General features: G+C 68.7%; 202 protein-coding genes, 1 tRNA gene, 2 pseudogenes and 1 riboswitch (1 of these 206 running past the window's edge). Of the genes and pseudogenes, 95 read left to right on the forward strand and 110 right to left on the reverse strand.

The window, feature by feature from the left end:
• Positions 1–77 precede the first annotated feature (77 nt).
• The 10 genes and pseudogenes from ACW7G5_RS00005 to ACW7G5_RS00050 all read right to left on the reverse strand — a co-directional run.
• A complete protein-coding gene (locus ACW7G5_RS00005) occupies positions 78–362 on the reverse strand; it encodes a hypothetical protein (RefSeq protein ID WP_457000719.1) in 285 nt (94 codons plus the stop codon).
• A gap of 102 nt (positions 363–464) precedes the next feature.
• Positions 465–1,091 (reverse strand): rhomboid family intramembrane serine protease, encoded by a 627-nt coding sequence (locus ACW7G5_RS00010; protein ID WP_457000721.1) that lies wholly within the window; start codon positions 1,089–1,091, stop codon positions 465–467.
• 165 nt (positions 1,092–1,256) lie between these two features.
• A complete protein-coding gene (locus ACW7G5_RS00015; RefSeq protein ID WP_457000723.1) occupies positions 1,257–1,952 on the reverse strand; it encodes a DarT1-associated NADAR antitoxin family protein in 696 nt (231 codons plus the stop codon).
• Between the two features lies 1 nt (position 1,953).
• Positions 1,954–2,517 carry a DarT ssDNA thymidine ADP-ribosyltransferase family protein gene (locus ACW7G5_RS00020; RefSeq protein ID WP_457000725.1) on the reverse strand — a complete coding sequence of 188 codons (564 nt, stop codon included), beginning with the start codon at positions 2,515–2,517 and terminating at the stop codon, positions 1,954–1,956.
• Positions 2,518–3,167: 650 nt separating this feature from the next.
• A complete protein-coding gene (locus ACW7G5_RS00025; protein ID WP_457000727.1) occupies positions 3,168–3,524 on the reverse strand; it encodes a hypothetical protein in 357 nt (118 codons plus the stop codon).
• Between the two features lie 161 nt (positions 3,525–3,685).
• Positions 3,686–4,132, reverse strand: a complete 447-nt coding sequence (locus tag ACW7G5_RS00030) for an FKBP-type peptidyl-prolyl cis-trans isomerase (protein ID WP_457000729.1) — start codon at positions 4,130–4,132, stop codon at positions 3,686–3,688.
• A gap of 16 nt (positions 4,133–4,148) precedes the next feature.
• Positions 4,149–4,889 (reverse strand): endonuclease/exonuclease/phosphatase family protein, encoded by a 741-nt coding sequence (locus tag ACW7G5_RS00035; protein WP_457002776.1) that lies wholly within the window; start codon positions 4,887–4,889, stop codon positions 4,149–4,151.
• A gap of 88 nt (positions 4,890–4,977) precedes the next feature.
• Positions 4,978–5,862 (reverse strand): thiol:disulfide interchange protein DsbA/DsbL, encoded by an 885-nt coding sequence (locus ACW7G5_RS00040; protein ID WP_457000731.1) that lies wholly within the window; start codon positions 5,860–5,862, stop codon positions 4,978–4,980.
• The gene (locus tag ACW7G5_RS00045) at positions 5,859–6,542 is read right to left on the reverse strand and encodes a thiol:disulfide interchange protein DsbA/DsbL (RefSeq protein ID WP_457000733.1); all 684 of its coding nucleotides are present in this window, start codon (positions 6,540–6,542) and stop codon (positions 5,859–5,861) included. The genes ACW7G5_RS00040 and ACW7G5_RS00045 overlap by 4 nt, the downstream gene beginning before the upstream one ends.
• Before the next feature lie 220 nt (positions 6,543–6,762).
• Positions 6,763–7,575, reverse strand: a pseudogene (locus ACW7G5_RS00050) (c-type cytochrome); the annotation flags it as partial.
• 129 nt (positions 7,576–7,704) lie between these two features.
• Here ACW7G5_RS00050 and yihA point away from each other — a divergent pair.
• The 5 genes from yihA to ACW7G5_RS00075 all read left to right on the forward strand — a co-directional run bounded on the left by yihA (position 7,705) and on the right by ACW7G5_RS00075 (position 14,286).
• Entirely contained in the window at positions 7,705–8,319 is a 615-nt protein-coding gene (gene yihA, locus ACW7G5_RS00055; protein ID WP_457000735.1) for a ribosome biogenesis GTP-binding protein YihA/YsxC, read from the forward strand.
• Positions 8,320–8,460: 141 nt separating this feature from the next.
• On the forward strand, positions 8,461–9,828 hold the full coding sequence (locus ACW7G5_RS00060; RefSeq protein WP_457000737.1) for a glutamate--cysteine ligase: 1,368 nt from the start codon (positions 8,461–8,463) through the stop codon (positions 9,826–9,828).
• Between the two features lie 126 nt (positions 9,829–9,954).
• Positions 9,955–12,708, forward strand: coding sequence for a phosphoenolpyruvate carboxylase (gene ppc / locus ACW7G5_RS00065; RefSeq protein WP_457000739.1), 2,754 nt, complete (start codon positions 9,955–9,957; stop codon positions 12,706–12,708).
• A gap of 55 nt (positions 12,709–12,763) precedes the next feature.
• On the forward strand, positions 12,764–13,399 hold the full coding sequence (locus ACW7G5_RS00070; protein ID WP_457000741.1) for a glutathione S-transferase family protein: 636 nt from the start codon (positions 12,764–12,766) through the stop codon (positions 13,397–13,399).
• A gap of 8 nt (positions 13,400–13,407) precedes the next feature.
• Positions 13,408–14,286 (forward strand): universal stress protein, encoded by an 879-nt coding sequence (locus tag ACW7G5_RS00075; RefSeq protein WP_457000743.1) that lies wholly within the window; start codon positions 13,408–13,410, stop codon positions 14,284–14,286.
• An 81-nt stretch (positions 14,287–14,367) separates the two neighbouring features.
• Here the strand turns inward: ACW7G5_RS00075 and ACW7G5_RS00080 are convergent, their stop codons facing one another.
• From ACW7G5_RS00080 to ACW7G5_RS00145, 14 genes are read right to left on the reverse strand one after another with little or no spacing between them, the layout of a single operon-like run.
• Entirely contained in the window at positions 14,368–15,039 is a 672-nt protein-coding gene (locus ACW7G5_RS00080; RefSeq protein ID WP_457000745.1) for a hypothetical protein, read from the reverse strand.
• Between the two features lie 27 nt (positions 15,040–15,066).
• The gene (gene brxL / locus ACW7G5_RS00085; RefSeq protein WP_457000747.1) at positions 15,067–17,157 is read right to left on the reverse strand and encodes a BREX system Lon protease-like protein BrxL; all 2,091 of its coding nucleotides are present in this window, start codon (positions 17,155–17,157) and stop codon (positions 15,067–15,069) included.
• Between the two features lie 24 nt (positions 17,158–17,181).
• Positions 17,182–19,686, reverse strand: coding sequence for a BREX-1 system phosphatase PglZ type A (gene pglZ / locus ACW7G5_RS00090; protein ID WP_457000749.1), 2,505 nt, complete (start codon positions 19,684–19,686; stop codon positions 17,182–17,184).
• Positions 19,683–20,837, reverse strand: a complete 1,155-nt coding sequence (locus ACW7G5_RS00095; protein ID WP_457000751.1) for a PDDEXK nuclease domain-containing protein — start codon at positions 20,835–20,837, stop codon at positions 19,683–19,685. Before ACW7G5_RS00095 ends, pglZ begins: the two co-directional genes overlap by 4 nt.
• 7 nt (positions 20,838–20,844) lie before the next feature.
• Positions 20,845–22,611 (reverse strand): BREX-1 system adenine-specific DNA-methyltransferase PglX, encoded by a 1,767-nt coding sequence (gene pglX / locus ACW7G5_RS00100; RefSeq protein WP_457000753.1) that lies wholly within the window; start codon positions 22,609–22,611, stop codon positions 20,845–20,847.
• Positions 22,608–22,898 (reverse strand): hypothetical protein, encoded by a 291-nt coding sequence (locus ACW7G5_RS00105; protein WP_457000755.1) that lies wholly within the window; start codon positions 22,896–22,898, stop codon positions 22,608–22,610. The genes pglX (ACW7G5_RS00100) and ACW7G5_RS00105 overlap by 4 nt, the downstream gene beginning before the upstream one ends.
• 11 nt (positions 22,899–22,909) lie before the next feature.
• Positions 22,910–23,449 (reverse strand): hypothetical protein, encoded by a 540-nt coding sequence (locus ACW7G5_RS00110; protein WP_457000757.1) that lies wholly within the window; start codon positions 23,447–23,449, stop codon positions 22,910–22,912.
• On the reverse strand, positions 23,446–24,603 hold the full coding sequence (locus ACW7G5_RS00115; protein WP_457000759.1) for an AAA family ATPase: 1,158 nt from the start codon (positions 24,601–24,603) through the stop codon (positions 23,446–23,448). Before ACW7G5_RS00115 ends, ACW7G5_RS00110 begins: the two co-directional genes overlap by 4 nt.
• Before the next feature lie 8 nt (positions 24,604–24,611).
• Entirely contained in the window at positions 24,612–26,408 is a 1,797-nt protein-coding gene (gene pglX, locus ACW7G5_RS00120) for a BREX-1 system adenine-specific DNA-methyltransferase PglX (RefSeq protein ID WP_457000761.1), read from the reverse strand.
• A complete protein-coding gene (dinD, locus tag ACW7G5_RS00125) occupies positions 26,408–27,268 on the reverse strand; it encodes a DNA damage-inducible protein D (RefSeq protein ID WP_457000763.1) in 861 nt (286 codons plus the stop codon). The genes pglX (ACW7G5_RS00120) and dinD overlap by 1 nt, the downstream gene beginning before the upstream one ends.
• A gap of 9 nt (positions 27,269–27,277) precedes the next feature.
• On the reverse strand, positions 27,278–30,841 hold the full coding sequence (gene brxC, locus ACW7G5_RS00130; RefSeq protein WP_457000765.1) for a BREX system P-loop protein BrxC: 3,564 nt from the start codon (positions 30,839–30,841) through the stop codon (positions 27,278–27,280).
• Positions 30,842–30,849: 8 nt separating this feature from the next.
• On the reverse strand, positions 30,850–31,479 hold the full coding sequence (locus ACW7G5_RS00135; protein WP_457000767.1) for a DUF1788 domain-containing protein: 630 nt from the start codon (positions 31,477–31,479) through the stop codon (positions 30,850–30,852).
• On the reverse strand, positions 31,476–32,090 hold the full coding sequence (locus ACW7G5_RS00140) for a DUF1819 family protein (RefSeq protein ID WP_457000769.1): 615 nt from the start codon (positions 32,088–32,090) through the stop codon (positions 31,476–31,478). Before ACW7G5_RS00140 ends, ACW7G5_RS00135 begins: the two co-directional genes overlap by 4 nt.
• Positions 32,087–32,284, reverse strand: a complete 198-nt coding sequence (locus ACW7G5_RS00145) for a helix-turn-helix domain-containing protein (RefSeq protein ID WP_457000770.1) — start codon at positions 32,282–32,284, stop codon at positions 32,087–32,089. The genes ACW7G5_RS00140 and ACW7G5_RS00145 overlap by 4 nt, the downstream gene beginning before the upstream one ends.
• Positions 32,285–32,490: 206 nt before the next feature.
• On the opposite strand from ACW7G5_RS00145, the gene frmR reads away from it, so the two are divergent.
• The 6 genes from frmR (at position 32,491) to ACW7G5_RS00175 (ending at position 36,593) form a co-directional block, all read left to right on the forward strand.
• Complete coding sequence (frmR, locus tag ACW7G5_RS00150) at positions 32,491–32,766, forward strand: formaldehyde-responsive transcriptional repressor FrmR (protein ID WP_457000772.1); 276 nt, start codon at positions 32,491–32,493, stop codon at positions 32,764–32,766.
• 69 nt (positions 32,767–32,835) lie between these two features.
• Positions 32,836–33,945: an S-(hydroxymethyl)glutathione dehydrogenase/class III alcohol dehydrogenase gene (locus ACW7G5_RS00155; RefSeq protein ID WP_457000774.1), complete on the forward strand. Its 1,110-nt coding sequence runs from the start codon at positions 32,836–32,838 to the stop codon at positions 33,943–33,945.
• A 10-nt stretch (positions 33,946–33,955) separates the two neighbouring features.
• A complete protein-coding gene (locus ACW7G5_RS00160) occupies positions 33,956–34,660 on the forward strand; it encodes a nucleoside-diphosphate sugar epimerase (RefSeq protein ID WP_457000776.1) in 705 nt (234 codons plus the stop codon).
• A gap of 57 nt (positions 34,661–34,717) precedes the next feature.
• On the forward strand, positions 34,718–35,551 hold the full coding sequence (gene fghA, locus ACW7G5_RS00165; RefSeq protein WP_457000778.1) for an S-formylglutathione hydrolase: 834 nt from the start codon (positions 34,718–34,720) through the stop codon (positions 35,549–35,551).
• 219 nt (positions 35,552–35,770) lie between these two features.
• Positions 35,771–36,094 carry a putative quinol monooxygenase gene (locus tag ACW7G5_RS00170; RefSeq protein WP_457000780.1) on the forward strand — a complete coding sequence of 108 codons (324 nt, stop codon included), beginning with the start codon at positions 35,771–35,773 and terminating at the stop codon, positions 36,092–36,094.
• 64 nt (positions 36,095–36,158) lie between these two features.
• On the forward strand, positions 36,159–36,593 hold the full coding sequence (locus tag ACW7G5_RS00175) for a hypothetical protein (RefSeq protein ID WP_457000781.1): 435 nt from the start codon (positions 36,159–36,161) through the stop codon (positions 36,591–36,593).
• Positions 36,594–36,669: 76 nt separating this feature from the next.
• Here ACW7G5_RS00175 and ACW7G5_RS00180 read toward each other — a convergent pair whose 3' ends face one another.
• The 7 genes from ACW7G5_RS00180 to ACW7G5_RS00210 form a co-directional block, all read right to left on the reverse strand.
• Positions 36,670–37,350 carry a Dph6-related ATP pyrophosphatase gene (locus ACW7G5_RS00180; protein WP_457000783.1) on the reverse strand — a complete coding sequence of 227 codons (681 nt, stop codon included), beginning with the start codon at positions 37,348–37,350 and terminating at the stop codon, positions 36,670–36,672.
• A gap of 3 nt (positions 37,351–37,353) precedes the next feature.
• Positions 37,354–37,695 carry a hypothetical protein gene (locus tag ACW7G5_RS00185; protein ID WP_457000785.1) on the reverse strand — a complete coding sequence of 114 codons (342 nt, stop codon included), beginning with the start codon at positions 37,693–37,695 and terminating at the stop codon, positions 37,354–37,356.
• Between the two features lie 65 nt (positions 37,696–37,760).
• Positions 37,761–38,702, reverse strand: coding sequence for a DegV family protein (locus tag ACW7G5_RS00190; protein WP_457000786.1), 942 nt, complete (start codon positions 38,700–38,702; stop codon positions 37,761–37,763).
• Positions 38,703–38,793: 91 nt separating this feature from the next.
• The gene (locus ACW7G5_RS00195) at positions 38,794–38,964 is read right to left on the reverse strand and encodes a hypothetical protein (RefSeq protein WP_457000788.1); all 171 of its coding nucleotides are present in this window, start codon (positions 38,962–38,964) and stop codon (positions 38,794–38,796) included.
• Positions 38,965–39,036: 72 nt separating this feature from the next.
• Positions 39,037–39,180, reverse strand: coding sequence for a hypothetical protein (locus tag ACW7G5_RS00200; RefSeq protein ID WP_457000790.1), 144 nt, complete (start codon positions 39,178–39,180; stop codon positions 39,037–39,039).
• Complete coding sequence (locus ACW7G5_RS00205) at positions 39,177–40,445, reverse strand: amidohydrolase family protein (RefSeq protein ID WP_457002778.1); 1,269 nt, start codon at positions 40,443–40,445, stop codon at positions 39,177–39,179. Before ACW7G5_RS00205 ends, ACW7G5_RS00200 begins: the two co-directional genes overlap by 4 nt.
• 95 nt (positions 40,446–40,540) lie before the next feature.
• Complete coding sequence (locus ACW7G5_RS00210; protein WP_457000791.1) at positions 40,541–41,977, reverse strand: amidohydrolase family protein; 1,437 nt, start codon at positions 41,975–41,977, stop codon at positions 40,541–40,543.
• A 198-nt stretch (positions 41,978–42,175) separates the two neighbouring features.
• On the opposite strand from ACW7G5_RS00210, the gene ACW7G5_RS00215 reads away from it, so the two are divergent.
• Together ACW7G5_RS00215 and ACW7G5_RS00220 are read left to right on the forward strand one after the other, a co-directional pair.
• Positions 42,176–42,952: an AMP nucleosidase gene (locus ACW7G5_RS00215; protein ID WP_457000793.1), complete on the forward strand. Its 777-nt coding sequence runs from the start codon at positions 42,176–42,178 to the stop codon at positions 42,950–42,952.
• 14 nt (positions 42,953–42,966) lie between these two features.
• Complete coding sequence (locus ACW7G5_RS00220) at positions 42,967–43,500, forward strand: DUF924 family protein (RefSeq protein ID WP_457002780.1); 534 nt, start codon at positions 42,967–42,969, stop codon at positions 43,498–43,500.
• 106 nt (positions 43,501–43,606) lie between these two features.
• On the opposite strand, the gene grxD is transcribed toward ACW7G5_RS00220, so the two are convergent.
• Complete coding sequence (gene grxD, locus ACW7G5_RS00225; protein ID WP_457000795.1) at positions 43,607–44,533, reverse strand: Grx4 family monothiol glutaredoxin; 927 nt, start codon at positions 44,531–44,533, stop codon at positions 43,607–43,609.
• 230 nt (positions 44,534–44,763) lie between these two features.
• Here grxD and ACW7G5_RS00230 point away from each other — a divergent pair, with 230 nt between their 5' ends.
• On the forward strand, positions 44,764–45,564 hold the full coding sequence (locus ACW7G5_RS00230) for a polysaccharide deacetylase family protein (protein WP_457000797.1): 801 nt from the start codon (positions 44,764–44,766) through the stop codon (positions 45,562–45,564).
• On the opposite strand, the gene ACW7G5_RS00235 is transcribed toward ACW7G5_RS00230, so the two are convergent.
• The 10 genes from ACW7G5_RS00235 to ACW7G5_RS00280 form a co-directional block, all read right to left on the reverse strand.
• Positions 45,565–46,512, reverse strand: a complete 948-nt coding sequence (locus ACW7G5_RS00235; RefSeq protein WP_457000799.1) for a phosphatidate cytidylyltransferase — start codon at positions 46,510–46,512, stop codon at positions 45,565–45,567.
• Positions 46,509–47,159, reverse strand: a complete 651-nt coding sequence (locus ACW7G5_RS00240; RefSeq protein WP_457000801.1) for a lysophospholipid acyltransferase family protein — start codon at positions 47,157–47,159, stop codon at positions 46,509–46,511. Before ACW7G5_RS00240 ends, ACW7G5_RS00235 begins: the two co-directional genes overlap by 4 nt.
• A 27-nt stretch (positions 47,160–47,186) precedes the next feature.
• Complete coding sequence (locus ACW7G5_RS00245; RefSeq protein WP_457000803.1) at positions 47,187–47,612, reverse strand: hypothetical protein; 426 nt, start codon at positions 47,610–47,612, stop codon at positions 47,187–47,189.
• A complete protein-coding gene (locus ACW7G5_RS00250; RefSeq protein WP_457002782.1) occupies positions 47,609–48,949 on the reverse strand; it encodes a phosphatase PAP2/dual specificity phosphatase family protein in 1,341 nt (446 codons plus the stop codon). Before ACW7G5_RS00250 ends, ACW7G5_RS00245 begins: the two co-directional genes overlap by 4 nt.
• Before the next feature lie 10 nt (positions 48,950–48,959).
• Positions 48,960–50,711 (reverse strand): bifunctional alpha/beta hydrolase/class I SAM-dependent methyltransferase, encoded by a 1,752-nt coding sequence (locus ACW7G5_RS00255; protein WP_457000805.1) that lies wholly within the window; start codon positions 50,709–50,711, stop codon positions 48,960–48,962.
• A gap of 5 nt (positions 50,712–50,716) precedes the next feature.
• Positions 50,717–51,346 carry a CDP-alcohol phosphatidyltransferase family protein gene (locus ACW7G5_RS00260; protein ID WP_457000806.1) on the reverse strand — a complete coding sequence of 210 codons (630 nt, stop codon included), beginning with the start codon at positions 51,344–51,346 and terminating at the stop codon, positions 50,717–50,719.
• A 65-nt stretch (positions 51,347–51,411) separates the two neighbouring features.
• Positions 51,412–52,113 (reverse strand): methyltransferase domain-containing protein, encoded by a 702-nt coding sequence (locus ACW7G5_RS00265; protein ID WP_457000808.1) that lies wholly within the window; start codon positions 52,111–52,113, stop codon positions 51,412–51,414.
• A complete protein-coding gene (locus tag ACW7G5_RS00270; RefSeq protein WP_457000810.1) occupies positions 52,110–52,736 on the reverse strand; it encodes an SGNH/GDSL hydrolase family protein in 627 nt (208 codons plus the stop codon). Before ACW7G5_RS00270 ends, ACW7G5_RS00265 begins: the two co-directional genes overlap by 4 nt.
• A gap of 5 nt (positions 52,737–52,741) precedes the next feature.
• On the reverse strand, positions 52,742–54,013 hold the full coding sequence (locus ACW7G5_RS00275) for an aminotransferase class I/II-fold pyridoxal phosphate-dependent enzyme (RefSeq protein WP_457000812.1): 1,272 nt from the start codon (positions 54,011–54,013) through the stop codon (positions 52,742–52,744).
• Between the two features lie 32 nt (positions 54,014–54,045).
• Positions 54,046–55,401, reverse strand: coding sequence for a M14 family metallopeptidase (locus tag ACW7G5_RS00280; protein ID WP_457000814.1), 1,356 nt, complete (start codon positions 55,399–55,401; stop codon positions 54,046–54,048).
• Positions 55,402–55,517: 116 nt separating this feature from the next.
• Here ACW7G5_RS00280 and rsgA point away from each other — a divergent pair, with 116 nt between their 5' ends.
• Together rsgA and ACW7G5_RS00290 are read left to right on the forward strand one after the other, a co-directional pair.
• Positions 55,518–56,621 carry a ribosome small subunit-dependent GTPase A gene (gene rsgA, locus ACW7G5_RS00285; protein ID WP_457000816.1) on the forward strand — a complete coding sequence of 368 codons (1,104 nt, stop codon included), beginning with the start codon at positions 55,518–55,520 and terminating at the stop codon, positions 56,619–56,621.
• 54 nt (positions 56,622–56,675) lie between these two features.
• Entirely contained in the window at positions 56,676–57,896 is a 1,221-nt protein-coding gene (locus ACW7G5_RS00290; RefSeq protein WP_457002784.1) for a flavohemoglobin expression-modulating QEGLA motif protein, read from the forward strand.
• On the opposite strand, the gene ACW7G5_RS00295 is transcribed toward ACW7G5_RS00290, so the two are convergent.
• Together ACW7G5_RS00295 and ACW7G5_RS00300 are read right to left on the reverse strand one after the other, a co-directional pair.
• Complete coding sequence (locus ACW7G5_RS00295; RefSeq protein WP_457000818.1) at positions 57,893–58,825, reverse strand: LysR family transcriptional regulator; 933 nt, start codon at positions 58,823–58,825, stop codon at positions 57,893–57,895. The genes ACW7G5_RS00290 and ACW7G5_RS00295 overlap by 4 nt on opposite strands.
• 31 nt (positions 58,826–58,856) lie before the next feature.
• Positions 58,857–60,614, reverse strand: coding sequence for a gamma-glutamyltransferase family protein (locus ACW7G5_RS00300; protein ID WP_457000820.1), 1,758 nt, complete (start codon positions 60,612–60,614; stop codon positions 58,857–58,859).
• A 241-nt stretch (positions 60,615–60,855) separates the two neighbouring features.
• Here ACW7G5_RS00300 and ggt point away from each other — a divergent pair, with 241 nt between their 5' ends.
• The 3 genes from ggt (at position 60,856) to ACW7G5_RS00315 (ending at position 67,709) form a co-directional block, all read left to right on the forward strand.
• Entirely contained in the window at positions 60,856–62,583 is a 1,728-nt protein-coding gene (gene ggt / locus ACW7G5_RS00305) for a gamma-glutamyltransferase (protein ID WP_457000822.1), read from the forward strand.
• 130 nt (positions 62,584–62,713) lie between these two features.
• Complete coding sequence (locus tag ACW7G5_RS00310) at positions 62,714–65,809, forward strand: TonB-dependent receptor plug domain-containing protein (protein WP_457000823.1); 3,096 nt, start codon at positions 62,714–62,716, stop codon at positions 65,807–65,809.
• A gap of 76 nt (positions 65,810–65,885) precedes the next feature.
• On the forward strand, positions 65,886–67,709 hold the full coding sequence (locus ACW7G5_RS00315; RefSeq protein WP_457000825.1) for a serine hydrolase: 1,824 nt from the start codon (positions 65,886–65,888) through the stop codon (positions 67,707–67,709).
• On the opposite strand, the gene gltS is transcribed toward ACW7G5_RS00315, so the two are convergent.
• The 4 genes from gltS to dgcN are packed head-to-tail and all read right to left on the reverse strand — an operon-like array spanning position 67,702 to position 72,633.
• Positions 67,702–68,898: a sodium/glutamate symporter gene (gene gltS / locus ACW7G5_RS00320; RefSeq protein ID WP_457000827.1), complete on the reverse strand. Its 1,197-nt coding sequence runs from the start codon at positions 68,896–68,898 to the stop codon at positions 67,702–67,704. The two genes, ACW7G5_RS00315 and gltS, sit on opposite strands and share 8 nt — an antisense overlap.
• A 44-nt stretch (positions 68,899–68,942) precedes the next feature.
• The gene (locus ACW7G5_RS00325; RefSeq protein ID WP_457000829.1) at positions 68,943–70,580 is read right to left on the reverse strand and encodes an N-acyl-D-amino-acid deacylase family protein; all 1,638 of its coding nucleotides are present in this window, start codon (positions 70,578–70,580) and stop codon (positions 68,943–68,945) included.
• A complete protein-coding gene (dgcA, locus tag ACW7G5_RS00330) occupies positions 70,577–71,581 on the reverse strand; it encodes an N-acetyl-D-Glu racemase DgcA (protein WP_457000831.1) in 1,005 nt (334 codons plus the stop codon). The genes ACW7G5_RS00325 and dgcA overlap by 4 nt, the downstream gene beginning before the upstream one ends.
• A complete protein-coding gene (gene dgcN, locus ACW7G5_RS00335; protein WP_457000833.1) occupies positions 71,581–72,633 on the reverse strand; it encodes an N-acetyltransferase DgcN in 1,053 nt (350 codons plus the stop codon). The genes dgcA and dgcN overlap by 1 nt, the downstream gene beginning before the upstream one ends.
• 179 nt (positions 72,634–72,812) lie before the next feature.
• On the opposite strand from dgcN, the gene ACW7G5_RS00340 reads away from it, so the two are divergent.
• Positions 72,813–75,149: an NADP-dependent malic enzyme gene (locus ACW7G5_RS00340; RefSeq protein ID WP_457000834.1), complete on the forward strand. Its 2,337-nt coding sequence runs from the start codon at positions 72,813–72,815 to the stop codon at positions 75,147–75,149.
• Positions 75,150–75,152: 3 nt separating this feature from the next.
• Here the strand turns inward: ACW7G5_RS00340 and ACW7G5_RS00345 are convergent, their stop codons facing one another.
• The 3 genes from ACW7G5_RS00345 to ACW7G5_RS00355 are packed head-to-tail and all read right to left on the reverse strand — an operon-like array spanning position 75,153 to position 77,759.
• A complete protein-coding gene (locus tag ACW7G5_RS00345) occupies positions 75,153–75,512 on the reverse strand; it encodes a response regulator (RefSeq protein ID WP_457000836.1) in 360 nt (119 codons plus the stop codon).
• Between the two features lie 7 nt (positions 75,513–75,519).
• The gene (locus tag ACW7G5_RS00350) at positions 75,520–75,960 is read right to left on the reverse strand and encodes a response regulator (protein WP_457000838.1); all 441 of its coding nucleotides are present in this window, start codon (positions 75,958–75,960) and stop codon (positions 75,520–75,522) included.
• Complete coding sequence (locus ACW7G5_RS00355) at positions 75,957–77,759, reverse strand: sensor histidine kinase (RefSeq protein ID WP_457000840.1); 1,803 nt, start codon at positions 77,757–77,759, stop codon at positions 75,957–75,959. The genes ACW7G5_RS00350 and ACW7G5_RS00355 overlap by 4 nt, the downstream gene beginning before the upstream one ends.
• A 187-nt stretch (positions 77,760–77,946) precedes the next feature.
• Here ACW7G5_RS00355 and aceE point away from each other — a divergent pair, with 187 nt between their 5' ends.
• Complete coding sequence (aceE, locus tag ACW7G5_RS00360; protein WP_457000842.1) at positions 77,947–80,640, forward strand: pyruvate dehydrogenase (acetyl-transferring), homodimeric type; 2,694 nt, start codon at positions 77,947–77,949, stop codon at positions 80,638–80,640.
• Positions 80,641–80,875: 235 nt separating this feature from the next.
• On the opposite strand, the gene ACW7G5_RS00365 is transcribed toward aceE, so the two are convergent.
• The 3 genes from ACW7G5_RS00365 to ACW7G5_RS00375 form a co-directional block, all read right to left on the reverse strand.
• On the reverse strand, positions 80,876–82,399 hold the full coding sequence (locus ACW7G5_RS00365) for an acetyl-CoA hydrolase/transferase family protein (RefSeq protein WP_457000843.1): 1,524 nt from the start codon (positions 82,397–82,399) through the stop codon (positions 80,876–80,878).
• A 141-nt stretch (positions 82,400–82,540) separates the two neighbouring features.
• Complete coding sequence (locus ACW7G5_RS00370) at positions 82,541–83,314, reverse strand: hypothetical protein (RefSeq protein WP_457000845.1); 774 nt, start codon at positions 83,312–83,314, stop codon at positions 82,541–82,543.
• Between the two features lie 396 nt (positions 83,315–83,710).
• The gene (locus ACW7G5_RS00375; RefSeq protein WP_457000847.1) at positions 83,711–84,061 is read right to left on the reverse strand and encodes a BON domain-containing protein; all 351 of its coding nucleotides are present in this window, start codon (positions 84,059–84,061) and stop codon (positions 83,711–83,713) included.
• Between the two features lie 155 nt (positions 84,062–84,216).
• Between ACW7G5_RS00375 and ACW7G5_RS00380 the strand changes: the two genes are divergently transcribed.
• A complete protein-coding gene (locus ACW7G5_RS00380; protein ID WP_457000849.1) occupies positions 84,217–84,663 on the forward strand; it encodes a PepSY domain-containing protein in 447 nt (148 codons plus the stop codon).
• Positions 84,664–84,738: 75 nt separating this feature from the next.
• Here ACW7G5_RS00380 and ACW7G5_RS00385 read toward each other — a convergent pair whose 3' ends face one another.
• From ACW7G5_RS00385 to ACW7G5_RS00405, 5 genes and pseudogenes are all read right to left on the reverse strand, one after another.
• Complete coding sequence (locus ACW7G5_RS00385) at positions 84,739–85,002, reverse strand: DUF3297 family protein (protein WP_343256181.1); 264 nt, start codon at positions 85,000–85,002, stop codon at positions 84,739–84,741.
• A gap of 81 nt (positions 85,003–85,083) precedes the next feature.
• The gene (gene msrB / locus ACW7G5_RS00390; RefSeq protein ID WP_457002786.1) at positions 85,084–85,551 is read right to left on the reverse strand and encodes a peptide-methionine (R)-S-oxide reductase MsrB; all 468 of its coding nucleotides are present in this window, start codon (positions 85,549–85,551) and stop codon (positions 85,084–85,086) included.
• Positions 85,552–85,605: 54 nt separating this feature from the next.
• Positions 85,606–85,875, reverse strand: a pseudogene (locus tag ACW7G5_RS00395) (DUF4031 domain-containing protein); the annotation flags it as partial.
• 7 nt (positions 85,876–85,882) lie between these two features.
• The gene (locus ACW7G5_RS00400) at positions 85,883–86,452 is read right to left on the reverse strand and encodes a DUF3016 domain-containing protein (RefSeq protein ID WP_457000851.1); all 570 of its coding nucleotides are present in this window, start codon (positions 86,450–86,452) and stop codon (positions 85,883–85,885) included.
• Between the two features lie 57 nt (positions 86,453–86,509).
• Positions 86,510–87,220: an arylesterase gene (locus ACW7G5_RS00405; RefSeq protein WP_457000853.1), complete on the reverse strand. Its 711-nt coding sequence runs from the start codon at positions 87,218–87,220 to the stop codon at positions 86,510–86,512.
• Between the two features lie 214 nt (positions 87,221–87,434).
• Between ACW7G5_RS00405 and ACW7G5_RS00410 the strand changes: the two genes are divergently transcribed.
• The 4 genes from ACW7G5_RS00410 (at position 87,435) to ACW7G5_RS00425 (ending at position 92,500) form a co-directional block, all read left to right on the forward strand.
• Positions 87,435–88,427: a L,D-transpeptidase family protein gene (locus ACW7G5_RS00410; protein ID WP_457000855.1), complete on the forward strand. Its 993-nt coding sequence runs from the start codon at positions 87,435–87,437 to the stop codon at positions 88,425–88,427.
• A gap of 3 nt (positions 88,428–88,430) precedes the next feature.
• Positions 88,431–89,153 (forward strand): M23 family metallopeptidase, encoded by a 723-nt coding sequence (locus ACW7G5_RS00415; RefSeq protein ID WP_457000857.1) that lies wholly within the window; start codon positions 88,431–88,433, stop codon positions 89,151–89,153.
• Between the two features lie 99 nt (positions 89,154–89,252).
• Entirely contained in the window at positions 89,253–89,975 is a 723-nt protein-coding gene (locus ACW7G5_RS00420) for an ABC transporter ATP-binding protein (protein WP_457000859.1), read from the forward strand.
• Positions 89,972–92,500, forward strand: coding sequence for an ABC transporter permease (locus ACW7G5_RS00425; RefSeq protein ID WP_457000861.1), 2,529 nt, complete (start codon positions 89,972–89,974; stop codon positions 92,498–92,500). Before ACW7G5_RS00420 ends, ACW7G5_RS00425 begins: the two co-directional genes overlap by 4 nt.
• A 48-nt stretch (positions 92,501–92,548) precedes the next feature.
• Here ACW7G5_RS00425 and ACW7G5_RS00430 read toward each other — a convergent pair whose 3' ends face one another.
• Complete coding sequence (locus ACW7G5_RS00430; protein WP_457000863.1) at positions 92,549–92,809, reverse strand: hypothetical protein; 261 nt, start codon at positions 92,807–92,809, stop codon at positions 92,549–92,551.
• Positions 92,810–92,950: 141 nt separating this feature from the next.
• Here ACW7G5_RS00430 and ACW7G5_RS00435 point away from each other — a divergent pair, with 141 nt between their 5' ends.
• Positions 92,951–94,114, forward strand: coding sequence for a class I SAM-dependent methyltransferase (locus ACW7G5_RS00435; RefSeq protein ID WP_457000865.1), 1,164 nt, complete (start codon positions 92,951–92,953; stop codon positions 94,112–94,114).
• A complete protein-coding gene (locus tag ACW7G5_RS00440) occupies positions 94,111–94,812 on the forward strand; it encodes a pseudouridine synthase (RefSeq protein WP_457000867.1) in 702 nt (233 codons plus the stop codon). Before ACW7G5_RS00435 ends, ACW7G5_RS00440 begins: the two co-directional genes overlap by 4 nt.
• 483 nt (positions 94,813–95,295) lie before the next feature.
• On the opposite strand, the gene ACW7G5_RS00445 is transcribed toward ACW7G5_RS00440, so the two are convergent.
• Both ACW7G5_RS00445 and ACW7G5_RS00450 read right to left on the reverse strand, forming a co-directional pair.
• Entirely contained in the window at positions 95,296–95,820 is a 525-nt protein-coding gene (locus ACW7G5_RS00445; protein WP_457000868.1) for a DUF1415 domain-containing protein, read from the reverse strand.
• The gene (locus ACW7G5_RS00450) at positions 95,820–96,302 is read right to left on the reverse strand and encodes a YajQ family cyclic di-GMP-binding protein (RefSeq protein WP_457000869.1); all 483 of its coding nucleotides are present in this window, start codon (positions 96,300–96,302) and stop codon (positions 95,820–95,822) included. The genes ACW7G5_RS00445 and ACW7G5_RS00450 overlap by 1 nt, the downstream gene beginning before the upstream one ends.
• Before the next feature lie 174 nt (positions 96,303–96,476).
• Between ACW7G5_RS00450 and ACW7G5_RS00455 the strand changes: the two genes are divergently transcribed.
• On the forward strand, positions 96,477–97,331 hold the full coding sequence (locus tag ACW7G5_RS00455) for a DMT family transporter (protein WP_457002788.1): 855 nt from the start codon (positions 96,477–96,479) through the stop codon (positions 97,329–97,331).
• A gap of 82 nt (positions 97,332–97,413) precedes the next feature.
• Here ACW7G5_RS00455 and ACW7G5_RS00460 read toward each other — a convergent pair whose 3' ends face one another.
• Entirely contained in the window at positions 97,414–98,034 is a 621-nt protein-coding gene (locus ACW7G5_RS00460; RefSeq protein ID WP_457000871.1) for an OmpW/AlkL family protein, read from the reverse strand.
• A gap of 246 nt (positions 98,035–98,280) precedes the next feature.
• Here ACW7G5_RS00460 and ACW7G5_RS00465 point away from each other — a divergent pair, with 246 nt between their 5' ends.
• The 3 genes from ACW7G5_RS00465 (at position 98,281) to ACW7G5_RS00475 (ending at position 103,729) form a co-directional block, all read left to right on the forward strand.
• Positions 98,281–99,723, forward strand: a complete 1,443-nt coding sequence (locus ACW7G5_RS00465; protein WP_457000873.1) for a dihydrolipoyllysine-residue acetyltransferase — start codon at positions 98,281–98,283, stop codon at positions 99,721–99,723.
• 10 nt (positions 99,724–99,733) lie between these two features.
• Entirely contained in the window at positions 99,734–101,605 is a 1,872-nt protein-coding gene (gene lpdA / locus ACW7G5_RS00470; RefSeq protein WP_457000874.1) for a dihydrolipoyl dehydrogenase, read from the forward strand.
• Positions 101,606–101,806: 201 nt separating this feature from the next.
• Positions 101,807–103,729: an N-acetylmuramoyl-L-alanine amidase gene (locus tag ACW7G5_RS00475; protein WP_457000875.1), complete on the forward strand. Its 1,923-nt coding sequence runs from the start codon at positions 101,807–101,809 to the stop codon at positions 103,727–103,729.
• A 55-nt stretch (positions 103,730–103,784) separates the two neighbouring features.
• Here ACW7G5_RS00475 and ACW7G5_RS00480 read toward each other — a convergent pair whose 3' ends face one another.
• Positions 103,785–104,708, reverse strand: a complete 924-nt coding sequence (locus tag ACW7G5_RS00480) for a hypothetical protein (RefSeq protein WP_457000877.1) — start codon at positions 104,706–104,708, stop codon at positions 103,785–103,787.
• Between the two features lie 153 nt (positions 104,709–104,861).
• On the opposite strand from ACW7G5_RS00480, the gene ACW7G5_RS00485 reads away from it, so the two are divergent.
• The 10 genes from ACW7G5_RS00485 to ACW7G5_RS00530 all read left to right on the forward strand — a co-directional run bounded on the left by ACW7G5_RS00485 (position 104,862) and on the right by ACW7G5_RS00530 (position 113,957).
• Positions 104,862–106,412, forward strand: a complete 1,551-nt coding sequence (locus ACW7G5_RS00485; protein ID WP_457000879.1) for a BCCT family transporter — start codon at positions 104,862–104,864, stop codon at positions 106,410–106,412.
• A gap of 340 nt (positions 106,413–106,752) precedes the next feature.
• On the forward strand, positions 106,753–107,136 hold the full coding sequence (locus ACW7G5_RS00490) for a hypothetical protein (protein WP_457000881.1): 384 nt from the start codon (positions 106,753–106,755) through the stop codon (positions 107,134–107,136).
• A gap of 1 nt (position 107,137) precedes the next feature.
• Complete coding sequence (gene atpB, locus ACW7G5_RS00495) at positions 107,138–107,935, forward strand: F0F1 ATP synthase subunit A (RefSeq protein ID WP_457000882.1); 798 nt, start codon at positions 107,138–107,140, stop codon at positions 107,933–107,935.
• Positions 107,936–108,047: 112 nt separating this feature from the next.
• Positions 108,048–108,347: a F0F1 ATP synthase subunit C gene (gene atpE / locus ACW7G5_RS00500; RefSeq protein ID WP_457000884.1), complete on the forward strand. Its 300-nt coding sequence runs from the start codon at positions 108,048–108,050 to the stop codon at positions 108,345–108,347.
• Between the two features lie 101 nt (positions 108,348–108,448).
• Positions 108,449–108,919 carry a F0F1 ATP synthase subunit B gene (locus ACW7G5_RS00505; RefSeq protein ID WP_457000886.1) on the forward strand — a complete coding sequence of 157 codons (471 nt, stop codon included), beginning with the start codon at positions 108,449–108,451 and terminating at the stop codon, positions 108,917–108,919.
• Between the two features lie 5 nt (positions 108,920–108,924).
• Complete coding sequence (locus ACW7G5_RS00510; RefSeq protein WP_457000887.1) at positions 108,925–109,452, forward strand: F0F1 ATP synthase subunit delta; 528 nt, start codon at positions 108,925–108,927, stop codon at positions 109,450–109,452.
• A gap of 94 nt (positions 109,453–109,546) precedes the next feature.
• Positions 109,547–111,097: a F0F1 ATP synthase subunit alpha gene (gene atpA / locus ACW7G5_RS00515; protein ID WP_457000889.1), complete on the forward strand. Its 1,551-nt coding sequence runs from the start codon at positions 109,547–109,549 to the stop codon at positions 111,095–111,097.
• A 43-nt stretch (positions 111,098–111,140) separates the two neighbouring features.
• Positions 111,141–112,004, forward strand: a complete 864-nt coding sequence (gene atpG, locus ACW7G5_RS00520; protein WP_343256075.1) for a F0F1 ATP synthase subunit gamma — start codon at positions 111,141–111,143, stop codon at positions 112,002–112,004.
• A 105-nt stretch (positions 112,005–112,109) separates the two neighbouring features.
• Complete coding sequence (atpD, locus tag ACW7G5_RS00525; RefSeq protein ID WP_457000891.1) at positions 112,110–113,519, forward strand: F0F1 ATP synthase subunit beta; 1,410 nt, start codon at positions 112,110–112,112, stop codon at positions 113,517–113,519.
• A 15-nt stretch (positions 113,520–113,534) separates the two neighbouring features.
• Positions 113,535–113,957: a F0F1 ATP synthase subunit epsilon gene (locus ACW7G5_RS00530; RefSeq protein ID WP_457000893.1), complete on the forward strand. Its 423-nt coding sequence runs from the start codon at positions 113,535–113,537 to the stop codon at positions 113,955–113,957.
• 91 nt (positions 113,958–114,048) lie between these two features.
• Here the strand turns inward: ACW7G5_RS00530 and ACW7G5_RS00535 are convergent, their stop codons facing one another.
• Positions 114,049–114,432, reverse strand: coding sequence for a GtrA family protein (locus ACW7G5_RS00535; protein ID WP_457000895.1), 384 nt, complete (start codon positions 114,430–114,432; stop codon positions 114,049–114,051).
• Positions 114,429–116,435: a hypothetical protein gene (locus ACW7G5_RS00540; protein ID WP_457000897.1), complete on the reverse strand. Its 2,007-nt coding sequence runs from the start codon at positions 116,433–116,435 to the stop codon at positions 114,429–114,431. Before ACW7G5_RS00540 ends, ACW7G5_RS00535 begins: the two co-directional genes overlap by 4 nt.
• A 139-nt stretch (positions 116,436–116,574) precedes the next feature.
• Here ACW7G5_RS00540 and glmU point away from each other — a divergent pair, with 139 nt between their 5' ends.
• Positions 116,575–117,990, forward strand: coding sequence for a bifunctional UDP-N-acetylglucosamine diphosphorylase/glucosamine-1-phosphate N-acetyltransferase GlmU (gene glmU / locus ACW7G5_RS00545; protein WP_457000899.1), 1,416 nt, complete (start codon positions 116,575–116,577; stop codon positions 117,988–117,990).
• A 197-nt stretch (positions 117,991–118,187) separates the two neighbouring features.
• On the opposite strand, the gene ACW7G5_RS00550 is transcribed toward glmU, so the two are convergent.
• The 7 genes from ACW7G5_RS00550 to ACW7G5_RS00580 are packed head-to-tail and all read right to left on the reverse strand — an operon-like array spanning position 118,188 to position 125,725.
• Positions 118,188–119,498 carry a sensor histidine kinase gene (locus ACW7G5_RS00550; protein WP_457000901.1) on the reverse strand — a complete coding sequence of 437 codons (1,311 nt, stop codon included), beginning with the start codon at positions 119,496–119,498 and terminating at the stop codon, positions 118,188–118,190.
• Positions 119,498–120,856, reverse strand: a complete 1,359-nt coding sequence (locus ACW7G5_RS00555; protein ID WP_457000903.1) for a sigma-54-dependent transcriptional regulator — start codon at positions 120,854–120,856, stop codon at positions 119,498–119,500. The genes ACW7G5_RS00550 and ACW7G5_RS00555 overlap by 1 nt, the downstream gene beginning before the upstream one ends.
• Positions 120,857–120,866: 10 nt before the next feature.
• On the reverse strand, positions 120,867–122,093 hold the full coding sequence (locus ACW7G5_RS00560) for an ABC transporter permease (RefSeq protein WP_457000905.1): 1,227 nt from the start codon (positions 122,091–122,093) through the stop codon (positions 120,867–120,869).
• Positions 122,094–122,108: 15 nt separating this feature from the next.
• Entirely contained in the window at positions 122,109–123,413 is a 1,305-nt protein-coding gene (locus ACW7G5_RS00565) for an ABC transporter permease (RefSeq protein WP_457000907.1), read from the reverse strand.
• 10 nt (positions 123,414–123,423) lie between these two features.
• A complete protein-coding gene (locus ACW7G5_RS00570; protein WP_457002790.1) occupies positions 123,424–124,170 on the reverse strand; it encodes an ABC transporter ATP-binding protein in 747 nt (248 codons plus the stop codon).
• A 38-nt stretch (positions 124,171–124,208) separates the two neighbouring features.
• A complete protein-coding gene (locus ACW7G5_RS00575) occupies positions 124,209–124,421 on the reverse strand; it encodes a hypothetical protein (RefSeq protein ID WP_457000909.1) in 213 nt (70 codons plus the stop codon).
• A gap of 2 nt (positions 124,422–124,423) precedes the next feature.
• A complete protein-coding gene (locus ACW7G5_RS00580; RefSeq protein ID WP_457000911.1) occupies positions 124,424–125,725 on the reverse strand; it encodes an efflux RND transporter periplasmic adaptor subunit in 1,302 nt (433 codons plus the stop codon).
• 195 nt (positions 125,726–125,920) lie between these two features.
• Between ACW7G5_RS00580 and glmS the strand changes: the two genes are divergently transcribed.
• The 5 genes from glmS to ACW7G5_RS00605 all read left to right on the forward strand — a co-directional run bounded on the left by glmS (position 125,921) and on the right by ACW7G5_RS00605 (position 131,907).
• Positions 125,921–127,750: a glutamine--fructose-6-phosphate transaminase (isomerizing) gene (gene glmS, locus ACW7G5_RS00585; RefSeq protein WP_457000912.1), complete on the forward strand. Its 1,830-nt coding sequence runs from the start codon at positions 125,921–125,923 to the stop codon at positions 127,748–127,750.
• A 90-nt stretch (positions 127,751–127,840) separates the two neighbouring features.
• Complete coding sequence (locus ACW7G5_RS00590) at positions 127,841–128,623, forward strand: DUF3348 family protein (RefSeq protein ID WP_457000914.1); 783 nt, start codon at positions 127,841–127,843, stop codon at positions 128,621–128,623.
• The gene (locus ACW7G5_RS00595; protein ID WP_457000916.1) at positions 128,620–130,692 is read left to right on the forward strand and encodes a DUF802 domain-containing protein; all 2,073 of its coding nucleotides are present in this window, start codon (positions 128,620–128,622) and stop codon (positions 130,690–130,692) included. The genes ACW7G5_RS00590 and ACW7G5_RS00595 overlap by 4 nt, the downstream gene beginning before the upstream one ends.
• Entirely contained in the window at positions 130,689–131,363 is a 675-nt protein-coding gene (locus ACW7G5_RS00600) for an OmpA family protein (protein ID WP_457000917.1), read from the forward strand. Before ACW7G5_RS00595 ends, ACW7G5_RS00600 begins: the two co-directional genes overlap by 4 nt.
• Positions 131,353–131,907, forward strand: coding sequence for a DUF2894 domain-containing protein (locus ACW7G5_RS00605; protein ID WP_457000918.1), 555 nt, complete (start codon positions 131,353–131,355; stop codon positions 131,905–131,907). The genes ACW7G5_RS00600 and ACW7G5_RS00605 overlap by 11 nt, the downstream gene beginning before the upstream one ends.
• Here ACW7G5_RS00605 and ACW7G5_RS00610 read toward each other — a convergent pair.
• From ACW7G5_RS00610 to iadA, 6 genes are all read right to left on the reverse strand, one after another.
• Positions 131,904–133,316, reverse strand: coding sequence for a PQQ-dependent sugar dehydrogenase (locus tag ACW7G5_RS00610; protein WP_457000920.1), 1,413 nt, complete (start codon positions 133,314–133,316; stop codon positions 131,904–131,906). The two genes, ACW7G5_RS00605 and ACW7G5_RS00610, sit on opposite strands and share 4 nt — an antisense overlap.
• Positions 133,313–133,738 carry a DUF2231 domain-containing protein gene (locus tag ACW7G5_RS00615; protein WP_457000922.1) on the reverse strand — a complete coding sequence of 142 codons (426 nt, stop codon included), beginning with the start codon at positions 133,736–133,738 and terminating at the stop codon, positions 133,313–133,315. The genes ACW7G5_RS00610 and ACW7G5_RS00615 overlap by 4 nt, the downstream gene beginning before the upstream one ends.
• Before the next feature lie 154 nt (positions 133,739–133,892).
• A complete protein-coding gene (locus tag ACW7G5_RS00620) occupies positions 133,893–135,695 on the reverse strand; it encodes a Mur ligase family protein (protein ID WP_457000923.1) in 1,803 nt (600 codons plus the stop codon).
• An 11-nt stretch (positions 135,696–135,706) separates the two neighbouring features.
• Positions 135,707–138,490: a cyanophycin synthetase gene (cphA, locus tag ACW7G5_RS00625; RefSeq protein ID WP_457000925.1), complete on the reverse strand. Its 2,784-nt coding sequence runs from the start codon at positions 138,488–138,490 to the stop codon at positions 135,707–135,709.
• A 16-nt stretch (positions 138,491–138,506) separates the two neighbouring features.
• Positions 138,507–139,346, reverse strand: coding sequence for a cyanophycinase (locus ACW7G5_RS00630; protein ID WP_457000926.1), 840 nt, complete (start codon positions 139,344–139,346; stop codon positions 138,507–138,509).
• A complete protein-coding gene (iadA, locus tag ACW7G5_RS00635; protein WP_457000927.1) occupies positions 139,346–140,611 on the reverse strand; it encodes a beta-aspartyl-peptidase in 1,266 nt (421 codons plus the stop codon). Before iadA ends, ACW7G5_RS00630 begins: the two co-directional genes overlap by 1 nt.
• A gap of 55 nt (positions 140,612–140,666) precedes the next feature.
• Here iadA and ACW7G5_RS00640 point away from each other — a divergent pair, with 55 nt between their 5' ends.
• The gene (locus ACW7G5_RS00640; protein WP_457000928.1) at positions 140,667–142,118 is read left to right on the forward strand and encodes a bifunctional 2-methylcitrate dehydratase/aconitate hydratase; all 1,452 of its coding nucleotides are present in this window, start codon (positions 140,667–140,669) and stop codon (positions 142,116–142,118) included.
• Positions 142,119–142,121: 3 nt separating this feature from the next.
• Here the strand turns inward: ACW7G5_RS00640 and ACW7G5_RS00645 are convergent, their stop codons facing one another.
• Entirely contained in the window at positions 142,122–143,525 is a 1,404-nt protein-coding gene (locus tag ACW7G5_RS00645; protein WP_457000930.1) for a PQQ-dependent sugar dehydrogenase, read from the reverse strand.
• Positions 143,522–143,947 (reverse strand): DUF2231 domain-containing protein, encoded by a 426-nt coding sequence (locus ACW7G5_RS00650; protein WP_457000931.1) that lies wholly within the window; start codon positions 143,945–143,947, stop codon positions 143,522–143,524. The genes ACW7G5_RS00645 and ACW7G5_RS00650 overlap by 4 nt, the downstream gene beginning before the upstream one ends.
• Before the next feature lie 185 nt (positions 143,948–144,132).
• Here ACW7G5_RS00650 and ACW7G5_RS00655 point away from each other — a divergent pair, with 185 nt between their 5' ends.
• The 3 genes from ACW7G5_RS00655 to gph all read left to right on the forward strand — a co-directional run bounded on the left by ACW7G5_RS00655 (position 144,133) and on the right by gph (position 148,789).
• Positions 144,133–146,838 carry a bifunctional acetate--CoA ligase family protein/GNAT family N-acetyltransferase gene (locus ACW7G5_RS00655; RefSeq protein ID WP_457000933.1) on the forward strand — a complete coding sequence of 902 codons (2,706 nt, stop codon included), beginning with the start codon at positions 144,133–144,135 and terminating at the stop codon, positions 146,836–146,838.
• A 107-nt stretch (positions 146,839–146,945) separates the two neighbouring features.
• Entirely contained in the window at positions 146,946–148,028 is a 1,083-nt protein-coding gene (gene dinB, locus ACW7G5_RS00660) for a DNA polymerase IV (protein WP_457000935.1), read from the forward strand.
• A gap of 101 nt (positions 148,029–148,129) precedes the next feature.
• The gene (gene gph / locus ACW7G5_RS00665; protein WP_457002792.1) at positions 148,130–148,789 is read left to right on the forward strand and encodes a phosphoglycolate phosphatase; all 660 of its coding nucleotides are present in this window, start codon (positions 148,130–148,132) and stop codon (positions 148,787–148,789) included.
• Positions 148,790–148,898: 109 nt separating this feature from the next.
• On the opposite strand, the gene btuB is transcribed toward gph, so the two are convergent.
• On the reverse strand, positions 148,899–150,779 hold the full coding sequence (gene btuB / locus ACW7G5_RS00670) for a TonB-dependent vitamin B12 receptor (protein ID WP_457000937.1): 1,881 nt from the start codon (positions 150,777–150,779) through the stop codon (positions 148,899–148,901).
• Positions 150,780–150,903: 124 nt separating this feature from the next.
• A riboswitch (cobalamin riboswitch) is annotated at positions 150,904–151,139 on the reverse strand.
• Positions 151,140–151,234: 95 nt separating this feature from the next.
• Here btuB and cobT point away from each other — a divergent pair.
• Genes cobT through cobS form a run of 3 tightly spaced genes read left to right on the forward strand, consistent with a single transcriptional unit; the run spans position 151,235 to position 153,635 of the window.
• The gene (gene cobT / locus ACW7G5_RS00675) at positions 151,235–152,299 is read left to right on the forward strand and encodes a nicotinate-nucleotide--dimethylbenzimidazole phosphoribosyltransferase (protein ID WP_457000938.1); all 1,065 of its coding nucleotides are present in this window, start codon (positions 151,235–151,237) and stop codon (positions 152,297–152,299) included.
• The gene (locus tag ACW7G5_RS00680; protein ID WP_457000940.1) at positions 152,296–152,883 is read left to right on the forward strand and encodes a histidine phosphatase family protein; all 588 of its coding nucleotides are present in this window, start codon (positions 152,296–152,298) and stop codon (positions 152,881–152,883) included. The genes cobT and ACW7G5_RS00680 overlap by 4 nt, the downstream gene beginning before the upstream one ends.
• On the forward strand, positions 152,880–153,635 hold the full coding sequence (gene cobS / locus ACW7G5_RS00685) for an adenosylcobinamide-GDP ribazoletransferase (protein ID WP_457000941.1): 756 nt from the start codon (positions 152,880–152,882) through the stop codon (positions 153,633–153,635). The genes ACW7G5_RS00680 and cobS overlap by 4 nt, the downstream gene beginning before the upstream one ends.
• A gap of 60 nt (positions 153,636–153,695) precedes the next feature.
• Here cobS and ACW7G5_RS00690 read toward each other — a convergent pair whose 3' ends face one another.
• Together ACW7G5_RS00690 and ACW7G5_RS00695 are read right to left on the reverse strand one after the other, a co-directional pair.
• Positions 153,696–154,031, reverse strand: coding sequence for a TfoX/Sxy family protein (locus ACW7G5_RS00690; protein WP_457000943.1), 336 nt, complete (start codon positions 154,029–154,031; stop codon positions 153,696–153,698).
• Positions 154,028–154,513, reverse strand: a complete 486-nt coding sequence (locus tag ACW7G5_RS00695) for a GAF domain-containing protein (RefSeq protein ID WP_457000944.1) — start codon at positions 154,511–154,513, stop codon at positions 154,028–154,030. The genes ACW7G5_RS00690 and ACW7G5_RS00695 overlap by 4 nt, the downstream gene beginning before the upstream one ends.
• Between ACW7G5_RS00695 and bioD the strand changes: the two genes are divergently transcribed.
• The 3 genes from bioD to ACW7G5_RS00710 all read left to right on the forward strand — a co-directional run bounded on the left by bioD (position 154,506) and on the right by ACW7G5_RS00710 (position 159,841).
• Entirely contained in the window at positions 154,506–155,228 is a 723-nt protein-coding gene (gene bioD, locus ACW7G5_RS00700) for a dethiobiotin synthase (RefSeq protein ID WP_457000946.1), read from the forward strand. The genes ACW7G5_RS00695 and bioD overlap by 8 nt on opposite strands.
• A 168-nt stretch (positions 155,229–155,396) precedes the next feature.
• Positions 155,397–156,647 carry an efflux RND transporter periplasmic adaptor subunit gene (locus tag ACW7G5_RS00705; RefSeq protein WP_457000948.1) on the forward strand — a complete coding sequence of 417 codons (1,251 nt, stop codon included), beginning with the start codon at positions 155,397–155,399 and terminating at the stop codon, positions 156,645–156,647.
• A 5-nt stretch (positions 156,648–156,652) separates the two neighbouring features.
• Entirely contained in the window at positions 156,653–159,841 is a 3,189-nt protein-coding gene (locus ACW7G5_RS00710; RefSeq protein WP_457000950.1) for a multidrug efflux RND transporter permease subunit, read from the forward strand.
• 146 nt (positions 159,842–159,987) lie between these two features.
• Here the strand turns inward: ACW7G5_RS00710 and ACW7G5_RS00715 are convergent, their stop codons facing one another.
• The 3 genes from ACW7G5_RS00715 to ACW7G5_RS00725 all read right to left on the reverse strand — a co-directional run bounded on the left by ACW7G5_RS00715 (position 159,988) and on the right by ACW7G5_RS00725 (position 163,517).
• Entirely contained in the window at positions 159,988–160,872 is an 885-nt protein-coding gene (locus tag ACW7G5_RS00715; RefSeq protein ID WP_457000951.1) for a U32 family peptidase, read from the reverse strand.
• Between the two features lie 28 nt (positions 160,873–160,900).
• Positions 160,901–161,899 carry a ubiquinone anaerobic biosynthesis protein UbiU gene (gene ubiU, locus ACW7G5_RS00720; protein ID WP_457000953.1) on the reverse strand — a complete coding sequence of 333 codons (999 nt, stop codon included), beginning with the start codon at positions 161,897–161,899 and terminating at the stop codon, positions 160,901–160,903.
• Positions 161,900–162,032: 133 nt separating this feature from the next.
• On the reverse strand, positions 162,033–163,517 hold the full coding sequence (locus tag ACW7G5_RS00725; RefSeq protein WP_457000954.1) for a UbiD family decarboxylase: 1,485 nt from the start codon (positions 163,515–163,517) through the stop codon (positions 162,033–162,035).
• A 195-nt stretch (positions 163,518–163,712) separates the two neighbouring features.
• On the opposite strand from ACW7G5_RS00725, the gene ubiT reads away from it, so the two are divergent.
• Both ubiT and ACW7G5_RS00735 read left to right on the forward strand, forming a co-directional pair.
• Complete coding sequence (ubiT, locus tag ACW7G5_RS00730) at positions 163,713–164,618, forward strand: ubiquinone anaerobic biosynthesis accessory factor UbiT (protein WP_457000956.1); 906 nt, start codon at positions 163,713–163,715, stop codon at positions 164,616–164,618.
• Positions 164,615–164,779, forward strand: coding sequence for a hypothetical protein (locus tag ACW7G5_RS00735; protein WP_457000957.1), 165 nt, complete (start codon positions 164,615–164,617; stop codon positions 164,777–164,779). Before ubiT ends, ACW7G5_RS00735 begins: the two co-directional genes overlap by 4 nt.
• Before the next feature lie 142 nt (positions 164,780–164,921).
• On the opposite strand, the gene ACW7G5_RS00740 is transcribed toward ACW7G5_RS00735, so the two are convergent.
• From ACW7G5_RS00740 to ACW7G5_RS00760, 5 genes are all read right to left on the reverse strand, one after another.
• Complete coding sequence (locus tag ACW7G5_RS00740) at positions 164,922–165,320, reverse strand: phasin family protein (RefSeq protein ID WP_457000959.1); 399 nt, start codon at positions 165,318–165,320, stop codon at positions 164,922–164,924.
• 191 nt (positions 165,321–165,511) lie between these two features.
• A complete protein-coding gene (gene queD, locus ACW7G5_RS00745; RefSeq protein WP_457000961.1) occupies positions 165,512–165,865 on the reverse strand; it encodes a 6-carboxytetrahydropterin synthase QueD in 354 nt (117 codons plus the stop codon).
• 10 nt (positions 165,866–165,875) lie between these two features.
• Entirely contained in the window at positions 165,876–167,087 is a 1,212-nt protein-coding gene (gene prpF, locus ACW7G5_RS00750) for a 2-methylaconitate cis-trans isomerase PrpF (RefSeq protein WP_457000963.1), read from the reverse strand.
• 449 nt (positions 167,088–167,536) lie between these two features.
• On the reverse strand, positions 167,537–170,152 hold the full coding sequence (gene acnD, locus ACW7G5_RS00755; protein WP_457000965.1) for a Fe/S-dependent 2-methylisocitrate dehydratase AcnD: 2,616 nt from the start codon (positions 170,150–170,152) through the stop codon (positions 167,537–167,539).
• Between the two features lie 82 nt (positions 170,153–170,234).
• The gene (locus ACW7G5_RS00760; protein WP_457000966.1) at positions 170,235–170,960 is read right to left on the reverse strand and encodes a glycosyltransferase; all 726 of its coding nucleotides are present in this window, start codon (positions 170,958–170,960) and stop codon (positions 170,235–170,237) included.
• A 202-nt stretch (positions 170,961–171,162) separates the two neighbouring features.
• Here ACW7G5_RS00760 and ACW7G5_RS00765 point away from each other — a divergent pair, with 202 nt between their 5' ends.
• The 25 genes from ACW7G5_RS00765 (at position 171,163) to ACW7G5_RS00885 (ending at position 197,799) form a co-directional block, all read left to right on the forward strand.
• On the forward strand, positions 171,163–171,606 hold the full coding sequence (locus ACW7G5_RS00765) for a helix-turn-helix domain-containing protein (RefSeq protein ID WP_457000968.1): 444 nt from the start codon (positions 171,163–171,165) through the stop codon (positions 171,604–171,606).
• A gap of 52 nt (positions 171,607–171,658) precedes the next feature.
• A complete protein-coding gene (locus ACW7G5_RS00770; protein ID WP_457000970.1) occupies positions 171,659–172,627 on the forward strand; it encodes a bifunctional enoyl-CoA hydratase/phosphate acetyltransferase in 969 nt (322 codons plus the stop codon).
• Positions 172,624–173,853, forward strand: coding sequence for an acetate/propionate family kinase (locus ACW7G5_RS00775; protein WP_457000972.1), 1,230 nt, complete (start codon positions 172,624–172,626; stop codon positions 173,851–173,853). Before ACW7G5_RS00770 ends, ACW7G5_RS00775 begins: the two co-directional genes overlap by 4 nt.
• Positions 173,854–173,898: 45 nt before the next feature.
• Positions 173,899–174,246, forward strand: coding sequence for a BolA family protein (locus tag ACW7G5_RS00780; protein WP_457000974.1), 348 nt, complete (start codon positions 173,899–173,901; stop codon positions 174,244–174,246).
• A 167-nt stretch (positions 174,247–174,413) separates the two neighbouring features.
• A complete protein-coding gene (locus ACW7G5_RS00785; protein WP_457000976.1) occupies positions 174,414–174,539 on the forward strand; it encodes a hypothetical protein in 126 nt (41 codons plus the stop codon).
• A 10-nt stretch (positions 174,540–174,549) separates the two neighbouring features.
• Entirely contained in the window at positions 174,550–175,392 is an 843-nt protein-coding gene (locus tag ACW7G5_RS00790) for a c-type cytochrome (protein ID WP_457000977.1), read from the forward strand.
• 39 nt (positions 175,393–175,431) lie between these two features.
• Positions 175,432–176,802: a cbb3-type cytochrome c oxidase subunit I gene (locus ACW7G5_RS00795; RefSeq protein WP_457000979.1), complete on the forward strand. Its 1,371-nt coding sequence runs from the start codon at positions 175,432–175,434 to the stop codon at positions 176,800–176,802.
• A gap of 15 nt (positions 176,803–176,817) precedes the next feature.
• Complete coding sequence (locus ACW7G5_RS00800; protein ID WP_457000981.1) at positions 176,818–177,606, forward strand: AAA family ATPase; 789 nt, start codon at positions 176,818–176,820, stop codon at positions 177,604–177,606.
• Positions 177,607–177,618: 12 nt separating this feature from the next.
• Complete coding sequence (locus tag ACW7G5_RS00805; RefSeq protein ID WP_457000983.1) at positions 177,619–179,706, forward strand: nitric oxide reductase activation protein NorD; 2,088 nt, start codon at positions 177,619–177,621, stop codon at positions 179,704–179,706.
• 138 nt (positions 179,707–179,844) lie between these two features.
• Positions 179,845–180,366: a PAAR domain-containing protein gene (locus ACW7G5_RS00810; protein ID WP_457000985.1), complete on the forward strand. Its 522-nt coding sequence runs from the start codon at positions 179,845–179,847 to the stop codon at positions 180,364–180,366.
• A complete protein-coding gene (locus ACW7G5_RS00815) occupies positions 180,363–181,061 on the forward strand; it encodes a peptidoglycan recognition protein family protein (protein ID WP_457000986.1) in 699 nt (232 codons plus the stop codon). Before ACW7G5_RS00810 ends, ACW7G5_RS00815 begins: the two co-directional genes overlap by 4 nt.
• A gap of 4 nt (positions 181,062–181,065) precedes the next feature.
• Complete coding sequence (locus ACW7G5_RS00820) at positions 181,066–181,518, forward strand: hypothetical protein (RefSeq protein ID WP_457000988.1); 453 nt, start codon at positions 181,066–181,068, stop codon at positions 181,516–181,518.
• Positions 181,519–181,713: 195 nt separating this feature from the next.
• Positions 181,714–182,847: an AraC family transcriptional regulator gene (locus ACW7G5_RS00825; protein WP_457000990.1), complete on the forward strand. Its 1,134-nt coding sequence runs from the start codon at positions 181,714–181,716 to the stop codon at positions 182,845–182,847.
• Positions 182,848–182,984: 137 nt separating this feature from the next.
• Positions 182,985–184,679, forward strand: coding sequence for an AMP-binding protein (locus tag ACW7G5_RS00830; RefSeq protein ID WP_457000991.1), 1,695 nt, complete (start codon positions 182,985–182,987; stop codon positions 184,677–184,679).
• A 20-nt stretch (positions 184,680–184,699) separates the two neighbouring features.
• Positions 184,700–185,482 carry an SDR family NAD(P)-dependent oxidoreductase gene (locus ACW7G5_RS00835; protein ID WP_457000993.1) on the forward strand — a complete coding sequence of 261 codons (783 nt, stop codon included), beginning with the start codon at positions 184,700–184,702 and terminating at the stop codon, positions 185,480–185,482.
• A 208-nt stretch (positions 185,483–185,690) separates the two neighbouring features.
• Entirely contained in the window at positions 185,691–186,203 is a 513-nt protein-coding gene (locus tag ACW7G5_RS00840; protein WP_457000994.1) for a nuclear transport factor 2 family protein, read from the forward strand.
• Between the two features lie 59 nt (positions 186,204–186,262).
• Positions 186,263–188,458 carry a TonB-dependent receptor gene (locus ACW7G5_RS00845; RefSeq protein WP_457000996.1) on the forward strand — a complete coding sequence of 732 codons (2,196 nt, stop codon included), beginning with the start codon at positions 186,263–186,265 and terminating at the stop codon, positions 188,456–188,458.
• Positions 188,459–188,529: 71 nt separating this feature from the next.
• Positions 188,530–190,137 carry a GMC family oxidoreductase gene (locus ACW7G5_RS00850; RefSeq protein WP_457000998.1) on the forward strand — a complete coding sequence of 536 codons (1,608 nt, stop codon included), beginning with the start codon at positions 188,530–188,532 and terminating at the stop codon, positions 190,135–190,137.
• A 22-nt stretch (positions 190,138–190,159) separates the two neighbouring features.
• Positions 190,160–190,693, forward strand: coding sequence for a VOC family protein (locus ACW7G5_RS00855; RefSeq protein ID WP_457001000.1), 534 nt, complete (start codon positions 190,160–190,162; stop codon positions 190,691–190,693).
• A gap of 63 nt (positions 190,694–190,756) precedes the next feature.
• Positions 190,757–191,731 carry a thiamine pyrophosphate-dependent dehydrogenase E1 component subunit alpha gene (locus ACW7G5_RS00860; protein ID WP_457001001.1) on the forward strand — a complete coding sequence of 325 codons (975 nt, stop codon included), beginning with the start codon at positions 190,757–190,759 and terminating at the stop codon, positions 191,729–191,731.
• On the forward strand, positions 191,728–192,717 hold the full coding sequence (locus ACW7G5_RS00865; protein WP_457001003.1) for an alpha-ketoacid dehydrogenase subunit beta: 990 nt from the start codon (positions 191,728–191,730) through the stop codon (positions 192,715–192,717). Before ACW7G5_RS00860 ends, ACW7G5_RS00865 begins: the two co-directional genes overlap by 4 nt.
• A gap of 53 nt (positions 192,718–192,770) precedes the next feature.
• Positions 192,771–192,983 carry a lipoyl domain-containing protein gene (locus tag ACW7G5_RS00870; RefSeq protein WP_457001005.1) on the forward strand — a complete coding sequence of 71 codons (213 nt, stop codon included), beginning with the start codon at positions 192,771–192,773 and terminating at the stop codon, positions 192,981–192,983.
• Positions 192,980–195,139: an outer membrane protein assembly factor BamB family protein gene (locus tag ACW7G5_RS00875; protein WP_457001007.1), complete on the forward strand. Its 2,160-nt coding sequence runs from the start codon at positions 192,980–192,982 to the stop codon at positions 195,137–195,139. Before ACW7G5_RS00870 ends, ACW7G5_RS00875 begins: the two co-directional genes overlap by 4 nt.
• A 104-nt stretch (positions 195,140–195,243) precedes the next feature.
• Positions 195,244–196,995, forward strand: a complete 1,752-nt coding sequence (locus ACW7G5_RS00880) for an outer membrane protein assembly factor BamB family protein (RefSeq protein WP_457001009.1) — start codon at positions 195,244–195,246, stop codon at positions 196,993–196,995.
• 51 nt (positions 196,996–197,046) lie between these two features.
• Entirely contained in the window at positions 197,047–197,799 is a 753-nt protein-coding gene (locus ACW7G5_RS00885) for a 2-oxo acid dehydrogenase subunit E2 (protein WP_457001011.1), read from the forward strand.
• 74 nt (positions 197,800–197,873) lie between these two features.
• On the opposite strand, the gene ACW7G5_RS00890 is transcribed toward ACW7G5_RS00885, so the two are convergent.
• The 4 genes from ACW7G5_RS00890 to ACW7G5_RS00905 are packed head-to-tail and all read right to left on the reverse strand — an operon-like array spanning position 197,874 to position 201,775.
• Positions 197,874–198,821, reverse strand: coding sequence for an electron transfer flavoprotein subunit alpha/FixB family protein (locus ACW7G5_RS00890; protein WP_457001012.1), 948 nt, complete (start codon positions 198,819–198,821; stop codon positions 197,874–197,876).
• Complete coding sequence (locus ACW7G5_RS00895) at positions 198,821–199,561, reverse strand: electron transfer flavoprotein subunit beta/FixA family protein (protein WP_457002794.1); 741 nt, start codon at positions 199,559–199,561, stop codon at positions 198,821–198,823. The genes ACW7G5_RS00890 and ACW7G5_RS00895 overlap by 1 nt, the downstream gene beginning before the upstream one ends.
• A gap of 47 nt (positions 199,562–199,608) precedes the next feature.
• The gene (locus tag ACW7G5_RS00900; RefSeq protein ID WP_457001014.1) at positions 199,609–200,586 is read right to left on the reverse strand and encodes an NAD(P)H-dependent flavin oxidoreductase; all 978 of its coding nucleotides are present in this window, start codon (positions 200,584–200,586) and stop codon (positions 199,609–199,611) included.
• A gap of 4 nt (positions 200,587–200,590) precedes the next feature.
• Positions 200,591–201,775 (reverse strand): acetyl-CoA C-acetyltransferase, encoded by a 1,185-nt coding sequence (locus ACW7G5_RS00905; protein WP_457001015.1) that lies wholly within the window; start codon positions 201,773–201,775, stop codon positions 200,591–200,593.
• A gap of 276 nt (positions 201,776–202,051) precedes the next feature.
• Here ACW7G5_RS00905 and ACW7G5_RS00910 point away from each other — a divergent pair, with 276 nt between their 5' ends.
• On the forward strand, positions 202,052–202,858 hold the full coding sequence (locus ACW7G5_RS00910; protein ID WP_457001017.1) for an enoyl-CoA hydratase/isomerase family protein: 807 nt from the start codon (positions 202,052–202,054) through the stop codon (positions 202,856–202,858).
• A 56-nt stretch (positions 202,859–202,914) separates the two neighbouring features.
• Here the strand turns inward: ACW7G5_RS00910 and ACW7G5_RS00915 are convergent, their stop codons facing one another.
• From ACW7G5_RS00915 to ACW7G5_RS00925, 3 genes are read right to left on the reverse strand one after another with little or no spacing between them, the layout of a single operon-like run.
• Positions 202,915–204,045: an acyl-CoA dehydrogenase family protein gene (locus ACW7G5_RS00915; protein WP_457001019.1), complete on the reverse strand. Its 1,131-nt coding sequence runs from the start codon at positions 204,043–204,045 to the stop codon at positions 202,915–202,917.
• Positions 204,042–204,965 (reverse strand): acyl-CoA dehydrogenase family protein, encoded by a 924-nt coding sequence (locus tag ACW7G5_RS00920; protein ID WP_457001021.1) that lies wholly within the window; start codon positions 204,963–204,965, stop codon positions 204,042–204,044. The genes ACW7G5_RS00915 and ACW7G5_RS00920 overlap by 4 nt, the downstream gene beginning before the upstream one ends.
• Positions 204,962–206,089: an acyl-CoA dehydrogenase family protein gene (locus ACW7G5_RS00925; protein WP_457001023.1), complete on the reverse strand. Its 1,128-nt coding sequence runs from the start codon at positions 206,087–206,089 to the stop codon at positions 204,962–204,964. Before ACW7G5_RS00925 ends, ACW7G5_RS00920 begins: the two co-directional genes overlap by 4 nt.
• 274 nt (positions 206,090–206,363) lie before the next feature.
• Here ACW7G5_RS00925 and ACW7G5_RS00930 point away from each other — a divergent pair, with 274 nt between their 5' ends.
• Positions 206,364–207,332, forward strand: a complete 969-nt coding sequence (locus ACW7G5_RS00930; protein WP_457001025.1) for an acyl-CoA dehydrogenase family protein — start codon at positions 206,364–206,366, stop codon at positions 207,330–207,332.
• A 13-nt stretch (positions 207,333–207,345) separates the two neighbouring features.
• Positions 207,346–208,824, forward strand: a complete 1,479-nt coding sequence (locus ACW7G5_RS00935; protein WP_457001027.1) for an NAD-dependent succinate-semialdehyde dehydrogenase — start codon at positions 207,346–207,348, stop codon at positions 208,822–208,824.
• A gap of 252 nt (positions 208,825–209,076) precedes the next feature.
• Here ACW7G5_RS00935 and ACW7G5_RS00940 read toward each other — a convergent pair.
• Positions 209,077–209,153 (reverse strand) — tRNA-Met (locus ACW7G5_RS00940).
• Between the two features lie 155 nt (positions 209,154–209,308).
• On the opposite strand from ACW7G5_RS00940, the gene ACW7G5_RS00945 reads away from it, so the two are divergent.
• The 3 genes from ACW7G5_RS00945 to bfr all read left to right on the forward strand — a co-directional run bounded on the left by ACW7G5_RS00945 (position 209,309) and on the right by bfr (position 210,732).
• A complete protein-coding gene (locus ACW7G5_RS00945; protein ID WP_457001029.1) occupies positions 209,309–209,878 on the forward strand; it encodes an RNA pyrophosphohydrolase in 570 nt (189 codons plus the stop codon).
• Between the two features lie 55 nt (positions 209,879–209,933).
• A complete protein-coding gene (locus ACW7G5_RS00950) occupies positions 209,934–210,140 on the forward strand; it encodes a (2Fe-2S)-binding protein (protein ID WP_457002796.1) in 207 nt (68 codons plus the stop codon).
• 121 nt (positions 210,141–210,261) lie between these two features.
• On the forward strand, positions 210,262–210,732 hold the full coding sequence (gene bfr / locus ACW7G5_RS00955) for a bacterioferritin (RefSeq protein WP_457001031.1): 471 nt from the start codon (positions 210,262–210,264) through the stop codon (positions 210,730–210,732).
• Positions 210,733–210,848: 116 nt separating this feature from the next.
• Here bfr and ACW7G5_RS00960 read toward each other — a convergent pair whose 3' ends face one another.
• The 3 genes from ACW7G5_RS00960 to ACW7G5_RS00970 all read right to left on the reverse strand — a co-directional run bounded on the left by ACW7G5_RS00960 (position 210,849) and on the right by ACW7G5_RS00970 (position 215,956).
• Entirely contained in the window at positions 210,849–213,371 is a 2,523-nt protein-coding gene (locus tag ACW7G5_RS00960; protein WP_457001033.1) for an ATP-binding protein, read from the reverse strand.
• Positions 213,372–213,402: 31 nt separating this feature from the next.
• Positions 213,403–215,265 carry an EAL domain-containing protein gene (locus ACW7G5_RS00965; RefSeq protein WP_457001035.1) on the reverse strand — a complete coding sequence of 621 codons (1,863 nt, stop codon included), beginning with the start codon at positions 215,263–215,265 and terminating at the stop codon, positions 213,403–213,405.
• Between the two features lie 109 nt (positions 215,266–215,374).
• Positions 215,375–215,956 (reverse strand): DUF4126 domain-containing protein, encoded by a 582-nt coding sequence (locus tag ACW7G5_RS00970; protein WP_457001037.1) that lies wholly within the window; start codon positions 215,954–215,956, stop codon positions 215,375–215,377.
• A 97-nt stretch (positions 215,957–216,053) separates the two neighbouring features.
• On the opposite strand from ACW7G5_RS00970, the gene ACW7G5_RS00975 reads away from it, so the two are divergent.
• Genes ACW7G5_RS00975 through ACW7G5_RS00990 form a run of 4 tightly spaced genes read left to right on the forward strand, consistent with a single transcriptional unit; the run spans position 216,054 to position 219,089 of the window.
• A complete protein-coding gene (locus ACW7G5_RS00975) occupies positions 216,054–216,749 on the forward strand; it encodes a DUF6776 family protein (RefSeq protein ID WP_457001039.1) in 696 nt (231 codons plus the stop codon).
• Between the two features lie 32 nt (positions 216,750–216,781).
• A complete protein-coding gene (gene erpA / locus ACW7G5_RS00980) occupies positions 216,782–217,156 on the forward strand; it encodes an iron-sulfur cluster insertion protein ErpA (protein WP_343255788.1) in 375 nt (124 codons plus the stop codon).
• The gene (gene nudC, locus ACW7G5_RS00985; RefSeq protein WP_457001041.1) at positions 217,153–218,067 is read left to right on the forward strand and encodes an NAD(+) diphosphatase; all 915 of its coding nucleotides are present in this window, start codon (positions 217,153–217,155) and stop codon (positions 218,065–218,067) included. Before erpA ends, nudC begins: the two co-directional genes overlap by 4 nt.
• Before the next feature lie 38 nt (positions 218,068–218,105).
• Positions 218,106–219,089, forward strand: coding sequence for a hypothetical protein (locus ACW7G5_RS00990; protein WP_457001043.1), 984 nt, complete (start codon positions 218,106–218,108; stop codon positions 219,087–219,089).
• Between the two features lie 66 nt (positions 219,090–219,155).
• On the opposite strand, the gene ACW7G5_RS00995 is transcribed toward ACW7G5_RS00990, so the two are convergent.
• The 7 genes from ACW7G5_RS00995 to prmA form a co-directional block, all read right to left on the reverse strand.
• Positions 219,156–221,066 carry an MFS transporter gene (locus ACW7G5_RS00995; protein WP_457001044.1) on the reverse strand — a complete coding sequence of 637 codons (1,911 nt, stop codon included), beginning with the start codon at positions 221,064–221,066 and terminating at the stop codon, positions 219,156–219,158.
• Between the two features lie 151 nt (positions 221,067–221,217).
• Complete coding sequence (locus ACW7G5_RS01000; protein WP_457002798.1) at positions 221,218–222,204, reverse strand: LLM class flavin-dependent oxidoreductase; 987 nt, start codon at positions 222,202–222,204, stop codon at positions 221,218–221,220.
• Between the two features lie 30 nt (positions 222,205–222,234).
• The gene (gene purD, locus ACW7G5_RS01005) at positions 222,235–223,530 is read right to left on the reverse strand and encodes a phosphoribosylamine--glycine ligase (RefSeq protein ID WP_457001046.1); all 1,296 of its coding nucleotides are present in this window, start codon (positions 223,528–223,530) and stop codon (positions 222,235–222,237) included.
• 93 nt (positions 223,531–223,623) lie between these two features.
• Positions 223,624–225,207 (reverse strand): bifunctional phosphoribosylaminoimidazolecarboxamide formyltransferase/IMP cyclohydrolase, encoded by a 1,584-nt coding sequence (gene purH / locus ACW7G5_RS01010; RefSeq protein WP_457001048.1) that lies wholly within the window; start codon positions 225,205–225,207, stop codon positions 223,624–223,626.
• A 78-nt stretch (positions 225,208–225,285) separates the two neighbouring features.
• Positions 225,286–225,558, reverse strand: coding sequence for a DNA-binding transcriptional regulator Fis (gene fis / locus ACW7G5_RS01015; protein WP_457001050.1), 273 nt, complete (start codon positions 225,556–225,558; stop codon positions 225,286–225,288).
• Between the two features lie 46 nt (positions 225,559–225,604).
• On the reverse strand, positions 225,605–226,729 hold the full coding sequence (locus ACW7G5_RS01020) for a DUF3426 domain-containing protein (RefSeq protein WP_457001051.1): 1,125 nt from the start codon (positions 226,727–226,729) through the stop codon (positions 225,605–225,607).
• 40 nt (positions 226,730–226,769) lie between these two features.
• Positions 226,770–227,000, reverse strand: the 3' end of a protein-coding gene (gene prmA, locus ACW7G5_RS01025; RefSeq protein WP_457002800.1) for a 50S ribosomal protein L11 methyltransferase. It continues 690 nt past the right edge of the window; only the last 231 of its 921 coding nucleotides appear in the window; its start codon lies off the right edge, out of view; the stop codon is at positions 226,770–226,772.

Raw genomic sequence — 227,000 nt, forward strand, 5'->3', positions numbered from 1 at the left:
TACATCGAGATGTTCTACAACGCGGTTCGACGGCATGGTTCCGCTGGCGACGTCTCACCGGTAGAGTTTGAACGGCGCTACGCGCAGAGCGGCCAGTGAGTGTCTATGAAACTCTGGTCGGTCCAGGCCGCTGAAACAGAGCCAAGCAACCCCGCGCGCTCAAGGACAGTCATTGCGCGCTCAAATGCAGGCATTGGTGCCGGAGTGATGATGAAGATATTGGCCTCGCCGGAACCTACGTCGTGACCATCAACTTGCGCGATGTCCGCAAGCACCACAATCAGGTGATCCTCGAGATTGACTATTAAGTCGTAGTCTCCGAGAGAGTCGCCTTTGAACTGTAGGACGAGCTGATAGTCCATGTGAGCGGCCTAACGCCTGAGTTAAGCCGAACCGCGAAGCGGTTTCGGCTTGAACGAATTGTTAGATGGGAGCACGGAGCGGCAATGAACACAAACTGCGGCTTACACGCCGCCAGCACGCGGAGGTGCGTGCTGCAATGCCTTGCTAGGCTGCCTGCAGTGCACAAAACCTGCAATGCCGCCTATCAGCAACGGCACCACATGTCCGGGCTTAGGGTATCCGGCATATATGAAATCAAGAGCAAATGCAGGTATAAGCGAGAAGCAAAGAACTATTAGGAACGCTCCTGACTGGATAGCGCCTCTGAGGAACAAGGCGAGACCAAACGCGGCTATGCCTAGGACTGCTTGAGACGCGCCTGTTCCCAAATTCCACGGCGGTGTTACAAAGAGCGTGCCCACTAGAGTTCCGGTAACGCCGGCTATAAACCAAAGCAGAAAGAACATGAGGCCGTGGACGCGTCGCTCTAAGAAGAACCCTAGCAGGGCGAGTGACAGCACGTTGAACAGCATGTGCAATTGCTTGACGTGTATTAGCTGCGAGGCGAGTAACCGCCACAACTCAAGGTTCTCTAAGTGCGCGAATGTAACACCACCGTAGGGCTCTAACTGAGTGATTCTTACACTTCCCATCAGATTGCCACTCACGGCAAGCGCGACGCCCATGGAATAGATGAGGGTCGTCAGACAGATGATGATGGTGATGTATGGGATTTGAGTGCTTTTCATGGATTCCGGAGGGCTCCAAGCCGCTCGCAGTACGGCGCCTCGGACATCTAACGCCAGAGTTAAGCCGAGACGCGTAGTGGAGCGAACCACCTGGCAAGCTTTACCTGCCATGTGGTTTGCGTAACGAAGTGGCTTCGGCTTGAACGATTTGTTAGCGCCCAGCCGTCAGAACATTGATGCTTGACGCTCTTTGTCTGAATGGGGCTGCTCAATGGAGTCAGGAAGGAGTATTTGCATGAATCGCGCCGAAGATCTGGCGCATTGATCCAGAAGTTCTAGCCGATCAAGCGCGACAAAGGTTGCGCATGATCGAGCTTGACAGTTGATAGACTTGGCTGGATTGAACTCAATATCAGTAAATCCGGCGTAACTATGTAGGCGCTGGAGAAACTCTCTATGCGGATAAAGCGACCTTATGTAGAGCCAGTCGTAGAAAGCTGTCTTTGGTGTGAGCGGGAAATCCTGCCCTTCGAACCGAAACCCAATCAGATCTCCTGAGCTTGACAGCCTTTCGTCACGCTTTGCGCTGCGGCTATCTACACCAAAGAGATCGGTGTAGGGGCCGCCATTCTCAAAAACTTTGCTTCCCTGAAAAGCGCACTCAAGCGTTATAACCCCCCCTTCGTCAAGCTCTACCTGGAGATTGAACGCACTAAGTCTTTGTCCCAATTTATCCTCAGATTTTGAAGACACTTCAAGAAGAGGTTCGAGTCCGCGCTTCGCTGCAGCTGTGTGTAGCTCCACGACGTTCTTCTTCTTCTGGGTAGGTGCCATTCCCTTATGCCAAAGAAATGAAATGCTGGTCTCCTCCACCAGTCGTCCGGGTCTGCGCGATGGGGTAAATACTGGGCGCTCTGCCACGTCAAATGCCTGAAATAAGTGATAGAGGGATCTTACAGGGCACGAGCAACTCGTACTTGCAAGCAGCCTTCTTGCGCTCAAACAGCGGCGGGTCAAGCCATCGGTTGTGTGCAGGCGCAATGATCTCAAAATCCATCTGCGCTACCGCGTCCGCGAGGCCGAGCATTGGAACTCCTGCTTTGTTCCCAACGTCAGGGCAGAAAAGAATGCCAGGCGTATGAATGATGCTTGGGTCAATACGCAGGAATCGAGATTCAACTATCCGACCGTCACGTTTTGCTACGAACTCCATTGGGTGCTCTGGAAGAAAGCATAAATGGACGAATTGATCCTGTCCTTTTATTGCATCCGCGTCGTGACTCCAATCGTTCCCGCCCGGCGCCGCCACCTTGCCCTTTACGTTAGACCACGGGAGTAACCCGCCATGTGCTTGAATTGACGCTAAATTGCGAGTGTCGGTGAAGTGGTAGAAGCAGGTAATGCCAAACTTACGCAAGAACTCGGCAGGCGTAATGCCTACTGATTCCAAGGATGAAGTGCCAACAGCCATGCGGTTGGCCTTCATCGATTCTATGGCGCGCCTGAACTTCTCAGAAGCTTCCGCTTGTGGGTCTATCGGCTTGCGGGCCGGAGGGATTGCTCGCTGGCCAACAACTCGCGCGGCTGTATCTGCGTTAGGGCGAGGTGCCCGGCCCGTAGATTTGGGCTGAGTTGATTGGCGCGCGTTAACGGGTGGAGGATGATTCGTCGGTGGTGTCTTTTGGTCTTCGAAGACGCTCCAGAGAATCAGCCCAGCTGGTATAAACAGAAGCGGAAATGCAAAACCTAACAGGCCCAAGACGATGCCAATAAGTACACGCACGCCTGTTGGTAGAACTTTTGGTTGACTCACAAGCCTCCCCCTTTGGCTTCATGGGCGCTAACGCCAGAGTTAAGCCGAGACGCGTAGTGGAGCGAACCACATGGCAAGCTTTTTCTGCCATGTGGTTTGCAGAACGAAGCGGCTTCGGCTTGAACGACTTGTTAGGCCGCTGTTGCCCAGCAACCGTGCCGAACACGCTGCAGCCCACCCCCTGAGCCGAAACACTACCGCAACCTGCCGCTGCTGGCCGAAAGCCGTGGTCGAAGATAAGTCTTCTCGCCTGGATCTTGCCCTATCTCACGGGCTTTGCTGCTCACCAAACTCGTTGCTCTTGGCGGATGCATTCACCCGCGCTACCAAAACACTACCCAACAAATAATTGCGACAATGGCGAGAGCGACGGCTCCAAGCCAGCGGGGATGAACCAGTACAGTCGTCCCAAAAGAATCGGGAACGATGCCGACCTCAAGATCAGAAATGATCTTAGAGATCATTTCCTCCTGGTACTTTCGGTACTCTGGATCCTTAATCCGAATATCTGCATCGTGCAGATAGTGCATAACTTGGTGAGGGAGAGGTACATCTGTCGTCTCCGAAAACTTGCGCGCAGAAGCGTCCCACTTCGCGAGGCCAGTTTTTTCAGACGGCGATGTTCTTTGCAGTTCGCGAAGCTGTGCAGCAACTTTCTGCAGTTCTCGAAGATCGTCCATTAGCGGCCTGACGCCAAGTAAGCCTCAAAAATGAGGCGGTAAAGCCCGCTGGCCGGATTACAGCGCAGAAATGCACCGGTAATGCATACCGCCCCGAAAACGCCGGTATGCACAGCAATCACACCGATGCCCGTCCCCTGCAGCCCCGGTCCGGCGACCCGCTACCGTCGAATATCCAACAACTCCACCTCGAACACCAGCGAGGCCCCCGGCGGGATCGCCCCGCCCGCACCCTTGATGCCATATCCCAGATCCGCCGGAATCAGCAGCTCCCGCTTTCCGCCGACCCGCATCCCGGCCACGCCCTCATCCCACCCGCGGATCACCCGGCCAGCGCCCAGCATGAAGACGAACGGCTGCCCGCGATCAACGGAGCTGTCGAACTTCTCCCCGCGCCTGTTGGCGGCCGCCTGGTCGTACAGCCAGCCGGTGTAGTGCACGCTGACTTCGTCGCCGGCCTTGGCAACGGCGCCGCTGCCTTCGATCACATCAATGCGCTGGAACTCGCCAACGTCGCCCCCGGTATACGGCGGCGGGGTCTTGCCGCAGGCGGCGATCAGGATCAGGCAGGACAGGACCGCGGCGGCGCGGCTGGGGCGGATCGACATGCGGGCGGCTCCGGGTTCAGCGCTTGAGCGCGGCGGGCGGCACGTCGAGTTCGATCGACAGCGCCAGGTGGTCCGAGAACGCCGCGGGGAAGGCCTGCATGTCGCGGCAGCCCAGGCCGTCGCTCACCAGGATGTGGTCGATCGCCTTCTGGGGCTTCCAGCTCGGGAAGGTGTGCACCATGCACGCCGGCGGTTGCAGGCGGGTCTGGCGGAACAGCGCGCCCATTTCCGGCTGGTCGACGGTGCAGTTGAAGTCGCCCATCAGCACGGCGTGCGGGGTGTCGGCCAGCAGCTCGGCGATGAAGGACAGCTGCGAGGCCCGCGACTGCGCGCCCAGCGAGAGGTGGGCCACGGCGATGGTCAGGCCGTCGTCGCCTTCGCCGAAGCGCGCCACCAGCACGCCGCGGCCGGTGATGCGGCCGGGCAGGGAGTGCACGGCGATGTCGAGCGGTTCGAACTTGCTCAGCAGGCCGTTGGCGCTGGAGGCGAACTGGCCCACGCGCCGGTTGGGCTGGTGGGTCCAGTAGTCGAAGCCGCCGCGCTCGGCCAGGTAGTGGGTCTGGTTGGTGAAGCCGGAGCGCCAGCTGCCGGGGTCGGCTTCCTGCAGGCCCACGATGTCGTGGCGGCCGGCCAGCTTGGCGATGGTGTCGAGCATGCCGCGCTTGTTGCCCATGGGCAGCACGTGCGACCAACTGCGGGTGGCGTAGTCGCTGTAGCGGCGGGTGCTGGAGCCCGCCTGGATGTTGGCGCTGAGCAGCTTCAGCCGCTGCGATCCGGCAGCGGCTCCCGGCTCGGCCCCGGCGTCCGACGCGGGGTCGGGCACCGGTGGGACCTGCTTGTCGATATCAGTCCGAGCCACCGGCCTGGGCCGCCGCGCGCTCGCGAGCGACCAGCTGGTCGGTGATGCGCAGGACGTCTTCGAGGCTGCGGCCGCGCACGCGGTACTTGCCGTTCACCACCACGGTGGGCGTGGAGTCGATGCCGCTGCGGACGATGAACTGCTTGGTGCGGGCGATCTTGGCCTTCACCGCGAAGCTGTCGACGGTGCCCTTCAGCTGGCCGGCGTCGACGCCCTGCTTGGCCATCCACGCGATGATGTCGTCGATGCTGGCGTTCGGGCGCAGGCTGCGCTCGATGTGCATGGCGTTGAACAGCTGCGCGTGCAGGCGGTCCAGCACGCCGATGGCCTCGGCGGCGAAGAACGCCTTCGGGAAGTTGTCCTGCTCGTAGAACACGGCCGGCAGGTAGGTGAAGCGGACGTCGCCAGGCAGGCGCTTCTTCCATGCGCCCACCAGCGGGTCGAACGCGGCGCAGTGGGCGCAGGAGTAGGCGAAGACTTCGACCACTTCCACCTTGCCCTCCAGCGGTGCGAACGGTTGGCCGCCGGGGATCTCGATGTAGTCGGTGCCGGGCACCAGGGCAGGGCCCTGGGTGGCGGCCTGCGCTGCTGCGGCCACGGCGGCGTCGGCCGCGGGGTCGGCGGCGGGTGCGGCCGGGGCGCCTTCCGCGGCCTGGCCGGCATCGGTGGCGGCAGCTGCTTCGCCGGCGGCGGTCGGGTCCATCGCGGGCTCGTCGGTGATCGCGGACTCGCCGGCAACGGGCGCGGGAGCGGCGGCCGGAGCGGTTGCCGTCGCGGGTGCGTCGGCGGGCGCGGGCGTCTCTCCGCCGCCGCAGGCGACGAGCAGCACGCTCAGGAGCAGGGGGGCGAACAGCAGGCGCTTGTTGGTCATGGTGTGGGCTCGTCTGGTGCGGAAACGCTGGGATCGGATGTGGCCGCGCGCTCGCGCGCGACCAGCAGGTCGGTGATGCGGAGCATGTCGCCGAAGTTGCGGCCAAGTACGCGGTAGCGACCGTTGACGATCATCGAGGGCGTGCCCTGGATGCCGGTGGCGATGATGAAGTCGCGCGAGGATGCCATGCCTGCATCGGCTTCGGGCGAGCGCATCGCGGCGATGGCCGCGGTGCGGTCGAGGCCGAGTTCACCGAACAGCGTGGCGAATTCGTCCACCGATGCGCCGCGCTGCGGCAGTGCCTGTTCGACGTGGATGGCGCGGAAGATGGCTTCATGCGTCCCTGCGGGCGCGTCCAGCGAGTCCATGCCGAAGTATGCGCGGGCGTAGGGGTCGCCGGGCGTGAACGCGGCGGGCAGGTAGCGGAAGGCGACGTCGTCGGCAAGCGTGCGCTGCCAGCGGGTCACATGCGGCTGGAAGTCGTTGCAGACGTGGCACCAATAGGCGAACACCTCGACCACTTCGACCTTGCCGGCCTCGGCCTTGAACGGCTGGCCGTTGCTGATGGCCACGTAGTCGCGGCCCTCCACCAGGCCGTCATCGGCGCGGGCCGTGGATGGAAGCACTGTGCCGACTGCAAGCGCCAGCATGAGCAGGACGGGAATCAGGCGTTGGATCATCGACATGGGTCCTCGAAACGGAAAGCGCCGGCACAGGGGCCTGGCCGGCGCTGGAATTCACCCGTGGCAGGCGCCGCTGGACCGCGACGGCCGGCCGGCGTCACGGCGACTGCTGGTCGTCCGTGGCGGTCGCTTCGCCGGCGTCTTCGCCTTCGGCCGGTGCGCTGGTGTCCGCGCCCGCGTCCTCGGCCGGGACTGCTTCGCCTTCCGCCGCGTCGGCAGGCGCGGCCGCGGCCGCGGCCGGCACGTTCGCGATCGCCGCCAGGGTGGCCGCGTCGGGACGCTTGTGCAGGCCCTGCATGTAGCTGGACAGCGCGCTGATCTCTTCGTCGCTCAGCTCGGCCGCGATCGACGCCATGATGTCGAACATGCCGGTATCGCGCTCGTTGGTGGTGCCGGCGCGGTATTCCTCGAGGCGACGCGCGGTGTACCAGGACTGCTGGCCGCCGACGTGCGGGTAGGCCGGGCCCGGGTTGCCGGCGCCCGACGGGCCGTGGCAGGCCATGCAGGCCGGGATGCCGCGCTCGAAGTCGCCGCGGCGGAACAGCTGCTGGCCGACTTCGTAGAACTTCATGCCCTCGTAGGGGCCTTCCGTGACCACGGTGTCGTCGGCGATGCCGGCCGAGGACCCCTGGGTGGCGTAATGGGCGCCGACATCGCGCATGTCCTGCGCCGAAAGCATCGAGGCGAAGGGCTGCATGATCGCGCTGGTGCGCTCGCCGCTCTTGAACAGCGCCAGCTGGCGGGCCATGTAACGCTCGCTCTGGCCGCCGATGTTGGGGTAGATCTCGCCGATGGTGGCCTTGCCGTCCAGGCCATGGCACGCGGCGCAGGTGCCGGCGAGCGTGGCGCCGTTCTGGGCGTTGCCCGGCGTGGTCTGGGCCAGCTCGGCCAGGGCGTTCACGGCCTCCAGCGGCAGGGTCTCCACCGGCTCGGCCTCCTCCAGCGGGGCGACCGTGGTCTGGGCGAAGGCGACGGCGCCGACCGCGAGGGCGGCGACTCCGGCAAGGAGGTAGCTGCGGGCGTGACGCATCTGGCTGGACTCCGGGGATCAGGATTGCGGGCAGCGGAAGCCCGCGGTCGCAAGGCCGGTCATTATCCAGTCGCCGGAGCAGGGTGGTCAAACCCGCCCTGGTCGCCCGGTCGTGCGATCCTGTGTCCCATGGCCAATCCCCTTGCTCGCGCCGAATACATGATGTCGGCGCATACGCCCCGCCAACTGCCTCCCGAGGGCGGTTTCGAAGTCGCGTTCGCCGGTCGCTCCAACGCCGGAAAATCCAGTGCACTCAATGCCCTGTGCCAGCAGAATGCGCTGGCACGGGTGTCGAAGACGCCCGGGCGCACCCAGCAGCTGGTGTTCTTCAACCTGCCCCAGTACGAGGGCAAGTACCTGGTGGACCTGCCCGGCTACGGCTACGCCAAGGTGCCCAAGGACCTGCAGGCCCACTGGCAGGCCTTCCTGGATGTCTACTTCAAGAAGCGCGAGGCCCTGCGCGGCCTGGTGGTGGTGATGGACATCCGCCACCCGCTGAAGGACTACGACCGCAACATGCTGGCCTACGCCGTGGGCCGCGGCCTGCCGGCGCACGCCCTGCTGACCAAGGCCGACAAGCTCTCGCGCAGCGCGGTCGGCAACGCGATGCTGGCAGTGAAGCGCGACCTGGCCAAGGAGTTCGGCGACACCGTGGGCGTGCAGGCGTTCTCCGGCGAGTCCAAACTCGGCGTCGACCAGGCCCGCGGCGTGATCTGCAGCTGGCTGGACATCCCGGCCAACTGAGGCCCCGGCGATTGCGGTGATGGCGGCGACGCTGCAACCCGGTGGTGGCCGCGGATGCGCCGGGCCCAGGGGATATAGTGGCGTCTTATGCGCCGGACCGTCACCGGTCGGGTTGCCAACAAGCGTCTGCGAGCCTGCCACGTGACCGATCCGAACCCAGCCACTCCCGCCGCGCCGATCCGCTCGCGCGATGAACTCGTCGCCTACCTTGCCGCCGGCAACAAGCCGCCCGCGAACTGGCGCATCGGCACCGAGCACGAGAAGTTCGGCTTCCGCCTGGACGACCTGCGCCCGCCGTCCTATGAGGATGATCGCGGCATCGGCGTGCTGCTCGAAGGCCTGACCCGCTACGGCTGGGAGCGCGTGGAGGAGCACGGCAAGGTGGTGGCGCTGCTGAAGGATGGCGCTTCGGTCACGCTGGAGCCCGCCGGCCAGCTGGAGCTGTCGGGGGCGCCGCTGGAAACCATCCACGACACCTGTCGCGAAGTGGGCAGCCACCTGTTCGAGGTCAAGGCGGTGGCCGACGAGCTGCGCCTGGGTTTCCTCGGCATGGGTTTCCAGCCGAAGTGGACGCGCGCGGACATGTCCTGGATGCCCAAGGACCGCTACAAAATCATGCGCGCCTACATGCCCAAGGTCGGCGACCTCGGCCTGGACATGATGACCCGCACCTGCACGGTGCAGGTCAACCTCGACTTCGCCAGCGAAGCCGACATGGTGAAGAAGTTCCGTGTCTCGCTCGCGCTGCAGCCGATCGCGACCGCGCTGTTCGCGGACTCTCCGTTCACCGAGGGCAAGCCCAACGGTTACCTGAGCTACCGCTCGCACATCTGGACCGACACCGATCCCGACCGCACCGGCATGCTCGACTTCGTGTTCGAGGACGGCTTCGGCTTCGAGCGCTATGTCGATTACCTGCTCGACGTGCCGATGTACTTCACCTACCGCGACGGCGTGTACCACGACGCCAGCGGGCAGTCGTTCCGCGACTTCATGGACGGCAGGCTTCCGGTGCTGCCGGGCGCGCTGCCGACCATGCGCGACTGGACCGACCACATGACCACCTCGTTTCCGGAGGTGCGCCTGAAGCAGTTCCTGGAGATGCGCGGTGCCGACTCCGGCCCGTGGAACCGGATCTGCGCGCTGCCGGCGTTCTGGGTCGGGCTGCTGTACGACGATGCGTCGCTGGATGCCGCCTGGGACCTTGTGAAGGACTTCAGCCTGGCCGAGCGCCATGCGCTGCGCGACGGTGTGCCCAGGCACGCGTTCAAGCTGCCGTTCCGAGGCGGCACGGTGCGCGACCTTGCGCTGCGTGCACTGGAGATCTCCGCCGCCGGGCTTGCGCGCCGGAACCGCCTGAACGACCAGGGCCAGGACGAACTCCACTTCATCGACCCGCTGATCGAGTTCGCCCAGGCCAACGAGACCCCGGCCGAGCGCAAGCTGGCGCTGTACCACGGTGAGTGGGGTGGCGATATCGATCGCGTTTTCCGCGAGTTCGCGTACTGAGCGAGAGCAAGAAGGCATTTGCCACGGATCTACGCGGATTTACACGGATAGAGCAAAAGCGTTGTAAATCCGCGTAGATCCGTGGCAAAAAATGCTCTCGCCATACCCCCGGTGTAGCCTTCAGGCATGAATATTCCTGTCGATAGTCCTGGCGCGCCGCTGCGCGAGCAGCTCGATTTCGCCGATACCGACGCGCTGCTGCGCGATGACGTGCGCCGCCTGGGCGCGATGGTGGGCGACATGCTCGCCGAGCAGGTCTCGCCCGCGCTGCTGGACCAGGTGGAGTCGGTGCGGCGGGCGGCGATCGCGCGGCGCGAGGGCGGGGAGCCGGTGGATGCGCTGGCCGCGGAGCTTGCGCGCGTGTCGCCGCAGAACGCGGATGCGCTGGTGCGCGCGTTCTCGGCCTGGTTCGGCGCGATCAACCTCGCCGAACGCGTGCATCGCATCCGTCGCCGGCGCGACCACCAGCGCAGCGACGAGGGCCCGCAGCCCGGCGGGTTGGAAGCGGTGCTCGCATCGCTGCATGCCGACGGCGTCGGGCTCGATGAAGTGCAGGCGCTGCTGCCGCGGATGTGGGTCGAGCCGGTGTTCACCGCGCACCCCACCGAGGCCGTGCGCCGCGCGCTGCTGGCCAAGGAGCGCGTGATCGTCGAGCGGCTGGTGGCCGACATCGACCGCGCACGCACGCCCGAGGAGCGCCTGAGCGACGAGTCGCGCATCCGCCAGGCGCTGGCCACCACCTGGCAGACCTCCGAAGCACCGATGCTGAAGCCGACGGTGACCGACGAGGTCGACCACATCGGCCACTACCTGGGCGTGCTGTTCCGTGTGTTGCCGGCGTTCTACGAAGTGTTCGCCGACGCCGTCGAGTCAGCCTGGGGCGAGCGCATCGAATTGCCCGACGTGCTGCGCTTCGGCACCTGGGTAGGCGGCGACATGGACGGCAACCCCAATGTCGGCGCCGCGACCATCGAGGCCGCGCTGGCGGCGCAGCGGACGCAGGTGCTGGGCCAGTACCGCGACGAACTGCACGCGCTGGGCCAGGTGCTGACCCAGACGCGCGACCGCGCCGGCGTGGATGCAGGGGTCGAGGCGCGCCTCGCCGCCTACCGCGACCTGATGCCTGGCGCCGCCGCGAAGCTGCGCGCGCGCCAGGCGGACATGCCCTATCGCCAGCTGATGGAGCTGATGTCGGCGCGGCTGGAAGCGACGGCGGACGAAGACGGGGCCGCGATCGCGCACGCCTACGCGGGCGCGCCGGAGTTCCTCGCCGACATCGACTTGATCGACGCCAGCCTCGCCAACCACCGCGGCGAGCACGCCGGCCGCTTCGCTCTGCAGCGGCTGCGGCGCCGGGTGACGAGCTTCGGCTTCCATCTGGCGGCGCTGGACCTGCGCCAGGATTCGGCGGCGCACGATGCCGCGCTGGGTGCGCTCGAACGCGTCGCGGACTGGGCAGGGCAGTCGCTGGACAGCCGGCTGGCGCGCTTGCATGCCCTCATGGAATCGCCGCGGCCGGCCGCGCCCGGTGCAGAGGCCGCGGCGTCGGCGCTGGACGTGTTCCGCACGGTGACGTCGGCGCGCGCGCGTTACGGCGACAACGCCTTCGGCCCGTACATCGTCAGCATGAGCCGCACCGCCGCCGACGCGCTGGCGGTGCTGGCGCTGGCGCGCATCGCGGGCTGCGTCGAGTACGGCGATGGCCGCGAAGCGGGCGAGGTCCCGCTCGACGTCGCCCCGCTGTTTGAAACCGTCGACGACCTCGAAGCCGCGGCCGACGTGATGCGCGCGCTGTTCGACGATCCCGTCTACCGCCGCCACGTGCGCGCACGCGGCGACCGCCAGGTCGTGATGCTGGGCTACTCCGACAGCGCCAAGGACAGCGGGCTCATGGCCTCGCGCTGGGCGCTGCAGCGCGCCCAGGTGGACCTGATGCGCCTGGCGCGCGAGGCCGGCGTGCGCCTGGTGTTCTTCCACGGGCGTGGCGGATCGGTCAGCCGCGGCGGCGGCAAGACCGGCCGCGCGATCATCGCCGCGCCGCGCGGCACCGTCGGCGGCCGCCTGCGCGTGACCGAGCAGGGCGAGGTGATCCACCGCAAGTACGGCATCCGCGCGCTGGCCCTGCGCAACCTCGAGCAGATGGCCGGCGCCGTGCTGCGCGCGAGCCTGCGCCCGCGCCCGGCGGACCCGCGCGTGCGTGGTTGGCGCGCCATCGCCGACGTGCTGGCCGCCGATTCGCGCGCCTGCTACCGCGCGCTGGTGCACGAGGATCCCGGCTTCGACGCCTACTTCCGCGCCGCCACGCCGGTCGATGTGATCGAGCGCCTGCAGATCGGCTCGCGCCCCTCGCGCCGCCGCGACGGCGGCATCGCCAACCTGCGCGCGATCCCGTGGGTGTTCTCGTGGTCGCAGAACCGCTCCGGGCTGACCGGCTGGTACGGCGTCGGCCATGCGCTGGAGCGCGGCATCGCGCTGCATGGCGTGGAGGCGATGGCCGAAATGGCGCGCGACTGGCCCTTCTTCGCCGCCATGCTCGATGACGTCGAGATGCTGCTGGCCAAGTCGGACATCGACATCTTCGAGCGCTACTCGCGCCTGGCCGGCGATGCGCACGCGGCGTTCTTCCCCGGTATCGCCGCGGAGTTCGCCCGCACCCGCGCCGCGATCCTCGCGATCAAGGGCCAGGCCGATCTGCTGGACGACGACTACCGCCTGCGCCTGTCGATACGCCTGCGCAATCCCTACGTCGACCCCATCAGCCTGCTGCAGGTGGAGCTGCTGCGCCGCTGGCGCGAAGGCGGCCGCGAGGAGGGCGAGCTGCAGCGCGCGCTGTTCGCGACCGTCAACGGCATCGCGGCGGGCATCCAGAACACGGGCTGAGGCGTCCGGCCGCCGGCCGGCGCTAGACTCGCGGGACCCCTCCAAGGACACCGACATGTCATCCAATGAAGAGCTGGTCTTCCACACCAATCCAATGTCGCGCGGCCGCATCGTGCGCTGGATGCTCGAGGAGCTGGGCATCGAGTACCGCACCGTGGTGCAGGAGTACGGCAAGAGCATGAAGTCGCCGGACTACCTGGCGATCAACCCGATGGGCAAGGTGCCGGCGCTCGAGCATCGCGGCGTCGTGGTGACCGAGGCCGCGGCGATCTGCACCTACCTGGCCGACGCCTTCCCCGAAGCCGGGCTCGCGCCCGCGCTGGACGACCCGCTGCGCGGTCCCTACCTGCGCTGGATGTTCTTCGCGGCAGGGCCAGTGGAAGCCGCGGTGTCGGCGAATGCGCTGGGCCAGCTGCCGCCGCCGGAGAAGGCCGTTTTCGTCGGCTACGGCAGCTTCGAGCAGGCCATGGATGCGCTGGAGCTGGCCGCCACGTCGGCCTCGCCCTGGCTGCTTGGCGAGCGCTTCAGCGCGGCCGATGTCTATGTCGGCAGCCAGGTCGACTTCGGCCTCGCCTTCAAGTCGATTCCCGAGCGCCCCGCGTTCACCGCCTGGGCCGAGCGCCTGCGCGGACGCGACGCCTACCAGCGGGCGCGCGCCAAGGACGATGCGCTGATGCCCGCGAAGGCCTGATCGCCGCGATGGGCGCGGACGAGACATCGGGACAGGTGGCCAGCGGGGCGGTGGTGGCCGCGCTCGACGCCTCGCTGCTCACCCGCGATGTCTGCCGCTATGGCGCATGGGCGGCCCATCGCCTGGCCGCGCCGCTGGCCTGCCTGCACGTGGTCGAGGCGCGCCGCGCGCGTGGCCACGGTGGATCGGTGGCCGACGTCGAACTCGACGTCGGCACCGCCCTGCTCGACGAGTCCGGGCTGCTGGAGGCCAGCGCGGCGCTGGCGGGAGACGCGCGCGGGCGCCTGCTCCTGCAGCAGGCGGGGGCGCTGGCACGACAGTCCGGCGACGTGCCGGTGCGCGCGCTCATCGGCCACGGCCAGCTGGTGGACGTGCTCGGCAGCGTGACCGGCGACGCGTCGCTGGTGGTGATGGGCCGCCGCGGCGAGCAGTCCGAATTCGAGAGGGCGCGCCTGGGCAGCCAGGTCCAGCGCGTGGTGCGCGGCGTGGGACGCCCCCTGCTGGTGGCGCTGCGCGGCTTCCGCGAGGTGCGGACGGTGCTGGTGGCCTTCGAGGGCAGCGAGTCCGGCCGGCGTCGCCTGGAATGGGTCGCGCGCAGCCCTTTGTTCACCGGCCTCGCCGTCCATCTGGTGCTGGTGGGCGATGACTCCGCGCGGCCCTCGCTGGACTGGGCGCTGCGGACGCTTGCCGACGCCGGCACGACGGCGGTGGGCCGGATCGTGCAGGGCGATCCCCAGGAAATGATCGGCCTGCATGCCGATGCCGTGCGCGCCGACCTGCTGGTGATGGGCGCCTACGGCCGTTCGCGCATCCACCAGCTGCTCATGGGCAGCACCACCTCGATGGTGCTGCAGGAGACCCGGATCCCGGTGCTGCTGCTGCACTGAGTGCGTGCACCGCTGGCGACAACCAGCCGCCGCGCGGGGTCGATATAGACCAGCTTCTCGAAGATGCCGGCCGCTGAATAGCTACCCGCCGCCTTTCGGGTCAGGCACAGCGCGGTTGCCCGACAGCCCGTGACAGGACTGTGCCAGCAGCGCGCCGAAGCCGGTGCCGGTGCAGAAGTCGCTGAAGCGCAGATCGTCGAAGCGCACCTGGTGCACGACCCTGCCGTCCACCGGCAGGTTGAAGCGCGCATCCAGCGCCGCCATCACGTCGCTGCGGATCAGCAGCGGGTGGTTGCCTTCGGCCAGGCGCGCGACCGGCGCGGTGGGGCGCGGCAGCGGCGGCGCCTGCCGCACGATGCGGATGAACGGCGCGGCCTCCACCATGGCCGCGTGCGCCGCGCTCCGCCTCGGCTCGGGAATGGTCGCCAGCGGCGGCAGATCGAGGGCGAAGCTGGCCAGCGGGATCCTGCCCACCACGTTCACCGCCTGCCAGTCGTGCAGGACCCCGGCGGGCGTGTGCAGCGCCACCGGCACCGCCTGCAGGTTGTCGGCCCCACGCTCGCGCAGGAAGGCGATGACATCGCGATGGAACAGCGGCGTCAGGGCGCGCAGCAGCAGCAGCGGCGACGCCATCCCGCAGCGGGCCTGGAGCGGCCCATCCGGCAGGCGTTCCAGCGGCAGGCCGGAATGCCAGCCGTCGTGCGGGCCAAGTTCCAGCGTGTGGACGAACTTGGGCAGGAGCAGGTCGTACATGGGTTCAGGCGAGCGCCGCTGTAGCAGCTAATCAGGGGTTCGGAGAAAGGTCGCTTCAAAAGCTTTGCACTGCCGATGCTGTTGCAGCCGGTTCGCCAAGTCGAATGCGTTGCCCATCTCATACCGCTGGAAAACATCCAGCCCGCGATCAAGCAGGATCTTCCAGCCGTGATCCGTCACGATATGCCTGGCATGGATAGTTCCGGTGGCGTCGAATTCCCACGTGAACTGGATTCCAACCCGCACGCATGCGTCCGCGATCTTCTGGAAATTCTCGGCCTGTTGTTCCGCTTTGAAGTCGTCTTCAATAGTGACGAGGTGTACCGCAACCTCATCCTCATCGAGCTTCACTTTTGAAAGGGTCTCCATCAGCTCCATCAGGTTCCGCTGCTGGTGGAACATACGGATGTAGGGGTCAGTGATTGTGATGCTCTTCGCGCCGCGCAGGTAAGGGCCGAAAAGTGAGTCGAATGTCAGGCCGCGCTGGTTCTCCTGCCAGATGACCTGATGCTCCTTGAGTTCGTCAGCAATGCTGACGACGGTTGAAGCCACAGCACCTCCGGGCAATGGCGCCGGAGGTGCCTCTCCCACAGACACGGAGTCGACTGAATCACCGCCTGGAGTCGCGATTCCCTCCGGCGCGTCCACCCTCTTGTGGTAACAGCCCGGATACTCGTCTTCCTCCAGCGTGGTAACCAGGCGTTCTGCCCCATCCTCGCCGGAGTAGGCAAAGCGGACATCGGCGTACGTCGAGTCGATCCGCAGCAACTGATCCTTGACCCGCTTTCGTCCTTCCATGGCGAACTTCAGGACTTCTTCGACTTCTTCGCGAGTTGCCTCACCGTGCGGATAAAGGATCTTCAGCAAGCCGGAAATGGTCTTGTGGATGCCATCCCTGTCTCGTGTCGAAATATCCGACGACAGGGTGAAGTGCGCCTGGTACCGGTCCGAGTAATCATGGTTCCGGAGCGAGCGCAGGATCTCAGCCAGGTAGTCGACGACAAAGCCATAGCCCTCGGAGAACATCTCTCCGCGGATGATGTCCACCTCCCAGCCCGGGATATAGCTGTGGATCCGGTCAAGGAACGCAGAGTCATGAAAGTGCGCGGGCAGCGGATCGAACAGGTCCGAGTGCCGGAGCATGTAGGGCACCGTGTGCTCGGTATTGCCCACGAACACCATCGATGCCTCGGCCCCCAAGGTCTCTACGCCGCGTGAAAACGACTTGTTGGCCATGTAGTTTTTCATGATGTCGACGAGCGCCTTGTCCACGCGCTTCTGCTTGCCCGCAAACTCGTCGAATGCCACCACGTCCCAGTAGCCCACCAACCCGAGCTTGCCGTTCGAGTTGTTGACAAACAGCTTCGGCACCGTCACTTCACCGCCGGAGATCAGGATGCCGTGGGGCGAGAACTCCGAATAGATGTGTGACTTGCCCGTGCCCTTTGGTCCCAGCTCGATCAGGTTGTAGTTGCGCTCGCAGAACGGAATCAAGCGGACGAGCTGACTCAGCTTGTTGCGCCGGCCGAACATCTGCGGATTGAACCCTATGCTCTGGATCAGCAAATCGATCCATTCGTCAGTGCTGAACTGCCGCCTCGCCTCGAGGTAACCGTCGAAGTCAAACTGGGACACCTGGATCGGCTTCAGCGTGGCGAGGATCCACGGCGAGACTGCTTTGTCTTCGGTGAACTCGTACTCCAGGTCCGCGATGCACCACACGCCTCCGACTAGCAGTTTCGGATGTGCCTTGACCGTGCCCGAATCGATCAGCACCTTCTTTACGCCGAGATTGGCGAACTCGGCCTCGTACACGTCGGCCTTGTCGTTGAGCGACACGCTGATCTTGTCGATGACCTTGTGCCGGCCTTTTTCGCGGATGGTCGAACGCACCAGGCCGGCTTCGTTGCGATGCACGTAGTGCCTGGCCAGGATCTCCTTGACCGTCTCGATTCCGGTCTGGATCGTCGCCTCGTCGTTGGTCGCGCAGTACTGGCCAAGCAGGTACTCCAGCACGTAAGAAGGCACGATGGCGTTGCCTTTCACGGCCTTGACCAGATCCTTGCGGACCACGAGCCCGGCAAAGTGCTGGTTGATCTTGTCGTCGAGCTGGCTCATTGCCTGAAATCCTTGAAACCCGGTTTAAAAATCGAATTCGCTCGTGAAGGAGCGACGGATGCTGTAGCGCACCGCCTTGTACTCCTGGTGGTGCGACGTGCCTTCCACCGGTTCCTCGAGTCGTAGAGTGACCTGCTGGTTGTTGGCGGCGTCCGCCTGCCGGCTCAGCAGCAGGCGCAGCGGGAACTCGCGATCGCGCGGGCTTTCAGCGGCAAGGTCGAACAGCAGCTCATGCGAGTCTGAGATCAGTTCGCCCTGCAGGTTGTAGATGCCCACCCGCAGCCGGCGGCTTTGCAGCTTGTCGGTAACCGCCTGCGCCTGATAGAGCGTCACGGCCAGCTGTCCGGTTGTAATGGTCTTGCCACCGCCCGAGATCAGCTCAACTTCCACCCGCGACACATCGCTCTGGCGCTTCTTTTTGACCTTCAACACCGGAATCACGACCTCTTGCAAGGTGGCGCCACCATGCACGAAGCGACTACCTGACCCCTGCAGCCGCAGGCGATTGATCGACTTCGGGATCTGCACCTCGAGCGCACCGCCGAGACCCAGTTGCGCAGGCGTAAAGGTTCTCAGCCCTGGATTCGGATGCAGGCCGCGCCCCAGTACAAAACGGCGGTCCCGATACAGCACCTCCTGACCATCGGCGGCGCCGGTCAGGAAGTCGCTTTCCTCGATCGGGCGGTGCTGATAGATGAAACCGTGATCCGCGGTCACCAACAGGTTGCTGGCATTGTTACCCGTGAGCTTCTTGATCAGTCGCAGCAGTTCCTGCAGCGTCTCTTCTGCGGCAGCGAACACGCGCTCTTCCGTGTCGCGGGTGTCACCCGTCTTGTCGATGAGGTTGTGATAGACGTACACCACTTCGTTGTCGCGGACCAGCGCACGCACGTCTTCGCGGCCCATCTCCATTACGTCCTTGGCCTGCACGGCGGCCGACGCCGGTACCGTGGCGGCGAGGATCTTGGCGCGATTGGGCGTGCCTTGGGCGCTCTGACCATCGACGAGCGCATTGCCGGAGCCATCGTCGGCCAGCGCAATCACTGTGTTGGGCAGCAGTGACGCCATGCCGAGCTGGGTATAGCTGGGCAGCATCGAAAGAGCCGGCTCCAGGCTGGCATCGAGCTTGTCTTCCTGCCGGATCAGGCTCTGGAGTTCTTCGCCAATCTCGTAGCGGAAAGCATCCGAGATCAGCACGCAGACCTTGGTCTTACGGTCTACAAATGGCTTCACCCAGTGGCGGTAGAAGTTGCGCTGCAGCACGATCGGCGGCGCATCCCACAATGGCGCCGCGTCGACCAGCGGCTGCCAGCGGTCGTTGAGCCGCAGCAGGTAATTGGTGCTGTACAGGTTTTCGACCTGGGTGCTGAGCTGCGCCAGCAGCGACGCCTGCCCCGACTCGCGCGCGTGGTAGACATACTTGCGGTACAGCTGATCCAGACGGAACCAGTGCTGCGTGTACTTGTGGATGCCATCGGCCAGCGAATCCATCTGCAACTGCGCAGCGTCCAGACGGAAGAAGAACTCCGCCGCCATCTCCACTGCGCTGTACAAGTCCCTGAAGCGCTCGTACCAATGACTCTGCCGACGCTGGCGTACCCAACTGCCGATATCGCTGGTCGTCAGAGTTCTGGCCGAGACCCCCGCGACCAGATCGCTCAGAATCTTGCGGTCGATCAGCTCGAAGTAGTCCAGCTCCAGCAGCTCGCGAGCGTCCAGCCCATGCAGCCTGTCCTGCAACCCCAAGGTCGTTGCGGACTGCTCGGACAGGGCCTCGAAACTGCCTGCGAAGCGGCGGCTGTCCTTCCAGCGTCGCAGGAACACCAGCGCCTCGGCCGAGAGCTGCGCCGGCTGCCCGATGCCCATGGCGAAACATGACTTGAACAGTTCGATGGCGAAATCGTGCACGCCCGGCGTGGGTGAAGCGTAGCCGTAGCTGCGCTGCATCTGTTGCCACAGGAAGTCGCTCAGCCCGGAGCGGGCGATCAGCTTGATCTTCTCGTCGCGGTGGCCTGCCAGCTCCTCCAGCAGGTGCTCCAGCACCACGTCGAGCCGCGGTTCGCTGATGCCGGCACACACCGCGAGCATCTTCATGCGCAGCTGACCGTGCGTATCGTCTTTCGCCAGCAACTTCTTCAGCGCTTCGCGGCGCTTGGCCGCGTCGAAGAAGCCTGTGTGCTCGCGCAGCAAGTCGGAAAGCGCCACCGGCAGCTCCAGCTCCGCCAGCCACAGGCCAACCTGGTCGGTCCGGAACTCCCCGTGCGCCAGCTGCACGTCGAGCAGCCAGTTGGCCAGCGGATCGGCCGCCTGCGGACCATGGCGATACAGCAAGAACTGCTGTTCGGGCTGCTGCCGCAGGATCCGGTGCTTGACCCCGAACTCGTTGTTGTCCAGCTCGACTTTCTCGACTCCCGGCAACTCCAGCGCGGCAAACTCCGCGCGCAGCTCGCGCTCGCTGTCGTACCAGAACACGATGCGGTACTTGCCGAACAGCTTGGTCAGCGCCTGGGCGATGCGGGTATGGCTCATGGGGCAGCTCCGGCGTCCCGCAACTTCTCTTCCAGAAAGCGCTCCATCTCCTCGGGCTTCGGCAGCTGCAACTGGTACTTGGACACAAACAGCTGGTTGTCCATGCCGGCCAGCGCGTACTCGGCCAGCGAATGGTTCTTGCGGGTGCACAGCAGGATGCCGATCGGCGGGTTGTCACCCTCGGCCATCATGTTTTGGCGGTACCAGCTGACATAGGTGTTGAGCTGGCCGATGTTGTCGTGGCTGAACTCGGCCAGCTTCAGCTCCACCAGCACATGGCATTTGAGAATGCGGTGGTAGAACACCAGATCAATGAAATAGTGCTCGCCGCCGATCAGGATGCGTTTTTGCCGTGCCTCGAAGCAGAAGCCGTGGCCCAGCTCCAGCAGGAATGCCTCGATCTGGGTGATCAACTGGTCCTCCAGGTGCGATTCGCTCATCACCTCCTGCGGCGTGAGCCCCAGGAACTCGAAGACATAGGGATCGCGGATGGCCAGCATCGGCGCCACCTGTTCTGCCACTTGCTGGGCAAGTTGCGAGAGCTTGTGTTTGTTGGTCGAAAGCCCGCTGCGCTCGTAATACAGGCTGGCGATCTGGCGTTTGAGCTCGCGCACCGACCAATGGCCTTGCAGGCATTCCAGCTCGTAAAAAGCGCGCTGTGTGGCGTCTGGCAGGCTCAGCAGCTCCACCAGATGGGTAAATGAGAGTCGGGAGACCAGGGTTTTGCCGTCGACCCTGAATTGTGGAGTCGTCCCCACAATTGCCCGTTCCTCTGCGGCGGACGTCGCTTGGGGCGCCAGCGGCGCGCGATTCAGCAAGGCCAGCAACGGTGGAGTCGCTGCCTCCACAATCTGCGGGTAGGTCAGGTAGAACTGGCGATAGCGGTAAAGCTCACGCCGGTCGCAGCGCGCGATGCCAAGCCGGGGCAGGCTGTCGGCCAGCTTGTCCATCAGCTTGTCGCCGTAGTCCGCGCGGTCCACGCCGCGGCGTTCGTACTCCTCCACATGCAAACCGATCATCCAGTTGCGCAGGGTCAGGCTGGCATTGACCGCGCGGCTGGCCTGCGCAGCCAGCTCGCCATGCACCTGCTGAATGGCGCTGACCAGTTGGGCAAAGTCCAAGGTCGACGGTGAGGTGTCCCGGGCACTCATTCCGTACTTACTCCTCTTCCCTGGCTTCCAGCCCGACAATCCTCTTCAACGCCGCACCGAACTTCGGGTAGTTGACCTTGACGCCGTCGTCCAGATCGATCGCAATCTGCTGCGTCGCCAGCGGGTGCAGCACGTCGCGCTCGTAGTCATCGAGTTCGGTCAGGGTCTTCTTGAGGTCGTCGATGCTCTTCAGCGCGCGGGTCTTCTCAGACTGACTAGCCGAGGCGCTGATGCTGATCTGCTCCTGCCGCTTGCGTTCGCCAGCCAGCTTTTCCTGGAAATCACGCAGGTACTGCAGCACCACGCTGACCGTGTCGGGGCGGTAGCGGTGCAGGTAGATCAGCGCGTTGAAGCTGCCCTTGGGACTGGAAAACAGCCAGTAGATCGGACGCTTCTTGTAGCGTTTGACATGGTCGTTGTAGAAGTCCCGGAGGAAGAACCTTCGGAGGTCCTTGCCCAGTGCGTCTTCGATGAACTGCAGGTTCTCGTCGTAATGCGCTTCGCCAAAGGTCACACGCAGGAAGCTGCGGAAGCGCTCGGTGATGTCGTCGTTGAACCATTCGCCGTCGAGCAGCGGGATCACGTTGTCGGCGTCGGGCGTAAAGGTCGGTTGCGGCACCTGACACAGGTAGTCGGCCAGCGTGTCGCCCTGATTGGCCAGCACTAGGCCGGGCTTGTCCAGGCTGTAGCGGCCGAGCATGCAGCCGACCGCGTAGGAGAGGAACTCGCGCATGGTATCGGCCAGTAAAAGTGCCTCCAGCTCAGGCTCGGTCTTATCGCCGCCGTAGCGGTAGTGCGGGTTGCAGTCAAGAGTGATTTCGCTGAGCGCAACTCCAGGCTCTAGCTCATCCTGCAAGCCGTATGCATCGATAAATATGCAATTGCTTGCTTCTTCGATGCTCTTGACATCAAGCACTGTTACTTTCCACTGAGAGCAAAGCTGATGGTATGCATCTTGGAGAAGCAGCTGTTGAAATCCAGTCTGCAGAAGCGGATTAAATAGAAAATCCCATGAAATTTCGTAGGCGTCCCAGTCGTCTTTATGGATATCTATCAGTTTCCCTACTGAGGCATCCAACCTACTGCGCGCTTCTTGCTCTACTTCTGGATAGGGAAGTCTTGCTATCTCGCCTACATTTACCACTATTGTGGGATTTACCATAGAAATTGCATGCGAGGCTACCTTTGAATTAAGGAATGCAAATGTCTCGCCAAAAAATTTTCTATCGCTAACAAATCCGGATGAGCCTCTCCCATCAAAGAGAAACCCGTTCGGCATGCTGCGAAAAGCGTTTGCACCAGAAGTTACATCCGACCAAGTAATCCCCGGCTTGAATATAAAATCTAAATTGTAGTTATGTGACCTTATCCGGCCCTCGGCAGCCCCGAAATTTCTGACAGCCTCTCCATCGTTCTCCCAATTAACGACAAAATCATGATTTCCGTACCATTTCCGAAAAGGACCGCCCTTCTCGTATGGAAACCACTTCCGACCATCGCTCTGCGCATTGATACGGCTTATTGAGTGAAAGCCAATTTTAAGAAGCGAGACCTCGTGCCAACACTTTAGAAATAGATCATTGTTGGCTGTCGAAAGCCCAAGCCTCGTTTGAAACTGAGATCCCAACGGTGGCATTGTGAATGCCTTTCTGAATGAATCGGAGATCCAATAGACAATCGGACTTCCCGGAATTTTTTTTAGATTTACCGCCGAAGCACGAAAAAAAATATTCCCCATTCCATCCCCATCATTGGCCTTATCATTATTGTTCACGTTGCCTCTCCCGCCGGCAGCACCTTGCGGTCATAGTTGATCTCAAACCCATTCGACACCGGCTTGAATGGCTTACTCGGTGAACGGTGGCTGCTCTGGAACTGGCGGAGCGCCAGAATATCTGTCTCTCCCATTACACAGTCATCGGTGATTCCGCCCTTGACGCACAGCACGTCGCGCTTCCACCTGTCCTTGTGCGGTGCGCGGATGCGACTGTCGCCATACTGACGGTCATGGCATTGAATGATGTAGGCATGAATACCTAGCGCTGCGACCTTGATTCTCACAGTGCAAGTCATTACACCACCGCCGCTGCATGCGCCAAGCGTTGAATCTGCCAGTCTGGGAAGACTTGATTCCAGCCGTCCACCGAAAGCACAACACAATCTTCAATATGCTTACGCTTCCAGGGATCTACTGTTTCGCAACGAATGTCAGCCATCAAACGATCCTTGAAGCCAAACAAGAGTGCCTTCTGCTTTTCTGAGTCGAATGCATCAAGCCCAATTAGAACTACATACTTGAAAGGCTTTCCATCCCTCTCCATTAGATGCATAAACAGATAGGAATCTCGCACCTTAGGCGTCAATTCCTGTGTCAGGACAGAGTTGTCAGACAACCGTTTTAAATAGCTATCTCGTTCTTTTTCTGGACTTCTGGAGTGGGACGGATCTTTAATTTCGATCAAGAGCACGTCCTCTTCCCGCTCAATCACAATATCTACAAACTTCATCTTCATCGGTAGACGGATACCCTGCTTATCAAGCTCATCCCATCTCAGCTCATCGGGAAATGTGAAAAGCAATTCAGCGTTCTCTTCAGCCCTGTAATTGATCATCCAACGCCTCCCAAGGCACGCTTTACATCTTCGTCATAGAGTTCGGCGAAGGCATCCGAAATGGCCGACCTTCCAACCAAGTTGTAATCATCCGCACTGCTTACCATGACTCCGCCATGTGCGGAATCGCGATACAGACCATGGAAGCGCACATGGTCGTCCTTGCCTTTGTCCATCAGCAGATCAAACCACTTGAGCAAGACGTAATCATGGGTAGCCAGAATGATCTGCTGACCGTTGCGGGAAAGCTCCAGCAGAACCTCTACCAAATGCTTCATCAGCCTGGGATTGAGATTGGATTCGGGCTCGTCCCAGAAGAGAGGGCCGCTACTACCTGGATCCAGGGCTCCGTTACTCAGCAGACGATAGAGAACACCGATCTTTCTGAAGCCTTCAGCCGTCATACCGCTGGACAGAGATTTCTCGGTGCTTGCCCGAAACTCCCAAACCGCATCCTTGAAAGTCTGGCCTGCCTTGGTGGATGAACCTTTGGTCGAAGCTTTCTCGATATATTCACCCGCTTGAAAACAGAACCCCCCATTCTCCAGTCGATACCTGCCACCGATCAGATTTACCAGACTGGGAACAATGGCCGCGAACCGTGGGTCCTGATTGACCTTATCCTCAGGATCGTCCGTGCCTTGGCGCATCAGGGCCTGAGCAAGATCCACGTAACCTGCATCAAAGATAAGTTCTACCGTGCGCTCATCATGGGCTGGATCTGTCATCCCTTTCACAAGGGAAAGCACTTCCTTGGTCGGGATAAAGGTGGCTTCGCCGAGGCTACCCCTGTAGAGAGCGTCCTCCTTGACCTTCAATGATTTCGATCTCACGTTGAACGTGCCGGACACTTCTGCGCCCGACGCAAATCGGGCAACCAATTGGGCAGGCGTCTTTGCACCATTGCGACGCAATCTGGCCAGGTTGTCATCCAACGGCATAAACAACCTCACCAGCTTATTGGTCAGTACGGCCGCCAGCTCATCCTTTGTGGCGTCCGGCTTGTTCTTGTAGAGCGGCGCGCCGGCGCATAGGCCATAAGCGGCCTTGAGCAGGTGAGTTTTGCCAGATCCGTTCTCGCCGATGATCACGTTGATCTTGGGTGAGAAATCGATTCCGAATTCGTCAAAGCTGGTGAAGTTGGACAGCTCCAAGCGCGTAATCACGGAATTGCCCCCTCAAGCATCGCGGCTTTCTCCGCCTCGGAATTCCCATCCACAAGACGCACATATGCGCCCCGATACTCCGGTCTATGCTGGTTCTCCAACACGAAGGCTGTCGTCGAGACCACCTCACCGCTGATACTGTCGAACGCACGCGCGCCCAGATGCGCCATCGACACAATAGTGTGCCGCCCCAAGATCCGATTTCGCAGCGCCTCGAATGACGACAGAAACATCCAGCTCTGCATGGTGATCATGGCCACCGCTCCTGCAGGCAATGCCAGCTCAAGATTGCGCTCGATAAACATGGCGAACAGATCGGACTTGCTGCTGGGATAGTTCTGCTTGGCCCAAGCCCCCAGCCGCCCGTTCATGCCCTTGCCGCCCATATACGGCGGATTGGCCACCACAACCTGATACTTAGTGCTCAGGTAGTCCGCCATACGCAACACCTTTAACACCTTGGCGTGGGTGTTGGCCAGAAACAGGTTGCTGCCCATGTCCTTGGCTTCCAGCAGTGGCAGTACTTCCTGCACATTGCGCAACGCCGGCTGGATCAACGAGCCGAAGTTGTCCGCCTCCTCGAACTGTTGCAGCGTCTCGCGCAGATCCAGGGTGAATAGGTCGCGCCCCACTACCGCCATGTACTCATGAAGTTCTTCCGGGCGAAAGCTGATCTTCTCCAGCACGCAGATATTCGGCTCAATGGCCTTGCTGAAGAAGCGCCGCTGCTTCGCGCGCGCCTTCATGGTCAGGGCAAAGGCCGCCAACTCTCCGGCACGATCATCCAGCTCGATTCCATAAAGGTTATGGGTGAAGATCTTTTCCGGGATCTCGTTGGCGTCAGTGCCCACTTCCTCGTAGATGGCGTACAGCAGGTCGAACGCATAAGTGAGCATGTGGCCGGAGCCGCAGGCCGGGTCGCAGATACGGATGTCTTCGGGGCGGGCGATCTTGAGGTAGTCCGTCTCCGGCTGTTCCGGTTTGATGTAGTACGCCATCTGTCCGACCAGCTTGGATTCGGGATGATTGAGCATCCACAGCCGGCCGATCGAGTTGTCGACCAGGTAGCGCACGATCCAGTGCGGGGTAAACAACTGGGTGGCAGCGGGGATGTTTTCCGGCGTGATCTTGCGGTTCTTCTTCAGCCCGTCGAAGACTTCATCCTTCTTCTCGGAAATATAGAACTGGTACAGCCAGCCGATGACTTCCACGTCCTTGCACGCGTCGGGCGTCATCGCCTCGCGGGTATAGGCCAGCACGGAATTGCCAGACAGCAGGTCGTCGGGCATCAGAAGTTCGGTGTAGTCGGCGATGCGCTCGAACAGGTACGGCATGGCCTGGTGGAAGCGGTTGCACTCGGCCACCACCAGCAAGCGGTAAGCCTCCTGCTGCGGGTCGTGACTGGTGGCCGCGCCGCTGAGCAGGGCCGTGATCTGACGACGTGCGGGTTCGGGCACACGATCCTCGTCGATATGGCCCATCTTGGCCTCGGCCAGGATCTCCGGCTGGAACTGACCTTCGTCGGCGGGCGACACCACGCGGATGCGGGTGTAGCCGTTGACATCCATGAAGCGCAGCGCGCAGAAGCGGTTGAACCAGGTGTAAGCGACCTTGTCCACGACCTGGTCGAGGCCGGCTTCCTTGATCTTCTTTTCCAGGTCCGCAACCGCCTTGGCGTTTTCACGACGCGCCGCGCTGCTGGGCTCCAGGACAAACGTCAGTTTGGTGCGGATCTGTTCCAGCAGCAGGCGGCGAGCGTGTTGGGCGAATTTCTTGAGCTTGGTGGTGTCCATCAATCGTTCCCGGGCGAAGGCAGCTTGCCGGATTGCTTCTGCAGCTTCTTTTCATCGGACTTGACCCGCCGCTCCAGTTTCTTGAGATCTTCCTCAGCCGGTAGTTGCTCAGGCTTGATGCCACGCTGACCCAGCATGCCGCGCACGCTGTGGTTGTTCTGGACGTGCTCGTGGGTAATCGCCGACTCGCCCTGCAGGTCGGCCTGCTGGACGTTGTGATTGGTCATCTCGGTGGCGAGATTCTTGGCGGCAATGGTCAAGGTGGGCAGGAAGTCGGCCAGCGGCCGCGCCAGAGCGACGCCGAGCTTGCCCTTCATCGCCTGGGTGCTGTGCCCGCCGAACAGGGCGGTGTCGCCGCTGGAACGGATACGTCCGAATCCAGCATCGTCTACGCCCCGCTCATAGATATTTTGCGACAGCGTCTTTTCCGACTCCTTGAGCCGGTCGCGTGCTTCCATGCGCGCTTGCAGACGCATGCGATCCTCGATCAGCTCCTGCTTGCGGGTCTGACTGACAAAGTAGCTCTGCGCGAACGCAATCGACTCCTTGCGCGGGTCGCCGTTCATGGCGACCAGGTAGCAGGCGTAGCGGGTCAGCATGAAGTCCTGGATGCCTCGTTCAGATCCACTGCCGAGACGGACCATTTTCGTGACGCCACGAAAATGGTCGTCAGGATCGTAACCCGTTGATTCACATGCCTGTATGGCCCGATTGATCGCGGTCAGGAAGTTCTCCCAGCGGGCGTAGCCAAGTGGCTCCTGCAGGTCACGGGCGTACCAGAACTCAATGTTCTCGTCCGGGATGGTTTGCGCCATCGCATCAAACTGGGGTTGCAGTCGTTTAACGATCTCGAAGCTCATGGCGCGTCCTCAAATCTGCACATGGTTGCCAGCCTGGATTTCTTTCAACCACGCGGCGCGCAGGTTGGCGAGATAGCGGTCCAGGTCTGCCTCGTCCGCCAGCCAGACCTTGTCGAAGCCGACCGGGATGGCGCGGGCGGAAATCAGATGCGGATCGGCAACAGGGACCTTGGATGGGCCCACGGGGCCAACGGGATAAGGCGGGTTGGGCCCTTCGATGTCATCGCTGGATGCGTTTACTGGATTGGGCGCTGCCGAAGCGGCTTGAGACCACAGCTTCAGCTGGCTCAGCAATTCCGGATAGGTCACATCCTCGAAGCGCCGACGCAGATCACGGATCATCGCGATGCTCTTGTGGCTGGCAAAGGCCAGCCTGGTCTTGGCGAATGGCTCGATCATCTGTGCCTGCTGGGGCGACGCCAAGGCCGTGAACTCGCTCATGCCCAGCAACCTGAGTTCCAGTGCATCGACAGCGGCAGTCGCTTCACCGGCCTGTTGCAAGCGTTGCTGGTCGACCTTCTGCTGCAATGACTCCAGCTGGCCCTTGATCTGCTGCAGGTGATTGCCCTTGTAGATGGTCGTGTCCGTCAGCACCGCGCGGATCTGCTCCACTTCGTCGCCCGGCACATAGGAGAAGTTGTCCTCCTGCGCCTGCACGAAATGGCTGGCCTGCTCGTAGATGGCCTTCTGCGGGCCGGCCATGAACTTGCGGATCGGGTCGATGACCTGTTCCTTGAGGTCAAGCAGCTTGTCGGACGCGCGCGACAGTTCGGTCAGGAACCAGGCTGGGTTGTTGCCTGCGACTTCCTTCAAGGTGACTTGCACGCCAGCCAGCGCATGCAGGAACGGAAACTGACCACCTTGTCCATGCAGTTCGGCCAGCTCCAGCTGCAGGTTCTTGAGTCCATCGATGGTCTCGCGGGCCAAGGCCTTGGCTTCCGTGGCCTTGGCCGGGCCGTTGAAGAAGTCGGCATGGAAGTCCTTGAGCGCGCGCACCTGCGAGGCGCTGAATTCGACCTGTGGCTCCAGCACCACGTTGCCGTGGATGGCGGTGTTGAGCAGCGCACGTTCCAGCGCATCGCCTTCCAGTACGTTGCCGTCGCTGCGCACCTCCAGCTTGCCGCGCGCGCACAGCAACGCCAGGTTGCACAGGATGGCCGCGTAGTACCAACCGTAGGGCTTGCGTGCAAAGCGCTCCAGCAGGCTCTTGATGGTGGTGCGCACGCCGCCGCGCGCATTGCTCTGGATGTGCGCCAGCAGATCCTGCTCGGCTTCACCCAATGACGTGGCATCGTTGCCAAGCAACCCGTTCTGGGAGTTCTTCAGATAGTTGCCGACATCGCTTTCGCTGAAGGCGATGCCGCGCAACATGCGCAGGTTGGGGTAGCTGGCCTCGATCAACTGGTGGAAGCCCTTCATCACCCGGTTCTGGCCGTCTTCGGAGCCGATGTCCACGTCGGCGGCATTGATGATCAAACGCGCCTTGCCCAGCAGTTGCTTGACCCGGTCTTCAAGATCGGCCAGCCGCTCGCGGTTCTGGCTGCTCTTGCTTTCCAGGATGCGCTTGACCGCGTCCTGCTGCGCTACCGAGATGTTCTGCTTGATGTACTTCTCGGTGCGGCGATGCATCAGCAGGTCACGCATCAGGCGATCGTCCTGCGGCAATACCACGCGGAGCTCATCGCGCCCCATACTTTGCATGCGCTGGATGGTCTCGTTCTCGGAGCCATCCATGAATGGGGTGATGACGTGGATCGCCAGCTCGTGCTCGCGCCCGGCCAGGCGGTCATCCATCTTGCGCGAGTACGAGTAGTCCTGACCGTTGTCGTAGCGGACCTTGCGTTGCTTGATTACGTTGTCGAAGACCAGCTTCTCCAGTTCGGCCATGACATCGGCAGTCTCGACCTCGGTGTCCTTGATCTCTTTCTCGATGTCCTTTTCTTCGTCGGTCAGGTACTCGTACAGATCACCGCTGCGCTGGATGAAAGTCTCCTGCTCCAGCAGGTTGAGCGCAGCCTCGACGCGTTTGCGCAGCGAGGGGATGTCCTCGTCGAAGCGCTCCAGCATCAGGATGCCGAGGTTGCGTGCGGTGGCCTTGAAGCCCTTGACGTACTTGACCAGAAACAACGCCTTGAGCAGGCGCTTGGCGAAGTCGTCTTCCAGCTGCCGCTCCGAGCTGATGATGGCGCCCTGGATACCGGTCTTGAGCGCGCTGCGGATGCCCTCGAACATCTTGTCGAACGTGGCCAGATGGCCAACCGGCTGCCTGGCGATATCAATCGCCACCTCGCGGAACACGCCCAGCATCGAGCGTTCGCCGACCGAGCTGTGCTTGCCTTCGAAGCCCTCGTGCAGCGACAGGCCCTGGATTGCGGCCTGGAACAGCTCGTACTGATAGGGAATGAACGGATAGCTGTTGACGAAGTGGTCGGCGTCACGAAAGTTCTTGTAGCTCTGCGAGCCATCGGTGAAGTCGAACAAGGTCTTGAAGTTGTTGGCTTGCTCTGCGTGGACGGCGGTCAGCTGTGTGATGCCGACTTCGTTCTTGAGCAGCAGACGCTTCTGGATCACCTCGGCCACGTCGGCACTTGTAAGCTTCATGCGGTTGGCAAAGCGCGCCTGGATCTTGGTGAAGTCGTTGCTCTGCTGCTTGCTCATCTCACCGATGACGGCGTTCATGTCCTCCTGCGCAGTGACGATGACCCAGGCGCGCCCCTTGCACTTGGTGGCCAGGCTTTCGGCCACGGTCTGCAGGTTGGTCATCAGCTTGGTGTTGTCCGCAACGTACTGGCCGACCTCATCGACGAAGAAGTTCAGCCGAAAGTTGGGCGGCTGTTGCTGCAGCCAGTCGTTGATTTGGTTGGCGAAGTCCTCGATGGACACGCTGTGCTGGGCCCGGTATTTGTCGAGGATGCCCTTAGCCGCGGCAACGTCTTCACCGGTCACCTGGGCATAGGCCTTGGCGATGTTGCCCGACTCCAGCAGCGCCTGTTCGCGCCCGCGCTCCCAGGACTTTCCGGCAAGCTGCTGGTAGGCCTGTTTGAACCCTTGGTACTGACCGCGGCTGTCGAGATCACGCTCGAACTGGGCGATATAGCCCTGCTTGCCGAAGTAGCCGCACATCTCGTCGAACACCTTGACGAACACTGCCAGCAACGCATCGAACTGCGTCTTGCTGATGATGTCCGCCTTCTGGTCGATATTGAACAGGATGCTGCGCGAGGGGATGGCGACCGCTCGCTTCAGCTCGGCGCGCAGGAACTCATCGTCGGCCGGGATCTTGGGCAGGAACAGCTGCAGCGCGCTGGCGCCATCGATGCTGCGGTCCTCCAGCAGCAGCGCCAGCATCTTCAGCAGATGCGACTTGCCCGAGCCGAAGAAGCCCGAGATCCAGACGCCATTGGCGTTCTGGTAGTTGTTGTACGCATCCAGGAACGAACCCAGCCGCTTGGCGACTTCATCGGTGAGCACGTACTCCTCGATCTCGGTGCGCAGGCTGGCTTCGTCGTCAGCCTTGATCACGCCCTCGATGGGGCGACCGACCGGCCGCTCGAAAATGGCGTTGAGTTCCATGCTTGTCCTCATACCTGGATGTCGAAGATGTTGAAGGCGCGGTAGTACTTGTCGTCGTGCAGTTGGTCGAACAGGTTCAGCGAGGTGCCCTGTTCCTGCGAATGCTGGTAGCCGCCGGGGAAGAACATGACCGTCGGACGGTCCTTGGCGGTGCTCTGCAGGTTATTGAGGATGTTGTGCGAGCGCAGGTACGGGAACACTTCACCGATGCCGGTCAGGAACAGCACGTCATGTGGTTCCACGCTGATTCGCCTGGCGATTTCGGGGATCAGGTGTTCCCGTGGATCCAATACGTTCTGCAGCAACTCCAGCAGGCTTTCCTTGCTCCAGCCGGGTTCTTCCTCGACCACCTGGTCCCAGATTGATCGGTCGTCGCTTCCTCCGCGGGCCTGGAGCAGATCGAAGGACAGGTCATAGAGATTGATCTCCAGCACGCGCACGCCGTTTTGGCCAAGCCGGTTGATCAGCTGCCTTTGAAGCTTCGCCATCTCCACGGCCTCAGCCGCCCGGTAATCACAGATGAAGAACGGGATGTCGTTGTTGAGGCTTTCCATTTTCAGGAAGCGCTGACTGCTGATCACGGCAACCAGGTGATCGAAGCGGTCCGCCAGTGGTCGTTTGCCGATCCTGGTCGTCATTGCAGCAGTCTCTTGATATCGGTGTCGGCCAGGGGGAACACGTTGAGGTCGGTTTGGTCCTGACGGGCCAGTAGCTTGGCGAGGCCCGGTGTCAGCATCGCAGGTTGGATTACATACTGGTCCGAAAGCAGATCTGCCTCGCGCATCATCCTGTAAAGGTTCTGGCGCAACTTTGCCTGTGTGGAAACGGCGGTGCTCTCGATAGCATCCTGCTCCGCAGACTTGCGGTGAAAAAACGCATTGAACTCGCTTAAAGGAAGTTCGCGGCGCAGCGTCAAATAATGTTCCCGGAGTACTTCGGTGGCGAAGTCCCGAATGAAGGCGTAGCGGCGGCAAACTGCTGACCACAGTAGGTAAGCGCGTTCACGCTCACTGCCATCCAGAAGACGCACCAGCTCGGCTTCCGAGAGGTGTTCCAGGCGGGCGATGATTTCCTTGCTGATGCGCAGCGAGGCGGCTGCGGTTCGGACCTGCAGCAGATTCCCGCTGCGCACCTCATCGCGCGTCGCCTTCCAGTCGTGGAGCTCGCGGTATCGGCTGGTGACGAGCACGGATTCTTGCAAAAACAGTCCTCCAGTCGTGAAGGACAAGCGGTAGCGCTCTGGGCTCATGGGCCGGTCGCCTCGCTCGGCTCACTCGCGCCACCGGACTTGACCCAGTCATCCACTTCCAGCTTCTGGAACTTCCAAAGCCGCCCCACCTTGTGTGCAGGCATCGCCTTGCTGGATATCCAGACGTAGATGGTGTCTTTGGTTACGCCGAGATGCTCGGCGATCTCCTCGGCGGAGAGCCAGCGGTCAGACATATCAGATCCCCTTTGACGGCCGTAAGACTAGCATTTTGTGCCAGTCTTACCCGCTATTTGTCTGTTTGGACGCGATCTTCGGGCGGGGGACGGTGGGCCAGTCGAATCGCCGGGCTGCAAGTCAATGGCGGAGTTGCGGCGATGGTTTTCGCCTAACGCGCCATCTGTCCGTATACTACCCCCCACTATAGTTCCCGCAGCCCGCCATGCCGCACTCGCCGGAAGAGAAAAAGAAGGTTCTGGCCCGCATAAGGCGCATCCGCGGCCAGTGCGATGCGCTGGACCGCGCGCTGGAGGCCGGCGCCGACTGCGCACCGGTGCTGCAGCAGATCGCGGCCATTCGCGGAGCGGTGAACGGGCTGATGAGCGAGGTTCTGGAGTCGCACCTGCGCGAGCAGTTCGGCCAGCCCGCGACCGACCAGGATGATCGCCAGGCGCGCGTCACCGAGATGACCGGTTTGATCCGCTCCTATCTCAAATAGGCCTCCACCCATGAACCGCGGCGCGCTGCGTCGCTTCCCCCACACACCGTGCATTGCAGGAGTATCGCCATGAAGACCCGTGCCGCCGTCGCGTTTGAAGCCGGAAAGCCGCTGCAGATCGTCGAGCTCGACCTGGAGGGACCGAAGAAGGGCGAAGTGCTGGTGAAGATCACCCACACCGCGCTCTGCCACACCGATGCCTTCACCCTGTCCGGCGACGATCCGGAAGGCGTGTTCCCGGCGGTGCTTGGGCACGAGGGCGCGGGCATCGTGGTGGAAGTTGGCGAGGGCGTCACCAGCGTGCAGCCCGGCGACCATGTGATCCCGCTCTACACCGCCGAGTGCGGCGAATGCCTGTTCTGCAAGAGCGGCAAGACCAACCTGTGCGTGGCCGTGCGCGCGACCCAGGGCAAGGGCGTGATGCCCGACGGCACCACGCGCTTCAGCTACAACGGCGAGCCGGTCTACCACTACATGGGCTGCTCGACCTTCAGCGAATACACGGTGGTGGCCGAGGTCTCGCTGGCCAAGGTGAACCCGGACGCGAACCCGGAGCACGTCTGCCTGCTCGGCTGCGGCGTGACCACCGGCATCGGCGCGGTGCACAACACGGCCAAGGTGCAGGAAGGCGACACGGTCGCGGTATTCGGCCTCGGCGCGATTGGTCTTGCGGTGATCCAGGGCGCGAAGCAGGCGAAGGCCGGGCGCATCATCGCTATCGACACCAATCCGTCGAAGTTCGAGCTCGCGCAGCAGATGGGCGCGACCGAATGCGTGAACCCGAAGGACCATGACAGGCCCATCCAGCAGGTGATCGTGGAAATGACCGAATGGGGCGTGGACCACAGCTTCGAGTGCATCGGCAACGTCAACGTGATGCGCGCCGCGCTCGAATCCGCGCACCGCGGCTGGGGCCAGAGCGTAATCATCGGCGTGGCCGGTGCAGGCCAGGAAATCAGCACGCGTCCGTTCCAGCTGGTCACCGGCCGCAAGTGGCTGGGCACGGCGTTCGGCGGAGTGAAGGGGCGCACGCAGCTGCCGGGCATGGTGGAGGACGCGATGCGCGGCGACATCCAGCTGGCGCCGTTCGTGACGCATACGCTGCCGCTGGAGCGGATCAACGAAGCCTTCGACCTGATGCATGAAGGCAAGTCGATCCGGACCGTCATCCATTACTGACGCAACGGACATGCGCACCAACGACGACACCGGCCAGAACACGCGCGGGCGGGTCGCGCTCGTCGCCGGCGCGAGCGGGCTGGTCGGGCGCGCGCTGGTCGCGCGCCTGTGCGCTGACCCGGGCATTGCGGAGGTACACGCGCTGGTGCGTCGGCCGCTGGCGTTGAAGGCCCCGAAGCTGCAGGTCCATGTGATCGCGTTCGACCGCCTGCCGGCGCTGGTGCCGCTGGACGAGGCCTACCTGGCGCTCGGCACCACGATTCGGGTGGCGGGCAGCGAGGAGGCGTTCCGTGCGGTCGACTTCGACGCCAACCTCGCGGTGGCCCAGGCCTCGCTGGCCGCGGGCGCGCGGCGGATTGGTCTGGTCAGCGCGATGGGTGCGGACCCCGCCTCGCGCGTGTTCTACAGCCGGGTCAAGGGGGAGCTTGAGGACGCGCTGTCTCCACTGCCTCTCGACACCCTGGTGATCGCACGACCGTCGCTGTTGCTGGGCGACCGCGACCGGCTGGGCCAGCCACGCCGCCGCGGCGAGCAGCTGGTCGCAAGCCTGGACCGTTGGCTGCGGTCCGTGATCCCGGCGCGCTTGCGCGCCATCGCCGCGGAGGACGTCGCGGCCGCGCTGGTGACTGCCGTTCAGCAGGCACGCGGATGTCACGTCCTCGACTCGGCCAGCATGCAGGGCGCGGCGCACGGCCAAGGCGCGGCGCAGGGCTGAACCGTCGCAACGCCGCCATTCCTCTTTGCACACACGAACCCATTCCGGAGAAATGCCATGGAACGCATCGAACACCGCGCCAGCTTCGGCGGCTGGCAGGACGTCTACCGCCACCGCTCCCAGGTCCTCGGCTGCGACATGACGGTCGGCGTGTACTTTCCGCCGCAGGCCGCTGACGGTCCTTGCCCGGTGCTGTACTGGCTCTCGGGTCTGACCTGCAACGAGCAGAACTTCATCACCAAGGCCGGCGCGCAGCGCCATGCGGCCGAACACGGAATCATCCTCGTCGCGCCGGACACCAGCCCGCGCGGCGATGACGTCGCCGACGCGCCGGGCTACGACCTCGGCAAGGGCGCGGGCTTCTACGTCAACGCCACGCAGGATCCGTGGGCGATGCACTACCGCATGTACGACTACATCGTCGACGAGCTGCCGGCCTGGGTCGAAGCCGATCCCTCCGCTTCCGATCGCCGCGCGATCAGCGGGCATTCGATGGGCGGCCACGGCGCGCTGGCCATCGCGTTGAAGAACCCGGGCCGCTACCGCAGCGTGTCGGCGTTCTCGCCGATCGTGGCGCCATCGCAGGTACCGTGGGGCGAGAAGGCCCTCGGTGCCTATCTCGGCGACGACCGCGAGGCGTGGAAGCAGTACGACGCGGTCGAGCTGGTGAAGTCGGCGAAGGAGAGGCTGCCGCTGCTGGTCGACCAGGGCGACGCCGACGAGTTCCTCGACAACCAGCTCCGGCCGCAGCTTCTGCAGGCTGCATGCGAGGCTGCGGGACATCCGCTGGAACTGCGCATGCAGCCGGGCTACGACCACAGCTACTACTTCATCGCCAGCTTTATCGGCGACCACGTTGCGCATCATGCGAGGGCGCTTCGGGCCGGGTGAAGAGCTGAAGAGCTCTTTTGCCACGGATTTACGCGGATAAAAGCAGATAGAAGGTAGAGCATCGAAGCTCCGCGCCCCGTCTGCTTGATTGGATTTTATCCGCGTGATCCGTGGCAAAGCTTTTCCCTGCTGTCCGATATCTCCAGCTGTGACCCGCGCACGTGCAGAGCGCGGGGGCGCGGCGCGAGAATGGCGCGCTCTTGAACCGGAGGCGTGCCCGTGGCGAACCAGGATCTCGTTTTTTACGTGAAGTGCCGGGTCAAGCCCGATTGTGTCGATGCGTGGCGTCGGGCGGTGGCGGAGATCATCGAGCAGATGTCGCGGGAAGACGCGTTCGTGTCCTGCCAGCTGCACGTCGATGCGCAGGATCCGACGCTGTTCACGTTGTACGAGCGCTGGGCCGAGCCCTCGGTCGAGGCGTTCCTGCAGCGGCAGGACACGCCGTATCGCCGTGCGTACGAAGCCCTGTTGCCTGACTTGCTGCAGGGTCCGCGCGAGCCGCAGGTGCTGGTGCCGCTGGGCGAGTGGCACCGGCCGGCGTAAGCGCCCTTGCCCGGATACCTGCACGGGCGCACCCTTCCCCGTATCCGTGTTCGGGGAGAGCGTCATGGAAGCAGGTTCGAAGAAAGTTCCGGTCAGCGTGTGGGTAGTCGGCGTGCTGGCGCTGCTGTGGAACCTGGTCGGGGTGGCCGCCTTCGGCATGCAGTTGGCGATGCCGGCCGAGGCGCTGGAGGCCATGCCGCCGGACCGGCGCGCGATCTACGAGGCCGCGCCCGCCTGGCTGTACATCTTCTACGGCGTGGCGACCATCGGCGGTGTCATCGGTTCATTGGGCCTGCTGCTGCGGCGGCGCTGGGCCGTGCCGGTCTACCTCGTCGCACTGGTGGCCCTGGTGCTGCAGGTCCTGGCCAGCTACGCGGTCACGCCGGCCTGGTCGCTCGGTGGCGTCGCAAGCCTCGGCTTCCCCGTGTTGCTGGTGGCGATCGCGATCGCCCTGTGGCTCTTCGCGCGCCGCATGTCCGCCCGCCACATCCTGCGTTGAGTCTGTCCGGCTGCGAACGCCGCGGAAGAGCAAGAGCTTTTTGCCACGGAAAGCGCCAATGCCTCCTGGCGCCGCATCAGGTCGCTAGCCGGAAGTCCGTGCAGGCGAAGCGTGCGTCGCGCAGTTCCGTGTCGCCGCGTCGCAGTGCGACAGGGACTGCGAACATCGGACCGTCCGCCACGCAGGTGTGGAATTCGCCGTGTTCGCCGCAGGGGTCCACGGCGGCGGGCAGGGAGCTGAGCAGCGCGTTGTTGAAGTCGCGCCCGGCGAAGGTGCCGTCGAGCTGCTGCGTGTCGACGCAGCACAGTGTTGCGCGCAGCCCGCCGGCAATCATTTCGCGCGCCAGCTCAGCGGTTTCGCGGCCGAACAGTGGAAACGCGGCGGTCCAGCCCAGCCGCGCGCAAAGCGCCTCGCGCCAAGCGCGGATGTCGGCCAGCAGCAGGTCGCCGAAGGCGATGTGGGTGATGCCCGGCCAATGCGCGCGCGCCTCGTCCAGCGTGGCGGCGAACGCAGTTTCGTAGCGGGCGTTGTCGCAGTCCTGCGGTATCCGTGATTCGAGCAACGGCAGTCCAGCGCTCGCGGCCTGCGCACGCAGCACGTCGACGCGGATGCCCTGCATCGACGCGCGCTCGTGGCCTTCGGTGATCGTGCTCATCAGCCCGACCACGTCGAAATCGTCGCGCTGGCGCATGGCGTGCAGCGTCCAGGCCGCGTCCTTGCCGCCGCTCCAGGCCAGCAGTGCGCGGGGCCGGGTCACGGCTCAGCCGGCGCGGACGTCGCGCAGCTCCCAGGCACTGCCGGCCAACAGGCGCATGCGGTGCTTGAACACGTCGCCGCGCAGGCTGGTGCTGGCCGCCAGCTCGACTCGCTTTTCGCGCTGCACGCCTTCCACGCTGGCCGCGGGGTCGGTGGCGCCGAGCAGCGGGTCGACTTCGTCAGGCTCGTCCTGGGTGGCGCGCCAGCGTTCGAACAGGCCGTCGCCGCGCAGTGCCTCCTGCAGTTCGCGCGCGAACGCGTCCGCGCCCTGTGCGGTGAAGGGGAATTCGCCCGCTGCGCGCGCGGCGGCGGGGTCGGGAATGGCGATGAAGTAGCGGGTGGCCATGGGGCATCCGTCGGGTGGCGATGCGCCAAGCTTAGCCTCCGGCCGTTAACCGCGCGTTGCGTTCGTCATGCGAACGCGTGCTCCTTCGCGGCAAAGCCCACCACCACCGCGCCGCGGCCGACGTTGACCATGCCGGTGGTGCTCATGACGCTCTCGAACACGTCCACGTTCTGGTCGGCGCAGGCGTTGCGCAGGCGGTCGTAGCCCGGCAGGGCGCGCATCTCGTCGAGCTGGCCGCCGTAGCAGAGGGTGACCGTCGGGGTCATCAGCCCGGCCTGCACGCGCCGGGCGGAGAAGTCGAACATCTTCTCAACCGCCGGATCGAAGCCCTTGATTTTGGCCACCGGCCCGGTCTCGCCGCGGTATCCGCGCAGCACCGGCTTGATGTCCAGCGCGGTGCCCAGCGCGGCGCTGAGGAGACTCACGCTGCGGTCGCCCTTGGCACGCGCGCGGTTGCGGATGTAGTACAGGTCGCGCGGCACCAGGTAGCCGTAGGTGTTGTTGGCGAGCTCTTCCAGGCGGGTGCGGATGCGCAGTGGCTGCTCGCCGGCGGCGCGCAGGCGCGCGGCCTCCACCGGCAGGATGCCCTGGGCGCAGAACAGGTTGCGGGTGTCGATCACGCGCAGCGCGAACGGGGTGTTGTTGCCCGCGGCGGAACGCGGCTGTTTGTAGTCGTTGAGGATCATGTAGCTCGCCTTCTGCGCGTTGGCGAAGATCGGGCTGCGCGATCCGGTGATGGTCATGCAGAAGACGTAGTCGTAGTCGACCACCAGGCGCTCGAGGAACAGGTCGCGGATCTGCTCGGGCGTGTAGGGAATGGTCTCGGCGCTGGCGCCGCGCTCGGCGATGTGCGACTCGAGGAAGGCCAGGGTCCGGGCTTCGTCGCGATGGTCGGCGTGGACCGCGTCGCCGATGCGGACGGTGATGGGCAACAGCTCGACCTGCTCGCGTTCGAGGAACTCTGTTGGCAGGTCACATGCTGAATCGACGACGAGGCCAATGCGCATCTGGCTGGGCTCCTGGAAGGACGACCCGATCCTCGCACGAGGCGTGCCGGTGGTCACGCTCCGGGTGCGACGCGACACACCCTCCGTGGCCTCAGCGGTCCGGGGTCGGATCACCCCGGCGCCGGGCCTCCTCGGCTTCGAGGCGTTCCCGATGGCGGATGAACAGCGGCACGCCGATGCCGATGCCGATCATGATCAGCGTGCCGGCGATCAGCATCCAGCCGACCGGGCGGGCGATGATTTCGACCAGGACAGGATGCATTGCGGGTCTCCCCATGGGTTCGGGGCGATGATCGGCCGCGGCGTGCCGCGGCGTATTGACCCTGGTCAATGCTCAGTCGAGGGCGTCCGCAGGGCCCACCACGCACCGGCCCAGCCGGGCGTAGTCGGACGGCACCAGCAGCCACCAGCCCGCCACCAGGCAGGCCGCCAGCACCAGCGCCAGGGCCGGGCACCAGGCCCGGGAACGCGTGGTCACCGTTCGCCGGCAGCCGGATATGCCCGCGGCAGCTCACCGCGCGCCGCGTCGGGCTCCGCGCGCAGGTAGCGGTCGCGCAGTTCGGTCTGGCGCGAGCGCATGTCGATTGCGCGGCCGTCGAACCACACCCGCTGCGCAAGGCTGGCGACGTCCAGCGGGTCGCCGTCCCAGAGCACCAGGTCGGCGCGCAGGCCCGGGGCGATCGCGCCGATCTCGCCGTCGACGCCGAACGCGCGCGCCGGCACCCGGGTCAGGGCGGCCAGGCCGTCCTCCCAGGGCAGGCCGTGGGCGACGGCGTTGCCGGCCAGCTGGCGCAGCTTGCGCGCATTGTGCGAGGCGTCGCCGGCCTGGGTGAAGCCGACCTCGACCCCGGCCGCGCGCAGCACCGCGGCGCTGCGCAGGCTGGCGTGGATGCGGTCGAAGTTGGCCGGCAGGTTGTCGAGCGGGTCGACGAACACCGGCACCCCGCCCGCGGCCAGTTCGCCGGCCACGCGCCAGGCCTCGCCGCCGCCGCGGATGGCGATGCGCACGTCGTGCTTTTTCGCCCAGCGCAGCAGCTGGCGGATGTCGGCGGCGCGGTCCACGGCGACCACCAGCGGGCGATCGCCGTCCATGTGGCGACGCAGGGTGTCGCGTCCGGCGGGCGTCAGTAGCGCGGCGTGCGAGCTGGCATCGATACGCCCGCGCGCCTCGTCCACCAGTTGGTCGAGCAGCATCCACTGCGCCGCGCGCGAGCCGCCGCTGAGGCCTGAAGCGCGGCTGCCGAGGTCGATGAAGAGCAGCTTCGGGCCCGCCGGCTGGTCGCCGCCGTCCAGGCGCATGGCCGCGCCCTGGCCGCCGATGATCGAGCCGCCGGCGCCGGTGCCCGCGGACAGCAGGGTGAAGCCGATGCCCTCGACGCGCGCCACCGGCAGCAGCAGCGAATCCGGGTTGTAGGCCAGGGTGACGTCGAACTCGGGGCGCACCACCATGTCGTGGGCGCCGCCGCCGAGCGCGAGCGTGCCGTCGGTGGTCGCTTCCTCACCCGACACCTCTTCGATGCCGATGCCGGTGATGCCGCCGAACAGCGTGGGCGTGACCGGCTTGCCGCCGGCATCGACCACGGTCGCGTTGCCGGCGTCCAGCGCAGTGCCGACGGCAGCGATGCGGCCGTTGCGCACCAGCACGTCGGCGCCCTGCAGCGTGCCGCGCTCGGTAGCGGTATGCACCGTGGCGTTGCGGATCAGGAGGTCCTGGGAAACGGCGGTAGCCGAGGCGGCAAGCATTGCCGCCAGCGCGATCCTTTGTAGGAGCAGCCATGGCTGCGACCGGCCGGAGCGTCGAGGCTGTTCGCCGCTATAGCGGCTCCCACAGGAGAGGCTCATCGCACACCTCCGGCAGCGGCGCCGCGGCCAAGCATGAAGTCCGAGCGCGGCTGGCGTGCGGGGTCGTTGCGGTCGTAGACGCGTGCGCCGTCGATCCACACCTGCTCGGCGAGCGCGTAGGAGCTGAAAGGATTGCCGTTCCACAGCACCACGTCGGCCATCTTGCCGGCCTCCAGGGTGCCGGTGCGGTCGGCGATGCCCATGGCCTTGGCCGGATTGCGACTCAGCCAGGTCATCGCGTGCTCGGGGGTGATGTCGATACCCACGCGGCGCGCGTTGGCCATCACCTTCGCGGCCTCCTGGTTGAGGCGCTGGATGCCTTCGTCGGAATCGGAGTGCACGATCGCGCAGCCGCCCGGCGCGCGGTCGACGAGGGCGATGTTCTCCTGGATGCCGTCGAAGGCCTCCATCTTGAAGCCCCACCAGTCGGCCCAGAGCGCGCCGCAGACGCCGTCGCGGCCGAGGCGGTCGGCGATCTTGTAGGCCTCCACGGCATGGTGGAAGGCGGCGACCTTGAAGCCGAACTCGTCGGCCAGGTCGAGCATGGTCACCATCTCGTCGGCGCGGTAGCAGTGGATGTGGACGAGGATCTCGCCGTCGAGCGCGCCGGCCAGCGTCTCCAGCTTCAGGTCGCGCTTGCCGTCCTTGCCGCCGTCCTTCGCGCGCTTGTCGCGGTAGTCGGCGGCGTCGATGAAGGCCGCGCGGTAGCCGGCGACGTTGCCCATGCGCGTGGCCGGGCCGCCCTTCTGGCCGTAGACGCGCTTGGGGTTCTCGCCGCAGGCCATCTTCAGGCCGTGCGGGGCGCCTGGGAACTTCATCGCCTGGTAGGTCTCGGCCGGGACGTTGCGCAGGGTGACGCCGCGGCCGCCGACCAGGTTGGCCGAGCCCGGCAGCACCTGCAGGGTGGTGACGCCGCCGGCGAGAGCTGCGTGGAAGCCCGGGTCCTGCGGCCACACCGAATGCTCGGCCCAGACCGCGGCGGTGACCGGCGAAGTCATCTCGTTGCCGTCGCTGTGCGAGCGCGTGCCCGGGCTGGGATAGACGCCCAGGTGCGAATGGATGTCGATGATGCCGGGCGTGACCCACTTGCCGCGGCCGTCGATGCGGATCGTGCCCGCGGGCACCTCGTCGTCGAGGTCCCAGCCGATGTTGGCGATGACGCCGTCGTGCATCAGCACGTCGCCTTCCTTGAGCATGCCGCCGTGGCCGTCGAGGATCGTGGCATTGGCGATCAGCACCGGCGCGCCGGCGATGCGCCGGTAGGTGCTGGGGTAGGCGTCGCCGGGGGAGCCGGACCCGCCGGTTGCAACGGCCGCGGAGGTCGACCGGTCGCCGGCATCACCGCGGCCACCCGCCGCGCTGGTCGTCGCGCAGCCGGTGGCCAGCGCAAGGGTGAGCGCCGCGGCGAGCGCGGTCTGTGCCTTCAGTGTCATTGGTGTTCCCCGTGGTTCGCCGCCCACCGTATCCGGGCGGCGTGGCCGCAGGCAATGGGCGGAAGGTCAGGGATCGCGACCATGGCCGCTCCCACAGGAGCTTTGGCGGGCTCAGGCGTGCGTGACCCCGGGGCCTTTGTGGGAGCCGCTATAGCGGCGCTGACGGCCATGCAAGAATCACCGGAAACGGAGGATCCAATGAAAGAGAAGGAACACATCGTCGAGAACTGGCTGCCGCGCTACACCGGCGTGCCGCTCGATGGCTTCGGCGAGCACATCCTGCTGACCAACTTCGGCGGCTACCTGGGCCACTTCGCGCGCCTGACCGGGGCCGAGGTGGTCGGCATGGACCGGCCGATGCCCAGCGCCACCGCCGACGGCATCACCATGATCAACTTCGGCATGGGCAGCCCCAACGCGGCCACCATGATGGACCTGCTGTCTGCGATCGCGCCCAAGGCGGTGCTGTTCCTGGGCAAGTGCGGCGGGCTGAAGAGGAAGAACCAGCTCGGCGACCTGGTGCTGCCGATCGCCGCCATCCGCGGCGAGGGCACCAGCGACGACTACCTGCCGCCGCAGGTCCCGGCGCTGCCGGCGTTCGCGCTGCAGCGTGCGGTCTCGACCTCGATCCGCGATGCCGGCCTCGACTACTGGACGGGCACCGTCTACACCACCAACCGCCGTGTCTGGGAGCATGACGCCGCCTTCAAGGAGCGCCTGCGCGCGATGCGCTGCATGGCCATCGACATGGAAACCGCGACCATCTTCGCCGCCGGCTTCGCCAACCGCATTCCAAGCGGCGCGCTGCTGCTGGTCAGCGACCAGCCGATGATCCCGGAAGGCGTCAAGACCGAAGCCTCCGACGCGCAGGTGAGCACGCGCTTCGTCGAGGGCCACATCCAGACCGGCATCGAGGCGCTGCGCCTGATCCGCCGCCACGGCAAGTCCGTACGCCACCTGAGGTTCGACGAATGAACGACGCAACTGCCATGCCCACCGCGGGCGAAGTGATCGGTTTCTGGCGCGAGGCCGGCTACGAGAAGTGGTTCCGCGGCGGCGACGCCTTCGACGAAGAGGTGCGCCGGCATCTGGAGGCCGCGCACTACGCCGCTGCGCGCCGCGAGCTTGAGGGCTGGATGGACGACGCCGAAGGCGCGCTTGCCCTGCAGATCCTGCTCGACCAGGTGCCGCGCAACATCTTCCGTGGCAGCGCCCACTCCTACGCCACCGATCCGCTGGCCCTGCACTACGCGCGGCGCATGATCGAAGCCGGGCTGGACCAGGAGGTCGAAGAGGGCCTGCGGATGTTCTGCTACCTGCCCTTCGAGCATTCCGAACGCATCGCCGACCAGGAGGACGCGGTGGCGCTGATGCGCGAGCTGGGCGAGATGGCACTCGACTACGCGGTGCGGCACTTCGACGTCATCGAGCGCTTCGGCCGCTTCCCGCACCGCAACCACGCCCTGGGCCGCGCCAACAGCGCCGAAGAGCAGGCCTGGCTGGACGCCGGCGGCGGCTTCTGACCGCTCCTGCAAAAGCGGGGGGCCGGCAGTTGCGGTGGATCTTGTGGGAGCGGCCATGGCCGCGATCGCCGCTGCAGCGGCTCCCACAGGTGATTGCGCCGGGGCGTCAGTAGCGCGGGATGCTGCCGTCGACGTGCTCGGCCCAGGCGTCGATGCCGCCTTCGATGTTGTAGACCTCGCGGAAGCCGAGCTGGCGGAAATGCTCCGCCGCCTGCGCGCTGCGGCCGCCGTGGTGGCAGATGAAGGCCAGCGGGGTGTCCTTCGGCAGGTCCTCGAGCGCGCCGGGACCGGCGTCCAAGGTTGAATGCGGCACCGGAACCGCGGCCTGCGCGCGCTCGTCGGCCGGGCGCACGTCGACCACGCGCAGACTGCCGCCCGAGGCGCGGGCCTGCGCATCCACCGGCGCCAGAGGACGCACGGCGGGCGGCGCGTTCGGGTTCTCGATCACCAGCCCCTTGCCGCGGGCGTCGTCGGCCCAGTCGACGATCAGGCCGTCGGCGCGACGCGCGGCGGCCACGTCCACCTGCACCGGGATTCCGTTGCAGTCCACGGTGATGGCGTTCGCATTGCGGGTGGCCAGCGCCAGCCGGGTGCGGAAGTTCGGGTCGATGTCGATCTGCACGGCAAGGTCGCCGCCGGCATCGTCGATGGCCTTGCGCAGCATCGGATGCGCGGCCGGGGTGATGGTGATGACAGGCGGCGTGCGATCCGGTGGCGGCAGCCCGACGGCGGCGTGCAGCTCGCCGGAGTTCGCCATCTGCTCGATGATGTCGCTGCCGCCGACCAGCTCGCCGCCGATGTAGAGCTGCGGGATGGTCGGCCAGTTGCCATAGGCCTTGATGCCTTCGCGGATCTCGCCGTCGGCAAGCACGTTGACGTGCGCGTAGGGCAGCTCCAGCGCCGACAGCGCGGCCACCGCCTTGGACGAGAAGCCGCACTGCGGCGCCTGCGGATCGCCCTTCATGAACAGCACGATGCGATTGGCCTGGAGCAGGTCGTCGATGCGCTGGCGGAGTTCGGGGGCAAGGGACATGGCGGGCACCGCGGTGTTGTCTGTGGGCCGCATAGGGTACTCCCCGCGCCGCCGCGCGGCCTTGACCCGCATCATCGACACGCGGCATGCGATACCGATTCGCACCCCGCACCCCGCACCCCGCACCCGCCCAGTGGCCCACCCCGTGCGGGCCGGGCTTTTGTGGGAGCCGCTATAGCGGCGAATGCGGCAAGCCACCACAGCCGTGGCTCCCATGCCACCATCCCCCGATGCCTCGAAATTCCCGCGATTCCGGCCCTTCCCCGCTGCACGCCATCCCCCGCCGCCCCCATGCCTGGGCCTGGCTCGCGCTGCTGCTGCACGCCGCCGTGGCCCTGGCCTGGTGGCAGCTGGGCTGGCGCTGGGGCCTGCCGCTGCTGCTCGTGCTTCACCTCGGCTTCGTCTGGGGCACGTTGCGGCCCGGATCGAGGCTGTTCGGCCCGGTCGCGACCCGCTTCGACACCGCCGCGCCGGAAGTCTGGCTGACCATCGACGACGGCCCGTCGCCGGATACACCGACGATCCTCGACCTGCTCGATGCCCACGGCGCGAAAGCCACCTTTTTCCTCGTCGGCGAACGCGCACAGGCGCGACCGGAGCTGGTGCGCGAAATCGCGACCCGCGGGCATGGCATCGGCAACCACAGCCACACCCACCCGCAGGCCCGCTTCTGGGCACTGGGACCGGCTGCGATGCGCCGCGAGATCCTCGATTGCCAGCAGGCGCTGACCGCGATCACCGGCACCGCGCCGCGCTGGTTCCGCGCCGTGGTCGGCCACGCCAATCCTTTCGTGCACGCGCCGCTGCGCGAGGCCGGCCTTGCCCGCCTGGCCTGGAACGCCCGCGGCTACGACGCCGTCGAATCCGACCCCGCCCGTGTCACCGGGCGCATTGCCCGCGACCTGGCACCTGGCGCGATCGTCCTGCTCCACGAAGGCGCTCCGCATGGCCGCAGCGTTGACACCGTGGCCGCGGTGCTCGAGGCACTGCGGCAATGGGGGTATCGGGCGGTGGTACCGGCGGCACGGTAGTCACGCCCACCAGTAGCGCACCAGGTGGAAGAACACCGGCGCTGCGAAGCAGACCGAATCCAGGCGGTCGAGCATGCCGCCATGGCCTTCGATCATGTGGCCCCAGTCCTTGATGCCGCGGTCGCGCTTGATCGCCGACATCACCAGGCCGCCGAAGAAGCCCATCAGGTTGATCGCCAGCGCCAGCAGGGCCGCCTGCAAGGGCGTGAACGGGGTGATCCACCACAGCGCGGCACCCAGCGCCGAGGCCGAGGCGACGCCGCCGATGAAACCTTCCACGGTCTTCGACGGCGACAGCCGGGGTGCGATCAGGCGGCGCCCGCAGAGCTTGCCCCACACGTACTGCAGCACGTCAGACGACTGCACCACGATCACCAGGAAGGCGATCAGCAGCAGGTTGCGGCCTTCATAGCCGTCGATTTGCAGGTTGAGCAGCGCCGGCACGTGGGAGATGCAGAACACGCTGACCATCAGTCCCCACTGCACTTTCGAGGTGCGCTCCAGGTAGCCGGTTGTATCGCCGCCGATGGTCGAAAGGATCGGCAGGAACAGGAACGCATAGACCGGGATCAGCAGCGTGTACATGCCGTACCAGTCGCTGTACACCAGCCAGTACTGGTAGGGCAGCACCACGTAGAACGCGGCCACCAGCGCCCAGTAGTCGCCGCGCCGGGTGGGCGTGAGGGTGATGAACTCGCGCAGGGCGAACAGCGAGATCAGCGCGAACAGCAGGGTCATGCCGATCCGCCCGCCGAGGAAGCCGAGCCCGACCACGGCCGCCATCACCCACCAGGCGCGGATGCGGGCGACGAGGTTGTCGATCACCGCGCTGGGGCCGTCGGCGCGCCAGCGCAGCGTCTCGGCGACCAGGGTGGCCACGACCAGCACTGCACCGATGCCTGCGAACAGCAGCGTGGTGTCGGAGAATCCCCGCAGCAGGTCGATCATGCCTGGCCCTCCGGCGTTGCCGCGTCGCCGGCATCGCTGCCCGCAAGCGCCATCAGCGAGGCGCGGGCCCGGTCCAGGAAGCCCTGCTTGTCCTCGCCCGGCACAAGCCGCATGGGGGTGCCGAAGCGCGCGGTGCACAGCAGCGGCAGCGGCAGCAGCCGGCCCTTGGGCATGACCCGGTGCAGGTTGTCGAGCCAGACCGGCACGAACTCCAGCTCCGGCCGCTGCCGGGCCAGGTGGTAGATGCCGCTCTTGAACGGCAGCAGCCCGTCACCGGTGTTGCGGGTGCCTTCGGGAAACAGGATCAGCGAGGCGTCGCCGTCCACCGCGTTGCACAGGGTCAGGATCGGATCCTCGCTGCGCTGCGCGGGGTCGCGTTCGATCAGCACACCGTTGAAGACGCGGTGGATGAGGTAGCGGCGCAGGCGGCTGCGGTTCCAGTAGTCGGCCCCCGCCACCGGGCGCACGCGCCGCCGCAGGCCGAAGGGCAGCGCCGACCAGATCATCACGAAATCGCCGTGGCTGGCGTGGTTGCCGAAGTACACCCGCCGGTCGGCAGACGGGCCGCAGCCCTCCCACAGCGCACGCGCACCGGTCAGGGCGCGGATTGCGCCGCTGAAGCCGCGTGCGATCAGGTCGTTCACCATGTGATTGCTCCTTTCCCCGTCGCGCTGTCAGGTGGCGGCCAGCCAGGCGGCCACCATCAGCAGTCCCTGCAGTGCCAGCAGCGCTGCCTGGCGGCGCATCCATCCGCGCGCACCGTGCCAGCGTTCGTTCCAGCCACGTGCATCCCCGGCCGGCCGGAAGCCGAGTGCCTGCAGGCTGGCGTCCAGCGCCTGCGCCGGATCCTTCTCATTGCCGGCCGAAAGTGACGCCAGCAGGTCGGCGTCGAAGTCGACCCGGATGGCGCAATAGAGCTGCGAGGCGGCCGCAAGCAGGCTGGCGGCCAGCAGCACCAGGACCAGCGCGTCCGCGGTCGGCACCACGGTTTGCAGCACCAGCCAGGCGGCGGCCAGCGCGGCCAGCCCCATGCTCACGCCGTGAAGGCGACGCCCCTGGCGCAGCAACGATGCCATCACCCGGAGGTCGAACGGCTTCATCGCGCGGATGCCTGCAGGCTCGACTGCGCCGGCTGTACCCGGCCGGCCCCGACCACGGCCTGCAGCGCGATGCAGTGGCCATCGCGCAGCACTACCTGTGGCCGCGCCGCGCGCACGCGGGCGATCGCCTCGTCCACGCTTGCCGCGCGCCCGCTTGCAAGCAGCCAGGCGGCCACCGACACCGCGCTGCGCGAGTAGCCCAGTGCGCAGCACACCAGCACCGGCCCGCGGGCGGCCGCGCGCTCGATGGCCTCCGCGGCCTCGCGCAGCGCGGCGGGTTCCGGAACCACCAGGTCGAGCATCGGGATGCTGCGGTCGCCCTCGCGCGCGCCGCCGGGCAGCGACAGCTCGGCGCACACGTCGACGACGGCCAGGCCCGCGCGCTCGCTGCGGCCGGGAATCCGCCCCAGCCACACGTCGTCGGCGACCTCGATCGGTGCCGGCTGCCGGCGCGTCCACCAGCGCGAGTTGATCCAGGCCGCGGCCAGGTAGGGCGCGTACAGCCAGCGCGCCGCGGTGCCAAGCCGTCCGTCCGCGCGCTTCTGGAAGCCAGCGGCACCCAGCAGCGCGTAATTGCACGCAACCAGCGCCAGCGACAGCGCCACCCAGCACAGCCACAGCCATCCCCCGCCTCCGGCCACCGCGAGCGCGGCGGCGGCGAGCGCCCCGGCCAGGTAGAGGGCCGCCAGCCGCCAGCGCACCGGATCGCGCGTCGGGCGAGCATCGCGCCAGGGTGCGCGTGCATTCCGGGGCCACAGCCACACGCACAGCCAGCCGGCGGCGATGCCGGTGGGGATGTCGATGAAATGGTGCTGGTAGGTGGTCAGCACCGACACGCACACCAGCGCGAACCACAGGTGCAGCGCCCATTGCCAGGCGCCGCGCAGATGGCGTGCATAGAGCGTCCACAGGATGACCGTCAGCGCCACGTGCAGCGAAGGCGCCTGGTTGTAGGGCCGGTCGAAGCCCTCCAGTGCGGCGAACATGGCCCCGAACAGGCCGTCGCTTGCCGGGCGCTCGAAGCTGAAGGCCAGCGGCCAGGCCAGGAAGCAGGTCACCGCCAGCAGCTGCACCGACAGCAGCCGCAGGCAGTGGGTGTCGAGCTCGCCGCGGTCGCGGCACAGGAAGGGCGAGGCGGCGTAGAACAGGTTGGTGGTCCAGTAGGGGACGATCGTCCAGGCCAGGAACGGCAGCGCGTGCTCCCAGTCGAACGCGATGTGCGGCACGTCCGCGCGCTGCGCGGCCATGGCGTTGGCCAGGCCGTAGCTCAGGTAGAAGAACGGGCCGAGGAAGGCGAGCCAGGCGAGCGCGCGCTTCCAGGGACGGGGCTGTGGCAGCGCGGCCACCTCAGGCGCCGATGCGCTGGGCCAGCGACACGGTGAAGATGCCCCAGCGGTCGATCCGCTGTTCGAGCTTGCGGAAGCCGGCCGCGGCCACCAGCTGGTCCATCTCGGCCTGGCTGCGCCGACGCATCACCCAGGCCGCGCCGCCGCGGTGGCTGGTCAGGGCGCGGGCGATGAACTCGAGCTGGGGATGCCAGGGCTGGCCGGTATAGACCAGGTAGCCGCCGGGCGGCACCGCGTCGGCCAGCCCGCCAAGCGATTCGCGCAGCAGGGCGTTGTCCGGGAACAGTTCGTAGAGGCCGGAGACGATGGCCAGGGTCGGGGCCGGATCGAGTGCCGCCAGCGAGGCGCGGTCGAAGGCGTCGCCGGGCTCGAAGGCGGCGATGTCGCCGGCACCCAGGGCCTGGATCAAGGCCCGGCCCTTCTCCACGTTGAGCGCGCTGTAGTCGCGCAGCAGGATGCGGTCGGCACGCTCGTCCTGTCCGGCCAGGGCTTCGAGCGCATAGCGGCCGTGGCCGGCGGCGATGTCCACCGCCACCACCGGCCTGCCTTCGGCGCGCAGCCGGCGCATGGCCTCGCCGAGCAGCTCGTGCAGGTGCTCGCGGCGCACGCGGATGCCGCGCCAGCCGATCGCGCCCAGGTAGTTGCGGTCGACCATGCGGCCCAGCGGGCCGGCGCCGCGGGCCTGGTTTTCGTACACGTAGTCCAGCGTGCTGCCGGAGTCGAAGCCGGTGTCGAGGCCGAGCCGGATGCCGCGCGACAGGCGGCCGCCCAGGCGCAGGCCCGCGCGCGTGGCGCGCCAGTACAGGTCCTTTGCCGACCAGCGCCGCGGCGGCCAGGCCAGCACCTGCGACTCGTCGAAGCTGGCGCCGTGGCGGTGGGCGTCGAGCAGCGAGGGTGTGGGCGCAACGTCTTCGGCGAAGCGCGCCTGCAGGAAGCCGCGGATCTTCTCCACCGCCACCGCGCGGTCGCGCTCGCCCAGGGTGTCGTGGAAGAAGCCGGGCAGAAGGTGCCGCTCCTTGACGTGCGAGCCCAGGCGTTCGAAGAACCGGTCCTGCGGCGCCCGATGGACGACGAAGTCGGAACCCGAGACCAGCAGTTGGGTCGGGGTGATGATCGCGCTGGCATCGTCGACGATGCGTTCGGCGGCGTCGTACAGGCCTAGCAGCACCCGCACCGAGATCGGCCGCGTGATCAGCGGGTCGGTGCGGTAGCTGGCGATACGCTCCGGATCGTGGGTGAGGAACTGCGGCTTGACGTAGCTGTTGACGAAGAAGTTGCCGCGCAGCGCCTGCAGCAGGCGCAGGCCGGGAATCGCGAAGGGCACGTACAGCTTGACCCGGAACGCGGGCGAGGCCAGCACCAGCGCCCGCAGGCGCGGCGCGTAGTCGTGCGCCCAGGCGGCGGCCACCACCGCGCCCACGCTCTGCGCCACTACCGCCATGCGCTGGTGGGCGATGCCGTGTTCGCTCCCGATCCACGCCGCGAAGCAGTCGAGGTCGCGCACCAGCGTCTCGAAGCCGGGCGCATCGCCGCGCGCGCCGGGCGAGCGGCCGTTGCCGCGCGCGTCCCAGGCGAACACGTCGTGGCCGGGCATCTGCAGCTCGTCGGCCAGGTGCGCCATCCGCCCGGAATGTTCGTGCCCGCGATGCAGCAGCACGATCGCCCCCTGCGAGGGACCGCTTGCCGGCCAGTGGCGGTAGTAGAGGCGTTCGCCGTCGCAGCCGGGGAAGTCCAGCTCCCTGTATTCGCGCATCCGTTTCACTCTCCGTGTGCAAGGAAGGCTTCGCGTGCCCCCCGCATGCCTGCGTTGATGCGGCGCCCGATCGTCGGCAGGCACAGCGCCGCCACGATCGCTACCGCGATGTTCACGGCGCTGCCGCCGATCCAGCCCATGGCCAGCAGCAAGCCGACGAGTCCGACCACGAACGCGCGGTCGCTCTTGCCCATCGGACCTTCGTAGCGCCTGCCGCCTCCAACCATCAGTCCCAGCACGCCCGCGTACTCGGTCAGCAGGGCCAGCAGCACCATCAGCCAGAGCAGGTGCGCCTGTACCCCGGGCACTGCCAGCAGGCAGAGGTACAGGGCCGCGTCCGCGATCACGTCGCACAGCTCGTTGAGGTACGCGCCGAGCGGCGACTGCTGGCCGAACTCGCGCGCCAGCATGCCGTCCACCGCGTTGAGCGCCATCCGCAGCAGCATCCACAGCGGCAGCATCAGGTACAGCAGCGCTTGCGCCGGTGCGGCGCTGAACACCACCCATGCCACCAGCAGCGACAGCGCCGCGGCGGCCAGCGTCACCTGGTTGGCGGTGACGCCGATGCGCGCGAGCAGGCGCACGCCGGGCCGCAGCAGGTCCTGGAAACGTCCCTTCAGAAGATAGATCGACATCCCGCTGCGCTCCCCACGCTGGGGCTGGAAGCGGGCAAGACTACACGAGCCGGCCATCCCGCCGGTCAGCGCCGTTCGGCCACCACCAGCCAGTTGTTGAACGGCGTATTGCCGTACAGCGGCCTGAACTCCACCGACAGCCCCGCATCGGCCAGCTGCGACTCCAGCTCCAGTCGCGTCGGGTAGCGCTTGGGTACTTCCTGCATCCAGCCGGCCAGGTGCGCCAGGCGGTCGGTGATGCGGGTGGTGCGGCCGCGGCCGGTGTCGTCGCCCAGGCCGCTGCGGATGACCAGTTTCGCCCCGGGCACCAGCATCGCGACCGCGTCGGCCAGCAGGGCGCGCTGGGCTTCGGCATCGAGGTACTGCAGCACGTCGAGGATCGCCACGCTGCCGCGGTGCGGCGGCCAGCCCCGGGCCAGGTCCACCACTTCGAAGCGGGCCTTGGCGGCCAGTCCGTTGCGTCCGGCAATGGCCTGGCCGCGGCGGATCTTGTCGGCGTCGATGTCCACGCCGTGCCATTCCATCGACTGCCCGTCCAGGCGCAGCGCGTGCAGCAGCAGGCCCAGGCCGCAGCCGAGGTCGAGTACCGGTGCGCTGGTGCCGCGCAGCGCGTCGAGCACGCCGGGATACAGCGGGTCGGTGCGCAGCTTGGTCAGCGTATAGAAATAGTCGTAGCGGTTGCCGTAGAAGCGCCGGGGCAGGAAGGCGCGGGCAATGGCGCGCGCTTCGTCCGGCGGGAAGGGCGCGATGGCGGAGCGGGTGGTCATGGCGTCGTTCCTGGCGGCTGCAGCAGGCGGCGCGCGACCGGCAGGGCCAGGCGCGTCCACTCGACATACATGGCGGCGGAAGGATGCAGGCCGTCGTCGGCCAGCATCGCGGGTTCGCCACCGCGTTCGCGGCTGACCCGGGTGATGTCGACGAAGGCAACGTCGCGTGCTTCGCAGATCGCGCGCGCCGCTCCGTTGCAGGCGTCCAGCTCGCGCGCAATCACATCGAGGTCGCGTTCCGGGGCGGCGGCGAACGGGGTCACGCCCCAGTCCGGGATCGACAGCACCAGCACGCGCCCGGGACGGCCGCCGGCAAAGCCGATGCTGCGTTCGAGCAGCGCGGTGAACCCGTGCGCATAGTCGTCGACATCGCGTCCGCGGTACTGGTTGTTGACGCCGATCAGCAGGCTGGCGAAGTCGAAGGGGCCGCGCGGGTCGGCGGCGTCGATCGCGGCGTCCAGTTCGTCAGTGGTCCAGCCGGTGGCGGCGATGGTCAGCGGGTCTTCAAGGGCGATGCCGTCGGCGCGCAGCGCGCGGGCGAGCTGGTGGGGCCAGCGGTCGGCGGGTTCGACGCCTTCGCCGATGGTGTAGGAGTCGCCGAGGGCGAGGTAGGAGAGGGGCATCCGGGTCAGGCCGTCGCGGGATCGATCGCGGCTGTAGCCGCTCTCGCAGGTGTCGCCGCCGCGGCGCGGCGGGCCAGCACGCGGTCGATGCGCCGGAACACTTCGCGCAGCTGCTCCGGCTCGGGCAGCAGGGTGACGCGGAAATGGTTGCGGTAGGGCACGTTGAAGCTCGAGCCCGGTACCACCAGCACGTGCTCGGTCTCCATCAGTTCCAGCGCAAACGCATGGTCGTCGAAACACTGCGCCGCCGGGCCAACCACGCCGGGAAAGGCGTACAGCGCGCCGTCGGGCACCTGCAGCTCCAGGTGGGGACTGGCCGCGCAGGCTTCGGCCACGATGCGCCGCGCCTCGTGCAGGCGGCCGCCGGGCGCCACCAGCGGGCCGATGGTGTCGAGCCCGGACAGCGCCGCAGGCACCGCGAACTGCCCCGGCACGTTCGCGCACAGGCGCAGCGCGCCGAGCAGGTCGATGGCATGGCGATAGTCGCGCGTCGCACCGGCATCGCCTGACAGCACTGCCCAGCCGATGCGCCAGCCGCAGGCGCGGTGCACCTTGCTCAGGCCGCCGAAGGACAGGCAGGGCACGTCGCCGGCGATCGGCGCCAGCGGTTCGAAGCGCGCGTCGTCGTAGGTGATGCCGTCGTAGATCTCGTCGGCCATCAGCAGCAGGCCGTGGCGACGGGCGACGTCGGCGATGCGCTCCAGCAGCGCGCGCGGATAGCTGGCGCCGGTGGGATTGTTGGGGTTGATCAGCACGATCGCGCGCGTGCGCGGCGACACCAGCGCCTCGATCTCGTCGGGATCGGGCAGGAAGCCGTTCTCGGCACGGCAGGGGTAGTACACCGGGCGGCCGTCGTTGAGGATGGTCGAGGCCGACCACAGCGGGTAGTCGGGGGAGGGCAGCAGCACCTCGTCGCCGGGGTTGAGCAGGGCGCGCAGGCTGATGTCGATCAGCTCGCTGACGCCGTTGCCGATGAAGACGTCGTCGGCCGACACGCCGGCCGCGCCGCGCGCGGCGTGATGGGCCGCGATCGCTTCGCGCGCCGCCGGCAGGCCCTGCTGGTGCGCGTAGGGATCGGTGTCGTGGATGTGGTCGGCGATCGCGCGCTGCATGTGCTCCGGCGCGCGGAAGCCGAAGGCGCCGGGGTTGCCGATGTTGAGCTTGATCAGCACGTGCCCGTCGGCCTCGAGTTCGCGGGCGCGGCGCGCGAGCTCGCCGCGGATCTCGTAGCGCACCTCGGACAGGCGTTCACGGGTGGCGAGCGGCGGCTTTGGCATGCGGGGCGGTCGGCGCGGGCGGACGGCAGAGACTAGCGGAATTGCATGTGCGAGTCGCCGCCGGGGCCGGCGCCGAAGCGTGGGCATGCCGGGTCCGCCGGTGGCGGCTGCGCGGCCGGCAGCAGGGCCATCAGGCTGCGCGCCGCGTGGCGGGCGACCCGCTCCAGCTCGGCGGCGGGGGTGGCGTCACCCACCTCGTAGGTGACCGCGGGCGCGCCGAGGCGGCAGAACGCCCAGTTCTTGAACACCGGCGAGCGGGCGCTGGACGGCTTCTCCTCGATGTCGAAGCCGGCCTGCATCGCCGCCATCCATGCGTGCAGCACGCCGCCCGGCGCGCGCGAAGGGTCCTCGGCCACGGTGTAGAACACGTCGCGGACGGTCGAATGGAAGTCGATCGCGAAGGCGACGCGGCCGGCGCCGATGCCGCGTGCGGCCAGCAATTCGCGCAGCGCGCGCGTTTCCGGCTGCGCGAACGGCCCCCAGTCGCGGTTGAGGTCGACGCCGTTGGCATTGCCGCGCCAGTGGCCCTCGACCACGCCGTCGGGGTTCAGCAGCGGCACCACCAGCACGCGCATGCGGTCGCGGAACGCGCGCGCGTCCGGCGTGTCGGCGGCCAGCGCCTCGACGAACCCGGTCAGCGCCTGGGTGCCGGTGTTCTCCGGTGGATGCTGGCGCCCGAGCACCAGCAGCACCGGTGCGTCGCCGTCGGCGCCGAATTCGAACGCCTGCAGCGCTCGGCCCTGGACCGAGGTGCCGAAGGTGCGCGGCTCGAGGCCGAGCCGCCCGGCGACGTCCGCTGACCAGGCCTCGAAGTCCGCGGGCAGGAACGGCGGCTGTGCCGACACGTGCAGGGCGCCCGCTTCGAGCTGCAACCGCAGATGGGCGACGCCTTCGTCATCGACCCGGAACTCGTCGGCGCCGGCTTCGCGCCATGCGCGGCCATCGGCGCTGAGCTTGGGCACGTAGCGGTGGCGATGGCCATGGGCGTAGGCGAAGCGCAGCTCCAGGGTGCGCGGTGCGTCGGCGTGGATGCGGAAGCCATACCAGGCGCTGGGATTGACCGGCTCCGTTTCCGGCGCGATGTCGATCCGGTAGCGGCCCTCGCCCAGGCGCGCGACGCCCGACAGCCGCGCCGCGGGCAGCAGGTTGTCGAAACGCAGGCCGTCCGCGTCGAAGCGCCAGGCCTTGCGGACCTGGACCGCCGCCTGCGATGTGCCGGCCGGCGCCGAGGCCGGGGGTGTGTCCGCAGCGGCTGCAGGCGGCGGATCGATCGGCTGGCGCGACGCGCAGCCGGCCACGAGCAGCGCCAGCGTGGCGGGCAGCCAGCGGGCGGTGCGCACGGCCGCGCGGTCGCGGCGCTGCGGGCGTTCGTCGGTGGAAGGCGTCATCTGGAATCCATGCGGGACAGTGACGCGCGATGGTCGCAGGCGCACCCGGGCCTGCCAAGCCGGCGACGCCGTCCGGACGGTAGAATCGCGGCCATGACCTCCCGCCGACCCCGCGCTTGAATCCCGCCGCCGCCGGACTGCAGGCCATCGGCTGGCGGGCCGGCATCGATCCGCGCTGGCAGCAGGCGATGGCCGCGCATCCGCAGGCGCAGCCCGCGCGCGTGGTCGAGCAGCACCGCTCGGGCTACGTGGTGGCGACCGGTCCCGGCGACGGCGTCGCGGTGGAGTCGCTGCCCGAATGGCAGCGCCCGGTCGGCTATCGCAAGGGCACGGTGGCGCCGGAGGACCGGCCAGCGGTCGGCGACTGGGTGCTGGTCGAGGAGGGCAAGCGCATCGTCGCCCTGCTGCCGCGCCGCAGCGCGATCAAGCGCGGCGCCGCCGGCGAGCACTACCGGCAGCAGCTGATCGCCGCCAATGTCGACGTGGCCTTCGTGGTCTGCGGCCTGGACGGCGACTTCAATCCGCGCCGCATCGAGCGCTACCTGCTCCTGGTGCAGGGCAGCGGCGCGCAGCCGGTGGTAGTGCTGACCAAGGCCGACCAGCCTGGCGCCGACGCGGCCGCGGCGCGCGTCGCGCTGGCCGCCATCGAAGCCCTGGGCGTGCCCGCGGTGGCGGTGAACGCGAAGGACGCTGCGGCGGCCGCGGCGCTCTCGCCCTGGCTGCATCCGGGTGACACCGCGGTGCTGGTGGGTAGCTCCGGCGCCGGCAAGTCCACGCTGACCAACACCCTGCTCGGCAGCGACCGGATGAAGACCGCCGCGGTGCGCGAGCACGATGCCCGCGGCCGCCACACCACCACCCACCGCGCGCTGATCCCGCTGCCTTCCGGAGCCTGCCTGATCGACACACCGGGCATGCGCGAGCTCAAGCCCACCGGCGAGGAGGAGCTCGCCGACGGCGGCTTCGCCGACATCGAGGCGCTGGCCGCCGAATGCCGGTTCCGCGACTGCGCGCACGGTCGCGAGCCCGGCTGCGCGCTGCGCGCGGCGATCGCCAGCGGGGTGCTGGACGAAGGCCGCTTCCTCAACTACCTGAAGCTTGGCGGCGAGCTCGCCGCCGCCTCGGACCGGCTGGCCTCGCGCCTGGCCGACCGGCAGGTCGCGAAGCTGCCTTCGCGTACCCCGCAGAAGCGGTCGGACGACCGCCCGGGCAAGCGCTGAGGCGTGGACGCCGCGTCGCCCGAGCTCGCACGCCACGCCGCGCTCGACGCACGCATGGTCGCGGCGGCACGCGGGATCCGGGTGCTGACGCTGGCAAGCTGGCCGGCGTCGGTGCAGCACGGTTTCCTTGCCGGCCTCGCGCAGGGCCGGCTGCAACTGCCGCGGGTCGACTATCCCCGCCACGATTTCAGCGACGCTCGCCGCGAGCTGGGGGCCGTCGCCGATGCCGCCGACCCGGCGCATCCGCTCGGCCGTTACCTGGTCGACTCGGCGCGGCAGTGGGACGTGGCCGCGCGCATGCTGGAAGCGCTGGGCACGCCCGAGGCCGGCGCGCTGTCGGTGGCGCTGTACGGCCGTCCGGACGACCCGCTGCCCGGCGGCGGGCCGAGCACGCGCGACGCCGCGCGGCATTTCATCGACATCGCCAACGAGCTCGACCGCGAACTGCTGGCGCCGGAAGAGCAGGTCGCGATCTCGGCCACCGCGCTGCAGTTGCAGCTGCAGAACGCGCTGGACGCCTTCTTCGGCGGGCGCGTGGTGGCGGTGGAACTGGACCCGGACATGATCGCCAAGGCGGCGGCCGGCGCGTACCGCATCCGCCTGCGCACCGGTGCGGCCTACACCGACTACGACCGCCGCCAGCTGCTGCACCACGAGGCGCTGGTGCATTCGCTGACCGCGCTCAACGGCCGCGACCAGGTGCGGCTGCCGAGCCTGGCGATGTCCTCGCCGCGCATCACCGCCACCCAGGAAGGGCTGGCGGTGCTGGCCGAGCAGATCACCGGCAGCATCGACATCGAACGCATGAAGCGCATCAGCCTGCGCACCGAGGCCATCGCGATGGCGATGGAGGGCGCGGACTTCCTGCAGGTGTTCGGGTATTTCCGCGATGCCGGCCAGGAGGCGGCGGAGAGCTTCTCCTCGGCCCAGCGCGTGTTCCGCGGGGTGCCGGTGGCCGGCGGCGCGGCGTTCGCCAAGGACACGGTCTACCTGCGCGGGCTGGTCGAGGTGCATACCTTCTTCCGCCACGCGCTGCGCGACGGCCGCCTGCGCCAGTGCCGGCGCCTGTTCGCCGGCAAGATGACGCTCGACGACGTGCAGGCCTTCGATCCGCTGTTCGATGCCGGGGTGCTCGCGCCGCCGCGCTGGCTGCCCGACTGGGTGGCGCGCGCGAACGGCCTGGCCGGGCAGCTGGCGTTCTCGTTGTTCGCCAACCGCATCCGGCTGGACCGGCTGTCGGCTGCCACCGAACCGGGCAGCGGCGGCGCCGGCTAGCCGACGCCCGGGCGCGCGTCGCGCAGCGCCTTCGCGAACACGGCCAGGAAGCGGCGCGCGGCTTCCGACGGCGGGCGGTCCTCGAGGTGCACGCACTGCACCTTGAAACGCAGCGGCGGCGAGAACGGGCGGTGCGACACCGCCGGGCCGGCGGCCGCGCGCGCGGTGAACTCGTCCACCACCGCCATGCCCACGCCGTGCCGCGCCAGCTCGGCGGCGATGTAGAAGGTCTGGTTGGAGACCACTTCGTTGACCGTGATGTCCTGGCGCTGCAGCTCGCGGTTGAGCAGGTCGCCCACCGGCCCGCCCGTGGTCAGGCCCACCAGGTCCCGTCCGTCGAGGACCCGCAGCGGCACGTGCTCGCCGACGCCGGGCAGGGCGGCGGGCTGGTACAGCAGCATCAGCTCGCCGGTGTCGATGTCGCGGCGCTTCATCCTCGGGTGCATGGGCGGGTCATAGGCGATGGCGATGTCGCAGCTGCGCTCGTACAGGGCCTGGAACAGCGCGTCGTGGTGCAGCGTCTGCACGTCGAAGGTGACGTCGGGATGGCGCGCGCGGAAGCGCGCGATCGCCAGCGGCGCGACGTGCAGCCCCAGCGAGGGCACGACCGCCAGGCGGATGCGGCCGCCGGCGAGGCTGCGCAGGTTGACGACCGTCTTCTGCAGCGAGGTCAGCCGGCTGAAGACCTCGGACACTTCGACGAACAGCGCGTGCGCCTGGTCGGTGGCGACCAGCCTGCCGCGCACAAGGCGGAACAGCTCCAGGCCCAGCTGCTGCTGGGTGTGCTGCAGCACCTTGCTGACCGAAGGCTGCGAGACGTGCAGGGCGCGCGCCGCGGCGCTGATGGAGCCGGAGGTGTAGACGGCGTGGAACACCTCGATCTGGCGGAAGCGCATGGCGGTGCGGCACTCCTGGATGGCAGCGGGCATGATCGTCGCCCGCCCGCCGCCTGTCGCGTGACTAAGGTTGTGCCGCGGTGCCCTCGCGGCGCGGATCGGCGGCGCCGCGCAGTACGCCGCCGCTCCGCGCCACGCCGTGCAGGCCCGAGTCCTCGCCGGCGCCCGCGACGATATCGATGCCACGGGCGGACAGCGCCGCGCGCAGCGCCGGCGCGAACGCGTCCGCTTCGCCGTTGAAGCGCGCCCCGCGCGCGACCAGGTTGGGCAGCGCGACCGCGTCCTGCAGCGGCAGGTCCCAGTACAGCCACCCGACCAGGGCCTTGGCGATGTAGGCCGGGATCGCATTGCCGCCTGGCGAGCCGATGGCGCCGGCGAAGCCGCCGTCGCGGTCGAGCACGATCACCGGCGACATCGACGAGCGCGGACGCTTGCCGGGCGCGATCGCGTTGGCCGCCGTCGCGCCGGGCCCCCAGGAAAAATCGGTCAGCTGGTTGTTGAGCAGCATGCCGCCGACCACGCGCCCGGAGCCGAAATAGGATTCGATGGTGGTGGTCATCGACACTGCGTTGCCGGCGGCGTCGACCACGACGAAGTGGCTGGTGCCGGCGGGCTCGTCGGTGGCGTCGGCCCCGTGCGCGGGCGCGCCGGGCGGCTGGCCGTGCGCGGGCCGCCCCGCCGCGGCATGCGTGCCGATCAGATCGCGGCGCCCGGCGATGTACTCGGGGTCGAGCAGGCCGGCCGCCGGCACCGGGCTGAAGCGGGGGTCGCCGACGTAGTGGTCGCGGTCGGCATACATCAGGCGGCTGGCTTCGGCGAACAGGAACCACGCCTGCGGATCGTCGGGGCCGCGCTCGGCGATGTCGGTGCCGTCGAGAAGCAGCATGAGCTGCAGCAGGCCGACGCCGCTTGCCGGCGGCGGTGCCGCGCACACCACCCGGGCACGTAGCGGGCGGCAGATCGCGTCGCTGCGCTCGGCGCCGCCGTGCCGCAGGTCGCCCGGGGTGACGCGGGCGCCATGGGGCGGCTCCGCGACGCGCGCAAGCAGGGCGTCGGCCAGCGGTCCCGAGCGCAGCGCCCCGCTGCCGCGTACGGCGATCGTGCGCAGGCTGGCGGCGTAGGCCGGATTGCGGAAGGTGTCGCCGACGCGCAGCGGGCTGCCGTCGGCGGCGGCGAACAGCGCCACCACGTCGGGCGCGGACGCCTGCGGGAAGTCGCCGGCGATGTGGCGGTGCAGGCGCGGCGTCACCGCGAAGCCGCGCTCGGCCTGCGCCGCCGTGGATTCGAACAGCGTCGACCAGTCCAGCACGCCGTGTTCGCCATGCGCGAGTTCAAGCGCGTGCAACGCGCCGGGGACGCCCGTGGCGCGCCCGCTCAGCATCGCGTCGGCGCGCGACAGGACGTGCCCGTCGTCGTCGGTGAACATGCCCGGGCCGGCGGCCATGGGGGCGCGCTCGCGGCCGATCCAGCTGTCCACGCGCCCCGAGTCCGCGTCGTAGTGCAGCACGATGGCGCCGCCCAGCAGGCCCGAACTCTGCGGCTCGACCAGGCCGAGCATGGCCTGGACGGCGACCGCGGCATCGATCGCGCTGCCGCCGCGGCGGAGCACCTCCAGGCCGGCTTCGGTCGCCAGCGGGTGCGCGCTGCTGACAAGCCCGGCCGCGGAGGCGTTGGCGTCGGCGACGGCGACGGCGGCCGGCGGCACGGGCGCGACGACGCCTGCGCCTGCGCCGGTGCCGCAGGCGACGAGGCAGGACACGGACAGCGAGGCAAGCGCGCGGTATGCCGTGGAGAGCGATGCGTGCAGCGACGACGAGGCCAAGGGCGGGCTCCTGCGGAGGCCGGCGGCGGGCACGTCGCCGGAGGGAAGGGATGTTCCGAGGCTATCGCGATTGAATGCCGCACGCCCCCCGCTTTGCGGGGGTGGCCGATAACGCCAGGCTATGGCCGCGTCCATAGCCGCGCCGCATACCCGTCCGCAGGAAAGCTGGGCGACAGCCAGGGCCGCCTCGGGCAGTGTCGAAGCGCCCGGGGGGCATCGGACGACGACAGGAGACCACCACATGCGCAGGCGATCCATGCTGTCCCGCGCGGCGCTGTTCGCGCTCTGCCTGGCCGCCGCCGCGACGGCGCCGGCGCAGACGCGGCAGCTGCTCAACTACGAACAGATCCACAAGCCCGTCGTTGCCGAGGGCGGCATGGTGGTCAGCCAGAGCGCGCATGCCAGCCGGATCGGCGCACAGGTGCTGCGCGAAGGCGGCAACGCGGTCGACGCCAGCGTGGCCATGGCCTTCGCCATGGCCGTGGCCCTGCCGCGCGCCGGCAACATCGGTGGCGACGGCTACATGCTGGTCCATCCCGCGGGCGGGGCCGGCGCGGTTGCGATCGACTTCCGCTCGATGGCACCCGCGCTGGCCACGCTCGACGCCTATGTCGGCGAGGACGGGACCCTGCAGGGCCACGCGGCCGGCATCCGCGCCGCAGGCGTGCCGGGCACGGTGGCGGGCCTGGCGCTGGCGCACGAAACGCACGGCCGGCTGCCCTGGAAGCAACTGCTGCAGCCGGCGATCCGGCTGGCCGCGGACGGCATGGTGCTCAGCCGCGACGAGGCCTTCGCGCTGGACTGGGGCCGGGAGCGGCTGGCGCGCAGCGCGGCCGGCGCGAAGGTCTTCCTGCACGCGGACGGCTCAGCGCTGCGCGCGGGCGAGCGCCTGGTGCAGGCCGACCTTGCCTGGTCGCTGCGCCAGATCGCCGAACACGGCGCCGATGCCTTCTATCGCGGCGCGATCGCCGAGCGGATCGACGCCGGCATGCGCGCCCACGGCGGGCTGCTGCGCAAGGCGGACCTGGCCGCCTACCGCGCGATCGCGCGCGAGCCGCTGCGCAGCAGCTACCGCGGCCACGCGCTGCTGACCATGCCGCCGTCCAGCGGCGGCGGGCCGGGCGTCGCGATGACGCTCAACATCCTCGAGCGCTTCGACCTGGCGGCGATGGGCGCAGGCTCCGCCGATGCGCTGCACGTGCTGGCCGAGGCGACCAAGCGCGCCTGGCGCGACCGCCGGGCCCACGCCAATGATCCGGCGGCGTCACCCGTGCCACTGCAGGGCTTCGTGTCGAAGGCGTACGGCGCGTCGCGGGCGGCGGAGATCGCCATGGACCGGGCGACGCCTGCGGCCGCGGTCGGCGCCGGCGACATCTGGGCCCACGAAGCCCCGGACACCACCCATTTCTCGGTGGTGGACGGCGAGGGCAACGCGGTCAGCACCACCTACACCATCGGCGCCGACTTCGGCTCGGGGGTGATGCTGGAAGGCACCGGCTTCCTGCTTGGCAACCTGATCGGCAACTTCTCGCTGCAGGCGCAGCTGGACGCCGCGCGCGACGGCCGCGAGCCGCCGGCGAACGCGCTGCGGCCGGGCAGCCGCCCGGTGTCGAGCATGTCGCCGACGATGCTGCTGCGCGATGGCCGGCCGTGGCTTGTGACCGGCAGCCCGGGCGGCAACACCATCCCGGGCACGATCGTGCAGATGATCGTCAACGTCGTCGACTTCGACATGAACATCGCCGAGGCGACGTCGTTCCCGCGCATCCACCAGCAGGTCACCGCGCGTGGCGAGCTCGACATCGAGCGGGGGTTCAGTCCGGACACGCTGCGCATCCTGCGCGAGCGCGGCCACGAGCCGGAGCAGGGACAGACCATCGGCAGCACGCAGACGCTGCTGTTGGAGGCGTCCCGCGTGGAAGGCGCGGCCGATCCCAGGCGCCCGGGCGCGGCTGCCTTCGCGCAGTAGGCGCGCAGGCATAACCTCCCGCTATGGGATGGGGCAGAAAAACGAGGGCTGGCGAAACGGCAACGCCGCTAAAGTCGAATAAGGGGAGCGCGCGTGCGCGCCGGTTTGATGTCTTCGGAGGGAACACCACATGCACCATCGCCTGACCAAGCCGACGCTGCTCAGCGTCATCCTCGGCGCGACGCTCCAGAGCATGGCGTTTGCACAGCAGCAGGATGTCGCGGAGCCGGATACGCCGCCGCTGCAGACAACCACCACGGCCACTGCCACGGCGAAGGAGCTGGACGCCGTCGTGGTCGTGGGCAGCCGGCTTGCGAGCACGCGGACCGAGGGGCCGTCGCCGGTCCTGATAATGGACGAGGAGAAGATCGAGGCGACCGGCGCGATCTCCGGCGACGAGCTGCTGCAGGCGATCCCGCAGGTCGGCGACATGATGTTCAGCAACACCGACACCGCGTCCAACCTCAACGCGGCGCGCGGCGACGTGGGCTCGATCAACCTTCGCAACCTCGGCACCGGCAACACGCTGCTGATGGTGAACGGACGGCGCATGGTGCCGCACCCGGGCACGCAGACCGAATCGCTGGTGCCGCGGCAGACCGCCAACATGAACGCGATTCCGCTGTTCGGCACCCGGCGTGTCGAGACCCTGCTCGGCGGCGCATCGGCGCTGTACGGGTCGGACGCGGTGGCCGGTGTGGTCAACGTGGTCCTGGACACCCATTACCAGGGCTTCCAGGTGCAGGCCCAGTACGGCGGCTCCGAAGACGTCGACCTGCGCCAGGGCAACATCAATTTCAAGGCCGGCAAGTGGTTCAACGACGGCCGCACCCGCGCGACGCTGGTCGGCGGCTGGACGCACCGCACCGACCTGCCGGCCGATGCGCGCGACTACAGCGCCAACATGGATCGCCGCCCGCTGATGGAAGGCACCGAGTTCGAAGGCGTGACCGCGTTCGACGACCGCATCACCGGCTCGGCCTGGGGTGTGTTCCAGACCGTGGGCAACGCCAGCGTGCGCGGCCCCGGTGACGCGCTGGTCACCAATGGCAGCGGCCAGTTCCACATCGACCCGGTGGGCCACCACGGCTGCACCGCGCCGCTGGGCGGCGGGGTCTGCATCAACTCCGGCGCCCAGAGCACCACCCCCGACCGGCCACTGCGCTTCAGCCCCAACCACCAGCGCCAGATCATGGGCGAGCTGGACCGCATGAACGCGTTCGGCACGATCGAGCATGACCTCGACGACAACTTCATCGCCTTCGGCGAGCTGGCGTTTTACAAGGCGCGCTACGAAGGCATGCGCGAGCAGGCCGCGCCGCTGGGCGCTGCGCCGATCCTGGTGTCGAAGACCAACTACTACAACCCGTTCGGCGCGATGTACCTGCCCGACGGCTCGCTCAACCCGAACCGCCTGGCGGGCATCGATGCGCCGGAAGAAGGGCTGGACGTGCGCATGACCAGTTACCGGCCAACCGACACTTCGCGTCCGTACACGGTGGACGACGACCAGTACCGCGTCCTGGCCGGCGTGCGCGGCATGGTCGGCGGCTTCGACTGGGAAGGCGCGGTGCTGTATTCGGCGGCGGAGACCAGGGACACGCAGTACGGATCGATCAGCAACACGCTGTTCGCCGAGGCGCTGTCGTGGAACACGCCGGACGCCTACAACCCCTTCCTGGGCGGCAACCCGGCCGACTGGGGCGCGCCCCCGGAGCACGGCCGGAACCAGGTCGCGATCGATCACTTCACCGTGCCCGTGCTGCGCGAGAGCAAGGCGACCCTGTTCCAGCTCGACACCCGCTTCATCCGTGAGGACCTGTTCCAGGTTCCGGCCGGCCACGTCGGCGTCGCCTTCGGTGGCGAGTGGCGCCGCGAAACCCTGGATGACGATCGTGATCCGCGCTTCGACGGCACCTTGACCTACACCAACCCGATGACCGGTGCGATCACCAGCGACGTGCTCGGCGCCAGCCCCTCCGGTGACAATTCAGGCGACCGCGAGGTCGGCTCGTTGTACGCCGAATTCGCGATACCGCTGGTGTCGCCGCAGATGGAAGTGCCGCTGGTGCGCGCGCTGGACCTGCAGGTCGCGGGGCGCTACGAGCACTACTCCGACTTCGGCGGCGTCGCCAAGCCCAAGGTGTCGCTGGCCTGGGACATCGTCGACGGCGTGATGTTCCGCGCCAACTGGTCGCAGAGCTTCCTCGCGCCGAACATCCTGCAGCTGTATTCCGAAGGCACCACGGTCAGCAACAGCCGCACCGATTACTACGTCTGCGAGGCCGATATCCGCAACGGCACCATCGACGGCGTGCACCGCTGCGGCCGCAGCTACAGCACGATGGCGGTCCGCAGCGGCAACCGCAACCTGGAACCGGAAACCGCCGAGACCTGGTCGGCCGGCTTCGTGTTCCAACCGAGGTTCCTGCCCGAATCCACGCGCATGACCTTCACCACCGACTACTTCGAGATCCAGCAGGAGGATGTGATCGGTATCCTCGGCGAGGCCACGCACCTGGCGCTGGACTACCTGCTGCGCATGCAGGGTTCGTTCAATCCTGCGGTTGTGCGGCTGGATCCGGACGAAGCACGGATCGCGCTGTTCGAAGGCACCGGGCTCGACCCGGTGGGCATGGTCGACCACATCGACGACCTCTACATCAACCGCTTGCCCCGGACCACGCGCGGCATCGACTTCGGCGTCGACTGGCGCCTGCGCACGGACACCGCCGGCACCTTCAACGCCAGTCTCAACGCGACGCGTCTGATCCAGATGTCGCAGGACCCCACCGCCGACGAGCTGCGCATCATCGAGGCGCAGGAGGCGGGGCTGATCGATGACAACTTCGACATCCGCAACGCCGGCAACCTGCTGGGCGTCAACGGCAAGCCGGAATGGCGCGCGACCTTCAGCGCCTCCTGGCGCAAGGACGGCTGGGGCCTGGGCACCTTCGTCAACCACACCGACGCCTTCGAATCGACCGGCGCGGTCTCCAACCTCGGCAATTACTACCCGGTGCCGAGCTGGACGACGACCAACCTCTGGGCCGAGCATCGCTTCAGCGGAACCGAGGGCTTCCTCGATGGCACCCGGATCCGCCTGACGGTGCGCAACATCGGCGATCGCCAGCCGCCGCTGACCCCGAGCGCGCTGGGCTATTCTTCGCTGCACAATGCGCTCGGGCGCGGTTACTACCTGACGGTGACCAAGTCCTTCGACTGATCGCCGTCCACGCGCGCGCCGCCGCCATGGATGGCGATGGCCTGGCGCACGGTCCCGGAATCCCCTCGGAGGCACCATGAAGCAACGCAGCAGGGCCGGTCGCGCCCTGGCACTGTTCGCCGTCGTCCTGTCGTGCTGCGCCTGGCTGCCGTCCGCGGCGGCCGAGGGCATCGAGGACCGGCTGCGCGGGTTGATGGACGAGCACGGCACGGTGGGCCTGGCGGTGGTGGTGGTCCGCGACGACGCCATCGTCTACAGCGGCAGCCTGGGCTGGAAGGACCTGGAGCAGCAGATCCCCCTCGACCGGGACGATGCCTTCCGCATCGCCTCCATCTCGAAGTCCTTCGTGGCCACTTCGATCCTGCAGCTGGCCGAGCAGGGGCGCCTGTCACTGGATGACGAGGTCGGCGGCCTGGTCGGCTTCCCGGTGCGCAACCCGACGTTCCCGGAGCGCCCGGTCACGCTGCGGATGCTGCTCAACCACACCTCGTCGATCACCGACGGCGAGCAGTACGGCAGCCTCGACGCCATCGACCCCGGCGCCGGCGGCGCGTGGCGGGAGCGCTATGCCGAGCGCGCGCCCGGTGAGCGCTACGAATATTCCAACCTCGGCTACAACATGGCCGGCGCGATCGTGGAACGCGTGTCCGGCGAGCGCTTCGACGCCTACGTGCGCGCGCACGTGCTCGAACCCCTGGACCTCTACGGTGGCCACCTGGTGGACGCTTTGGACCGGGACCGTATCGCCTGGATCTACCGCTGGCGCGAGGGCGATGGCTTCGTGCGTTCGGAGGCGGCCTACGCGCCGCTGGCCGGTCGCCTGGACGGCTACGCCATGGGTCGCGACGCGCCGGTGTTCTCGCCCACCGGCGGGCTCAAGATCCCGGCGCCGGACCTGGCGAAGTACATGCTGATGCACATGAACCACGGCCAGTGGAACGGCGTGCGCATCATCAGCCCCGCGAGCGCGCTGGCGATGCAGACGCCCACCGTCGCCATCGACGACGGCAGCGGCGGCTACGGCCTGGCCATGCGCACCGACCGGACCCTGGTGCCCGGGGTGGTGCTGACCGGCCACACCGGATCGGCCTACGGCCTGTACAGCTCGATGTTCTTCGACGCGGAGCGGAAGTACGGCTTCGTCGTGATCACCAACGGCAGCCGCGGCGAGGAGGCGTTCCGGACGGCGGTCAACCGGGCGCTGCACGAGCACTTCATCGCCGGTCGCGAGGCGACGCCGGCCGCACCGGTCGCGCCCGTCGTCTCCGGCGCGGCCACGATGGACGCGGCGGGCATGGTCGATATCCGCAGCCTGGTGCCCGGCATTTCGCAGGCGATCGCCTATGCCGGCAGCGACAACTTCGTCGGTGCGCCGGTGGACGGCTACGAGGCGCCGCGCTGCTGGCTCAAACTGGAGGCGGCCGAGGCGCTGGCGCGTGTCGAGGCCGCGCTGCGTGAACGCAACCTGCGCCTGCACATCTTCGACTGCTACCGCCCGGTGCGCGCGGTGGCGCACTTCATGCGCTGGGTCGGCGATTCCGGCGACGTCGCCACCAAGGCCACCCACTACCCGGACCTGGACAAGCCGCAGCTGCTCGACGGCTACATCGCGGAGGTGTCGGGCCACAGCCGCGGCCACACGGTGGACCTCACCGTGCTGCGCTGCGACGACCGCGGCCTGGACTGCGCGCCGCTGGACATGGGCACCGGCTTCGACTTCTTCGGCACCCGCGCCAATACCGATTCGCCGGAGGCCAGCGCCGGACAGCGCGCCAACCGCCACCTGCTGCGTGACGCGATGGCGGCCGGCGGCTTTGCCAACTACCCCATGGAATGGTGGCACTACAGCTTCCAGGCCGGCACCGGGCCGGGGCCGCTGTACGACGTGCCGGTCAACTGAAGAAGTTGATGAACCCGGTGATGATCAGCGCGTTGCTGAAGTCGATGAAGAACGCGCCCACCAGCGGCGCGACCAGGAACGCGCGCGGCGCGGCGCCGTAGCGCTCGACCAGGGTGCGCATCACCGCCATCGCGTTCGCGGTGGTGCCGAGCATGAAGCCGATGAAGCCGCCGCCCATCACCGCGGCGTCGTAGTCGCGGCCCATCATCCGGAACACCACCAGGCAGAACGCCGCCACCATCCCCACCTGCAGCCCGAGGTTGACCAGCAGCGGCAGCGCCAGCCCGGCCAGCTCCCACAGCTTGAGGTTCATCAGCGCCACCGACAGGAACAGCGCCAGGCAGACGTTGCCGATGAGGTCGGTGGTCGGCACCGACATGCCGATCCAGCCGGTGGCGTCGTCGATGTTGCGGATCAGCGCGCCGACCAGCATCGCGCCCACGTAGGCCGGCAGGGTGATGCCGGTCGCCGAGATCAGGTCGCTGACCCAGCTGCCCAGCCACATGGCCACCAGGATCACCACGATGCTCTTCAGCGCGCCGTATTCGCGCTGGGCCTCGGTCAGCGGCGGGCCGGCGGCCTCGATGTCGTCGGGCGAGGTGTGGTCCTGCGGCCGCGAGGACACCAGTTTGAAGCGGCGGATCAGCACAGTGATCACCGGCCCGCCGATCAGTCCGCCAAGCACGATGCCCGACATCGCCGCCGCCACCGCGATCGATTCCGCGCCCTCCACGCCGGCCGCTTCGAACAGCGGCGCGAAGGCCAGCCCGGTCGCCGGGCCGCCGGTCAGCGTGGTCGAGCCGGCAAGGACGCCGAACAGCGGGTGCAGGTCGAAGCCCACCGCCACCGCCATGCCGAGCAGGTTCTGCGCCACCGCGAACACGGTGGCCAGGGCCAGGAACACCATCACCTGCTTGCCGCTGATCTTCAGCAGCCGCAGGCTGGCGTTGACGCCGATGGTGGTGAAGAACGCGATCATCAGCGGGCCCTGCAGCCCGGTGTCGAGCTCGAACAGCGTCGCGCCGCGGTCGTGCGCGATCCAGGCCGCGATCGCGAACACCAGCCCGCCGATCACCGGTGGCGGCAGGTTGTAGCGGCCAAGAACCGGGATCACGCGGCACAGCGCATAGCCCAGGAACAGGGCGATGCCGGCGAGGGCGAGGGTCTGGACGGCGTCGAGTTGCAGCATGGCTTCCTTCTCGGTCTACGCCGCCGGCACGTGGCAGGCGGCGCTCAGGGGCAGGTGCCCGGTGGCGGACGATGCTGGAGTACGCGTCCCGGGAGGGCATGTGCCGCATGGCCCCCGTCGATCACCGGCACGCCGTTGACGAACAGGTGCTCGACGCCCGCCGACAGCACGGCGGGCTTCACGTAGTCGGCCTTCGGGGCGTAGCGGTCGGGATCGAACACCAGCACGTCGGCGAACTGGCCGGCGCGCAGGAAGCCGCGGTCCTCGAGGCCGAAGGTGGTCGCGGCCAGGCCCGACGAGCGATGGATGAAGGCCGCCAGCTCGATCACGCCCGCGCCGGCGACGAAACCGGCGTACTTCTCCGGGAAGGTGGCGTGCTGGCGCGGATGCCCGTCGCCGCCGTCGGAGGCGGTCATCACCCAGGGCTGGCGCATGAACAGTTCGACGTCGTCGTGGCGCATGTTGAACGAGGCGATCCGCTGCGCCGAGCCGGTGCGCCCGGTGCCACCCTCGCGGATGATGCGCAGCGCGGCCTCGATCGGATCGAGGCCCTCGGCGTCGGCGAACCCGCGCAGCGTACGCGCGCTCCAGGGCCAGCCGGTGCCGGTCATCAGGATCGATTCCGCGCCGCCGCGGCGCTGCAGGTTGTCGCGGATGTCCTCGTGGATGCGCGCGGCGGTGGCCGGGTCGTCGAGCCGCTCGAACAGCGCCGGGCGGCCGCCGTCCACCGCCCAGCGCGGCAGCAGCGCGGCGCCCAGGCTGGTGGACGAGGCCAGCCACGGGTACTGGTCGGCGCTCACGCGCTGGCCCCCGGCGCGCGCGCGCTCGATGCGCGCGATCACCGCGCCGGCGCTGCCGTGGACGTCCGCGCCCAGCGCCTTGATGTGGGCGATGTGCACCGGCAGGCGCGCCCGCCGGCCGATCTCCAGCGCTTCCTCGATCGAACCCATCAGGCCAAGCGAGTAGCTCGATTCGTCGCGCTGGTGGGTGTCGTAGACGCCGCCGCGGACGGCCGCTTCCTCCGCCAGCGCGACCACTTCGTCGGTCGTGGCGAAGCTCTGCGGCGCGTAGAACAGGCCCGCCGACAGCCCGAAGGCGCCCTCGCACATCGCGCCCGCGACCAGGCCGCGCATGCGCGCCAGTTCGGCCGCGTCGGGCGCGCGCGCATCCTCGCCCAGCACCTGCCTGCGCACGGGCCCCAGGCCGACATGGGCGGCGACGTTGGTGCCGGTGCCCGCGGCCTCGAGCGCCGCGCGTTCGGCGGCGATGTCCGGCGTCCCGCCGCCGTCGATGCCGATGAAGATCGTGCTCACCCCCTGGTGCAGCCAGGGCAGCAGGCGCCGCATCGCCGGATCCGGCGAGCGCAGGTAGGTGTCGGGATGCGTATGCGGATCGATGAAGCCGGGCGACACGACCATCCCGCCGGCATCGATCGTGCGCGCCGCGCGGTAGCGCTGCCGCAGGCCGGGGCCGACTTCGAGGATGCGGTCGCCGCGGATCGCGACGTCGGCGGCCCGGCCGGGCCCGTCGCCACCGTCGAACAGCAGGCCGCCGTGGATCAGGACGTCGGCTTCGGCTCCGGCCGGGCCCGCGGCGGCGGGCGGCTGCCGCGGCGGGCCGACGCATCCGGCGAGCAGCAGCAGGCCGGGCAGGCAGGCGACCAGGCCGCGGGCGGCCCTCATGCGGCGTGCGCGTCCCTTGCGCGCGTGCCGCCACCCCACAGCGCCGGTGCCGGCGGCTGCAGCAGGCCGTCGCGCATGGCCACGCCGCCGGCGTGGTCGTCGCGCAGCCACAGCGGGCCGTCGAGATCGACGAACTCGGCGTGGCGCGCGAGATGCCATGCCGGGGCGATCGCCAGCGAAGAGCTGATCATGCAGCCGACCATGATCCCGAAGCCCTGCGCGCGCGCCGCGTCCAGCAGCTCCAGCGCGCCGGTCAGGCCGCCGGTCTTGTCGAGCTTGATGTTGACCACCTGGTAGCGGCCGCGCAGGCGCGCCAGGTCGTCGGCGGTGTGGCAGGACTCGTCGGCGCACAGGCGCGTCACCGGAGCGAAGCCGAGCAGGGCGTCGTCCTCGCCGACAGGCAGCGGCTGCTCGACGAGGTCCACCCGGGCCTCCGCGAGCACCGGCTGCATCGCCTGCAGCAGCTCGAAGGACCAGCTTTCGTTCGGATCGACGATCAGGCGTGCGGCGGGCAGGACCGCGCGCACGGCGCGGAGCTGGGCGGCGGGGTCGGTGGCGTCGACCTTGATCTTGACCAGGTCGAGGTGTGCGAGCGCGTGCGCCGCCGCGGCCATGCGCTCGGGGGTATCGAGGCTCACGGTCTGCGCGCAGACCAGCGGCGGCACATCGGGCTGGCCGAGCAGCGCGGCAACCGCCGCCCCCTGCTGCCGCGACTCAAGGTCCCAGAGCGCGCAATCGAGCGCATTGCGCGCCGCGCCCGGGGACAGCAGTTCGCGCAGTCCGCGACGGTCCAGGCCGCCGGCGATGGCCGGGGCCAGTAGCGCGGCCTGGTCGATCACCGAGGACACGCTTTCGCCGTAGCGGGCGTAGGGCATCGATTCCCCGCGGCCGGTGCATCCGTTGCGGCTGACCGTCGCCACCACCACCTCGGCCGAGGTGCGCGTGCCGCGCGAGATCCGGAACGGCGTGGCCAGCGCGTGGCTGGCGTGCGCCAGGCTCATCACGGCACGGATTCCAGCAGCCGGTCGACGATCCGCGCCACGCCGTCGCGCATCGGGTCCTGCGCCGGCAGCCCGAGCAGGTCCTCGGCCTCGCGGCAGGCACGCTCGGCGCCGGCCGGGTCGAGCTTCGAGGTGTTGAGCGCCAGGCCGACCGCGGCCACGCCGGGGCTGGTCAGCCGCGCGGCGGCCAGGTTGGCTTCCAGCGTGGCGGCCAGGCCGGGCAGCGGGTAGTGGCGGAGGCCGCGCATGTGCGGTCGGCCGGGTTCGTGGCACAGCACCAGCGCGTCGGGCTGGGCGCCGTGCAGCAGGCCCAGCGACACGCCCGCGTACGAGGGATGGAACAGCGAGCCCTGGCCTTCGATCAGGTCCCAGCCGCCGTCGTGGCGGTCCGGCGACAGCCACTCGATGCCGCCGGAGATGAAGTCGGCGACGACCGCGTCGATCGGGATCCCGCGCCCGGCCACGAAGATGCCGGTCTGGCCAGTGGCGCGAAAATCGGCGGCCAGGCCGCGGCCGCGCATCTCCGCCTCCAGCGCGAGCGTGGTGTACATCTTGCCGGTGGAGCAGTCGGTGCCCACGGTCAGCAGGCGGCGCCCGGCGCGCCTGGCGCCGTTGCCGACCGGCGTGGGCGGGGGTGTGCGGGCGTCGAACAGGTGGCGGCCGTTGCGGCGCGCGGCGTCGACGATCGCCGGGTGCGAGGCCAGGCGCTCGTGCAGGCCGGACGCGACGTTCATGCCGGCGTCCAGCGCCGCCACGATGTCGGCGACCGAGTCCGGCCCCAGCCGGCCGCCGGCGTTGGCCACGCCGATGACCATGGTGTTGGCGCCGGCAGCGCGGGCCTGCGCGAAGTCCAAGTCGGGCACCTGCACGCTGGTCCTGCAGTCCGGTCCGCGGAACTGGCCCACGCACCACTCGGGCCGGAACTGCACCAACCCGCGCGCGGTCTTGGCGGCGAGGTCGTCCGCGGCGTTGCCCAGGTACAGCAGGAAGGGCGGCGGCCAGTGCGATGGGCCTGTGGCGGATGGGTCTGCGGCGAAGGAGGTGGCGGGCATGGCCTGGTGCGTCCTGTGCGGCCCGGTAGGGCAGTGGGGGGGAACTCCATCTTCGGCCGTGGGCACATGCCCCGCCATTGAAAAGATGCCCGCCGCGCATAACCACGGGTTATGGCATCGCCGGGCCGGCCCGGCCCGGGGAGCTAGAATGGAAGGCCCGCCAGGACCGCAGCCACGCCATGACCGAACAGCCGCCCGCCAGCCCGTCGTCCAGCGAAGAATTCAAGCAGGCGGCGCTGGACTACCACCGCGTCAGCCCCCACGGCAAGATCAAGGTGGTCCCGACCAAGGCCCTGGTGACCCAGCGCGAACTGGCCCTGGCGTACTCGCCGGGCGTGGCCTACGCCTGCGAGGCGATCGTCGCCGACCCCGACGAGGCCAGCACGCTCACCGCCCGCGGCAACCTGGTGGCGGTGATCTCCAACGGCACCGCGGTGCTGGGCCTGGGCGACATCGGCCCGCTGGCCAGCAAGCCGGTGATGGAAGGCAAGGGCGTGCTGTTCCAGAAGTTCGCGGGCATCGACGTGTTCGACATCGAACTCGACGAGCGCGACCCCGACAGGCTGGTCGAGATCATCGCGGCGATGGAACCGACGTTCGGCGGCATCAACCTCGAGGACATCAAGGCGCCGGAGTGCTTCATCGTCGAGCGCAAGCTGCGCGAGCGGATGAACATCCCGGTGTTCCACGATGACCAGCACGGCACCGCGATCATCGTCGGCGCGGCGCTGATCAACGCCCTGGAGATCGCCGGCAAGCGCATCGACGAGGTCAGGATCGCGCATTCCGGCGCCGGCGCGGCCGGCATCGCCTGCCTGGACATGCTGGTGGCGCTGGGCGCGACGCCGGCGAACATCCTCGCCGCCGACCGCGACGGTGTGATCCACACCGGGCGCGAGGGCATGGACCCGGACCGCGCGCGCTATGCCCGCGACACCGGCAAGCGCGCGCTGGCCGAGATCGTGGACGGCGCCGACGTGTTCCTGGGCCTCTCCGCCGGCGGCGTGCTGACACCGGAGATGGTGAAGACCATGGCCGCGCGTCCGGTGATCCTGGCGCTGGCCAATCCCCACCCCGAGATCCTGCCCGATGTCGCGCGCGCCGCGCGCCCGGACAGCATCATCGCCACCGGCCGGTCCGACTATCCGAACCAGGTCAACAACGTCCTCTGCTTCCCGTACATCTTCCGCGGTGCGCTCGACGTCGGTGCCACCGAGATCAACGAGCGGATGAAGCTCGCCTGCGTGCACGCGATCGCGGACCTGGCCAAGCGCGAGTCGTCCGACCTCGGCGCCGCGTACGGCGGCGACGTGCTGTCCTTCGGCCCGGACTACTTCATCCCGCGGCCCTTCGACCCGCGCCTGCTGATGACCCTGGCCCCCGCGGTCGCGCAGGCGGCCATGGACTCGGGCGTGGCGCGCCGCCCGCTGGCCGACGTCGACGCCTATCGCGAGAAACTCGGCCAGTTCGTGCACCGCACCGGCCTGGTCATGAAGCCGGTCTACGAGCGTGCACGCGCGGACGTAAAACGCATCGTCTACGCGGAGGGCGAAGAAGAGACCGTGCTGCGCGCGGTGCAGTCGGTCGCCGACGAACAACTGGCGCGGCCGATCCTGATCGGCCGGCCCGAGGTCATCGCCCAGCGCATCGAGCGCCTGGGCCTGCGCCTGGAAGAAGGCCGCGACTTCGAGCTCACCAACATCCACGACGACCCGCGCTTCGGCGACTACTGGCGCCAGTACCACGCGCTGACCGAGCGTCGCGGCGTGACCCCGGACGCGGCCAAGAACCTGGTGCGCTCGCGCGCGACCCTGATCGCGGCGCTGATGGTCGAGCGCGGCGAGGCCGACGGCATGATCTGCGGCCTGGTGGGCCGCTACCACAAGAAGCTCGGCTACCTGCGCACCGTGTTCGGGCTCGACCGTGGCGTCGCCGGCACCTCGGCCATGACCGGCGTCATCAACGACCGCGGCGTGTGGTTCTTCCTCGACACCCACGTGCAGGTCGATCCCACCGCGGAGCAGATCGCCGAGGCCACGCTGCAGGGCGCCTACCGGCTGAAGCTGTTCGGCATCGAGCCGCGGGTGGCGCTGCTGTCGCACTCCAACTTCGGCAGCCACGACAACCCGAGCGCGGCGAAGATGCGCAAGGTGCGCGAGATCCTGGTGAAGCGCGCGCCGCGCCTGGACATGGACGGCGAGATGCAGGGCGACACCGCCTGGGACGCGGTGCTGCGCGAGCGCATCTGCCCCAACACCACGCTCACCGGGCGGGCGAACATGTACGTGCTGCCCAACATCGACTCGGCCAACATCGCCTACAACCTGGTGCGGGTGATGACCGACGGCGTGGCGCTGGGCCCGATCCTGATGGGCATCGACCACCCCGCGCACGTGCTCACCGCCGGAAGTACGCCGCGGCGCGTGGTCAACATGACCGCGATCACCGCGGTGGAGGCGCAGATCCGCGCCGCGTATCGCGGCAGCGCCGGATCCGCGGGCGCGCCCGGCGCCTGATGCCTAGCCGGCCCGGTCGAGCCTGCGCAGCAGTTCGACCAGGTGCGCGGGGTCGTCCTTCAGCACCACCGCGTGGGCTTCGGGCAGGGCGTCGGCCCCGTCCGGCGGCTCTGCGCCGGTCAGGATCACGCAACAGGCGGCCGGGGCGTGGCGACGCACCGCGTCCAGCGCCTCCCTGCAGGACCAGCCCGGGAGGTTGAGGTCGCATAGCACCAGGTCGGGGACGAAGCCGTCCAGGGCCGCGGCGAGCGCGCTTTCACGGTGGATGCTGCGGCATTCGATCCCGACCCCGGCCTCGCGCAGCGCGAATTCGGTCAGCTCGGCGTCGTCGCGCGAATCGTCCACGATCAGCACGCGGATCATCGCGACGTCAGCCTTCGCCCGGGGACTCGTTGAGCACCGCCCAGAACTTGCCCAGCGTGCGCACGGCCTCGAAGAACTGGTCGACGTCGACCGGCTTCACCACGTAGGCGTTGACGCCGAGGTCCCAACTGCGCGCGAGGTCGTTCTCTTCGCGCGAGGACGACAGGATCACCACCGGCATGCGCTTGAGGCTCTCGTGCCTGCGCAGCTCGGTCAGGACCTCCAGGCCGTCCATGCGCGGCATCTTGATGTCGAGCAGCAGCACGGCCGGGTCGCCCTCGGGGCGGTCGGCGAACTTGCCGCGGCGGAGCAGGTAATCGAGCGCTTCGACGCCGTCTTCGACGTGGACGATGGGGTTGGCGAGATGGGCGTCGCGAAGGGCGTCGATGGCCATCTCGGCGTCGTGCGGGCTGTCCTCGGCGAGGAGGATCGTGCGGATGGCGGTCATGCGGTCTGGTTCCGTTGGCTCAGGTCGAGGTTGGCTGGGAGAGTGAAGTGGAAGGCGGCACCCTTGCCGGGCTCTGCTTCCGCCCAGATGCGGCCATTGTGACGCGTGACCACGCGCTTTGCGCTGGCCAGGCCGATGCCGGTGCCGGTGAATTCGCTGGGGGCATGCAGGCGCTGGAACACGCCGAAGAGCTTGCCGGCGTAGGTCATGTCGAAGCCGGCGCCGTTGTCGCGCACGGTGAACACATGCTCGCCGTCCGCGCCCGTGGCGTGCTCGACGGTGACGCTGGCCGGCTCGCTCTGCATGCTGTACTTCACCGCGTTGCCCATCAGGTTGCCCCAGAGCTGGCGCAGCATGTTCTCGTCGGCCACCAGCACCGGCATCGGCCCGACGTGCCACTGCACGTGGTGCTCCGGCGCCTCGGCCGCGACGTTGCTGTCGAGCATCGCCCGGGTCTCCTCGACCAGCGACTGCATGTCCACCGCCTGCAGGCGCAGGGCGCTGCGGCCCAGGCGCGAGTAGACCAGCAGGTCGTCGATCAGTTCGGACATGCGCTTGGCCGAGCCGCCGATCACGCTGATGTAGTGCGCGCCCTTGTCGTCGATATCCTCGCCGAGGTGGCGGCGCAGCTTGTCGGCGAAGCCGGCGATGTGGCGCAGCGGCGCGCGCAGGTCGTGCGAGACCGAATAGCTGAAGGCCTCGAGCTCGCGGTTGACGTCGGAGACCTGCTCGACCTTGCCCTCCAACTGGCGGTTCAGGTCGCGGATGTGCTCTTCGCTGGCCTTCTGCAGGCTGATGTCGCTGGCGGTCACCAGGGCGACGGTGTCGTCGCTGTCGGGAAGCTCCATCAGCCGCGCATTGATCAGCATCACGCGCTGCATGGAGTCGGCGGTGCGTAGGGTGAGCTCGTAATCCCAGAGTTCGCGATCACGGCCGCAGACGTCGCGCAGCCGGCGCAGCGTTTCCTCGTCGTTCCAGGCGCCGGAGCCGACCTCGGACAGCAGGCGCCCGCGGGCATCCTCCTCAAGTCCGAAGAGTTCGCTGAAGGCGGCGTTGTGCATCACGATGCGCAGCGTCTCGTCCAGCAGCACGATCGGCTCGCGCACGGTGTCGAGCACGGCCGCGGCACGCAGGTTGGCGCGCTGCGAGGCGACTTCCGCGTGGCCGCGCCGGTCGGAGTCGCGGGCGGCCAGCGTGGCCAGGCCCATCAGCAGCAGGATCTGCGCGAACAGGGTGGCTCCCGAGAGCCACGAAGCCTGGATGCGCGCGCGGTCGGAGATCGCGGTCCGCTCGGCGAGCAGGATCCGCTCGGCGCCCACCATCTCCGTGATCGGCGCCTGCACTGGAAACTGCTCCGCCAGCCGCTGCAGCTCGCTACGGTCGATCCGGCCATCGGCCGTGACCAGGCGATCGATCTGGTCCAGGCGCTGGCTGACGCTCTGCCGGAGCTGGCCGATGCGCACCTGCTGGTCGGCCGAGTCGCGGGTGAGCTGCTCGATGCCCGCAAGCGTCGGCTCGACCACGTTGCGGCTGTACTCCAGGCGCTCTTCGAGGACCGGCGCGTCGGCGCCAAGCGCACGCCCGAGGGTGACCGCCTCGATGTCGCGCACCGCGGCGCTGAGCGCGTGCAGGGCGGCTTCGGCCTCGAGCGTGTGCGCCACCATCGTCTCGGCGTCGCGGTTGCGCTCCTCGGCCATGCGCAGCAGCAGGAACGGCGCGACCACGATCACGAGCACGGCCAGCACCAGCAGCGGAATGCGCCAGCGGGTGGCGACCAGTGGCTGGGCGGCGGACTGCATCGGCGACGGGTTCCCCTTGGGTGGTTCGGTGCACCCGGCGCGCAGCGGCGCCGGCCAACCGCAGGATCATGGTCCAAGCAAGTGCCATCAGGCAAACGCGCTGGCCGGCCCCGGCGGCGGCGCTGGTAGAATCGGGGGTCCCAAGACCCACGACAGACACGGCCGGTGCGCCGTTGCGGAGCAGAGCATGAACAGCTGGCTGAACGACGTCCTCGAGAACGACCCGGATCCGACCGAGTCCCGCGAGTGGCTGGAGTCCCTGAAGGCGGTCATCGACGCCGAAGGTACCGGGCGCGCCCACCAGCTGCTGGAAGGCATGGTCGAGCTGACCCGCCGCGCCGGAGCCCACCTGCCGTTTGCGCCGACCACCGAGTACATCAATACCATCCCGCCGCACCTGGAGCCGAAGATCCCCGGCGACCAGACCATGGAATGGCGCATCCGCTCGATCATCCGCTGGAACGCGATGGCGATGGTGGTGCGCGCCAACCGCAAGCCCGGCGACCTCGGCGGCCACATCGCCAGCTTCGCCTCCAGCGCCACGTTGTACGACGTCGGCTTCAACCACTTCTGGCGCGCGCCTTCGGAAGACCATCCCGGCGACCTGCTCTATATCCAGGGCCACTCGTCGCCGGGCATCTATGCGCGCTCCTTCCTGGAAGGCCGCATCAGCGAGTCGCAGATAGACAACCTGCGGATGGAGGTCGACGGCCGCGGCATTTCTTCCTATCCGCACCCCTGGCTGATGCCCGACTACTGGCAGACGCCCACCGTGTCGATGGGCCTGGGCCCGATCGCCGCGATCTACCAGGCGCGCAACTGGAAGTACCTCGAGGCCCGCGGCCTGATGCCGAAGTCCGACCGCAAGGTCTGGTGCTTCCTCGGCGACGGCGAGACCGACGAGCCGGAGAGCCTGGGTGCGATCTCGATCGCCGGCCGCGAGGGCCTGGACAACCTGGTCTTCGTCATCAACTGCAACCTGCAGCGCCTGGACGGCCCGGTGCGCGGCAACGGCAAGATCATCCAGGAGCTGGAAGGCAACTTCCGCGGTGCCGGCTGGAACGTACTCAAGACCATCTGGGGCAGCTACTGGGATCCGCTCCTGGCCCGCGACAAGGACGGCATCCTGCGCAAGCTGATGATGGAAACCGTCGACGGCGAATACCAGAACTGCAAGGCCTTCGGCGGCAAGTACACGCGCGACAACTTCTTCGGCAAGTATCCCGAGACCGCGGCGATGGTCGCCAACCTGTCCGACGACGACATCTGGCGCCTCAACCGCGGCGGCCACGACCCCCACAAGGTGTACGCGGCGTACCGGAGCGCGGTCGAGACCAAGGGCCAGCCCACGGTGATCCTGGCCAAGACGGTCAAGGGCTACGGCATGGGCTCGGCCGGCGAGGCGCTGAACCCGACCCACCAGACCAAGAAGCTCGATGACGAGGCCGTGCGCGCGTTCCGCGACCGCTTCAAGATCCAGCTCGACGACGAGCAGCTGAAGGACGGCGCGGTGCCGTTCTTCCACCCCGGCGAGAAGTCCGGGGAAATCGAGTACATGAAGGAGCGCCGCGCCGCGCTCGGCGGCTACCTGCCGCAGCGGCGCCGCAAGAGCACGGAGACGCTCGTCGCGCCGAAGCTGGAGGTGTACGAACGCCTGCTCAAGGACACCGGCGAGCGCGAGATCAGCACCACGATGGCGTTCGTGCAGTCGCTCGGCATCACGCTGCGCGACAAGAAGGTGGGCCCGCGCGTGGTGCCGATCGTCTGCGACGAGGCGCGCACCTTCGGCATGGAAGGCCTGTTCCGCCAGATCGGCATCTACGCGCCGGACGGCCAGAAGTACAAGCCGGTCGACCGCGACCAGCTGATGTACTACCGCGAGGACGCCACCGGCCAGGTGCTGCAGGAAGGCATCTCAGAGGCCGGTGCGTTCGCCTCGTGGATGGCGGCGGCGACCAGCTACAGCACCAACGACCTGCCGATGCTGCCGTTCTACATCTACTACTCGATGTTCGGCTTCCAGCGCATCGGCGATGCCGCCTGGCAGGCGGCGGACATGCGCGCGCGCGGCTTCCTGCTCGGTGCCACCGCCGGGCGCACCACGCTCAACGGCGAAGGCCTGCAGCACGAAGACGGCCACAGCCACCTGTTGGCCGGCGCCATCCCCAACTGCCGCGCCTACGACCCCACCTTCGCCGGCGAAGTGGCGGTGATCCTGCAGGAGGGCATGCGCCGCATGCTCGACGAGCAGCAGGACGAGTACTGGTACCTGACGCTGATGAACGAGAACTACGCCCACCCGGCGCTGCCCGAGGGCGCGGCCGAGGGCGTGATCCGCGGCATGTACCTGCTCAAGGACGCCGGCAAGCCGAAGAAGGGCGAGCTGCGCGTGCAGCTGATGGGCTCGGGCACGATCCTGCGCGAGGCGATCGCCGCGGCGGAGCTGCTGGACAAGGACTTCGGCGTCACCGCCGACATCTGGTCCTGCCCCAGCTTCACCGAGCTCAGCCGCGACGGCTTCGACGTCGAGCGCTGGAACCGCCACAACCCGGAAGCGAAGAAGCCGCGCAAGGCCTACATCACCGGGCTGCTTGAGGGCCGCCAGGGCCCGGCGATCGCCGCCACCGATTACGTCCGCGCCTTCGCCGACCAGGTCCGCGCCTTCGTGCCGATGCATTACACGGTGCTGGGTACCGATGGCTTCGGTCGTTCGGACACCCGTGCCAACCTGCGCCGCCACTTCGAGGTCGACCGCTGCCACATCGCCCACGCCGCGATCGCCGCGTTGGCGAAGGACGGCACGATGACCGCCAAGGACGCGGCGCGCGCGCTGAAGCTCTACAAGATCGACACGGAGCGCCCGAACCCGCTGCACGCCTGAGTCCACAGGACTTCCGGCGGGGGGGCTGCCTACCGCCGGAAGAGCTTTTTGCCACGGATTTACGCGGATAAGAGCGGATTTACGCGGATAAAGCAGAAGCTTTTAAAGCAGAAGCTTTGAATTACTTCCCGCGATCATTTGCTCCGCCCTCGCGACGCCGTGGCAAAAGCGCCCCGGCCGGATCCGCGTAATCCGCGTTGATCCGTGGCAAAAATGCTCTTGCTCCTGTCCGCCTTCAGTCCCCGGCGGCGGGCCGCATGTCGCCGGTCTCGATCAGCCGCTGGTGCCATGACAGGGCCTCGCCCAGCAGGTGCGGTGTGTGCTTGCCGTAGCCGTCGCGGCAGGCGCGGTCGAAATAGTCCTGCAGCATCGGCCGGAAATCCGGGTGTGCACAGTGCGCGATGATCTGCTTCGCACGCTGCGTGGGCGAGAGTCCGCGCAGGTCGGCCAGGCCCTGTTCGGTCACCAGCACCATGGTGTCGTGCTCGGTGTGGTCGACGTGGCTGGCCATCGGCACGATTCCGGAGACCTTGCCGCCCTTGGCGGTGCTGGGTGACATGAACACCGACAGGTAGCCGTTGCGCGCGAAGTCGCCCGAACCGCCGATGCCGTTCATGATCCGGCTGCCGGCGATATGGGTCGAATTGACGTTGCCGTAGATGTCGGCCTCGATCATGCCGTTCATGGCGATGCAGCCCAGGCGACGGATGATTTCGGGATGGTTGGAGATCTCCTGCGGCCGCAGCAGGATGCGCTTGCTGTAGAAATCCACGTTGGCGGTGAATTCCTCGATGCCCGCCGGGCTGAGCGAGAACGAGGTCGCCGACGCCATGCGCAACGTGCCGTCCTTGAGCAGGCCCAGCATGCCGTCCTGGATCACCTCGGTATAGGCGGCCAGTCCGCGGAAGCCGCTGCTGCCGAGGCCGGCGAGCACGGCGTTGGCAATGTTGCCCACGCCCGACTGCAGCGGAAGCAGTTGTTCCGTCAGGCGGCCGCGGCTGACTTCGTGGCGCAGGAATTCGATCAGGTGTCCGGCGATCTGCTCCGACGCTGCATCAGGCGGATTGAAGGGCGAGTTCCGGTCGGGAGCATGGGTTTCGACCACGGCCACGACCTTCGCAGGATCCACGCGCAGATAGGGTTCGCCGATGCGGTCATCCGGATGTTCGAGCAGGATCGGCTTGCGGTGCGGCGGCAAGGCGGTGCCGTGATACACGTCATGCATGCCATCGAGTGCGGCTGGCTGCCAGCTGTTCACCTCGAGGATGACCTTGTCGGCCTGTTCGAGCCAGGTTTTGTTGTTGCCGACCGACGACGAGGGAATGAGGCTGCCGTCTTCGCGGATCCCGGACACTTCCACCACGGCCACGTCGATGTCGCCGAAGAAGCCGAACCAGGTGTGCTGGGCGACGTGGCTGAGGTGGATGTCGATGTAATCCAGGGTGCCGGCGTTGATGCGGTCGCGCACGGCGGGGTCGGACTGGTAGGGCAGGCGCAGTTCCATGCCCTCGACCTTGGCCAGTGCGCCATCAAGCTCGGGTGCGGTGGAGGCCCCGGTCAACACCTTGATGCGAAAGCGCTCGCCCGCGGCGTTGGCGCGCTCCATGCGCGCCGCCAGGGCCTGCGGCACCGCCTTGGGATAGCCCGCGCCGGTGAAGCCGCTCATCGCCACCGTCACTCCCGGCTTGATCACCGCCGCGGCCTCGTCAGCGGACACCACGCGGTCGCGGAATAGGGGGTGCTGGATACGTTCGGTCACGACGGGGGCTCCGGGAATGGTTCGAGCCTCACATTTTAGGGCCTGCGAAGAGGTCCTTCGGTCGCGCACGGGGATGCACCGTTGCAACGCAGAGGCCCCCGCAAGCGGGGGCCTCGTGGTCACACTGTCGCTGCCGGTGGATCAGCGGCCGTCGCGGTCCGCATCGCCGGGCAGGCGATTCTCGACGCGGTGCCAGGCGTCCTTCACCGCAGCCTTGGCGTCCTGCCAGCCAAGGCGCGACTCGCCCTTGGCCTGCTCCCAGCCGCGCTCGAGTTCGGACTCGGTCTGCGGGGACCACGACGCCTGCGGACGCGAGGTGCGTGCCTGGGTGCCGTAGCGGTAGGCCGAGCGATAGTCGTCAAAACCGAAGCCGTCGCTGTAGTAGTCGGTCTTGTCGTACTGCTTCGAGTAGTGCTGGTCGGTGTCCTCATACGCGCTGTAGGTGCGGTCGGTGCGGGCGTAGGCGTCTTGCACCGCGGGACGCGCCGTGTCCCAGTCCAGGCTCGAGTCGCCGCGGGCCTCGTTCCAGCGCTGCTGGAGCTGCGGCTCGGCCTCGTTCCACTCGCGCTGGCCGGACTCGTTGCGGTATTCGGTGCCCATGCGGTAGGCGGGCGCGTAGTCGCGGTCGAAGTCGCGTTCGCCCTGGTAATACTCGCGGCTGCCGGCATCCTGTCGCCAGTATTCGACTTCAGCCGTCGGGTCGACGCGCTCGGCCAGCGACTTGCCGCCAGCGGCACCGCCCACGGCACCGATGCCGCCTCCGACCAGGGTGCCGATGGGACCGAAGAGGCTGCCGACCGCGGCACCGGCAAGTGCGCCGGCCGTACCGCCTGCGGCGACGCCGACGGGATGCGAGCCCGGGGCGCCACTGATCGGGTCGCGATTTGCGTCGGGGGAAGAGTCTCGATTGTTCATCTGTGCATTTCCTGCCGTCTGGGGGAACGTCGACTGTGGCGCGCGGCCGGTTGTGGTGGCGTGGAGGCTGCGCGCAGACGCGGATAACATTTGCCTGCGCGCAAGCCATTCAGGCAGGAAAGGTTTTTCTTCCGATTGAGGGGGCTTCCGGTTGATTGCTCCGGGAGGGTTCGCGCTGCCCGCCGTGGACGCAGGGGGGGATGCCCAGCCGGATTATTCGCGTCCTGCTCCCAGATCCGGCCGCCGGCCATCCATGGCCGGCTCTGGGCATCCCCCCCTGCATCCACGGCGGGCCCGGACCTTTTTCGCGGTTGGGGGGAGGAAGGCACCGCTCCCGGAGCCAAAAAAAGACACCGGCGCGTGGCCGGTGTCCGTCGGGTACCGCGGTTCCCGGACTTATTCGGCCGGGTCGACCCTCAGGCCCGTGGTATCGACATCGGTCACGCCGTCGATCCCGGACGCGATGCGAAGGGCCTCGTCGATCTGCGCTTGGCTGTCGACATCGCCGCTCAGGGTGACCACGCCGTTGACCGTCTCGACGTCGACCTGCAACCCGGCGACATCTTCGTCCGCGAGCAGGCTGGTCTTGACCTTGGTAGTGATCCAGGTGTCGTCGACAGGCTGGTCCGAATCACCCTTGGCGCGCTCGGTCTGCGGGTCGTTGTCATTGGCGACGGCGCTGCCACCGGCAACGAGCAGGGCGAGAGCGGCCGCGATGAGACCGGAGTGCTGGATGCGCGTGTTCATGTTCGATGCTCCGCTGTGGTGTGAGCTGGCGATGTTCCAGTGGCGTGCATCGACGTGACGTGAGCGGCGCAACCGTGGATGAATGCAACCGGGTTCATCCGGATTTCGCACCGGGTCGCAAACACTGTCCCGACCCCACGATAAAGAGGTGCCCCATGAAACACGCAAACAGCCTGGCCATCGGTCTTTCGCTCGCACTTTGCGTCGCCGGCACTGCCGTCGCCCAGGACGCGCGCACGTCCGCGGATGCCATGACCGCCCCCCAGGTCCAGGCAACGCTCGAAGCCCAGGGCTATACGAAGATCAACGACGTCGAGTTCGAAGACGGCGTCTGGAAGGCCGATGCGCGCAGCGCCGATGGCCAGCGCGTGGAGCTGCGCATCGATCCGGCCAACGGCACCGTCTATCCCGAAGACAAGGTCGCGGGCTTGAGCGAAGCCGACGTGCGCGCGAAGCTTTCGGCTGCCGGGTACGCCAAGGTGCATGACGTCGAGTTCGACAATGGCATGTGGACCGCCGAAGCCGACGACGCCAACGGCAAGAGCGTGGACCTCACCCTGGATCCCGACACGGGGCGGGTGGTTGGCAAGGCTCGCGACTGAGTCTGCGCGGTGGCATCGCGCGGCAAACCCCAGCGACGATGACGGGGCGCCTCCGGGCGCCCCGTTGCGCCTCGGTCAGGCGGAGTCGCCTGCGTCGGCAGCGTCGCGGAAATAGGGTTCGACGCTGCCGTTGATCTTCATCGTCATCGGATTGCCGCGACGGTCCAGCGCGCGACCCACGGCGACCCGGATCCAGCCCTCGCTGATGCAGTATTCCTCGACATTGGTGCGCTCGTCGCCGTTGAAGCGGATGCCGATGCCGCGCTGCATGGCCTCCTCGTCGTAGTGGGGACTGCGCGGGTCGTTGCTGAGGCGGTCGGGCGGGGTGGTCTGGGTCATCGTTGATTCCGTGCTGGAGCGCGATGCGTGCCGGACGGCGCGCGGCGCAAGAGGATACCCGGGCGCGGCCGTGGACGCCGCTCAGGCGGCCGGGCGCCCCTCGGGCGCACCGCGGCCCAGCAGGTCCGGAAGCGGGTCGCCGTCGGCCGTGAAGCCCAGGGATACGGAGTTCAGGCAGTGGCGCTCGCCGGTGGGCGGCGGGCCATCGGGGAAGACGTGGCCGAGGTGGCTGCCGCAGCGCGCGCAGACTTCTTCGACCCGCACCATGCCGTGGCTGCTGTCGCGCACGTAGCGGATGTGCGCGGGCTCCACGGGCGTGGTGAAACTGGGCCAACCGGTGCCGGAGTCGAACTTCGCGCTGGCGCGGAACAGCGGCAGGCCGCAGAAGCCGCAGGTATAGGTGCCCTCGCGCCTGTTGTCGAGGAAGGCGCCGCAGAACGGGGCCTCGGTCCCGTGCGCGAGCAGCACGCGGCGGGCCTCGTCGTCGAGGGCGTCGCTGAGCATGCGGCGGCTGGCATCGTCCGGCGGGGAGAGGTTGAAAGCGGTCATGCGCGGCTCCTGCGGGGGATCATCGCGTCCATTATCGCCCCCCACGGCGTTGCGGCGCCCCTGGCGGCGGGCATTGGCGATGACCGCGCGCATCTGCGCACGGTCGCGATGCCGGGAGATGGGCACCGCGCCGAGCACGATCGCGCGCTCGCGCAACTCGGCGGTGACGTCGTAATGGGCACCACTGGTCTTGTCCTGGAAGGCATGCCTCGGCATGCCCAGTGCGGTGGCAAACGCATGCAGCTCATCCAGCGTGTCCGCCATCAGGTGCGCCCAGCGGCGGCCGCGCCAGAATGTCACGGCGTCGTCGACATAGACCGCCATCGGGCCGTCAGTCGCTTCTGCTGGAGAGGTCGCGACGGATCCAGTCGTCGACCAGGCGCTTCTCGTGGCGCAGCGCGTCGCCCATCGCCACCGTGCCCCCGGCCCGCTGCAGGAACCCGAGGTCGGTGAGCTCGCGCTCTCCGCTGTCCACAACCTTGCCGGCGGCGTCGAAGCGCGTGTAGGCCAGGTCGATTCGCGGCGGGTAGATGTCGCGGACGATGCGCACATGATCGCTGCGCCCGGCGGCGGGTTCGAATTCGCCGGCGCGCTTGATGTCGGTGATCTCGACTTCAAGGCGCTCGCCGGGCGCGAGTGCCGCGGTAGCGCGCCGCGCAAGGTGCTTTGCGATGGTGCGGACCCAGTCGCCGTGCCTGGCTTCGAACCTGTTGCGGCTGAAGCGCAGTTCGCTGAATTCGGCCGGATCCGACCATGACACGGCCACCGGGCCCTCCTGCTCCAGGCTGCGCGGATAGTCGGGATCGGTCACGTTTATGGCCGCGGCCGTGCCTGCCAGCGACAGGGTGGCCACGAGGAAGGTGGCGGCGATGAAACCTGGAATGCGTCGGGCGCGAATCATGGCGGCGCTCCTTGCGGCGAGGAATTCCAGTCTGCTACCGGCGCCGACGGGCTGCAATCAATGTGCGGCCGGCGGACAAGCAGTGTTCAGAAGCGGGGCGAGCGCGTCCCATGCGTGCGTGGCGATCGCCGGCTGCGCGGCGGCGGTGGGATGCAGGTTGTCGTCCTGGAAGCTGGTGCGGTCACGGGCGACGGGCTCAAGCAGGAAGGGCAGCAGCGGGATGTCGAAGAAACCCGCCAGTCGTTCGTAGACCTGCTCGAAGCCCCGCGCGTACTCGGGGCCGAGGTTGGGCGGCATGCGCATGCCGACCAGCAGCACCTCGGCGCCGACGTGCTGCGACGCACCGATCATGCGCGCCAGGTTGCGATGCAGCTCGGCCAGCGGCAGGCCGCGGAGAGCGTCGTTGGCACCGAGTGCGATCACCACCACCGCGGGATGATGATGCAGGACCTCGCCGACCACCCGCGCCGAGCCGCCGGCGCTGGTCTCGCCGCTGATGCTGGCGTTGGCGATGCGGCAGCCGGGGTATTCATGCGCGATGCGCCCGGCGAGCAGCGAAACCCAGCCTTCATCGGCGGCCAGGCCGTAGCCGGCCGACAGCGAGTCGCCCATCACCAGGACCGTGCGCCGGCTGTCGTCACTGCCGTCGGCCTGCCGGGCGGACGCGGGCGGCGCGGCAATGAAGGCAAAGGCGGCCAGGGCCGGCAGCAGCATGGACAGGGCGCGCACCGGCAGGCGTCGCCCGGGGGGCAGGGTTCCTCTCAGCATCCGCGTTCTCCGTTTCGCGCCGTGGCTTCGCGACAGGAACACATGATGCCCGAGTGTCCCGCCGTGCAGCCCTCGACGTCGCATGCACCGGCTTGCAGGTGTCCGGCGTCGGAAGCCGGGTCTGAACGCCGGCGTGCCCCCGCCGCGGGCCTTTCACGTTGCATGGTCCGCGGCTCGCGCAGCATCGCCGCATCATCTGCCGGAGGATTGCCGAATGACGCCTGCCAAGCCACTTGCCCTGATGCTCTGCATGATCGGGACGGCGCTGCCGACGGCGTACGCGCGCCAGGACGCGCCGCCGTCGCAAGAGGCTGCCGCCACGGTGCCTGCCACGCATCCCGCGAACGATGCCGCCGCGGCCAGTGGAGATGACGCGATGCTGCGAGCGCAGGTGCTGCTGGATCGCGCGCATTTTTCGCCGGGCGAGATCGACGGCCACGGTGGCGGCAACACGCAGCGTGCGATCAGCGCATTCCAGCGCAGTCGCGGACTGGAGGCCAGCGGCGAGCTGGACGAGCCAACGTGGAAGGCGCTGGACATGGATGCGGCGCCGGTCCTGGTCGAGCATGTGATCACGGCCGCCGATATGGCGGGTCCGTTCAAGCCGCTGCCTGCCGACATGATGGAACAGTCCCGGCTGGAGGTGCTCGGCTTTGAAAGCGCGGCGGAGGCGCTGGGCGAGATGTTCCATGCCAGTCCAGGCCTGTTGCAGCGGCTGAACCCGGACAAGGACCTCGCCGTCGTGGGCACGCGCATCGTAGTGCCCGCGGTCGACGGCGGCGCACCGCTGCCGGCGGTCGCGAAGGTGGTGGTCGACAAGTCCGACTCCGTGGTTCGGCTGCTGTCCGCCGATGGCGGAGTCGTCGCCCAGTACCCTGCATCGACGGGCAGCGAACACGATCCGCTGCCGATCGGCGAGTGGACGATCAAGGGCGTCGCGCGCGATCCGACCTTCCATTACAACCCAGAACTGTTCTGGGACGCGGATCCTGCGCACGCCAAGGCCACGCTCGCACCCGGGCCCAACAATCCGGTTGGCGTGGCCTGGGTGGACCTGTCCAAGGAGCACTACGGCATCCACGGCACGCCGGCCCCGGCACACGTCGGCAAGACCGACTCCCACGGCTGCATCCGGCTGACCAACTGGAACGTGCTCGCGCTTGCGGCCGCGGTCGGGCCCGGCATGCCCGCGGTGCTGCAGGAATAGCGCATGAAGTACCTGGCCTGGATCTTTGCCGGCCTGCTGCTGGCCGCCGCCCTGCACGTGGCGACGGTGCCGCCCGCGGAGCGTGCGCGCATCCTGCGGATCGCGCCGGCGCCGCCTGCGATCGATCCGTCGACGCAGCCGGCTGCAGGCGTTCCCGCGCCAGCGACACCAGGGCCCACCGCCGGGACCACAGCCACAGCGGCAACAGGCAAACCGGCGGATACGCGCGTCGAGCCCCGCCCGGGACTTCCGCCGGACCGCAGTGGAGGCGCCGACGTCGTCGGCCAACCGCCCTCGGGCCTGATGCTGCCGGTCCGGGGCGTGGAGCCTTCGCAGCTCTCGCCGACGTTCGAAGATGCCCGCAGCGAAGGCCGCGTCCACGAGGCGCTGGACATCATGGCGCCCGCGGGCACGCCGGTGCTGGCGGTGGCCGACGGCCACGTCGAGAAGCTGTTCGACAGCCGACTGGGCGGGTTGACCATCTACCAGTTCGACCCCGACGCCCGCCATGCCTACTACTACGCGCACCTGGAGCGCTACGCGCCCGGGCTGGCGGAGCAGCAGCAGGTCCGCCAGGGCCAGGTCATCGGCTATGTCGGCAGCAGCGGCAATGCCGATCCCGCCGCGCCGCACCTGCATTTCGCCATTTTCGTGCTGGGCCCGGAAAGACAGTGGTGGAAGGGCACGCCGATTGATCCCTACCCGTTGTTCGCGGCCCGGCGCTGAGCTCTTGCGAGAGCACCGGGCGACGCCCCGCAGGCGACGGCAAGCCTGCCGCGCGCGCAGGGCCGATATCCTTGGCGTCCCCCGCACCAGGAAGCTTCCATGGCCGAACAGGCATCGACCGATACTGCCCGCACTCCCGCGCCCGCCCTCGTCGCGCAGTCCCTGGGCAAGCGCGTGCAGCTGCCCGGTGGCGAACTGGTCATCCTGGACGGCGTCGGCTTCAGCATCGCGCAGGGTGAAAGCGTGGCGGTGGTCGGGCCTTCGGGCTCGGGCAAGAGCACGCTGCTGTCGCTGCTTGCGGGCCTGGATGCGCCAAGCTCGGGCACGGTGACGGTCGATGGCGCGGCGCTGTCCACGCTCGACGAGGATGGCCGCGCAAAGGTGCGCGGCGACAAGGTCGGCTTCGTGTTCCAGAACTTCCAGCTGCTGCCTTCGCTGACGGCGCTCGAGAACGTGATGCTGCCGCTGGAGCTGCGCGGTGACGCCGATGCGCAATCGCCGGCACGCACTATCCTGGGTCGCGTCGGCCTGGGTGAACGCCTCGCTCACTACCCCCGGCAGCTGTCGGGTGGTGAGCAGCAGCGCGTGGCGGTGGCGCGCGCCTTCGTCACCGGGCCCTCGCTGCTGTTCGCCGACGAACCCACCGGCAACCTCGACACCACCACCGGCCAGGCCATCATCGAACTGCTGTTCGCGCTCAACCAGGATGCCGGCACCACGCTTGTGCTGGTGACGCACGACGAACACCTCGCCGCTCGCTGCGGGCGCACGCTGCGCATCGAAGGCGGGCGCCTGGTGGCCGACAGCGGCCCGGCGGCATGAAGGTCGCGCGGCTTGCCTGGCGCCAGCTGCGGCGCGACCTGGCCTCGGGCGACGTACGCATCCTGCTCGCGGCGCTGGTGCTCGCGGTGGTGGCGGTGACCGCGGTCGGCTTCGTCACCGATCGCGCCGCGCGCGCGCTGGCCATCGAGGCCAACCGCCTGCTCGGTGGCGACGCCGTGCTGCGCGGAGACGCGCCGATCGAAGGGCCGGCACGCGAAGCGTCGCGGGCCGCGGGTTTGCTGCACGCGGATACGGTCGAACTCGACACCATGGTGCGTGTCGGCCGGGGCGCGGAAGCGCAGCTGAAGCTCGGCGAGCTGCGCGCGATCGGCGAGGGCTTTCCGCTGCGCGGCGAATACCGCATCGCCGCTGCCGACGGCGTCGAGCGCGTGGCCGGTGGCGTGCCTGCACCGGGCACGCTGTGGATGAGCCGCGGCGGCGCCGAGACCCTGGGCGCCAACATCGGCGACCGCGTCGGCATCGGCACCCTGGAACTGCGGCTGGAGGCCCTGGTGCTGCAGGAGCCCGATGCCGCGCTCGACTATTTCAACGTTGCGCCGAAGGTCTTCATCCATCCCGATGACCTTGCCGCCACCGGCCTGGTGCAGGAGGGCAGCCGGATCCGCTACCGGCTGGTGGTTGCGGGCGACGCGGGCGCGGTTGAGCGCTTCACCGCCGTTGCGCGCGCCAACCTCGCGCGCGGACAGCGGCTGGAAACGGCCGCCGACGCGCGCCCCGAAGTGCGCTCGGCGCTTGATCGTGCAGGGCGCTTCCTCGGGCTGGCCGCGCTGGTGTCGGTGGTCCTGGCCGCGGTGGCGGTGGCCATGGCCGCGCGCCGTCACAGCGCGCGCCACCTGCAGGGTGCGGCGGTCATGCGCTGCCTCGGCGCCAGCCAGGCGACGCTGGCCGGCATCCACATCGGCGAGCTGCTGCTGCTCGGGCTGATGGCCTGTACCGCGGGCGTGGCCATTGCCTGGGGGCTGCAGTGGCTGATCGGCGGCTGGCTGGCCGGCATGCTCGGCATCGATATCCCGCCGGCGGGCGTGCTGCCGGCGCTTGGCGGCTATGGCGTGGGCATGGTGGTGCTGCTGGCGTTCGCGGTGCCGCCGGTGCTGGCCCTGCGCCGGGTGCCGGCGCTGAGCGTGCTGCGCCGCGACCTGGATCCCACCGAGCCGGCGGCGCTGGTCGTGCTGGCCGCCGGTGTCGCCGGGATTGGCGCGCTGCTGTGGTGGCAGGCGGGGTCGGCGACGCTCGCGATCGCGATGCTGGCCGGCATCGCCGCCACCCTGGGCGTGCTGGCGCTGTTGGCCTGGCTGATGATCCTGGCCGTGCGCCGGCTGCGCACGCGCCTGCGCGGTGCCGCGCGCTATGGCCTGGCCAACGTCAGCCGCCGCGCCGGCACCAGCATCGCCCAGGTGTCCGCGCTCGGCCTCGGCCTGATGGCCCTGCTGCTGCTGACCTTCGTGCGCACGGACCTGGTCGGGCGCTGGCAGCTGGCGCTGGCCGAGGAAGCGCCCAATCGCTTCATCGTCAACGTGCAGCAGGACCAGCTGGATGGCGTGGCCACGATCGCCGCGGGGCAGGGCCTGGCCGAACCGGTGCTGTACCCGATGGTCCGCGGGCGCCTGGCCACGCACAACGGCGCGGCGGTCAGCGGCAGCGACTTCAGCGCTGGAGAGGGTGGCGATGAGGACTCCCGCCGGGCGCAGCGCCGCGCCGACCGCGAATTCAACCTGTCCACCGCCACCGCGCTGCGTGACGACAACCGGGTTACCGCGGGCGCGTTCTGGGGACCGGGTGGTGGCAAGGGCACGGAGCTGTCGGTCGAGACCGGCTTCGCCGAGTCGCTGGGCTGGGCGCTGGGCGATCGCGTGGCCTTCGACATCGCCGGCCGCCGCATCGAGGGCCGGATCACCAGCCTGCGCGAGGTCGAGTGGGAGAGCTTCCGGCCGAACTTCTTCGTGCTGTTCTCCCCAGGCGCGCTGGACGCCTATCCGGCCAGCTGGATCACCGCGGTCAGCGTGCCGCAGGGCGATACCGCCTTCACGCGCGCGCTGGTGCAGCGCTACCCGAACGTCTCGGTGATCGACATCGACGCACTGCTCGAGCAGGTGCGAAATACCGCCGACCAGGTCTCGACCGTGGTTGAAGTGGTGTTCTGGTTCGCGCTCGCCGCCGGCCTGCTGGTGCTGCTGGCGGCGATCAGCGCCAGCCAGGACGAGCGCCTGCTGGAAGGCGGGGTCATGCGCGTGCTCGGCGCCAGCCGCCGCCAGCTGCGGCTGGCGCAGGCTTCGGAGTTCGCGGCCATCGGCCTGCTCTCGGGCCTGGTGGCCTCGGTCGCGGCCTCGGTGCTGGCCGGCGTGGTGGCCACGCAGGTGTTCGACCTGCCTTGGGAGCCGGACATCGCGATGGCGGTGCTCGGCGGCCTGGCCGGCATGCTCGCGGCGCTGGCGGCCGGGCTCTGGGCGACGCGGCGCGTGCTCGACGCGCCACCGGCGGTGACCCTGCGCGAACTGCAGGGCTGATGTTGCAGCCCGCCACGCGCCGGTCCGGCGCGTCGTGGCGGGCCCTGATCAGCCGGTGACGGCCTCGGCCTCGGCCTCGAAGCGCCGCGCATAGCTGCGCTCCTCGGCCACCGCGGCCACGTCGTCGTCGGGGCTGTCAGGCGCGCCATACACGGCGTAGGCGATCGTTCCGTCCTTGCGGCCGATCTGGCGCAGGCGGTAGCGCGGCTGCCCGCTGCCGGTATCCGGGGGATAGTGCGTGGGCGGGGTTTCGGCATCGATATCCAGCTCGCTGTTGTCGATGGGGCCGCCGACGAAGAGTGCGCGCATGCGTGGTTCCTTGTGGTCCGGGATGGGCCGATGCTGGCAAACCCGGCATTCGCGCCGGATGAAGCAAGCGTTTGCGGACCGTGCACGGGCGGGCGGCGCACTACAATTCCGTGCATCTTCGAATCGAGTCCCCAACCCTCAATGACCACCCACGGCGATGCCGCCCTCGACGCACTGCTCCTTCCCTTCGCCGACGGCACGCTGGCCCGCGAGGCGGGTGCGCTGTTCCTGCGTGCCCGTGCTGGCGCTGCGCTGCAGCCGCAGGACTGGCCGGGGCTAGCGTGCGAGAGCGTATTCAAGCCGGATGCCGAGGCCCTGCTGCGGGCCGGTTTCACGGTGACCGATGGACTCGCGGAGAGCTCCTCCGACGCCGCCGCCGCGGCGGATATCGGCGCCGACTTGGGCGAACGGCCGTTGGTGTTGCTGCTTCCGCCGCGCCAGCGCGACGAAGCGCGTGCTGCATTCGCCGAGGCCCTGGCGCGCGCGGCGCCGGGCGCGTACGTGGTCGCAAGCGTGGCCAACGATGCCGGCGCGAAGTCCGCCGAGGCCGATTTCGCACGCATCGCCGGTCCGGTCAGCACGCGCAGCAAGCACAAGTGCCGCGTGTTCTGGGCGCGCGCCGGGCAGGCCGGTTCGGAACCGGCGCTGGCGGCGCAGTGGCGCGTGCTCGACGCGCCGCGACTGATCGAAGGTGGCCGTTTCCTGAGCCGGCCGGGCGTTTTCGCCTGGGATCGCGTCGACCCGGCGTCTGCGCTACTCGCCCGGAACCTTCCAGCCGACCTTGCTGGCCGTGCCGCCGACCTCGGCGCCGGCTACGGCTACCTGTCGGCCGAATTGCTCGAGCGCTGCCCCGGCATCACCGCCCTGGACGCGTTCGAAGCCGACGCCCGCGCGCTGGCCCTGGCGCGGCACAACCTCGCCGGCCATGCGCCGCGCGTGGCGCTGGGTTTCCACTGGCAGGACGTGACCGCGGGCATTGCGACGGGCTACGACGTGCTGGTCAGCAATCCGCCGTTCCACGTACCCGACGGCCGCGAGCGTCCCGACGTCGGCCGCGCTTTCATTGCTGCAGCCGCCCAGGCGCTGCGCCCCGGTGGCAGGCTGTGGCTGGTCGCCAACCGGCACCTGCCCTATGAAGAGGCGCTGGGCGCCGGCTTCGGCGACGTGCGCCTGGTAGCGCAGGAGGGCGGGTTCAAGGTGGTGGAGGCGGTGAAGTCCACGGGCGCGCGCCCGCCGCGGCCCGCGCGTGAGCCACGTGAGCCGCGTGGCACCTGGGATGCGCGCGAGGCGCGGATGCGGCGATGAAGCTGGTCAAGACGCTGGCCAACCTGGGCCATGGCAGCCGCAAGCAGGTGGCGCTGATGTTCCGCGAAGGCCGGGTGACCGATGCCGCGGGCGAGGTGCTGTACGCGGACGACCAGCCCGACCGGGCCGACGTGCGCGTGGACGGCGAGCCGCTGGACCCGCCGCCGGGCCTGCTGCTGATGCTGCACAAGCCGGTCGGCTACACCTGTTCGAAGAAGGACCGCGGTCGCCTGGTCTACGACCTGCTGCCGGAGCGCTTCGCGCTGCGGCAGCCGACGTTGTCGACGGTCGGGCGCCTGGACCGCGAAACCAGCGGCCTGCTGCTGATGACCGACGATGGCCAGCTGCTGCACCGGATCATCTCGCCGAAGTCGAAGCTCGCGAAGGTGTACGAGGCGACGCTGGCGCAGCCGCTGCGCGGCGACGAAGTGGCGGCATTCGCCAGCGGCACGCTGATGCTCGAGTCCGACGACACGCCGCTGCTGCCGGCGGAACTCGCGGTCCTGTCGCCCACCCGCGCGCGACTGACCCTGCACGAGGGCCGCTACCACCAGGTGCGGCGGATGTTCGCGGCGGTGGGCAACCATGTGGCGGCCTTGCATCGGAGCCAGGTGGGCGGTCTGTCGCTGGCGGACCTCCCGGAAGGCGAATGGCGACTCCTGGACCCCCCCGCCCGCGAACAACTCTGGCTCTTGTAGGAGCGGCTATAGCCGCGAACAGATCGCCGGAACTGCCACCAGCTTGATTGCGCGGGTTTACGAGTGCAGGCGCGCGCCGCAGGAGCCGGCTGGCGGGGGGAGTGCTCCGCCCCGCCGCCAGCCATCCATGGCTGGAAGCGGGGGCGTGGGCCATCCATGGCCCACTCTCCGCACTCCCCCCGCCATCCGGCTCCTGCACCACCGTCGTCGCGCTGTTGCGGCGAAAATGCCGCGTACCGGTGGGCTCTAGAAACCCTCCGAAGCCGCAAACCCCGGACTCGCGAAAGCGGGACTCTCCGAGGGGGACATGGACAGCGCACATGGATGTGCGCGGAAGGCGAATCAGCCATGGACGGCTGCTTCGCCGGTCCATGTCCCCCTCGGAGAGGCACGCTCCCTCCCGAAGCCCGCAGACCCCAGCTCCTGGCTCCTCGGCCTTGATCCTGATCCCGCCTCTCGCCCTGCCGCAGCTCCGACGACCGCCTAGAACAGGTCACGCCAGCCGGCATGCCCCAGCTTCTGCAGCGTCTCGATATTGCGCTCCACGATCTCGTCGGGATCGGGAAACGCCTCGACCGCGCGCGAGACGCTGTCTTCGCGGAGAAGATGCAGGGTCGGCCAGGGCGAGCGGTTGGTGTGGTTGGCAATGTCGTCCGGCTCACTGCCGGCGAACTGGTACTGCGGGTGGAAGCTCGCGACCTGCAGCTCGCCTTCGAGGCCGAGTTCCGCGACCAGCGCGTCGGCGGTCTCGAGGAAGTCGTTGTAGTCGAGGAAGTCAGCCAGCACGTGCGGATGCACGATCAGCGTCGTGTCGACATCGGCCGCCGGCGTGTCGCGCAGGCGCGCCAGCTCCTCGCCGAGTTCGCCGAGCAGTGCCACCTCGTCGCGAGCCTCGCTCAGCACCATCCGCACCTGGTCCTTGTTGACCACGGCCTTGGCGAAGGGGCAGAGGTTGAGGCCGATGACGGCGCGTTCAAGCCAGCGCCGGGTGTCTTCGAGCGGATCCATCAGTCGCGGAAGTTGTCGAACTGCAGGGGAAGCTCGAATTCCTTGCTCCGCAGCAGCGCCATCGCGGCCTGCAGGTCGTCGCGCTTCTTGCCGGTCACGCGCAGCTTGTCGCCGTTGATCTGGGTCTCGACCTTGAGCTTGGCGGCCTTGATCTCGGCGCCGATCTTCTTTGCCAGGTCGCGCTCGATGCCCTGCTTGACGGTGACCTTCTGGCGCGCGCCGGCGAGGTTGGTCTCGACGTCGCCGAACTCCAGGCAGCGGGTGTCGATCTTCCGCGCCGCGAGGCGGGCACGCAGGATGTCGGTCATCTGCTGCAGCTGGAACTCGCTTGGCGCGCGCTGGGAGATCACCGCGTCCTCGCGTTCGAAGGAGGCGTCGATGCCCTTGAAGTCGAAGCGCGTCGTCAGCTCGCGGTTGGCCTGGTCGACGGCGTTGGTCAGCTCGTGGGTGTCGACTTCGGAGATGATGTCGAAGGACGGCATGGCGCGGTAACCACCTTGGGATGAAGGGGCCTCAGGGTACCGCAACGCGATCGGCGCGGGCCTCGTGCATCATGTGCGGCTCGCGCCCGCAGCGGCGTTCCCGGAGCGCCACCCGTGCACGATTCCGCCGCCGACGCCGTGGCCGCGCGCGACCACCGCCGCGCCATCGCCGCGATGCTGGTCGCGGTCGCCGTGCTGTGCGTGATGGACGCCTGCATGAAGCAGTTGGCGGGTCACTATCCGCCGATGCAGGTGGCGGCGCTGCGCGGACTGGTGGGCTTGCCGCTGGTGCTGGCCTGGGCGGCCGCGACCACCGGCCTGCGGCCGCTGTTGCGCATCCACTGGCCGCTGCACCTGTTGCGAGGCGTGCTGGGCGTGGCGTTCCTGTCGTGTTTCGTTGCCGGCCTGCGCGACCTGCCGATGTCGACCGCGTACGCGATCACCTTCGTCGGGCCGCTGCTGGTCACCGCGCTGGCGGTGCCGCTGCTGCGCGAACACGTCGGGCCGCGGCGCTGGACGGCGATCGTGGTCGGCATCGTCGGTGTGCTGGTGGTGCTGCGGCCGGGCGGGGAGGGCGTGCTCACGCACGCGGGCCTGCTGGTGCTGTTTGCCACGGTCTGCTACGCGGCATCGGTCGTGATCGTGCGCATGCTGGCGCAGCGCGACAGTGCGCAGTCACTGGTGTTCTGGTTCCTGGCGATGGTCGCGATCGGCGCCGGGCTGCTGGCCTGGCCGCAGTGGGTGCCCTTGCGCATCGCCGATGCCTGGCTGCTGGCCGGCATCGCCGTGTCCGGCACCCTCGGGCAGGTCGCGCTGACCCACGCGTTCCGCCTTGGCCAGGCCTCGCTGATCGCACCGCTGGAATACACCGCGCTGCTGTGGGTGGTGCTGCTGGACCTGCTGCTGTGGCAGGCCCTGCCCGACGGCATGACCTGGCTGGGCGCGGCGATCATCGTCGTCAGCGGGCTGTACATGATGCGGCGGGAGCGGGTGGTCAAGGCGCAGCCGGTGGCAAACGACGGAAGCTGATCCGGATTGCCGCGAGCGGCCGGCACCGGAAACGGAAACGGGCCCCGCAGGGCCCGCCTCCATCGGTTGCGGGGGCCAGCGATCAGAAGCGCGCGCCAACGCCGACGCCGAGGACCACCGGGTCAAGCTTGGCCTCGCCGGCGTCCACGCCGTTGATCTTCACGTCGGAATCGGCCTGGAAGTAGCGCGCATCGGCGCGCGCGAACCAGGTCGGGGTGATGTTGACGTCCATGCCGACCGTCGCCACCGCACCCTTGGCGGTCTCTATGCCGACGCGGTCGCCGGTGGGCGTGGCGCTCTCGTTGTCGTAATTGGTCTCGTGGTAGCCGAGGCCGACGAACGGGCGAATGGTGCTGTCCGGGGTGCCGAAGCGGTACTGGCCGCTCAGCGAGTACGGCTGCGCATCCACGCTGCCGACCTTGCCGCCGCCGGCATTCACGCGCTGGCCATAGCTGTCCGCGGCCCAGGCTTCAACGCCCCAGTTGTCGGTGATGTGGTACGTCACGCCAAGCGTGGGCGTGCCCTCACCCTCGAATTCGGTGCGGGTACCGGCGATCTCGGGGTTGCGGGTCGGTTCCACCATCGAATAGCCGGCGACGACGGAGACGCGCTTGTCGGCGGTGTCGCCGGCGTCCTGGGCGAAAGCGACGGGGGTGGCGGCGATGGCCAGTGCGGCCGGAATCAGGAACTTCATGGGGGACATGGGGGAGTCTCCTCGTTACGAACATATGGTCCCGGGATGGGACGGCGCCACCCTATCGATGCGCGCATGAATCGCGCTTGTCGCGGCGGAAGATGAGCGGGAACTTCCACACGCGCGGTTCATCCGCTGCACCCCGCGTCCACGCCGGTGAATCGCGGATGAGCGCGGGCGCGGGGCGGCGCGCTTGGCGCATGCAGCGGGCGGGGCCACAATAGCGACCCGACCGATCGCCCCGTGGAGACCCCGATGGCCAGCCCCCAGGAAGCACGCGTACCGGACATCGGAGGTTTCGACGACGTTCCGGTGATCGAGGTGCTGGTCGCCGTCGGCGACAAGGTCGACAAGGACCAGAGCCTCATCACCCTCGAATCCGACAAGGCCACGATGGAGGTGCCGGCGCCGTTCGCGGGCACCGTGCGCGAGGTCAAGGTGAAGGTTGGCGACACGCTGTCCGAAGGTGGCGTGGTGGCGCTGATCGAGCCATCCGAGGCCGACGCCAACGCAGCCGGGGATGCCGGTTCCGCAAGCGCTGCGCCCGCGGCCGGTGGCGACGCTGGCGCTGCGGAGCGTGCCCAGCCCGAAGCGGACGCGAAGGCCACGCCCGCCGCCGAAACCGGGACCAGGGTCCAGCCCTTGGCCGTTCCCGAGGCCGCCGACAACATCGCCCAGGCCTCGATCGACCACCAGGCCGGCGTGGCGGCGGCCGAAGACACGGCGCCGCCGCGGCGCTTCGACGCCGAGGCCCTGATGCCGGGCAAGGTGCCCTATGCCAGCCCCGCGGTGCGGCTGTTCGCGCGCGAACTCGGCGTCGACCTGCTGCAGGTCAAGGGCAGCGCGCGCAACGGGCGGATCACGCGCGAGGACGTGCAGCAGTTCGTCAAGGGCGCGCTGCAGGGCGGCGCCCCGGCGGGCGGCGCGGTCGCCGGTGGCGCGGGCCTGTCGCTGCTGCCATGGCCGAAGGTCGACTTCTCGAAGTTCGGCGAAGTCGAGGAGCAGCCACTGACCCGGATCCAGAAGATCAGCGGCGCCAACCTCGCGCGCAACTGGGCGATGATTCCGCACGTCACCCAGCACGACAGTGCCGACGTGACCGATCTCGAGGCGCTGCGCGTTGCGCTGAACAAGGAGAACGAGCGTGCCGCCGCCAAGGGAGAAGGCACCAAGCTGACCATGCTCGCCTTCATCATGAAGGCCAGCGTCGTGGCGCTGCAGAAGTTCCCGGAGTTCAACGCCTCGCTCGATGCCAGCGGCGAAACGCTGACCCTGAAGAAGTATTTCAACATCGGCTTCGCCGCCGACACGCCCAAGGGCCTGATGGTCCCGGTGGTGCGCGACTGCGACCGCAAGGGCATCAACGAGATCGCGCAGGAAACCTCGGTGCTGGCGAAGAAGGCGCGCGAGGGCAAGATCGGCCCGGCGGACATGTCCGGCGGCTGCTTCTCGATCAGCTCGCTGGGCGGCATCGGCGGCACCTCGTTCACCCCGATCATCAACGCCCCCGAGGTCGCGATCCTGGGCGTGTCGAAGTCGGCGATGCAGCCGGTCTGGAACGGCGAGAAGTTCAAACCGCGGCTGATGCTGCCGCTGTCGCTTTCCTACGACCACCGGGTGATCGACGGTGCCGCGGCGGCGCGCTTCACCGCCTATCTCGCACAGCTGCTCGGCGACATGCGCCGGGCGATGCTCTGAGGGCGCTGACATGGCGAACGCGATCGAAGTGAAGGTTCCCGACATCGGCGGCCTGGACGGCGTACCGGTGATCGAAGTGCTGGTGGCAGTCGGCGACACCGTCGCCGTCGACCAGGGGCTGGCGACGCTGGAGTCGGACAAGGCGACGATGGAAGTGCCCTCGTCGGCCGCCGGCGTGGTGCGCGAGCTCAGGGTCAAGGTCGGCGACACCGTGACCGAGGGCAGCGTGGTGGTGGTGCTGGAAGCCGAGGCGTCCGCGGACGCTGCGGACAAGGCAGGGGACAAGGCCGCGGGCGACGCGGCTGGCAAGGCCAAGGGTGACGCCGTCGGCAAGCCCGGCGCAGCGGCAAAAAGCCCCGCTCCCGCCGATGACGCCGGCCCCGGCAAGCCACCGGTGGCCCGCTCGCATCGCGCCCCTGCCGAACCGGAGGTGCCTGCACCCGCGGCACCCAGCGGCCGCAAGGCCGACATCGAGTGCGCCCTGGTCGTGCTCGGCGCCGGCCCCGGCGGCTACACCGCCGCCTTCCGCGCCGCCGACCTCGGCATGGACGTCGTCCTGGTCGAGCGCTACGGGCAGCTCGGCGGCGTCTGCCTCAACGTCGGCTGCATTCCGTCCAAGGCGCTGCTGCACGCCGCCGGAGTGATCGACGAGGCCGCGCACGCCGCCGATTACGGCATCAGCTTCGGCAAGCCGAAGATCGATATCGACGCCCTGCGCGGCCACAAGGAGGGCGTGGTCGGCCAGTTCAACAAGGGCCTGGCCGGGATGGCGAAGCAGCGCAAGGTGCGCGTGGTCACCGGCAGCGGCAGCTTCGCCTCGACCAACGAGATCGAGATCACCGGCAGCGATGGCAAGGTCCAGCTGCTGCGCTTCGAGCAATGCATCATCGCCGCCGGTTCGCAGGCGCTGGAGCTGCCGGGCTTCCCCTGGGACGACCCGCGGGTGATGGACTCCACCGACGCGCTTGAACTCGCCGGGGTGCCGAAGAAGCTGCTGGTCGTGGGCGGCGGCATCATCGGTCTGGAGATGGCGACGGTGTACCGCGCGCTGGGCAGCGAGATCACCGTGGTCGAGTTGGCCGACCAGCTGATGCCGGGCGCCGACAAGGACCTGGTCAAGCCGCTTGCCGATCGGCTGAAGAAGCAGGGCGTGGCGATCCACCTGAAGACGAAGGTGGTGGACGCCAAGGCCCGTAAAAACGGCATCAGCTGCAGCTTCGAAGGCGACAGCATCCCCGACGGCAAGCTCTACGACCGCGTGCTGGTGGCGGTGGGTCGCGTCCCGAACGGTGGCCGCATCGGCGCCGAAAAGGCCGGGATCACAGTCGGCGAGCGCGGCTTCATCGAGGTCGACGCGCAGATGCGCACCAACGTGCGCCACGTCTTCGCCATCGGCGACCTGGTCGGCCAGCCGATGCTGGCCCACAAGGCGACGCACGAGGGCAAGCTCGCGGCCGAAGTGGCCGCCGGCGAGAAGCGCGAGTGGATCTCGCGGGTGATCCCGTCGGTCGCCTATACCGATCCCGAGATCGCCTGGGTGGGCGTCACCGAAACCGAGGCGAAGGCGAAGGGCATCAAGCCCGGCGTGGCCAAGTTCCCGTGGGCGGCGAGCGCGCGCGCGGTCGGCATCGGCCGCGGCGAGGGCTTCACCAAGCTGCTGTTCGACGAAGAGACGAAGCGCGTCATCGGCGGCGCCATCGTCGGCGTGCACGCCGGTGAGCTGATCGCCGAGGTCGCGCTTGCGATCGAGATGGGCGCCGAAGCCGCCGACATCGGCCACACCATCCACCCGCATCCGACGCTCTCGGAGTCGGTGGCGATGGCGGCCGAGGCCTTCGAGGGCACCATCACCGACCTCTACATGCCGAAGAAGCGCGGCTGAGGCCACGCGCTGCCCTGTTAAAAGCGTGACCCCGTCCGCGCTTGCCGCGGACGGGGTCCGCCTTTCCGGCCGATCTAGGGCCGGCCCCATCTGTCGCTGCCTCCCCTTCGGCCGCCAACTCGCCTGACGGGCCATCGACGCCCGTTCCGGGCGCTTGGGGATGCCTGGATCCCGCGCGCAAGCGCAACCAGGAGGGGTGAGATGAAATCTGCAAACAGGAAGTTGTTGGGCGTGGCCGTGGCCGTCGCCTGCATCGGCATGGTGGGCGTGGCGGCGAATGCCTCGGCATCGGAGACCAGGGACCGGCTGCAGCCCGACGCATTGGACCTCGAGCGCCAGGAGCGCGCCATGGACCAGCGCCTGCGCGAGGAAGAGACGCGGCTGCGCATCGAGCGCGCGGCCTATCCTTCGCACTTCGCGCGCGCCTACGCGGCGTATCCGCAGATCCCCCGCGGCACGCTCGAATCCATCGCATACGTGCAGAGCCGCTGGCACAACGTCCGCGCCGAGGATGCCGGTGACATGGGCGACCATCACCACATGCCTGCCGCACACGGCGTGATGGGTCTTTACGCCGGTGACGGTTTCGCCGACCAGGTCGGCGAGGCTGCCGCTCTGCTCGGCGTCCCCATGGAGCGGGTGAAGAACGACCCGGCCACCAACATCATGGCCGCCGCGACGCTGCTCGGCCGCCAGCTGCGCGGCAAGGACGTGCGCGACCTCGAGTCGTTGGCGCCGGAGCTTGCGCGCTATGCCGGCTATTCCGCCGCGCCCGGTGAAGGCGCGATCGACGACTACGCGCGCGCCAGCTTCGCCTTCGACGTGCTGCTGGCGCAGGACCGCGGCGTGGACGAGAAGGGCATGGTCGTGCCGCAGACCGCGGTGGCCTGGGAGCGCGCCTTCGACGTGCCGACGCTGGTGAAGCTGCAGGCACCGTTCGTGCGCCTGGACGTGGAGGGTGACCGCATCGAAGTCGACGGCTTCGCCATCGATCCGGTGAGCGAGCAGCTGGTGCGCACGGCGTCAAAGAAGGACGGCGACGGCAACCTGCGCGCGCAGAGCACCGACTACGGCCCGGCGATATGGAACCCGGCGCATTCCAGCAACTACAACTCCTCGCGCAGCGCCGCGGTCAGCGCGGTCACCCTGCACACCGCGCAGGGCAGCTACGCCGGCACCATCAGCTGGTTCAAGAACTCCACGTCCAACGTCAGCGCGCACTACGTCATCCGCAGCTCGGACGGCCAGGTCACGCAGATGGTGCGCAACGCACACACCGCCTGGCACGTGCGCAACCAGAACAGCTACACCCTGGGCATCGAGCACGAGGGCTACGTCAACAACAGCAGCTGGTACACCACCGCGATGTACAACGCCTCGGCGGCGCTGGTGCGCAACTTCTGCTCGAAGTACAGCGCCATCAGCTGCGCCAGCGCCTACAAGGGCGCGCCCAGCAGCGGCATCAAGGTCCTGCCGACCTCGGTCAAGATCAAGGGCCACCAGCACTTCAGCGGCCAGACCCATACCGATCCGGGTATCAACTGGAACTGGGCCAGCTACTACACGCGGCTGAATCCGGGCTCCGGCGGCAGCACCCGCATCCTCGACTCGTTCGAGGGCAGCGTCGGGCATTTCAACACCGGCCCGGCGTATTCGGGCAGCACGACCGGCATCTCGACGGCATCCACCGCCACCCGCACCTGTGCCACGAGCAGGAACGGCAGCTGCTCGCTGCGCGTGCTGCTCAAGGACAACCGCAACACCTCGGCAAGCTGGGCCGTGCGCCTGCTGTCGGGCGCAGGCAACCCGGGCAGCAACACGGCGCTGACGCGCGCCAACGGCAGTGTCGGCTTCTGGGTGTACGCAGGCGGCAGCGGCATGAGCGTGGCGATGGGCATCGACGACAGCGACGGCACCGAGCGCTCGGTCAGCCGCAGCCTCCCCGCCAACGCCTGGACCTATGTCTCCTGGAGCCTCACCGACGCCGCGCAGTGGAACGCCTGGGTCGGCGGCAACGGCGCGATCACCGCGAGCAGCGTGAAGCTGGATGCGATCTGGCTGTACCACGCCAACACCAGCTACGACATCAACGTCTACATCGACGACGTGCAGGTCAGGAACTGAGCAGGCGCCGCGGGGTCCGGGATGCCCGGGCCCCGCGGCGGCTTCGCGCGCAGGATCAGAAGCGGAAAGTCACGCCCGCCATCGGGCCATGCACCTTGAGCTCGGCGCTGCCGGTGCCGGCGTAGTCGATGTCGGCCAGGCCGGCTTCGGCCGGCGGCACGATGGTGCCGGCGAACCGGTCGCGGAGCTTCAGGCGGAACCAGTCGTAGCCGACGTGGACGCCGAAGCGTTCGGTGACCAGGTATTCGACGACCAGGCCGGCACGTTCGAAGTGGCCGTCCTCGTCGACGAAATCGCCCCAGCCGGCATCCAGGTACTGGCCTTCGAAGTCCACGCGCCAGCGATCCGCCGGGCGCCAGGTCAGCCGCGTGTGGAGGGCGGGGCTCCAGCCTTTGGCTTCGTCGCGCAGGTGCGCCGAGCCGGCGTCGAGCTCGTCGGTCGCGGTCCAGCTGGCGTCGGCCACGGCCTCGAGGTTGACGTGGGTGGCGCCCAGGCCCAGGCCCCATTCAAGGGCTGGCGTGGCCACGATCGCGTATTCGTAGTGCAGCGAGGCCATCGCGAACCTGATCCGGCCCGAGGCGTCCACGGCTGGCAGGGTGAGCGAGTCGCCGGGCGTGGGGTTGATGACGCCGCCGCCGAAGCTCCAGGCATCGTCGTTCTCGTAGTCGTAGTAGCTGGCGCCGATCGACTGCCGGTCGGTGATGCGTACGTTGAGCGCGCCGCGGGGGCGCCAGTCGTCGCCGGTGTCGAGCGTGGCGGCATCCGAGAAGGCCGCGGTGTCGGTGCCGTCGCTGGCTTCGCCATCCACACCCACGCGCAGGTCGGCGCCCGGGTTGAAGGCGCTCAGGCGCAGCGTGAATCGGTCGTCGCGGTCGTTTCCGTCCTGGGCGAATGCAGGTGAGGCGACGGCTGCCAGTGCCACGGCCAGGGCGGCGTGGCGCAGCGGATTGATGGATGAGCGTTGATGCGCGCAGGTCATGTGGGGGCCTTCGCTGTTGGGGGGCATGCAGTGTCGAACGCCACCCGGTGGCCGATGCGTGAACGTTGCGGCGGTTTTCCGGGCGTCATGTCACGTCACGTGGCAGCGGCCTATGCTGTCGACCACATCCGGTCGTTCAACGGGGAGCCGCCCATGGTGTTCCGCATTTCGCTGCTGCTGGTCGTGGCCCTGGCCGTGATCGCCGGGTTCGCGCCCGGTCCGTTCGGGGCGCTGACCTCGGCGGCACTGGCCGCGGTGATCACCCATGCCGGCTGGCTGTACCTGTTGATCGTGTTCCTCACCCTCGTGTTCCTGGCATACCTGGCGTTCGGGCCCTTTGCGCGACTTCGCATCGGCGGACGTGACGCGGAGCCCGGGTTTTCCAGCCTCGCCTGGCTGTCGATGCTGTTCGCCGCGGGCATGGGCATCGGCCTGGTGTTCTGGGGTGCCGCTGAGCCGGTCTCGCACCTGGTCAACCCGCCGGAAGGCCTGCCGTCGGGCAGCCCGCAGGCGGCGCGCGCTGCGATGCGCTACACCTTCTTCCACTGGGGACTGCACCCCTGGGCGATCTACGCGCTGATGGGCCTGGCGATCGCATGGTTCCAGTACAACCGCGGCGGCCGCGGCCTGATCAGCGACCTGCTGCAGCCGCTGATCGGCGACCGCCACCTGGGTTGGATCGGCAAGCTGGTCAACATCGTCGCGGTGGTGGCCACGGCCATCGGCGTGGCCACCACGCTGGGCTTCGGCACCATGCAGATCAGCGCCGGCATGGCGCGTGTGTTCGGCTTGCCCACCGGCCTGGGCATGCAGCTGGCGGTGATCGGCGTGTGCTTCGTGCTGTACATGGCCTCCAGCGCGAGTGGCGTGGACCGCGGCATCAAATGGCTGTCGAGCTTCAACCTGATCCTTGCCGGCATGCTGCTGCTGGCGGTGGCCGTGCTCGGTCCCACGGGTTTCATCTTCGAGATCTTCACCACCTCGCTGGGCAGCTACTTCGACCACCTCATCGAGATGAGCCTGCGCATGGCGCCGTTCTCAGAAAGTACCTGGGTGGCCGACTGGACGATTTTCTACTGGGCCTGGTGGATCTCGTGGTCGCCCTTCGTGGGCTCCTTCATCGCCCGCGTCTCCTACGGCCGCAGCGTGCGCGAGTTCGTGCTCGGCGTGGTTGCGGTGCCGAGCCTGCTCGGCTTCGCCTGGTTCGCCACGTTCGGCGGCGCCGCGCTGTGGGGGGAGATGTTCGGCGGCGCGGACATGGCGGGAGCGCTGGGGCAGGGCTACGAGACCGTGCTGTTCAGCATGTACGCCAGCCTGCCGTTCTCGCAGCTGCTGTCGGGCCTGACCATCCTGCTGCTGGTGATCTTCTTCGTGACCTCGGCCGATTCCGCGGTGCTGGTGCTTGGGTCGATGTCGAGCGAGACCGCCGGTGACCCCACGCTCGCGCGCAAGTTCGCCTGGGGCATCGCCATCGCCCTGATCGCCGCCGCCATGCTCATGGCCGGTGGACTGGAGGCCCTGCAGACCCTGATCACCGTGGCCGCGCTGCCGTTCGCGCTGCTGATGATCGGCGTGATGGTGGGCCTGCAGCGCGTGCTGGGCATCGAGGCCCTGCGGGAGAAGGCCGAGGAGCGCCGCGCCCGCCGCGCGATCGAGGACTGGATCGCCCGTGACCGTGCGCGCGAGCACGAAAGCGACGCCTGAAAAGTCGAAGCCCCGGGGAGTCCGGGGCTTCTGCAGGGCCTGCGTGGATCGACGAGGGGAGCTCACGCAGGTCGCGCACAGGATCAGACAGCGGGATCGCGAAAAGGTTTCCCAGAACACATCGGCCTCACCAGCGCCGGGTCCGTGCCCTTTCCGCAGGCATTCAAGGCCGCTTGCGGCCTGCCAGCGCGCAGGGCACGGACCCGGCGGCCCCGGAAGCCCCCCCTGTTCAGTCGCCCCACTTCTCCCATTGGCCTCGACCCCGGTTCGACTGCTATAATTCCGGGGCTAGATGGGGCCGGTTTGTTTGACCGGCTCCCGCACCATACCCAAGGACGCCATGTTGAATCCCCTTGCCGCAGGTTCGCGGCTGGTGCGGCGCACGATCACCTGGCAGGTGGTCGCGGTCGCCGCGCTGGCGCTTGCGCTGCTCGCAAAGGGATCCGAGTGGTCGCTGGGCGCGGTGGCAGGAGGCGCGGCCGTCACCGCGGGCGGCGCGCTGTACGGCGTGCTGGCGCTCGGTGGAGGGATCGCACCGGCCACCGGCGCGCTTGCGCGCATGGTGCTGGGGCTGCTGGCGAAGTGGGTAGTGGTGATCGCGGTGCTGGTGGTCGCGATCGGCGTGGTGCGGCTGCCGCCCCTCGCAGTGATCGGGGGCGTGATCGTCGCCCTGGTGGCACAGGTGCTGGCCATGGCCAGCGGACATCGAAACGGGAATCCTTGAAATGGCGGCTGCGGCGGACCTTACCCCCACCAGCTACATCCAGCACCACCTGCAGAACCTGACCGCGTCGGTCGGCGAGGGGTCGTTCATGACCCTGCACGTCGATACCTTGGTCAGCTCGGTGGCGATGGGCCTGCTGATCACTTTCCTGTTCTGGATCGCCACCCGCCGCGCCACCGCGGGCGTGCCCGGAAAGTGGCAGGCCTTCGTCGAGATCATGCTCGAGTTCGTCGACCGCCAGGCGCGGGACACGTACCACGGGACCAGCAAGCTGGTGACGCCGATCGCGATCACCCTGTTCTTCTGGATCCTGCTGATGAACATGCTGAAGTTCATCCCGGCGGACTTCTTCGCCGTCCCGCTTGCGTGGGTGGGCGTGGAGTACTGGAAGCCGGTGCCGACGGCGGACGTCAACGCCACCCTTGGCATGTCCATCAGCGTGTTCTTCCTGATGCTGTTCTTCGCCCTGCGTTCGAAGGGCATCGGCGGCTTCACCAAGGAATTCCTGACCGCGCCCTTCGGCAAGTGGATGATGCCGTTCAACCTCATCCTCAACATCGTCGAGTGGATCTCGAAGCCGGTTTCGCTGGCGATGCGACTGTTCGGCAACATGTTCGGCGGCGAGATCGTGTTCCTGCTGATCTGGGTGCTTGGCGGTGCCAGCATCATCGGCATGCTCGGCGGCGCGGTGTTCGGCCTGGGCTGGATGATCTTCCACATCCTGGTGGTCCCGCTGCAGGCCTTCATCTTCATGATGCTGTCGATCGTCTACCTGAGCCTGTCGGAAGACAGCCACTGACGTCCCGGCTCCAGTACCCGGTTCCAGTTCAAGTTCAAGTTTTTCAGCTCCAACTCCAGCTCCACCCCAACCCTTTCGTCCAACCCTCAAAGCACCACGCCCGGAGATAACCATGGAAACCATCCTCACCACGCTTGCCCAGGTCCAGGCCTTCACCGCCCTCGGTATCGGCATCATGGTCGGCCTCGCCGCGCTCGGCGCCGGTCTCGGCCTCGCCATCATGTCCGGCAAGTTCCTCGAGTCGGCCGCGCGCCAGCCCGAGCTGATCCCGGTGCTGCAGGTCCGCATGTTCATCACCGCCGGCCTGATCGACGCCGCGTTCATCATCTCGGTCGCCGTCGGCCTGCTGTTCGCGTTCGCCAGCCCGTTCATCGGTCCGTGGACCGACGCCCTGGCGCGCCTGGCCGGCTGATCGCCTCGCCGCGCCCGGCACGGGCGGCACCTGCCGCCCGCGCCCCGCAGTAAGGCCGGCATGCGCCCCCGCATGCCCCGACCAACACGACAGGCACTGCCATGAACATCAATCTCACCCTGATCGCCCAAGCGCTTTCGTTCGCTGCGCTGATCTGGCTGATCGCCACCTTCGTCTGGCCGCCGCTGCTCAAGGCCATCGAAGAGCGCCAGCAGAAGATCGCCGAGGGCCTCGCCGCCGCCGACAACAGCCAGCGCGCGCTTGCGCAGGCCCAGGACAAGGCGGGCGAGGAGCTCAAGGTCGCGCGCACCAAGGCCAACGAGATCATCGACCAGGCGCACCAGCGCGCCAACCAGATCGTCGAGGCCGCGCGCGTGGAAGCGCAGACCGAGTCGATCCGGCAGAAGGCGCTGTTCGACGCTGAAATCGAGGCTTCGGCCAATCGTGCCCGCGAGGATCTGCGCCGCCAGGTGTCGACGCTCGCCGTCGCCGGTGCCGAGAAGCTGCTGAAGCGTGAGATCGACGCCAACGCCCACAAGGCGCTGCTCGACGAACTCGCCGCGGAGATCTGAGTCCGATGAGCCAGGAGATCACGCTCGCCCGACCCTACGCCCGTGCCGCCTTCGGGATCGCGCGCGACGGAGGCGATTTCGCGGGCTGGTCGCAGGCGCTGGCGTTCTCCGCCCGCGTCGCGGCCGATCCGCAGGTCGCGCCGCTGCTGGGTCACCCGTCGCTGGCCAACGCCGACGCGGTCACGCTGCTGGCACCCGAAGCCGCGTCAGCGCAACAGCGCAGCTTCCTCGCGCTCCTGGCCAGCAACGGCCGCCTGGCCCAGCTGCCGGAGATCGCGGGCCTGTACGAGGACCTGCGCGCCGAAGCCGAACGCATCGTGCGCGCAACGGTGACCTCGGCGGCGGAACTCTCGGAAGCCGAGATGGCCGGCATCCGCGCCGCCCTCGAGCGCCGTTTCGGCACTGTGGTCGAAGTTGAAACCGCGATCGACCCCGCGCTCATCGGCGGTGCGGTGATCAGCGCCGGGGACGTCGTCATCGATGGTTCGCTGCGCGGCAAGCTCGGCCGCCTGCAGACGGCACTGAACCAGTAAACAGGGCCGTTGCGGTCCGGCGATGGCCGGCGCGACGCCACCACAAGATCCACTTACCGCGCACCACCCGCTGGCGCGCACCGAGGAACCGGAAATGGCAAGCACCCAGCTCAACCCCTCTGAAATCAGCGAACTGATCAAGAGCCGCATCGAGACGGTCAAGCTGGCCGCCGAAGCGCGCAACGAGGGCACGGTCACTTCCGTGTCCGACGGCATCGTGCGCATCTACGGCCTGGCCGACGTGATGCAGGGCGAAATGATCGAGCTGCCCAACGACACCTTCGCGCTCGCGCTGAACCTCGAGCGCGACTCGGTCGGTGCCGTGGTGCTCGGTGACTACGAACACCTGCGCGAGGGCGACGTGGCCAAGACCACCGGCCGCATCCTCGAAGTGCCGGTGGGCCCGGAGATGCTGGGCCGCGTGGTCAACGCGCTCGGCGAGCCGATCGACGGCAAGGGTCCGATCGGCGCCAAGCTGTCCGCACCGGTGGAGCGCGTGGCCCCGGGCGTGATCTGGCGCAAGTCGGTCGACCAGCCGGTGCAGACCGGCTACAAGTCGGTCGACGCCATGATCCCGATCGGCCGCGGCCAGCGCGAGCTGATCATCGGCGACCGCCAGACCGGCAAGACCGCGATGGCCATCGACGCGGTGATCAACCAGAAGAGCACCGGCATCAAGTGCGTGTACGTCGCCATCGGCCAGAAGGCCTCGACGGTCGCGAACATCGTGCGCAAGCTGGAAGAAAACGGCGCCCTGGCGCACACCGTCGTCGTCGCCGCCACTGCGTCGGAATCGGCGGCGATGCAGTACATCAGCGCCTACTCCGGCTGCACCATGGGCGAGTACTTCATGGACCGCGGCGAAGACGCGCTGATCGTGTACGACGACCTGTCCAAGCAGGCCGTGGCCTACCGCCAGATCTCGCTGCTGCTGCGCCGCCCGCCGGGCCGCGAAGCCTATCCGGGCGACGTGTTCTACCTGCACTCCCGCCTGCTGGAGCGCGCCGCGCGCGTGTCCGAGGACTACGTGGAGCAGTTCACCAAGGGTGAAGTGAAGGGCCAGACCGGCTCGCTGACGGCGCTGCCGATCATCGAGACCCAGGCCGGCGACGTGTCCGCGTTCGTTCCGACCAACGTGATCTCGATCACCGACGGCCAGATCTTCCTCGAGACCGACCTGTTCAACGCCGGCATCCGCCCGGCCGTGAACGCCGGCATCTCGGTGTCGCGCGTGGGTGGTTCGGCGCAGACCAAGATCATCAAGAAGCTGTCGGGCGGCATCCGCATCGCGCTGGCGCAGTACCGCGAGCTGGCGGCGTTCGCGCAGTTCGCCTCCGACCTCGACGATGCCACCCGCAAGCAGCTCGAGCGCGGCCAGCGCGTCACCGAGCTGATGAAGCAGAAGCAGTACCAGCCGATGTCGATCGCCCACCAGGCGCTGTCGATCTTCGCGGTCAACGAGGGCTTCCTCGACGACGTGGCGGTCAACAAGATCGGCGCGTTCGAAGAAGGCCTGCATGCGCACTTCGACAACACCGCCGGCGAGCTGGTTTCCAAGGTCAACGGCAGCGGCGCCTGGAACGACGAGATCGAAGCGGCGTTCAAGAAGGGCATCGAAGACTTCAAGGCGACCGGTTCCTGGTAACCCCAGCACCCAGAACCCCGTAGCGAGCAGAGCGAGCGAAGACATGGCCGGCGGCAGAGAAATCAAAACCAAGATCAAGAGCGTGCAGAACACCCGCAAGGTGACGCGCGCGCTCGAAATGGTCTCGGCCTCGAAGATCCGCAAGGCGCAGGAGCGGATGAAGGCATCGCGCCCCTACGCGCGTGCGATGAAGCAGCTGATCGGCCACCTCGCACAGGCGAATACCGACTATCGGCATCCGTTCCTGGTCGAGCGGCCCGAGATCAAGCGCGTCGGCTACGTCATCGTCTCGTCCGATCGCGGCCTGGCCGGCGGCCTCAACAACAACCTGTTCCGCAAGCTGCTGGGCGAGATCCGGCAGTGGCACGAGAAGGGCGTCGAGGTCGACGTGGTCACCATCGGCCAGAAGGCGACGGTGTTCTTCCGCCGCTTGAAGGTGGACATGCTGGCCAGCGTCACCCACCTGGGCGACAACCCTGAGGTCGAGCAGCTGATCGGCATCGTCAAGGTGATGATCGACGGCTTCATCGAGGGCCGCCAGGACCGCGTGTTCGTGGTCTACAACGATTTCGTCAACACGATGACCCAGCGCGCGGCCTTCGACCAGCTGCTGCCACTGCCGCCGTCTGACGAGCAGCTGGTGACCCACGACTGGGATTACCTGTACGAACCCGACGCCGAGACCGTGCTCGAGCACGTGCTGACCCGCTACATCGAGTCGCTGGTGTACCAGGCGGTGATGGAAAACATCGCCTCCGAGCACGCCGCGCGCATGGTCGCGATGAAGGCCGCCAGCGACAACGCGAACAAGCTGATCGACACGCTCAACCTGGTCTACAACAAGGCCAGGCAGGCGGCGATCACGCAGGAAATTTCCGAGATCGTCGGCGGCGCCGCCGCGGTCTGATCCATACATGCATGTGGGAGGGGCCAAGTGGCCCGGTCCCGACCAATCGCGGCCATGGCCGCTCCCACAAACAGAAAAAACAGCGAGTTCCAGAGGACTTAAGTGATGAGCAACCAGGGCAAGATCGTTCAGATCATCGGCGCGGTCGTCGACGTGGAGTTCCCGCGCAGCGAAGTGCCGAAGGTGTACGACGCACTGAAGGTCGAAGGCACCGAAATCACGCTTGAAGTGCAGCAGCAGCTCGGCGACGGCATCGTGCGCGCCATCGCGCTCGGCTCGACCGACGGCCTGAAGCGCAACCTCATGGCCAACAACACCGGCAGGGGCATCTCGGTGCCGGTCGGCAAGGGCACCCTGGGCCGCATCATGGACGTGCTCGGTCGCCCGATCGACGAAGCCGGCCCGATCGAGGCGTCGTCCGAGTGGGAGATCCACCGCGACGCGCCGACCTATGAAGAGCAGGCCGCGGCCAACGAGCTGCTGGAGACCGGCATCAAGGTCATCGACCTGATGTGCCCGTTCGCCAAGGGCGGCAAGGTCGGCCTGTTCGGCGGTGCCGGCGTCGGCAAGACCGTCAACATGATGGAACTGATCAACAACATCGCCAAGGCGCACGAAGGCCTGTCGGTGTTCGCGGGCGTCGGCGAGCGTACCCGCGAGGGCAACGACTTCTACCACGAGATGAAGGACTCCAACGTCCTCGACAAGGTGGCGATGGTCTACGGCCAGATGAACGAGCCGCCGGGCAACCGCCTGCGCGTGGCGCTGACCGGCCTGACCATGGCCGAGTACTTCCGCGACGAGAAGGACGAGTCGGGCAGGGGCCGCGACGTGCTGTTCTTCGTCGACAACATCTACCGTTACACCCTGGCCGGCACCGAGGTTTCGGCGCTGCTCGGCCGCATGCCGTCGGCGGTGGGCTACCAGCCCACGCTGGCCGAGGAAATGGGCGTGCTGCAGGAGCGCATCACCTCGACCAAGACCGGCTCGATCACCTCGATCCAGGCCGTCTACGTGCCCGCGGACGACTACACCGACCCGTCGCCGGCGACCACCTTCGCCCACCTCGACTCCACGGTCGCGCTGTCGCGCAGCATCGCTTCGCTGGGCATCTACCCGGCGGTCGATCCGCTTGACTCGACCTCGCGCATGATGGATCCGAACGTGATCGGCAACGAGCACTACGACACCGCGCGCCGCGTGCAGATGACCCTGCAGAAGTACAAGGAACTGAAGGACATCATCGCGATCCTGGGCATGGACGAGCTGTCGGAAGAAGACAAGCAGGCCGTGTCGCGCGCGCGCAAGATCGAGCGCTTCTTCTCGCAGCCCTTCCACGTGGCCGAGGTCTTCACCGGTTCGCCAGGCAAGTACGTGCCGCTGAAGGAAACCATCCGCGGCTTCAAGGGCATCGTGGACGGCGAATACGACCACCTGCCGGAGCAGGCGTTCTACATGGTCGGCAGCATCGACGAAGCGGTCGAGAAGGCCGCGAAGATGGCCGACAAGGCCTGAGGCAGGTAAGTACCCATGACCACCATCCGTTGTGACATCGTCAGTGCCGAGGCCGAGATCTTCCGCGGCGAGGCCACCATGGTGGTGGTCACCGGTGAGCTGGGCGAGCTCGGCATCGCGCCGCGCCACGCACCGCTCATCACCCGCCTGAAGCCGGGCAAGGTCGTGGTCACCCAGGCCAACGGCGACAAGCTGGACTTCGCCATCAGCGGCGGCATCCTCGAGGTGCAGCCGCAGGTGGTGACGATCCTGGCCGACACCGCGATCCGCGCCGACGAGATCGACGAGGCCGCGGTACGCAAGGTCAAGGAAGAAGCCGAGCGCGTGCTCGCCGGCCGCGGCGAGGCGATGGACATTGCCGAGGCGCAGCAGAAGATGGCCGAGGTCGCGGCGCAGTTGCAGGCGCTGGAGCGCCTGCGCAAGAACCTGAAGCACTGACGGCAGGCATCGGCCGCGCCCGAAGCCTTGGCCTCCGTGGACGAACCCCGCACTCATGCGGGGTTTTTCTTTTGGCCGGGCCTCCTGGGCGCTAGCGGCGGTAGACCCAGTGCCTGGAGCCGAGGAAGCCGATCACGCCCAGGCATGCCTCCACCAGCGGCTTCGCAAGCCACGCCCATTTGCGCCCCAACACGTCGTCGATCGCTTCGATCGCGACCGTGCTCAGCAGGGTCATCGCCAGCCACATCGCGATGAAGCGCACCAGCTGGCGCCGGCCGAGCACGTGCTCGTCGCCGGTGAAGGTGATCTTGCCGTTGAGCCAGAAGCCGAGCATCGCGCCGGTGACGCGGCCCGCCACGTTGGCCAGTCCGATGCGCAGGCCGAAGTGGCTGAGCAGCACCATGACGCCCCAGTCGAGCAGCCACTGTATGCCGCCGATCAGCAGGTAACGCGGACCTTGCCTGCGCAACGTCATCGCGCCGGCTCCGGATGTGCTGCGTCCACGCCATTGGCCGGTGGCAGGCGCCACCATTCGACCTCGCCCACGGCGGATTCACGGTGGGCGCCTGACAACGCCAGGCCGGCGTGCTGTGCAGGCGTCAGGCGGTCCGCGCGCAGCACGATGTCGGCGACGCCTTCGCTGCGCCACAGTGCCACCCAGCCCGCGCCGCCGGCGTCGGCGTTCGCGCGGTGCGCCGCAGCCTCCAGCGACGGGTCGTACCAGGACACGGTGCGCGCGGCGGATCCGAACTCCGCCAGCATCGGCACGTCCAGCGCGAGTGCCAGCACGGGGCCCGCGGAACCGTCTTCGGCCGCCCGCCGCTCGCGAATGATCGCGGCCATCAGGCGCGACGGCGCGTATTCGCTGAAGGCAGGCGCATCGCGACCGGCGGCCACCACGGTGTCCTTCACCATGCCGGTGCGGAGCATCCAGTGGCCGTTGGCCTGGAACAGCAGGTTGGCGATGCAGGTGGCTGCCAGCAGCACATGGGCGCTGCGCGGCGCCGCCGCGCGCGCCGCCACCACCAGGGCCGGCAGGGCGAGCAGCAGCGCCGGGTACACGTACCGCAGGTACTGGGTGGCCAGCAGTGGCGCCACCATCATGGCCAGGGCAAGCGCAGCGAGCGCGCGCGTACGGCGTTGCCAGAGTGCCGCCAGCCAGGCGCCCGCAAGCGCGACCAGCACGAATCCGCCGCCGCCCGGGAAGGCCTCGAGGTAACGGCCGGTATCGAACGTCATCCGCCACGGCAGCAGCGGGCCGACGCCGGCATGCCAGCGCGGGTCCCGGAAGGCGCCGCCGAAGTAGGGCGAGGCGAAGACATCGTTCATGAGTGGCAGGAACGGATTGCCGGCGATGAACCAGGCGAAGGCGTAGCTGCTGCCGCCCAGCGCGACCAGCAGGGTGAGTCCGCCCAGCGCGGTGCGCGCGTCCAGCACGCTGCGCTGGCGCCATGCCAGCCAGGGCAACAGGAAAGCGGCGAAAGCGGCCGCGGCAAGCTTGGTGGCCAGCAACAGGCCAAGCAGCGCACACGCCGCAAGCACCATTCTTCGCGAGGGCGTGCTGAAGGCCAGGCACGCCGCCCACGCCAGCGCTGCCGCACTGGGGAGTTCGGTCTGCATGCCGAGCGCGAGCGCTGCGGTCAGCGGAATGCCCGCGTACAGCGCGACCGTCCAGGCGCGCGCGCGCAGGTCGCCGCCCAGCGTGCCCGCCAGGCGCCACAGCGCGCCCGCGACCAGCACCAGCCACAGCGCATTCACTGCTCCGCGGGCCTCGGCGCCGGACAGCAACTGCGGTATCGCCTGCAGCACGTCGGCCGCCCAGGGGGCGAGCGCCCATGCATGGACATCGGGATCCATCCCCAACCGGCCGTCGAGCTGCAGCGACCACGGCAGCAACAGGTGGTAGCCGACGTCGTCGTGCTGGGTGGTCGGGGGCCAGCATGCCGTGGAGGCAAGGCCCAGCACGAGCACCACCAGTGCCATCGCCCGCGGGTCGGCGGCCACCGTGCGTCGCCAGCCTTCGGCGGTGGCGCGCAGCGTGTTGCGGAGCGCGCGCTGCCGCCACGCGAGTAGCGCCAGCAGCACCGCCAGGTAGGTCCAGCGCGTATGCAGCGGCAGGGGCAACATCCACCCAAGCACTCCGGCGCCCAGCGCCAGGCCGGTGATGCACTGCGCGGCTGTCGGAGCCTGCGGCAGCAGCAGGCCGCCAAGGGCGATGCCGGCGGTGGCCATGAGCAGCGTGGCGAGCAGGGGCAGAGGGTCACCGAACCAGGCCAGTGCAAGCAGCCAGGCAAGCGCGAGCCCGTGCGCCATGGCAAATCCGGTGGCGCGCCGCAGACCCCAGGCGAATCCCAGCGCCAGCAAGGCGATCACCATCAACGCGGTGGTACGTGCCGGCACCCACTCCGCGAACATGCCGTGGAACAGCACGCCGCCGGCGCAGGCAATGCCTCCGGCCCACAGCAATACGGCCGGCACATGCCGGGCTGCCGTCTGGCGGCGCGTGGCGGTGCTGGTTGTGCCTGGGGAGGGGGCGGGTGGCGCTGCTCGCGACATCGCGCGCATGCTAGCAGCAGGCACCTTAGAATGGCCGCCGGAACAACAGGCCAGGACGACCATGCCCGCACAGGACCGCCCCGCAAACGAACTCCACGTCGTGATCCTTGCCGCCGGCGAGGGCAAGCGCATGAAGTCCGCGCTGCCCAAGGTGCTGCAGAAGATCGCCGGCAGGCCGATGCTCGCGCACGTTATCGACGCGGCGCGTGCGCTGGAGCCCGCTGCGATCCACGTCGTCCACGGCCACGGCGGCGACCAGGTGCGCGAGGCCTTCGCCGGCCAGTCCGACCTGGAATGGGTCGAGCAGGCACGCCAGCTCGGTACCGGGCATGCCGTACGCGAAGCCATGCCCGGAGTGCCCGACGGCGCCCAGGTGCTGGTGCTGTACGGCGACGTGCCGCTGATCACCGCCGGCACGCTGCACCGCCTGCTCGCGGCCGGGGACCGGCTTGCGGTGCTGGTGGCAGAACTCGACAACCCGCGCGGCTACGGCCGCATCGTGCGCGACTCCGAAGGCAACGTCGGCGCCATCGTCGAGGAAAAGGACGCCGACGCCGAGCAGCGCCGCATCACCACCGTCAACACCGGCGTGCTTGCCGCCGAGGCCACCGCGCTCAAGAACTGGCTGGGCCGGCTGTCGAGCGACAACGCCCAGGGCGAGTACTACCTGACCGACGTCTTTGAAATGGCCGCCGCCGAATACAGCGCCGCGGAGATGGTGTTCGTCGAGGAGGCGATCGAGACCGAGGGCGCGAACGACCCCTGGCAGCTGGCGCAGCTGGAGCGGGCGATGCAGGCGCGCCTGGTGCGCGCGCTGTGCGTCGAGGGCGTGCGCTTCGCCGATCCGGCGCGGGTCGACATCCGCGGCGAGGTCATCGTGGGCCGCGACGTCGAGATCGATGCCAGCGTGATCTTCGAAGGCCGCGTGGTGCTCGGCGACGGCGTGCGCATCGGCCCATTCTGCCGCATCCGCGATGCCGAGTTCGGCCCCGGCACCGAGGTCCGCGCCCACTGCGACATCCACGGCGCGCGCACCGAAGGCGCGGTGCAGATCGGTCCGTTCGCGCGCCTGCGCCCGGGCACGGTGCTGGCCGACGGCGTGCACATCGGCAACTTCGTCGAAGCCAAGAACGCGGTGCTTGGTGTCGGCAGCAAGGCCAACCACCTGAGCTATCTCGGCGATGCCGCGATCGGTGCCGGAGTGAACGTCGGCGCGGGCACCATCACCTGCAACTACGACGGCGCAAACAAGTCCACGACCACCATCGAGGACGGCGCCTTCATCGGGTCGAACGCATCGCTGGTGGCTCCGGTGACCATCGGCCGCGGCGCCACCATCGGCGCCGGCTCCGTGGTCACCAGCAACGCGCCCGAAGGCAAGCTGACCATCGCCCGCGGCCGCCAGCAGACCATCGAATCCTGGCAACGCCCGAAGAAGCAGCCGAAGCAGCCGAAGCAGCCGAAGCAGCCGAAGTAGCCGAAGTAGCCGAAGTAGCCGAGGTAGCCGAGGTGGCCGAGGTAGCAGCCTCGCCACCGGGTCGAAGGATGTTGTGGGAGCAGCTATAGCTGCGATCGGAATTGCCGTAAACGCCAAATTCGTGGCAGGTCGCGGCGATAGCTGTTCCTATGTCTGACCTGGATCGCGGCTATAGCCGCTCCCGCAGAAGCCAAGCCTCAGGCGGGCAGGACCAGGCTGACGCAGAGGCCACCGCCATCGCGGTTGAGCAGGGCGATGCGGCCGCCGTGGGCTTCGGCGATCTCGCGCGCCAGCGCCAGGCCCAGGCCGGTGCCGTGGCGCTTGGTGGAATAGAACGGCAGCACCGCGTTCGACAGCACCGAGTCGTTCATGCCGCTGCCGCGGTCCAGCACGTCGATGCGCCAGCCGTCGGGAAGGCGCCGCAGCGCCAGCCGCACCCCGCCCGGCGCCGAGCCGGACTCGTGCGCGTTCTTCAGCAGGTTGAGCAGGGCCTGCTCCAGCTGGACGACATCGGCGCGCGCGCTGCCTTCGACATGGCCTTCGATGCCGAACTCGACCTGGTTGCGCAGGCGCTCGAGGAACTGCTGCCACTCGATCGCTTCCAGCCGCGGCGACGGCAGCTTGGCAAAGCGCGCGTAGTCGCGGAGGAATCCTTCCAGATGCCGCGCGCGCTCTTCGATCGTCGCCAGCGCGCCGGGCAGGCGTTCGAGCTGTCCGCGCCGCAGCAGCTCCGCACCGGAGTGCGCGAGCGAGGCGATCGGCGCCAGCGAATTGTTGAGCTCGTGGCTGATCACCCGGATCACCTTTTTCCAGGTCTGCACTTCCTGCCGTCGCAGCTCGGCGGTGAGCTGGCGCAGCAGCACCAGCTCATGGCGGCGGCCGTTGAGGCGGAACAGCCGGCGTGACAGGTGGTAGATGTCTTCGTCGTCGTCGTGGCCGACGGTGAACATCCCATCTCCGCCGCGGGCGAAGGCGTCGCGCAGCGCCTCGGGCGCGCCGGCGAGCAGTTCGTCGAAGGCCACGCCCTCGAGCTTGCGGCCATCGCCGAGCAGCTTGCGCGCGGCCAGGTTGCCGAGCACCACGTGGCCGCCGGGATCCACCAGCAGCATCGCCACCGGCGTGTTCTGCACCATGGTGTCGAGCAGCAGCTCGCGCTGCACCAGGCGCAGGCGCTGGTCGCGCAGCGTGTCGCCAAGCGCGCGGTGGCTGGCGACCAGGGCGCCCAGCTCGCCGCCGCCGTCCCAGGTCACGCCGAAGCTGTAGTCGCCGTCGCGGTAGCTGGCCACGCTTCCTGCCAGCGCGCGGAACAGCGAGTGCGCCGGCCGCAGCAGCCGATGCACGTGGTAGAGCAGCAGCGGCAGCGGCAAGGCGACCGCCACCAACGCCGCCAGCCAGCGCGCCTGGATCCACTGCTCCAGCAGCAGCGTCAGCCCTGCCGCCAGCGCCATATAGGCGAGCGCCATGCCGGTGAACGCGACGCTCAGAGGCAGGCGCCGACCCTGCGCCATCAGTCGCGCCGGATGCCGAGGCGGTCGAGGCGGCGGTACAGCGCCTGTCGCGACAGGCCCAGTTCGATGGCCGCTTGCGACAGCACGCCGCCGCTGCGCGCCAGCGCGGCTTCGATCGTCGCGCGGTCGGGCTCTTCGCTGCCCGCTGATGCCGATGCCGATGCGGTCGTGGCGGCCGCCGAAGGCACGGGAAGGCCCAGCGCCGCCGCAGCCACAGAGTCGCCCGTCGACAGCAGCGCCGCGCGCTGCACCACGTTGCGCAGCTCGCGCACGTTGCCCGGCCACGAGTGACGGAGCAGGGCTCGCTCGGCGTCCGCGGCCAGGCGCTTGCCGGCGGGAAGGAAGTGCAGCGCCAGCGGCAGGATGTCGTCGGGGCGTTCGGCCAATGGCGGCAGTGCCAGCTCAATCGCGTTGAGGCGGTAGTACAGGTCTTCGCGAAAACGGCCATCGCGGATCATCGCCGGCAGGTCGGCGTTGGTGGCGCTGACCACGCGCACCTTGACCTGGCGCTCGCGGTTGCCGCCCAGGCGCGCGAAGCGGCCGGTCTCGAGCACGCGCAGCAGCTTCACCTGGCCCGCGGCCGGCAGGTTGCCGATTTCATCGAGGAACAGGGTGCCACCGTCGGCGGCCTCGAACTTGCCCTCGCGCGCCTTGCCGGCACCGGTGTACGCGCCGGCCTCGGCGCCGAAGAGTTCGGCTTCGATCAGCTCACCCGGCAGCGCGCCGCAGTTGAGCGCGATGAAGGGTCCATCCTTGACCAGCGAATTGGCGTGCACGATCTCGGCGATCTTTTCCTTGCCCGCGCCGTTGGGCCCGGTAACCAGCACTGGCAGTTCCGAGCGTGCCACCTGGCAGGCCAGCGACAGCAGCCGCTCGCTGGCGGGATCGGCATAGACCACGCCGCGCAGGTCGTTACCCTGCGACAGCGCCGTGCGGCGGCGGCGCTCGCCGCTGCGGTGGCGCGCGAGTTCGCGCCGCGCCTCCGAGAGCTCCAGCAGGTTGTTGACCGTGGCCAGCAGCTTGCGGTCGTCCCAGGGCTTGGCCAGGTAGTCGGCGGCGCCGGCCTTGACCAGGTCGACCGCGGACTCGAGGTGGGTCCATGCCGTCAGCAGGATCACCGGCAGGTCCGGCTCGCGCTCGCGGATGGCATGGAACAGCGCCAGGCCTTCCTCGCCCGAGGTGGTGTCGGTCTGGAAGTTCATGTCCTGGATCACCAGGTCGATGCCGCCCTCGCGCAGTCGGGCCAATCCCTCGTCCGGCGACTCCGCGTTGGCCGCGTCGATGTCGTGCAGCGAGAACAGCAGATCCAGCGCAGTGATGACTGCGGGGTTGTCGTCGATGATCAGGATGGTGGGCATCGGTTTGCGATCATACGCTGCGGGTCGCCACCGCCGGAGGCACCGCCGCGGCGCGGCGCGCGGGGCCGAGCACGGCGATCTGTCCCAGCAGCCACAGCACCACCGCGCCCACCGGCAGGTAGAACAGCGGCAGCCGTGGCAACTCGTAGCGACCCATCAGCACCTGGTTGATGCCGAACGCCAGCACCATGCCCACGGCGATGCCGATGGTGGCCAGGATAAAGTTCTCGGTCTGGAAGTAGCGCAGGATCTGGCCGCGGGTGGCACCCAGCGCGCGGCGGATGCCGATCTGCTTGCTGCGCTGCTGTACCCAGAAGCTGGCCAGGCCGACGATGCCGAGGGCGGTGACGATCAGCAAGGCGATGCAGACGATGCCGAGCAGGATGATCATCTCGCGGTCGCTGCGGAAGTAGCTGTCGCGGATCGCGCTGTAACTCTGCTGGTCAAGCACCAGGCGATTGGGGTCGACCTTCTCCAATGCAGCGACCGAAGCCGTCAGGATCTCGTCGCGCCGCGTGGGATCGGCGACGCGAACCATGTAGGAACCGCCGTTGTTGTAGTTGTTCCTGATCGGCAGGATCAACGAGTACGTCATGTCGCTGCCGCCGGCGAGGTTGGGGCGGGTCAGGGTCTCCGCCACTCCGATGATGGTCAGCGGTACCGGCCCGAGATAGACCGTCTTCCCCAGCGCGCCATCGCCAGGGAACAGCTTGTCCGCGATCTCCGCGCTGACGATGGCCGGGCTGGAGAGCGTGCTGAAGTCGGTCACCTGCTCGAGTTCGGTCGCGTCCATGAACTCGGCTGGCGTGAAGTCACGGCCGGCCGCGAGGCGGATGCCCATCGTCTCGACCATGCTGTCATGGCCCTGGTATGTGGCAGCGACCAGCGTCGCGCGGTCCTGCTCGGGCGTCAGCCTCAGCCCGGAATTGGACGCGCTGTTGGAGAACGGCAGCTGGTTGATCATGGTGACCCCCGCCACGCCGGGTACGGCGCGCAGCGCCGCCATGTCCTCGCGGGTGCGCGCGTCGGCGTTTTCGGTGGGCCCGATGCCACTCAGCCGGATCTGCAGCAGCTCCTGGTCGGCGATGCCGCTGGGACGCGACACGTTCTCGACGCGCTCGGCGATCAGGAACAGCGCATTGCAGACGATCGCGCAGCTCAGCGCGATCTCCAGCACGATGAGCGCCGCGGCGGTCTTGTGCCGCAGCAGGGTGGAGAGGATCGGTCGGATGTCCATGTTGTTTCCTTGTCTCTACTGCGATTTCAGCTGGATCGCCGGCGTCACCTGCATCGCCCGCCACGCCGGCAGCAGGCCGGCAAGCAGGCTGGCGACCAGGGCGAGCACGAAGGTGGCAAGCAGCATCGAACCGTCGAGGTGGGCGAGTGCGGCGTAGCCGGTGGGGCGCTGGCGTACGGCCCACAGACCCAGCAGGGCCAGGCCGAGGCCGAGTACGCCGCCGGCGAGGCCCACGGTGCCGGCCTCCACCAGGCACTGCGTGAAGATGTCCCGCCGTGATGCGCCAAGCGCGCGCCGCACACCGATCTCGCCACCACGTCGCAGGAACTTGGCCAGCAGCAGGCCCACGGTGTTGAGCAGGCACACCAGCAGGAAGCCGAGCGCCATCCACATCTGCAGGCGCACGTCGCCGGGCACCACCTGACGATGGTCCAGCCACTCCATCACGTTTCGCAGGCGCACGTTGGGCTCGCGCTGGAAGCGGCCGGCGGCTTTCTGCTGTGCGGAGTAGTTGTCCAGCCAGGCTTTGTAATCCTTCGCCTGCGCCGCGGATTCGAGCTCGACCCAGTACTGGATCCAGGCGCAGGGCGCGTTGACGTCGGTGCCATCGTTGGTTGGATTGTTGCCGAAGCAGTTGGTCGTGCCGCTGGTGCCGAGATCCAGGTCCATGGCGGTGGAGAAGGGCACGAAGACCTGTTCATCGCGCCCGTAGGCACCGGTGTTGAGGTCGTAGAACTTGGGGCTGGGCGACCAGTCGTCGAGCACGCCGACCACGCGGAGCGCGCTGCCGTTGATGCGCAGCTGGCGGCCGGTGCTGTCGACGCCGCCGAACAGCTTGTCGTTGAGCACCCGGGAGATCACCACCACGCGGGCGCGGGCCGAATCGTCGGTCCGGCTCCAGCCTTGGCCGTGGAGGAAGGGGGCCTCGAACATCGGGAAGAAGTCCGCTGAGGCATAGCGCGCCTGGTCGACGAAGGGCTTCAAGGTCGAAGACTCGGGCTCGATGATCGTGTCCCCGCCGACCATCATCGCCTGGCGCAGGCCGCGCTTCTGGCGCAGCAGCTCCTCGGCGTCGAAGCGCGTAAGCAGGTCCATCGGCTCGTCGCCGGGGACCTGCGTGGCGATGGGTTCGGGATCCAACTGCACCATGAACAGGCGATCGCTCTTGGCCGGGATCGGATCCCCCGAAAGCACCTTGAATACTGTCAGGGTGGTCATGCTGGTGCCGATGCCGAGTGCGATCGCCACCACCATCAGCGCGGTGAGCGCCTTGTTGCGGCGAAAGCTGCGCAGGGCGAGCTTGAAGTAGTAGGCGAGCATGGCTGGGTCCTCAGGCGCCGGGTGCGGCGTCGGTGGCGGCTTCGGATTCAATGCGTTCGGCGCGCGCGGCCCGCGTCAGGCCCGGCTCCACCGACAGGTCGGTCGCCATGCCGTCGACGATGTGCACGTTGCGGTGCGCGCGCGCGGCAAGCTCCGGGTCGTGGGTGACCATGATGATGGTCGTGCCCTGCTGGTTGATGTCCTCCAGCAGCTCCAGCACGCTGCGCGCCATCTGCGTGTCGAGGTTGCCGGTGGGTTCGTCGGCCAGCAGCAGGCGCGGGCTGCCGGCAAGCGCGCGCGCGATCGCCGCGCGCTGCTGCTGGCCGCCCGACAGCTCCGCCGGGAAGTGCTTCATGCGCGATCCCAGCCCGACCATGCCCAGCGCGTCCTCGATGCGCAGCTTGCGCTCGTTGGCCGGCATGCCGCGGTAGCGCAGCGGCACGTCGACGTTGTCGAACAGGTTCAGGTCCGGGATCAGGTTGAAGCCCTGGAAGATGAAGCCGATCTTCTGGTTGCGCAGCTTGCTGCGCTGGTTGTCGTTGAGGCCGCGCACGTCCTCGCCGTCGAGGTGGAACTCGCCGCCGGTGAAGGTCTCCAGCAGCCCGGCGATGTTGAGGAAGGTGGTCTTGCCCGAGCCCGAGGGCCCGGTGACGGCGACGAATTCGCCTTCCGCCACGCGCAGGTCGAGCGAGCGCAGCGCGTGCGTCTCGACCAGTTCGGTGCGATAGACCTTGGTGACCTGGCGCATGTCCAGCATGGCGGGAGTTCCCTGTTCGGAGCTGTGGTTGGCGTGCATCAGTTCACCCTGAACATGTCGGGCAGGCTGGATGCCGGCAGGAAGTGCTGCGGCGTCCGTGCGTGCTGGTGCTCGCCGTTGGCGGCCCGGGGCCGGGGCGCGTCGAGGCTGGTTTCAAAGCGGTAGATCTCGCTCAGCCGGCGCGGCACGGCGTCGGCCAGCTCGCTCGAACTCCAGTGCAGGTTGTGGGGGAAGCCGGTCATTGCGTTCATGGTCACTCTCCGGAAATGCGGACGCGGTCCGCCTGCTCGAACTGGTCACTGCCGGACACGACGATGCGCTCGCCGGGTTGCAGTCCTGAAAGGATTTCGACGGCCGACAGGCTGGACACGCCGGCCTGGATCGCACGCCGCTCGGCGCTGCCGCCCTGCACGACGTAGGCGAAGTTGCCGCCGTCCTGCTCGAGGAAGGGGCCGCGCTCGACCATCAGCACGTCCTCGCGCGTGTCCATCACGATCCGCGCCGACAGGCGCTGGTTCTGGCGCAGGCCGGGCGGCTGGTCGCCGTCTGCGAAGCGCAGGCGGGCATTGACCTCGCCGTTCACGACTTCGGGCGACACCGCGGAAATCTCCGCCGGCCACTGCTTGCCGACGCTGGTGACCTGGGCCGGCATGCCGATGCCGAGGTCGCGGGCGAAGCTCTCCGGCACCTTGATCTCGACCTCGAACTGCGACAGGTCGACCACGCCAAGAATCGGCGCGTTGGCCGCCACGTTCGTGCCCTGCGCGATCTGCACCTGGCCGACCTGGCCGTCGAAGGGCGCGCGCAGGGTCAGCGCATCCACCTGGCGACGCAGTTCGCCGACCACGGCCTCCTGGCGCTCGGCCAAAAGGCGCTTGTTGCCGGCGTCGATGCCCGCGCCCTGGCCCTGCAGCGAGAAGTCCTGGCGCGCCGCGGCGACGCCGATTTCGGCCTTCTTCAATCCGTCCAGCGCGCGGTCGTAGTCGTTGCGCGACACCGCGCCGCCCTCGAATGCGCGCTGGTAGCGCTCGACGTCGCGCTGCGCGGCGACCTGCTCGATCAGCGCCTGGTCAAGCAGCTTTTGCGCGTCCGACCGGGTGAGCCGCGCGTCAAGCACTGCGCGATTGGCTTCGCCCTGCAGGCTGGCCAAGGTGGATTCCTCCTGCACCAGCTTGCTGCGCAGCTCGGGGCTGTCGATCACTGCGAGTTCCTGGCCCTGTTCCACCGCGTCGCCGGCGACGACCTTGAGCGCCACGGTGCCGCCCGCGATCGCGTACAGCGTCGGGCTGTTGGCGGCGATCACGCGGCCGTCGGCGGACAGGTCGCGCACCAGGTCACCGCGGACCACCTCGGCGATGCGAATGCGCGACGCGTCGTGCGAGCGCCCGCCGCCGCTCCAGCCAACCGCGACCCAGATGGCCAGGCCAAGCAGCACCACGGCCGCCGCGCCCCCCGCCACCCACGGCTTGCGCAGGTTCCGGCGCGTGGATGACGCGGCCGCAGGAACATGGTCCTGGGCGGAGGTGTCGCGGATGCGGGAGCGGGAAGAGTCCATGGCGGGAGGGCGCTGTCAGAAGGATGGTCTGCCCTGTGTATCCGCAAGGGTCGTGCCAACTGCAAGTCATTGATTTTGTTTGATTGGTCCGCAGTGTCCGGGTGTCCGCGCGGACAGTCGCAGCGTCCGCGCGGACGGTCCCGCGGGCTTTCCCCGTTAAACTGGCAGGTCACCAACCCAGGGGTTCATCTGCTTATGTGCGGCATCGTCGGCGCGATTGCGGATCGCGATGTGGTTCCGGTCCTGATCGAAGGACTCAAGCGTCTCGAATACCGTGGCTACGACTCCGCCGGCATCGCCGTGGTCGATGGCGCCGACATCCGCCGCGTGCGCCGTACCGGTCGCGTGTCGGAGATGGAAGGTGCCGCCGGCAGCGAAGGCTTCTCGGCCACGCTCGGCATCGGCCATACCCGCTGGGCCACGCACGGCGGGGTGACGGAATCTAACGCGCACCCGCACGTCAGCCACGGTGTGGCCCTGGTGCACAACGGCATCATCGAGAACCACGAGCAGCAGCGCGAGCGCCTGCGCGGGCTGGGCTATGAATTCGAATCGCAAACCGATACCGAGGTCATCGCGCACCTGATCCACCATTACCTGCAGGACGGCGCCGACCTGCTTGGCGCGCTGCAGCGCACGGTCAAGGAGCTGCACGGTGCCTATGCGCTGGCCGTGGTCAGCCGCAAGGAGCCGGAGCGCATGGTGGTCGCGCGCATGGGCTGCCCGCTGCTCATCGGTCTGGGCGAGGGCGAGAACTTCGTCGCCTCCGACGTCTCCGCGATCCTGCAGGCCACGCGCAGGGTGATCTTCCTTGAAGAAGGCGACACCGCCGAGATCACGCGCGAAGGCGTGAACGTGTTCGGCGAGGACGACCAGCCGGTGCTGCGCGAAGAGCACCTGTCCGACGTCTCGCTGGCGTCGCTGGAGCTGGGTCCCTACCGCCACTTCATGCAGAAGGAGATCCACGAGCAGCCGCGCGCGCTGGGCGACACCATGGAGGCGATCATCGACGCCGGTGCGTTCGAGCCCACGCTGTTCGGCAAGGATGCCGAGGCCGTGCTGCGGGGGATCGAGGGCGTGCAGATCCTCGCCTGCGGTACCAGCTTCTATTCCGGCTCCGTGGCGCGCTACTGGATCGAGGCGATCAGCGGGCTGCCGTGCAGCGTCGAGATCGCCAGCGAGTACCGTTACCGCACCGCGGTGGCCAACCCGAAGCACCTGGTGGTCACCATTTCCCAGTCGGGCGAAACGCTCGACACGATGGAAGCGCTGAAGTACGCCAAGTCGCTCGGCCACGAACACACGCTGTCGATCTGCAACGTGCCTGAAAGTGCGATCCCGCGCGCCAGCAAGCTGGTGTTCTACACCCGTGCCGGCGCCGAGATCGGCGTCGCTTCGACCAAGGCTTTCACCACCCAGCTGGTCGGCCTGTTCGCGCTGGCGGCCACGCTTGCCAAGCTCAACGGCCGGCTGTCGGAAGAGAAGGAAGCGGAATACATCGAAGCGCTGCGCCATCTGCCGGGCAGCGTGCAGCACGCGCTGAACCTGGAGCCGCAGATCGCGCTGTGGTCGGAGAGCTTCACGCCCCGGCAGCACGCGCTGTTCCTCGGCCGCGGCGTGCACTACCCGATCGCGCTCGAGGGCGCGCTCAAGCTCAAGGAGATCTCGTACATCCATGCCGAGGCCTATCCCGCCGGCGAGCTCAAGCACGGCCCGCTGGCGCTGGTGGACGACGCCATGCCGGTGGTGGTGATCGCGCCCAACGACAGCCTGCTGGAGAAGGTGAAGTCGAACATGCAGGAAGTGCGCGCGCGCGGCGGCGAGCTGTTCGTGTTCACCGACGCCGACAGCAACTTCAGCGCGAGCGAGGGCGTGCACGTGATCCGTACCCCGCGCCACGTCGGCGTGCTGAGCCCGATCGTGCACACGATCCCGGTGCAGATGCTGGCCTACCACGTCGCGCTGGCGCGCGGCACCGACGTCGACAAGCCGCGGAACCTGGCGAAGAGCGTGACGGTGGAGTAACCGGCGCCCGTCCGGCTCCCGGTCCCGGTCCGGGGCAGCGGGCAGCGCCCGGCGGCAACGCGCTAAAATGGTCGTTTTTTGGCCACCAGCATGCTTGAACACCGCACCCGGGCGCCCGTCCCGGGCGCCGCGCTGCCCAGGCTGCTGGCCCGGCTGGCCGGCGTCGAACCTGGCCGGCAGGCGCGGTCCCCGGCGGACGTGCTGGGCGACTGGCTGGACTGGCAGCGCGCCGTGGCCCTGTCGCGGGCGCTCGACGACGCGCCCGCAGGCCGGGACGACGGCGAGGATTCCGGTGCCACCACCAGCCCCGTCGCGGCGGCCGATGGCCCGACGGATCGCGCCGGCGCCACGCCGGATGAGGACGCCGCCGCTGAATGCCTGCGCCTGCGCGGCGTGCTGCAAGAGGCCATCGACGCCGCCGCCCGCGACTGGACGCTGCCGCTGCATCCGCGTGCGGGTGAGGACGGCAGCGGTGCCGCCGCGGGTGCCGCCGCCGTGCAGCGCCACTGCCAGGGGCTGCAGCGCGACATGCAGTCGGCGAGCGGGCGCCTGCGCGGCGAGCTGCGCGAGCGCCTGGCGCGGCGCGCCGACGGCCAGGCGCGGCTGGCCGCGGTCGATGCGGTGATGGAAGGCCTGCTGGCGCCGCGGGAACACGCGCTGCTGGTCCCGGTCGTCCCCGCGCTGGTCGCGCGCTTCAAGCGCCTGCACGTGCTCCATGCCGACGCCGCGGCGCCGGCGAACCCGGATCCCGGCGCGTGGCGCGCCGGCTTCCGCGACGAGGCGCGGCAGGTGCTGTCGGCCGAGCTCGACCTCCGTTTCCACCCCATCGAAGCCCTGCTTTCCGCGCTTCGCAGCCCAGGCCCGGACGCATGAAAAGAACCCTCCTCGACAGCCTCGTTTTCGCCCTCGGCCTGCTGGTCGTGTGCTGGATCGGCGCGGGATACATCGGCAGCCACGCGCTGGCGCTGGCGGTCACCGCCCTGATCGGCGCGCTGTACCTCATCGGTGGCGTCGAGCTGTACCGCTACCGGCAGGCGACCGCTGGCCTGGTCGCCGCGCTGGACGCGCCGCCCGGGCCGGACGGCCTGGCCGCCTGGCTGGCGGGCCTCGATCCGACGCTGCGCGGCGCGGTGCGCCAGCGCATCGACAGCGGCCAGGCACCGCTGCCGGCGCCCGCGCTCACGCCCTACCTGGTCGGCCTGCTGGTGCTGCTGGGCATGCTCGGCACCCTGCTGGGCATGCTGGTCACCCTGCGCGGCACCGGCATCGCGCTGCAGTCGGCGAGCGACCTGCAGGCGGTGCGCGATTCGCTGGCGGCGCCGGTGGAGGGCCTGGGCGTGGCCTTCGGCACCTCGATCGCGGGCGTGGCCGCCTCGGCCATGCTCGGGCTGCTGGCTGCGCTGTGCCGCCGCGAGCGCGCGGAGACGGTGCGCCTGCTCGATGCCGCGAGCGTGGATGGCCTGCGCGTGCATACCCGCGCCCACCAGCGCGATGAATCGCTGCGCCTGATGCAGGCGCAGGCCGACGCGATGCCGGCCCTGGTCGAGCGCCTGGAGACCATGGCCGCGGCGATGGAGCGGCAGGCCCAGGCCGCGCACGACCGCCAGGCCTCGCAGCAGGACGCCTTCCATGCCGGCAGCACGGTGGCGTGGGAGCGGCTGGCCGGCACGCTGTCGGCGGCGCTGGAACGCGGCGCGGCCGACAGCGCGCGCGCGGCCGTCGAGGCCGTGCAGCCGGCCGTCGCTGCGGCCATGGACACGGTCACGCGCGAAGCCGCGCAGCTCAACGCGACGGTCGCCGCGTCGGTCGACCGCCAGCTGGCCGCGCTCGACGCCGGCTTCGAAAGCAGCTCGACCGCCGCCACGACGCTGTGGCGGCGTGCGCTGGCCGAGCAGGCCGGGTCGCAGCAGGTTCTGGCCGAAGCGCTGCGCACGGGCCTGGACGCGGCGGGCGAACGCCTCGTGGAGCGCACCGGCGGCATGGTCGAGGAGGTGGCGTCGCGCCTGGAGGCCACCACGGCCCAGCTCGCTACCGCCTGGGACGGGGCGCTCGCGCGCCAGCAGGCCCAGCACGATGCCCTGGCCGAGCGCCACGGGCAGGCGCTGGACGCGGCCGGCGCGGCCTTTGCCGGCCAATCGATGACCCTGCTCGAGCAGCTTGAAGGCACCCATGCGCGCCTGCAGTCCGCGCTCTCGGAACAGGACGGGCAGCGCCTGGCGGCCTGGCAGGACCAGCTCGCAACGATGGCCGCTTCGCTGCGCGAGGACTGGGCCTGCGCCGGTGAGGACGCCGCGCAGCGGCACGAGGCCGTGGCCTCGGCCCTGGCCGCTGCCGCCGCCGACATCGGCGCGCAGTCGCAGGCGCACGCCGCCGCGACCATCGCCGAGATATCGACCCTGGTGGAGGCCGCGTCGGAGGCGCCGCGAGCCGCCGCCGAGGTGGTCGCCGAGCTCCGTCAGAAGCTCTCCGACAGCATGGTGCGCGACACCGCGATGCTGGCCGAACGCACCCAGCTGATGGAGACCCTGTCGACCCTGCTGGACGCCGTGAACCACGCCTCCACCGAGCAGCGCGGTGCGATCGATGCCCTGGTGTCGACCACCTCCACGCTGCTGGAACAGGCCGGCGGCCGCTTCGGCGAACAGGTCGAGGCCGGCACCGGAGCGATCGACGCCGCGGTGGCGCGCCTGGACGCGGGTGCGACCAGCGTGGCCGGCCTGGGCGAGGCGCTGGCCGGCGCCGTGCAGCAGTTCGGTGAGCGCAGCGCGGAGCTGACCGGGCGCCTGGACGGCATCGCCGCCGCGCTCGACGCCTCGGGCACGCGCAGCGACGAACAGCTGGCCTACTACGTGGCCCAGGCGCGCGAGCTGGTTGACCTGAGCGTGCTCGCGCAGAAGCACATCATCGCCGAGCTCCGCCAGCTGCCCGGCGCCGCGGCATGAGCCTGGAGGTCGAGGGCGACGTCGATTCCACGGTCCCGGTGTGGGCCGCGTTCGGCGACCTGATGTCGGTGCTGCTGGGCGTGTTCGTGTTGATCCTGGTGGGCGTGATCGGCGTGCAGCTGCACCTCGAGGCCAGGCTGGCCGAAGAAGTCGCGCAGCGCGAGGTCGAACAGCAGCGCCGCGTGGCACTCGAGCAGGCGCTGGCCGCCCCGCTGGCCAGCGGCCGCATCACCCTGGTCGACGGCCGCATCGGCATCAGCGGCAGCGTACTGTTCGCACTCGGCTCCGACCGCCTGCAGCCCGAGGGCGAGGCGCTGCTGGACAGCCTGGCCGCGCCGCTGGCCGGCTTCCTGGCCGGCCGCGACGAGATCCTGATGGTCAGCGGCTTCACCGACGACCGCCTGGTGCGCGGCGACAGCCAGCGCTACGCCGACAACTGGGAGCTGTCCGCGCAGCGCGCGCTGACCGTGACCCGCGCGCTGGTGGCGCAGGGCGTGCCGGCGTCCTCGGTGTTCGCCGCGGCTTTCGGCGCCGAACAGCCGGTCGACAGCAACGCGCACGCCGAAGGCCGCGCGCGAAACCGCCGCGTCGAGATGGCCCCGGTGCCGCGGCAGGCGCATGGGCAGGAGCATGGGCAGAAGCCGGGCTCGCAGGTTGCGCATGGGCGGTAGCGACTTCCGGGACAGTGCGGCACAGGCGCCGCAGGACGCGGATGCCGCGCAGTTGCCGGAGTCGCGGACCGCGGCATCGGCAGCCGCGGAACCGATGGCGCAGCCGCTTGCAGGGCTGCTCGATGCCCTCGAACGCTGGCCCATCGAACGACAGGTGCTGGCCGACGGGATCGACCTGGGCTTGCCCGCACCCGCGCACTGGCCGGCACTTCCGGCGCTGGATGGCGTTCGCGAGCTGTGGGCAGGGCTGCGCAACCGCGAGCAGGTGCGGCGCGCACTGGCGCCGACGCCCGACGATGCGGGGCCGCTCAATTCGGGCGCGCTGGCGGGACGGATGCTGCGCCTGATGCAGGCGCAGTCGCCGGATTACCTGCGGCGGTTCACCGCCTACATCGACATGCTGGCGGACCTGCAGGAGCTGCAGGCCCGCGTCGTGTCGGCCGGCGGGGACGCCGGCCGCGGCGTGGATGGGTCGCCGGTCCGGACGCGCGCGAAGGCGCGCCGGGGCCGGGGAGCGGCACGCCCCCCGGCGGACGCCGGCTAGGAGCGGGTCGCGGGGCCGTTCGACTCCGCTGCGTTGCCGTCCGCGTCAGCGGCGGGGGCGCCGTCGGCGCCGGTATCGGTGTCGCTGTCGGCATCCACGTCCGGCGCCACCGCCGGGCCACCCACGCGCGACACGCGCCAGATGATGTTGGCCAGGTCGTCGGCGATGACCACCGCGCCGCGCGGGTCGACGGTCACGCCCACCGGGCGGCCGCGGGTGGTGCCGTCGTCGTCGCGGAAGCCGGTGGCGAAGTCGATCGGATCACCCGCCGGGCTGCCGTTGCGGAACGGCACGAACACCACCTTGTAGCCGGAGGGATCCGGACGGTTCCAGCTGCCGTGCATGCCGACGAAGGCGCCGTCGGCGAACTCCGGGCCCATCACCGGGCTGGAGAAGTCGACGCCAAGCGACGCCACGTGCGCGCCCAGGCTGTAGTCCGGCGTGATCGAGGCGGCGACCTTGTCCGGGTTTTCCGGCTTGACGCGGGTGTCGACATGGTTGCCCCAGTACGCCCAGGGCCAGCCGTAGAAGCCGCCGTCGCGCACGGAGGTGAGGTAGTCGGGCACGAGGTCGGGTCCAATCTCGTCGCGCTCGTTGACCACGGCCCAGAGCTGGCCGCTGCCGGGCTGGATCGCCAGCGCGGTGGGATTGCGCAGGCCGGTCGCGTACGGGCGGTGCATGCCGGTGGCGACGTCGATCTCCCAGACCCGCGCGCGGTCCTGCTCGGCGAGCATGCCGCGCTCGGTGATGTTGCTGTTGGAGCCGATGCCGACGTACAGGAAGCGGCCGTCGCTGCTGGCCGCCATCGCCTTGGTCCAGTGGTGGTTGATCTCCGAAGGCAACAGCGTCAGCACCTCAGGCCCGGTGGCGCTGGCCTGGGTCATGCCGGACTGGTAGTCGAAGCGCACCACCGCGTCCTGGTTGGCGACGAACAGGTCGTCGCCGACCAGGGCCATGCCGTAGGGCGCGTTGAGGCCGTCGGCAAAGACGGTCTGCAGCTCGTAGTTGCCGTCGCCGTCGGCGTCGCGCAGCAGGGTCAGGCGGTTGCCGCTCTTCACCCCGGTGGTGCCGGCGGCCTTGATCGGGCCGGCGATGATGTCCTTGGGCTTGAGCTTGGGCGCGTTGCCGCCGCGGCCTTCGGCGACCAGGATGTCGCCGTTGGGCAGAACCAGGGTCTGGCGCGGGATGCCCAGGCCGGTGGCGATGGCGCGGACCTCGAAGCCCTCGGGCACGACCGGAAGGCGGTCGCCCCACTCGGACGGATCGGCGATCACCATCTGCGGCAGCAGGCCGCGCTTCGGCTCGGGCAGGTTGACCTCGGAGCCGTACTGCATCGGGCCCGGGTCGGGGTTGCAGGCGGCGAGGACCACCGCGGACGTGGCAAGGGCAAGCAGGCTCAGGCGGTTCATTCCACACCTCCGATGCGCGGGGCACGGACCGCGAAGCAGGTCGCCACGATGGCGAGGATGACGGTGGCCACCGACAGCACCAGGCCGCCGGGCATGCTGGCCCAGGCGTCGCGTGCGTGCATCAGCGCGTTGAAGAAGCCGACGACCCAGGTCGCCAGCAGCAGGACGAAGTGCAGCAGCGAGCCCGGCGTGCGGCGCGAGGGCAGCAGGCCGACGAGCGCGGACACCAGCGCCACGCCCGCGACCACCAGGCCGCCGGTGATCAGCCAGGACGCGAAATTGTTCCACTGGATCTCGAACGTCCGCGCATAGGCGATGTCGCCGAGCAGGGCAGCGAGGAGCAGGGTGGTCGCACCGCCAAGCAGCAGTGCGTGGACGGGATGAAAAGCCGGTACGGGCCGGCGTTCGATAGTCGAAGCCATGGGGGTCCTTCGGAGAGCGGGCGCCGGTGCGGCGTCGGGAGGATTGCGGCATCCCACGCGCGGCGTGGGGCCCATTCATCCTAAGCCAGGGCTCCCTCACGATGGGGGCTTGCCCCGGGACGCTGCGTTCCCGATGCGACGGTCGCTGCCGCCGTCAGTCGCGTGGCAGCGCCCCGGGCAGCGGGTCGCCCGGCGACCAGCCCAGGGCCTGCAGCCGGTCCAGCAGCGCGACCACGCGCGCGCGCGCGCCGGCTCCGTGGACCGGCAGCACGAGGCTGTCGCCCGCGCGCGCGCCGGCCAGGACCAGGCGCGCGGCCTCGGCTTCGTCCAGGCATTCGACGATGGCCCCGGCCGCCACGCCGCCGCGCAGCAGCGCCTCGCGCAGCAGCCGCGCCACCGCGCCGCTCTCGCGGCCGCGCATGTAGGCGCTGTCCATGTCCTTGAGCACGACGTGGTCGGGCCGGAACGAGGCGGCGGTGGCGGCAAGCTCGGCGATGGCCTCGTCGCTGCGGTTGCCGGCCTGGCCCAGCAGCAGGTGCAGCCGGCCGCCGGCGTGGTGCGCCTGGCGCACCAGCCCGAGCAGGTGCTGCAGGCCGTCGGGGTTGTGCGCGTAGTCGACGTAGGCCTGCACGCCGCCGCCCAGGATCCAGCGCTGCAGGCGGCCGGGATTGTCGCCGTGGGCGCGGCCGAAGCGCGCGAGCACGGCGCGGATGGTGTCCGGCGCGATGCCGAGGCCGGCGGCGGCCAGCGCGGCGGCGGCGCAGTTCTGGACGTTGTGCGCGGCCAGGCCGCCAAGCGTCAGGGGCATGTCGGCGACCGCGCCCAGGTCATGGGCCGCGGCTCCGTCGAACAGCTGCAGCCGGCCGTCGCGCACTCCGCAGCTGCGGCGGCCATCGGCGCGTGCCTCCGCCAGCAGTGGATGGTCGTCGCTGGTGGAGAACCAGGCCGGTGCCGCGTCGAGCCCGGCGGCATGCCGGCGCAGCGGGTCGTTGTCGGCGTTGAGCACAAGGGTGCCTGCGCCGTCGATGGCGCGGGCCACGGTCAGCTTGACCTCGGCCAGGCCGTCGAGGTCGTGGATGCCGTACTCGCCGAAGTGGTCGGGGCTGACGTTGGTGACCACGGCCACGTCGGCGTGCGCAACGCCCAGCCCGCGGCGCAGCAGGCCGCCGCGCGCGGTCTCCAGGATCGCGGCCTGCGCCTGGCGGTTGCGCAGCAGCGCGCGCGCGCCGCCCGGGCCGGAGTAGTCGCCGTCCTCGATCAGCGCGCCGTCGAGGTAGATGCCGTCGGTGCAGCTGTTGGCGGTGTGCCAGCCGTTCGCGATGGCCATCGCGGTGAGCAGGCGCACGGTGGTGGTCTTGCCGTTGGAGCCGGTGACCAGGGCGACGGGGATCGCATGCAGCTCCTGCCAGGGCACCTCGTGGGGAAGCGGCAGCGCCGGGTTGTCCCAGGTGCGGCTGCCGGTGCCCAGGCCGATCGAGAGCTGTTCGTCGTCGAGCAGCAGCGGCAACCCGTAGGCAAGGGCACTTTCGCGAAGCGCCTGCAGGCGGGGAAGGTGTTCGGCGTCGGCGGCGGCGCGCAGGATGCGGAGCGCGGCGTCGTCATCGTCGATCGGGGCGTGGGCGGGCTGCAGGGCGGCGTCGCCGGTGTCGATGCCGGCCTCGGCAAGCACCGACAGCCAGGCCCATTCGTTGACCTCGGTGGCGGCGTACAGCCGGTCGGCCGGCGCCGCGAAGGCGAGGCTGGCGCCGGTGGCGTGTTCGCGCACCCGGACCGGGCCATCGGGCCAGCCCAGGGCAGCGCGCGCACGCGCGATCCGCTGCCTCCAGCCGTCGACCAGGGCGCGTGGAACCGGCGCGCCGACCCCGGTTTCCAGCACCGCGCCGGCATCGGCGAAGTACAGGTTCGGACCGGTCAGGCGGCGTGAGTCGTCGAAGGGCAGCGGCGCGGGTGCGGTCATCGGGCGTGCGGTCAGTCGCTGTCTTCGTCGGGTGCGAATACCAGGCCGCGCTCCTCGCGCACCAGGCCTTCCAGGTCGAAGACCGGCTCGTCGCTGGCGGCCGACAGCGGCGGCGGGGTGGCCTTCGCCGGGCCGCTCGCGGCGCCTTCGGGCCTGAACTTGGTGATCTGCTTCCAGGAGCGGGCCAGCGCGTCGGCGAGCACCAGCAGCAGGTCGCCCGGCTGGCCCATGCGCAGCGCGGCGTCGATCGCCTCCTGTTCGTCGGGGATGACCGAGATCGCCGCCGGGTCCACCCCGGCGTCGCGCAGGGCGCTGGCGATGATGTTCGGCACCGCGTCGCCGTCGCGGCCGCGCAGGGCGTCGTCGCGGCGGCAGATGTAGTGGTCGAAGCGCCCGGCCACCGCCTGCGCGATCGCCACCAGGTCCTCGTCGCGACGGTCGCCCGGCCCGGCGACGACCACGATCCGGCGTCCGTCCACGTCCAGGCGCTGCGCCAGGTCGGCCATCACCCCGACCGCGTGCGCGTTGTGGGCGTAGTCGAACAGCACCTTGAACGGGTGCTCGTTGAACACGTTCATCCGGCCCGGCGCCTGGAAGAAGGTCGTGTCGAAGGTGCGCAGGCCATGGCGGATGTCGTCGAGCTTGAGCCCCAGCGCGAAGGCCATCGACGCGGCAAACATCGCGTTCTGCACGTTGTGCAGGGCGCGGCCCTCGAGCGTTGCCGGGATCAGGTGGGTCCACAGCAGCGGGATCTGGCTGCCCTTGTCGTAGAGCGTGATCATGTGGCCGTTGACGCCTTCCTCCAGCGCGCAGGCACGGCCGCCGGCGCGCACGTGCTCGCGGACCAGGCCGTGGCCGGTGTTCATGGTCACGTAGCAGATGGTGCGGGCCTTGGTGTAGCCGGACATGCGCAGCACGTTGGGATCGTCGGCGTTGAGCACCGCGCACTCCTCGGCCACTTCCACCACGATGCGCTTGATCTCGGCGAGCTGCTCGAGCGTGTCGATGCCCTTGAGCCCGAGATGGTCGGACTGGACGTTGATCACCGCGCCCACGTCGACCTTGGTCACGCCCATGCCGGCGCGCAGCAGGCCGCCGCGCGCGGTTTCCAGCACCGCCAGGTCGACCGTCGGGTCGCGCAGCACCATGCGCGCGGACACCGGCCCGGTCATGTCGCCCTCGACCGTGCGCTGGCCGTCGATGTAGACGCCGTCGGTGGTGGTCAGGCCCGGCGTGTGCCCGGACATCTTGGCGATGTGCGCCAGCATGCGCGCGGTGGTGGTCTTGCCGTTGGTGCCGGTGACCGCGGCGATCGGCACGCGCGCCGGCGAGCCGGGCGGGAACAGCATGTCGATCACGGGGCCGGCGGCGTCGCGGGACGTGCCTTCGCTGGGCGCCACGTGCATGCGGAAGCCGGGCGCGGCGTTGACCTCGCAGATCGCGCCGCCGATGCGCTTGTAGCTTTCGGTGATGTCGGGGCTGATGAAGTCCACGCCGCCCACGTCCAGGCCGATCGCGCGCACGGCGCGGATCGCCATCTCGCGATTGTCGGGGTGGATGACGTCGGTGACGTCGGTGGCGGTGCCGCCGGTGGAAAGGTTGGCGGTGGAGCGCAGCGGCACCACTTCATCGGCGGCCGGCACGGAATCGGCGGCATGGCCGGCGCGCTCGAGCATGAGCTCCGCCTGCGCGTCCAGCTCGAGGCGGGTCAGCACCTTTTCGTGGCCGACGCCGCGGCGCGGATCCTGGTTCACCTGTTCGATCAGTTCAGCGATGGTGCTGCGGCCGTCGCCGACCACGTGGCCGGGCGTGCGCCGGGTGGCGGCGACGAGCTCGCCGTTGACCACCAGCAGGCGGTGGTCGTCGCCCGGCTGGAAGGTCTCCACGATCACCGAGCGCGAGTGCGCCTGCGCGGCCACGAAGGCCTCGCGGATCTCGTCGTCGCCGGTGATGTCGATGGTGATGCCGCGGCCGTGGTTGCCGTTCCAGGGCTTGAGCACCACCGGGCCGCCCAGCCGGCGCGCCGCCTTGAGCGCATCGGTCTGGCTTGCGGCCATCAGCTGGCGTGGCACCGGCAGGCCGAGCGCGGCCAGCATCTTGTTGGTCTCTTCCTTGTCGCTGGCGAGCTCCACCGCGATGTAGGACGTGCGCCCGGTGACCGTGGCCTGGATGCGCTGCTGGTAGCGGCCGTGGCCGAACTGCACCAGCGACTGCGCGTTGAGCCGCAGCCAGGGGATGTTGCGCTCCTCGGCCGCGCGCACCAGCGATGCGGTGGACGGGCCGAGCGCGCGCCGCTGCGCATAGCGGATGAACTCGTCGCGGGCGACATCCCATTCCCAGTCTTCGGGCACGCTGCCGGCGGGGCGGAGGTCGGCGGGCAGCAGCGAGCTGATCAGCTGCAGTGCCAGGTCGCCGGCGGCGATGCCTTCCTCGCGCTGGGCGTACTCGTAGACCACCGTGTAGACGCCCGGGCGGTCGTCGACGCTGCGGGTCTTGCCGAAGGTGACGTCCTCGCCGGCGATGTTCTGCAGCTCGATCGCCACGTGTTCAAGCACGTGCCCGAGCCAGGTGCCCTCGTCCTCGCGCATGCGGCGCAGGAAGCCGCCGGGCGTGCGGTAGGAGCAGCCGTGTTCGGCCAGGCCGGGCAGGGCCGCCACCAGGCCATCGATGAAACCCGGCCCCAGGCGGGCGGTCGGCCACTGCTCCAGCGCGCCCAGGTCCAGCAGCAGGCGGATCACCGGGAAGTGCGCGTGGAGCGAGGGGCCCACGTAGACGGAGCGTTCGAGGATGCGCATGGGTGAGTCCCTTCGGTCAGGTCTTGCGGGTGGCCAGGCGTCCGGCCGAGGCCCGCCGCGTGTGCAGGTTGAAGGTGGCGCCGGCGACCAGGATGTGCACTCCCAGGCCCAGCATGCACACCGGGTCGTCCTCGTCGGCATGCGCCATCGAGGAGAACTGCAGGTCGTGGGCATCGACCACGGTGACCGCGCCGCTGCCTTCCACTTCCAGTACGTCTTCGGGGGAGATGAAGGCCGCGGTGTCCTCGTCCAGGCCGATGCCGATCGCGAACGGGTTGTAGGCCAGCGCGGCGGTGAGCCGGCCGAGGCGGTCGCGCTGGCGGAAATGCTGGTCGATCACGAAGCGGTTGGTCAGGCCGAGCCCGGGCGCGAGCCGCACGCTGCTGGCGCGCGGCGAAGAACCCTCGCTGCCGAAGGCGATCATGTGCTCGCTGAGGAAGCCGGCGCCGGCGCTGGTGCCGGCCACGGGAACGCCCTGCGCGTTGCGCAGGCGGATCGTGCGTGCCACGTCGGTGCCGCCGAGGATGGTCGACAGCCGCAGTTGGTTGCCGCCGGTGAAGAAGATGCCGCTGGCCTGCTCCAGCCGCGCCAGCCGGCTGGGCTCCTGGCAGTCGCGGCGGGTGTCGAAGTCGACGACCTCGACGCTGGCCGCGCCCATGCCGTCGAACAGTTCCTCATAGCGCACGCCGGTTTCCCTCAACCGGCTGGCGGTCGGGATCACCGCGATGTCCGCCTCGTTGCCGCCGCTGACTTCGACGAAGCGCTTCAGGATGCGGGGGTTGGTTTCCTTGTCCTCTGCGCCGCCGATCGGGATGATCCAGCCGCGTTGTTCCCCGTTGGCGGGTTTGCTCGGCATCAATTGGCTCCTGGTTTACGGTGATCTGTGGGTCGACCCTCGAACGTACCATGCCGCAGCACCGCGCCGTTCCGCAGGTGTGGGCGGCCGCCGGCGAACACGTCGGTGACCGTGGCGGCCTCGTCGATCACCACGAAGTCCGCGTCGGCACCCACCACGATCCGGCCTTTCCCAGGCAGCCGCAGCAGGTCGGCGACGTTGCTGGTGAAGGCCGGCAGCACGTCGGCCAGCGCGACGCCGCGCGCCAGCAGCTCGCGCAGGGTTTCGACCAGGGCGCCGGAATGGCCGACGTCCATGCTGGCGACCCGCCCCTGGGCATCGAAGCAGGGCAGGCAGCCACCGGCGTCGGAGCTGACGGTGACGCGCTCGCGCGGGGCGCCGCTGTCGAGGTAGCGCACCAGGGCGTCGGCCGCGCTCCACGCGTCCTCGTCCTCATCCACCGGGAATGCGGTGATGTCGATGGTGCAGCCGCGCCGCGCCAGTTCGATGGCCTCGTCGAACAGCGCCCTGCGGCGGTTGACGTGGGTCGGGTTGAACACCCGCGGCGGCAGCTCGCTCTGGTCGAGCGCGCGGCGCACCAGGTCCAGCCCGCGCGCGCCGTCGCCCAGGTGCAGGTGGACGATGCCGGCCTTGCCGGTCATCAGCCCGGCCACGTGCGCTTCCGATGCGATGCGCAGCAGTTCGTCCAGCGTCGGCTGGCTGGAGCGGTGGTCGCTGATCGCCAGTTCGCCCACGCCGACCAGGCAGTCGATGAAAGCGAGGTCGCCGCGCACGCTGCCGGTGATCGTGGCCGGTGGCAGGTGGTAGCCGCCGGCCAGTCCCCAGGCCGAAAGGCCTTCCTCGCGCAGCGCGTTGACGTGGGCCACCAGCTCGCGGGTGCCGCGGGCGACGTCGTCGGTGCCCAACAGGCCGAGCACGCTGGTCACGCCGCCGCGGGTGTAGCGCGACAGCATCGGCGCCGGCACGCGGCTGGCGAAGCCGGCCTCGCCGCCGCCGCCGGTGACGTGCACGTGGCCGTCGATGAAGCCCGGGAGCAGCCGGCGGCCGCCAAGGTCGACGATGGACGCACCGAAGGCTCCGGGCAGGTCGGGGGCATCGGCACCCATCCACAGCAGCTTGCCGCCGCCAAGCAGCAGGTCGCGGCGGCCGAGGGCTTCGGGTGCGTAGACGTCCGCGTTGCGGACCAGTGTCATCTTCATCAGGGCAGGTTGGAATGCGCCGCGCAGGGCGTCAAGCAGGATGCGACGCCGTGGACGGCGTGCCATGGCCCGGGCGCCGGCGGGGGAGTAGCGTCGGGCCATCACCGCAGCGGAGACCGCCATGTCCACGCACGCCAGCAACGTCCGACCCGCCCCCGACCAGGCCATGGTCGACATCGCCGACTACGTCACCGGCTTCGCGATCGAATCCCCGCTGGCCTGGACGACCGCGCGCCACTGCCTGCTCGACACCCTGGGCTGCGGCCTGGAGGCGCTGGAGTATCCGGCCTGCACCCGGCTGCTCGGGCCGATCGTCCCGGGCACGGTGGTGCCCAATGGCGCGCGGGTCCCGGGCACGGGCTTCCAGCTCGATCCGGCGCAGGCAGCCTTCAACATCGGCGCGATGGTGCGCTGGCTGGACTTCAACGACACCTGGCTGGCGGCGGAGTGGGGGCATCCCTCGGACAACCTCGGCGGCATCCTGGCCGTGGCCGATTGGCTGGGCCGCACGGCGGCCGCCGAGGGCAGGCCGCCGCTGCTGATGCGCGACGTGCTGCGCGCCATGGTCAAGGCGCACGAGGTCCAGGGCTGCCTTGCGCTTGAGAACAGCTTCAACGCCGTCGGCCTGGACCACGTGGTGCTGGTGAAGGTGGCCTCGACCGCGGTGGTGGCCGGGCTGTTGGGCCTGTCGCGCGAAGCGATCGTCAACGCCGTGTCCCAGGCCTGGGTGGACGGGCAGAGCCTGCGCACCTACCGCCACGCGCCCAACACCGGCAGCCGCAAGTCATGGGCCGCGGGCGACGCCACCAGCCGCGCCGTGCGCCTGGCGCTGATCGCGGCCACGGGGGAAATGGGCTGCCCCGGTGCGCTGACCGCTCCCGGCTGGGGCTTCTACGACGTGTCGTTCAAGGGCGGGCCCTTCCGCTTCCAGCGTCCCTACGGCAGCTACGTGATGGAGAACGTGCTGTTCAAGATCAGCTTCCCGGCCGAATTCCACGGCCAGACCGCGGTCGAGGCGGCGCTGCTGCTGCACGCGCGCCTCGCGCACGCCGGGCGCAGCGTGGAGGACATCGCCACGATCGGCATCCGCACCCAGGCGGCCTGCATCCGGATCATCGACAAGCAGGGCCCGCTGGACAATCCGGCCGACCGCGACCACTGCATCCAGTACATGGTCGCGGTGGCCCTCGTTTTCGGGCGCCTGACCGCGGCCGACTACGAGGACGAGGTGGCCGCCGATCCGCGTATCGACCGGCTGCGCGCCAGGATCGCCTGCGTGGAGGACCCGCAGTTCACCGCCGACTACCACGACCCCGCGAAGCGCAGCATCGCCAACGCGCTCACGGTGGCCTTCGAAGACGGCACGGTGCTTGACGAAGTCGCGGTGGAATATCCGGTCGGGCACCGGCGCCGTCGCGACGAAGGCATCCCGCTGCTGGAGGCCAAGTTCCGCCGCAACCTGGCGCGGCGGTTCCCGGCCGCTCGACAGGAGGCGATCCTGGCCGCAAGCCTGGACCAGGCAACGCTTGAGGCCATGCCGGTACCCGAGTACGTGGATCTATACGCGGGCTGAGGCCTACAACGTGTCCGCAGGCGCCGCCCCGGCGACTTCGGCGGCCGCCTCCGGGCGGGCAAGATCCGCGGCGTCCAGCGGGTCTGCCGTGGCCGCGGGCGGCGGCGTCGCGGCGCCACCGTTCCGTGCCACGCGCCAGATGGTGTTCGACAGGTCGTCGGCCACGATCAGGGCGCCGCGTGGATCCACGGTCACGCCCACCGGGCGGCCGCGGGTGGTGCCGTCGTCGTCGCGGAAACCGGTGACGAAGTCGATGGGATCGCCCGCCGGGCCGCCGTTGCGGAAGGGCACGAACACGACCTTGTAGCCCACCGGGTCGGCCCGGTTCCAGCTGCCGTGCTCGCCCACGAACGCGCCGTCGGCGAATTCCGCGCCCATGGCCGGCATCGAGAAATCGACGCCAAGCGCGGCGACGTGCGAGCCGAGGGAATAGTCGGGAACGATGGCCGAGGCCACCTTCTCCGGATCCTGCGGCCGCACGCGCTCATCGACGTTGCCGCCCCAGTAGCTGTAGGGCCAGCCGTAGAAGCCGCCGTCGCGCACGGAGGTGAGGTAGTCGGGCACGAGGTCGGGTCCGATCTCGTCGCGCTCGTTGACCACGGCCCAGAGCTGGCCGCTGCCGGGCTGGATCGCCAGCGCGGTGGGATTGCGCAGGCCGGTCGCGTACGGGCGGTGCATGCCGGTGGCGACGTCGATCTCCCAGACCCGTGCGCGGTCCTGCTCGGCGAGCATGCCGCGCTCGGTGATGTTGCTGTTGGAGCCGATGCCGACGTACAGGAAGCGGCCGTCGCTGCTGGCCGCCATCGCCTTGGTCCAGTGGTGGTTGATCTCCGAAGGCAACAGCGTCAGCACCTCAGGCTCGGCGGCGCTGGCCTGGGTCTGGCCGGACTGGTAGTCGAAGCGCACCACCGCGTCCTGGTTGGCGACGAACAGGTCGTCGCCGACCAGGGCCATGCCATAGGGCGCGTTGAGGCCGTCGGCGAAGACGGTCTGCAGCTCGTAGTTGCCGTCGCCGTCGGCGTCGCGCAGCAGGGTCAGGCGGTTGCCGCTCTTCACCCCGGTGGTGCCGGCGGCCTTGATCGGGCCGGCGATGATGTCCTTGGGCTTGAGCTTGGGCGCGTTGCCGCCGCGGCCTTCGGCGACCAGGATGTCGCCGTTGGGCAGCACCAGGGTCTGGCGCGGGATGCCCAGGCCGGTGGCGATGGCGCGGACCGTGTAACCCTCGGGCACCACCGGCAGGCGGTCGCCCCAGCCCGCGGGCTCGGCGATGACCATGTCCGGCATCAGTCCGCGATGGGGCTTGGGCAACTCGGGATTGGCGCCGTACTGCAGTGGCGCGGACTCCTTGCCGCAGGCGGCGAGGGCGAGGCTGAGGATGGCGAGTGCGGGCAGGGCGTAGCGTTTCATTTCGCTTCTCCGGTGCGCGGGTTGCTGAAGCCCAGCCAGGTCGCGACCACGGCAAGCACCACGACGATCACCGACAGCACCAGGCCGCCGGGCATGCTGGCCCAGGCGTCGCGTGCGTGCATCAGCGCGTTGAAGAAGCCAACGACCCAGGTCGCGAGCAGCAGCACGAAATGCAGGACGGATGCACGCGTGCGCCTGGACGGTGCAAGACCGAAGAGCGCGCACACCAGGGCGAACGCCAGTACCACCAGGCCGCCGGCGCCAAGCCAGGACGCGAAGTTGTTCCACTGGATCTCGTAGGTGCGGGCGTAGGCGAGGTCGCTCAGCAAGGTGCCAAGGAACAGCGTCAGCGCGCCGCCCAGCAGGGCGGCGTGCGCCGGGTGGTAAGCGGGCGCGAATCTGCGTGGAACGGTGGCGACCATGGGCGTGCCTCCTGCTTGGACGCGGCGGCGTCCGGACGGGTCCGGCACCCTTCGGGGGCCGATCATCGGCGACGCTACTCCAGTGCATTTGAGGAAGGCGTGCAGAGCCGGTGGGCCGGAACCGGTGCGTCACGGGCTGGTGATATCGTCACGGGCCGTTCCGCGCATGCCGGGTCTGCCATCCGATGGGTACCTACGCACTCGGTTCCGTGTTCGCCCCGGCCTCGGTGGCCCTGGTCGGCGGCAGCCCGCGGGAGCGCTCCCTGGGCCGGCTGGTGCTGGGGCAGATCGTCGAAGGTGGCTTCCCCGGGCGCGTGGGCGTGGTCAATGCGCGCTACCCGGCGATCGCCGGCGTCGACTCCTCGCCGCGGCTGGACGCGCTCGGCTTCGCGCCGGAGCTGGTCATCATCGCCACGCCGCCGTCCAAGGTCGCGAAGGTGGCGGCCGCCGCCGCCGATGCCGGCGCGCGCGCGGTCATCGTGCTGACGCGCGGCATGGGCGAGGGCCCCGGTTCGCACAATGCCGCGCTGGCGGCGGTCGCGCGCGAGCGCGGCCTGCGCGTGGTCGGGCCCAACTGCCTGGGCGTGATCGCGCCGCATTCGAAGCTCTACGCGAGCTTCGCGGCGCACCGGCCGCCGCCGGGCGACATCGCCCTGGTGTCGCAGTCGGGGGCGGTGGGCGCGGCGATGATCGAATGGGCGCATGCGCGCGGGGCCGGCTTTTCCGCGGTGGTGTCGCTGGGCGATGCGGTCGACGTCGACTTCGCCGACCTGCTCGACTGGTTTGCCGTCGACCGCCACACCCGCGCGATCCTGCTCTACCTCGAACACGTGCGCGATGCGCGCAAATTCCTGTCGGCCGCGCGCGCAGCGGCGCGCGGCAAGCCGGTGGTGGTGGTGCGGCCGGGCCGCCACCTGCGCCGGGCGCCGCCGCACGCAAGCCATGCCGCCGCGCTAGCCACGCCGGACGATGTCTATGACGCCGCCTTCCGCCGCGCCGGCCTGCTGCGCGTGCGCGCGCTGGACGAGATGTTCGCCGCGGCGGAGACGCTCTCGCACCTGGGCAGCGTGCCCGGCAGGCGCCTGGCGGTGCTGACCAATGGCGCCGGCACAGGCCTGCTCGCGCTCGACCGGCTGCAGGACCTCGGCGGCGAGCCGGCCACGCTTTCGGCGACGACCGTCCAGCGCCTGGACGCCGCGCTCGAACGCGGTTGGTCGCGCAGCAATCCGGTGGACCTGCTTGGCGATGCCGACGGCGCGCGCTACGCCGCGGGCCTGGAGGCGCTGCTCGACGACCCGGGCAACGACGCCATCCTCGCGGTCAACGTGCCGACCGTGCTGTCGGCGCCGCGGGAGACCGCGGAAGCCACGGTCGCCGTGCTCAGGGCGCGGCCGCGCGGCGCCGCGCGCAAGCCCGTGCTGGCGCTGTGGCTGGGCGATGACGACGGCGCCGCCGGCCTGCTGGGCGATGCCGGCGTGCCGACCTACGCCAGCGAGGCCGAGGGCGTGCGCGGCTTCATGTACCTGGTCCGCCATCGCGAAGCCCAGGCGGCGCTGATGGAGACGCCGCCGAGCCTGCCCGACGACTTCACCTTCGATCGTGCCACCGCCCAGGCGTTGGTGGACGCGGCGCTTGCCGGGGGCCGCGAATGGCTGGACCCCGCCGACACCGCGCGCCTGCTGGCCGCCTACGGCATCGACCTCGCCACGCCCGTGCAGGCCGCCGATGCCGACGCCGCCGCGGCCCTGGCCGCACCGATGCTCGCCGATGGCGGCACGGTCGCGGTCAAGGTGCTGTCGCCCGACATCACACACAAGTCGGACGTCGATGGCGTGCGCCTGCACCTGGGCAGCGCCGATGCCGTGCGCGAGGCCACCGCCGACATCATCGAGCGCGCGCGCCGGCTGCGGCCCGACGCCCGCATCGACGGCGTCAGCGTGCACCCGATGGTGCTGCGCGCGAAGGCGCGCGAAGTGATCGCCGGCATCGCCGACGACCCGGTGTTCGGCCCGGTGGTGGTGTTCGGCCGCGGCGGCACCGCGGTCGAGCTGATCGACGACAAGGCGCTGGCGCTGCCACCGCTGGACCTGCGCCTTGCGCATGAGCTGATCGGCCGCACGCGCGTTTCCCGCATCCTGCGCGCCTACCGCGACGTGCCCGCCGCCGACGAGCGCGCGCTCGCGCTGGTGCTGGTGAAGCTCGCGCAGCTGGCCGCCGATATCCCGGAGCTGCGCGACATCGACATCAATCCGCTGCTGGTCGATGCCGGCGGCGCGGTGGCGGTGGATGCGCGGATCGCGGTGGCGCCGTCCACGCGCCTGCACCGCGGCCGCGGCCACCCGCGCTTCGCGGTGTTCCCGTACCCGACCGAGCTCGAGCGCACGCTCACGCTGTCCAACGGCCGCCAGGCCCTGCTGCGTCCGGTGCGGCCGGAAGACGACGCGATGTTCCGCCGTTTTTTCGCGCAGGTCAGCGCCGAGGACCTGCGGCTGCGCTTCTTCCGCGCGGTGCGCGACTTCAGCCATGACTTCATCGCCCGCCTGGTGCAGCTGGACTACGCGCGCTCGATGGCCCTGGTGGCGACCGACGCCGCCAGCGGCGAGATGCTGGGCGCGGTGCGCCTGCTGGCCGACCCGGACTTCAAGCGCGGCGAGTACGGGATCATGGTGCGCTCCGACCTCAAGGGCGCGGGGCTGGGCTGGCGCCTGATGGAGGAAATGATCGGCGTCGCGCGCTGGATGGGCCTGGAGATGATCGAGGGCCAGGTGCTGCGCGAGAACAGCACCATGCTGTCGATGTGCCGGCACCTGGGTTTCCGGGTGGTGCCGGATCCGGACGACGCCACCCTGCTGCTGGTGACCCTGCCGGTAGAGGCCTCCGAGCTCAGGTAGGAGGCGCGAGGCAGGAGCGCCCTTGCAGGATCGGCTATAGCCGCTCGCACAGGTCTTTTGGCTGCTCCCACAGGGTCCTTTGGCCGCGGCTGCGGGATAATGAGGGCATGCGCAAGATCCTGCACATCGACATGGACGCCTTCTATGCGTCGGTGGAGCAGCGGGACGATCCCGGCCTCCGCGGCCGCCCGGTGGTGGTGGCCTGGCGCGGGGCGCGCTCGGTGGTCTGCGCGGCGTCCTACGAGGCGCGCGTGTTCGGCGTGCGCTCGGCGATGCCCGCGGTGCGTGCCGAGCGCTTGTGCCCGGATGCGGTGTTCGTGCCGCCGGATTTCGCGCGCTACAAGGAGGCGTCGAAGCAGGTGCGCGCGATCTTCCTGCGCCACACCGACCTGGTGCAGCCGCTGTCGCTGGACGAGGCCTACCTCGACGTCACCGCGCCGAAGGTCGCTTCGCCCAGCGCCACCGAGAGCGCGCGCATGATCCGCGCCGAGATCCGCGAGGCGACCGCGCTCACCGCCTCGGCCGGCATCGCGCCGAACAAGTTCCTGGCCAAGATCGCCTCGGACTGGAACAAGCCCGACGGCCAGTTCGTGGTCAAGCCGTCCCAGGTCGAGGCCTTCCTGACGCCGCTGCCGGTGGCCAAGATTCCCGGCGTGGGCAAGGTGATGGAACGGAAACTCGCCGACATCGGCGTGGCCACGGTCGGCGACCTGCGGGCGTTCGCACTCGATGACCTGCAGCGGCGCTTCGGCAGCTTCGGCGCCAGCCTGTACCGGCGCGCGCGCGGCATCGACGAGCGTCCGGTCGAGCCCAACCAGCCGGTGCAGTCGATTTCCAGCGAAGACACCTTCGCCGCCGACCTGCGCCTGGACGAGCTGGATGATGCGATCCGCGCCATCGCCGCCAAGGCCTGGGCCGCAACGCGCAAGACCGAGCGTGTCGGCCGCACCGTGGTGCTCAAGCTCAAGACCGCGCAGTTCCGCATCATCACGCGCAGCTTCACGCCCGATGCCCCGCCCGCCACGGAGGCCGAATTCATCGCGATCGCGTTCGCCCTGCGCGACCGCGTGCAGCTGCCGCCCTCCACCCTGTATCGGCTGGTCGGCGTAGGCCTTGCGGGTTTCCGTGACCGCGAAGAAGCGCGGCTGCAGGCGACGCTGTTCCCGGAGGACGCGCTCGCCGTCGACTGACGGCATGCAGCGGGTGGATGGCGTCGCAGCGCCGTTGACCGCGGCGCGATGTAGGCTTGGGGGACTGGCGCCGGCATCGTGCGCGGCGCGGAGATGACATGGTGTTTCCCTGGAAGCTGGTGCTGTTCGACCTCGACGGCACGCTGGTGGACTCGGCGGCCGATATCGCCGAGGCGGTCAACCGCACCTTGGAAGAACTCGGCCATGCGCGCGAGGACGAAGCCACCGTGCGCGCGTGGATCGGCCTGGGCACGCACGTGCTGCTCGACAGCGCGCTGCGCCACGCTGGCAGCGATGCCGATGTCGACGCGGTGATGCCGCGGCTGATGTTCCATTACGAAGCGTGCCTGCTGCTGCACGCGCGCCTGTATCCGGGCACCACGGAGACGCTGGCTGCGCTGGCGGATGCCGGCGTGGCGATGTCCATGGCCACCAACAAGCCCGAGCGCATGGCGCGCGTGCTGATCGAGGCGATGGGCATCGATCGCTGGTTCACCCACGTCGTCGGCGGCGACACCCTGGCCGAGCGCAAGCCGAGCGCGATGCCCCTGCTGCACCTGGCGGCGCTGCACGGCGCGGCCGCGGCGGACACGCTGATGGTGGGCGATTCCGAAGCCGATGCCGGCGCCGCGAAGGCGGCCGGCATGGACCTGGTACTGCTGCGGCATGGGTATCCGCGCGATTTCGACCTTGAAAGGGCGGGAGCCGTCGCCGTTCTGGACGACCTGGCGGCCCTGGCCGGCCTGCGCACCCGCCGCTGACCCTCCTGTACCGCTGACCCTCCAGCAGGAGAGCTGGAGCTGCGACCGCCAGATCATCGCCACCGGGTCGCGGCTATGGCCGCGACCACGAAAGCAAGGGGCCTGCGGGTCACCGGGCTGGCTGGTACCTCAGCGTCAGCCCGTACTCCCGCCCCGGCTGGTAGTACCACGCGATCGTTTCGTACTCGCGGTCGAACACATTGCTGGCCCGCGCCTGCAGCGTCCATTCGTCGTTGATCGCGTACTCCACACGAAGGTCCATCGTGCCGTAGCCCGGCAGGCGGATGAAGTTGGCGGCGTCGTCGTAGCGCGCGCCGCTGCCGAAGCCGGTCACGCCCACGCGGAAGGCGCCGAACGCGCGGTCCACGTCAACGCGCGCGGTGTTGCGCGAGCGACGCTGCAGCCAGTTGTCGTGGTTGGTGCCGGCGCTGCGGTTGCGCGGGTCGATGTGGCTGATCTCGGCGTTGATGTCCCAGCCGGCCAGCGACACGAAGCCGGTCAGCTCGGCACCGCGGATGCGCGCTTCCTCGACGTTGAGCAGGGCGAAGTCCAGGTCGTAGCCGATCAGTTCGTCGATGTCGGTCCGGAAGGCGTTGAAGGTCCAGTTCCAGCCCTCGCCGAACTGCGCGATGCCGAGGTTCAGCGTTTGCGATTCCTCGGGCTCGAGGTCCGGGTTGCCAAAGGCGCCGGGGTAGTAGAGGTCGTTGAAGGTGGGCACCTTGAAGCCGGTGCCGGCGCTGGCGGTGAAGCGGAAGCCGTTGCCGAACTTCAGGCCGTAGCCGAGGCTGCCGGTGGAATGACCGCCGAACTGCTCGTTGTCGTCATGGCGCGCGCTGGCTTCGAGGCTGTGCGCGCCGAAGCTGCCCTGCCAGGCCAGGAACAGACCCGTGTTGTCCCGGTCCTTGACGGTGAAGTCGGTGCTGCTGGTGACCTTGTCGCGCAGCCAGTCGACGCCGGCGCTGAGCAGATGGTCTTCGGCGACGGCGAAGTCGCCCTGCACCGAGGCGGTGTCGCGGCGGGTGTCGAAGGTGCTGGCAAACGTCCGCGTGCCGTTGGCGTGGTCGTGGAAATGGTTGTCCGACTTGTCGTCGGCGCGGCCGATCCGGACGTTGACGTCGGTGCGCTGGCTTGGGCGCCAGCCCAGGCGGCCGCCGAAGACCTGCTGCCGGGTGTCGGCCTCGTTGCCGCCAAAGATGCTGCCGTCGTACTCGTTGAAGGCGTCGGCGACCAGCACGTGGCCCTCCAGCTCGACGGTCTCGCCGACCTTGCCGCCGCCGCGCACGCTCGCCGAGGTATTGCGGTAGCCGTCGCGGTCGGGCTCGTCGGCGAAGCAGCCGGCGCCCCAGCCTTCGGCGGTGCCGCGGCAGGAATCGATGCCGTCGGTGCGCTGCCAGGCGCCCTGGGCCTGGAACCAGCCGCGTTCGCCGTTGCTGCCGATGCCGGCGCTGGCCTGGCGCAGGCTGTTGCTGCCCACCCCCAGGCTGAAGTTGGAGCGCAGGCCTTCGCCTTCAGCGGAGCGGCGGGTGAAGATCTGTATCACGCCGCCGATGGCCTCGGAGCCGTACAGGCTCGAACGCGGGCCGCGCACGATCTCGACGCGCTCGATCTGGTCCAGCGGCAGGTCCTGGAACGCGGCCATGCCGGATGTCGCCGAGCCGATGCGCACACCGTCGATCATCACCAGCACATGATCGGACTCGGTGCCGCGCAGGAACACCGATGACAGCTTGCCGGGGCCGCCCTGGTTGGCGAGGTTGATGCCGGCGCGTCCGCGCAGCAGGTCGACCAGCGACGTCGCCTGGCTGCGCTCGATCACCGCGCGGTCGATCACCTGCACCGGCACATTGCTGTCCTCGGCGTTGATCGCGGTGCGGGTGGCGGTGACGATGAGGGTGTCGAGGTCGGTGGCCTGTGCCGCGCCGCTGGCCGCGGCGGCCGGGGACAGGGCGAGCGCCACTGCGAGGGAAAGGAGCTGGTATTGCGGCTTCATCGGTATCTCCATGCATCGCGCACGCCCGCGCGACAGGGTCGTTGGGAGTCGCGTCCGGGGAGATGTGACGGTAGGCCGACGTGGGGAGACACGGCGCACTGCCGCCGCCACGCCCTCCGCGTCGCAACCAGTCATCTTCCTGGCCGGTCTCCGGACTCGCGGGCGGAGCGATGCAGCCGCTCCAGCCCCGGCGCCTTCCCGTGCGATGCACAGTGGCGGATTGCCGGGGTGTTCCACGCTTACCGTTGCGGGGGCAGCGCCGGAGTGCTTCGTCGGCCATGCGGCTGGCGGAAGGTCACCGGCTTCCCGTTTCAACCCTTGGGGGAATCCCCGCAGGTCACCAGAAAGTGGCGGCAGTCTAAGGCATCCACGGCACCCGCGCCAAAGCGATGCGCCCGCCCGGCACGGCAGCGCGCCGATAGAATGGGCTCTCTTCAACGTCGATACGGAACCCGATGAGCGCATCGTGGTGGAATCAGGGCTGCGCCTCGCCGTCGCCGGAGCATGCGGCCCGCGCGGAGGCCAGGCAGCGCTGCCTGACCAAGCCGCCGGGCGCCCTTGGCAGGCTGGAAACGCTGGCCGTCGAACTCGCCGCCCTGCAGGCGACCGACCGCCCGCGCGCCGCACGTGTGCCGGTGCTGCTGTTCGCCGGCGACCACGGCGTGGTCGCGCAGGGCGTGTCGGCCTATCCGGCCGAGGTCACCGTGCAGATGCTGGCGAATTTCGCCGCAGGCGGCGCCGCGATCGCGGTGCTGGCGCGCGAGCTCGGCCTGCCGCTGCACCTGCGCGACGTGGGAACGCTGGCCGAAGGCCCCTTGCCCGGGGCCACCGTCGACAAGCCCTGCCGCGGCACCCGCGACCTGAGCGTGGACGCGGCGATGGATGATGCAGGCGTCACGCACGCCCTGGGCGCCGGCCGTCGCGCAGTGGACGAGTCCGGCAGCGGCGCGGACCTGCTCCTGCTGGGCGAGATGGGCATCGGCAACACCACCGCAGCCAGCGCGCTGGCCTGCGCCCTGGCCGCGCTGCCGGTGGCGGATCTGGTTGGTGCCGGCACCGGCCTGGACGACGCGCGCATCGCGCACAAGCAGGCCGTGGTCGAACGCGCCCTGGCCCTGCACGGCGCCGCGATCGTCGCCGCGCCGCAGCCGCCGCTCGAGGCGCTGCGCCGCGTTGGCGGGCTGGAGATCGTGGCCATGGCGGGCGCGATGGTGGCTGCCGCACAGCGCGGGATCCCGGTGCTGGTCGATGGTTTCATCGTCTCGGTCGCGGCGCTGGCCGCGGTGCGGCTCAACCCGGGCGTGCGCGACTGGCTGCTGTTCTCGCACTGTTCGGCCGAACGCGGTCACGGGCATGTGCTCGACACGCTGGGTGCGACGCCACTGCTGCGGCTCGACCTGCGCCTGGGCGAAGGCTCGGGCGCGGCGCTTGCGCTGCCGCTGCTGCGCCTGGCCTGCGCTCTGCACAACGACATGGCCACGTTCGATGAGGCGGCCGTGGCCGGGGCGACGCCGGCGTGATCGTCGACTTCGTTCGCCATGCCGATACCGGCCGCCGCGGCCACATGGACGGCCGCAGCGATCCACCGCTGTGCCCGGGCGCCGTCGATGCGCCCTGCCTGCGCCACGCCGGCATCCACTGGACGCGGGCGATCAGCTCCCCGCTGCGCCGCGCGCACGACACTGCGCTGGCGCTCGCCCGGCCGCTGGACCTGGCGGTGCAGACGGTCGTGCAGTGGGCCGAATTCGACTTCGGCGACTGGGACGGGCAGCGCGGCGACGCGCTGCGGGCCAACGCGCTCGCCGCCTTCCACGCCGATCCGCGACGCAACCCACCGCCCGGCGGCGAGCGCTGGGAGCTGTTCGAACACCGTATCGCCGCCGCCCTGCAGGCCCTGCTCGCCGATGCCGGTGACAGCGACGGCCCGGTGCTCGTGGTCAGCCACGGCGGCGCGCTGCGCATGGCGCTGTCGCAGGCCTGCGGGCTGCCGCTGGCGGCGCTGTGGGCGCTGCGCATTGATTACGGCACGCGCCTGCGCGTGCGCGTGGAGGCCGGCGAAGATGGTCTGCCTTGGGGTGAACTGATCGAGCTCGCGCAACCATGAGCCTGCGCCGCCTGATCCTCGCCTTCCAGTTCCTCACCCGGATCCCGACGCCGCAGGTGAAGGACTTCCGCGATGACGACCTCACGCATTCGGCCGTCTACCACCCCGTGGTCGGCATCGCGATCGGGCTGCTGCTGGCTCTGCCACTGTGGGCATTGGACGACCGCCCGTGGCTGGCGGCGGTGCTGGCGCTGGCGCTGTGGGCCTGGGTCACCGGCGCCCTGCACCTGGACGGCATGAGCGACGTCGCCGACGCCATGGGTGCCGCGCATCGCGACCCCGGTCGCTTCCTCGAAGTGCTCAAGGATCCGCATATCGGCGTGTTCGGCGCGGTCATGCTGGTCATGCAGCTGCTGCTTAAGCTGGTGCTGCTGGCGGAACTTGCGGGTTCGGCCTGGTGGTACGGCATCGTCCTGCTGCCGGCCTGGGCGCGCTGGGGCACGCTGTGGTGGAGCCGGCGCCTGCCGCCGATCCAGCAGGCGGGCATGGCCGAGCGCTTCTCGTGGAAGCTGGGGATGCGTGCGGTGTGGCTGTGGGCCGCGGTGCTGACGGCAGCAAGCGTGTTCGTTGCGCCGCCGCTGCTGGTGGCGCTGGCGCTGGTGCCGCTGATCGGCGTCTACTGGAAGCGCCGCTTGGGTGGCATCTCCGGCGACTGCCTGGGCGCCAGCATCGAAGCCATGGAGACGCTGCTGTTGCTGGCGCTGGTGCTGGCGGCGGGAGTGCCCGGACTGCCCCGCCTGTTCGGCCTGTAGGAGCAGCTATGGCTGCTCCCACAAAGGCGCTCCTACAAAAGCGTCCCGGCACGGGGCGGCTCAGCTGGCGTCGTCATCCTGCATGATCGTGGTGGTCACCGGGCCCGCCGGCGGGCGGTTGCGCGGCGGCGGCAGTTCGGCGATCGCGGCCTCGGCGGCGGCGACCAGCTCGACGCGGCGCTCGTTGGGCACGTCCTGCCAATGGCAGTCGCAGAGCGCGCCCTCAAGCGAATACAGCAGGTTGAGGCTGGGCTTGAAGCCTGCGCGCTTGATGCGCATGAACGCCTCCAGCGGCCCCGCTTCGATGAGGTCTTCCGGCGTCCTCAGGCCCACCTGGCGCAGCCATGCGGCCGACTTCGGGCCGATGTTGCGCATCTTGAGCGGTTGCGCGCTCATGTCCCCAGCGATTCCACGTACACGCCTGCGATCTCCTCGAGTCCCCTCTGGTCTTCAACGTCGAACCGGGCCGGAACCGGACTGTCGAGGTCGAACACGCCGACCAGCGCGCCGGCGTGGAACAGCGGAACCACCAGTTCCGAACGCGATGCGGCGTCGCAGGCGATGTGGTCCGCGATCGCGTTGACGTCCTCGATGCGTTGGGTTTCGCCGGTGCGCGCGGCGGCGCCGCAGACGCCGCGGTCGAGCGGGATGCGCACGCAGGCGGGTTGGCCCTGGAACGGGCCGACCACAAGCTCGGTGCCGTCGAAGAAGTAGAAGCCGACCCAGTTGAGCTCCGGCAGCGCGTGGTAGACCAGCGCCGAGAGGTTGGCCGCGTTGGCGATGCGGTCGCGCTCGCCATGGAGGAGGGCGCGCGCCTGGGCGGCGAGCTGGGCGTACTGCTGCGGCTTGTCGCCGCTTAGACTCTGCGTGGTGAACATGAGTCCAAGTGTAGCGCGGGGCGTGCTGGTGACCGGCACCGACACCGGCGTCGGCAAGAGCGTGGCGAGCGTGGCCTTGCTGCATGCGCTGCGCGCGCGCGGGCTGCGCGCGGTGGGCATGAAGCCGGTGGCGGCGGGCTGCGAGGCGACGGCGCAGGGCGCGTGCAACGAAGATGCGCTGGCCCTGCAGGCCGCCAGCATTCCCGTGCCCGCGTACGCCGACGTCAATCCGTGGGCGCTGCCCGAAGCCACCGCGCCGCAGCTCGCGGCCCGCGCCGCCGGCATCGAGGTCTCCATGCCGCCCGTGCTGGCGGCGTACGCACGGCTCGCGGCGGGTGCCGACGCGGTGGTGGTGGAAGGCGCCGGCGGCTGGCTGTCGCCGCTTGCCGACGGCATCGAGCATGCCGATCTCGCCCGTGCGCTGCGGCTGCCGGTGCTGCTGGTGGTGGGCCTGCGCCTTGGCTGCCTCAGCCACGCCCGGCTCAGCGCCCGCGCGATCGCCGCCGACGGCTGCCGCCTGCTGGGCTGGGTGGGCTGCGCGGTCGACCCGGCGTTCGAGCGCCGCGATGACTACCTGGGGCTGCTGGACGCCGCGCTGCCGGTGCCCCGCCTGGGCGTGGTCGCCCATGCCGGACCAGCCGTGGATCCCGCTGCGCTGGCGGCGGACCTCGGGGCGGCCGCGCGCGCCGTCGCCGGTGGCGGGACGGCGCCGTAACGGGCGCCGGGGCCGTATCCACGGGCTGGCCACGGGGCGTTCACATCGTTTCGTCACGCGGACTGCACCATGTGCGCGTCGGCGCTCCCTGACTTCAGGCACGGCGCGAGCGCCCCCGGCGGCGTCATACTTGCCGACCTGTTTCGCCATTCATCCCGAGAGGCACCCATGCGGCGCATCCTGATTGCATCCTTCCTGACCGTGACGCTGGCCGCATGCGGCGGCGAACAGGAGGCCCAGCAGCCGCCCCCGCCCGAGCTCGGAGTCATCTCCGTACAGCCGTCCAACGAGCCCCTGCGACGCGACCTGGTCGGGCGCCTCGCGGCCTACCGCAGCGCCGACGTGCGCGCCCGGGTACCCGGCGTGATCCAGCGCCGCGTCTACCAGGAAGGCAGCGACGTCGAAAAAGGCCAGGTGTTGTTCGAGATCGACCCGGCGCCGCTGCGCGCGGCTGCCGGTGAGGCGCAGGCCGCGCTCGCCCAGGCGCGCGCCAACCAGGCGAATGCGCGCGCCTTCGCTACGCGCGCGCGCAGCCTTGCGCCGGAGCGCTTCATCTCGCAGTCCGACCTCGACAACGCGCTCGCCGCCGAGCGCAGCGCCAACGCCGCCGTGCAGGCCGCGCAGTCGGCGGTCGACAGCGCCAGCATCAACCTCGGCTACGCCACCGTGCGCGCGCCGATCTCCGGCCGCGCGGGCAAGCAGCAGGTCACCGAAGGCGCGCTGGTCGGCCAAGGCGCGGCGACGCTGCTGACCACCGTCGACCAGATCGACCCGCTGTACGTGAACTTCAGCATGGGCGCCGGCGAACTCGACGAAGTGCGCGGCATGCAGCTTGATCGCGAGGGTCCGGTGGCCGTGCAGGTGCTGCTGCCGGGCGGCAGCGTCTACGAGCACGCCGGCGAGCTCGACTTCTCGGGCGACGTCGTCGACCCGGAAACCGGCGCCGTGTCGCTGCGGGCTACGCTGCCCAATCCCGACCGCCGCCTGCTGCCGGGCACCTACGTGACCCTGGTGGCCACGCTGGGCGTGCAGCACGGCGTGTTCACCGTGCCCCAGGCCGCGGTGCAGCGCGATACCACCGGCCCCTATGTGATGGTCGTGGGTGCCGACGACATCGTGGTCCGCAAGGACATCACCACCGCGCGCGCCGAGGCCGGCAGCTGGATCGTCAGCGAAGGCCTGGCCACGGGTGACCGCGTGGTGGTGTCCGGGCTGCAGCGCGCGCAGGCGGGGCAGCCTGCCACCGCCACGCCGTGGCAGCCGTCCGCGGCGCCTGGCGCTCCCGGCGCCGCGCCGGCCGGGCAGGGCGCCGCGCCTCCGTCGGCCCCGGCCGCTTCGCCGGAACCGGCCGAAGGCCATCCCGACGCGGCCACGCCCGCAGGCGATGACACCGCCGCCGACGCCGCCGCGCAGGGCTGACCCCGATGCCTCGTTTCTTCATCGACCATCCGGTCTTCGCCTGGGTCATCTCCATCCTGATCGCGCTTTCGGGCGTGATCGCGCTGCTCAACATGGGCGTGGAGTCCTATCCCAACGTCGCGCCGCCCCAGGTCACCGTGGGTGCAAGCTATCCCGGCGCCGACGCCGCCACCACCGAGCGCGCGGTCACCCAGGTGATCGAGCAGCAGCTCACCGGCATCGACAACCTGCTGTACTTCAGTTCGAGCTCAAGCTCGTCCGGCCGCGCCAGCATCACCCTGACCTTCCAGACCGGCACCGACGCCGACATCGCCCAGGTGCAGGTGCAAAACAAGGTCGCCCTGGCCACGCCGCGCCTGCCGACCGAGGTCACCCAGCAGGGCGTGGTGGTGGCCAAGGCCAATGCCGGGTTCCTGATGGTGGTGGGGCTGCGTTCGTCGACGCCGTCGTTCGACCGCAACGCGCTCAACAACCTGATCGGCGCCAGCGTGCTGGAGCAGATCGCGCGCGTGCCCGGCGTCGGCAGCACCCAGCAGTTCGGCTCCGAGTACGCCATGAACATCTGGCTCAACCCGGACAGGATGCAGGGCTACGGCCTGTCGGCCACCCAGGTGCTGGCGGCGGTGCGCGGCCAGAACGTGCAGTTCGCCGCCGGATCGATCGGCGCCGACCCGGCACCCGAGGGCCAGGGCTTCACCGCCACGGTCTCGGCCGAGGGCCGCTTCGCCACCCCCGAGCAGTTCGGCGACATCATCCTGCGCGCGGATGCCGAAGGCAGCACCGTGCGCCTGAAAGACGTGGCGCGGATCGAGATCGGCGCCCAGGGCTACGGCTTCGACAGCAAGTTCAACGGCCAGCCCACGGGCGCATTCGCGATCCAGCTGCTGCCCGGCGCCAACGCGCTCACCGTGGCCGAGGGCGTGACCTCGCGCATGGACGAGCTGCAGGGCAGCTTCCCGCAGGGCGTGGAGTGGTTCAGCCCGTTCGACAGCACCACCTTCGTCACCATCTCGATCAAGGAAGTGGTGAAGAGCCTCATCGAGGCGATGGTGCTGGTGTTCCTGGTGATGCTGATCTTCCTGCAGAACCTGCGCGCAACCATCATCCCGACGTTGGTGATCCCGGTGGCGCTGCTGGGCACGTTCCTGGGCCTGAGCATGATCGGCTTCACCATCAACCAGCTGACGCTGTTCGCGATGGTGTTGGCGATCGGCATCGTGGTGGACGACGCGATCGTGGTGATCGAGAACGTCGAGCGGATCATGGCCGAAGAGCACCTGCCGCCGCGCGAGGCCACGATCAAGGCCATGGACCAGATCACCGGCGCCGTGGTCGCGATCACCGTGGTGCTGGCGGCGGTGTTCATCCCAAGCGCCTTGCAGGGCGGAGCCTCGGGCGAGATCTACAAGCAGTTCGCGATCACGATCGCCGTGGCGATGGGCTTCTCCGCGTTCCTGGCGCTGGGCTTCACCCCGGCGCTGTGCGCGACGTTCCTGAAGCAACACGAGAAGCCCGACCCCGACGCGCCCGACGGCGGCAAGCGCCAGAACGTGGTCTACCGCACCTTCAACAAGTACTACGACCGCATCGCGGCCACCTATGTGCGCCACATCAGCGGTGCGGTGCGCCACGCGCCGCGCTGGATGCTGGTGTTCGCCGCGCTGACCGTGCTCGCCGGCGTGCTGCTCACGCGCCTGCCGGGCAGCTTCTTGCCGGAAGAAGACCAGGGCTATGCCATGGCCATCGTGCAGCTGCCGCCGGGCTCGACCCTGCAGCGCACGCAGGCGGTGTTCGAAGACGTGCGCACCACGCTGGAACAGGTGCCCGGCTACGAAGGCATGATGCAGATCGCCGGCTTCAGCTTCGTCGGCCAGGGCGAGAACGTCGGCATGGCGTTCATCAAGCTCACCGACTGGGGCGAGCGCGACGGCACGGTGCAGGACTTCATCCAGGAGGCCAACGGCGCGCTGTACGGCATCCGCGACGCGCAGATTTTCGTGGTCAACCTGCCCACGGTGCAGGGCCTGGGACAGTTCGGCGGCTTCGACATGTACCTGCAGGACCGCGCCGGCCTTGGACGCGAGGCGCTGACGGCCGCGCGCAACCAGCTGCTGGGCGCGGCGGCGCAGGATCCATCGCTGACCGCGGTGCGGCCCAACACGCTCGAGGACGCGGCGCAGCTCAAGCTCACCGTCGACCGCGTGCAGGCGCAGGCCATGGGGCTGTCGGTCAACGACATCTACAGCGCGATCCAGTTGATGCTGGCGCCGGTGTACGTCAACGACTACTTCGCCGACGGCCGCGTGAAGCGCGTCAACATGCGCGCCGATGCGCCCTACCGCACCGACCCCGGTTCGCTGTCGCGCTTCTACACGCCGGCAGCGCCGAACGCCGACGGCACGCCCAACATGATCCCGCTGATGAACGTGGTCGACGCCGAGTGGACCATGAGCACGCCCTCGCTGACCCGCTACAACGGCTATTCGGCGGTGAACATCGTCGGTTCCCAGGCGCCGGGCCACAGCTCCGGCGAGGCCATGGGCGCCATGGAGCGGATCGTCGACGAAGAGCTGCCCGCGGGCTTCGGCTACGACTGGGCGGGCATGTCCTACCAGGAGATCATCGCCGGCAATACCGCGACCCTGCTGCTGGTGCTTTCGGTGGTGGTGGTGTTCCTGTGCCTTGCCGCGCTCTACGAGAGCTGGTCGATCCCGGTGGCGGTGCTGCTGGCGGTGCCGCTGGGCATCCTCGGCGCGGTGGTGTTCACGATGCTGCGGCCGGGGCTGTCCAACGACATCTTCTTCAAGATCGGCATGGTCACGGTGATCGGCCTGGCGGCCAAGAACGCGATCCTGATCATCGAGTTCGCGGTGCTTGAGCGCGCCGCCGGAAAGAGTCTGCGCGAGGCGGTGATCGAGGCCGCGCGCATGCGCTTCCGCCCGATCCTGATGACGTCCTTCGCCTTCATCATGGGCGTGACGCCGCTGGCGCTGTCCAGCGGCGCCGGCGCCAACGCGCGCCATGCGCTGGGCACGGGCGTGATCGGCGGCATGCTGTTCGCGACCTTCCTCGGCCTGCTGCTGATCCCGGTGTTCTTCGTCAGCGTGCGCCGCCTGCTGGGCGAGCGGCTGGATGATGTGCCGCCGGCCGCGAAGGCGGATGGTGGGCGCGCGATGCCGCCAGACGCGGGCTGATGCACGGAGGGGGCCGGATCTTTTCCGGCCCTTTTTCTGGCTTTTCTCATTGGTGCGGGATCGCGCTTCGTGCTGGTTCCGTCTTGACTTCCCGTCAGCAGGCATCGCGCCGCAGTTCGGAAAAGTGTCGGCTGCTGGCGTGGACCTCAGCCGGCGCTGTGTCCCGCGAGCGTCATGCCTGGCTCGCCGTGCCAGTAGCCGTTGCGCGCGCCGAGCGCGGGCAGCGGGCCGGAGGCCCCGCGCGCGGCGTCGAAGCGTTCGATGATGTCGCGCGTGCCCTCGGCCTGCGGATAGATCCGCAGTAGATCGACGCCGAGCTCGGCCAGGGCAGGCAGCTCGGGCCCGAGGTCGGTGGTCTCCTCGCCCTGCACCTGGATGCCGTTGATGCGCAGGAAGGCCTTGCCCTCGCGAGTGGCCAGCGGCATGCCGTCGGGATAGTCGATGCAGCGGAAGCCGCACTGGTCCTTGGGCAGGTCGAGCGCGCGCGCGGTGAAGCAGCGCGCCGAGAACGACAGCGGCAGCCGGCCCCAGGCGATCACCTCGAGCTCCGGCATGGCGTGGCCGTCGGCCTGCATGCCGTCGCGCAGCTCTTCGATCAGCTGCCGGCCCTGCTCGACGCCGGGCACCCAGCGGCGCAGACCGTCTTCGACCAGCGTCGCCATCGCCTTGTGGTTGTAGACGTTCAGCGTTGGGCCGGCGACGAAGGGCAGGCCGGCGACGCGGCACAGCTGTACGGCCGAGAGGTCGTTGGCCTCGAGCCAGAAGCGGCCGTGGTCGACCTGGCGCTGCAGCACGCCCAGCTCGGACTCGGCTTCGATCAGGGACAGGCTGGACAGCACGACGGACTTGCCGGCGTCGGCGAGTTCTTCGGCCAGCGCGAGCCAGTCGACGGTGCGCATCTCGCGGCGCTTGCTGCACACGGTCTCGCCCAGGTAGACGACGTCGACCGGCCAGCCGGCGACTTCGCGATAGAAGGCCAGGGTGGTCGCGCGCGGCCAGAAGTACTGCAGCGGGCCGAGGCTCAGCTTCATGCGGGTGGTCCTTTCGGCGCCGGGCACGTCAGTGCCAGGAGCGGTGGTAGGGGCCGAGCGTGGTCTGATGGCCCTCGGCGTGGGCGGACAGCTCACGCTGCCATCCGGGCTGGACGGTCCATGCGGCGGGGTCGGCGCGATGACGGTCGATGGCTGCGCGCCAGGTGCGGGTGACCGAGGCCACGTAGGCCGCGCCGCGCTGGCGCCCTTCGATCTTCAGCGCCACCACGCCGGCCTGCGCCAGCCGTGGCAGCAGCTCCAGGGTGTTGAGGCTGGTTGGTTCCTCAAGCGCATGGAAGATTTCGCCGCCAACGTCGAAGCGGCCCTTGCACACGGTCGGATAGCCGGCGGGCTCCGCGGGCTGGAAGCGGTCGATCAGTACGTCGTTGAGGCGCGCGGTGCGGCTGCCGTCGTCGAATTCGTCCCAGCGCACGAACTTCGCCGGCGAGCACACGCCGTGGCGGTTGGGCGAGGCGCCGGTGACGTAGCTCGAGAGCTGGCAGCGGCCCTCGACCATGATGCACAGGCTGCCGAAGGCGAACACCTCGATCGCGACGGGCGCGCGCTCACACAGGCGCTCGACCTGCTGGATCGACAGCACCCGTGGCAGCACCGCGCGGCTGATGCCGAAGCGCTCGAAGGCGTAGCGCAGTGCCGGCTCGGTGGTGGCCGAACCCTGTACCGAGAGGTGGCGCGGCATGCCGGGGTGCGTGCGCGCGGCGTAGTCGAGCACCGACATCTCGGCGGCGATGATCGCGTCGCAGCCGAGTTCGGCGGCCTTGTCGACGGCCGCATGCCACTGCGCCAGGCGCGCGCTGTCGGGATAGGTGTTGAGCGCCAGGTACACCCTGGTGCCCTTGGCGTGCGCGTAGCGGATGCCGGCGCGCAGTTCGTCGTCGCTGAAGTTCAGTCCGGGGAAGGCGCGGGCGTTGGTCTGGTCGCGGAGGCCGGCGTAGACGGCGTTGGCACCGGCGTCGACCGCCGCCTGCAGGGCCGGCAGGTTGCCGGCGGGACAGACCAGTTGCATGCGCTGCTCCAGCGTCGATGAATGGGCTATCGTCGGCGCCGTGGCACGCCAGCGTCCTTGACCTGGATCAGGTCGGCGCGGATAGCTGCACAGCCCAGGCGCACACCCGCACCTGCGCCCCGCGCATGCGCCATTATCGTGTCGGTGGCGTCGCGGCCATCACTCCGCTCCAGAGGGCGTCCACGCGCCGTTCCACCTCCGCGTCCGGCACGATCGGCCGGCTCCACTCGCGGCTGGTCTCGCCGGGCAGCTTGTTGGTGGCGTCGATTCCCAGCTTCGAGCCGACACCTGCCACCGGGCTTGCGAAGTCGAGGTAGTCGATCGGCGTGTTCTCCACCAGCATCGTGTCGCGCGCCGGGTCCACGCGCGTGGACACCGCCCACACGACCTGCGACCAGTCGCGCACGTCGATGTCGTCATCGGTGACGATCACGAACTTGGTGTAGGTGAATTGCCGCAGGTAGGACCAGACGGCCATCATGATCCGGCGCGCGTGCCCCGGGTACTGCTTGCGGATCGAGACCACGGCGATGCGGTAGGAGCAGGCCTCCGGCGGCAGGTGGAAGTCGACGATCTCCGGGAACACCTTGCGCAGGATGGGCACGAACAGTTCGTTGAGCGCCAGCGCCAGGACGGAGGGTTCATCGAAGGGCGCGCGGCCCATGTAGCTGCCTTGGTAGATGGCATCGCGGCGCAGGCGCATGCGTTCGATGCGCATCACCGGGAAGTGCGCGGCAGCGTTGTAGTAGCCGGTGTGGTCGCCGAACGGACCCTCGAGCGCGGTCTCGCCCGGGTGGATTACGCCTTCGATCACGATTTCGGCGCCCGACGGCGCGTCCAGCCCCGTGCGTTCGCTGCGCCATGTGCGCGTACGCTGCCCGCGCAGCAGGCCGGCGAACTCGTATTCCGACAGCGTGTCCGGCACCGGTGCCACGGCGGCCAGCGTGGTTGCGGGATCTACGCCGATGGCGACCAACACCGGGAAGGGTTCGCCCGGGCGATCGGCGCACCAGTCGGCGAAGTCGAGCGCGCCGCCGCGGTGCGGCAGCCAGCGCATGATCACGCGGTCCGGGCCGATCACCTGCATGCGGTAGATGCCGATGTTCTGCCGCGGCTTGCGGGTGCCGCGGGTGACCACCAGGCCCAAGGTGATCAGGCGCGCGGCGTCGCCGGGCCAGCAGTGCTGGATCGGCAGGCGGGACAGGTCGATGCCGTCGCCCTCCAGGACCTCCTCGTTGAATGCGGCGTCGCGCACCGACTGCGGCGCCACCAGGGCCAGCTGCGCGAGCTCCGGCCAGGTCGACAGCGCCTGCTTCAGGCTCGACGGCCAGCGCGGCTCCTTGATCGCCGCCAGCAGCTCGCCGAGTTCACGCAGCGAGGCCAAGGGACGCCCGGCCAGCGCGGCTTCGATGCGCGTGCGGTGGCCGAACAGGTTGCCCAGCAGCGCATGGCGCGCGCCGACCGGCCGTTGCATCAGCAGCGCCGGGCCGTCTTCGCGCAGGGCGCGCAGGCACAGCGCGGTCGACTCCAGCACCGGATCGACGGGGGCGACGACGCGCCGCAGCTGGCCGTCGCGCTCCAGTCGCGACAGGAACGAGCGCAGGTCGTGGAAGGCCAAGCGGAGTCCCCGGGGATGGTCGAGGGCGACAGGGTCGCGTCCGGGGCGGGGTTGCGCCCTGATCCGGGTCAAGCCACATGCCGTCCGGGGCAGGGTGCCGCCAGGTCGCCCGTGGTTGATCCAGGTCAGCGACGGGGCGGGTGGCGGGTGGTCTGCTGGCGGCCGGATCCCGGGGATGCATGCAGGGGCTTGGACATGAAGGTGGACGCTTCGCTCGCGCGCATGCGCCTGGCGATCGGCGGCATTGACCACGCGCTGGTGCTGCTGTTCGGCGCACGCGCGCGCTTCGCCGTACGCGCGGGCCGCTGCAAGGCGCGCGCCGGGCGTCCGCTCTCCGATCCACAGCGCGAAGCCCGCGTGCGGCGCCGCGTCGAGGCGCTCGCGCGCCGGATCGGCCTGCCGGCATCGACCGCCGACGGACTCATCGCGCTGGCCATCGCCGACGCTCGCCGCGCCCAGGGCATTGACCTTGATCCGGCCATCGCAACCATCGCGACAGTCGCGACAGTCGCAGCCCTCCCGCCAATCGCGGCACCCACATCACACGCCCCGTCCCTCGGAAGCCGCCACGCCATGCACAGCATCCCCCTTCCTCCCCAGGCCACCAGCACGCTCCTGCGCCTGGTGCCTCCGCCCCGACGCTGGGCGCCGCTGTTGCGCGCGCTGCCGCCGCGGCTGCAGCAGCGGCTGCTCGAACGCGCCATGGCCGCGGTGCTGGCCGCGCCGATGGCGGACGGCAGCCTCGCCTTCATGGAGGGACGCCGGCTGGGCATCGACGTGACCGACCTCGACCTGCACTGGGTGGTGGCGCTGCGCGATGGCCGCCTGCACGCGAGCGAGGGCGCGCCAGAGGCCAGCGTTGGCGGCACCGCGACCGACCTGCTGCTGCTTGCCAGCCGGCTCGAGGATGCCGACACCCTGTTCTTCCAGCGCCGCCTGGTGCTGACCGGCGACGTCGAGCTCGGATTGACCGCGCGCAACACGCTCGAGCGCCTGCCCTGGGAATCGGTGCCGCTGGCGCTGCGTATCGGGCTCAACCGCGGTGCGCGGCTGGCGCGCGCGGCCCGAAGCGCGCGCACCGGCCAGGGAGACGCGGCATGAGCGCGCTGCCGGCCGCTGCAGTCCCGCGCTGGCGCGACAGCCTGGAGCAGGAATACGCGCCGCTGGTGGAAACGCTTGAACGCCTGATCCCCTGCATGGGCGACGGCGACGGCGGCGGGGCCGGTGCGCACGGTCGCGGGCCCGGACGTGGCCTTGGCTGAAGCCCGCGATCTCGCCGGCCCGCAGGCAGGCATGAAAAAACCCGGCAGCCAAGGCTGCCGGGTCGGTTGAAACAGGCATCGCGCGGGAGAGAGGGGCGCGCGATGCCCGATCCCGTCGCCGGGACCGCTGTGACGCCTTTGCTTACTTGCGCTTGCCGGCGGCGGCCTTGGTGGCGCCCTGGACGGCTTCCTGCGCCTGCGCGGCGGCCGACTCGACCTGGCCCTTGGTGATCTGGGCAATGGCCTCGTTGGTGGCCACGGTCTGGCCGAAGACTTCCTGGCTGGCGCTGACCGAACGCTCGGCGCTCTCGCGGGCAACCTGCACGCCCTTCGGCCACACGGCCTTCAGGCCGTCGAAGTCACGGACCTCGGCCAGCTCGCCCCAGAAGGCGAACGCGGCGTTGGTGTTCTGCTCGATGGTCGACAGCTGCAGGCCAATGGCCTTCTCGGCGCTGGACAGCGCGATGCGGTTGACCTGGGCGGCGGTGTCGGCGAACTGGCGCGCGGCGGCGGTGAACTGCTCGTTGGTGTTCTGGTACATGGCGGGTTTCCTGCTGTGGATCCGGCAGGGAGTGCCGGTTTGTGCGTTGCAGCATAAGCCAGCCTATGTTGCGGTGCAACAACCGCTCGTCGGCACGTTCAGGTTCGGGGCCAAAAGCCTTTGTGGGAGCGGCTAAAGCCGCGAATGCCACCAATCGCGGCTGTAGCCGCTCCCATTGGCCGCACTGGGCGTCATCCCCGGTAACGGCATCCGGAGGTGCAGGTTTCGTGCACCACGACCTCGGACAGCTGCGGCAGCACCGGCTGCAGGCGCTCCCAGATCCACACCGCCAGCCGCTCGCTGGTCGGGTTCTCCAAGCCCTCGATCCCGTTGAGGTAATGGTGGTCGAGCTGCTCGTACAGCGGCCGGAACGCTGCCTTGATGTCGGCGAAGTCCATCACCCAGCCCGACTCCGCGCCTGGCTCGCCGGACACATGCAGTTCGATCCGGAACGAATGGCCGTGCAGGCGCGCGCACTTGTGGCCCTCGGGGACGTTGGGCAGCCGGTGCGCGGCCTCGAGGGTGAAGATCTTGAAGATGTCCATGGCGGCGATTCTACGCGGCGCCGCCATGGTCGGGCACGCGCACCGCGCCTTCCATCAGCACCCGCGCGCTGCGGCTCATGATGGCCCGGGCAACCGTCCAGCGGCCGTCCACCTCGCGCGCCTCGGCGCCCACGCGCAGCGTGCCGGAAGGGTGGCCGAAACGCACCGCCTCGCGCCCGCCGCCGCCCGCGGCCAGGTTCACCAGGGTGCCCGGGATTGCCGCCGCGGTGCCGATGGCCACCGCGCAGGTGCCCATCATCGCGTGGTGCAGCTTGCCCATGGACAGTGCGCGCACATTGAGGTCGATGTCGGACGCGACGATGGCCTTGCCGCTGGAGGCGACGTAGCCTGCGGCCGGCGATACGAAGGCGACCTTGGGCGTGTGCTGGCGCGTGGCGGCGCCGGCGATGTCGTCGATCAGTCCCATCCGCAGGGCGCCGTGGGCGCGGATGGTTTCGAACATGGCCAGCGCCTTTGCATCGCCGTTGATCGCGTCCTGCAGCTCGGTGCCGGAGTAGCCGATGTCTGCGGCGTTGACGAAGACGGTGGGGATGCCGACGTTGATCATCGTCGCCCTGAGCGTGCCGACGCCGGGGACCACCAGGTCATCGACCAGGTTGCCGGTGGGGAACATTGCGCCGCCGTCGTCGTCGCTGTCATCGGACGGGTCCATGAACTCCAGCACGATCTCCGCCGCCGGGAAGGTCACACCGTCGAGCTCGAAGTCGCCGGTCTCCTGCACCTCGCCATTGGCGATCGGCACGTGCACGACGATGGTCTTGCCGATGTTCGCCTGCCACACCCGTACGGCGAAAGTTCCATTCTCAGGCAGGCGCGCAGGGTCGATGAAACCGTTGGCGATCGCGAACGGGCCGACCGCGGTGCTGAGGTTGCCGCAGTTGCCCGACCAGTCGACGAAGGCGGTGTCGATGGAGACCTGGCCGTAGAGGTAGTCGACGTCGTGGCCGGGCTGCGTGGCGGGGCCGATGATCACGCACTTGCTGGTGGACGAGGTTGCCCCGCCCATGCCATCGGTGTGCTTGGCGTAGGGATCGGGCGAGCCTATGACGCGCATCAGCAGCGCGTCGCGCGTGGGGCCGGGAACGCGGGCGGCTTCGGGCAGGTCTTCGAGGCGAAAGAACACCCCCTTCGAGGTGCCGCCGCGCATGTAGGTGGCGGGGATTTTCAGCTGGGGAGCGTGGGGTTTTGGCTGATAGGACATTGCGTCAGTGCCGGAAAGTACAAAGCGCAATTGTTCCATGGAACCCGGGTAGCATCCGGGCGATGCCGCCGCCGAGGCGCTGGATGTCAGCCGGAGGGTGCTGGCCTATTACCGCAGCGGAGCCAAGCCGATTCCGCGTACGGTCGAATTGGCGATGCTTGGATGGGAAGTGATGCGCACCGGCGGAGCCGGACGCGCGTTCGAGTACGGGCAGGCGGCGTAAGTCGGAGCTCGCGTCCGCCCCTTGGACATCAAGCGCCGTCCGGGATCTCCGGTTCCACCAGCTTCGCCAGCAGCTCCAGCGACTCCTGCCGGCCCTGATAGCAGTAGTCCACCGGAATGGCGTCGGGGGTGCCAGCCTGTTTTCGTCTCGCTGGGTCACCCTGTAGTGATCGTGCCTCGGGCATGTTGCGCCGATAGCGGCCCTGCCGCGATGCATCCCAGCCGCCCTACGCGTCCGCAGTGGACGCCAGGAAATCCTGCGCAAATCGCTGCAGCACGCCGCCGGCTTCGTAGATCAGCACTTCTTCGTCCGAATCCAGGCGGCAGGTCACCGGGATGCCGGTGCTGCTTCCGTCCGTGCGATTGATCACCAGCGTCAGCGTGGCGCCAGGCGCGCGTATGCCGGTGACGTCGAAGGTCTCGGTGCCGTCGATGCCCAGGGTCTCGCGGGTGGTGCCGGCCTCGAACTCCAGCGGCAGCACGCCCATGCCGATCAGGTTGGTGCGGTGGATGCGCTCGAAGCCTTCGGCCGCGATTACTTCCACGCCGGCCAGGCGCACGCCCTTGGCGGCCCAGTCGCGGCTGGAACCCTGGCCGTAGTCGGCGCCGGCGATGATGATCAGCGGCTGGCGGCGTTCCATGTAGGTTTCGATCGCTTCCCACATGCGCGTGACCTTGCCCTCGGGCTCGATGCGCGCCAGCGAACCCTGGCGCACGCTGCCGTCGTCGTTGCGCACCATCTCGTTGAGCAGCTTCGGATTGGCGAAGGTCGCGCGCTGCGCGGTCAGGTGGTCGCCGCGGTGGGTGGCGTAGGAATTGAAGTCCTCTTCGGGCAGGCCCATTTTCGACAGATACTCGCCGGCGGCGCTCGAAGCCATGATCGCGTTGGACGGCGAGAGGTGGTCGGTGGTGATGTTGTCACCGAGCACCGCCAGCGGGCGCATGCCCTTCATGCTGCGTTCGCCGGCCAGAGCGCCCTCCCAGTAGGGCGGGCGGCGGATATAGGTCGACATCGGGCGCCAGTCGTACAGCGGCTCCACGCGCGTGCCGTCGTCCACGGCGATGCGGAACATCGGCTCGTACACGCGGCGGAACTGCTCCGGCTTGACGCTGGCCTTGACCACCGCGTCGATCTCTTCGTCGCTGGGCCAGATGTCCTTGAGCGTGACCGGATGGCCGTCGGCGTCGATGCCGAGCACGTCCTTCTCGATATCGAAGCGCACGGTGCCGGCAATGGCATAGGCGATCACCAGCGGCGGCGAGGCCAGGAAGGCCTGCTTCGCGTACGGGTGGATGCGGCCGTCGAAGTTGCGGTTGCCCGACAGCACGGCCACCGCGTACAGGTCGCGATCGATCACTTCCTGCTGGATCACCGGATCCAGCGCGCCGGACATGCCGTTGCAGGTGGTGCAGGCGAAGCCGACGATGCCGAAGCCGAGCTGTTCAAGCTCGGGCAGCAGCTTCGCTTCCTCCAGGTACAGCTGCACCGCGCGCGAGCCGGGGGCCAGCGAGGTCTTCACCCATGGCTTGCGGGTCAATCCGCGCGCGTTGGCGTTGCGCGCCAGCAGCGCGGCGGCGATCACGTTGCGCGGGTTCGACGTATTGGTGCAGCTGGTGATGGCGGCGATGATCACCGCGCCGTCGGGCAGCAGGCCCTCGGCCTCCTGCGCGCGCGCGCCGGCCAGGTCGCCGGCGATGCCGCGCTCGGCCAGGTCGCTGGTCGCCAGGCGGCGGTGTGGGTTGGACGGGCCGGCCATGTTGCGGACCACGCTGGACAGGTCGAAGTGCAGCGTCCGCGGATACTGCGCGTTGGCGAGATCCGAAGCCCACAGGCCGGCGGCCTTCGCGTACGTCTCCACCAGGGCCACCTGCTCGTCTTCGCGGCCGGTGAGGCGCAGGTAGTCGAGGGTGTTGTCATCGATGAAGAACATCGCCGCGGTCGCGCCATATTCCGGCGCCATGTTGGAAATGGTGGCGCGGTCGCCGATGGTCAGCGCCGCGGCGCCTTCGCCGCGGAACTCCAGGTAGGCGCCCACGACCTTCTGCTGGCGCAGGAATTCGGTCAACGCCAGCACCACGTCGGTGGCGGTGATCCCGGGCTGCGGCCTGCCGGACAGCTCCACGCCGATCATCTCGGGTGTGCGCATCCACGAGGCGCGGCCGAGCATCACGCTCTCGGCCTCCAGTCCGCCGACGCCGATCGCGATCACGCCCAGCGCATCGACGTGCGGGGTATGGCTGTCGGTGCCCACGCAGGTATCCGGAAATGCGACGCCGTCGTCGACGTAAACCACCGGCGACATTTTCTCCAGATTGATCTGGTGCATGATCCCGTTGCCCGGGGGAATCACGTCGACGTTGCGAAAAGCCTTTTTGGTCCAGTCGATGAAATGGAAGCGGTCGGCGTTGCGCCGGTCCTCGATTTCACGGTTGCGGGTGAAGGCGTCGGGATCGAAACCGCCGCATTCCACCGCCAGTGAGTGGTCGACGATCAGCTGCACAGGCACCACCGGATTCACCTGCGCCGGGTCGCCGCCGGCATCGGCAATGGCGTCGCGCAGGCCGGCAAGGTCGACCAGCGCGGTCTGGCCGAGGATGTCGTGGCAGACCACGCGGGCCGGGAACCACGGGAAATCCAGGTCGCGGCGGCGTTCGACCAGCTGGACGAGATAATCGTCAATGCGCGCGGGGTCGGCGCGGCGGACGATGTTTTCGGCGTGGACGCGCGCGGTATAGGGCAGGGCGTCCCAGGCACCGGGCTGCAGCGCCTCCACGGCTTCACGGGCGTCGAACCAGTCGAGCGAGGTTCCGGGGAGGGGCTTGCGATGCTTGCGGTCGGTCATGGGAAATGCGGGCGCTGGCGGAAAGCGCCATTGTATCGCCGCGCGGCGCCCGGGCCCGGGGCCGATGCCCGTCCGCCCCGGGTCATTCAGGCGGAGGCGTCGCGTCCCTTTCATGCCGACGCGGCCCGTACCAGAGGGGCAGGGCATCCCGGGTGCGGGCGATTCGCCTGGGCGACAAGAGGAATCGCAGCGTGAACCCGAGCTTTTCGGCCAGCGAATAGGTGTGCACCTTGCGCGCCGAAGTGAGGACCGGCGTGCGCAGGATCACCAGCCGGCCCTGCCTGGCCAGCGCGCGGCCGAAGGCCACGTCCTCGGCGACGTACAGCCCTTCGTCGAAGCCGCCGGCGGCGTCGAAGGCCTCGCGGGTGCAGAAGATGAAGCAGCCCGGGGTGATGCGGAACAGGCGGAACAGCACGATCGAGGCCGATTCGAACAGACGGATGTGGAGCGGCAGCGGGCGCATGAAGCGCACGGCGGTGCCGCCACCCGCCGCGCCGCCATCGAGCGCCTGCATCGCGGCATCCACCGCCTGGCGGTTGACCAGCGTGTCCGCGTCGACGAACAGCAGGCGCCCACCGCGCGCGGCGGCGGCGCCGGCGTTGCGCGCGCCGGCGATATGGCGCACGTCGACCTGCACCACGCGGGCGCCGTGCGCGCGTGCGATCGCGGCCGTCGTATCGGTGGACGCGTCATCGACCACGATCACCTCCACGCCATCGCCATGCCCGGCGGTGGCGCCGGCCACGGCGTCGAGGGTGGCGGCGATGACGGGCGCCTCGTCGTGCGCGGGAATAATGATGGAAAGCACACCTGCTCCCTTGGCTGGTTCATGCGGGCGTCGCGGGTCGGCCGGCAGTCTGCACGGGTCCGTGCATGCGGCAGCGTGACGGACCCGGATAATCCCGTTGAAACCGCGCTGATAATTCCGGAAAGTCCAGTATTAGACGCGGGAGGCATTCAAAACTAGACTTCCCGACTATTCCCCCTATTGAAATATGGAGTAATGCCTGGTGGCCAATCTCGCAACCGTCCTGAAAGCCGAAATCGTGCGCCTTGCCCGCAAGGAAGCGAAAACCCAGCTCGAGCCCCTGCGCAAGGCCAATGCCGGTTACCGGCGCGATATCGCGGCGCTCAAGCGCGAAGTGGCGGCGCTGGCGCGGCAGGTGAAATCCGGGGCGCGCCCGTCGCGCGCGGAAAAGGCCGCGGCGGCCACGACCGACGGCGATGCCCCCCGCGTCCGTTTCCAGGCCAAGGGCCTGAAGTCGCACCGCGAAAAACTCGGCCTGTCCGCGGCCGAATACGGCCAGCTTGCCGGCGTGAGCGGGCAGTCGATCTACAACTGGGAAGCCGGCAAGACCGTCCCCCGCCAGGCACAGGTGCAGTCGCTCGCGGCGCTGCGCGGCATGGGCAAGCGCGAAGCGGCGAAGCGGCTCGAAGCCGAAGCCGGCGAGTAAGCCGCAGCCCGGAGCCGACGCGCCCACGCTCCACGCAAGCCAAAGGACACCGATGACCGCAGACCATCCGGCGCAGCCGGCCCATCGCAAGGACGCCAACGGCAACGATGGCCTGGCGCGCCTGCTTCACCACGTCGCCAACCTGGCGCCCGTGCGCGCCGCGATCGTGCATCCCTGTGATGCCTTGAGCCTGGCCGCGGCCCTGGACGTGCGTGATGCGGGCCTGGTGGAACCGGTGCTGGTGGCACCGCGCGCGCGGCTGGACGTGGCGGCGGCGGCGGCCGGGCTCGACATTTCCGGCATCCCGGTCGAGGACGTGCCGCACAGCCACGCCGCGGCCATGCGCGCGGCCGAGCTGGCCCGCGAGGGCGAGGTCGAGATCATCATCAAGGGCAGCCTGCACAGCGACGAGCTGATGTCGGCGGTGGTGGCCTCGGCGTCGGGCCTGCGCACCAAGCGCCGCGTCAGCCACTGCTTCGTGATCCAGACGCCGCACTATCCGCGGCCGTTCCTCGTCACCGACGCCGCGGTCAACCTCGCGCCCGACCTGCTGCAGAAGGCGGACATCGTCCAGAACGCAATCGACCTGGCGCGCGTGCTCGGCATCGCCACGGCGAAGGTGGCGATCCTGGCCGCGGTCGAGACGGTCAACCCGTCGATGCAGGCCACGCTCGACGCCGCGGCGCTGTGCAAGATGGCCGACCGTGGCCAGATCACCGGCGGCGTGCTCGACGGCCCGCTGGCCTTCGACAACGCGGTGTCGATGGAGGCGGCGAAGACCAAGGGCATCGCCTCGCCGGTGGCGGGACAGGCCGACATCCTGGTGGTCCCGGACCTCGAGAGCGGCAACATGCTGGCCAAGCAGCTGATCTTCATGGGCCAGGCCGCGAGTGCCGGCATCGTGCTGGGCGCGAAAGTGCCGGTGGTGCTGACCAGCCGCGCCGACCCGCGTGAATCGCGCATGGCCTCGTGCGCGATCGCGCTGATGCTGGCGCACCACAATCGACAGAGCCCTCCGTGAGCGGGCATCCCCCGGCGCCGGCGGTGGAGTCCTCCGGCGCCGACCTGGTGGTGGTGCTCAACTGTGGCTCGTCGAGCATCAAGTTCGCGGTCTACGACGGCGGCGTCGATCCGCTGCCGCGCAAGGCGCTGTGGAACGGCAAGGTGCAGGGCATCGGCGGCCCCGCGCCCGACTTCGGCGAGAGCGGGGTTGCGCCGTTCCCGGTCGAGCTCGGCGCCGACGCGCCCTATCGCAGCGCGCTGGCCCTGATCCGCGACCGCATCCTCGAACGCCTCGCCGGGCGCCGCGTCGGCGCGGTCGCGCACCGGGTGGTGCACGGTGGCAGCAAGTATTTCGAGCCGGTGCGCGTGGACCAGGGCGTGCTGGAGGACCTGCGCGGCTTCATTCCGCTGGCGCCGCTGCACCAGCCCTTCGCGCTGGAGGCGGTCGGCATCCTGCTGCGCGAGTACCCGCGGCTGCCGCAGGTGGCCTGCTTCGATACCGGCTTCCACCACACCATCCCGATGGTCGAGCAGATCCTGCCGCTGCCCTGGGATGCCTGGGAGCGCGGCCTCCGGCGCTACGGCTTCCACGGTCTGTCGTATGCCTACATGGCCACCGCGCTGCCGGAGCGCCATGGCCGGGCCGCGCGCGGCCGCACCATCGTCGCGCACCTCGGCAGCGGTGCCAGCCTGTGCGCGATGCGGGACCTGCAGAGCGTCGCCACGACAATGGGCTTCTCCGCGCTCGACGGCCTGATGATGGGCACCCGCACGGGCGCGCTGGATCCCGGCGCCGTGCTGTACCTGATGGAGATCGAGAAGCTCAGCCTGGAGGAGGTGGGACAGCTGCTGTACCACCGCTCCGGGCTGCTGGGCGTGTCCGGGATCTCGCCGGAGCCGCGCGTGATCGTGAAGCACGAAGGCGACGCGGGCGTGGCGGGCGAGCGCGCGCGCGTTGCGCTTGGACTCTATGTGCGCCGGATCGTGCGCGAGATCGGCGCGATGGCCGCGGTGCTGGGCGGGCTGGACCTGCTGGTGTTCACCGCCGGCGTCGGCGAGCACAACCCCTTCATCCGCGAACGCGTGTGCGCGGACCTCGGCTTCCTGGGCCTGGCTCTCGACGACGCGGCCAACCAGGCGAACGCGGCGACGATTTCCGCGCCGGCAAGCCGCGTGCTGGTGGGCGTGGAGCCCACCAACGAAGAGTGGATCGCGGCGCGGCAGGCGCTCGTATGCCTGGCATAGAGCGCCAGCCGGACCTGCCGCTTCGATAGCGGCGATAATGCCGCCATGAGCAAGAAGATCGATCGCATCCAGGCCGCCCTGCAGGCGCTGTCCCCCAGCCACCTCGAAGTGCTGGACGAAAGCCACATGCACAGCCGCGGGCTGGAAACGCATTACAAGGCGGTGATCGCCAGCGAAGCATTCCTGGGCAAGTCGCCGGTGCGCCGCCACCAGGCCGTGTACGCTGCGATGGGCGCGCTGATGGGCGAGATCCACGCGCTCGCGCTCCATACCTACACCGCCGCGGAGTGGGCCGGCCAGGGCGCCGCGCCGGATTCGCCGCGGTGCCTGGGCGGCAGCAAGCACGACGCGCCGGCCGCGGGCGCCGCCGCCATGCCACCGCGCGAAGCCTGAGCCGCACCACGCGGAAAGCCGTGCCCCGAGCTGTCTCGCAAGCATGCCGCCGCGTGCCATGCGCGCGTGCCCGCTGCGCCGCACAATGCAAGACCCGGCAGGCAATGCCACAGTGGATCCCGCGCGGGCCCGCCTGTCCCGAGCATGCCCGACCGGGGAGCCGTCGAATGAAAGCGACAAGTCTGGTGTCACCTGTCCGCTGGGTCGGAATCTTCGTGCTGCTGCTGATGGCGGTGGCCGTGGTCTACGCCGGATACACGGCGATTTCCTACTGGCCCTCGATCGCCGTCTGAGGAGGGACCCATGAACAAGCGGCAGTCACGGATCTTCGCCATCGTCGCAACGGGGCTTGCCGCCGTTGCGTTCCTCGGCCTGACCTTCTACAGCCACATGCGTTTCGGCGAGCTCACGAACGCCGACGACATCACGCCGGAGATCACCCACGGCAAGGATGTCTGGCACAAGTACAACTGCATCAACTGCCACACCCTGTTCGGCGAGGGCGCCTACTACGCCCCCGACCTGACCAAGATCGCGCAGCACCGTGGCGAGGCCTACCTCAAGGCCTACATGCGTGATCCGTCCCAGTTCTATGACGAGCAGCGCCATCGGCGCCTGATGCCGACGCAGGACCTCAGCGAGATCGAGATCGCGAACCTGGTCAAGTTCCTGGACTGGGTGTCGAAGGTCGACAACCAGGGCTGGCCGCCGCGTCCGATCCTGGTGTCCGGCGGGTCGGTCGTCGTGGCCGCGCAGGGCACCGCCGAGGGCGCGGCAGAGGCGCGGGAAGTCAGGCCCGTGCGCGCGGACAGCGATCCCCGTGCGATCGGCGAAAACCTGTTCGGGACCGCGGTGCCGGTCTGCACGGCCTGCCATTCGCTGCAGCCGGGTGTCCAGCTCGCCGGTCCGTCGATGGCCGGCATGGCGGAGCGCGCGGCGCAGACGATCGCATCGCCGGACTATAGCGGCAGCGCGACCGACGTCGAGGGCTACATCCGCGAGTCGATCGTGACCCCAAGCGCGCACCTGGTGCCCGGGGCGATGTTCTCGGCCGAAGGCACGTCCTTCATGCCCAACACGTATGCGGACAGCCTGACCGAAGAGCAGGTCGACCAGCTCGTGGCCTTCCTTGGATCGATGAAATAAGACTGGCAGGCGTCCTGCGCCGCCACCGGGAGATCTTCCATGCGTTACAAGTCGCAATCGGTGGCCTACTGGTACTTCGCCGTGGCCATGGTGCTGTTCGGGCTGCAGATCGTGTTCGGGCTGCTGTCGGCGGCCAAGTACCTCGGGCCGGATCCGCTGCTGTACATCCTGCCGTTCGACGTCACCAAGACCATCCACACCAACCTGCTGATCGTCTGGGTGCTCACGGGCTTCATGGGCGCGACCTACTGGATGGTCCCCGACGAGTCGCGCACCGAGCTGTACAGCACGAAGCTGGCCTACTGGCAGCTCGGCTTGTGGACGGTGATGGGCGTCACCGCGGTCATCGGCTACCTGTTCCGCTACGGCACCGGCAACAAGCTGCTCGAGCAGCCGCTGCCGCACAAGATCGTCATCGTCATCTGCATGCTGATGTTCCTCTACAACATCGGCATGACCATCAAGAGGTCCGGGCGGTTCACGACCACCGAGGGCGTGCTGCTGGGTGGGCTTGCGCTGTCGGCGATCCTGTATATCCCCGCGCTGCTGCACTACGAGAACTACACCGTCTCGATCTTCTACCGCTGGTGGACCATCCACCTGTGGGTCGAAGGCGTGTGGATGATGATCATGGCCGGCTTCCTCGCCTACCTGTTGATCCGCCTGTCGGGCATTGATCGCGAGGTGATGGAGAAGTGGCTTTACGTGATCGTGGGCCTGGTGTTCTTCGCCGGCATCCTCGGCACCGCGCATCACTACTACTGGGTGGGCGTACCGCATATCTGGCTGCCGATCGGCGGCTTCTTCAGCGCGCTGGAGCCGCTGGCGCTGGCTGCCATGGCGATCTACGCCTATGCGGCGATGCGCCGCGGCGGGGTGAAGCACCCCAACTCGCTGGCCCTGCACTGGACCATCGGCAGCGCGATCTTCGCCCTGTTCGGCGCCGGCCTGCTCGGCCTGGCGCACACCTGGCCCAGCGTCAACAAGTGGACCCACGGCACGCTGATCACCGCGATGCACGCGCATTCGGCGTTCTATGGCGCCTACGCGATGATCACCATGGCGATGATCACCTATGCGCTGCCCAGCCTGACCAACCGGCCCCAGGACAGGTACTCGCCGCTCGGCTACTGGGCGTTCTGGCTGCAGGTGACGGGCATGTTCGGCATGACGCTGTCCTTCGGCACCGCGGGCATCGCCCAGGTCTACCTCGAGCGGATCATGGGCATGGGCTACCTGGACGCCCAGCTGAAGATCCAGGTGCACTTCCTGATGCTGATCCTGACGGCGACGATCTTCGCCACCGGCGTCGCGATGTTCATCTTCGACTTCTTCAGATACCGCCCGCAGTTCGACGTGATCGCGGACCATCCCGCCGACGGCGAGCTGCAAAGGCGCCGGGGAACTTGATGGGTGGATGAGCGCATGAGGCCGGCGGAGGCCGGTCCGTACTACCTGCCCACGGGCAACGAAGTCGGGATCGTCGAGCAGTGCCATGCCGGCGGCCTGGCGGTGATGCTCAAGGGTCCCACCGGCTGCGGCAAGACACGCTTCGTCGAGCACATGGCATGGCGGCTGGGACGCCCGCTGATCACGGTCTCCTGCCACGACGACCTGACCGCAAGCGACCTCATCGGTCGCTTCCTGATCCGCCACGACGACACCGTCTGGCAGGACGGCCCGCTGACCCGCGCCGTTCGCGAAGGCGCGATCTGCTACCTGGACGAAGTGGTGGAGGCGCGCCAGGACACGATCGTGGTCCTGCATCCGCTGACCGACTACCGGCGCATCCTGCCGATCGACCGCACCGGCGAAACGCTGGAGGCGGCGCCGGGCTTCCAGCTGGTGATCTCCTACAACCCGGGCTATCAGCGCATGCTCAAGGACCTGAAGCCGAGCACGCGGCAGCGCTTCGTCGCGATCGAGCTGGGGTTTCCCGAACCGCCGGTCGAGGCTGCGATCGTGGTCGCGGAAAGCGGCGTGGACCGCGGCACCGCTGTTGCGCTGGTGGAGCTGGCGGGCCGCGTGCGCTCGCTCCGTGACCGCGGCCTGGCCGAGGTTCCGAGCACGCGCCTGCTGATTGCCGCCGGGCGCCTGGTCGCCAGCGGCATCAGCGTGCGCGAGGCGTGCAACGCGGCGGTGATTTCACCGCTCAGCGACGATCCGACCCTGCTCGGCGCGATGCGCGAACTCGTCGACGCGATGTTTCCCTAGGCGGCTGCCGACGTGGCCGAGGCCGAGGACGTTGTCGTCGATGTGGCGCGGCATGCGACGGTGTTCATCCGCGACACCTGGCGCCGGCACTATGCGCGCGAGCCCGATGCCCCGGTAGCGCTCGCATCGCTGGTGCGGCGCCTGGACCTGCTGGTGTCGGCCGCGTGCGGCACCAGCCTGCCGATGCGCGTGGCGCTGCCGCCGGCGCGACCGACCGTGCTGCATCGGCTGTTCCACCGCCACGCGTATCCGCGTCATCGCCAGGCGCTGCCGGCCACCAGCGGCGATGCGATCTGGCTCCCGGCCCACCTGGGGATCTGCGACGACGTCGAGGCCTCGGAGCTCTATCGGGCGATGGCGTTGCAGCAGGCGTGCCGGGCCACGCGCGGCCATGTGCGGGCGATCGCCGCGACGCGCAGTCCGCTGCTGCGCGATACCGCGCTGGTGCTGGAGGCACATGCCGCCGAAGTCGCAGTCGCGCGCAGCTTTCCCGGCCTGCTGCCGGCGCTGCGGCGGCTGCGGAGGCTGGCGTTGGCCGCGCGCCCGCCGCTGGTCGATTTCGCAGCTGCGAGACAGCCTCTGGAACAGCTGGTCCGCAGCATCCTGGAGCGTGACCTGGAGACCGCGTCGGACCGCAACGCCAACACCGGCTCCAACTCCGGTTCCGGTTCCGGTGCCGGCTTCGACCCTGACTCCGACTCGGGCCGGACTGACGACCCGCTAGTGGAAGCCGGACGGCTGCTCAGCGACTGGGACATCGACAGGGCGGACGCGCGCCGGCTTGGCCCGATGCCGCTGTACCGCGACTGGTGGACGGGCGAGCTGCGCGAGGCGGGCACCGTTGCCCGGATGTTGGATGGCAAACCCTTCAACCATGATGAGCAAGACGCCGGGCCGGTCCGCAGCGCGCGGATGGAGCGAAGGCCCGAGGAGCGCGAAGCCACCGAGGACGAGGACCGGCCCGGCGAGCCCGGCGCGTGGATGATCCAGCAGGACGCGCCGCACGAGGTCGCCGAGGATCCTTTCGGCCTGCAGCGCCCGGTCGACCGCGACGACGAAACCAGCGCTGACGAGTACGGCGACATGCTGTCGGAACTGTCATCGACACGGATGATCGCCGCGCCCGACCCGCCGCGCGAAGTCCTGCTGTCGGACGACCCGCCCGCCAGCCGCGCGAAGATCGAGTTCGACGATCCCGACGCCGGCGGCACCCGCTTCCGCTATCCCGAGTGGGATCATGCAAGCGCGTCGTACATCGAACACGGCACCACGGTGCGGATGGTGCCGCCGCCAGATGGCGACCCCGCCTGGATTGACGCCACCCTGGCCCGCCACCGCTCGCACCTCGACGGCATCCGCCGCCAGTTCGAGGCCCTGCGTCCCGAGCGCGTCCGCATGCGCCGGCAGAGCGACGGCGAGGACATCGACATCGATGCCTGCGTCGAAGGCCGTGCCGACCTGCGTGCCGGCGGCTTCCTGCGCGAGGGACTGTACGAGACGCGCCGGCCGGGCCGGCGCAGCATCGCCGTCTCGCTGCTGGTCGACGTGAGCGGCTCCACCGACGGCTTCATCGGCGGCGGTCGGCGCGTGATCGACGTCGAGCGCGAGGCCCTGCTGCTGGTCTGCATGGCGCTGGAGGGCCTGGGCGAACCCTTCTCGGCCATGGCCTTCTCCGGCGAAGGCCCGCACGGGGTGTCGATGCGCACCTTGAAGGCCTTCGACGAGGCCTACGGGCCGGACATCGCGCTGCGCATCGCCGGCCTGGAGCCGGAGAACTACACGCGCGCCGGCGCCGCCATCCGGCATGCCACCGCGCTGCTGATGCGGCAGCCGGCCGAGCATCGCCTGCTGCTCATGCTGTCCGACGGCAAGCCCAACGACGCCGACCGCTACGACGGCCTGTTCGGCGTCGAGGACATGCGCCAGTCGGTGACCGAGGCGCGGCTGCAGGGCATTTTCCCGTTCTGCCTCACGGTGGACCTGCAGGCTCCAGGCTATCTGCCGAAGGTGTTCGGACCGGAAGGCTACGCGGTGCTGTCGGCGCCTGAGCGGCTGCCGCTGGTGTTGCTGGACTGGACGCGGAGGTTGTTGGCGCGGTAGCGGCCTGGGACAAGCATGGCGTCTTGCAGGCCGCGTTGGCCGACGTGTGGGACAGGCTGCACCGTTTGGAAGCGTTCACGTTGAGCGCCGCCCCGGGATCGGTTATCAAACAGGCTTCAGGTTCCAAGGCATTGGACGATGGCTCGGATATGGATCGTCGTTGGCGACGCGACCACTCATGGCGGCAGGGTGGTCAGCGGTTCGCCTTCCACCGATATCGAAGGCAAGCCCGTCGCCCGCATGAGTGACGCAGTTGCCTGTCCGAAGTGCGGACCCACGACGATCGTCAGTGGTGATGCGACCATTCTCGTCGACGGTCAGCCCTTGGCGCGGCATGGCGATTCCACCACCTGCGGCGCCACCCTGATCGCAGGCAGCCAAGTGCGGGCCTTCATCGATCAAGGCCCGGCAGCCGGGAGTGGTGCAGGCGGGGTGGCGGCGGCGGTCGCGTCGACCGTGGCCGCGATGCTGGCCTACGACGAAGCGTTCGTGCTCAGGTCGGCAGCGACGGGCAAGGCCTTGGCCAACCGGCGCTACAGGATCATCTGCGCCAGTGGCCGCATGGAGGAGGGCACGACCGACGCCGAAGGCAGGACTGCCGTGCTCACATCCGAGGTCGCCGAGGCGCTGCGGGTCGAGCTGGAGGAAGAAGGGCCGTGAGCACGACGATGAAGAAATTCCACGAGGTCGGACAATCGACCACGTCGCAGGTCGACAACACGCAGCGCAAGGAAGTGGAGGTCGAGGTCTACATCGGTGAGAACGGCTACGTGCAGAACGCCGGTTTCACGATCAAGCCCATCGCCGCGCTGGAGAAGGGGAAGATGGACGGCCCGAAAGCCATCGTGCTGCACCGGACCGATGGCGCCAGCGTGCAAAGCGCGCTCAACTCCGCGGGGACGGGCATCGGTACCCACTTCTATGTCGACAAGGACGGCACGGTCTACCAGGCCGCGAGCCTGCTCAAGCACACCTACCACGTGGGCAAGATCAAGTCCCGGTGCATGGCCAACGGTACCTGCCCGGTGGACGAAACCAGGGAGATCACCAGTTGGAAGTGGAACCCGACCAAAGTGCACAACCACGAAAAGGTCAAGGCATACCCGGTGCGCTTTCCGATGAATACCGACAGTGTCGGTATCGAGACGGTGTCACGCTGCGTCAAGAACTGCGGCCCGAAAGACACCGGCACGCCGGAGTGGGAGCCGCCGACGGACGAGCAGAAGGCGTCGATCGCCACGATCGTCGGGATCCTGATGGAGGAGTACGGGCTCACCAGTGCGGACATCTATGAACACGACCTCATTTCGTACAAGACGGCAGGCGAGGGCGCGGGGCTGTACGTCGATGAATGATGACGTGGCCAATGCGCCGCGCGTCCACGCCCTCAGTTGGGTCGTGGCGGCCCTGGCGCTGGCTGGCGCGTCCTGCGGACACGCGCTGCCGGAGAACGAGTCAACAAGGCCATCGCAATCGCCGGAGGTGATCGAGGTCGCCGATGCCGAGTACACGGGCGCGGCCGGCGATCCGCTGGAAGCCGCGTGTGGCGAGTGGCAGCTGTCCGGCCGGCAGGTGGTGGAGTTCTTCCAGCTGAGCCGGCAGTACGGGCAATCGCCGTACTCTGAGTTCTACCAACTGCCGTGCTCGATCTCGGGGAAGCTCCGCAGCGAAGGCGCAACCTGGGACTTCGTGATTGGTGGCGGCGGAACGGCCACCTGGTCGCATGGCGGACAGACCCGGCATTTCGGCTGCAGCGCGGAGGCCTGCGCGCCGCTGGTGCTGCTGCACACGGATCTCATGGACCCGGAATAGCCGGCGCGAAGGCGGCCCTGCGGTGCGAGAACCGATGCTGCTGCGCAGCATTGACCGGACAATTGGCGACACCCTAGGATGAATCAGGCACTGCTGTGCCGTCATCAGCCGACACGGAATTTGTCGGCTTCAATTCAGACCTCGCCGTCCGATGGTGCAGAAGCGGTACAAGGCAGGGCAGCGGAGAAGAGTGCAATGGCGCTGAATGCCGTGGAAGACGTCGCCGTAGACGCTCCCTCGAAATTTGATCATGGGCACGAGGATGCCCGGTCGCGATCCACCCCCGAAACCGTAGGCGTCGACAGCCTGCAGGGTTTCCCGCAGCTGGCGCGTGAGCTTGGCGGTGATCCGGACGCCATCCTGCGACGCGCTTCGATTGATCCGGCGTTGCTCGACAAGCCCGGTGCGTTCATCGAATACCGGGCGTTCCTGAACGTGATGCAGCAGGCGGCCAGCGACCTCGAATGTCCCGAGTTCGGGCTGAAGTTTGCCTGCATGCAGGGAGGGAACAAGGCCATCGGCCCGATCGGCGTGGTGATGAGGAATTCCACCACCCTGGGGCAGGCGATCGGCTACTGCGCGAAGAGCATCCACGCCTACAGCGTGGCCACGCGGATCCGCTTCGTGCCCGACCGTCCCAACCACAAGCTGCTGGTGCGCCTGGAAATCCTGCTCGAGCGTACGCCAGACAGGCGCCAGGCGGTCGAGCATGCCCTGATGCTGGCCAGCCTCAACATCCGCGAGCTGACCGGTGGCAACGCCCGCGTGCGGAAAGTGCTGTTCACGCACGAGCCGCAGGCGCCGCTTCGCGCCTATCGCCAGTACTTCAACTGCGAGGTCGCGTTTGGCGAACAGGCCGACGGCCTGATCCTCACCGAGGACGACCTGATGTGCGCGGTGGTGGATCCGGACTCGCGCGTGTACGAGATGGCGACCACTTTCATCGAGAACCGCTTTCCGCACGTGGAGGCGTCGATCCAGTCGCGCGTGCGCAGCCTGATCGAGCAGTACATCGGCAGCAGGGATTGCACCAACGACCGCATTGCAGCCGAGTTCTGCCTGCATCCGCGCACGCTGCAGCGCCGGTTGCGCGCCGAAGGCACCTCGTTCGAGGACATCAAGGACGAGATCCGTCGCGAACTCGCGCTCCGCTACATCCAGCATGGCGACATGCCTCTCAAGAAGGTGGCGGAAAGGCTGGGCTATGCCGAGACCTCGGTGCTCTCGCGCAGCTGCCTGCGCTGGTTTTCGGTGAGCCCGCGCGATCTGAGGATGCAGCAAGGGCCCGCTGGCGGCGTGGTCTGTTCGGCAAACAGCCAGCAGGGCTGACGCGCATTTCGAGTACCTGTCGCCCGCGAGGGCGGCATGCCCCGTGCGCGTGACGGGCGTGCGTACCGTCGTACCCGGTCCGCCACCTGTCGCCAATCATCAATGCTGGACGGAGCGATGTTGTCGATGATGTCGGCATGAGCGTGGCGCGTGGTGCCGACGAAGGTAGTCGAATGGTGGTTGAGCAAAGCGTGGGGCGAATCCGGAAGGGCGGCTTTTCGCTGCGCTGGGACGCCCGGCGGGCCGCCGATGCCTATCGCGATGGCTGGTGGATCGACGGCACCCTGGCCGACGACCTGCGCCGGGCCGCCGTGGACACGCCCGGCCGTGTGCTTGTGGTCGATGGCGAGGTGCGGCTCGACGCACGTACGCTGCATGCACAGGCGGTATCCCTCGCGCGGGGCCTGATGGCGCGGATGCCGGCCGGCAGCGTGGTGTCGTTCATGCTGCCCAACTGGAACGAAGCTGCGGTGCTGTACCACGCGATCACCCTGGCGGGAATGGTCGCGCATCCGGTGCTTCCATCGATGCGCGACCACGAACTGCTGTTCCAGCTGCGCGACATCGGCTCGCGCATGGTGCTGATTCCGTCGGAGTTCCGTCGCCACGACTATGCGGCAATGCTCGCACGCGTCGTCGCCCAGCTTGAGTCGCCACCCGCGGTGCACGTGGTGCGTGGCGATCCCGGGCCACATGCGGAGTACGCAGCGCTGTTCGGGGCCGGTATCGACCTGGTGCTGCCAGGGCTGGATCCGGATGCGGTGCGGATGGTGATGTACACCTCGGGCACGAGTGGCCGTGCCAAGGGCGTCCTGCACACCCACAACACGCTGCATGCGCTGATGCGCCAGATCGGGCACCACTGGCACGTGTCGCCAGGCGATGTGTTTCTGGTGCCATCGCCGATCAGCCACATTGGCGGCTCGATATACGCATTCGAAGCGCCGGTGATGCTCGGCACGAGCGCGGTGCTGATGGACCGCTGGGAGCCGCAGGCCGCGCTGGCGCTCGCCGCGCGCGAAGGCTGCACCCACATCTGCGGCGCAACCCCGTTCCTGGAGCAGCTCCTTGCAGCGGCGAAGGCGGAAGGATCGCAGCTGCCGTCGCTCAAACTGTTCGTGTGCGGAGGCGCCTCGGTGCCGCCGTCGCTCGTGCGCAGCGCCGCCGCGCATTTCTCCAGCGCCGCGGTGACGCGCGTATACGGATCGACCGAGGTGCCGGTGACCACGGTCGGCTGTCCTGCGCGGGATGATCTTGATCGTGCGGCCGCGACGGATGGCCGGCCGGGTGTTGCGAACGTGCGCATCGTCTTTTCTGGACAGGCCGCCGATGGCGAAGGCGAGATCCGCGTGCAGGGGCCGCAGATGATGGCGGGCTACCTGCACGCCGAAGACGAGGCGTCCGCGTTCGACAGGGATGGCTTCTACCGGACCGGTGATCTTGGGCGATGGGTGGGCGACGACTGCCTGGTGGTGTCCGGCCGCAGCAAGGACATCATCATCCGCCACGGCGAGAACATCGCACCGAAGGAAATCGAGGACATGCTGCTCGAACATCCGCAGATCGCCGAGATCGCCATCGTCGGGATTCCTGACCTGCGTACCGGCGAGCGCGCCTGCGCGGTGATCGTGCCTGCGAGCGGGAGCGCGGCGCCGGATGTCGAATCGCTGGCTGGATTCCTTGCGGAGCGCGGCGTGGCGAAATTCAAGTTTCCCGAAGAGGTCGTGGCCTGGGCGGCGCTGCCGAAGAACGATGCCGGCAAGATTCTGAAGCATGGGATCCGCAGCACGCTGGCCCAGCGCGCTACCCACACCGGAACGGAGTTGGCATGACGGACACACAGACACCACACATGCAGGTCGCCATCATCACGGGCGCAAGCAGTGGCATTGGGCGCGGCTGCGCACTGAAGCTTACGGGGGCGGGGATGGCGATTATCGGCGTCGGCCGCGATCCGGACCGGCTGCGCGCGCTCGAAGACGAAATCGGCGACCCGTCACGCGTGGCGACGCTCGCGCTGGACGTTACTGAAGACGATGCGCCGCGGCGCATCGTCGAGCTTGCGGTGCAGCACTGGGGCGGCATCGACTTCGTCATCAACAATGCCGGCGCCGGAAGTCCGAAGCCCCTGCACGAGGCGGACGATGCGCACTTCGACTATTTCATCGGACTGATGCTGCGTGCGCCGTTCCGGCTTGCGCGGGATGCGCTGGCACACATGCGCCCCGGTGGCGCGATCATCAATATCAGCTCCACGTTTTCGGTCGTCGGCGGCCTGCGTGGCGGCGCCTACTCGGCCGCCAAGGCCGGCCTGGACGGGCTGACGCGGCACATCGCCTGCCAATACGGCGCATCCGGCATCCGCGCCAACTCCGTGGCGCCTGGCGTCACGGTGACGCCGATGACTGAAGGTCGCCTGGCGGATCCGACGTTCCGGCGCATGAACACGGAAATGACGCCGCATACGCGGCTGGGCACAGTCGAAGACGTCGCGGCCACGGTCGCGTTCCTCTGCTCGCCGGGCGGCAGCTTCATCAATGGCCAGACCATCGTCGTCGACGGCGGCTGGAGTTCGACGAAATACCTGTCCCAATCCGGGCGCACTTCGGTGTGGGTGGAGCCGGAGCCCAGCTGACGCCAGCAGTCGACAGGGGAGTGCCCTGTTGACGCTCCCGGCCATGGCTCGTGCCCGGCCCACGTCGCCCGGGGTTTGGACCCTGTCGCCAAGCATCAAGCTTCCCGTGCGGAAGCTGACGTAGCCTTTGACGTAAGAGGAAGTACCAGTCGCGCGAGGACATGTCGCGCCTCGCGATCGAATCGTTTCGTGATCAAGGGGAGGAACCGTGATCGATACTGAGACCAGGATCCAGCTCGAGCAACTGCTTATCGCGTTCGGATATGCAGTGGACCGCCGTGACTACGACACCATCCGACGGCTCTACCACCCTGGCGCGGTCGACGACCACGGCGGCTACCACGGTGATGTCGAAGGACTGCTGTCGTGGTTCCAGGCGATCCAAGAGGGCGTTTCGAGTTCGGCGCACACTCTCAGCGATCTGATGTTCGCGCGCGACGGCGACGTCGCCGAAAGCCAGGCGCGCGGTACGACGTTCCTGAGCCTGAAGGGCGATGCGCCCCTGAATGTCATGGTTGTGGGCCGGCACTTCGATCGCTATGAGCGGCGAGATGGCGTGTGGAAGTTCATGCAGCGCGCGCTGTGCGTCGATTGGGTCCAGCAGTTCCAGGTCCAGGCTGGCGGCCTGGATCTCGCGGCTGGCGCGGACCTCGGCAGGATGGGCGCCGACGACCCGTTCTACAGCCGCCTGACGCTGTTGCCAAAGGCTTTCGGTAAGTAACCGGCAAGAGCCCGCCCCCGATGCGGGCCAACTCACAAGAACATCAGCGGAGAGTAAACATGAAGTTGCAGCAACGTCGCCGCCTGCGGATGAATCCACTGATGGCGGCCATGATCGCCGCATCATTCGTCGCACCGGCTGTCGCCCAGGAACAGGATGAAGCCAGTAAGGACAAGGATCCGGTGGCTTTGGACGCGATCGTCGTCACCTCCCAGCGCAAAGCCGAGCCAATCACCCAAGTGCCGATGTCGATTTCCGCGTTCTCCGCTAGCGAGATCGACGCAGCCGCGATTACTGATACGCAGAATCTGAGCATGAAGGTGCCGGGTCTCGTCTATTTGGCCAGCGACGGCTTCGCACAGCCGTATATTCGGGGCGTTGGCATGGCCTTTGCCGCCAACGGGCTGGAGACGCCCGTCGCGACATATATCGACGACGTGTACATCCAGCAGCAGACTGGCTCGGTGACCCAGCTCGTGGACCTCGAGCGCGTCGAGGTGCTGAAGGGGCCGCAGGGCACGCTGTATGGACGCAATGCGACCGGCGGCGCCATCGTGGTGAAGACGGCCGATCCCACGGATGTCCTCGAGGGGCGCGTCAAGGTCGGCTACGGCAGCCATGACACGGTCAAGGTTGAGGGCGTCCTCAACGTGCCGCTCTCGCCGACGGTGAGCGCGCGCATCGCGGCGCAGATCGACGAGCGCAACGACGGATACATCACCAACCACCACACCGGAAGCGACCTGGGGCAACACAGCAGGAAAACCGTCAGGGCCAAGCTGGCCTGGCGTCCGTCGGAGGCGACCGAAGTAATTGCAAGCTTCGAATCCTTCCGTGGGGAAGACACCATCAATGCCCACAAGCATGGTGCGCCGACGCTGTGTACGGCCTGCAGCGTCTACGACATCGCGCTGCCGACCGGCTTCTTCGACGTGTCCGTAAACAACGAAACCCCGGCCACCAGCGACGCGGACTTGGGCATCCTGCGGGTGTTCCACGACTTCGGGAACTACGAGTTCTATAGCGTCACGTCCTATCGCGAATATGTCTACCAGGGTTCGTTCGACCAGGACTTCACGCCGGCCAACCTGCTGAACTACAACACGCGCAACGCTTCAGAGACGTTCGAGCAGGAACTCCGGCTCCAGTCCAACCGTACCGGTCCGCTGAACTTCGCGGTGGGCGCGTTCTACGAGCGCGACAGTACGGATGCCCCCGCCACGCTGACGGGCGACTCGTTTGGTGGCCTGAGTCCGGGTTCGGAGCACACCTATTCCGAGCTGGAGGCGATGGCGGTCTTCGGCGAGCTGTATTACCAGTTTAACGACAAATGGAAGCTCACAGCCGGCGGACGTTTCAACAGCGACAAGCGCTCGCTTGAGGTCGTCAACAACGCGGACGGCGCGACTGTCTTCGGCACGTCCGGCTTCCGGGTCGCAGAGACGTTCTCCGAGTTCACGCCGCGCGTCGTACTGGCCTACAACAACGGCAACGTCAATCTCTACGCCAACTACGGCAAGGGCTTCAAGAGCGGCGGGTTCAACTCGACGGTGTTCACTCCGACGGATCCGCTCGAGTCCGAGATCCTAAACGGATTCGAGGTGGGTGGAAAGTTCACGCTGGCCGACCGTCGCGTGCAGTTGAACACGTCGATCTTCCATTACCAGTACGACAACATCCAGGTCACGTTCTACGATCCACTCACGTCGGCGACCTTCCTGCGCAACGCAGCAGACTCGACCATCTACGGCGCCGACCTGGACCTGATGTGGGCCGCCACCGAGCGCCTCACCGTGGGCGCGGGGCTGGCCTATCTCGATGCCACGTTCGACTCGTTCACCAATGGCTCGATCTATGTGCCCGTGAATGGAATCTTCGTTGTCGAGCAGGCCGACCTGAGCGGCAACACGTTGCCCAGCGCGCCCGAGTTCTCCGGCTACCTGAGCCTGAACTATGCGCGCGAACTCGGGAATGGCATGGAGCTGCGGCTCGGTGCGGTGGCCAACCACAGCAGCGAGTACGACTTCCTGCCCGCCGCTGGTGGCCCGCTCGCGCTGGACCGGCAGGAGGCGCTGACCCGCGTCAATGCTACGGCCTCCTACGGTCCCGCGGATGGTCGCTGGGCGGTGACGCTGTGGGCGGAGAACCTGACCGACGAGCGCTACTTCAACAACCGCCTGGCCACCGGATTCGGCGATCAGCTGACCATGGCTGCGCCGCGGATGTACGGCGCCGCGGTTGAATGGCGCTTCTGACCGGTCGAGGGAACAGGAGCTCCCGCAGTCGCGAGAGCTCCCGTATTGGCACATTCCAGGGAAATATCGCCATGACGCACCACGCGCCTGCCCAGGCGGAGTACGACTACGTCATCATCGGAGCGGGATCGGCCGGCTGCGTACTGGCCGAGCGCCTGAGCCAGAGCGGCGAGCATTCGGTACTGCTGGTCGAAGCCGGACCCGAGGATGACGATATGTTCATCCCGATGCCGATGGGGCTGTTCAAGACCTTCCTCAATCCCGAGCGCATCTGGGGCTACGCGATCGAGCCTGACCCCGCCACCGGCAAGCAGCATTTCTGGGTGCGCGGCAAGATGATCGGCGGCTCGAGTTCGATCAATGGCATGCTCTACTTCCGCGGCCAGCCGCAAGACTATGACGGCTGGGAGTCGGACGGCTGCGCGGGTTGGGGCTGGTCGCAGATGCGGCGCGTGTTCCGCACCCTCGAGAACCATGAGTTGGGCGACGACGGCCTGCGTGGCGTTGGCGGACCGCTCGATATCTCGGTGCAGAAGGAGCGTTCGCCACTGACCGAGGCCATCATCCGGGCCGGGCAGGCCTCGGGCCTGGATGCGCGCCAGGACCTCAACCGGGAGGAGCAGGAGGGCATTGGATACAGCACCCGCACGCTCAAGAACGGTCGCCGGGTCAGTGCATCCACCGCCTTCCTGCGCCCCGCGCGCCGACGCGCGAACGTCACAGTGCGGAGCGGTACCTTCGTGAACCGGATCCTGTTCGAGGGCACGCGCGCGGTGGGCATCGCGTGTGCGAAGGATGGGGCCGAGATGACCTACCGCGCGCGGCGCGAGGTGATTCTGTCGGCCGGTGCCCTGCAGTCGCCGGTGATCCTGCAACATTCCGGCGTGGGCCCGCGAAGCCTGCTCGAGCGCTTCGGTATCCCGGTCGTGGCTGACCGCGACAACGTGGGCCGCAACGCCCGGGAGCACAAGATGATCACGATCATCTCTCGGGTGAGGGCGCACAGCCTCAATCGTGAGTTCAGGGGGCTGCGCAAGTACTGGAATGGCCTGCGCTACTTCCTGACCAGTTCCGGTCCGATGACTTCCACCTACGACATCAACGCGTTCGTCCGCAGCAGCGAGGAACTCGATCGGCCCGATGCCCAGCTGACCTTCTGGGCGATTTCTCCGAAGCTGGGCATTCCCACCTACGAACCCGATACCGAACCGGGCCTTGGCTTCATGGGCTATCCGTTGCGATCAGACAGCCAGGGCGTGATCGAGATCAAGTCTGCCGATCCTCGCGACCCGCCATCGATCCAGGCGAACTTCCTCACCACCGAGCACGACCGCAAGGTGATCGTGAACCTGTTCCGCTATGCGCGCCGGCTGCTGGCGCAGACCGCGCTCAAGGATCACATCGTCGAGGAGCTCCATCCAGGACCGGCAGTGCAGACGGACGAAGAGATCATAGCCGCCTGCCATCAGGACGGTACCTGCCTGCACACCGTCGGCACCTGCCGCATGGGCGCGGACAAAGACTCGGTGGTCGATGCCCGCCTGCGCGTTCGTGGCGTGGAGGGACTGCGTGTCGTCGACTGCTCAATCATGCCGACGCAGGTCTCTGGAAACACGAATGGTCCGGTCATGGCGGTCGCGTGGCGCGCGGCCGAGATGATCCTCGAAGACGCACACTGACAGCAGAGACTGGAGAAACCTGATGAGCATCTATTTCGGCGGTATCCGCCAGCTGGGAATGATCGTGCGCGATGCTGAGGCCGCCATGAAGGAATGGGGACGGCTCGGCGTCGGCCCTTGGTTCGTCATGCGCAATTTCGTAGTGGACGACTTCGTCTACCGTGGCAAGCCATCTCCCGCGCCCGAGATCACCATGTGCTTCGCCCATTCCGGGCCGCTGCAGATCGAGATCATCCAGCAGCACAATGACGTTCCCAGCGGCTACCGGGACTTTCTTGAGGCCGGCCGCGAAGGTGCGCAGCACGTCGCGGCCTGGTTCTCCGACCATGCCAGCTATGACACCAAGCGTGCCGAGCTGCTGGCCCAGGGGTTCGAGATCGTGCACGAGGGCGGCGCACGGGTGAACGACGCCCGTTTCGCCTACTTCGCCAGCAAGGAACCCGGTGGCCTGGAATTCGAGATCGCCGAGGCCATCCTTCCACCGCTCGATGAGGGCCGCAAGTTCATGGAGCAGGCGGCGCAGGACTGGGATGGAAAGCAGCTCGTCGCTTCCTGATCAACGCCTGGTCCACGAACAAGAAGAACCACATTGCCGCTGCAAGGCGGATGGAATGAAGACATGAACATCGAGTCCGGCGTACTGATCGACATCTTCCGGCGAATGTCGCTGGCCAAGCAGAGCGACGAGCGCATGCGCGCGTCGATCAAGTCAGGGCGCCTCGCGCTTCCCTATTATTCGGCGCGCGGTCAGGAGTGCATCCCGGCAGCGGTCTCGGCGAATCTGCGGGACGACGACTACGTGTGCACCATTTACCGCGGCATGCACGACGCCTTGTGCAAGGGCGTTCCGGTCAAGCTGTTGTGGGCGGAGTACGCGGGGAAGGTCACCGGCACCTGTAAGGGCAAGGGTGGGCCCATGCACATCACCCATCCTGCCTCGGGCGTCATGGTGACCACCGGCATCGTCGGTTCGTCGCTGCCGATCGCAAATGGCCTGGCGTGGGCGTCGCAGTTGTCCGGCACCGACCAGGTGACGGTCGCCTACTTCGGGGACGGCGCCAGCAATATTGGTGCGTTCCACGAAGCGCTGAACCTGGCGTCGCTATGGAAGCTGCCGGTCGTGTTCGTTTGCCAGAACAACCGCTTTGCCGAGCATACGCGCTACGAAAAGGGGACGGCGGTCGCGCAGGTCGCGCAGCGCGCCCAGGCGTACTCGATGCCGGGGGTAACCTTGAATGGGAACGACCCCGTGGCAGTGTACGAAGCAGCGAGGACGGCGGTGGGGCGTGCTCGTCGTGGTGATGGACCGACACTGATTGAGGCCATGACGTTCCGCCTGTTCGGCCATGTGTTTGGCGACGACGATTCGGTGATGCGGCCGGGAGAGCGCGATCAGGCGCTGCGCGAGGACCCCTATCCGGTCTACCGGCAGTGGCTGGTCGAGCGTGGCCATGCCGATGTGTCGGTGCTCGACCAGATCGAGGCGGCGCATGCGGCCGAGGTCAACGAAGCCTTGAGGTTCGCGATGGAGAGTCCGTATCCGGACATCGCGGAAGTGGGTCGCGACGTGTATGCACAGGAGGTCGTCGCGTGAGCCGCAAGATGACGATGATCCAAGCCATCAACCTCGCTCTTCACGATGCGATGGAGGACGAGGCGCGCGTGCTGGTGCTGGGGGAGGACGTCGCCGATACCGAGGGTGGCGGCGTGATCAAGATCACATCCGGCCTATCGAACAAGTTCGGCGCGCATCGGGTGCGTTCCACGCCGATCGCGGAGCAGGCAATCATCGGCGCCGCGGTGGGCGCGGCGATCCTTGGCTACCGCCCAGTCGCCGAAATCATGCTCATGAACTTCACCATGGTGGCGATGGACATGATCGTCAACCATGCAGCAAAGCTGCGCTTCATGTCGGGCGGGCAGACCAGCGTGCCGCTGACCATCCGCACTATGACCGGTTCGGGAATGGGCAACGGCGGCCAGCACAGCGACTTCCTGGAAGGCTGGTTCGCGCACACAGCGGGCATCAAGGTGGTGGTGCCTTCGAATCCCGCCGATGCCTACGGTCTGCTGCGGGCGTGCATTGACGATCCCGATCCGTGCGTGTTCGTCGAGACTATGCCGATCCTGTGGACGCCAGGGGATGCACCCGAGCCCGGCAGCCGGGTGCTGATCGGGCAGGCGCGCATCGTCCGCGAGGGCCAGGACGCGACGATCATAACCTACGGACGCCAGGTGTTCGACGCGATGGCGACGGCGACGGCGCTTGAGTCTGAGGGCGTGTCGGTAGAGGTCATCGATCTGCGCAGCGTGTCGCCATGGGATCGGGACGCGGTGATCGCCTCGGTGCGCAAGACCGGAGGCGCGGTGGTAGTGCACGAGGCCGTGCGCAACTTTGGACCGGGCGCCGAGATTTCGTCGGTCCTGCACGAGAGCCTATTCGATCATTTGCGTGCACCGGTTGGGCGCGTGGGTGCGAAGTTTTCGCCCGTGCCGTTCTCCAAGCCGCTCGAGACCCATTTTGCCCCCATCGTGTCGGAGATCTCCGACGCCGTACGCCGAGTCGCCCGGCCCGCCTGACGGCTGCGCGGCAACCCCTCTGTAAAGGAAACACGATGGCAACAGAAGTAGTAATGCCCAAGCTGGGCTTCGCGATGACCGAGGGCGTCTTGGCCAACTGGCTGGTGGAGGATGGTGCGACGGTCACCGAAGGCCAGGCGATCTACGAGCTTGAAACGGAGAAGGCGGTGCAGGAAGTGGAGTCGCCTGCGGCCGGGGTGATCCGGATCGAGGCCAAGGCGGGCGAGACCTATCCGGTGGGAGAGCGCCTGGGCGTCGTGCAGTGAGTAATCGGTGGCACCACACCACGGCGGCCGGCATCTTTTTGCTGCTGTCGTTGGGAGTGGCGTTCGCCGGCCGCAGCGACAAAATGCTCGCATCGGTCTCCGCTGTGCAGGTGGAGCAGGGTGCGGTGCTCTACGAGCAGTACTGCGGAGCCTGCCACGGTCGAAACTTGTCGGACGGCGTCCACGCGCCACCGCTCAAGGGCGACGGCTTCCGGATCCACTGGTCGGGGCACACGGCGGCGGAACTGCTGGAGTACACCAGCACCACCATGCCGCCACGCATGGCGTCGATGATCCCTTTGCAGGCTCACGCCGACATTGTGGCCTATCTGCTCGCCGAGAATGGCATCGCCGTTGGCGAACGGTCGCTGCCGGCGGATCTGAATGCACTAGCGACACAGACATTGCCGGACTGGCCGAGATACGCGAGCGGTGGTGGACTCGCGCCAGACATCGCCGTGCCGCCCGCGCCACCCTCGCGCGATGTCTGGGCCGGCTACCGCGACGTCGACGATACCCTGCTCGCCTCGCCGCCGGACGCGGACTGGTTGGACTGGCGGCGAACGCGCGATGCCCATGGCTACAGCCCGTTGCGACAGGTGGACGCTTCGAACGTCAGCCAGTTGCAACTCGCCTGGAGCTGGACCCTGCCGCAAGGCCCCAACGCCGCGACGCCGCTGGTGCATGACGGGGTGATGTTTGTGCACGGCCATGGAGACAAGCTGCAGGCCCTGGACGCCGCCAGCGGCTCGTTGCTCTGGCAGTATGGTCGGCGGCTGCGCGCAGGCGTGGCGGCAAGTCACAAGCGCAGCATCGCCCTGTACGGCGCCCATGTGATCGTGGCGACGTCCGATGGGCAGGTGGCCGCGATCGATGCCCGCAGTGGCACGGTGGCGTGGGAGCGCCTGGTAGGTAGCCCCGATGAGGGCATCCAACTGATCGGCGGTCCCTTGGTGGCGCGTGGGGTGGTGATGATGGGGACGTCCGGGCGTTTGCCCGGGGGCAATTACATTGTCGGGCTGGATGCGCGCAACGGCCATGAGCGATGGCGCTTCGACGTGATCCAGCGCCCAGGTGAGGCGATCGACACTTGGAACGGGATCGCGCTGGAGCAGCGAAATGGCGGCTCCGTGTGGATGCCAGGCAGCTTCGATCCGGTGCGCGGCGTCGCCTACTTCGCTCCGGCCAATACCTACGACACGCAGCCGCTGCTTGCGCGTGTCGACCGGTCCGGGGTGACCAACGAAGGCCTGTACCTCAACTCCACGCTCGCGCTCGATCCACTGACCGGGCGCAAGGTGTGGCACTACCAGCACCAGGCCAACGACCAGTTCGACCTGGACTGGGCCTTCGAACGCCAGACCATGACGCTGGAAGTAGCGGGCAGGCGCGAGGAGGTCGTGCTCACGGCGGGCAAGGCGATGATCTTCGACTTGCTGCGGGCGAGCGATGGCCGCTACCTGGCCTCGTTCGACTTGGGATTGCAGAACGCGGTGGAGGCGATCGATCCGGTGACCGGTGCCAAGCAGGTCGATGCCCGGCTGTTGCCCACGAGCGGCCAGACGCGCACTGTATGCCCGCATGTCAGTGGCGGACGCAGCTGGCTGCCAACCACGTATGCTGCCGACCGCCGCACACTCGTGGTGCCAATCACCGAGGCTTGCATGGACTTGGTGCCGGCAGCGCCGGGCGAGGCCACCATCCTCAGCACCGGCGTGCGATGGACCGTGCGCCCGCGCCCCGGGAGCGATGGTCTGTACGGGCGGCTGCAGGCACTGGATCCGCAAACGGGCGACACGCGCTGGCGCGTGCGCGAACGCGCGCCGTTCACCGCAGGCACGCTGGCGACCGCGGGCGGTCTGGTGTTCGCCGGATCGCTGGATCGCTGGTTCAAGGCCTATGACCTGGGGACAGGCGAGAAGCGCTGGGAGGCGCGGCTCAATGACGTCCCGAGTGCGCCGCCGATCACCTATGCGGTGGACGGCGTGCAGTACGTGGCCGTGGTAGTGGGACCGGGCGGCTATCAATCGATGAGCTACGGCGCGCTCGTTCCCGACATCCGCAATCCGGATGATGCAGGCACGATGTTGTGGGTCTTCGCGCTGCCGTGCGCCAACCGAGGATATCCCGGGCAACAGGCGACCCGATGCAATTGAAGCCCTCATTGTGGCGGGCAGTCTGGCCGCTTCTGCTCCTGATGGGCGCCTGCACGGAACAGGCCGGCGCGCCCGCAGCCATGCCGCAATCGGTGGATGCAGCGATGCGGACGCCGCAGGAGATCTATGCGCAGGCGTGCGCGGCCTGCCACGACAGCGGCGCGGTGCCGCGAGCGCCACATGCCATCGAATTCCAGATGATGGGCCCGGCGCCGATCCTGGCGGCACTCGAATCAGGCGTCATGAAGCAGCAGGGCGACCTGCTGAGTGCGACCGAGCGGTTGCGCCTGGCCGAATTCCTGGGCGGTGCCTCCCTGCCGTCGGGCGAGGGGATGCTGTCGCGTTGCGACGCGGACCATGCATCGCTGGATCTGCAACGTCCACCGATGCTCGATGGCTGGGGCCTGGCCGAAGGCAACACGCGCCACATCCCGGCGGCCGTGGCAGGCCTTGGCGCCGCCGACCTCCCGCGCTTGCGGCTGAAGTGGGCGTTCGGCTACCCCGGCGCCACGCGAGCGCGCTCGCAGCCGGCGGCCGGCGGCGGCGCGCTCTATACCGGCAGCCAGGACGGCATCGTCTACGCCCTAGACCTGGCCACCGGTTGCGTACGCTGGACGTTCAAGGCGGCTGGTGAAGTGCGCAGCAGTCCAGTGCTTGAACCCTGGACGACGGGCGACCTGCAGGCGCGACCGAGGCTGTTCTTCGGCGACTTCCGCGGCAATGCCTATGCGGTGGATGCCTCCACCGGTACGTTGCTATGGACGCGGCGCGTCGGTGACCATCCGCATCTCACCCTGACGGGATCGGTACGCCTGCACGAGGGTCGCCTGTACGTGCCGATGTCGTCCACCGAGTGGGCCGCAGCCGCGGACCCGTCCTACGCCTGTTGCACGTTCCGCGGCGGCGTGGTCGCACTCTCGGCCAACAGCGGCGAGGTGCTCTGGCGCAGCCATGCGATCCCCGACGCAGAGGCCGGATCCTCACGTGCGGTGGGCGCCGGTGCGCCGGTGTGGAATTCGCCCACCATTGACGCCCGGCGCCGCCGCCTGTACGTGGGTACCGGGCAGGCCTACACCGCACCAGCCGCCGCGCAGAGCGATGCCGTGCTCGCCTTTGACCTGGACGATGGCCGTCTGCTGTGGTGGCACCAGACATTGTCCGGCGACGCCTGGAACATGGCCTGCCTGGTCCAGGGACGGGGTCGCAACTGCCCCGCGCAGGAAGGTCCTGATTTCGACATCGGGGCAGCGGTGATACTGCATCGCCTGCCGGACGGCCGTGAACTACTGCTGGCCGGCCAAAAATCCGGCCATGCCATGGCGATCGACCCTGACAACGGCAAATTGCTCTGGAAGCAGCGCTACGGACGTGGCGGCCTCAGCGGAGGCGTGCACTGGGGCATGGCCGCAAACGGCGGCGTGCTCTACGTGCCGATCGCCGACACCACGGTCACCGGCCGCGAAGAGGGCGAAGCCCGTCCGGGATTGAATGCGGTGGACGCGGCCACGGGCCGGCTGCTCTGGCATGCCGCCGCGCCTGAGGCCTGTCATCCCGACGACCGTCCCAGTTGCGATCCGGGCTACTCTGCGCCGGTCACCAGCATTCCCGGTGCCGTATTCGCTCCTTCTTTCGACGGACACCTAAGGGCGTATGCCGCCGAGGATGGTCGATTGCTCTGGGATGAGGATACCAACGCGCCTGTGGTCACGGGTTCTGGCGCGGAGGCCCATGGCGGCTCGATCGAGAGCGTCGGCGCGGTGGTGGTAGACGGCATGGTCGCGGTGCCCTCCGGCTACCTGTTCGGAACCCGCATGCCAGGCAACGTGCTGCTGGTCTACTCCATCGACGGCCAATGACATGGCGCGAGCTGAGTTCGTGGTCCGTCTGATCAACTTGCAGGAACAATGATGAGCACGAGTACCCCCACCGTCGCGTCGTCCGGCATGGATTTCAGCGAGTTCGGCGAGGTCGAGAGGATCGCATTACCACGCGTGCAGCAGTACGCCGCCAAGTTCCTGACGCGCAACTGGACGTCGATCCCGCACGTCACCCATCATGACGAGGCCGACATTGGCGCACTGGAGCAGCTGCGCAAACAGTTGTCGGCGGCGGACGAAGGGACCCGGTACACGCCGCTTCCGTTCCTATTGAAGGCGGCGACGCAGGCGTTGCGGGAGTTCCCGCAGTTCAACGCGTCGTTGGACCAGGACGGGCGGCACCTGGTCTTCAAGCGCTACTTCCACATCGGCTTTGCCGTCGATACGCCGGCTGGCTTGGTGGTGCCGGTGATTCGCGACGTCGATCGCAAGTCCCTGCGCGAACTGGCCGAGGAGTCCGTGGCGCTGTCGCGCCAAGCGCGCGAGAAGGGCTTGTCGGTAGCGCAGATGTCGGGAGGCTGTTTCACCATCAGCTCGCTGGGCTCGATCGGCGGCACCGCGTTCACCCCGATCATCAATGCGCCCGAGCTCGCGATCCTCGGCGTGTCCGCCCACCAGTGGAGGCCATGCCGGCCCGCGGCGGGTGCCGCGGAGTCGATCGACTGGCGCCTGCATCTGCCGCTGTCGCTGAGCTACGACCATCGCGCCATCAACGGCGCCGACGCCGCACGATTCATTAGGTGCCTAGCCAAGTTGCTGGCGCATCCGGAGGCGCTGGTTTAGTCCTTTTGTGTGTGGTGGCCACCCACGAAGACGGCTGCCGGGTGAGCGGCCTCGTGCGCCGTGGTGGGCGAGATTCAGCGCGCCGCTAGAGCCTGGTCTAGCTCGGGCAGACAGACGAACAGATCACCCACCAGCCCGATGTCCGCCACTTCGAAGATCGGCGCGTCCGGATCCTTGTTGATCGCGACGATGGTGCGGGCATCCTTGATGCCGGTGAGGTGCTGGATCGCACCGCTGATGCCCACGGCCACGTACAGCTCCGGGGCGATGATCTTGCCGGTCTGGCCGACCTGCAGGTCGCTGCCGACATAGCCGGCATCGACCGCGGCGCGAGAGGCTCCGACGGCGGCGCCAAGGCGGTCGGCAAGCGACTGGATCAGGGCAAACTTTTCCGCGCTGCCAAGTGCGCGACCGCCCGATACCACACGGTTCGCGCTCTGCAGGTCGGGCCGGTCGCCATTGGCGGCGCTGCGCTGGATGAAACGGGTATGCGCAGGCAGGTCGACATCCAGGGTCACCGTTTCAATCGTGGCCTGGCCGCCGTCGCCCGCCGCTTGGAACGAGGCCAGGCGCACGGTGGCGACCACGATCCCGTCCTGCGGCGCCTCGACGGTGATGATGGCGTTGCCGGCGTAGATCGGGCGGCGGAAGCGCCAGGGCGACTCCACCGCCATGATGTCGCTGAGCTGGCCGACGCCAAGCAGGGCGGCCACGCGCGGCAGCAGGTCCTTGCCGAAGGTGCTTGATGGCGCGAAGACGTGCGTGTATCCGCCAGCGAGTGCGGCAATCTGTGGCGCGAGCGTTGCGGCCAACGGCTCCGCGTTGGCGGGCTTGTTCACGCACAGCACGCGGGAGACTCCGTGCAGCGCTGCGGCCTGTGCCGCAACGGCGGCGCTGTCAGCCGCCAGCACGACGACATCGATCCGTGCGCCATCTATCGCGGCGGCGCAGGTTACGGCCCGCGCAGTGGACGGGTTGAGTCGGCCGCCGGCGTGTTCGGCGACGATCAGCACCGCGGCCATCACAGCACGCCCCTCTGCGTGAGCGCGTCGACGAGTTCAGCGACGTCCTTGACCATCACGCCCTTGGTGCGGACGGCGGGCGGCTCGAACTTCAGCGTGGTGAATCGCGGTGCGACATCGATGCCGAGATCGGCGAGCGCGATGATGTCGAGCGGCTTGCGCTTCGCCTTCATGATGTCGGGCAGCTTCACGAAGCGCGGCTCGTTGAGGCGCAGGTCCGCGGTGATCACCGCCGGCAGGTCGATCTCGAGCGTTTCCAGTCCGGCGTCGACCTCGCGGGTCACGCGCGCAGAGTCACCTGCAAGCTCGACTTTCGAGGCGAACGTCGCCTGCGGGCGCTCCCACAGCGCCGCGAGCATCTGCCCGGCCTGGCCGTTGTCGTCGTCAATGCCCTGTTTGCCGAGCAATACGATGCGTGGGGTTTCGCGTTCCACCAGCTTGAGGAAGACCCGCGCCGCAACAAGCGGTTCGACCGCCGCTTCGGACTGCACGAGGATCGCGCGGTCGGCGCCCATCGCCAGGCCGGTGCGCAACTGTTGCTGGGCGTCTTCCGGGCCGATGCTCGCGACCACGACTTCACTGGCCTCGCCGCGTTCGCGGATGCGAAGCGCTTCTTCGAGTGCGATCTCGTCGAATGGATTGATGCCCATTTTGACGCCCTGCGTGACGACGCCGCTGCCGTCGGGTTTGACGTTGATGCGGACGTTGAAGTCCACCACGCGCTTAAGGCCTACCAGGATCGTGCTCAAAGTAGTCTCTTCATTTGAGTTGTCGGGCTCACTGCGCTTCAGTCCAGGAGTGCGCGCAGGTCGTGTTCGATGATCCGGCGCGCGTCGCCGATGATCTGCGCCATCAGCCCTGCGACGCTGGGGACGTCATGGATCAGCCCCTGCGACTGCCCGGCCCAGACCAGGCCGGCGTCGAGGTTTCCGGTTTCCAGCAACTCGCGCCCGCGCGCACCGCGCACGAGATGGGCGACGTCTTCGAACTTCGCGTCCGCCCTGTCGAGCAGTTGCACCACTTCATCGGACACGCTGTTCTTGCCGACGCGCGCGGTGTTGTGCAGGTTGCGGAAGATCAGGTTGGTGGCACGTTCATCGTTGCCGACCAGGAACTGTTTGACGTTGTCGTGGATCGGTGCTTCCCGGGTGGCACAGAAGCGCGTGCCCATGTTGATGCCTTGGGCACCCAGCGCCAGCGCGGCCACCAGGCCTCGGCCGTCGGCAAACCCACCCGAAGCAATCACCGGGATCTCGAGCTTGTCCACCGCAGCGGGAATCAGCACCAGGCCCGGCACGTCGTCCTCGCCGGGATGGCCGGCGCACTCGAAGCCGTCGATCGATATCACGTCCACGCCCATGCGCTGCGCGGACAGCGCGTGACGCACCGAGGTGCACTTGTGGATCAAGACGATGCCGTTTGCCTTGAAGTGCGCGACGTGCTCCTGCGGCTTGGAGCCGGCGGTCTCGACCACCTTCACTCCGCTGTCGATGATCGCCTGCCGATACTCGGCATAGGGCGGCGGGGTCATCGTCGGCAGGATGGTGAGGTTCACGCCGAACGGCTTGTCGGTCATTCCGCGGCAACGCGCGATTTCCTGCGCCAGCGCTTCGGGCGTCGGCTGCGTCAGCGCGGTGAGGATGCCGAGGCCGCCGGCATTGGACACGGCCGACGCGAGCTCGGCTCGCCCGACCCACTGCATGCCGCCCTGGACGATTGGGTGCTCGATGCCGAGCAGGCGGGTGAACGGTGTGCTGATCGCCATGGTCTCAGAGCGCCTCGATGATGGTGACGTTGGCCAGGCCGCCGCCCTCGCACATCGTCTGCAGGCCATAGCGCTTGCCGCGCGCGCGCAATGCGTGGACGAGGGTGGTCATCAGCTTCGAACCGGTGGCACCGAGCGGATGGCCGAGGGCGATTCCGCCGCCGTTGACGTTGAGGCGATCGGGATCGGCGTCCAGTGCGTCCTGCCAGGCGAGAACCACCGAGGCGAAGGCTTCGTTGACCTCGTACAGATCGATCGCATCCAGCGACAGGCCGCTGCGCTCGAGTGCACGGCGGGTCGCGGGGATGGGCGCTTCGAGCATGATCACCGGATCGCCACCGAGGACGGTCATGTGGTGCACGCGCGCCAGCGGGGTGAGTCCGTGGGTCTTCAGTGCGCGCTCGTTGACCACCAGCAGGCCGGCCGCTCCGTCGCACATCTGGCTGGCGTTGGCGGCGGTGATGATCCCGCCTTCTTCGATCGGCTTGACCGCCGAGATGCCTTCGAAGGAGGCATTGAAGCGGATGCCCTCGTCGGTGATGTGGAGTTCGCCGTCGCTTCCGGAAACGGGAACGATCTCGTCGACGAATGCGTCGGCTTCGACTGCGTTGGCCGCGCGCTGATGGCTGCGCAGGGCGTAGTCATCGAGTTGCCTGCGGCAGAGGCCGTACTTTTCGGCCATCATGCGCGCGCCGGTGAACTGGCTGAATTCCGTCACGCCATGGCGTTGCTGGATGCGGTCGCTCCAGGGCCCACCGAAGCCGGCTTCCGCCGCCAACCGCGTCGGCGCGCCCATCGGTACGCGGGTCATGCTTTCCACCCCGGCCGCGATCACGATGTCCTGGGTGCCGGACATGACCGCTTGCGCTGCGAAATGCAGCGCCTGCTGCGAGGAACCGCATTGGCGGTCGATGGTTACCGCCGGCACGCTGTCGGGCAGATTGGACGCGAGTACCGCGTTGCGCCCGACGTGGAAGCTCTGCTCACCCACCTGGCTGACGCAGCCGAGCACCACGTCATCCACGGCAGCCGGGTCGATGCCGCTCCGGTCGACGAGGGCATTGAGCACCTCGGCCGCAAGATCGGCTGGATGCCATCCGGCGAGCTGGCCCTTGCGGCGACCGCCGGCGGTGCGCAGGGCCTGGACGATATAGGCATCGTGCATGGTGTTGCGGTTCCCTCGTGTCATTTCGCTCCTGAATTCAAGCTAGCACCGCGATTTCACGACGTGCTTGACAGATTGCGACAGCATCCACGCTGCACGCGCCGACAGCAGGACTCGCCGGTTCCCACGGCAGCCCCTTCCGGTCGCGCTGCATCTGCAGGTTGTCGCCAGAGGTCCCGCATCGCGTGTGCCGATATGGCAACGTCGATCCACCATCCGTATCAGTGACTCTCCTGGAAGCCCTCAGGAGCCCGCGCACCGAGTCGCAACTGCCCATGACGATGGCCTGAGAGAGTCAGGATGAACGAACCGACCCCGCTGCAATTCGATCTCGAAGACGGCATCGCCACGCTTGTCCTCGATCGCCCCCATGAAGGCAACGCCTTGACCCCGGCCCTGCTGGTCATGCTGGAAGAGGCCTGGGACCGTATCGAACGTGACAATGCGATCCGCGTGGCCATCATCACCGGCGCGGGCGCGCGGCACTTCTGCACAGGCGCTTCGACATCGGTGCTGCAGGTGGGCGAGGGCACGCTACACAACAGGCCGAACGCGCAGGTGAACCGGTTTTCATCGCGGATGTGCGGTGTGACCAAACCGGTGATCTGCGCAGTGAACGGACTGGTGAATGGTGGCGGCCTGCACTTCGTGGCCGACAGCGACATCGTCATCTCCAGCGCGCATGCGATGTTCATGGATTCACACGTCAGCGTGGGCCAGGTCTCCGGTCTGGAATCGGTCGGCATTGCGCGCCGTGCCGGTCTTGGCGCGGCCCTGCTGATGGGACTTGTCGGGCGCAGCTACCGCATGCCGGCCGAGCGGGCACATCAACTCGGCATGGTCGACCTGCTTGAGCCGGGACCTGCAGAAACGCTGGCGCGTGCGCGCGAACTGGCGCGGGCCATCGCCACCAATTCGCCCCAGGCCCTGGCGCTGACCAAGCGCGCGATCTGGGCGTCCACCGAACTGTCCGACCCGGCCGCGCATGACCATGGCTGGGAGCTGCTGAAGTCGCACTGGTCGCACCCGGACTTCGAGGAGGGGCCGAAGGCCTTCGCCGAGAAGCGCGCGCCACGCTGGAACCCGGACCCGAACGCACGCCGCTGAGCGTGCCCGCATCCGGCGGCCGGGCGGCGTCGCCGATACCGGACAGCTGCAACTTTTTACCGGCGCGGCTCTTTCGGCATGCCCAGCACCCGCTCGGCGATGATGTTGCGCTGGATCTCCGCGGCGCCGCCGGCAATGGTTTCGGAGAAGGCATGCATATAGCCGTAGCCCCAGCCGTGGCCCCCGACGACCTGCGGCGCGTCGATGCCGTAAAGCTCGATGGCCGCCGTGCTCACCCGCTGCGTGAATTCGGCGAAGCCAAGACGGATCATCGAACCGCTGGCGTCCGGCACGCCGTGCTCGGAATCAAGTGCGAAGCGATAGGTCGAGGCCAGGATTGCCTGGCCCTCCGCACGCAGCTGCGCCAGGGTGGCGCGCATCACCGGGCGGCTATCCGGGCAGTCGGCCAGCAGGTCGTCCACGTGCGAGACCGTTTCGATCAACAGCGCCAGCGTTGCCGTGCCGCGCTCGAAGCTGAGCGTCGACATGGCCGTGGCCCAGCCGTTGTCCAGCCCGCCAACGATGTTTGAAAGCGGCACGCGCACGTTGTCGTAGAACACCTCGCAGAAGCTCTGCGTGCCGGCCATGGTCCGGATCGGACGCACGGTGATGCCGGGTACGTCCATGGGTACGATCACCCACGACAGCGCGGCGGAGTTCTTCGCTTCGGGATCAGTGCGGACCAGCATTTCCTGCCAGTCGGCGATATCGGCGTAGCTCGACCAGATCTTCTGGCCGTCGATGACCAGTTCATCACCCTCGATGCGCCCGCGGGTACGCACGTTGCCGAGGTCGGATCCGGCACCCGGCTCGGAGAAGCCCTGGCACCAGATCACTTCGCCGCCGAGGATCTTGGGCAGGTGGAAGGCTTTCTGCTCCGGCGAACCACAGGCGATCAGCGTCGGTCCGGCATGGTTGAGGCCCACGAAGCCGGCGCCCAATGGTGATGGCGCACGTGCCCGCGCACATTCCTCGAACCAGATGATCTGTTCGTGGATCGACAGGCCCTGTCCACCGGCTTCCGTCGGCCACGACAGTCCGGCCCAGCCGCCTTCGGCCTGGGTGCGCTGCCAGGCAAGCACGTACGCGCGCGCGGCCAGGCCATCGTGTGGTGCGGGGTCACAAGGCACATGGGCCTCGAGCCAGGCGCGTGCGCGCATGCGGAAGGGGTTGTGATCGTTGCTCATGTGGTGGCGTCCGGCCATGCGTGGGCGGCGGCCGCGCGCGCTTGCGCGCCGCTGCCGCCGAGTTCCCCTGCCAGCGCCCGCAGCCGGTAGGTCCAGAGGTGGAGCGGGTATTCCAGGGTCAGCCCCATTGCCCCGCTGAACTGGTGCAGGTCATAGGTGGTCTGGGCAATGCGCGCCTGTGCGAAAGCCGCGGCCTGCGCCGCGTCGCCTTCGTCGTCCGACCAAGCGGCGCGCAGCGCCAGCCAGCGACATGACTCCGTGGTTTCACAGGCCATCGCGAGCCGGTGCTGGATCGCCTGGAACGAACCCAGCGGCCGCCCGAAGGCCTTGCGATCCTTCACGTGCTCGACGATCAGCGCCAGCGCGCCGGCCATGCAGCCAGCGGCCTCGGCCGCGATCGCGATGCGCCAGCGTCGACGCAGCGCGGCGACGTCGGTGATCTTCCAGCTGCGCAGGCCGTCGATCGAATCGAGGCGGCCATAGGGATAGGCGAAGAGGCTGTCGACCGGCTGCACGCGTGCCGGATCGACCTCGATCGCCAGTGCATGCGTGCCGAGGTCGGCGACGAGCACGCGGGCCCTGGTCAGGAAACGCGCTGGCCGCGTCGGGTCGCCGCTCACCAGTGCCAGCGGACGCAGCCCCCGGGGCAGGCCGATCGCGGGCGCGACCAGCGCCGTGTGCGCGGCTTCGACGATGTGCTGTGAGCGCGCGAGCCGTTCGCAAAGCAGGGCGGCATCGAGCGGTCCGAAACCATCTTCGCGCGCAATGTCGAGAAAGCCCGAATCGGCCAGCGCGGCATCAAGCGTGTCGCTGTAGGGCGCGATGACCGGCTCGGTATGCGCCTGCAGCGGCAGGCCCTCGAGCAGGCGCTCGACCTCGCCGATGACGGCGGCCTGGTCGTCACTCGGTTCGAAGTTCATCGCGGGCCGCGCTCCGAGGGAAGATCGAGCCAGCGGCGTGCGATCAGGTTGAGCTGGATTTCCGCCGCGCCGGAGGCAACGCCGGCGGCGATCGCGCGCTGGTGGTGGGCGACTTGCACGGGGTCGTCGCCGAGCAGTCCTTCGGGAAGGATCTCGGTGAGGAAGTCATTGACGCCGTTGTCGGCCAGCACCACCGCCCAGCGCGCGATCGCGCCATAGGCGTCGGCGGCAAGGCCTCGTGCCTTGCCATCCACGATGCGGTAGACCAACAGCCGCGCGGCTTCGCACAGCATCAGCGCGCGCCCGGCCTTTTCCTGCACCGACGGGTCCTGCCAGCGGCTATCCGCCTTCAGTCGTGCCACCGCGCGGTCGAGCATGCGTCGCGAGAACTCGTAGCGGGCGATGCCGACGCGCTCGTTCTGCAGCGCGTAGCTGATGATCTCCCAGGCCTGGCCTTCTTCGCCGAGGCGCTCTTCGGCCGGCACGAACACGTCGTCGAAAAACACCTCATGGATGTCGCCTTCGCCGATCAGGGCGGGAATCTGCTTGACCTGGATGCCTGGCGCGCGCATGTCGGTGAGCAGGATCACGATGCCGGCCTTGCCCTCGGCGCCACCCTCGGCGGCGGGCACGCGCGCCAGCAGGAAGCAGGTGTCGGCATGGCCGGCATAGGAGGTCCAGATCTTCGCGCCGCTGACGCGGTAGCCACCGTCAACAGGCACTGCCCGGGTGCGCAGCGCGGCGAGGTCGGAGCCGGCGGAAGGTTCGGAAAAACCTTGGCACCAGATCGCCTGGCCGCTGCGGATGGGTGGCAGGTACTTGTCCTGCTGCACCGGCGTGCCGAAGCGCATGAGTACCGGACCGATCCAGTTGACGTTCATGTACTGCGGCCCGCGCGGCTCGCCCGCGGCCCACATCTCTTCGCCCAGGATGAACTGCTGCCAGACGTCCGCGTCCTCGCCACCAAACCCGCGGGGCCAGTGCGGCACCAGCAGGCCTTCGCCGTCCAGCACCGGACAGAACGTGCGCGAATAGTCCGTCTGTTCGTCGCTGCCGGGGCCGTGCATCGAAATCCGCTCCCAGTCGGGTGGAAGCAGGCGCTGCAGCACGCCGCGAACGCGCATGCGATGCGCTTGTTCCCCGGTCGACCATCCGAACTCCACGTGCCCCGTTCTCCCGTGCCGCGCTCGGCACCGACATTGCGTTGGCACAGCATCGAATATCGGGCCGTTTGTCGCCTTGATACGCTGCGACGCAATGTTTGCGTCTGGCGTCAGGCTGGCCGGCTTTGACCAGCGGCGACGCTTTCTTTGCGCAGTGCGTCAATCGCGGCCTGGCCCATTGCGCGGTTCCAGGTGGCAGGGATGATGGCGCCATGAGGGACTGTCGGGGATATCCGTGAACGAGGCGCTTCGCTACCACCCATGCATCGAGCAGCGCGCGATCGCCGACGCGTTCAACGTTTCCCTGCGCGCGCTGCTGCCGTTGGAGCGGATCCATGGCGCGCGTGAAGAAGACACGGACACATGGGCGAAGCTCGACGACATCGGCCTGTTTTCAATCGCGCTGCCCGAAGAAGCGGGCGGCAGCGGACTTGGCGCCGCGGAAGAAGCCCTGATCGCGATCGAGCTCGGGCGCTGCCTTGCCGCGCCATCGGTCCTGGCCACCATCGGCGCGACGCATGCGCCTGCAAGCGGCGGGAGCGACGCAGCCATGCGCACGGCGGCGGGATATCGCAGCGGCGAGCGCTGTATCGTCGTCGCCGACCCGCTGGCCCAGCGCCTGCTTCTGCGTGACGCCGGTGAAGCTTGGTTGTGTGCCGGACATGCCGCGGGCGAGGTGGTCGACGACGGACTCTGGCATGCGCGGCTGGAGTCGGGCGCCTCGCCCGGAGCGGATGCGGTGCGATTCGATGCGGCCGGAATCCTGCGGCTGCGCCTCAATGATGCCGCTGTACTGGCCGGTATCGCTGCGCTGGCACTTGAGATGGCCGTGGCCTATGCAAAGGAGCGCCGCCAGTTCGGGCGCCCGATCGGCAGCTTCCAGGCGATCAAGCACCACTGCGCCAACATGGCGATTGCCGCGCGCAACGCCGCCGACCAGGTCGGGTTTGCCGCGGTCGCAATCGACGAAGGGCGCGCCGATGCCATGCTGCAGGTCGATTGCGCGCTGCTTGTCGCAGGCGCGGCGGCGCTGGGCAACGGCGCGACCAATATCCAGGTCCATGGCGGCATCGGATTCAGCGAAGAGGCCAATCCGCATGTACTGCTCAAGCGCAGCCAACTGCTGGTCACGATCTCGGGCGGCCTGGAAGCGGCGCGCGCACGGATTGGCATGGCCAGCGGGGAGTGGCCGGGTGCGTTCTGACAGGAGTACCGACATGGCAGACGATGACTTCCTTTCCACGCTGGCGCGTCCGGCGCTGTTCCGGGAAGCGAACCATATCGGCGGGCAGTGGATCGAAGCCGGTGACGGAAAGACCATCGAGGTCACCAATCCGGCGACGGGCAGGGTGCTCGGACACGTGCCGTCGCTGGGTGCCCGCGATACTGCGCGCGCCATCGCCGCGGCAAAGGCGGCCGGGCCGGCATGGCGCGCACTGACCGCGAAGCAGCGCGCGGTACCGCTGCGCCGGCTGTTCGAACTGATGATGGCGCACCAGGAGGATCTCGCCCGGATCATGACCGCCGAGCAGGGCAAGCCGCTGGCCGAAAGCCGCGGCGAGATCGCCTATGCCGCCGGCTTCATCGAATGGTTCGCCGAAGAAGGCAAGCGCATTTACGGCGACACCATTCCCGAGCACCTGCCTGGCCGCCGCATCATCGTGCGTAAGGAGCCGATCGGCGTGTTCGCCGCGATCACGCCGTGGAATTTCCCGGCGGCGATGATCACCCGCAAGGCCGGTGCCGGCTGGGCGGCCGGGTGTACCGGCGTGCTGCGGCCGGCAAGCCAGACGCCGTTCTCAGCGATCGCACTGGCGGTGTTGGCCGAAGAAGCCGGCCTGCCCCCGGGCGTGTGCAACGTGATAACCGGACCCGGCAGCGAGATCGGTGGCGAGATGACCTCGAATCCCGATGTGCGCAAGCTGTCATTCACCGGAAGCACCGAAGTGGGCGCGCTGCTGATCGCCCAGTGCGCACCGACGGTCAAAAAGACCGGAATGGAACTGGGCGGCAATGCGCCCTTCATCGTCTTTGATGACGCAGACCTCGACGCCGCGGTGCAGGGCGCGCTGGCCTCCAAGTTCCGCAACGCGGGGCAGACCTGCGTCTGCGCAAACCGGCTGCTGGTGCAGGACGGCGTGTACGACGCCTTCGCCGCGAAGCTTGAAGCCGCGGTGTCCGCGCTGGAGGTCGGCGACGGGTTCGCGGACGGCGTGCAGATCGGCCCGCTGATCGACGCCGCGGCGGTGCGCAAGGCGCAGGAGCACGTGGACGACGCGGTCTCGAATGGCGCCAAGGTTTTGACCGGTGGCGGTGCGCATGCGCTGGGCGGAAACTTCTTCGCACCGACCGTGCTCACCGGCGTGACGCGCGAGGCGCGGATATTCTCCGAGGAAACCTTCGGCCCGGTGGCACCGCTGTTCCGCTTCTCGACCGAGGCCGAGGCCATCGGGATGGCGAACGACACAGAGTTCGGCCTGGCGTCCTACTTCTACAGTCGTGACATCGGGCGCGTGATGCGCGTCGCGGAGGCGCTTGAGTACGGCATCGTCGGCATCAACGAAGGACTGGTCTCGACCGAGGTCGCACCCTTCGGCGGCATGAAGTCGTCGGGCCTCGGCCGCGAAGGCTCGAAGTACGGCATCGAGGACTACCTGGAGATCAAGTATCTCTGCCTGGGTGGCCTGGACGCCTGATCCTGAACTCTTCCGTGTATCGCTTGCTGCTCATGGCCACTCCCGCTGTTGCCGTGGATCATGGCTGCGAGGTGTCTATGAAACACGGAGCGATTCAACCGGGCACAGGCCGTTTTCGGGTCGCGGTGGGTCCGGACAGCAAGAGCCTTCGACGGGCGACCCCCGCTTTTCTCGGACCCTGGATTTGGGCACAAAAAAACCCGCTTGGAAGGCGGGGTCTTGTGCGCAATCAATTGATTTTGCGGTGAAATCTGGTGGCTATGGGTGGACTCGAACCACCGACCCCAGCATTATGAGTGCTGTGCTCTAACCAGCTGAGCTACATAGCCATGGTGCCCGCACGCGTTGCGCGGCGAGCCCGCAATTGTCCACCCGCCCGGCATCCGCGTCAAATCCCCCGGCCCGGCTTGTCCCCTCCGGCGCCCCGTGGCAGAGTCGGACGCAGTGACGCTGCAGGCGTCGAAAGACCTCAGGAGTCCGCATCGTGATCGATCCGGACGGCTATAGACCCAATGTCGGCATCGTTCTGATGCATCCGGATGGCCGCGTGTTCTGGGCGCGCCGGGTGCGCCGTGACGGCTGGCAGTTCCCGCAGGGCGGGATGAATTCCGACGAGACCCCGCTCGAGGCAATGTACCGGGAGCTCGCGGAAGAGACCGGGCTGGAGGCCCGCCACGTCGACGTGCTGGGCGCAACGCCCGGCTGGCTGCGCTACCGGTTGCCGCCGCGTGCGATCCGTCGCAACGACCGGCTGGTGTGCATCGGACAGAAGCAGGTCTGGTACCTGCTGCGCTTCACCGGAGCCGACGTCGACCTGCGCCTGGACCTGACCGACACGCCGGAGTTCGACCACTGGCGCTGGGTCGATTTCTGGTACCCGCTCGAACACGTGGTGAACTTCAAGCGCGGGGTCTATACGCGGGCGCTGCAACATCTGGCGCCGTTCGCGCGCCAGGTGGCGGGGCCCGGGGCGGTGCCGACGATCAGCCTGGAAACCCAGCGCGGGCGCGGGCGTCCGGTGCCCATGACGAGAACGCGCCTCGTTCAGGATTGACAATCATTCTCATATGGAACGACAATCGGTTCGTCCCATGAACCGTGAGTCCGCCGTGTACGTCTGTGTCTGCAACGGGGTTACCGACCACCAGATTCGCGAGGCCGCCGCCGCAGGCTGCGGCAGCATGACCGAGCTCACCATGCGTACCGGCGCCGGCGCCTGCTGCGGCAGCTGCGTGGATACCGCGGTGGCGCTGCTGGAAGACGAGGCCGCTTCGCGCAGGGGCCTGCAGATCCTGCCGCTGGCCAACGCGGCCTGAGGCGCTCGCATCGGACCCACCTGGATGAAGGTGGGGATGATCACGATTCGCGTTCCGGCATGTGGGGATCGTTGGCGCTAGAGTCGTCAGGATCCTTCCCCACGCCAGCCGGAGACATGCCATGAAGGGCGACCCCAAGGTCATCGAGTTCCTCAACAAGGCGCTCTACAACGAACTCACCGCGATCAACCAGTACTTCCTGCACGCAAAGATGCTGAAGAACTGGGGCCTCGAAGACCTCGCCAAGCACGAGTACGAGGAATCGATCGACGAGATGAAGCACGCCGACCAGCTGGCGGACCGCATCCTGTTCCTCGAAGGGCTGCCGAACTTCCAGGCGCTGGGCAAGCTGCGCGTGGGCGAGTCGCCGCGCGAGATCCTGGAGTGCGACCTGGCGCTTGAACTCGACGGCCTGCCGCTGCTGCGCGAGGCGATCGAGTACTGCGACAGCATCAAGGACTACACCAGCGGCCGGCTGTTCAAGGACATCCTTGATTCCGAGGAAGAGCACGTCGACTGGATCGAGACCCAGCTCGACCTGATCAACCGCGTGGGCGAGCAGAATTACCTGCAGTCGAAGATGGGCAGCTGATCGCAGCTATAGCTGCTCCCACAGGGAAGATGGGCGGCTGATCGCAGCTATAGCTGCTCCTACAGTTGCGATCGGGCCACAGGCCGCTCCTACACAGCCCCGCCGCTCCTGCAGAGCTAGGCCTGGGCTGCGCTCGCGGCCTTCAGCGCCGCGCGGGCGCGGTTGAACTCGTTGGCTACCAGCGCCACCGCCACCGCGGGGCGCTCGAGCAGGCGCTCTCGCGCGCCCAGTTCGACGCGCTTGGCCGCGGCCGACAGTGACATCGCGCCCAGGTTGGCGCTGGACGACTTCAGTGAATGCGCGGCGTCGCGCAGGGCGTCGTAATCGGGGGCGGTGGCGGCCTGTTCCATGGTACCCACCAGGCGCGGCGTGTCCGCCAGGAAGACATCGATCAGGTGGTCAAGGTCGTCGCCGAGCATGGCGCGCAGCTCTTCAAGGATCTCGTGGTCGAGCACGGGCGGAAGCGTGGATGGCGGTGCCGCGAAAGCCGGTGCTGGCGCGGCATCCGCGGGGCCTTGCACAGCCACAGGTGCCTGCGCAGCCGGGGAAGCAGGCGTCGGCCGTCTCGCCCATTCCGTGCCAGCGTCGAGCGCCGTCGTCGGAATCGACAAATCATCTGCCTCGTCATCCGGCCCGGCTACGGGCGGAATCCCGTCCACGAACTCGACCTCTACTTCGGCGCCCTCGCTCCCGGTGCCGACAGCGTGGTTGGCGTAGCCGATCATGTCGCCGGTTTCCGGATCCACTTCATAGGCTTCGCGCTGGGCGGCGGCCGCGGCCGCTTCGGCGTTCCACCAGCGCGCCAGCGTGCGCTCCAGCTCGCTGCGGGTCACCGGCTTGGCGAGGTAGTCGTCCATGCCGGCATCCAGGCATTTCTGGCGATCGCCGGCCATGGCATTGGCGGTCATGGCGATGATCGGCACGTGGCGGCCGTCGCCGGCGTCCTGCTCCATCTCGCGCCAGCGGCGGGTGGCGGTGTATCCGTCCATCACCGGCATCTGGCAGTCCATCAGCACGACGTCGTAGCGCGAGGCTTCCATGCGCAACAGCGCGGCTTCGCCGTTGCTGGCGGTGTCGCAGGTGATGCCGAGCACCGACAGCAGGCGCTGGCCCACCATCAGGTTCACGGGGTTGTCTTCGACCAGAAGCACGCGCGCGGCGCGAATCGGGGCCGAGGGCAGTGAGGATGCGATGGCGTTGGCCATGGAGACGGGTTCCCTGACGTTGTCCGGTGCCTGTGCGGCGTTCCCGCCCAGCAGGGCGGCACGGAGATCGGCGTCGGGGGACTGCCGGCTGAGGAGGGTGACGCTGCGTTGCAGTTCTTCGGGGACCGGATCATCCCCGTACAGGCAGACCAGCTTGAGGTCGCCGTAGACGGCCTGGCGGCCGAGGTTGCGGTGCAGGGCCACCGCGGTGCTGCGCATGCCGGCAAGGTCCGCCAGCACGAGGGAATAGGCCCAGGGCGCGCCCTGGTTGGAGGCCGCGCGCAGGCGGTCGAGGGCTTCCTGGGTGGTTTCGACCGCGCTCACGCGCAGGCCCCAATTGGGCAGCAGCATCGACAGCCGCAGGCGCAGGCGCGGGTCGGCGCTGAGCAGCAGCAGGCGGCCGCGGGCGGTGTTGTCGTCAAGGTTGTTGGGCATGTCGCCGGCGGCCTTGAGCAGCGGGATCTCGAACCAGAAGGTGGCGCCGTGGCCGGCTTCGGACTCCACGCCGATGCGGCCGCCCATCAGTTCGACGATGCGCTTGGAGATCGCCAGGCCCAGGCCGGTGCCGCCGTACAGGCGGGTGGTCGAGGCATCGGCCTGGCTGAAGGCCTGGAACAGGCGCGTCTGCGAGCTTGCCGGGATGCCGATGCCGGTGTCGCGCACTTCGAAACGCAGCTGGTGCTGGGCGGCGGTCTCGCCGTTGCGACGCACCGTCACCGTCACCGAGCCGCGCTCGGTGAACTTCACCGCGTTCGACACCAGGTTGCCCAGCACCTGGCGCAGGCGCACCGGGTCGCCGCGCACGGCCAGGCGCACGGCCGGGTCGATGTTGAGGCTCATGCGCAGGCCCTTGCCCTGGGCCGGGCGGTCCAACAGCTGCATCACGCCATCAAGCAGTTCGCGCAGGTTGAAGCCGGTGCTCTCGAGTTCGAGCTTGTCGGCCTCGAGCTTGGAGTAGTCGAGGATGTCGTCGACGATGCGCAGCATCTGCTGCGACGACGTGTACGCGGTGCGCACCAGTTCGGCGTGGTCGGGTGCCAGGCGGGCGTGCATCAGCAGGTCCAGCATCGGCACGATGCCGTTGAGCGGGGTGCGGATCTCGTGGCTCATCGTGGCCAGGAACTCGCCCTTGGCCATCACCGCCGATTCCGCCGCCTGCTTGGCCTGGCGCATCTGCGCTTCGAGCTGGGTGTGCTGCTCGATCTGCGCCTGCAGCTGTTCCATCACCGCCTCGTCGCGGCGCGCGCGCTCGTCGGCCTCGTCCATTTCCTGGTCGCGGCGGCGCACGCTGACGTGGATGGCGATGACCGCGAACAGCACCAGCAGCACCAGCACCAGCGCGGCATGCTCCCAGGGCCCTTCCAGCCCGAGGGCGTCCAGCACCAGGGACAGGGTGGCGCCTGCGGCCGCGCCCAGCGCGAGCCAGCGGAGCATGATTGCCGAGGGTCGTCCGCGTGTCAGCATGTCAGAGCACCGAGTGGTGGAAGTCGAAGTCCATTTCTCCCGCGGCCTGCTGCACCAGGTTGCCCTGGATGAAGTCGACGCCGCTCATCCAGAGCGTGGCCGCGGCCTGCGGATCCTCCACCTGCTGGCCGATGACGCACAGGCCCAGGCGGTGCGCGCGCTCGATGGCCTGGCGCATTTCATCGCGCACGGCCGGGTCGTCGAGCTTCTGCGAATAGCGCGAGGCCAGCCGCACGTAGCCCAGCGGCAGCTGCCCGAGCAGGGCGTCGGCCTCGCGGCCGGACTGGTACTGGCCAAGGCACAGCTGCACTCCGGCGGGCACCATGGCGTCGCAGAACTCGCGCAGCGCCAAGGCGTGGATCAGGGCTTCGTCCTGGCGCACGTCGATCACGATCCGCGTGCCCTCGACGCCGTAGGCGGCAAGCATGCCCAGCACGTGGTCGGCGTGGCCGTCGCGGGCCAGGCTGCGTGCGGATTGCGAAACAAACAGGCGTACCGGCCGGCCGTCGGCCGTGCGCTGGTGGAGCACGGTCACCGCCAGTTCCAGCACGCGCGCATCGATGTCGTGCATCAGGTCGGCGGCATCGGCGGCGGGCAGGAAGTCGGCCGCGGCCAGCAGCTTGCCGTCGGTGCCGCGCATCCGCAGCAGGGTCTGGAACTGTGCTTCGTCACCGCCAGCGACGGCCACCACCGGCTGGAACGCGAGTTCGAAGCGGTTGTCCGCCAGCGCCTGGCGCACGGATTCGGCCATGGCCTGGTCGTGGTCGCGCTGGCGCGGCGGCTGGTAGCCGGCAACGGCGGTGGGCTGGGCGCGTGCCTCGCGCAGAGCGCGCTCGGCGGCGGCCAGCGCGCTGCTGGCATCGCCATAGGCATGGGCCAGGGTGGTGTAGCCGACGAAGGCGCGCAGGCGCACCGCCTCGTCGTTCGCACTGAAGCCTTCGCGGCCGAGCGCGTCGCGGAGCGCGCGGGCGCTTTCCGGCAGCTGCCCGGCTTCAAGTTCGGCGGCGTGGATCAGGTAGATGCTGTCGCTCAGGCGCGACACGGCGTGGCCGGCCGCGGCTTCGCCGATGCGGGCGGCGGCATCGGTGAGCAGCTGCTCCAGCCCCGAATAACCATAGCGATCGCGGAGTACGCCGATGCCCGCGATCTCGACCATGAACAGCGCGCCCTTGCCGTCGCCGGGGATCATCGAGTTCAGGCGCTGCAGCATGTGCGAGCGGGTGAACAGGCCGGTGACCGGGTGGCGGCCACCGCCGCTGCGCTCGCGCTGCAGCATGCGCGCCCGGCGCACGCGGCTCTGCACCGCGGCGATCAGGTGCCGCGGCCGCACCGGCTTGGTGAGGAAGTCGTCGGCGCCGACCTCGAGCACCTCGAACTGGCGCTCCGGGTCCGGGTCGCCGGTCAGGAAGACGATCGGCACGTGGCCGTAGGCGGGGTCCTGGCGGATCAGGTTGGTCAGTTCCACGCCGTCCATGCCCGGCATGTGCAGGTCCATCAGCACCAGGTCGGGGCGGAAGGTCGCAAGCGAGTCCATCACTTCGGTGGCCACCGACACCACCGCCGCCTGCATGCCGGCGCCGCTGAGCACGCTTTCGGCGAACAGCGCCTGGCTGAGGTCGTCCTCGACAACCAGCACGCGGTAGGGCGCATCGGTGCTGCCGTCGGCGGCGACCGGGGGCGTGACCGCGGGTGGCGGGGGTTCGGCCGGAGGCGCATCGGCCTGCACGGCCACCGGCGGCGCGGCGTCTTCGCACCAGCGGCGCCAGTAGCCGGACGGCGGGAACTCGGCGCGAACGGCACCACCGGGCAGGGGCGCTGCCTGGCCCGTGTCCGCTGCGGTCCGTGTGCCGGGTGCTGCACTCACTGCGGGAGACCTCCGTAGGCAGGGACGGAGGCGCAGCGCACCTTGCGCTCCCCCCGAATCGCCAAGCCTACAACGAACCGGCGCCGCGGTCCTGCGATGCCGGTCGCGCTCAGCCCGTGCCGGCCACGGCGCGGCGCCGGAACAGTCGCCGCCAGACCCACCACAGGCCCAGGGCAAGCAGCAGGCTCAGTACCAGCGCGATCCCCAGCGCCAGCAGCGGGTTGGCCAGGGCCAGGGCCAGCAGGCCGATGGTGGCGACGTCTTCGGTGGCCGAGGCCCCCCAGTTGCTGAGCGGCTCCGGGGATGCATTGATCAGCACCCGGCTGCCGGCCTTGAGCACATGGCTGCCGAGGGCCACGCCGGCCCCGGTGGCGAGCATGCCGGCCGACAGGTCGCCATCGGGCGAGAGCGCGGCCGCGGCCAGGAAGGCGCCCGCCGGCACCCGCGCAAGCGTCTGCAGCAGGTCCCAGCCGGAGTCGACGCCCGGGATCTTGTCGGCGAAGAATTCCACCAGCGCCAGGACTCCGGAGATGCCCAGCACCCATGGCGATGCGGTGACTTCGAGCGCGGATGGCAACTCCAGCCAGCCCAGCGCGCCGGCCAAGCCGACGCCGAACACGGTGAGGTAGACGCGGATGCCGGCCAGCCAGGCAAGCAGGACGCCGGCGGCGAACAGTTGGGCTTCGGACATGGCCGTGCTCCGTGGGGCTGCGATCGACTGCGATGGCGCGAAGTATAGGCACCGCCCCGTTCGCCCGGCGCTCAGGCGCGGGCGTTACCATGCGTGGATGCCGGACACGCCACCGCCCGAACACCCGCATCCGCGCGCGCACATCGTCCTGATGGTCGTGCTCGCGGCCTGCCTGCTGTTCGGGGTCTGGGGTGCCTGGACGGTGTCCAACGGCGGGAGTCGCAGCGACGATGCCGCGCTTCGCGGCGAAATCGACGGCCTGCGCCAGGAGGTCGCGACGCTCGCGCGCTCCGACCAGGTCAGCCGCGAGGCCAACGGCGACCTTCAGCTCGCGCTGGCCGAACGCGACGAGGAAATCTCGGCCCTGCGCGCCGACGTCGCCTTCTACGAGCGCCTGGTCGGCAGCACCAGCCAGCGCCGCGGGCTGACCGTGCACGGCCTGCGCCTGCAGTCGCAGGGCGAAGGTGCCTGGCACTTCACCGCCACCCTGACCCAGACCCTGAACCGGGCAGCGGTGAGCAGCGGGAACCTAACCATTGAAGTGGAAGGCTCGCGCAACGACAGCCTGGAGCGCCTGGACTGGACCGCGCTGCGCCAGCTCGACGATGCGCCGGGCGTGGAGTATTCCTTCAAGTACTTCCAGCAGGTCGACGGCGACCTGATGCTGCCCGAAGGCTTCAAGCCGCTGCGCGTGATCGTGCGCCTGGCGCCGCCGCGTGGCCAGGCGGTGGAGGAGTCCTTCACCTGGGCCGACGCCACCGCGGCGACGCCACGTTCCGCGCCGGACGCTTGAAGCCCACGGTCCCACCCCCCATGCTTGATGGCATGAGCACCACCATCGATCTTTCCGCCCCCGGCTACCAGTCGCTCGACCGCCCGCTGGAGTTCACCCCGTCGGCTGCGGCCAAGGTCCGCGAACTGATCGCCGAAGAGGGCAACGACGCCCTCAAACTGCGCGTCTATATCCAGGGCGGCGGCTGCTCGGGTTTCCAGTACGGCTTCGAGTTCGACGAAGAGCAGGGCGATGACGACCTCGCCGTGGCGACCGATGGCGTGACGCTGCTGGTCGACCCGCTGAGCCTGCAGTACCTGATGGGCGCGGCGGTCGACTATGTCGAAAGCCTGCATGGCGCGCAGTTCACCATCCGCAACCCGAACGCGAAGTCGACCTGCGGCTGCGGCAGCAGCTTCACCGCATGAGCCCGCGGCGCGCGGCGCCGTTCGCCTTCGTCGAGGCGCCGCTGGATCGCGCCGAGAATATCCGTGACGACAACGAGGCCCTGGCCCGGCTGTGGGCCACCGGGCGTGCGCTGGTGCTCGATGCCGAGGGCCGCGCGTGGGCGACGGCCGATGGCTCGGTGTTCGCGCCGCCGGCGGCCGATCTTGCCGATGGACCCGGCGCGGCCCTGTTCCTGGGCCTGCGCGGCGACGAGGGCTGGTTCGCGGTGCGCGCGGAAGACGCCGCGGACACGCGCGGCGCCGCTGCCACGCCGCCGCCGCCCGGCGTCGACCTGCGCAACGCGGCCGCGCAGTGGCCGGATTTCGAGGCCACCGCCTTCGCCCAGGCGCGCGCGGTGCTGCACTGGCGCGCGCGGCACCGCTACTGCGGGGCCTGCGGCGCGGCGCTCGAGTACCGGCGTGCGGGCTGGCTTGGCTGCTGCGGCGGCTGCGGGCTCGAGCACTATCCGCGCACCGATCCGGCGATGATCGTCGCGGTGAGCGACGGCGAGCGCCTGCTGCTCGGCCGCGGCCCCGGCTGGGCACCGCGGCGCTATTCGGTGCTGGCGGGATTCGTCGAGCCGGGCGAGTCGCTGGAGCAGACGGTGGTTCGCGAGGTCCACGAGGAATCCGGAGTGCGCGTGCTCGGCTGCCGCTACCTGGCGTCGCAGCCTTGGCCGTTCCCCTCGTCGCTGATGCTCGGCTTCGAGGCCGACGCCGCACCCGACGTGCCGCAGTGCCTGAGCGACGAGCTCGAGGATGCGCGCTGGTTCACCCGTGGCGAAGTCGGCGCCGCGCTGCGCGGCGAATCCGGCCCCGACGGGCTGCTGCTGTCACCGACGATCTCGATCTCGCGCTGGCTGATCGAGCGCTGGCACGACAGCCGGGGGTGAGGGCGGTCGCCTTCGCCGGCTGGCGCTAGAATCAGGCCATGTTTCCGACCCTGTTCGCGGTAGTGGTTGCGCTGGTGCTCGGGCACCTGGCGCCCTGGTTTGCCGCTGCCGTCCGCGACGACGGCTGGTATCGCGCCCTGCTGCGCTGGCTGGACGGTCGCTTGCGCGAGGATGCGTTCTGGCGCGGGCGCTGGGGCCTGCTGCTGGCGCTGGTCCCGGTGCTGCTGGTGGTCGGTTTCCTGCAATGGCTGCTGCACGGCGTGGCCTTCGGGCTGCCGGCGCTGCTGTTCGGCGTAGCCGTGGTGTTCTACGCCTGGGGCCCGCGGGATCTCGATGTCGACGTGGCCGCGGTGGTCGATGCGGAAGACTCTGCCGAGCGCCGCGAAGCACTGGCGCGCCTGCGTCCCCCGGCTGCGGCGGGTGCCGCCGACGCCGGCGACGAGGTCGGTCGCGTCTTCATCGCAGCCCTGCGACGCTGGTTCGGCGTGCTGTTCTGGTTCGTGGTGCTGGGCGCGGTGGGCGCGCTGCTGTATCGGCTGGTCGCCATCGCCGCAGAGGACGAGCCCGCGCTCTATCTGCCGGCCGGCACGGTGGAGGGCGCACGCCGGCTGCTGGTGCTGCTGGACTGGCCGGTGGCGCAGTTGATGGCGCTGTCGCTGGCGCTGGTGGGCAACTTCGACGTGGTGGTGTCGGCCTGGAAGGCCGCCGGCGGCACCGGCCTGGCGCAGGGAGCCGACGTACTCGCCGCGGCCGGTCGCGCGAGCGTGCGTCGCGAACTCGACGATGCGGTCCGGGAGGCGGGGTCCGTGGAGGCCGGCGCCGAACGCGGCGTCGAGGGTCGCGTCGAAGCCGGTGTCGAACCCGGGGCCGCCGGCGTGCCGCCGATGGCGGCGCCCATGGCCACGGTGCTCGAGGCCCCGCTGGACCAGGCGATGCGCGACGCCATGTCCCTGGTCTGGCGCGTCCTCCTCGCCTGGCTCGCGTTGCTGGCCCTGTTCGTCGTCGCCGGCTGGGTCAACTGACGCACCTCCCCGTAGGAGCAGCTATAGCTGCTCCTACATGAGGGGATGTGGTCCGGAGGGGTACGCTCAGGGCTTGTCGTCGCGCAGCGCGCGCACGCGTGCTTCCAGCAGCGCGGCGTCGGCTTCGCTGCCGGGAATCGGCGCGTCCGCCATCACCGCGACGTGCGCGCGGAAGCGACGCGGCACCCGCATCAGGCCAAGGCGCCCGCGTGCGGCCGACGCGCTGCGCCGGCTCCACATGCTGCTCCACATCCCGCGCAGCGCCATCGGCACCACCGGCACCGGGCGGCGTTCAAGGATGCGTTCGACTCCCGATTTGAACGGAGCGATATCGCCATCCGACGTCAGCCGGCCTTCCGGGAAGATCAGCACCAGCTCGCCCTCGGCAAGCGCTGCGTCGATGCCGTCGAACGCGCGCTGCATCATCGCCGCGTCCTCCCTGGGGCTCGCGATCGGGATCGCGCCGGCCGCCTTGAAGATCCATCGCATCACCGGGATCTGGAAGATCCGGTAGTACATGACGAAGCGCACCGGCCGCGGGATGCTCGCCGCCAGGATCAGCGCGTCCATGTAGCTCACGTGGTTGCAGACCAGCAGCGCCGGACCCTCGTCGGGCACGTGGCGCTCGATGCCGTGCAGCTCCAGGCGGTACAGCGTGCGCACCAGCAGCCAGCTGACAAAGCGCATCGCGAATTCGGGCACGATGGTGAAGATCCACGTCGTGACCAGCAGGTTGGCGATCGCCACCGCCAGGAAGACCTGGGGGATGCTCCAGCCCAGCACCTGCTGCAGCACCAGCCCCGTGACCGCCGCAGTGACGATGAAGGCCGAATTCTGGATGTTGAGTCCGGCGAACACGCGTGCCATCTCGTGCTTCGGCGTACGGCTCTGGATCAACGCGAACAGCGGCACGATGAACAGTCCGCAGGAGAAGCCGATGCCGGTGAGGTCGATCGCGATGCGCCAGCCGTGGTTGCCGGCGAGGAAGCCGGCGATATCGAGCCCCACCTGCGGCGCCAGGCCGCTGCGTGCGAAGTAGAGATCCAGCATGAAGGCGCTGATGCCCAGCGCGCCCAGCGGCACCAGGCCGATCTCCACCGTGCGTGCGGAGAGCTTTTCGCACAGCAGCGAGCCGGTGCCCACGCCGACCGAAAACAGCGCCAGGCCGAAGATATAGAGGCTGGTCGAGCGTTCCGCGGCGCCCAGGTGCAGTTCGGCGTAGTTGGGCAGCTGCGCGGTCAGCACCGTGCCCACGAACCAGAACCAGGACACGCCGAGGATCGCGTTGCGCACCGCCGGGGTGCGCCGGCTCAGCTTCCAGATGCGGACCGACTCCGGCACCGGGTTCCAGTTGACCTTGAGTTCCGGCGCGCCGGCATCGACGCGCGGGATCAGGCGTGCCACCAGATTGCCGATGACCGCCAACGCGATCACCGAGGCCGCGGCCGCCTCCGCGCCCCAGGTGCCGGCGACCTGGAAGACCAGCCCGCCGTAGATCATGCCGGCGAGGATCGAAAGCGACGTGCCCATCTCCACCAGGCCGTTGCCACCGGTGAGTTCCTCAGGCTTCAGCACCGCCGGCAGGATCGAATACTTCACCGGCCCGAACAGCGTCGACTGCATGCCGGTGGCGAACAGCGCCACCAGCAGCAGCGGCATGTTGCCGAGCATGAAGCCGATGCCGGCCAGCGACATGATCCCGATCTCCATCGCCGTGGTGATCACGATCAGGCGCTGTTTTTCCAGCTTCTCGGCGAATTGCCCCGCGATGGCCGAGAACAGGAAGTAGGGTGCGATGAACAGCGCCGGCGCCAGGTTGGTGTAGAGGGTGCGCTGCTCGCTGTCCACGCCGAGGTAGAACAACAGGCCGATGATGGCCTGGCGGTAGACGTTGTCGTTGAAGGCACCCAGCGCCTGCACGGCGAAGTAGGGCAGGAAGCGCCGCTCGCGCAGCAGCTGGAACTGGGAATAGGCCATGCGGACCCCGGATGGTGTGCGGCGAGCCTAGCGCAAGCCCGCGAAACCGGCCATCGCCAACACCGGCTTTGTAGGAGCAGCTATAGCTGCGAAGGGTTCCGCCGCAATGCGATCACAGTTGTAGCTGCTCCTGCAGGAGTTTGGTGGGGGTTTACAGGGTCGAGGCGATTTCAGAGACCGCCTGGAACGAACGCAGGCGGTGGTCGAAGTCGAAGATGTCGGAGACCACCATCAGCTCATCGGCCTGGGTGCGCTCCATCAGCGCCTTGAGCCCTTCGCGCACGGTGTCGGGACCGCCGTAGATGCTGTGCGCGAGCATGTGCGATGCCTGGGCCTTTTCCTGTGGCGTCCAGTACTGCTCGATGTCGTCGATCGGTGGCTTGGTGAGGTCGCGCGCGCCGCGGAAGATCCCGGCGAACGACATCTGCTGCGAGGTGGCGAGGAACTTCGCCTCGTCATCGGTCGGCGCCGCGATCACGTTGACGCCCACCAGCGCATACGGCTTGTCGAGCTGCGCGGACGGCTGGAACCGGCTGCGGTAGATCGACAGCGCCTGGTCCAGCATCTGCGGCGCGAAGTGCGAGGCGAAGCCGAAGGGAAGGCCGAGCTCGGCCGCGAGCTGGGCGCCGAACAGGCTGGAGCCGAGGATCCACAGCGGCACTTCGGTGCCCGATCCGGGCACGGCCTCGACGCGCTGGCCGGGCCGCGTCGGCGACAGCCAGGCCTGCAGCTCCTGTACGTCCTGCGGGAACCGGTCGCTGCTGGCGGGGTCGCGGCGCAGGGCGCGCACGGTGACCTGGTCGGTGCCGGGCGCGCGGCCCAGTCCAAGGTCGATGCGGCCGGGGAACAGCGTGGCCAGCGTTCCGAACTGCTCGGCGATCACATAGGGCGCGTGGTTGGGCAGCATGATGCCGCCGGCGCCGACGCGGATCTTCGAACTGCCGCCGGCGACGTGGGCGATCACCAGCGAGGTCGCCGCGGTGCTGACCGCCGGCATGTTGTGGTGCTCGGCGATCCAGAAGCGCTCGTAGCCCCAGCCTTCGGCCTGGCGGGCGAGTTCGCGGGCCTCGTCGAGCGCGGTGCGGATGTCGCCGCCCTCGCGCACGCGGCCGAGTTCGAGGATCGAGAGGCGGGGCATGGTCATGGGGGCTCCTGTGGTGGCCGGGGGTCAGGCCTGTGGGTCGTGCTCGCGTGCGATGGCGCGCCAGCCGATGTCGCTGCGATGGAATTCGCCGGGCCAGGTGATGCCTGCCGTGGCGGTATGCGCGCGCTGCTGCGCTTCGGCAACGCTGTCGCCCAGCGCGCAGACGCAGAGTACGCGACCGCCCGCGGTGACCGCATGACCGTTCTCCAGCCGCGTGCCGGCGTGGAAGACGCGGACGTCGCCGGTGCCGGGCATGTCCGGCACGCTGATCACGTCGCCGGTGCGCGGCGTGGCCGGATAGCCTTCGGCCGCCATCACCACGCCCAGCGCCGGGCGCGGGTCCCAGTCGGCGTCGGCGCCATCCAGCGCGCCATCGATGCCGGCCTCGACGAGCGTCGCGAAGTCCGAGCGCAGGCGCATCATGATCGGCTGCGTTTCCGGGTCGCCGAAGCGCACGTTGAACTCGATCACCTTGGGCGCGCCGTCGGCATCGATCATCAGGCCCGCATAGAGGAAACCGCTGAACGGCACGCCGTCGGCGGCCATGCCAGCGACCGTCGGCTCGATCACTTCGCGCATGATCCGCGCGTACACCGCGGGCGTGACCACCGGTGCCGGCGAGTACGCGCCCATGCCGCCGGTGTTGGGGCCGGTGTCGCCGTCGCCCACGCGCTTGTGGTCCTGGCTGGTGGCCATCGGCAGCGCAAAGCTGCCGTCGACCATGGCGATGAAGCTGGCTTCCTCGCCGTCCAGGAACTCCTCGATCACAACCCGCGCGCCGGCCTCGCCGAAGGCATCGCCGCCGAGCATGTCGCGCACCGCGGCCTCGGCCTCGGCGAGGGTCATCGCCACGATCACGCCCTTGCCCGCGGCCAGGCCGTCGGCCTTGACCACGATCGGCGCGCCCGCGTCGCGCAGGTACGCCAGCGCGGGTTCGACCTCGGTGAACACCGCGTAGTGCGCGGTCGGGATGCCGTGGCGGGCAAGGAAATCCTTGGCGAAGGCCTTGCTGCCCTCGAGCTTCGCGGCCGCGGCGGACGGCCCGAAGATGCGCAGGCCCGCGGCCTGGAAACGATCGACGATGCCCGCCACCAGGGGCGCCTCGGGACCGACCACGGTGAAGGCCACGCCCTCGTCGCGGGCCAGCGCCAGCAGCGCATCGATGTCGGTGGCTTTCACGTCGACGTTGCGGCAGCCCGCTTCGGTCGCGGTGCCCGCGTTGCCCGGCGCGACCAGCACCTCATCGACGCGCGGAGACTGCGCCAGCTTCCACGCCAGCGCATGCTCGCGACCACCGGAACCAATGACCAGGACCTTCATCGTGTGCAACCGCCTCGAAGTGTCTGTTTGAGGTGTCTGTTCAAGATAGCCCCCTGAGCCAGGGGGCGATTCGCGCCACAGGCGCGAATGGAATCAATGCCTGAAGTGCCGGACGCCGGTGAACACCATCGCGATGTCGTGCTCGTCGGCCGCGGCGATCACCTCTGCATCGCGCATCGAACCACCGGGCTGGATCACCGCGCGGATGCCCGCCTCGCCAGCGGCGTCCAGGCCGTCGCGGAACGGGAAGAACGCATCCGATGCCATCACCGAACCCGGCACCACCAGCCCCGCGTCGGCGGCCTTGATGCCGGCGATGCGCGCCGAGTACACGCGGCTCATCTGCCCGGCGCCCACGCCGATGGTGGCGCTGTCCTTCGCGTACACGATGGCGTTGGACTTCACGTACTTGGCCACGCGCCATGCGAACAGCAGGTCGCGCAGCTCGGCCGCGGTCGGCGCGCGCCTGGTCACCTGCCTCAACTCGCCGGCCGTCATGCCGCGCGTGTCCGAGGACTGCAGCAGCAGACCGGAGCCGATGCGCTTGCTGTCGTAGTTGTTCATGCCCTCGCCGTGCGGGATGCGCAGCACGCGGACGTTGGCCTTCTTCGCGCAGTACGCCAGCGCGGCGGGCTCGTAGTCGGGCGCAATCAGCACCTCGACGAACTGGCGGTCCAGGATCGCCTTCGCGGTGGCCGCGTCGAGCATGGTGTTGAAGGCGAGGATGCCGCCGAAGGCCGAGGTCGGGTCGGTCGCGTACGCGCGCTCGTAGGCCTCGCCGCAGCCGGCCGCGGTGGCCACGCCGCAGGGATTGGCGTGCTTCACGATCACGCAGGCGGGCGCGTCGAACTGGCGCACGCATTCCCAGGCCGAATCGGCGTCGGCGAGGTTGTTGTAGCTGAGCTCCTTGCCCTGCAGCTGGGTGAACGTGGCCAACGTGCCGGGCACCGGATGCAGGTCGCGGTAGAAGGCGCCCGACTGGTGCGGGTTCTCGCCGTAGCGCAGGTCCATCACCTTCACGAAGGCGGTGGCCATCTGCGCCGGGAACTCGGCGCGCGCCGGCACGTCGGCGGTGGCGTCGCCGATCGCCGACAGGTAGTTGCCGATCGCCGCGTCGTACTGCGCCACGCGGTTGAACGCGGCCACCGAGAGCGCGAAGCGGGTCGCGGCCGACAGCGTGCCGTCGTGCGCGTCCAGTTCGTCGACGATGCCGGCGTATTGCGCCGGATCGGTCGCCACCGCCACGCGCGCGAAGTTCTTCGCCGCCGAGCGCAGCATCGCCGGGCCGCCGATGTCGATGTTCTCGACCGCGTCGGCGAGCGTGCAGTCCGCCTTCGCGGTGACCGATTCGAAGGGATAGAGGTTCAGCACCAGCAGGTCGATGGCGCCGATGCCGTGTTCGGCCATCACCGCCTCGTCGACGCCGGCGCGCCCGAGCAGGCCGCCGTGCACCACCGGGTGCAGGGTCTTGACCCGGCCGTCCATCATTTCCGGGAAGCCGGTGGCGTCCGCCACGTCGCGCACCGCGAGGCCGGCCTCGCGAAGGGTCCGGGCCGTGCCGCCTGTGGACAGCAGTTCGACGCCCCGCGCGGCAAGCGCCCGGGCGAGTTCAACCAGGCCGGTCTTGTCGGACACGGACAGCAGGGCCCGGCGCAGGGGCAGGCGATCGGAGGTCATGGCATGTGGGGGTTGCGGGGACACCGCGATTATACGGCGCGGCAGCAACCTGGCCGCGGTGGCGCGGGTGCGCGCGGGTCAGAGGATCCCGTAGTCGCGCAGCTTGCGGCGCAGGGTCGCGCGGTGGATGCCAAGCATGGCCGCGGCGCGGCTCTGGTTGCCCTCGCAGTGGTTGAGCACTTCGACGAACAAGGGGATCTCGAGCTCGCGCAGGGCGATGTCGTACAGGTTTCCCGCATCGCAGCCGTCGAGGTCGCGGATGTAGCGGCGCACGGCGTTCGCCACGTGCTCGCGCAGCGGCGCCCGTTGCGTGCCGCGGGTCTGCGGCTCGTTGCTGTCGGCGGCGTTCAATCGGACCCCTGGACCATGTCGCGCAAGCGCGCGATCGGAAACGAGTTTAACGCGCGGCGCGCGCGGCTGCCATCGGCTCGGGGCCATCGTGGAAATCAAATGCGAAGCCCACCGCCCCCGGGCCCGGCTCAAGCACGTCCATGCGGATCATTGCGCCCTGGCCACTGCCGAGCAGCTCCGTTGGTGGTTCGCCGCCGAGGTACTCCGCGGCGGTGAATGCGCGCGTGCCGAGCGGACGGCCGTCGATGTCCGACAGCGTCAGCACGATCCCGGGCCAGGGCTGTGGCCAGGCGGCGTCGTTGCGGAAGCTGGCGGCGATGCGCAGCGCATTGGCGGCCTGTGGATGCGGGCGCACATCGCGTTCAAGCAATACGAACGCCGCAGGCTCGCGCCACGGCGGCAGGCTGCACCGCAGCAGCCCGCAGACGCCCGCGACCACGGGCCGCCAGCCCGGGTCGGCGGCCAGGCGCGCGCGGTCGGCAAGCAGCCACTGCAGCAACAGCAGCAGCGCCAGCGCGACGATGGCGGCGGGCAGTGCCCAGGTGCGGCCCGAGCGTGCCTCCGGGGGGCCGGTGCGCCGGGTGCGCGCGAAGCTTGGGGCGGCGCGGCCGGTGGCGCGCTGCGGCTTGGGCGCAGGAGCGGTCGTTTGTTCCGGGTCAGGGGCGGGTGCAGCTGTAGCTGCAGGTGTCACTGCAGGTGCGGGCTTCGGGCCTGGTCCGCAGGTCTGCGCGGGATCGTGGGCTTCCGCTGGCGCCGCGCTCGCAAGGGATGTCTCGTCCAGCGCTTCATCCGCTGCCCCGGCCCCATCTTCCGGCACGTTCCCTGTCGTGCCTTCAGCAGATCCTTCCGGCGCTGCTTCAAGCGATCCGTCACCAACCACGCCGGGCGGATGCGACATGGGCGCCGTCACCGGCGCCTGCAGCAGCGTGGCGAGCGATATCGCGGGTTGCGCAGCGCCGTCGTCCGCCGGATTCCCGGCGGTTGTCGCCGGCCCGTCGAACGATTCCGAAATCGCCGCCGCCACGCCGCTGCGGGCATCGCCCACCGGGGCAACCGCGCCGCCGGGAAGATCGCGCAACGGTGCCGCGCAGCGCGGGCAGCGCTCCGGAGGCAGGTCGCTGGCCGGGTCGGTGGCGACCAGGCCGCGGCAGGAGGGACAGTTGACGAACATGCGCCCTATTCAAGCACGCGCGCGGCGCGGCGGGCAGCCGTCAGCGGCGCCGGATGCCGTCAATGCGAACCCAGTCACCTTCGATCGCGACCGAGAGCTCATCGAACCATTCGCCATAGCGCGCGAGCAGTGGCCCCTGTTGGCCGTCGAGGATCCCCGACAGCGCCAGCCGGCCACCGGGCGCGACGCGCGCGGCAAGCGTGCCTGCCAGCGCATCCAGCGCGGACGCGAGGATGTTGGCGACCACCACCGGCCAGGTGCCGTCGGGTGC

The sequence above is a fragment of the Luteimonas sp. A501 genome (assembly GCF_054052085.1).

Excerpts from the sequence above, each read along its gene's own strand:
- atpA (WP_457000889.1), top strand. The coding sequence starts at position 109,547 with ATGGCAAGCACCCAGCTCAACCCCTCTGAAATCAGCGAACTGATCAAG.
- ACW7G5_RS00490 (WP_457000881.1), top strand. The coding sequence starts at position 106,753 with ATGTTGAATCCCCTTGCCGCAGGTTCGCGGCTGGTGCGGCGCACGATC.
- brxL (WP_457000747.1), bottom strand. The coding sequence starts at position 17,157 with ATGAGCCAGCTCGACGACAAGATCAACCAGCACTTTGCCGGGCTCGTG.
- ACW7G5_RS00110 (WP_457000757.1), bottom strand. The coding sequence starts at position 23,449 with ATGATCAATTACAGGGCTGAAGAGAACGCTGAATTGCTTTTCACATTT.
- ACW7G5_RS00375 (WP_457000847.1), bottom strand. The coding sequence starts at position 84,061 with ATGAACACGCGCATCCAGCACTCCGGTCTCATCGCGGCCGCTCTCGCC.
- queD (WP_457000961.1), bottom strand. The coding sequence starts at position 165,865 with ATGGACATCTTCAAGATCTTCACCCTCGAGGCCGCGCACCGGCTGCCC.
- ACW7G5_RS00075 (WP_457000743.1), top strand. The coding sequence starts at position 13,408 with ATGGGCGCGGACGAGACATCGGGACAGGTGGCCAGCGGGGCGGTGGTG.
- ACW7G5_RS00040 (WP_457000731.1), bottom strand. The coding sequence starts at position 5,862 with ATGACCAACAAGCGCCTGCTGTTCGCCCCCCTGCTCCTGAGCGTGCTG.
- ACW7G5_RS00855 (WP_457001000.1), top strand. The coding sequence starts at position 190,160 with ATGAGCATCTATTTCGGCGGTATCCGCCAGCTGGGAATGATCGTGCGC.
- ACW7G5_RS00640 (WP_457000928.1), top strand. The coding sequence starts at position 140,667 with ATGTCCACGCACGCCAGCAACGTCCGACCCGCCCCCGACCAGGCCATG.
- ubiT (WP_457000956.1), top strand. The coding sequence starts at position 163,713 with ATGAAGGTGGACGCTTCGCTCGCGCGCATGCGCCTGGCGATCGGCGGC.
- ACW7G5_RS00445 (WP_457000868.1), bottom strand. The coding sequence starts at position 95,820 with ATGGATCCGCTCGAAGACACCCGGCGCTGGCTTGAACGCGCCGTCATC.
- ACW7G5_RS00245 (WP_457000803.1), bottom strand. The coding sequence starts at position 47,612 with ATGAAGCCGTTCGACCTCCGGGTGATGGCATCGTTGCTGCGCCAGGGG.
- ACW7G5_RS00435 (WP_457000865.1), top strand. The coding sequence starts at position 92,951 with ATGACCACCCACGGCGATGCCGCCCTCGACGCACTGCTCCTTCCCTTC.
- cphA (WP_457000925.1), bottom strand. The coding sequence starts at position 138,490 with ATGCGCATCCTCGAACGCTCCGTCTACGTGGGCCCCTCGCTCCACGCG.
- ACW7G5_RS00095 (WP_457000751.1), bottom strand. The coding sequence starts at position 20,837 with ATGAGTGCCCGGGACACCTCACCGTCGACCTTGGACTTTGCCCAACTG.
- ACW7G5_RS00385 (WP_343256181.1), bottom strand. The coding sequence starts at position 85,002 with ATGACCCAGACCACCCCGCCCGACCGCCTCAGCAACGACCCGCGCAGT.
- ACW7G5_RS00380 (WP_457000849.1), top strand. The coding sequence starts at position 84,217 with ATGAAACACGCAAACAGCCTGGCCATCGGTCTTTCGCTCGCACTTTGC.
- ACW7G5_RS00555 (WP_457000903.1), bottom strand. The coding sequence starts at position 120,856 with ATGCCCACCATCCTGATCATCGACGACAACCCCGCAGTCATCACTGCG.
- ACW7G5_RS01020 (WP_457001051.1), bottom strand. The coding sequence starts at position 226,729 with ATGTTCGTCAACTGTCCCTCCTGCCGCGGCCTGGTCGCCACCGACCCG.
- ACW7G5_RS00410 (WP_457000855.1), top strand. The coding sequence starts at position 87,435 with ATGACGCCTGCCAAGCCACTTGCCCTGATGCTCTGCATGATCGGGACG.
- ACW7G5_RS00230 (WP_457000797.1), top strand. The coding sequence starts at position 44,764 with ATGCCTCGAAATTCCCGCGATTCCGGCCCTTCCCCGCTGCACGCCATC.
- grxD (WP_457000795.1), bottom strand. The coding sequence starts at position 44,533 with ATGTCCCTTGCCCCCGAACTCCGCCAGCGCATCGACGACCTGCTCCAG.
- ACW7G5_RS00215 (WP_457000793.1), top strand. The coding sequence starts at position 42,176 with ATGAAAGAGAAGGAACACATCGTCGAGAACTGGCTGCCGCGCTACACC.
- ACW7G5_RS00740 (WP_457000959.1), bottom strand. The coding sequence starts at position 165,320 with ATGTACCAGAACACCAACGAGCAGTTCACCGCCGCCGCGCGCCAGTTC.
- ACW7G5_RS00260 (WP_457000806.1), bottom strand. The coding sequence starts at position 51,346 with ATGTCGATCTATCTTCTGAAGGGACGTTTCCAGGACCTGCTGCGGCCC.
- ACW7G5_RS00735 (WP_457000957.1), top strand. The coding sequence starts at position 164,615 with ATGAGCGCGCTGCCGGCCGCTGCAGTCCCGCGCTGGCGCGACAGCCTG.
- ACW7G5_RS00770 (WP_457000970.1), top strand. The coding sequence starts at position 171,659 with ATGACCGCAGACCATCCGGCGCAGCCGGCCCATCGCAAGGACGCCAAC.
- ACW7G5_RS00425 (WP_457000861.1), top strand. The coding sequence starts at position 89,972 with ATGAAGGTCGCGCGGCTTGCCTGGCGCCAGCTGCGGCGCGACCTGGCC.
- ACW7G5_RS00610 (WP_457000920.1), bottom strand. The coding sequence starts at position 133,316 with ATGAACCGCCTGAGCCTGCTTGCCCTTGCCACGTCCGCGGTGGTCCTC.
- atpD (WP_457000891.1), top strand. The coding sequence starts at position 112,110 with ATGAGCAACCAGGGCAAGATCGTTCAGATCATCGGCGCGGTCGTCGAC.
- ACW7G5_RS00220 (WP_457002780.1), top strand. The coding sequence starts at position 42,967 with ATGCCCACCGCGGGCGAAGTGATCGGTTTCTGGCGCGAGGCCGGCTAC.
- acnD (WP_457000965.1), bottom strand. The coding sequence starts at position 170,152 with ATGACCGACCGCAAGCATCGCAAGCCCCTCCCCGGAACCTCGCTCGAC.
- ACW7G5_RS00715 (WP_457000951.1), bottom strand. The coding sequence starts at position 160,872 with ATGAAGCTGAGCCTCGGCCCGCTGCAGTACTTCTGGCCGCGCGCGACC.
- ACW7G5_RS00995 (WP_457001044.1), bottom strand. The coding sequence starts at position 221,066 with ATGGCCTATTCCCAGTTCCAGCTGCTGCGCGAGCGGCGCTTCCTGCCC.
- ACW7G5_RS00190 (WP_457000786.1), bottom strand. The coding sequence starts at position 38,702 with ATGCGCATTGGCCTCGTCGTCGATTCAGCATGTGACCTGCCAACAGAG.
- ACW7G5_RS00210 (WP_457000791.1), bottom strand. The coding sequence starts at position 41,977 with ATGACACTGAAGGCACAGACCGCGCTCGCCGCGGCGCTCACCCTTGCG.
- ACW7G5_RS00315 (WP_457000825.1), top strand. The coding sequence starts at position 65,886 with ATGAAGCAACGCAGCAGGGCCGGTCGCGCCCTGGCACTGTTCGCCGTC.
- ACW7G5_RS00350 (WP_457000838.1), bottom strand. The coding sequence starts at position 75,960 with ATGACCGCCATCCGCACGATCCTCCTCGCCGAGGACAGCCCGCACGAC.
- lpdA (WP_457000874.1), top strand. The coding sequence starts at position 99,734 with ATGGCGAACGCGATCGAAGTGAAGGTTCCCGACATCGGCGGCCTGGAC.
- ACW7G5_RS00450 (WP_457000869.1), bottom strand. The coding sequence starts at position 96,302 with ATGCCGTCCTTCGACATCATCTCCGAAGTCGACACCCACGAGCTGACC.
- ACW7G5_RS00885 (WP_457001011.1), top strand. The coding sequence starts at position 197,047 with ATGAGCACGAGTACCCCCACCGTCGCGTCGTCCGGCATGGATTTCAGC.
- ACW7G5_RS00160 (WP_457000776.1), top strand. The coding sequence starts at position 33,956 with ATGCGCACCAACGACGACACCGGCCAGAACACGCGCGGGCGGGTCGCG.
- prpF (WP_457000963.1), bottom strand. The coding sequence starts at position 167,087 with ATGTCCTATCAGCCAAAACCCCACGCTCCCCAGCTGAAAATCCCCGCC.
- cobT (WP_457000938.1), top strand. The coding sequence starts at position 151,235 with ATGAGCGCATCGTGGTGGAATCAGGGCTGCGCCTCGCCGTCGCCGGAG.
- ACW7G5_RS00830 (WP_457000991.1), top strand. The coding sequence starts at position 182,985 with ATGAGCGTGGCGCGTGGTGCCGACGAAGGTAGTCGAATGGTGGTTGAG.
- ACW7G5_RS00710 (WP_457000950.1), top strand. The coding sequence starts at position 156,653 with ATGCCTCGTTTCTTCATCGACCATCCGGTCTTCGCCTGGGTCATCTCC.
- ACW7G5_RS00590 (WP_457000914.1), top strand. The coding sequence starts at position 127,841 with ATGCTTGAACACCGCACCCGGGCGCCCGTCCCGGGCGCCGCGCTGCCC.
- ACW7G5_RS00910 (WP_457001017.1), top strand. The coding sequence starts at position 202,052 with ATGAACGAACCGACCCCGCTGCAATTCGATCTCGAAGACGGCATCGCC.
- ACW7G5_RS00310 (WP_457000823.1), top strand. The coding sequence starts at position 62,714 with ATGCACCATCGCCTGACCAAGCCGACGCTGCTCAGCGTCATCCTCGGC.
- ACW7G5_RS00595 (WP_457000916.1), top strand. The coding sequence starts at position 128,620 with ATGAAAAGAACCCTCCTCGACAGCCTCGTTTTCGCCCTCGGCCTGCTG.
- ACW7G5_RS00045 (WP_457000733.1), bottom strand. The coding sequence starts at position 6,542 with ATGATCCAACGCCTGATTCCCGTCCTGCTCATGCTGGCGCTTGCAGTC.
- dinB (WP_457000935.1), top strand. The coding sequence starts at position 146,946 with ATGCGCAAGATCCTGCACATCGACATGGACGCCTTCTATGCGTCGGTG.
- ACW7G5_RS00870 (WP_457001005.1), top strand. The coding sequence starts at position 192,771 with ATGCCCAAGCTGGGCTTCGCGATGACCGAGGGCGTCTTGGCCAACTGG.
- pglX (WP_457000761.1), bottom strand. The coding sequence starts at position 26,408 with ATGGACACCACCAAGCTCAAGAAATTCGCCCAACACGCTCGCCGCCTG.
- ACW7G5_RS00615 (WP_457000922.1), bottom strand. The coding sequence starts at position 133,738 with ATGGCTTCGACTATCGAACGCCGGCCCGTACCGGCTTTTCATCCCGTC.
- ACW7G5_RS00575 (WP_457000909.1), bottom strand. The coding sequence starts at position 124,421 with ATGAACGCAATGACCGGCTTCCCCCACAACCTGCACTGGAGTTCGAGC.
- ACW7G5_RS00810 (WP_457000985.1), top strand. The coding sequence starts at position 179,845 with ATGGCTCGGATATGGATCGTCGTTGGCGACGCGACCACTCATGGCGGC.
- ACW7G5_RS00560 (WP_457000905.1), bottom strand. The coding sequence starts at position 122,093 with ATGGACATCCGACCGATCCTCTCCACCCTGCTGCGGCACAAGACCGCC.
- ACW7G5_RS00825 (WP_457000990.1), top strand. The coding sequence starts at position 181,714 with ATGGCGCTGAATGCCGTGGAAGACGTCGCCGTAGACGCTCCCTCGAAA.
- ACW7G5_RS00025 (WP_457000727.1), bottom strand. The coding sequence starts at position 3,524 with ATGGACGATCTTCGAGAACTGCAGAAAGTTGCTGCACAGCTTCGCGAA.
- ACW7G5_RS00795 (WP_457000979.1), top strand. The coding sequence starts at position 175,432 with ATGCGTTACAAGTCGCAATCGGTGGCCTACTGGTACTTCGCCGTGGCC.
- ACW7G5_RS00915 (WP_457001019.1), bottom strand. The coding sequence starts at position 204,045 with ATGAGCAACGATCACAACCCCTTCCGCATGCGCGCACGCGCCTGGCTC.
- ACW7G5_RS00480 (WP_457000877.1), bottom strand. The coding sequence starts at position 104,708 with ATGACCTGCGCGCATCAACGCTCATCCATCAATCCGCTGCGCCACGCC.
- ACW7G5_RS00205 (WP_457002778.1), bottom strand. The coding sequence starts at position 40,445 with ATGCTTGCCGCCTCGGCTACCGCCGTTTCCCAGGACCTCCTGATCCGC.
- ACW7G5_RS00355 (WP_457000840.1), bottom strand. The coding sequence starts at position 77,759 with ATGCAGTCCGCCGCCCAGCCACTGGTCGCCACCCGCTGGCGCATTCCG.
- ACW7G5_RS00465 (WP_457000873.1), top strand. The coding sequence starts at position 98,281 with ATGGCCAGCCCCCAGGAAGCACGCGTACCGGACATCGGAGGTTTCGAC.
- ACW7G5_RS00645 (WP_457000930.1), bottom strand. The coding sequence starts at position 143,525 with ATGAAACGCTACGCCCTGCCCGCACTCGCCATCCTCAGCCTCGCCCTC.
- ACW7G5_RS00690 (WP_457000943.1), bottom strand. The coding sequence starts at position 154,031 with ATGAGCGCGCAACCGCTCAAGATGCGCAACATCGGCCCGAAGTCGGCC.
- ACW7G5_RS00185 (WP_457000785.1), bottom strand. The coding sequence starts at position 37,695 with ATGGCCACCCGCTACTTCATCGCCATTCCCGACCCCGCCGCCGCGCGC.
- ACW7G5_RS00340 (WP_457000834.1), top strand. The coding sequence starts at position 72,813 with ATGACCGAACAGCCGCCCGCCAGCCCGTCGTCCAGCGAAGAATTCAAG.
- ACW7G5_RS00195 (WP_457000788.1), bottom strand. The coding sequence starts at position 38,964 with ATGCATCCTGTCCTGGTCGAAATCATCGCCCGCCCGGTCGGCTGGATG.
- erpA (WP_343255788.1), top strand. The coding sequence starts at position 216,782 with ATGAGCACCACCATCGATCTTTCCGCCCCCGGCTACCAGTCGCTCGAC.
- btuB (WP_457000937.1), bottom strand. The coding sequence starts at position 150,779 with ATGAAGCCGCAATACCAGCTCCTTTCCCTCGCAGTGGCGCTCGCCCTG.
- ACW7G5_RS00860 (WP_457001001.1), top strand. The coding sequence starts at position 190,757 with ATGAACATCGAGTCCGGCGTACTGATCGACATCTTCCGGCGAATGTCG.
- ACW7G5_RS00135 (WP_457000767.1), bottom strand. The coding sequence starts at position 31,479 with ATGACGACCAGGATCGGCAAACGACCACTGGCGGACCGCTTCGATCAC.
- ACW7G5_RS00600 (WP_457000917.1), top strand. The coding sequence starts at position 130,689 with ATGAGCCTGGAGGTCGAGGGCGACGTCGATTCCACGGTCCCGGTGTGG.
- ACW7G5_RS00325 (WP_457000829.1), bottom strand. The coding sequence starts at position 70,580 with ATGAGGGCCGCCCGCGGCCTGGTCGCCTGCCTGCCCGGCCTGCTGCTG.
- ACW7G5_RS00070 (WP_457000741.1), top strand. The coding sequence starts at position 12,764 with ATGTCATCCAATGAAGAGCTGGTCTTCCACACCAATCCAATGTCGCGC.
- ACW7G5_RS00030 (WP_457000729.1), bottom strand. The coding sequence starts at position 4,132 with ATGTCGATCCGCCCCAGCCGCGCCGCCGCGGTCCTGTCCTGCCTGATC.
- dinD (WP_457000763.1), bottom strand. The coding sequence starts at position 27,268 with ATGAGCTTCGAGATCGTTAAACGACTGCAACCCCAGTTTGATGCGATG.
- ACW7G5_RS00080 (WP_457000745.1), bottom strand. The coding sequence starts at position 15,039 with ATGTACGACCTGCTCCTGCCCAAGTTCGTCCACACGCTGGAACTTGGC.
- ACW7G5_RS00440 (WP_457000867.1), top strand. The coding sequence starts at position 94,111 with ATGAAGCTGGTCAAGACGCTGGCCAACCTGGGCCATGGCAGCCGCAAG.
- bfr (WP_457001031.1), top strand. The coding sequence starts at position 210,262 with ATGAAGGGCGACCCCAAGGTCATCGAGTTCCTCAACAAGGCGCTCTAC.
- ubiU (WP_457000953.1), bottom strand. The coding sequence starts at position 161,899 with ATGCAACTGGTCTGTCCCGCCGGCAACCTGCCGGCCCTGCAGGCGGCG.
- ACW7G5_RS00140 (WP_457000769.1), bottom strand. The coding sequence starts at position 32,090 with ATGAGCCCAGAGCGCTACCGCTTGTCCTTCACGACTGGAGGACTGTTT.
- ACW7G5_RS00800 (WP_457000981.1), top strand. The coding sequence starts at position 176,818 with ATGAGGCCGGCGGAGGCCGGTCCGTACTACCTGCCCACGGGCAACGAA.
- ACW7G5_RS00970 (WP_457001037.1), bottom strand. The coding sequence starts at position 215,956 with ATGTCCGAAGCCCAACTGTTCGCCGCCGGCGTCCTGCTTGCCTGGCTG.
- ACW7G5_RS00570 (WP_457002790.1), bottom strand. The coding sequence starts at position 124,170 with ATGCTGGACATGCGCCAGGTCACCAAGGTCTATCGCACCGAACTGGTC.
- ACW7G5_RS00630 (WP_457000926.1), bottom strand. The coding sequence starts at position 139,346 with ATGCCGAGCAAACCCGCCAACGGGGAACAACGCGGCTGGATCATCCCG.
- dgcN (WP_457000833.1), bottom strand. The coding sequence starts at position 72,633 with ATGCCCGCCACCTCCTTCGCCGCAGACCCATCCGCCACAGGCCCATCG.
- ACW7G5_RS00265 (WP_457000808.1), bottom strand. The coding sequence starts at position 52,113 with ATGACCACCCGCTCCGCCATCGCGCCCTTCCCGCCGGACGAAGCGCGC.
- ACW7G5_RS00010 (WP_457000721.1), bottom strand. The coding sequence starts at position 1,091 with ATGAAAAGCACTCAAATCCCATACATCACCATCATCATCTGTCTGACG.
- ACW7G5_RS00510 (WP_457000887.1), top strand. The coding sequence starts at position 108,925 with ATGAGCCAGGAGATCACGCTCGCCCGACCCTACGCCCGTGCCGCCTTC.
- dgcA (WP_457000831.1), bottom strand. The coding sequence starts at position 71,581 with ATGAGCCTGGCGCACGCCAGCCACGCGCTGGCCACGCCGTTCCGGATC.
- ACW7G5_RS00650 (WP_457000931.1), bottom strand. The coding sequence starts at position 143,947 with ATGGTCGCCACCGTTCCACGCAGATTCGCGCCCGCTTACCACCCGGCG.
- ACW7G5_RS00240 (WP_457000801.1), bottom strand. The coding sequence starts at position 47,159 with ATGGTGAACGACCTGATCGCACGCGGCTTCAGCGGCGCAATCCGCGCC.
- iadA (WP_457000927.1), bottom strand. The coding sequence starts at position 140,611 with ATGGCACGCCGTCCACGGCGTCGCATCCTGCTTGACGCCCTGCGCGGC.
- ACW7G5_RS00790 (WP_457000977.1), top strand. The coding sequence starts at position 174,550 with ATGAACAAGCGGCAGTCACGGATCTTCGCCATCGTCGCAACGGGGCTT.
- ACW7G5_RS00290 (WP_457002784.1), top strand. The coding sequence starts at position 56,676 with ATGGTCGCGGCGGCACGCGGGATCCGGGTGCTGACGCTGGCAAGCTGG.
- ACW7G5_RS00580 (WP_457000911.1), bottom strand. The coding sequence starts at position 125,725 with ATGGACTCTTCCCGCTCCCGCATCCGCGACACCTCCGCCCAGGACCAT.
- ACW7G5_RS00275 (WP_457000812.1), bottom strand. The coding sequence starts at position 54,013 with ATGCCAAAGCCGCCGCTCGCCACCCGTGAACGCCTGTCCGAGGTGCGC.
- ACW7G5_RS00460 (WP_457000871.1), bottom strand. The coding sequence starts at position 98,034 with ATGTCCCCCATGAAGTTCCTGATTCCGGCCGCACTGGCCATCGCCGCC.
- ACW7G5_RS00900 (WP_457001014.1), bottom strand. The coding sequence starts at position 200,586 with ATGGCGATCAGCACACCGTTCACCCGCCTGCTCGGCATCGAGCACCCA.
- ACW7G5_RS00695 (WP_457000944.1), bottom strand. The coding sequence starts at position 154,513 with ATGTTCACCACGCAGAGTCTAAGCGGCGACAAGCCGCAGCAGTACGCC.
- ACW7G5_RS00145 (WP_457000770.1), bottom strand. The coding sequence starts at position 32,284 with ATGTCTGACCGCTGGCTCTCCGCCGAGGAGATCGCCGAGCATCTCGGC.
- ACW7G5_RS00270 (WP_457000810.1), bottom strand. The coding sequence starts at position 52,736 with ATGCCCCTCTCCTACCTCGCCCTCGGCGACTCCTACACCATCGGCGAA.
- atpB (WP_457000882.1), top strand. The coding sequence starts at position 107,138 with ATGGCGGCTGCGGCGGACCTTACCCCCACCAGCTACATCCAGCACCAC.
- ACW7G5_RS00920 (WP_457001021.1), bottom strand. The coding sequence starts at position 204,965 with ATGAACTTCGAACCGAGTGACGACCAGGCCGCCGTCATCGGCGAGGTC.
- msrB (WP_457002786.1), bottom strand. The coding sequence starts at position 85,551 with ATGACCGCTTTCAACCTCTCCCCGCCGGACGATGCCAGCCGCCGCATG.
- ACW7G5_RS00785 (WP_457000976.1), top strand. The coding sequence starts at position 174,414 with ATGAAAGCGACAAGTCTGGTGTCACCTGTCCGCTGGGTCGGAATCTTC.
- ACW7G5_RS00475 (WP_457000875.1), top strand. The coding sequence starts at position 101,807 with ATGAAATCTGCAAACAGGAAGTTGTTGGGCGTGGCCGTGGCCGTCGCC.
- atpE (WP_457000884.1), top strand. The coding sequence starts at position 108,048 with ATGGAAACCATCCTCACCACGCTTGCCCAGGTCCAGGCCTTCACCGCC.
- ACW7G5_RS00370 (WP_457000845.1), bottom strand. The coding sequence starts at position 83,314 with ATGAACAATCGAGACTCTTCCCCCGACGCAAATCGCGACCCGATCAGT.
- yihA (WP_457000735.1), top strand. The coding sequence starts at position 7,705 with ATGGCCAATCCCCTTGCTCGCGCCGAATACATGATGTCGGCGCATACG.
- ACW7G5_RS00485 (WP_457000879.1), top strand. The coding sequence starts at position 104,862 with ATGGTGTTCCGCATTTCGCTGCTGCTGGTCGTGGCCCTGGCCGTGATC.
- ACW7G5_RS00990 (WP_457001043.1), top strand. The coding sequence starts at position 218,106 with ATGTTTCCGACCCTGTTCGCGGTAGTGGTTGCGCTGGTGCTCGGGCAC.
- ACW7G5_RS00835 (WP_457000993.1), top strand. The coding sequence starts at position 184,700 with ATGCAGGTCGCCATCATCACGGGCGCAAGCAGTGGCATTGGGCGCGGC.
- ACW7G5_RS00880 (WP_457001009.1), top strand. The coding sequence starts at position 195,244 with ATGCGGACGCCGCAGGAGATCTATGCGCAGGCGTGCGCGGCCTGCCAC.
- aceE (WP_457000842.1), top strand. The coding sequence starts at position 77,947 with ATGAACAGCTGGCTGAACGACGTCCTCGAGAACGACCCGGATCCGACC.
- ACW7G5_RS00155 (WP_457000774.1), top strand. The coding sequence starts at position 32,836 with ATGAAGACCCGTGCCGCCGTCGCGTTTGAAGCCGGAAAGCCGCTGCAG.
- ACW7G5_RS00020 (WP_457000725.1), bottom strand. The coding sequence starts at position 2,517 with ATGAAGGCCAACCGCATGGCTGTTGGCACTTCATCCTTGGAATCAGTA.
- ACW7G5_RS00255 (WP_457000805.1), bottom strand. The coding sequence starts at position 50,711 with ATGCGCGAATACAGGGAGCTGGACTTCCCCGGCTGCGACGGCGAACGC.
- ACW7G5_RS00420 (WP_457000859.1), top strand. The coding sequence starts at position 89,253 with ATGGCCGAACAGGCATCGACCGATACTGCCCGCACTCCCGCGCCCGCC.
- ACW7G5_RS00975 (WP_457001039.1), top strand. The coding sequence starts at position 216,054 with ATGCCGGACACGCCACCGCCCGAACACCCGCATCCGCGCGCGCACATC.
- ACW7G5_RS00925 (WP_457001023.1), bottom strand. The coding sequence starts at position 206,089 with ATGCGCGTTCGCGGCGTGCTGCAGCGCCTGCTTCCACCCGACTGGGAG.
- ACW7G5_RS00605 (WP_457000918.1), top strand. The coding sequence starts at position 131,353 with ATGGGCGGTAGCGACTTCCGGGACAGTGCGGCACAGGCGCCGCAGGAC.
- ACW7G5_RS00235 (WP_457000799.1), bottom strand. The coding sequence starts at position 46,512 with ATGATCGACCTGCTGCGGGGATTCTCCGACACCACGCTGCTGTTCGCA.
- ACW7G5_RS00655 (WP_457000933.1), top strand. The coding sequence starts at position 144,133 with ATGGGTACCTACGCACTCGGTTCCGTGTTCGCCCCGGCCTCGGTGGCC.
- ACW7G5_RS00935 (WP_457001027.1), top strand. The coding sequence starts at position 207,346 with ATGGCAGACGATGACTTCCTTTCCACGCTGGCGCGTCCGGCGCTGTTC.
- ACW7G5_RS00455 (WP_457002788.1), top strand. The coding sequence starts at position 96,477 with ATGCTGGTCGCGGTCGCCGTGCTGTGCGTGATGGACGCCTGCATGAAG.
- ACW7G5_RS00530 (WP_457000893.1), top strand. The coding sequence starts at position 113,535 with ATGACCACCATCCGTTGTGACATCGTCAGTGCCGAGGCCGAGATCTTC.
- pglZ (WP_457000749.1), bottom strand. The coding sequence starts at position 19,686 with ATGAGCCATACCCGCATCGCCCAGGCGCTGACCAAGCTGTTCGGCAAG.
- nudC (WP_457001041.1), top strand. The coding sequence starts at position 217,153 with ATGAGCCCGCGGCGCGCGGCGCCGTTCGCCTTCGTCGAGGCGCCGCTG.
- gltS (WP_457000827.1), bottom strand. The coding sequence starts at position 68,898 with ATGCTGCAACTCGACGCCGTCCAGACCCTCGCCCTCGCCGGCATCGCC.
- brxC (WP_457000765.1), bottom strand. The coding sequence starts at position 30,841 with ATGGAACTCAACGCCATTTTCGAGCGGCCGGTCGGTCGCCCCATCGAG.
- fghA (WP_457000778.1), top strand. The coding sequence starts at position 34,718 with ATGGAACGCATCGAACACCGCGCCAGCTTCGGCGGCTGGCAGGACGTC.
- ACW7G5_RS00295 (WP_457000818.1), bottom strand. The coding sequence starts at position 58,825 with ATGCCCGCTGCCATCCAGGAGTGCCGCACCGCCATGCGCTTCCGCCAG.
- ACW7G5_RS00405 (WP_457000853.1), bottom strand. The coding sequence starts at position 87,220 with ATGCTGAGAGGAACCCTGCCCCCCGGGCGACGCCTGCCGGTGCGCGCC.
- cobS (WP_457000941.1), top strand. The coding sequence starts at position 152,880 with ATGAGCCTGCGCCGCCTGATCCTCGCCTTCCAGTTCCTCACCCGGATC.
- ACW7G5_RS00845 (WP_457000996.1), top strand. The coding sequence starts at position 186,263 with ATGAAGTTGCAGCAACGTCGCCGCCTGCGGATGAATCCACTGATGGCG.
- ACW7G5_RS00780 (WP_457000974.1), top strand. The coding sequence starts at position 173,899 with ATGAGCAAGAAGATCGATCGCATCCAGGCCGCCCTGCAGGCGCTGTCC.
- ACW7G5_RS00535 (WP_457000895.1), bottom strand. The coding sequence starts at position 114,432 with ATGACGTTGCGCAGGCAAGGTCCGCGTTACCTGCTGATCGGCGGCATA.
- ACW7G5_RS00400 (WP_457000851.1), bottom strand. The coding sequence starts at position 86,452 with ATGATTCGCGCCCGACGCATTCCAGGTTTCATCGCCGCCACCTTCCTC.
- ggt (WP_457000822.1), top strand. The coding sequence starts at position 60,856 with ATGCGCAGGCGATCCATGCTGTCCCGCGCGGCGCTGTTCGCGCTCTGC.
- ACW7G5_RS00565 (WP_457000907.1), bottom strand. The coding sequence starts at position 123,413 with ATGCTCGCCTACTACTTCAAGCTCGCCCTGCGCAGCTTTCGCCGCAAC.
- ACW7G5_RS00850 (WP_457000998.1), top strand. The coding sequence starts at position 188,530 with ATGACGCACCACGCGCCTGCCCAGGCGGAGTACGACTACGTCATCATC.
- ACW7G5_RS00175 (WP_457000781.1), top strand. The coding sequence starts at position 36,159 with ATGGAAGCAGGTTCGAAGAAAGTTCCGGTCAGCGTGTGGGTAGTCGGC.
- ACW7G5_RS00550 (WP_457000901.1), bottom strand. The coding sequence starts at position 119,498 with ATGGCGCAGGGTCGGCGCCTGCCTCTGAGCGTCGCGTTCACCGGCATG.
- ACW7G5_RS00415 (WP_457000857.1), top strand. The coding sequence starts at position 88,431 with ATGAAGTACCTGGCCTGGATCTTTGCCGGCCTGCTGCTGGCCGCCGCC.
- ppc (WP_457000739.1), top strand. The coding sequence starts at position 9,955 with ATGAATATTCCTGTCGATAGTCCTGGCGCGCCGCTGCGCGAGCAGCTC.
- purH (WP_457001048.1), bottom strand. The coding sequence starts at position 225,207 with ATGACCTCCGATCGCCTGCCCCTGCGCCGGGCCCTGCTGTCCGTGTCC.
- atpG (WP_343256075.1), top strand. The coding sequence starts at position 111,141 with ATGGCCGGCGGCAGAGAAATCAAAACCAAGATCAAGAGCGTGCAGAAC.
- ACW7G5_RS00505 (WP_457000886.1), top strand. The coding sequence starts at position 108,449 with ATGAACATCAATCTCACCCTGATCGCCCAAGCGCTTTCGTTCGCTGCG.
- ACW7G5_RS00960 (WP_457001033.1), bottom strand. The coding sequence starts at position 213,371 with ATGCTCCGCTGGCTCGCGCTGGGCGCGGCCGCAGGCGCCACCCTGTCC.
- frmR (WP_457000772.1), top strand. The coding sequence starts at position 32,491 with ATGCCGCACTCGCCGGAAGAGAAAAAGAAGGTTCTGGCCCGCATAAGG.
- ACW7G5_RS00280 (WP_457000814.1), bottom strand. The coding sequence starts at position 55,401 with ATGACGCCTTCCACCGACGAACGCCCGCAGCGCCGCGACCGCGCGGCC.
- ACW7G5_RS00345 (WP_457000836.1), bottom strand. The coding sequence starts at position 75,512 with ATGATCCGCGTGCTGATCGTGGACGATTCGCGCGACGACGCCGAGCTG.
- ACW7G5_RS00905 (WP_457001015.1), bottom strand. The coding sequence starts at position 201,775 with ATGACACGAGGGAACCGCAACACCATGCACGATGCCTATATCGTCCAG.
- ACW7G5_RS00005 (WP_457000719.1), bottom strand. The coding sequence starts at position 362 with ATGGACTATCAGCTCGTCCTACAGTTCAAAGGCGACTCTCTCGGAGAC.
- ACW7G5_RS00705 (WP_457000948.1), top strand. The coding sequence starts at position 155,397 with ATGCGGCGCATCCTGATTGCATCCTTCCTGACCGTGACGCTGGCCGCA.
- ACW7G5_RS00890 (WP_457001012.1), bottom strand. The coding sequence starts at position 198,821 with ATGGCCGCGGTGCTGATCGTCGCCGAACACGCCGGCGGCCGACTCAAC.
- glmS (WP_457000912.1), top strand. The coding sequence starts at position 125,921 with ATGTGCGGCATCGTCGGCGCGATTGCGGATCGCGATGTGGTTCCGGTC.
- ACW7G5_RS00620 (WP_457000923.1), bottom strand. The coding sequence starts at position 135,695 with ATGACCGCACCCGCGCCGCTGCCCTTCGACGACTCACGCCGCCTGACC.
- ACW7G5_RS00430 (WP_457000863.1), bottom strand. The coding sequence starts at position 92,809 with ATGCGCGCACTCTTCGTCGGCGGCCCCATCGACAACAGCGAGCTGGAT.
- glmU (WP_457000899.1), top strand. The coding sequence starts at position 116,575 with ATGCCCGCACAGGACCGCCCCGCAAACGAACTCCACGTCGTGATCCTT.
- purD (WP_457001046.1), bottom strand. The coding sequence starts at position 223,530 with ATGAAGGTCCTGGTCATTGGTTCCGGTGGTCGCGAGCATGCGCTGGCG.
- ACW7G5_RS01000 (WP_457002798.1), bottom strand. The coding sequence starts at position 222,204 with ATGCCCCGCCTCTCGATCCTCGAACTCGGCCGCGTGCGCGAGGGCGGC.